The sequence below is a fragment of the Buttiauxella massiliensis genome (assembly GCF_902500225.1).
GTDB classification, from domain to species: Bacteria; Pseudomonadota; Gammaproteobacteria; order Enterobacterales; family Enterobacteriaceae; genus Buttiauxella; species Buttiauxella massiliensis.
Genome location: NZ_LR722653.1, coordinates 57,672 through 288,357, shown reverse-complemented (window position 1 = coordinate 288,357; position 230,686 = coordinate 57,672). Strand labels below are relative to the sequence as shown.

At 49.3% G+C, this 230,686-nt stretch carries 211 protein-coding genes, 2 tRNA genes, 3 pseudogenes, 2 riboswitches and 1 other annotated feature (2 of these 219 only partly in view); of the genes and pseudogenes, 146 read left to right on the top strand and 70 right to left on the bottom strand.

What is annotated here, in order from left to right; genetic code table 11:
- Nucleotides 1-667: the 3' portion of a galactose/methyl galactoside ABC transporter permease MglC gene (mglC, locus tag GC128_RS11905; protein WP_064512455.1), read on the top strand. Its footprint begins 344 nt before the window's first position; 667 of the gene's 1,011 nt are visible here — the last part of the coding sequence; its start codon lies beyond the left edge, outside the window; the stop codon is at nucleotides 665-667.
- Between the two features lie 57 nt (nucleotides 668-724).
- Here the strand turns inward: mglC and sanA are convergent, their stop codons facing one another.
- From sanA to ldtB, 5 genes are all read right to left on the bottom strand, one after another.
- Nucleotides 725-1,444: an outer membrane permeability protein SanA gene (sanA, locus tag GC128_RS11900; RefSeq protein ID WP_134185249.1), complete on the bottom strand. Its 720-nt coding sequence runs from the start codon at nucleotides 1,442-1,444 to the stop codon at nucleotides 725-727.
- 131 nt (nucleotides 1,445-1,575) lie between these two features.
- On the bottom strand, nucleotides 1,576-2,460 hold the full coding sequence (cdd, locus tag GC128_RS11895; protein ID WP_034458639.1) for a cytidine deaminase: 885 nt from the start codon (nucleotides 2,458-2,460) through the stop codon (nucleotides 1,576-1,578).
- Nucleotides 2,461-2,590: 130 nt separating this feature from the next.
- A complete protein-coding gene (locus GC128_RS11890; protein ID WP_151994479.1) occupies nucleotides 2,591-3,286 on the bottom strand; it encodes a CidB/LrgB family autolysis modulator in 696 nt (231 codons plus the stop codon).
- A complete protein-coding gene (locus GC128_RS11885) occupies nucleotides 3,283-3,684 on the bottom strand; it encodes a CidA/LrgA family protein (protein ID WP_064512448.1) in 402 nt (133 codons plus the stop codon). The genes GC128_RS11890 and GC128_RS11885 overlap by 4 nt, the downstream gene beginning before the upstream one ends.
- A 190-nt stretch (nucleotides 3,685-3,874) precedes the next feature.
- A complete protein-coding gene (gene ldtB, locus GC128_RS11880; protein ID WP_064512447.1) occupies nucleotides 3,875-4,795 on the bottom strand; it encodes a L,D-transpeptidase in 921 nt (306 codons plus the stop codon).
- Between the two features lie 234 nt (nucleotides 4,796-5,029).
- Between ldtB and GC128_RS11875 the strand changes: the two genes are divergently transcribed.
- On the top strand, nucleotides 5,030-6,625 hold the full coding sequence (locus GC128_RS11875; protein ID WP_151994478.1) for an ABC-F family ATPase: 1,596 nt from the start codon (nucleotides 5,030-5,032) through the stop codon (nucleotides 6,623-6,625).
- Between the two features lie 49 nt (nucleotides 6,626-6,674).
- On the opposite strand, the gene GC128_RS11870 is transcribed toward GC128_RS11875, so the two are convergent.
- Together GC128_RS11870 and GC128_RS11865 are read right to left on the bottom strand one after the other, a co-directional pair.
- Nucleotides 6,675-9,038, bottom strand: coding sequence for a glycoside hydrolase family 31 protein (locus GC128_RS11870; protein WP_151994477.1), 2,364 nt, complete (start codon nucleotides 9,036-9,038; stop codon nucleotides 6,675-6,677).
- Between the two features lie 15 nt (nucleotides 9,039-9,053).
- Entirely contained in the window at nucleotides 9,054-10,355 is a 1,302-nt protein-coding gene (locus tag GC128_RS11865) for an MFS transporter (RefSeq protein WP_151994476.1), read from the bottom strand.
- A gap of 297 nt (nucleotides 10,356-10,652) precedes the next feature.
- Between GC128_RS11865 and GC128_RS11860 the strand changes: the two genes are divergently transcribed.
- Nucleotides 10,653-11,726: a LacI family DNA-binding transcriptional regulator gene (locus tag GC128_RS11860; RefSeq protein WP_151994475.1), complete on the top strand. Its 1,074-nt coding sequence runs from the start codon at nucleotides 10,653-10,655 to the stop codon at nucleotides 11,724-11,726.
- Here GC128_RS11860 and moeB read toward each other — a convergent pair.
- Nucleotides 11,714-12,475 (bottom strand): molybdopterin-synthase adenylyltransferase MoeB, encoded by a 762-nt coding sequence (gene moeB, locus GC128_RS11855; RefSeq protein ID WP_151994474.1) that lies wholly within the window; start codon nucleotides 12,473-12,475, stop codon nucleotides 11,714-11,716. The genes GC128_RS11860 and moeB overlap by 13 nt on opposite strands.
- A gap of 2 nt (nucleotides 12,476-12,477) precedes the next feature.
- Nucleotides 12,478-13,710, bottom strand: coding sequence for a molybdopterin molybdotransferase MoeA (gene moeA / locus GC128_RS11850; protein ID WP_151994473.1), 1,233 nt, complete (start codon nucleotides 13,708-13,710; stop codon nucleotides 12,478-12,480).
- Nucleotides 13,711-14,093: 383 nt separating this feature from the next.
- Between moeA and iaaA the strand changes: the two genes are divergently transcribed.
- The 5 genes from iaaA (at nucleotide 14,094) to gsiD (ending at nucleotide 20,382) form a co-directional block, all read left to right on the top strand.
- Nucleotides 14,094-15,047: a beta-aspartyl-peptidase gene (gene iaaA / locus GC128_RS11845; RefSeq protein ID WP_151994472.1), complete on the top strand. Its 954-nt coding sequence runs from the start codon at nucleotides 14,094-14,096 to the stop codon at nucleotides 15,045-15,047.
- Nucleotides 15,047-16,897 carry a glutathione ABC transporter ATP-binding protein GsiA gene (gene gsiA / locus GC128_RS11840; RefSeq protein ID WP_151994471.1) on the top strand — a complete coding sequence of 617 codons (1,851 nt, stop codon included), beginning with the start codon at nucleotides 15,047-15,049 and terminating at the stop codon, nucleotides 16,895-16,897. Before iaaA ends, gsiA begins: the two co-directional genes overlap by 1 nt.
- Before the next feature lie 37 nt (nucleotides 16,898-16,934).
- Nucleotides 16,935-18,473 carry a glutathione ABC transporter substrate-binding protein GsiB gene (gsiB, locus tag GC128_RS11835; protein ID WP_151994470.1) on the top strand — a complete coding sequence of 513 codons (1,539 nt, stop codon included), beginning with the start codon at nucleotides 16,935-16,937 and terminating at the stop codon, nucleotides 18,471-18,473.
- 74 nt (nucleotides 18,474-18,547) lie between these two features.
- A complete protein-coding gene (gsiC, locus tag GC128_RS11830; RefSeq protein ID WP_151994469.1) occupies nucleotides 18,548-19,468 on the top strand; it encodes a glutathione ABC transporter permease GsiC in 921 nt (306 codons plus the stop codon).
- 2 nt (nucleotides 19,469-19,470) lie between these two features.
- Nucleotides 19,471-20,382, top strand: a complete 912-nt coding sequence (gene gsiD, locus GC128_RS11825; RefSeq protein ID WP_151994468.1) for a glutathione ABC transporter permease GsiD — start codon at nucleotides 19,471-19,473, stop codon at nucleotides 20,380-20,382.
- Nucleotides 20,383-20,479: 97 nt separating this feature from the next.
- On the opposite strand, the gene rimO is transcribed toward gsiD, so the two are convergent.
- From rimO to GC128_RS11810, 3 genes are all read right to left on the bottom strand, one after another.
- Entirely contained in the window at nucleotides 20,480-21,793 is a 1,314-nt protein-coding gene (gene rimO, locus GC128_RS11820) for a 30S ribosomal protein S12 methylthiotransferase RimO (protein ID WP_034496944.1), read from the bottom strand.
- Between the two features lie 129 nt (nucleotides 21,794-21,922).
- Nucleotides 21,923-23,035, bottom strand: coding sequence for an ROK family transcriptional regulator (locus tag GC128_RS11815; protein ID WP_151994467.1), 1,113 nt, complete (start codon nucleotides 23,033-23,035; stop codon nucleotides 21,923-21,925).
- A gap of 22 nt (nucleotides 23,036-23,057) precedes the next feature.
- Complete coding sequence (locus tag GC128_RS11810) at nucleotides 23,058-23,888, bottom strand: glycerophosphodiester phosphodiesterase (protein ID WP_151994466.1); 831 nt, start codon at nucleotides 23,886-23,888, stop codon at nucleotides 23,058-23,060.
- 232 nt (nucleotides 23,889-24,120) lie between these two features.
- Between GC128_RS11810 and GC128_RS11805 the strand changes: the two genes are divergently transcribed.
- The 8 genes from GC128_RS11805 to GC128_RS11770 all read left to right on the top strand — a co-directional run bounded on the left by GC128_RS11805 (nucleotide 24,121) and on the right by GC128_RS11770 (nucleotide 31,485).
- Nucleotides 24,121-25,212 carry an ABC transporter ATP-binding protein gene (locus GC128_RS11805; RefSeq protein WP_151994465.1) on the top strand — a complete coding sequence of 364 codons (1,092 nt, stop codon included), beginning with the start codon at nucleotides 24,121-24,123 and terminating at the stop codon, nucleotides 25,210-25,212.
- On the top strand, nucleotides 25,199-26,062 hold the full coding sequence (locus GC128_RS11800) for an ABC transporter permease (RefSeq protein WP_151994464.1): 864 nt from the start codon (nucleotides 25,199-25,201) through the stop codon (nucleotides 26,060-26,062). Before GC128_RS11805 ends, GC128_RS11800 begins: the two co-directional genes overlap by 14 nt.
- Nucleotides 26,059-26,895: an ABC transporter permease gene (locus GC128_RS11795; protein WP_151994463.1), complete on the top strand. Its 837-nt coding sequence runs from the start codon at nucleotides 26,059-26,061 to the stop codon at nucleotides 26,893-26,895. The genes GC128_RS11800 and GC128_RS11795 overlap by 4 nt, the downstream gene beginning before the upstream one ends.
- A 57-nt stretch (nucleotides 26,896-26,952) precedes the next feature.
- Complete coding sequence (locus tag GC128_RS11790) at nucleotides 26,953-28,008, top strand: extracellular solute-binding protein (RefSeq protein ID WP_407643482.1); 1,056 nt, start codon at nucleotides 26,953-26,955, stop codon at nucleotides 28,006-28,008.
- A 212-nt stretch (nucleotides 28,009-28,220) separates the two neighbouring features.
- Nucleotides 28,221-28,526, top strand: a complete 306-nt coding sequence (locus GC128_RS11785) for a hypothetical protein (protein ID WP_151994461.1) — start codon at nucleotides 28,221-28,223, stop codon at nucleotides 28,524-28,526.
- A 3-nt stretch (nucleotides 28,527-28,529) separates the two neighbouring features.
- Nucleotides 28,530-29,738: a serine hydrolase domain-containing protein gene (locus GC128_RS11780; RefSeq protein WP_151994460.1), complete on the top strand. Its 1,209-nt coding sequence runs from the start codon at nucleotides 28,530-28,532 to the stop codon at nucleotides 29,736-29,738.
- Between the two features lie 142 nt (nucleotides 29,739-29,880).
- Nucleotides 29,881-30,264, top strand: a complete 384-nt coding sequence (locus GC128_RS11775; RefSeq protein ID WP_151994459.1) for a biofilm formation regulator BssR — start codon at nucleotides 29,881-29,883, stop codon at nucleotides 30,262-30,264.
- Nucleotides 30,265-30,366: 102 nt separating this feature from the next.
- A complete protein-coding gene (locus GC128_RS11770; RefSeq protein WP_151994458.1) occupies nucleotides 30,367-31,485 on the top strand; it encodes a PQQ-dependent sugar dehydrogenase in 1,119 nt (372 codons plus the stop codon).
- A 4-nt stretch (nucleotides 31,486-31,489) separates the two neighbouring features.
- Here GC128_RS11770 and GC128_RS11765 read toward each other — a convergent pair whose 3' ends face one another.
- Nucleotides 31,490-32,116: a glutathione S-transferase family protein gene (locus GC128_RS11765; protein ID WP_151994457.1), complete on the bottom strand. Its 627-nt coding sequence runs from the start codon at nucleotides 32,114-32,116 to the stop codon at nucleotides 31,490-31,492.
- A 250-nt stretch (nucleotides 32,117-32,366) separates the two neighbouring features.
- On the opposite strand from GC128_RS11765, the gene dacC reads away from it, so the two are divergent.
- Nucleotides 32,367-33,572, top strand: coding sequence for a serine-type D-Ala-D-Ala carboxypeptidase (gene dacC, locus GC128_RS11760; protein ID WP_151994456.1), 1,206 nt, complete (start codon nucleotides 32,367-32,369; stop codon nucleotides 33,570-33,572).
- Nucleotides 33,573-33,636: 64 nt separating this feature from the next.
- On the opposite strand, the gene deoR is transcribed toward dacC, so the two are convergent.
- The gene (deoR, locus tag GC128_RS11755; RefSeq protein WP_151994455.1) at nucleotides 33,637-34,401 is read right to left on the bottom strand and encodes a DNA-binding transcriptional repressor DeoR; all 765 of its coding nucleotides are present in this window, start codon (nucleotides 34,399-34,401) and stop codon (nucleotides 33,637-33,639) included.
- A gap of 71 nt (nucleotides 34,402-34,472) precedes the next feature.
- Entirely contained in the window at nucleotides 34,473-35,081 is a 609-nt protein-coding gene (gene ybjG, locus GC128_RS11750) for an undecaprenyl-diphosphate phosphatase (RefSeq protein ID WP_151994454.1), read from the bottom strand.
- 200 nt (nucleotides 35,082-35,281) lie between these two features.
- Here ybjG and GC128_RS11745 point away from each other — a divergent pair, with 200 nt between their 5' ends.
- Entirely contained in the window at nucleotides 35,282-36,502 is a 1,221-nt protein-coding gene (locus GC128_RS11745) for an MFS transporter (protein ID WP_151994453.1), read from the top strand.
- Nucleotides 36,503-36,708: 206 nt separating this feature from the next.
- Here the strand turns inward: GC128_RS11745 and metG are convergent, their stop codons facing one another.
- Nucleotides 36,709-38,742 carry a methionine--tRNA ligase gene (gene metG / locus GC128_RS11740; RefSeq protein ID WP_151994452.1) on the bottom strand — a complete coding sequence of 678 codons (2,034 nt, stop codon included), beginning with the start codon at nucleotides 38,740-38,742 and terminating at the stop codon, nucleotides 36,709-36,711.
- A 163-nt stretch (nucleotides 38,743-38,905) separates the two neighbouring features.
- On the opposite strand from metG, the gene apbC reads away from it, so the two are divergent.
- On the top strand, nucleotides 38,906-40,018 hold the full coding sequence (gene apbC, locus GC128_RS11735) for an iron-sulfur cluster carrier protein ApbC (RefSeq protein WP_134185311.1): 1,113 nt from the start codon (nucleotides 38,906-38,908) through the stop codon (nucleotides 40,016-40,018).
- A gap of 41 nt (nucleotides 40,019-40,059) precedes the next feature.
- On the opposite strand, the gene GC128_RS11730 is transcribed toward apbC, so the two are convergent.
- Nucleotides 40,060-40,482 (bottom strand): GNAT family N-acetyltransferase, encoded by a 423-nt coding sequence (locus tag GC128_RS11730; protein WP_325063690.1) that lies wholly within the window; start codon nucleotides 40,480-40,482, stop codon nucleotides 40,060-40,062.
- Nucleotides 40,483-40,612: 130 nt separating this feature from the next.
- Here GC128_RS11730 and GC128_RS11725 point away from each other — a divergent pair.
- The 5 genes and pseudogenes from GC128_RS11725 to GC128_RS11710 form a co-directional block, all read left to right on the top strand.
- Nucleotides 40,613-40,882: pseudogene (locus GC128_RS11725) on the top strand (LytS/YhcK type 5TM receptor domain-containing protein); the annotation flags it as partial.
- Complete coding sequence (locus GC128_RS23240; RefSeq protein ID WP_267901632.1) at nucleotides 40,871-40,975, top strand: LytTR family transcriptional regulator DNA-binding domain-containing protein; 105 nt, start codon at nucleotides 40,871-40,873, stop codon at nucleotides 40,973-40,975. The pseudogene GC128_RS11725 and the gene GC128_RS23240, both read left to right, overlap by 12 nt.
- 56 nt (nucleotides 40,976-41,031) lie before the next feature.
- Complete coding sequence (locus GC128_RS11720) at nucleotides 41,032-41,295, top strand: type II toxin-antitoxin system Phd/YefM family antitoxin (RefSeq protein ID WP_151994450.1); 264 nt, start codon at nucleotides 41,032-41,034, stop codon at nucleotides 41,293-41,295.
- Nucleotides 41,279-41,548 carry a Txe/YoeB family addiction module toxin gene (locus GC128_RS11715; RefSeq protein ID WP_151994449.1) on the top strand — a complete coding sequence of 90 codons (270 nt, stop codon included), beginning with the start codon at nucleotides 41,279-41,281 and terminating at the stop codon, nucleotides 41,546-41,548. Before GC128_RS11720 ends, GC128_RS11715 begins: the two co-directional genes overlap by 17 nt.
- An 85-nt stretch (nucleotides 41,549-41,633) precedes the next feature.
- Nucleotides 41,634-42,104, top strand: a complete 471-nt coding sequence (locus GC128_RS11710) for a YehS family protein (protein ID WP_064512387.1) — start codon at nucleotides 41,634-41,636, stop codon at nucleotides 42,102-42,104.
- Nucleotides 42,105-42,193: 89 nt separating this feature from the next.
- On the opposite strand, the gene GC128_RS11705 is transcribed toward GC128_RS11710, so the two are convergent.
- Nucleotides 42,194-43,162 (bottom strand): XdhC family protein, encoded by a 969-nt coding sequence (locus GC128_RS11705; protein ID WP_151994448.1) that lies wholly within the window; start codon nucleotides 43,160-43,162, stop codon nucleotides 42,194-42,196.
- Nucleotides 43,163-43,164: 2 nt separating this feature from the next.
- Nucleotides 43,165-43,737 (bottom strand): nucleotidyltransferase family protein, encoded by a 573-nt coding sequence (locus tag GC128_RS11700; protein WP_151994531.1) that lies wholly within the window; start codon nucleotides 43,735-43,737, stop codon nucleotides 43,165-43,167.
- 203 nt (nucleotides 43,738-43,940) lie between these two features.
- Between GC128_RS11700 and GC128_RS11695 the strand changes: the two genes are divergently transcribed.
- The 4 genes and pseudogenes from GC128_RS11695 to GC128_RS11680 all read left to right on the top strand — a co-directional run.
- Nucleotides 43,941-46,730 carry a xanthine dehydrogenase family protein molybdopterin-binding subunit gene (locus GC128_RS11695; protein ID WP_151994447.1) on the top strand — a complete coding sequence of 930 codons (2,790 nt, stop codon included), beginning with the start codon at nucleotides 43,941-43,943 and terminating at the stop codon, nucleotides 46,728-46,730.
- Nucleotides 46,727-47,281 carry a (2Fe-2S)-binding protein gene (locus tag GC128_RS11690; RefSeq protein ID WP_120065299.1) on the top strand — a complete coding sequence of 185 codons (555 nt, stop codon included), beginning with the start codon at nucleotides 46,727-46,729 and terminating at the stop codon, nucleotides 47,279-47,281. Before GC128_RS11695 ends, GC128_RS11690 begins: the two co-directional genes overlap by 4 nt.
- Nucleotides 47,278-48,522, top strand: coding sequence for a cytochrome c (locus GC128_RS11685; RefSeq protein ID WP_151994446.1), 1,245 nt, complete (start codon nucleotides 47,278-47,280; stop codon nucleotides 48,520-48,522). Before GC128_RS11690 ends, GC128_RS11685 begins: the two co-directional genes overlap by 4 nt.
- Nucleotides 48,523-48,865: 343 nt before the next feature.
- Nucleotides 48,866-50,440, top strand: a pseudogene (locus GC128_RS11680) (carbon starvation CstA family protein); the annotation flags it as partial.
- A 97-nt stretch (nucleotides 50,441-50,537) separates the two neighbouring features.
- On the opposite strand, the gene GC128_RS11675 reads toward GC128_RS11680, so the two are convergent.
- Together GC128_RS11675 and GC128_RS11670 are read right to left on the bottom strand one after the other, a co-directional pair.
- Entirely contained in the window at nucleotides 50,538-50,921 is a 384-nt protein-coding gene (locus GC128_RS11675) for a hypothetical protein (RefSeq protein ID WP_226812081.1), read from the bottom strand.
- A 201-nt stretch (nucleotides 50,922-51,122) separates the two neighbouring features.
- Nucleotides 51,123-53,528, bottom strand: coding sequence for a DUF3772 domain-containing protein (locus tag GC128_RS11670; RefSeq protein WP_193216251.1), 2,406 nt, complete (start codon nucleotides 53,526-53,528; stop codon nucleotides 51,123-51,125).
- 447 nt (nucleotides 53,529-53,975) lie between these two features.
- On the opposite strand from GC128_RS11670, the gene fimA reads away from it, so the two are divergent.
- The 5 genes from fimA (at nucleotide 53,976) to sfmF (ending at nucleotide 59,475) form a co-directional block, all read left to right on the top strand.
- Nucleotides 53,976-54,527 carry a type 1 fimbrial major subunit FimA gene (gene fimA, locus GC128_RS11665; RefSeq protein WP_151994444.1) on the top strand — a complete coding sequence of 184 codons (552 nt, stop codon included), beginning with the start codon at nucleotides 53,976-53,978 and terminating at the stop codon, nucleotides 54,525-54,527.
- A 117-nt stretch (nucleotides 54,528-54,644) separates the two neighbouring features.
- Nucleotides 54,645-55,340 (top strand): type 1 fimbria chaperone FimC, encoded by a 696-nt coding sequence (fimC, locus tag GC128_RS11660; protein WP_151994443.1) that lies wholly within the window; start codon nucleotides 54,645-54,647, stop codon nucleotides 55,338-55,340.
- 34 nt (nucleotides 55,341-55,374) lie between these two features.
- Entirely contained in the window at nucleotides 55,375-57,942 is a 2,568-nt protein-coding gene (locus GC128_RS11655; RefSeq protein WP_151994442.1) for a fimbrial biogenesis usher protein, read from the top strand.
- 17 nt (nucleotides 57,943-57,959) lie between these two features.
- On the top strand, nucleotides 57,960-58,964 hold the full coding sequence (fimH, locus tag GC128_RS11650) for a type 1 fimbria D-mannose specific adhesin FimH (RefSeq protein WP_151994441.1): 1,005 nt from the start codon (nucleotides 57,960-57,962) through the stop codon (nucleotides 58,962-58,964).
- Nucleotides 58,957-59,475, top strand: coding sequence for a fimbria assembly protein (sfmF, locus tag GC128_RS11645; protein WP_151994440.1), 519 nt, complete (start codon nucleotides 58,957-58,959; stop codon nucleotides 59,473-59,475). Before fimH ends, sfmF begins: the two co-directional genes overlap by 8 nt.
- Before the next feature lie 204 nt (nucleotides 59,476-59,679).
- On the opposite strand, the gene fimZ is transcribed toward sfmF, so the two are convergent.
- The 5 genes from fimZ to GC128_RS11620 form a co-directional block, all read right to left on the bottom strand.
- The gene (gene fimZ, locus GC128_RS11640; protein WP_151994439.1) at nucleotides 59,680-60,312 is read right to left on the bottom strand and encodes a fimbria biosynthesis transcriptional regulator FimZ; all 633 of its coding nucleotides are present in this window, start codon (nucleotides 60,310-60,312) and stop codon (nucleotides 59,680-59,682) included.
- Between the two features lie 591 nt (nucleotides 60,313-60,903).
- The gene (locus GC128_RS11635; protein WP_226812088.1) at nucleotides 60,904-61,395 is read right to left on the bottom strand and encodes a LuxR C-terminal-related transcriptional regulator; all 492 of its coding nucleotides are present in this window, start codon (nucleotides 61,393-61,395) and stop codon (nucleotides 60,904-60,906) included.
- 577 nt (nucleotides 61,396-61,972) lie between these two features.
- The gene (locus GC128_RS11630) at nucleotides 61,973-63,370 is read right to left on the bottom strand and encodes a GGDEF domain-containing protein (protein ID WP_193216247.1); all 1,398 of its coding nucleotides are present in this window, start codon (nucleotides 63,368-63,370) and stop codon (nucleotides 61,973-61,975) included.
- A 108-nt stretch (nucleotides 63,371-63,478) separates the two neighbouring features.
- Nucleotides 63,479-65,740: an EAL domain-containing protein gene (locus GC128_RS11625; protein WP_226812086.1), complete on the bottom strand. Its 2,262-nt coding sequence runs from the start codon at nucleotides 65,738-65,740 to the stop codon at nucleotides 63,479-63,481.
- A gap of 422 nt (nucleotides 65,741-66,162) precedes the next feature.
- Nucleotides 66,163-67,113 (bottom strand): transporter substrate-binding domain-containing protein, encoded by a 951-nt coding sequence (locus tag GC128_RS11620; RefSeq protein WP_151994435.1) that lies wholly within the window; start codon nucleotides 67,111-67,113, stop codon nucleotides 66,163-66,165.
- 474 nt (nucleotides 67,114-67,587) lie between these two features.
- Nucleotides 67,588-67,684, top strand: a riboswitch (TPP riboswitch).
- Between the two features lie 36 nt (nucleotides 67,685-67,720).
- Between GC128_RS11620 and thiM the strand changes: the two genes are divergently transcribed.
- The 9 genes from thiM to GC128_RS11575 all read left to right on the top strand — a co-directional run bounded on the left by thiM (nucleotide 67,721) and on the right by GC128_RS11575 (nucleotide 77,211).
- Nucleotides 67,721-68,509: a hydroxyethylthiazole kinase gene (gene thiM, locus GC128_RS11615; RefSeq protein ID WP_151994434.1), complete on the top strand. Its 789-nt coding sequence runs from the start codon at nucleotides 67,721-67,723 to the stop codon at nucleotides 68,507-68,509.
- The gene (gene thiD / locus GC128_RS11610; RefSeq protein WP_151994433.1) at nucleotides 68,506-69,315 is read left to right on the top strand and encodes a bifunctional hydroxymethylpyrimidine kinase/phosphomethylpyrimidine kinase; all 810 of its coding nucleotides are present in this window, start codon (nucleotides 68,506-68,508) and stop codon (nucleotides 69,313-69,315) included. Before thiM ends, thiD begins: the two co-directional genes overlap by 4 nt.
- A 178-nt stretch (nucleotides 69,316-69,493) precedes the next feature.
- Nucleotides 69,494-70,546: a class I fructose-bisphosphate aldolase gene (gene fbaB / locus GC128_RS11605; RefSeq protein WP_151994432.1), complete on the top strand. Its 1,053-nt coding sequence runs from the start codon at nucleotides 69,494-69,496 to the stop codon at nucleotides 70,544-70,546.
- Between the two features lie 237 nt (nucleotides 70,547-70,783).
- The gene (locus GC128_RS11600) at nucleotides 70,784-71,938 is read left to right on the top strand and encodes a mandelate racemase family protein (protein ID WP_151994431.1); all 1,155 of its coding nucleotides are present in this window, start codon (nucleotides 70,784-70,786) and stop codon (nucleotides 71,936-71,938) included.
- A gap of 71 nt (nucleotides 71,939-72,009) precedes the next feature.
- Nucleotides 72,010-73,644, top strand: coding sequence for an ABC transporter substrate-binding protein (locus GC128_RS11595; RefSeq protein ID WP_151994430.1), 1,635 nt, complete (start codon nucleotides 72,010-72,012; stop codon nucleotides 73,642-73,644).
- Nucleotides 73,641-74,678: an ABC transporter permease gene (locus tag GC128_RS11590; RefSeq protein ID WP_064512345.1), complete on the top strand. Its 1,038-nt coding sequence runs from the start codon at nucleotides 73,641-73,643 to the stop codon at nucleotides 74,676-74,678. Before GC128_RS11595 ends, GC128_RS11590 begins: the two co-directional genes overlap by 4 nt.
- Entirely contained in the window at nucleotides 74,675-75,580 is a 906-nt protein-coding gene (locus GC128_RS11585) for an ABC transporter permease (protein ID WP_151994429.1), read from the top strand. Before GC128_RS11590 ends, GC128_RS11585 begins: the two co-directional genes overlap by 4 nt.
- On the top strand, nucleotides 75,552-76,418 hold the full coding sequence (locus GC128_RS11580; RefSeq protein WP_151994428.1) for an ABC transporter ATP-binding protein: 867 nt from the start codon (nucleotides 75,552-75,554) through the stop codon (nucleotides 76,416-76,418). The genes GC128_RS11585 and GC128_RS11580 overlap by 29 nt, the downstream gene beginning before the upstream one ends.
- A gap of 19 nt (nucleotides 76,419-76,437) precedes the next feature.
- Entirely contained in the window at nucleotides 76,438-77,211 is a 774-nt protein-coding gene (locus tag GC128_RS11575; RefSeq protein WP_151994529.1) for an ABC transporter ATP-binding protein, read from the top strand.
- A 22-nt stretch (nucleotides 77,212-77,233) separates the two neighbouring features.
- Here GC128_RS11575 and yegS read toward each other — a convergent pair whose 3' ends face one another.
- The 8 genes from yegS to GC128_RS11535 all read right to left on the bottom strand — a co-directional run bounded on the left by yegS (nucleotide 77,234) and on the right by GC128_RS11535 (nucleotide 90,951).
- Nucleotides 77,234-78,133, bottom strand: a complete 900-nt coding sequence (gene yegS, locus GC128_RS11570; RefSeq protein WP_151994427.1) for a lipid kinase YegS — start codon at nucleotides 78,131-78,133, stop codon at nucleotides 77,234-77,236.
- A gap of 389 nt (nucleotides 78,134-78,522) precedes the next feature.
- Nucleotides 78,523-79,869: a prephenate-dependent tRNA uridine(34) hydroxylase TrhP gene (gene trhP, locus GC128_RS11565; RefSeq protein ID WP_151994426.1), complete on the bottom strand. Its 1,347-nt coding sequence runs from the start codon at nucleotides 79,867-79,869 to the stop codon at nucleotides 78,523-78,525.
- Between the two features lie 122 nt (nucleotides 79,870-79,991).
- Complete coding sequence (gene baeR, locus GC128_RS11560; RefSeq protein ID WP_151994425.1) at nucleotides 79,992-80,714, bottom strand: envelope stress response regulator BaeR; 723 nt, start codon at nucleotides 80,712-80,714, stop codon at nucleotides 79,992-79,994.
- Entirely contained in the window at nucleotides 80,711-82,105 is a 1,395-nt protein-coding gene (baeS, locus tag GC128_RS11555) for an envelope stress sensor histidine kinase BaeS (protein WP_151994424.1), read from the bottom strand. Before baeS ends, baeR begins: the two co-directional genes overlap by 4 nt.
- The gene (gene mdtD, locus GC128_RS11550) at nucleotides 82,102-83,517 is read right to left on the bottom strand and encodes an MFS transporter (protein WP_151994423.1); all 1,416 of its coding nucleotides are present in this window, start codon (nucleotides 83,515-83,517) and stop codon (nucleotides 82,102-82,104) included. The genes baeS and mdtD overlap by 4 nt, the downstream gene beginning before the upstream one ends.
- Nucleotides 83,514-86,597: a multidrug efflux RND transporter permease subunit MdtC gene (mdtC, locus tag GC128_RS11545; protein WP_151994422.1), complete on the bottom strand. Its 3,084-nt coding sequence runs from the start codon at nucleotides 86,595-86,597 to the stop codon at nucleotides 83,514-83,516. The genes mdtD and mdtC overlap by 4 nt, the downstream gene beginning before the upstream one ends.
- Nucleotides 86,594-89,719 carry an MdtB/MuxB family multidrug efflux RND transporter permease subunit gene (locus tag GC128_RS11540; protein WP_151994421.1) on the bottom strand — a complete coding sequence of 1,042 codons (3,126 nt, stop codon included), beginning with the start codon at nucleotides 89,717-89,719 and terminating at the stop codon, nucleotides 86,594-86,596. The genes mdtC and GC128_RS11540 overlap by 4 nt, the downstream gene beginning before the upstream one ends.
- The gene (locus tag GC128_RS11535) at nucleotides 89,719-90,951 is read right to left on the bottom strand and encodes an MdtA/MuxA family multidrug efflux RND transporter periplasmic adaptor subunit (protein WP_151994420.1); all 1,233 of its coding nucleotides are present in this window, start codon (nucleotides 90,949-90,951) and stop codon (nucleotides 89,719-89,721) included. The genes GC128_RS11540 and GC128_RS11535 overlap by 1 nt, the downstream gene beginning before the upstream one ends.
- A gap of 251 nt (nucleotides 90,952-91,202) precedes the next feature.
- On the opposite strand from GC128_RS11535, the gene GC128_RS11530 reads away from it, so the two are divergent.
- Both GC128_RS11530 and GC128_RS11525 read left to right on the top strand, forming a co-directional pair.
- On the top strand, nucleotides 91,203-91,556 hold the full coding sequence (locus tag GC128_RS11530) for a type II toxin-antitoxin system RelE/ParE family toxin (RefSeq protein ID WP_151994419.1): 354 nt from the start codon (nucleotides 91,203-91,205) through the stop codon (nucleotides 91,554-91,556).
- Nucleotides 91,553-91,849, top strand: a complete 297-nt coding sequence (locus tag GC128_RS11525; protein WP_151994418.1) for a helix-turn-helix domain-containing protein — start codon at nucleotides 91,553-91,555, stop codon at nucleotides 91,847-91,849. The genes GC128_RS11530 and GC128_RS11525 overlap by 4 nt, the downstream gene beginning before the upstream one ends.
- Nucleotides 91,850-91,879: 30 nt before the next feature.
- Here GC128_RS11525 and yegD read toward each other — a convergent pair whose 3' ends face one another.
- A complete protein-coding gene (gene yegD / locus GC128_RS11520) occupies nucleotides 91,880-93,238 on the bottom strand; it encodes a molecular chaperone (protein WP_151994417.1) in 1,359 nt (452 codons plus the stop codon).
- Between the two features lie 133 nt (nucleotides 93,239-93,371).
- Here yegD and alkA point away from each other — a divergent pair, with 133 nt between their 5' ends.
- Nucleotides 93,372-94,217, top strand: coding sequence for a DNA-3-methyladenine glycosylase 2 (gene alkA / locus GC128_RS11515; RefSeq protein WP_151994416.1), 846 nt, complete (start codon nucleotides 93,372-93,374; stop codon nucleotides 94,215-94,217).
- Nucleotides 94,218-94,224: 7 nt separating this feature from the next.
- On the opposite strand, the gene GC128_RS11510 is transcribed toward alkA, so the two are convergent.
- Nucleotides 94,225-97,557, bottom strand: a complete 3,333-nt coding sequence (locus GC128_RS11510; protein ID WP_151994415.1) for a diguanylate cyclase — start codon at nucleotides 97,555-97,557, stop codon at nucleotides 94,225-94,227.
- 355 nt (nucleotides 97,558-97,912) lie between these two features.
- On the opposite strand from GC128_RS11510, the gene udk reads away from it, so the two are divergent.
- The 3 genes from udk (at nucleotide 97,913) to asmA (ending at nucleotide 101,156) form a co-directional block, all read left to right on the top strand.
- Nucleotides 97,913-98,554, top strand: coding sequence for a uridine kinase (gene udk, locus GC128_RS11505; protein WP_034458495.1), 642 nt, complete (start codon nucleotides 97,913-97,915; stop codon nucleotides 98,552-98,554).
- A 152-nt stretch (nucleotides 98,555-98,706) separates the two neighbouring features.
- Nucleotides 98,707-99,288: a dCTP deaminase gene (gene dcd / locus GC128_RS11500; protein WP_064512248.1), complete on the top strand. Its 582-nt coding sequence runs from the start codon at nucleotides 98,707-98,709 to the stop codon at nucleotides 99,286-99,288.
- A 23-nt stretch (nucleotides 99,289-99,311) separates the two neighbouring features.
- A complete protein-coding gene (asmA, locus tag GC128_RS11495) occupies nucleotides 99,312-101,156 on the top strand; it encodes an outer membrane assembly protein AsmA (RefSeq protein WP_151994414.1) in 1,845 nt (614 codons plus the stop codon).
- A gap of 98 nt (nucleotides 101,157-101,254) precedes the next feature.
- On the opposite strand, the gene GC128_RS11490 is transcribed toward asmA, so the two are convergent.
- The gene (locus tag GC128_RS11490; RefSeq protein ID WP_151994413.1) at nucleotides 101,255-102,835 is read right to left on the bottom strand and encodes a TerC family protein; all 1,581 of its coding nucleotides are present in this window, start codon (nucleotides 102,833-102,835) and stop codon (nucleotides 101,255-101,257) included.
- Nucleotides 102,836-103,570: 735 nt separating this feature from the next.
- Here GC128_RS11490 and GC128_RS11485 point away from each other — a divergent pair.
- The 36 genes from GC128_RS11485 (at nucleotide 103,571) to wzzB (ending at nucleotide 144,655) form a co-directional block, all read left to right on the top strand.
- A complete protein-coding gene (locus tag GC128_RS11485; protein WP_151994412.1) occupies nucleotides 103,571-104,704 on the top strand; it encodes a polysaccharide export protein in 1,134 nt (377 codons plus the stop codon).
- A gap of 6 nt (nucleotides 104,705-104,710) precedes the next feature.
- Nucleotides 104,711-105,154, top strand: a complete 444-nt coding sequence (gene wzb / locus GC128_RS11480) for a low molecular weight protein-tyrosine-phosphatase Wzb (RefSeq protein WP_151994411.1) — start codon at nucleotides 104,711-104,713, stop codon at nucleotides 105,152-105,154.
- Between the two features lie 2 nt (nucleotides 105,155-105,156).
- Nucleotides 105,157-107,325 (top strand): tyrosine-protein kinase Wzc, encoded by a 2,169-nt coding sequence (gene wzc / locus GC128_RS11475; RefSeq protein WP_151994410.1) that lies wholly within the window; start codon nucleotides 105,157-105,159, stop codon nucleotides 107,323-107,325.
- A gap of 115 nt (nucleotides 107,326-107,440) precedes the next feature.
- Nucleotides 107,441-108,277: a colanic acid biosynthesis glycosyltransferase WcaA gene (gene wcaA, locus GC128_RS11470; RefSeq protein ID WP_151994409.1), complete on the top strand. Its 837-nt coding sequence runs from the start codon at nucleotides 107,441-107,443 to the stop codon at nucleotides 108,275-108,277.
- 2 nt (nucleotides 108,278-108,279) lie between these two features.
- Nucleotides 108,280-108,765 carry a colanic acid biosynthesis acetyltransferase WcaB gene (gene wcaB / locus GC128_RS11465; RefSeq protein WP_151994408.1) on the top strand — a complete coding sequence of 162 codons (486 nt, stop codon included), beginning with the start codon at nucleotides 108,280-108,282 and terminating at the stop codon, nucleotides 108,763-108,765.
- A complete protein-coding gene (locus tag GC128_RS11460; protein ID WP_151994407.1) occupies nucleotides 108,762-109,979 on the top strand; it encodes a glycosyltransferase in 1,218 nt (405 codons plus the stop codon). The genes wcaB and GC128_RS11460 overlap by 4 nt, the downstream gene beginning before the upstream one ends.
- On the top strand, nucleotides 109,954-111,174 hold the full coding sequence (gene wcaD, locus GC128_RS11455; RefSeq protein ID WP_151994406.1) for a colanic acid polymerase WcaD: 1,221 nt from the start codon (nucleotides 109,954-109,956) through the stop codon (nucleotides 111,172-111,174). Before GC128_RS11460 ends, wcaD begins: the two co-directional genes overlap by 26 nt.
- 8 nt (nucleotides 111,175-111,182) lie before the next feature.
- Nucleotides 111,183-111,935 carry a colanic acid biosynthesis glycosyltransferase WcaE gene (gene wcaE / locus GC128_RS11450; RefSeq protein ID WP_151994405.1) on the top strand — a complete coding sequence of 251 codons (753 nt, stop codon included), beginning with the start codon at nucleotides 111,183-111,185 and terminating at the stop codon, nucleotides 111,933-111,935.
- 55 nt (nucleotides 111,936-111,990) lie between these two features.
- Nucleotides 111,991-112,530: a colanic acid biosynthesis acetyltransferase WcaF gene (wcaF, locus tag GC128_RS11445; RefSeq protein WP_151994404.1), complete on the top strand. Its 540-nt coding sequence runs from the start codon at nucleotides 111,991-111,993 to the stop codon at nucleotides 112,528-112,530.
- Nucleotides 112,531-112,583: 53 nt separating this feature from the next.
- A complete protein-coding gene (gmd, locus tag GC128_RS11440; RefSeq protein ID WP_064512223.1) occupies nucleotides 112,584-113,705 on the top strand; it encodes a GDP-mannose 4,6-dehydratase in 1,122 nt (373 codons plus the stop codon).
- A 2-nt stretch (nucleotides 113,706-113,707) separates the two neighbouring features.
- A complete protein-coding gene (fcl, locus tag GC128_RS11435; protein ID WP_151994403.1) occupies nucleotides 113,708-114,673 on the top strand; it encodes a GDP-L-fucose synthase in 966 nt (321 codons plus the stop codon).
- A 2-nt stretch (nucleotides 114,674-114,675) separates the two neighbouring features.
- Nucleotides 114,676-115,155 (top strand): GDP-mannose mannosyl hydrolase, encoded by a 480-nt coding sequence (locus GC128_RS11430; protein ID WP_151994528.1) that lies wholly within the window; start codon nucleotides 114,676-114,678, stop codon nucleotides 115,153-115,155.
- Entirely contained in the window at nucleotides 115,152-116,372 is a 1,221-nt protein-coding gene (gene wcaI, locus GC128_RS11425) for a colanic acid biosynthesis fucosyltransferase WcaI (RefSeq protein WP_151994402.1), read from the top strand. Before GC128_RS11430 ends, wcaI begins: the two co-directional genes overlap by 4 nt.
- 2 nt (nucleotides 116,373-116,374) lie before the next feature.
- Complete coding sequence (cpsB, locus tag GC128_RS11420) at nucleotides 116,375-117,820, top strand: mannose-1-phosphate guanyltransferase (protein WP_151994401.1); 1,446 nt, start codon at nucleotides 116,375-116,377, stop codon at nucleotides 117,818-117,820.
- A 185-nt stretch (nucleotides 117,821-118,005) separates the two neighbouring features.
- Nucleotides 118,006-119,376, top strand: coding sequence for a colanic acid biosynthesis phosphomannomutase CpsG (gene cpsG, locus GC128_RS11415; RefSeq protein WP_151994400.1), 1,371 nt, complete (start codon nucleotides 118,006-118,008; stop codon nucleotides 119,374-119,376).
- A gap of 67 nt (nucleotides 119,377-119,443) precedes the next feature.
- Nucleotides 119,444-120,838, top strand: a complete 1,395-nt coding sequence (gene wcaJ, locus GC128_RS11410; protein WP_151994399.1) for an undecaprenyl-phosphate glucose phosphotransferase — start codon at nucleotides 119,444-119,446, stop codon at nucleotides 120,836-120,838.
- 11 nt (nucleotides 120,839-120,849) lie between these two features.
- The gene (locus GC128_RS11405) at nucleotides 120,850-122,328 is read left to right on the top strand and encodes an MOP flippase family protein (RefSeq protein WP_151994398.1); all 1,479 of its coding nucleotides are present in this window, start codon (nucleotides 120,850-120,852) and stop codon (nucleotides 122,326-122,328) included.
- Between the two features lie 27 nt (nucleotides 122,329-122,355).
- Nucleotides 122,356-123,636 carry a colanic acid biosynthesis pyruvyl transferase WcaK gene (gene wcaK, locus GC128_RS11400; protein WP_151994397.1) on the top strand — a complete coding sequence of 427 codons (1,281 nt, stop codon included), beginning with the start codon at nucleotides 122,356-122,358 and terminating at the stop codon, nucleotides 123,634-123,636.
- A complete protein-coding gene (wcaL, locus tag GC128_RS11395) occupies nucleotides 123,633-124,853 on the top strand; it encodes a colanic acid biosynthesis glycosyltransferase WcaL (protein ID WP_151994396.1) in 1,221 nt (406 codons plus the stop codon). Before wcaK ends, wcaL begins: the two co-directional genes overlap by 4 nt.
- A gap of 29 nt (nucleotides 124,854-124,882) precedes the next feature.
- Nucleotides 124,883-126,310, top strand: a complete 1,428-nt coding sequence (gene wcaM, locus GC128_RS11390) for a colanic acid biosynthesis protein WcaM (protein WP_151994395.1) — start codon at nucleotides 124,883-124,885, stop codon at nucleotides 126,308-126,310.
- A 176-nt stretch (nucleotides 126,311-126,486) separates the two neighbouring features.
- Nucleotides 126,487-127,383 carry a UTP--glucose-1-phosphate uridylyltransferase GalF gene (gene galF / locus GC128_RS11385; RefSeq protein WP_151994394.1) on the top strand — a complete coding sequence of 299 codons (897 nt, stop codon included), beginning with the start codon at nucleotides 126,487-126,489 and terminating at the stop codon, nucleotides 127,381-127,383.
- A gap of 361 nt (nucleotides 127,384-127,744) precedes the next feature.
- The gene (locus GC128_RS11380) at nucleotides 127,745-128,545 is read left to right on the top strand and encodes a GNAT family N-acetyltransferase (RefSeq protein WP_193216245.1); all 801 of its coding nucleotides are present in this window, start codon (nucleotides 127,745-127,747) and stop codon (nucleotides 128,543-128,545) included.
- A gap of 1 nt (nucleotide 128,546) precedes the next feature.
- Nucleotides 128,547-129,641, top strand: coding sequence for a DegT/DnrJ/EryC1/StrS family aminotransferase (locus GC128_RS11375; RefSeq protein WP_151994392.1), 1,095 nt, complete (start codon nucleotides 128,547-128,549; stop codon nucleotides 129,639-129,641).
- Nucleotides 129,642-129,644: 3 nt separating this feature from the next.
- Entirely contained in the window at nucleotides 129,645-130,763 is a 1,119-nt protein-coding gene (locus GC128_RS11370) for a DegT/DnrJ/EryC1/StrS family aminotransferase (RefSeq protein WP_151994391.1), read from the top strand.
- Between the two features lie 11 nt (nucleotides 130,764-130,774).
- Nucleotides 130,775-132,130, top strand: a complete 1,356-nt coding sequence (locus GC128_RS11365) for a lipopolysaccharide biosynthesis protein (protein WP_226812079.1) — start codon at nucleotides 130,775-130,777, stop codon at nucleotides 132,128-132,130.
- Between the two features lie 76 nt (nucleotides 132,131-132,206).
- A complete protein-coding gene (locus tag GC128_RS11360) occupies nucleotides 132,207-133,220 on the top strand; it encodes a polysaccharide biosynthesis protein (protein WP_151994390.1) in 1,014 nt (337 codons plus the stop codon).
- Between the two features lie 74 nt (nucleotides 133,221-133,294).
- Nucleotides 133,295-134,485 carry a glycosyltransferase family 2 protein gene (locus GC128_RS11355; RefSeq protein ID WP_151994389.1) on the top strand — a complete coding sequence of 397 codons (1,191 nt, stop codon included), beginning with the start codon at nucleotides 133,295-133,297 and terminating at the stop codon, nucleotides 134,483-134,485.
- Nucleotides 134,475-135,620, top strand: a complete 1,146-nt coding sequence (locus GC128_RS11350) for a hypothetical protein (RefSeq protein ID WP_151994388.1) — start codon at nucleotides 134,475-134,477, stop codon at nucleotides 135,618-135,620. The genes GC128_RS11355 and GC128_RS11350 overlap by 11 nt, the downstream gene beginning before the upstream one ends.
- A complete protein-coding gene (locus tag GC128_RS11345) occupies nucleotides 135,617-136,384 on the top strand; it encodes a glycosyltransferase family 2 protein (RefSeq protein WP_151994387.1) in 768 nt (255 codons plus the stop codon). Before GC128_RS11350 ends, GC128_RS11345 begins: the two co-directional genes overlap by 4 nt.
- A 27-nt stretch (nucleotides 136,385-136,411) precedes the next feature.
- A complete protein-coding gene (locus tag GC128_RS11340; protein ID WP_151994386.1) occupies nucleotides 136,412-137,170 on the top strand; it encodes a glycosyltransferase family 2 protein in 759 nt (252 codons plus the stop codon).
- 43 nt (nucleotides 137,171-137,213) lie between these two features.
- Nucleotides 137,214-138,380, top strand: a complete 1,167-nt coding sequence (locus GC128_RS11335) for a nucleotide sugar dehydrogenase (RefSeq protein WP_151994385.1) — start codon at nucleotides 137,214-137,216, stop codon at nucleotides 138,378-138,380.
- A gap of 202 nt (nucleotides 138,381-138,582) precedes the next feature.
- Entirely contained in the window at nucleotides 138,583-139,992 is a 1,410-nt protein-coding gene (gene gndA / locus GC128_RS11330) for an NADP-dependent phosphogluconate dehydrogenase (protein ID WP_151994384.1), read from the top strand.
- Nucleotides 139,993-140,123: 131 nt separating this feature from the next.
- Nucleotides 140,124-141,290 carry a UDP-glucose 6-dehydrogenase gene (gene ugd / locus GC128_RS11325; protein WP_151994383.1) on the top strand — a complete coding sequence of 389 codons (1,167 nt, stop codon included), beginning with the start codon at nucleotides 140,124-140,126 and terminating at the stop codon, nucleotides 141,288-141,290.
- A gap of 213 nt (nucleotides 141,291-141,503) precedes the next feature.
- Nucleotides 141,504-142,568, top strand: coding sequence for a dTDP-glucose 4,6-dehydratase (rfbB, locus tag GC128_RS11320; RefSeq protein ID WP_151994382.1), 1,065 nt, complete (start codon nucleotides 141,504-141,506; stop codon nucleotides 142,566-142,568).
- A 22-nt stretch (nucleotides 142,569-142,590) separates the two neighbouring features.
- Nucleotides 142,591-143,469 carry a glucose-1-phosphate thymidylyltransferase RfbA gene (gene rfbA / locus GC128_RS11315; protein ID WP_151994381.1) on the top strand — a complete coding sequence of 293 codons (879 nt, stop codon included), beginning with the start codon at nucleotides 142,591-142,593 and terminating at the stop codon, nucleotides 143,467-143,469.
- Nucleotides 143,470-143,671: 202 nt separating this feature from the next.
- Nucleotides 143,672-144,655 (top strand): LPS O-antigen chain length determinant protein WzzB, encoded by a 984-nt coding sequence (gene wzzB, locus GC128_RS11310; RefSeq protein ID WP_151994380.1) that lies wholly within the window; start codon nucleotides 143,672-143,674, stop codon nucleotides 144,653-144,655.
- Between the two features lie 52 nt (nucleotides 144,656-144,707).
- On the opposite strand, the gene hisIE is transcribed toward wzzB, so the two are convergent.
- The 9 genes from hisIE to hisL form a co-directional block, all read right to left on the bottom strand.
- Entirely contained in the window at nucleotides 144,708-145,319 is a 612-nt protein-coding gene (gene hisIE / locus GC128_RS11305) for a bifunctional phosphoribosyl-AMP cyclohydrolase/phosphoribosyl-ATP diphosphatase HisIE (protein ID WP_151994379.1), read from the bottom strand.
- Complete coding sequence (hisF, locus tag GC128_RS11300) at nucleotides 145,313-146,089, bottom strand: imidazole glycerol phosphate synthase subunit HisF (protein WP_064554775.1); 777 nt, start codon at nucleotides 146,087-146,089, stop codon at nucleotides 145,313-145,315. The genes hisIE and hisF overlap by 7 nt, the downstream gene beginning before the upstream one ends.
- Nucleotides 146,071-146,808 carry a 1-(5-phosphoribosyl)-5-[(5-phosphoribosylamino)methylideneamino]imidazole-4-carboxamide isomerase gene (gene hisA, locus GC128_RS11295; RefSeq protein WP_151994378.1) on the bottom strand — a complete coding sequence of 246 codons (738 nt, stop codon included), beginning with the start codon at nucleotides 146,806-146,808 and terminating at the stop codon, nucleotides 146,071-146,073. The genes hisF and hisA overlap by 19 nt, the downstream gene beginning before the upstream one ends.
- A 5-nt stretch (nucleotides 146,809-146,813) precedes the next feature.
- Nucleotides 146,814-147,404: an imidazole glycerol phosphate synthase subunit HisH gene (gene hisH / locus GC128_RS11290; RefSeq protein WP_151994377.1), complete on the bottom strand. Its 591-nt coding sequence runs from the start codon at nucleotides 147,402-147,404 to the stop codon at nucleotides 146,814-146,816.
- Nucleotides 147,404-148,471: a bifunctional histidinol-phosphatase/imidazoleglycerol-phosphate dehydratase HisB gene (hisB, locus tag GC128_RS11285; protein ID WP_151994376.1), complete on the bottom strand. Its 1,068-nt coding sequence runs from the start codon at nucleotides 148,469-148,471 to the stop codon at nucleotides 147,404-147,406. Before hisB ends, hisH begins: the two co-directional genes overlap by 1 nt.
- Entirely contained in the window at nucleotides 148,468-149,550 is a 1,083-nt protein-coding gene (hisC, locus tag GC128_RS11280) for a histidinol-phosphate transaminase (protein ID WP_151994375.1), read from the bottom strand. Before hisC ends, hisB begins: the two co-directional genes overlap by 4 nt.
- Nucleotides 149,547-150,854: a histidinol dehydrogenase gene (gene hisD, locus GC128_RS11275; protein ID WP_151994374.1), complete on the bottom strand. Its 1,308-nt coding sequence runs from the start codon at nucleotides 150,852-150,854 to the stop codon at nucleotides 149,547-149,549. The genes hisC and hisD overlap by 4 nt, the downstream gene beginning before the upstream one ends.
- A gap of 4 nt (nucleotides 150,855-150,858) precedes the next feature.
- On the bottom strand, nucleotides 150,859-151,758 hold the full coding sequence (gene hisG, locus GC128_RS11270) for an ATP phosphoribosyltransferase (protein WP_064545284.1): 900 nt from the start codon (nucleotides 151,756-151,758) through the stop codon (nucleotides 150,859-150,861).
- A gap of 35 nt (nucleotides 151,759-151,793) precedes the next feature.
- Nucleotides 151,794-151,916: a sequence feature (His leader region), on the bottom strand.
- On the bottom strand, nucleotides 151,892-151,942 hold the full coding sequence (gene hisL / locus GC128_RS11265; RefSeq protein ID WP_193216250.1) for a his operon leader peptide: 51 nt from the start codon (nucleotides 151,940-151,942) through the stop codon (nucleotides 151,892-151,894). It overlaps the preceding feature by 25 nt.
- A 197-nt stretch (nucleotides 151,943-152,139) precedes the next feature.
- On the opposite strand from hisL, the gene GC128_RS11260 reads away from it, so the two are divergent.
- From GC128_RS11260 to GC128_RS11240, 5 genes are all read left to right on the top strand, one after another.
- A complete protein-coding gene (locus GC128_RS11260; RefSeq protein WP_151994373.1) occupies nucleotides 152,140-152,967 on the top strand; it encodes an SDR family oxidoreductase in 828 nt (275 codons plus the stop codon).
- A 38-nt stretch (nucleotides 152,968-153,005) separates the two neighbouring features.
- The gene (locus GC128_RS11255; RefSeq protein WP_151994372.1) at nucleotides 153,006-153,920 is read left to right on the top strand and encodes a LysR substrate-binding domain-containing protein; all 915 of its coding nucleotides are present in this window, start codon (nucleotides 153,006-153,008) and stop codon (nucleotides 153,918-153,920) included.
- A gap of 138 nt (nucleotides 153,921-154,058) precedes the next feature.
- Complete coding sequence (gene gabT / locus GC128_RS11250) at nucleotides 154,059-155,357, top strand: 4-aminobutyrate--2-oxoglutarate transaminase (RefSeq protein WP_151994371.1); 1,299 nt, start codon at nucleotides 154,059-154,061, stop codon at nucleotides 155,355-155,357.
- 153 nt (nucleotides 155,358-155,510) lie between these two features.
- Complete coding sequence (gene yoeI / locus GC128_RS23300) at nucleotides 155,511-155,573, top strand: membrane protein YoeI (protein ID WP_115631794.1); 63 nt, start codon at nucleotides 155,511-155,513, stop codon at nucleotides 155,571-155,573.
- Nucleotides 155,563-156,927: an APC family permease gene (locus GC128_RS11240; RefSeq protein WP_151994370.1), complete on the top strand. Its 1,365-nt coding sequence runs from the start codon at nucleotides 155,563-155,565 to the stop codon at nucleotides 156,925-156,927. Before yoeI ends, GC128_RS11240 begins: the two co-directional genes overlap by 11 nt.
- Before the next feature lie 46 nt (nucleotides 156,928-156,973).
- Here GC128_RS11240 and sbcB read toward each other — a convergent pair whose 3' ends face one another.
- Nucleotides 156,974-158,401: an exodeoxyribonuclease I gene (gene sbcB / locus GC128_RS11235; protein WP_151994369.1), complete on the bottom strand. Its 1,428-nt coding sequence runs from the start codon at nucleotides 158,399-158,401 to the stop codon at nucleotides 156,974-156,976.
- 265 nt (nucleotides 158,402-158,666) lie between these two features.
- On the opposite strand from sbcB, the gene dacD reads away from it, so the two are divergent.
- The 4 genes from dacD to GC128_RS11215 all read left to right on the top strand — a co-directional run bounded on the left by dacD (nucleotide 158,667) and on the right by GC128_RS11215 (nucleotide 162,182).
- Nucleotides 158,667-159,833, top strand: a complete 1,167-nt coding sequence (dacD, locus tag GC128_RS11230; protein ID WP_151994368.1) for a serine-type D-Ala-D-Ala carboxypeptidase DacD — start codon at nucleotides 158,667-158,669, stop codon at nucleotides 159,831-159,833.
- Between the two features lie 204 nt (nucleotides 159,834-160,037).
- Nucleotides 160,038-160,508: a DNA gyrase inhibitor SbmC gene (gene sbmC / locus GC128_RS11225; RefSeq protein WP_151994367.1), complete on the top strand. Its 471-nt coding sequence runs from the start codon at nucleotides 160,038-160,040 to the stop codon at nucleotides 160,506-160,508.
- An 88-nt stretch (nucleotides 160,509-160,596) separates the two neighbouring features.
- Entirely contained in the window at nucleotides 160,597-161,655 is a 1,059-nt protein-coding gene (locus GC128_RS11220; RefSeq protein WP_151994366.1) for an FUSC family protein, read from the top strand.
- Between the two features lie 206 nt (nucleotides 161,656-161,861).
- Nucleotides 161,862-162,182: a DUF496 family protein gene (locus GC128_RS11215; RefSeq protein WP_151994365.1), complete on the top strand. Its 321-nt coding sequence runs from the start codon at nucleotides 161,862-161,864 to the stop codon at nucleotides 162,180-162,182.
- 133 nt (nucleotides 162,183-162,315) lie between these two features.
- Here GC128_RS11215 and GC128_RS11210 read toward each other — a convergent pair whose 3' ends face one another.
- Nucleotides 162,316-163,176, bottom strand: coding sequence for a GHMP family kinase ATP-binding protein (locus tag GC128_RS11210; protein ID WP_151994526.1), 861 nt, complete (start codon nucleotides 163,174-163,176; stop codon nucleotides 162,316-162,318).
- Nucleotides 163,177-163,335: 159 nt separating this feature from the next.
- Nucleotides 163,336-163,515, top strand: a riboswitch (cobalamin riboswitch).
- 227 nt (nucleotides 163,516-163,742) lie between these two features.
- Between GC128_RS11210 and GC128_RS11205 the strand changes: the two genes are divergently transcribed.
- From GC128_RS11205 to GC128_RS11100, 22 genes are all read left to right on the top strand, one after another.
- Nucleotides 163,743-165,125, top strand: coding sequence for a cobyrinate a,c-diamide synthase (locus tag GC128_RS11205; RefSeq protein WP_151994364.1), 1,383 nt, complete (start codon nucleotides 163,743-163,745; stop codon nucleotides 165,123-165,125).
- Complete coding sequence (cbiB, locus tag GC128_RS11200; RefSeq protein WP_151994363.1) at nucleotides 165,122-166,081, top strand: adenosylcobinamide-phosphate synthase CbiB; 960 nt, start codon at nucleotides 165,122-165,124, stop codon at nucleotides 166,079-166,081. The genes GC128_RS11205 and cbiB overlap by 4 nt, the downstream gene beginning before the upstream one ends.
- Before the next feature lie 9 nt (nucleotides 166,082-166,090).
- The gene (locus GC128_RS11195; RefSeq protein WP_151994362.1) at nucleotides 166,091-166,723 is read left to right on the top strand and encodes a cobalt-precorrin-8 methylmutase; all 633 of its coding nucleotides are present in this window, start codon (nucleotides 166,091-166,093) and stop codon (nucleotides 166,721-166,723) included.
- On the top strand, nucleotides 166,720-167,856 hold the full coding sequence (gene cbiD / locus GC128_RS11190) for a cobalt-precorrin-5B (C(1))-methyltransferase CbiD (RefSeq protein ID WP_151994361.1): 1,137 nt from the start codon (nucleotides 166,720-166,722) through the stop codon (nucleotides 167,854-167,856). Before GC128_RS11195 ends, cbiD begins: the two co-directional genes overlap by 4 nt.
- Nucleotides 167,850-168,452 (top strand): cobalt-precorrin-7 (C(5))-methyltransferase, encoded by a 603-nt coding sequence (locus GC128_RS11185; protein WP_151994360.1) that lies wholly within the window; start codon nucleotides 167,850-167,852, stop codon nucleotides 168,450-168,452. Before cbiD ends, GC128_RS11185 begins: the two co-directional genes overlap by 7 nt.
- On the top strand, nucleotides 168,442-169,011 hold the full coding sequence (locus GC128_RS11180) for a decarboxylating cobalt-precorrin-6B (C(15))-methyltransferase (protein ID WP_151994359.1): 570 nt from the start codon (nucleotides 168,442-168,444) through the stop codon (nucleotides 169,009-169,011). The genes GC128_RS11185 and GC128_RS11180 overlap by 11 nt, the downstream gene beginning before the upstream one ends.
- Complete coding sequence (locus GC128_RS11175) at nucleotides 169,004-169,777, top strand: cobalt-precorrin-4 methyltransferase (protein ID WP_151994358.1); 774 nt, start codon at nucleotides 169,004-169,006, stop codon at nucleotides 169,775-169,777. The genes GC128_RS11180 and GC128_RS11175 overlap by 8 nt, the downstream gene beginning before the upstream one ends.
- Nucleotides 169,758-170,819 carry a cobalt-precorrin 5A hydrolase gene (cbiG, locus tag GC128_RS11170; protein WP_151994357.1) on the top strand — a complete coding sequence of 354 codons (1,062 nt, stop codon included), beginning with the start codon at nucleotides 169,758-169,760 and terminating at the stop codon, nucleotides 170,817-170,819. The genes GC128_RS11175 and cbiG overlap by 20 nt, the downstream gene beginning before the upstream one ends.
- Nucleotides 170,813-171,538: a precorrin-3B C(17)-methyltransferase gene (locus tag GC128_RS11165; protein WP_151994356.1), complete on the top strand. Its 726-nt coding sequence runs from the start codon at nucleotides 170,813-170,815 to the stop codon at nucleotides 171,536-171,538. Before cbiG ends, GC128_RS11165 begins: the two co-directional genes overlap by 7 nt.
- 50 nt (nucleotides 171,539-171,588) lie before the next feature.
- Complete coding sequence (locus tag GC128_RS11160; protein ID WP_151994525.1) at nucleotides 171,589-172,380, top strand: cobalt-precorrin-6A reductase; 792 nt, start codon at nucleotides 171,589-171,591, stop codon at nucleotides 172,378-172,380.
- Nucleotides 172,377-173,171: a sirohydrochlorin cobaltochelatase gene (gene cbiK, locus GC128_RS11155; RefSeq protein ID WP_151994355.1), complete on the top strand. Its 795-nt coding sequence runs from the start codon at nucleotides 172,377-172,379 to the stop codon at nucleotides 173,169-173,171. Before GC128_RS11160 ends, cbiK begins: the two co-directional genes overlap by 4 nt.
- Nucleotides 173,168-173,884 carry a cobalt-factor II C(20)-methyltransferase gene (locus GC128_RS11150; protein ID WP_151994354.1) on the top strand — a complete coding sequence of 239 codons (717 nt, stop codon included), beginning with the start codon at nucleotides 173,168-173,170 and terminating at the stop codon, nucleotides 173,882-173,884. Before cbiK ends, GC128_RS11150 begins: the two co-directional genes overlap by 4 nt.
- A 67-nt stretch (nucleotides 173,885-173,951) precedes the next feature.
- Nucleotides 173,952-174,683, top strand: coding sequence for a cobalt ECF transporter S component CbiM (cbiM, locus tag GC128_RS11145; RefSeq protein WP_151994353.1), 732 nt, complete (start codon nucleotides 173,952-173,954; stop codon nucleotides 174,681-174,683).
- A gap of 1 nt (nucleotide 174,684) precedes the next feature.
- Entirely contained in the window at nucleotides 174,685-174,966 is a 282-nt protein-coding gene (locus GC128_RS11140; protein ID WP_151994352.1) for an energy-coupling factor ABC transporter substrate-binding protein, read from the top strand.
- A complete protein-coding gene (locus GC128_RS11135) occupies nucleotides 174,953-175,630 on the top strand; it encodes an energy-coupling factor ABC transporter transmembrane protein (RefSeq protein ID WP_151994351.1) in 678 nt (225 codons plus the stop codon). Before GC128_RS11140 ends, GC128_RS11135 begins: the two co-directional genes overlap by 14 nt.
- An 11-nt stretch (nucleotides 175,631-175,641) precedes the next feature.
- Nucleotides 175,642-176,451 carry an ATP-binding cassette domain-containing protein gene (locus tag GC128_RS11130; RefSeq protein ID WP_151994350.1) on the top strand — a complete coding sequence of 270 codons (810 nt, stop codon included), beginning with the start codon at nucleotides 175,642-175,644 and terminating at the stop codon, nucleotides 176,449-176,451.
- On the top strand, nucleotides 176,448-177,983 hold the full coding sequence (locus tag GC128_RS11125) for a cobyric acid synthase (RefSeq protein ID WP_151994349.1): 1,536 nt from the start codon (nucleotides 176,448-176,450) through the stop codon (nucleotides 177,981-177,983). Before GC128_RS11130 ends, GC128_RS11125 begins: the two co-directional genes overlap by 4 nt.
- Nucleotides 177,980-178,522, top strand: a complete 543-nt coding sequence (gene cobU, locus GC128_RS11120; protein WP_151994348.1) for a bifunctional adenosylcobinamide kinase/adenosylcobinamide-phosphate guanylyltransferase — start codon at nucleotides 177,980-177,982, stop codon at nucleotides 178,520-178,522. The genes GC128_RS11125 and cobU overlap by 4 nt, the downstream gene beginning before the upstream one ends.
- Entirely contained in the window at nucleotides 178,522-179,265 is a 744-nt protein-coding gene (gene cobS, locus GC128_RS11115; RefSeq protein ID WP_193216249.1) for an adenosylcobinamide-GDP ribazoletransferase, read from the top strand. The genes cobU and cobS overlap by 1 nt, the downstream gene beginning before the upstream one ends.
- A gap of 68 nt (nucleotides 179,266-179,333) precedes the next feature.
- Nucleotides 179,334-180,386: a nicotinate-nucleotide--dimethylbenzimidazole phosphoribosyltransferase gene (cobT, locus tag GC128_RS11110; RefSeq protein ID WP_151994346.1), complete on the top strand. Its 1,053-nt coding sequence runs from the start codon at nucleotides 179,334-179,336 to the stop codon at nucleotides 180,384-180,386.
- Nucleotides 180,387-180,634: 248 nt separating this feature from the next.
- Nucleotides 180,635-180,898: a type II toxin-antitoxin system RelE family toxin gene (locus GC128_RS11105; protein WP_151994345.1), complete on the top strand. Its 264-nt coding sequence runs from the start codon at nucleotides 180,635-180,637 to the stop codon at nucleotides 180,896-180,898.
- Between the two features lie 73 nt (nucleotides 180,899-180,971).
- Nucleotides 180,972-181,346, top strand: a complete 375-nt coding sequence (locus GC128_RS11100) for a helix-turn-helix domain-containing protein (protein WP_151994344.1) — start codon at nucleotides 180,972-180,974, stop codon at nucleotides 181,344-181,346.
- Nucleotides 181,347-181,459: 113 nt separating this feature from the next.
- On the opposite strand, the gene acuI is transcribed toward GC128_RS11100, so the two are convergent.
- Nucleotides 181,460-182,434: an acrylyl-CoA reductase (NADPH) gene (gene acuI, locus GC128_RS11095; protein WP_151994343.1), complete on the bottom strand. Its 975-nt coding sequence runs from the start codon at nucleotides 182,432-182,434 to the stop codon at nucleotides 181,460-181,462.
- A gap of 259 nt (nucleotides 182,435-182,693) precedes the next feature.
- On the opposite strand from acuI, the gene GC128_RS11090 reads away from it, so the two are divergent.
- From GC128_RS11090 to GC128_RS11075, 4 genes are read left to right on the top strand one after another with little or no spacing between them, the layout of a single operon-like run.
- Entirely contained in the window at nucleotides 182,694-183,680 is a 987-nt protein-coding gene (locus GC128_RS11090; RefSeq protein WP_226812077.1) for an ABC transporter substrate-binding protein, read from the top strand.
- A 9-nt stretch (nucleotides 183,681-183,689) separates the two neighbouring features.
- Entirely contained in the window at nucleotides 183,690-184,469 is a 780-nt protein-coding gene (locus GC128_RS11085) for an ABC transporter ATP-binding protein (protein ID WP_151994342.1), read from the top strand.
- On the top strand, nucleotides 184,466-185,224 hold the full coding sequence (locus GC128_RS11080) for an ABC transporter permease (protein WP_151994341.1): 759 nt from the start codon (nucleotides 184,466-184,468) through the stop codon (nucleotides 185,222-185,224). The genes GC128_RS11085 and GC128_RS11080 overlap by 4 nt, the downstream gene beginning before the upstream one ends.
- 12 nt (nucleotides 185,225-185,236) lie before the next feature.
- On the top strand, nucleotides 185,237-185,737 hold the full coding sequence (locus GC128_RS11075; RefSeq protein ID WP_151994340.1) for a nucleoside deaminase: 501 nt from the start codon (nucleotides 185,237-185,239) through the stop codon (nucleotides 185,735-185,737).
- Between the two features lie 47 nt (nucleotides 185,738-185,784).
- Here the strand turns inward: GC128_RS11075 and cueP are convergent, their stop codons facing one another.
- The gene (gene cueP / locus GC128_RS11070; RefSeq protein WP_151994339.1) at nucleotides 185,785-186,327 is read right to left on the bottom strand and encodes a copper-binding periplasmic metallochaperone CueP; all 543 of its coding nucleotides are present in this window, start codon (nucleotides 186,325-186,327) and stop codon (nucleotides 185,785-185,787) included.
- Nucleotides 186,328-187,024: 697 nt separating this feature from the next.
- On the opposite strand from cueP, the gene GC128_RS11065 reads away from it, so the two are divergent.
- Both GC128_RS11065 and GC128_RS11060 read left to right on the top strand, forming a co-directional pair.
- Nucleotides 187,025-187,519 carry a molybdopterin-dependent oxidoreductase gene (locus GC128_RS11065; protein ID WP_151994338.1) on the top strand — a complete coding sequence of 165 codons (495 nt, stop codon included), beginning with the start codon at nucleotides 187,025-187,027 and terminating at the stop codon, nucleotides 187,517-187,519.
- Nucleotides 187,520-187,536: 17 nt separating this feature from the next.
- Nucleotides 187,537-189,465, top strand: coding sequence for a putative bifunctional diguanylate cyclase/phosphodiesterase (locus tag GC128_RS11060; RefSeq protein ID WP_151994337.1), 1,929 nt, complete (start codon nucleotides 187,537-187,539; stop codon nucleotides 189,463-189,465).
- Nucleotides 189,466-189,571: 106 nt separating this feature from the next.
- On the opposite strand, the gene catA is transcribed toward GC128_RS11060, so the two are convergent.
- Nucleotides 189,572-190,240, bottom strand: coding sequence for a type A chloramphenicol O-acetyltransferase (catA, locus tag GC128_RS11055; RefSeq protein ID WP_151994336.1), 669 nt, complete (start codon nucleotides 190,238-190,240; stop codon nucleotides 189,572-189,574).
- A gap of 327 nt (nucleotides 190,241-190,567) precedes the next feature.
- On the opposite strand from catA, the gene GC128_RS23295 reads away from it, so the two are divergent.
- Nucleotides 190,568-190,747 (top strand): GrpB family protein, encoded by a 180-nt coding sequence (locus GC128_RS23295; protein ID WP_151994335.1) that lies wholly within the window; start codon nucleotides 190,568-190,570, stop codon nucleotides 190,745-190,747.
- A gap of 380 nt (nucleotides 190,748-191,127) precedes the next feature.
- Here the strand turns inward: GC128_RS23295 and GC128_RS11045 are convergent, their stop codons facing one another.
- Complete coding sequence (locus GC128_RS11045) at nucleotides 191,128-192,015, bottom strand: SIS domain-containing protein (RefSeq protein ID WP_151994334.1); 888 nt, start codon at nucleotides 192,013-192,015, stop codon at nucleotides 191,128-191,130.
- Between the two features lie 375 nt (nucleotides 192,016-192,390).
- Here GC128_RS11045 and GC128_RS11040 point away from each other — a divergent pair, with 375 nt between their 5' ends.
- From GC128_RS11040 to GC128_RS11025, 4 genes are all read left to right on the top strand, one after another.
- Nucleotides 192,391-194,001 (top strand): PTS transporter subunit EIIC, encoded by a 1,611-nt coding sequence (locus tag GC128_RS11040; protein ID WP_151994333.1) that lies wholly within the window; start codon nucleotides 192,391-192,393, stop codon nucleotides 193,999-194,001.
- A gap of 64 nt (nucleotides 194,002-194,065) precedes the next feature.
- On the top strand, nucleotides 194,066-194,506 hold the full coding sequence (gene rpiB, locus GC128_RS11035; protein WP_151994332.1) for a ribose 5-phosphate isomerase B: 441 nt from the start codon (nucleotides 194,066-194,068) through the stop codon (nucleotides 194,504-194,506).
- Nucleotides 194,507-194,508: 2 nt separating this feature from the next.
- Nucleotides 194,509-195,183 (top strand): ribulose-phosphate 3-epimerase, encoded by a 675-nt coding sequence (gene rpe, locus GC128_RS11030; protein ID WP_151994331.1) that lies wholly within the window; start codon nucleotides 194,509-194,511, stop codon nucleotides 195,181-195,183.
- Between the two features lie 93 nt (nucleotides 195,184-195,276).
- Nucleotides 195,277-196,731, top strand: a complete 1,455-nt coding sequence (locus GC128_RS11025) for a glycoside hydrolase family 1 protein (protein WP_151994330.1) — start codon at nucleotides 195,277-195,279, stop codon at nucleotides 196,729-196,731.
- A gap of 486 nt (nucleotides 196,732-197,217) precedes the next feature.
- Here GC128_RS11025 and GC128_RS11020 read toward each other — a convergent pair whose 3' ends face one another.
- Nucleotides 197,218-197,916, bottom strand: coding sequence for an RluA family pseudouridine synthase (locus GC128_RS11020; RefSeq protein ID WP_151994329.1), 699 nt, complete (start codon nucleotides 197,914-197,916; stop codon nucleotides 197,218-197,220).
- 179 nt (nucleotides 197,917-198,095) lie between these two features.
- Between GC128_RS11020 and GC128_RS11015 the strand changes: the two genes are divergently transcribed.
- Complete coding sequence (locus GC128_RS11015) at nucleotides 198,096-199,079, top strand: Gfo/Idh/MocA family protein (protein WP_193216244.1); 984 nt, start codon at nucleotides 198,096-198,098, stop codon at nucleotides 199,077-199,079.
- Between the two features lie 236 nt (nucleotides 199,080-199,315).
- Here the strand turns inward: GC128_RS11015 and GC128_RS11010 are convergent.
- Nucleotides 199,316-199,391, bottom strand: a tRNA-Asn gene (locus GC128_RS11010).
- A 527-nt stretch (nucleotides 199,392-199,918) separates the two neighbouring features.
- Between GC128_RS11010 and GC128_RS11005 the strand changes: the two genes are divergently transcribed.
- The 7 genes from GC128_RS11005 to GC128_RS10975 all read left to right on the top strand — a co-directional run bounded on the left by GC128_RS11005 (nucleotide 199,919) and on the right by GC128_RS10975 (nucleotide 208,418).
- Nucleotides 199,919-201,040 (top strand): branched-chain amino acid ABC transporter substrate-binding protein, encoded by a 1,122-nt coding sequence (locus GC128_RS11005; protein WP_151994327.1) that lies wholly within the window; start codon nucleotides 199,919-199,921, stop codon nucleotides 201,038-201,040.
- A 141-nt stretch (nucleotides 201,041-201,181) separates the two neighbouring features.
- On the top strand, nucleotides 201,182-202,096 hold the full coding sequence (locus GC128_RS11000) for an ABC transporter permease subunit (protein ID WP_151994326.1): 915 nt from the start codon (nucleotides 201,182-201,184) through the stop codon (nucleotides 202,094-202,096).
- An 11-nt stretch (nucleotides 202,097-202,107) separates the two neighbouring features.
- Complete coding sequence (gene livM, locus GC128_RS10995) at nucleotides 202,108-203,400, top strand: high-affinity branched-chain amino acid ABC transporter permease LivM (RefSeq protein WP_151994325.1); 1,293 nt, start codon at nucleotides 202,108-202,110, stop codon at nucleotides 203,398-203,400.
- On the top strand, nucleotides 203,397-204,272 hold the full coding sequence (locus GC128_RS10990) for an ABC transporter ATP-binding protein (protein WP_151994324.1): 876 nt from the start codon (nucleotides 203,397-203,399) through the stop codon (nucleotides 204,270-204,272). The genes livM and GC128_RS10990 overlap by 4 nt, the downstream gene beginning before the upstream one ends.
- Complete coding sequence (locus tag GC128_RS10985) at nucleotides 204,269-205,000, top strand: ABC transporter ATP-binding protein (RefSeq protein WP_151994323.1); 732 nt, start codon at nucleotides 204,269-204,271, stop codon at nucleotides 204,998-205,000. Before GC128_RS10990 ends, GC128_RS10985 begins: the two co-directional genes overlap by 4 nt.
- A 208-nt stretch (nucleotides 205,001-205,208) precedes the next feature.
- Complete coding sequence (locus GC128_RS10980) at nucleotides 205,209-206,651, top strand: EmmdR/YeeO family multidrug/toxin efflux MATE transporter (protein WP_151994322.1); 1,443 nt, start codon at nucleotides 205,209-205,211, stop codon at nucleotides 206,649-206,651.
- A gap of 249 nt (nucleotides 206,652-206,900) precedes the next feature.
- Entirely contained in the window at nucleotides 206,901-208,418 is a 1,518-nt protein-coding gene (locus tag GC128_RS10975) for an AbgT family transporter (RefSeq protein WP_134185539.1), read from the top strand.
- A gap of 39 nt (nucleotides 208,419-208,457) precedes the next feature.
- Here the strand turns inward: GC128_RS10975 and GC128_RS10970 are convergent, their stop codons facing one another.
- Entirely contained in the window at nucleotides 208,458-209,369 is a 912-nt protein-coding gene (locus GC128_RS10970) for a LysR family transcriptional regulator (protein ID WP_151994321.1), read from the bottom strand.
- 110 nt (nucleotides 209,370-209,479) lie between these two features.
- On the opposite strand from GC128_RS10970, the gene GC128_RS10965 reads away from it, so the two are divergent.
- Genes GC128_RS10965 through GC128_RS10955 form a run of 3 tightly spaced genes read left to right on the top strand, consistent with a single transcriptional unit; the run spans nucleotide 209,480 to nucleotide 211,473 of the window.
- Nucleotides 209,480-210,487 (top strand): zinc-binding alcohol dehydrogenase family protein, encoded by a 1,008-nt coding sequence (locus tag GC128_RS10965; RefSeq protein WP_151994320.1) that lies wholly within the window; start codon nucleotides 209,480-209,482, stop codon nucleotides 210,485-210,487.
- Between the two features lie 27 nt (nucleotides 210,488-210,514).
- Nucleotides 210,515-211,168: an oxygen-insensitive NAD(P)H nitroreductase gene (gene nfsB / locus GC128_RS10960; protein WP_151994319.1), complete on the top strand. Its 654-nt coding sequence runs from the start codon at nucleotides 210,515-210,517 to the stop codon at nucleotides 211,166-211,168.
- 2 nt (nucleotides 211,169-211,170) lie between these two features.
- Complete coding sequence (locus GC128_RS10955) at nucleotides 211,171-211,473, top strand: putative quinol monooxygenase (RefSeq protein ID WP_151994318.1); 303 nt, start codon at nucleotides 211,171-211,173, stop codon at nucleotides 211,471-211,473.
- Nucleotides 211,474-211,532: 59 nt separating this feature from the next.
- Here the strand turns inward: GC128_RS10955 and GC128_RS10950 are convergent.
- Nucleotides 211,533-211,888, bottom strand: a pseudogene (locus GC128_RS10950) (LysR substrate-binding domain-containing protein); the annotation flags it as partial.
- 124 nt (nucleotides 211,889-212,012) lie between these two features.
- Between GC128_RS10950 and GC128_RS10945 the strand changes: the two are divergent.
- Nucleotides 212,013-212,390, top strand: coding sequence for a DUF4440 domain-containing protein (locus tag GC128_RS10945; protein WP_151994317.1), 378 nt, complete (start codon nucleotides 212,013-212,015; stop codon nucleotides 212,388-212,390).
- A gap of 3 nt (nucleotides 212,391-212,393) precedes the next feature.
- Here GC128_RS10945 and GC128_RS10940 read toward each other — a convergent pair whose 3' ends face one another.
- The 5 genes from GC128_RS10940 to mtfA form a co-directional block, all read right to left on the bottom strand.
- Nucleotides 212,394-213,095 (bottom strand): ABC transporter ATP-binding protein, encoded by a 702-nt coding sequence (locus GC128_RS10940; protein ID WP_151994316.1) that lies wholly within the window; start codon nucleotides 213,093-213,095, stop codon nucleotides 212,394-212,396.
- 10 nt (nucleotides 213,096-213,105) lie between these two features.
- Nucleotides 213,106-214,794 carry an ABC transporter permease gene (locus GC128_RS10935; protein WP_151994315.1) on the bottom strand — a complete coding sequence of 563 codons (1,689 nt, stop codon included), beginning with the start codon at nucleotides 214,792-214,794 and terminating at the stop codon, nucleotides 213,106-213,108.
- The gene (locus GC128_RS10930; RefSeq protein ID WP_151994314.1) at nucleotides 214,778-215,815 is read right to left on the bottom strand and encodes an extracellular solute-binding protein; all 1,038 of its coding nucleotides are present in this window, start codon (nucleotides 215,813-215,815) and stop codon (nucleotides 214,778-214,780) included. Before GC128_RS10930 ends, GC128_RS10935 begins: the two co-directional genes overlap by 17 nt.
- A gap of 253 nt (nucleotides 215,816-216,068) precedes the next feature.
- Nucleotides 216,069-216,144 (bottom strand) — tRNA-Asn (locus tag GC128_RS10925).
- 100 nt (nucleotides 216,145-216,244) lie between these two features.
- Nucleotides 216,245-217,042 (bottom strand): DgsA anti-repressor MtfA, encoded by a 798-nt coding sequence (gene mtfA / locus GC128_RS10920; RefSeq protein WP_151994313.1) that lies wholly within the window; start codon nucleotides 217,040-217,042, stop codon nucleotides 216,245-216,247.
- An 814-nt stretch (nucleotides 217,043-217,856) separates the two neighbouring features.
- On the opposite strand from mtfA, the gene drpB reads away from it, so the two are divergent.
- The 3 genes from drpB to GC128_RS10905 all read left to right on the top strand — a co-directional run bounded on the left by drpB (nucleotide 217,857) and on the right by GC128_RS10905 (nucleotide 220,422).
- Nucleotides 217,857-218,093: a cell division protein DrpB gene (gene drpB, locus GC128_RS10915; RefSeq protein ID WP_151994523.1), complete on the top strand. Its 237-nt coding sequence runs from the start codon at nucleotides 217,857-217,859 to the stop codon at nucleotides 218,091-218,093.
- A gap of 104 nt (nucleotides 218,094-218,197) precedes the next feature.
- Nucleotides 218,198-218,902, top strand: a complete 705-nt coding sequence (locus GC128_RS10910) for a phosphohydrolase (protein ID WP_151994312.1) — start codon at nucleotides 218,198-218,200, stop codon at nucleotides 218,900-218,902.
- A gap of 98 nt (nucleotides 218,903-219,000) precedes the next feature.
- On the top strand, nucleotides 219,001-220,422 hold the full coding sequence (locus tag GC128_RS10905) for a DNA cytosine methyltransferase (protein WP_151994311.1): 1,422 nt from the start codon (nucleotides 219,001-219,003) through the stop codon (nucleotides 220,420-220,422).
- Nucleotides 220,423-220,476: 54 nt separating this feature from the next.
- On the opposite strand, the gene GC128_RS10900 is transcribed toward GC128_RS10905, so the two are convergent.
- Nucleotides 220,477-220,995, bottom strand: a complete 519-nt coding sequence (locus GC128_RS10900) for a hypothetical protein (RefSeq protein WP_151994310.1) — start codon at nucleotides 220,993-220,995, stop codon at nucleotides 220,477-220,479.
- A 446-nt stretch (nucleotides 220,996-221,441) separates the two neighbouring features.
- On the opposite strand from GC128_RS10900, the gene GC128_RS10895 reads away from it, so the two are divergent.
- The gene (locus GC128_RS10895; protein ID WP_151994309.1) at nucleotides 221,442-221,939 is read left to right on the top strand and encodes a very short patch repair endonuclease; all 498 of its coding nucleotides are present in this window, start codon (nucleotides 221,442-221,444) and stop codon (nucleotides 221,937-221,939) included.
- A gap of 4 nt (nucleotides 221,940-221,943) precedes the next feature.
- Here GC128_RS10895 and yedA read toward each other — a convergent pair whose 3' ends face one another.
- Nucleotides 221,944-222,861, bottom strand: a complete 918-nt coding sequence (gene yedA, locus GC128_RS10890) for a drug/metabolite exporter YedA (protein WP_151994308.1) — start codon at nucleotides 222,859-222,861, stop codon at nucleotides 221,944-221,946.
- 205 nt (nucleotides 222,862-223,066) lie between these two features.
- Between yedA and GC128_RS10885 the strand changes: the two genes are divergently transcribed.
- From GC128_RS10885 to dgcQ, 3 genes are all read left to right on the top strand, one after another.
- The gene (locus GC128_RS10885; protein WP_151994307.1) at nucleotides 223,067-223,981 is read left to right on the top strand and encodes a DUF808 family protein; all 915 of its coding nucleotides are present in this window, start codon (nucleotides 223,067-223,069) and stop codon (nucleotides 223,979-223,981) included.
- 92 nt (nucleotides 223,982-224,073) lie between these two features.
- Nucleotides 224,074-224,253 carry a YodC family protein gene (locus GC128_RS10880; RefSeq protein WP_064512072.1) on the top strand — a complete coding sequence of 60 codons (180 nt, stop codon included), beginning with the start codon at nucleotides 224,074-224,076 and terminating at the stop codon, nucleotides 224,251-224,253.
- 212 nt (nucleotides 224,254-224,465) lie between these two features.
- Nucleotides 224,466-226,142, top strand: coding sequence for a cellulose biosynthesis regulator diguanylate cyclase DgcQ (dgcQ, locus tag GC128_RS10875; RefSeq protein ID WP_226812075.1), 1,677 nt, complete (start codon nucleotides 224,466-224,468; stop codon nucleotides 226,140-226,142).
- Nucleotides 226,143-226,147: 5 nt separating this feature from the next.
- On the opposite strand, the gene GC128_RS10870 is transcribed toward dgcQ, so the two are convergent.
- Nucleotides 226,148-226,963: a mannosyl-3-phosphoglycerate phosphatase-related protein gene (locus GC128_RS10870; protein ID WP_151994305.1), complete on the bottom strand. Its 816-nt coding sequence runs from the start codon at nucleotides 226,961-226,963 to the stop codon at nucleotides 226,148-226,150.
- 308 nt (nucleotides 226,964-227,271) lie between these two features.
- The gene (gene yodD / locus GC128_RS10865) at nucleotides 227,272-227,487 is read right to left on the bottom strand and encodes a YodD family peroxide/acid resistance protein (protein WP_151994304.1); all 216 of its coding nucleotides are present in this window, start codon (nucleotides 227,485-227,487) and stop codon (nucleotides 227,272-227,274) included.
- A 131-nt stretch (nucleotides 227,488-227,618) separates the two neighbouring features.
- Between yodD and dsrB the strand changes: the two genes are divergently transcribed.
- Nucleotides 227,619-227,807, top strand: coding sequence for a protein DsrB (gene dsrB, locus GC128_RS10860; protein WP_064512068.1), 189 nt, complete (start codon nucleotides 227,619-227,621; stop codon nucleotides 227,805-227,807).
- A gap of 55 nt (nucleotides 227,808-227,862) precedes the next feature.
- Here the strand turns inward: dsrB and rcsA are convergent, their stop codons facing one another.
- The 5 genes from rcsA to fliO form a co-directional block, all read right to left on the bottom strand.
- Entirely contained in the window at nucleotides 227,863-228,486 is a 624-nt protein-coding gene (gene rcsA, locus GC128_RS10855) for a transcriptional regulator RcsA (RefSeq protein ID WP_151994303.1), read from the bottom strand.
- A 211-nt stretch (nucleotides 228,487-228,697) separates the two neighbouring features.
- Entirely contained in the window at nucleotides 228,698-229,483 is a 786-nt protein-coding gene (fliR, locus tag GC128_RS10850; RefSeq protein ID WP_151994302.1) for a flagellar biosynthetic protein FliR, read from the bottom strand.
- A complete protein-coding gene (fliQ, locus tag GC128_RS10845) occupies nucleotides 229,480-229,749 on the bottom strand; it encodes a flagellar biosynthesis protein FliQ (protein ID WP_034458225.1) in 270 nt (89 codons plus the stop codon). Before fliQ ends, fliR begins: the two co-directional genes overlap by 4 nt.
- A gap of 11 nt (nucleotides 229,750-229,760) precedes the next feature.
- Nucleotides 229,761-230,498, bottom strand: coding sequence for a flagellar type III secretion system pore protein FliP (gene fliP / locus GC128_RS10840; RefSeq protein ID WP_151994301.1), 738 nt, complete (start codon nucleotides 230,496-230,498; stop codon nucleotides 229,761-229,763).
- On the bottom strand, nucleotides 230,498-230,686 hold the 3' end of the coding sequence (gene fliO / locus GC128_RS10835; protein WP_151994300.1) for a flagellar biosynthetic protein FliO. The gene runs 204 nt beyond the window's last position; 189 of the gene's 393 nt are visible here — the last part of the coding sequence; the start codon falls outside the window, past its right edge; it ends in the stop codon at nucleotides 230,498-230,500. Before fliO ends, fliP begins: the two co-directional genes overlap by 1 nt.

Here is a 230,686-nt window from a genome sequence, read left to right as displayed (position 1 = left end):
CGGTGCGGTCATTGGTCTGGTGAACGGAATTATCATCGCCTACCTGAACGTGACGCCGTTTATCACCACTTTGGGTACCATGATTATCGTTTACGGTATTAACTCCCTGTATTACGACTTTGTCGGAGCATCGCCGGTTTCTGGTTTTGAGTCGCATTTCTCGACATTTACCCAGGGCTTTATTGCGTTAGGAAGTTTCCGGCTATCCTACATTACGTTCTATGCGCTATTTGCTGTGATGTTCGTATGGGTGCTTTGGAACAAAACTCGCTTTGGTAAGAACATCTTCGCCATCGGTGGTAACCCGGAAGCGGCTAAAGTTTCAGGCGTTAACGTTGCACTGAACCTGATCATGATTTATGCGCTGTCAGGTGTGTTCTACGCCTTCGGTGGGATGTTAGAAGCAGGTCGTATCGGTTCTGCAACCAACAACCTCGGCTTTATGTACGAACTCGATGCAATTGCGGCGTGTGTGGTAGGCGGCGTGTCATTCAGCGGTGGCGTGGGTACGGTTGTAGGCGTAGTGACCGGTGTAATCATCTTTACGGTTATCAACTACGGTTTGACGTATATCGGCGTGAACCCTTACTGGCAGTACATTATCAAAGGCGCGATTATTATCTTCGCAGTAGCCCTGGATTCCCTGAAGTACGCTCGTAAGAAGTAATATTCTTTGTTTTACCAAGACCCGCACAGCAAGATATGTGCGGGTTTTTTTATGCCTCTATTTCTTATCTTTCTTCTGCAATTCCAGCAACTGCTCTGGCGTCACAGCCGGATAAGCTTGTGCATCTTCGGGGACTTCATGCATGGCGGGAATAGGGACTAGCGGCCCAAGGAAACGAGGCTCACGCTTGAAGATATACAAATCTGCCAGCGCCCCCAGACGTGCACCAAACTCTCTGATACGTACAGTCATCATATTTTTCGGTGAAGGAACGGCGTAACACTGCGCCTGAATCCCCATATGCAGGGCGATGAACAGTGCACGTTCGCAATGGAAACGCTGAGTGATAATAATAAAATCATTGGTATCAAACACTTTGCGAGTACGTACGATCGAGTCCAGAGTACGAAAACCTGCGTAGTCGAGCACGATATCGGCAGGGTCAACGCCACCGGCAATCAGATCTTTACGCATGGTCATCGGTTCGTTGTAACTCTGCAGGGCGTTATCTCCGCTTAAAAGCAGATAATTCACTTTGCCGCTGTTATAAGCATTTAAAGCGCCCTGAATACGGAATTGATAGTACTGATTAATCACGCCAGTGCGGTAATACTTGGCGGTTCCCAGCACCACACCGACCTGGCGGTACGGTAAATCCTGAAGTTCATCGTAAACGTAAGGCGCTGTTTTCCAGCTTATCCAGCGGTCAAGACACAGCGCAGCTACCACAGCCAAGCCGATGATGACCAACAGGCTATAAAACAAGCGCTTCAACATGGACTTGCAGCTCAATAAAGGGATGAAATTTTATTCAAGGCTACTTTACCTGGTGGTTAAGAGCAAGATTCACGGAGTTGGTTGAATTAAAATTAGCCAGAACGGGCGCATTTACGCCCGTTCTGTGAGTTTTAGCTTAGAAGTGCGCGGTCGATATTCAGGCAGCCCAAAGCTTTCAGGGTCGCGGCAGTAGCATCCCATTGCGTCAATGGCGCATCGGCTTTCTCTGCAAGGATCGCTCGTTGAATTTCATTGTAGTCATAGCCTGAGAGGCTAAGAAGATTCAATGCAGCTTGTAGCGGAGGCAGGGAAGGGTTGAATGCTGCGTTTTCAGCATAACTACCTTTGAAAATCGTTCCATCGCGCATTTCCAGTGCCACACCAGAAGGCGCGTTACTGTATGGCGCATGGCTGCGGTTTGCCGCTGCAATAGCCGCCTGACTTAATTCATCACCGTGCAGTGCAAAGCCGTGGTCCATTGCATCAAGCAGTAATGTTTTGATTTCTAAATCGCGAGGGCCAAAGGCATCAGGCAAATAATCGCCGAGGGTTGCAGGCTTACGGCCTGGAAGGTTAATGCGCAGTGCCACGCCGCTGTTCAGTTCATTCATAAACTGGCGGCAGTGCCCACAAGGCGTGTAGTTGACGGTAATGGCAGCAAGGGCTTTTTCTCCGCGCATCCACGCATGGGTAATCGCGCTTTGTTCCGCATGCACGGTTTGCTGCATGGTGGAGCCGAGAAACTCCATGTTGCCGCCAAAATAGAGATTACCGCTTACGCCACGAGCCACTGCACCAACATAGAACTGAGATAAATCAGCACGAGCACAGGCGGCTGCTAGCGGCAGCAAAGCGAATGCCAGTGCATCGTCATCTAATCCGGTCTGGGCTTTCAGTGAATCTACTTCCGTTGCACTAAACATTGCCGGGAAGTGAGAATCAGCAATCAAGGGTTGCAAAGCGGCTTGCAGAGAAGCCGGGAGCTGTGCGAGAGCAGCCTGAAAACGTGAGCGCATAAGTAGTAGCCTCATAACAAGTAATTGAACCGCAGTTTACGGTTCTGCATGGGCTTTATATGTGATCTTTATCTAATTACAAATGCAACATATGAAATAAAGAACAAAATTGCGCGATCTCTCGCAAGTTTTAACCAAACACAGCCAAAATCACCGGGAATAAGAACGGAGCAACCAGGGAAGTGATGATGCCGCAAATTACCAACGCCAGTGAGCTAAATGCACCCTCCTGGAAATCCAGCTCAGCGCAACGTGCGGTACCCAGCGCGTGGGAGGCAGCCCCCATCGATAAACCGCGAGACGCTTTGGTTTTAATACCCATCAGATTCAAAATACTATGACCGAATACCGCCCCCAGAATCCCCACGAAAATCACGCATACGGCGCTAATTGCCGGGATGCCACCGATACTGCCACCTACAGCCATTGCAATCGGTGTTGTGACAGACTTAGGTAATATTGACGCTGCTATTTGCGGTGTGGCACCCATTAATAATGCAACCGATGTACCGGTAATCATCGCCACCATGCTGCCGATAAAGCAGATGGTGATAATGGATTTCCAGCGGGCGCGAATCTGGTGTAGCTGTTCATACAGTGGGAACGCGAGGGCAACGACAGCTGGTTGCAGCAAATCGTTGAGCACTTTACTGCCGGCAAAATAGTGATCATAAGGCGTGCCGGTGAATACCAGAATAGGGATGATAACAATCATCGAAACCAGTAACGGGTTCAGCAGCGGCGATTTATAACGCATTCCGATTTGGCGGGCGAGAAAGAAAGTCACCACCGTTAAAGGTAAAGACCACCAGATATGATGCATCATTTTGTTTCGCCCTCACTTTCACCCACAACTTTACGTTCGCCGTGCACTAAATGAGAACTCCAGCTCACGATGACTAATACCACCAAGGTACTGATAAAACAGGAAACCACCACCGGGCCGAATTGCTGTTTAATCACATCGACATACTGCATAACGCCTACGCCAATCGGTACAAAGAGAAGCGCCATATAACGAATCAGCAGATGGCAGCTTGGCTTAACCCACTTGGCTGGCAGGATTTGCAGAGACAGCAAAACAAACAGAATTAACATGCCAATAATACTGCCGGGAATGGTGATTGGTAGCAGCGAAGAGATAGCAATGCCTGCATATAAGCATATGTAAATTAATATAAAAGACCGCAGGTACTGCCAAATTACGGTGAGCAAGTTACGCATGGTGATTACCCTTTAAGAAACGCATTCATCATACAATTAAAGCTTAAAATGTGCTACCGATCACATCATGAATTATGAGCATACCAAATATTCCTCAAAGGAACTTTCCAGAATGCTTTGGGCAATCTCACCATGTTTTGCAGGCATAAAAAAAGCGGCCTGCAGGCCGCTTGTTTACTCAAGCAATAGATTAGTTCAGGCGAACCGGCATACCGGAACGGCCCAGAACAGCTTGATCGACAACAGCGCTGTCAACATCAGGCTGAGCAGTAATCGCAGTCACATTGCTTTTCAGCGTGATTGGCACGATTTCAGTCGAGTTGAACTGCTCTTCAGTCGTAGACAGTGGGTTGTGTACTTCGATGTAGCGAGAACCATCAGGCTCAACAGTTGCTTTCACTGGTTCATTGATGAACTGAACACGAGTACCGACTGGCACTTTCTCGAACAGGAACTTGATGTCTTCATTACGCAGACGCACACAACCGTGGCTCACACGCAGGCCGATACCAAAGTTCGCGTTGGTACCGTGAATTGCATACAGGCGGCCAATGTACAGTGCATACAGACCCATAGGGTTGTCTGGGCCAGCTGGAACAACGGCTGGTAATGGAGTACCGGCAGCGATGTATTCAGCATGCATTTTTGCAGTCGGCGTCCAGGTTGGGCCTGCTTTCTTACGTTCTACTTTGGTCGTCCAGTTCAGTGGGGTGTCTTTACCCAACTGGCCGATACCGATTGGCAACACGATTACAGTGTTAGTACCCGCCGGGTAATAGTAGAGGCGCATTTCAGCACTGTTGATAACAATGCCTTCATGAACGGTATCCGGCAGGATGAGCTGCTGAGGAATGTTCAGGATGGTGCCTGGTTTTGGCAAATACGGGTCAACGCCTGGGTTTGCTTCCAACATGTTGGAAAGACCCATTTGGTAACGCGCTGCATATTCTTCCAGCGGTGCGGTACTACCTTCAGGAATTGTGACAACCTGGTTTTGACCAATCAGACGGCTGCCATCGGTTGGCAGAGGATAGGTCACGGCAGAAGCTGTTTTGCTAAAAGCCACAACAGCCACAAATGCCAGTAAAATTGTGCGTAGTTTCATATTCATGTTATGCAATGTATTTATGGCCATGCAGGCTAGTTAGTGAAGAAACGGAGCGATTTGAGCGCGCATTATATGTGCATTCCCTCAGCCTGGGAAATCAGATGTGGATTAAATCACACTTTTTTGCACATTGATTATTTTATCACCAGCGCACAAGCAGAGCGATCTGCACGTTGAGTTATGGCATAATGTGCCCGATCTCACATATTACAAACCTTCTTTTACCAGGACATCTCTGTGCTAGTTTCCAGTAACGTCACAATGCAGTTCGGCAGTAAGCCGTTGTTTGAAAATATTTCTGTCAAATTTGGCGGCGGCAACCGTTACGGCTTGATCGGCGCTAACGGTAGCGGCAAGTCTACCTTTATGAAGATCCTCGGTGGCGATTTAGAGCCAACGCTGGGTAACGTTTCACTTGATCCGAACGAACGCCTCGGTAAGTTGCGTCAGGATCAATTTGCCTTTGAAAAATTCACCGTTCTCGACACGGTAATCATGGGCCACGCTGAACTCTGGGAAGTAAAAGAAGAGCGCGACCGTATTTACGCGTTACCAGAGATGAGCGAAGAAGACGGCTACAAAGTTGCCGATCTGGAAGTCCTGTACGGCGAAATGGACGGTTACACCGCTGAAGCACGCGCGGGTGAACTGCTGTTAGGCGTAGGCATTCCTGTAGAACAACATTACGGCCCGATGAGCGAAGTTGCTCCAGGCTGGAAACTGCGCGTGTTGCTGGCGCAGGCTCTGTTCTCAAACCCAGAAATTCTGCTGCTTGATGAACCGACGAACAACCTGGACATCGACACCATTCGTTGGCTGGAAACCGTGCTCAACGAACGTAACAGCACCATGATCATCATTTCGCACGACCGTCACTTCCTGAACATGGTTTGTACTCACATGGCGGATCTGGACTACGGCGAACTGCGTGTTTATCCAGGCAACTACGACGAATACATGACAGCGGCAACACAAGTGCGTGAACGTCTGTTGTCTGATAACGCGAAGAAAAAAGCGCAGATTGCTGACCTGCAATCCTTCGTTAGCCGCTTTAGCGCCAACGCCTCTAAATCTCGCCAGGCGACTTCTCGTGCTCGCCAGATTGATAAAATCAAACTGGACGAAGTGAAAGCATCCAGCCGTCAGAACCCGTTCATTCGCTTCGAGCAGGACAAGAAACTGTTCCGTAATGCGCTTGAAGTTGAAGGTTTGGCTAAAGGCTTTGATAACGGCCCGCTATTCAAAGACGTTAACATGCTGCTGGAAGTGGGTGAGAAACTCGCCATTCTGGGTACCAACGGCGTGGGTAAAACCACTTTGCTTAAAACTCTGGTCTCTGAACTGACTCCAGATGCAGGTACTGTGAAGTGGTCTGAGAATGTGCAAATTGGCTATTACGCACAGGATCACGAATACGAATTCGAAAATGACCTGACGGTGTTCGACTGGATGAGCCAGTGGATGCAAGAAGGTGACGACGAGCAAGCGGTGCGCAGCATCCTTGGCCGTCTGTTGTTCAGCCAGGACGATATCAAAAAGCCTGCGAAGGTGCTGTCCGGTGGCGAAAAAGGCCGCATGTTGTTTGGTAAATTAATGATGGAACGCCCTAACGTTCTGGTCATGGATGAACCGACCAACCACCTGGATATGGAATCCATTGAATCGCTGAACATGGCGCTGGAAATGTACCCAGGCACGCTGATCTTCGTTTCCCATGACCGTGAATTTGTTAGCTCGCTGGCAACCCGCGTGATTGAGATTACGCCAGAGCGCTTGATTGACTTTACTGGTGGGTACGAAGATTACCTGCGTAGTAAAGGTATCGATAACTAAGGTTATTGATAATCAATGAAAAACCGCCTTTCGGCGGTTTTTTTATGTCTTAAATCTTCCAGAAATCCTGCTCTTTCCCGTCAACGATCAAACGGCGCTTCTCACCCGCCGGTAGCGTTAACGCCATCTCTTTCCATGCTGGGATGTAATCACCTTTGCGGGTGAACTCCACACGGATCTCGTCTGCCGTACAGCGAATTTCCCAGTTCAGCCACAGCGCGTTGCCTTGCTGATAACCCCATGACTCGCCGTCATCTTCAAACAGGCTACCGTGAGAAATACCGCTACCTTGCAGCGGATACACTTTCAGCTCGCGAACATTGTCAGCGCTCGCTAACACATGCGTAATGCGTGCAGAATGCGGCAGGGCAGCACCGGCGCGAACCAGCAGTGGCAGGCATTCAAGCGGAGCATCAACAACAATACTTTGGCCACCGCTATACCATTGGCCGGTGTAATAGTCGTACCAACCCGCGCCATTTTCAGGCAGCCAGACTTCGCGCTCTCGCTGGCCTTCTTCCACCACACTTGCCACCAGCAAATCGCGGCCCAGCATAAAGTCGTCACACTCTTCGAAGGTTTTCGTGTCGTGTTCGTGGTCGAGGAACGTCGGGCGCAGCATCGGCTCGTCGTCCGCATGTGCTTGCCACAGCAGGGTGTAGAAGTACGGCAACAGGCGATAGCGTGTTTCGATAGCACTGCGAATTGCCGGAGTTACCGATGGATACATCCACGGTTCGTTGACGGTGCTATCGTCATTCCACGAGTGAATAGTGAAACGCGGATGCATCACGCCGTTTTGAACCCAGCGTACAAACAGTTCGGCTTCTGGTTTGTCGCCGGAGAAACCGCCGACATCGTGCCCCACGTTGTACAACCCGGACAGGCTCATGCCCACGCCCATACGGGTGTTGTAGCGCAGCGTATTCCAGTTGGTGCGGTTATCGCCGCTCCAGGTTTGCACGTAACGTTGCATCCCCGCGCAACCGGAACGTGAGATCAAGTATGGGCGTTTTTCGGGAGCAAACTTCTGCTGTGCTTCCAAAGAGGCGCGCATCATCAGCAGTGGCATCACGGGGCGGATATTTTTGATAGCAATCTCTTCGCCAAAACCGTGGCAGCGCGCTTCGCCATCCCACACTTCGTATTCATTATTATCGTTCCAGGTAGAATCGATACCCATTTCCAGCAACTGCGTGGTGACACCGTTCTGCCACCATTTCACCGTTGCCGGATTGGTGAAGTCGAGATGTGAACCTTCATCGTCCCAGAAGATTGAACGTTCCGGGCTATCTTTTTCGGAGTCTTTAATAAACAGACCTTGCTCCACCACTTCCTGGTAGCGAGGGTGATCCTGCAACAGGCACGGCTTAATATTTGCAGCAAGTTTAATGCCTGCGTCGTGGAACGACTGGCTCATCACTTTCGGCTGCGGGACCTTGTCGTAGTTCCAGTTGAACACGTAACGTTTGTTATTGATTGAGGTATAACCCGATGACAACTGGAATGAATCGCATGGAATCGCATGTTCGTCACACAGTTTGATAAAGCTCATCAGCTGGTTTTGCGCATCGGGCGCATCGGTGTAGTGCATCGTTGAACCGCTGTACCCGAGACTCCATTTCGGGCCAAACAGCGTTTTACCCGTCAGGCGCACAAACGCTTTGGTGACATCCAGCACTTGCGGGCCGAGGAAGATGTAGTAATCCACATCACCAGATTCAGCCTGCCAGCGGCGATAGGGCAGATGATAGTTGTCGATTTCATTGCCCAAATCCAGCCAGCAACTGCTCAGGTTGTCGTAAAACATCCCGAAGCTCACATCCGGGCGGCGTGTGATGGTAAACGGAATGTGTTTGTAGAGCGGGTCAGTGGATTCTGCGTTATAGCCCATTGCGTCCAGGTTGCGCATTTCATAACGCTTACCGGTACGTTGAAGTGGACCCGCTTTTTCACCTAAACCGTAATACTGCTCTTCTTTATAGCGTCGCTGATAGTGCGCCACGCCATCGCCATGTGCGTTAAGTAAATAAGCGCTCGTTGGGCGGTCGCTTGCCAGGAATTGCCACTGGGCTGCTTCGTTCAGATATTCCCATTCAAGCCACAGCGGCTGGTGAACAGTCACACGCAGTTTATCGGTGCTGATGCGAAGCGTATCGCCGAGTTCTTCCATGGTGAAACCCGGCAATGCAAAACCTTCCAGACTTTCGCGGTTACGCCCTTCCCAAGGCACATCATTTTCTGGCGCGATACTCCACGTACGGTTCAGCGCCAGCTTGTTTTCGCGTTTAATCAGCACGCGGAACATGCCTTGTTCCAGCACAAAAAGGTTCAGGCGGTGCTTCCCATCCACGCTCAGTTCCACGTGGTTGGCATCAGACTTCAATAGTGTCCAGGTCTTCAAAATTTTCATTATTCACAATCCGTTTCAGGCACGCTTGGTGCGGCGTTCAGCAATAAAAGAAATCAGGAATACAGCGCCAATCAGGTCAAAGAAGCCCATGGCGATAAAGAGAGGGTTGTAGCCAATCTTGTCAGCGGTGACACCAATCAGCAGTGAGAACAAGAAGCTGGCAATCCAGGCGGCAGAGCCACGCATGCCGTTGACCGTGGCCATTTGTCCTTTATCAAAGGAGTCCACTACCAGTGCACTCAACATGCAGGAGATTATCTGGTGCCCGAAGCCGCCGACTGAAATCAGGGCGATGGTGACGTACGGGTCTTTGGTGATGGCAACCAATGCCAGAGAAATCATCAGGAATGCACCGGTAACCGAACTTGCCACGATGGAGTTGGTGCGGGAGCAACCAAACCAGCGGGTATAAAGCTTGGTCAGATAACCACTTGCCACACTACCGAGGTCAGCTGCGAGGAATGGCAGCCAGGCAAACATTGCGATTTGTTTGAGGTCCATACCTCGTTCGTTTGCCAGATACAGCGGAACCCAAAAGCTCAGTACCGCCCAGGCTGGTTCAGCCATAAATGCGGGAATCGCGATACCGTAGAAACGTTTATTTTTGCCAACCGTTTTCAGTGCAGTCAGGAAAGGTAATTTCACCGCAGCGGGTTCGTTATCCTGCTTGATGAACTCCAGTTCATCTTTGCTCAGATTCGGGTGTTGTTCAGGGTTGTGGTAGAACAACCACCACAAAATCACCCACAACATTGCCAGCACGCCGGTAAACATAAACGCGCCCTGCCAGCCGAAAGAGGCATGCGCAAAATAAACAATTGGCGGTGCAAGCATGGCACCAATAGAGAAACCGACTCCCGCCCAACCCGCGGCGATAGGGCGTTCTTTTTTCGGGAACCATTCACCAATGGTTTTGGCATTTGCCGGTGTTGCTGCGGCTTCTGCGCCACCCATAAAGAAGCGCAAAATTGCCAGATGCATCCAGCTACCGGCACCCGCGTGCATCACACACACCACAGCCCAGATCCCGGCACAAATCAGGAAGCCGAGTTTCAGGCCGATGACATCAATCAACCAGCCGCAAATTGGCTGGAACAGGGTATAGGCAAGCTGGAATGAGGCGACAATCCAAGAATATTGCTCGGTGGTAATGCCGAGGCTGGTTTTCAGCTCTGGGGCTAAAATACCCAGTGAGTTACGGGTGATGTAGTTAACGGTAACGCCTAACAAAAACAGGACCAGCACCCACCAGCGAAGGTTGCGGACGGTACGCTTTGCCTTAATGGCGGTAACTCCCGGATTTATGCCATGACTCATGTCGTTCTCCACGTAGAAGCAGTGTCTATCGGAATGTTTGCCACAATTTCGAAATTGTGAAAGTTGTATCTATTTGATTAATAATTATTTTATAGGCTTTTTTGCCGCAAACTGGCAGGTTCAGTTGCGGCAATGGAGTGAGCGTAAAACAGTTAGAAAATGCCCAATAGCGACTTTTGTGCAAAAATTTTCATATGAAAGAAGAATTCGTGCGTTCGATAACGAAAATGCCAGTGATAAAGCCCTACACTTCATCGTGAAAATTTTTTCATGGCTGAAATGGGCGCAGATCACAAAATGAGTAAAAAGCTAAAAATTGCCGAAATTGCTGCCGAAACAGGGCTTTCAATTAGCACTGTGTCACGCGTGTTGGCTGGAAAATCGAACACCAGCGAACAAGCTCGCCTGCAAGTGCTGAACTGCGCTGGTCAAAAAGGCGTGCTGGCAGGAATGGCTGCGGGGCGCATGTTACTTAACAGTCTGGTCGTTTTTGCGCCACAACGTGCCTTTGATGAGCGGTCTGATGTCTTTTATTATCGTGTTACACAGGGCGTGAGTAAGGCGCTGGCACCGCATGAAGTGCGGCTACGCTACTGCGCTCTCGAAGAAAACGACAGTGATGCCAATATGTTTCTGAGCAAAATGAATGAAGTGGAGACGGAAGCGGCGATCCTATTAGGCATTGATGATCCACACATCCACGATCTGGCGTTCGATCTCGGTAAGCCCTGCGTGTTGATCAACTGTCGCGACCGCAAAATGCGCCTTCCCGGCGTTGCACCCGATCACCAACTGATTGGCGACTATGCGGCAAGCTACTTATTTGAGCAGGGGCACAAAGCTGTGGTCAATTTGCTCTGCCTGCGCCGCTATACGATGGAGTTACGTCTGGCCGGGATTCGTGATGCCTGGGATGCTAACAATCTGCGATTTGATGATGCGCAGCATTTGATAACCGCGCAAAATTTCAGTGCTAAAGAGAGCGAAAGATTAATCAGTGAGTTTCTGGAAAAGACGCCTCGTCATCAGCTACCAACCGCCTTGTTAGTCGGTGGTGATTTTATGGCAGCAGGGGCTGTGAGCGCACTTCAAAATGCGGGATTACGCGTGCCGCACGATATTTCAGTGATGAGTATCGACGGTTTTAATCTGGCTGCTATTCATGATGTGCCGCTGACCTCGGTTCATGTACCGCGTGACCAGCTTGGCGAAGAGGCCGTGCATATACTCCAGCAACGTTTAATTCGTCCGGATGCACCGGTCGGGAATTTACTGCTCAATGGCATGCTGGTGGTGCGAGAGTCAGTGCGCCGTATTCGCCCAAACAAGAGCCATACGGCGGTCAGTAGTGTAGGGCTTTATGACGAGTGAGTTCCGCACACTTCACATTGCGGGTTACGCGGCAGTTTCATTTCGCGGAACTGGCAGGTCATCGCATCGTACATCACGATTTTTCCGCTTGCTGGTGAGCCGTAATTGGCCAGTAGCTTGATAGCTTCCATCGCTTGCAATGAACCAATTATCCCGACTAGCGGGGCCATCACGCCCGCTTCCACACAGGTCAGCGCATTCTCGCCAAACAGGCGGCTCAGGCAGCGATAACAAGGTTCGCCATCCTGATAAGTGAACACGCTGATTTGCCCTTCCATACGAATCGCCGCGCCGGAAACCAGCGGTTTTTTAGTGGTGAAACAGCACTGATTAAGTTGGTTGCGAATCGCCACATTATCAGTGCAGTCGAGCACCAAATCGTGTTGCGCCACCCGTTCCAACAGTTGTGCCTCGTCTAACAGCGCGTTCACCGTTTCAATCTGAATATGGGGATTGATTGCCGCCAGCATATCCCGTGCGGAGTCTACTTTCGGCTGCCCGATAGTGGCATCACGATGTAGCGTCTGGCGCTGCAAATTCGACAGCGCCACGGTATCAAAATCCAGCAATGTCAGGTGACCGACACCGGCAGCGGCAAGATACGGGGCGGCGGCACAACCCAGCCCGCCAAGCCCAACAACCAATACACGCGCAGCTTTCAACGCTTCCTGCCCGTCGAAATCAAAACCGCGCAGAATAATCTGGCGGTTATAGCGCAGCATTTCCTGGTCGCTTAATTCAGCGCTCATCTTTAGCCCCCGAACAGGTGATTGAATGGTTCAACCTCAACCCAATCGCCTGCATCAACATTGCCACGCTCGCGTTCCAGCACGATAAAACAGTTGGCCTGGCTAAATGAGCTGAAAATATGGGAGCCCTGGTGGCCTGTGCTCAGCACTTCTAATTGCCCGTCTTCGCCGGTGCGCATCATGCCGCGCTGGAAATCGAGGCGGCCCGGTGACTTTTTCAGGCGTCCGACCGTGCGAGCACGCTGGCGAGGTGGCAGGGCATTTCCTTGCTGACCATTTAATTTGGCTAATAACGGCTGCACGAGTTGATAGAAAGTGAGTGCCGCAGAAACCGGGTTACCCGGCAGGCCGCAGAACCAGCTGTTTTTCAGGCGGCCAAAGGCAAAAGGTTTGCCCGGTTTAATTGCCAGTTTCCAGAAACCAACTTCGCCTAACTCATCGAGCAATTGCTTGGTGTAATCCGCTTCACCGACGGAAACACCGCCGCTGCTGATCACCACATCGGCCTGGCTGTCGGCGTCAATAAATGCCGCACGCAGGGCTTCCGGGTCGTCGCGGATAATGCCTAAATCAATCACTTCGCAGCCCAGTTGCTCGAGCATGATATGCACCGCCAGGCGGTTGGTGTCGTATATTTGACCGTCGCCAAGTGGTGTGCCCGGTAGTTGCAGTTCATCGCCGGTTGAGAACACTGCCGCGCGAACTTTGCGTAATACCGCGACTTCAGGAATCCCCAACGAGGCAATCAGCGGTAATTCCGCCGCCGTCAGCTTTTTACCCGCAGGCAACACGCTGCCACCCTGGCGAATATCTTCACCGCGCAGACGCACGTTTTGCCCGTTTTTCACCGCTTCGTTAAAGCGCACGCCGCTTTCCGTCACGGTGGCTTCTTCTTGCATCACAACGGCATCGGTTCCTTGAGGCACCGGCGCGCCAGTCATAATGCGAATGCATGTGCCTTGCGGCCATTCGTCGGCAAAAGGCTGCCCGGCAAAGGCTTTTCCTGCTACCGGCAATGCCGTTCCCAGAACCAGGTCTTTCAGACGCACCGCATAACCGTCCATTGCTGAATTATCAAAACCCGGAACATCAATTGGAGAAGTGACAGGGTGCGACGTAATGCGCCCACACGCCTTCAGCAAAGGGATAGACTCAGACTCAGTGACAGGAACAATACGCGAAAGCATCTGTTCCATTGCGGTTTCAAGCGGGATAAGCCCGGCGGTAAATTCCATGAAAGCTCCTGCGGCGCGGGGAAAAATATGTCGGACATTATGGCAGAGAAACGCCGCTGGCTGATATACCCGTCATACTTCAAGTTGTGGGGGTGTTGGCTGCACTTACTTACCCCAGTCACTTACTCAAGTAAGCTCCTGGGGATAAGCTCCCTTGCCGCCTACCCACAACTCGAATTATTTAGGGTAAGAGGAGTAACCCAAGGCGCCATTTCCCTTTACATCACATTTACATCTTTCTATATTCAAAAATCGTATTAGTTAACAGTCACTATTCTGATATTTATAGCTTTCGTAGTTTCCGTAGCTCGGATAAGCGCAGCGCCATTCGACAACACAACGGACTCCGACAATACAACGAACTCTGACAAGGCAATGTCGAAATGAGCAAAGCAGTAATCGCGATTCACGGTGGCGCGGGAGCCATCACTCGTGCGCAACTTAGCCCCGAAAAAGAGCTGCTTTATATCAAAGCATTATCGGACATTGTTGAGGCGGGCCAGGCATTGCTGGCCGCCGGAGGCAGTGCGCTGGATGCCGTCACCGAAGCCGTGCGGTTACTCGAAGAATGCCCGCTATTTAACGCCGGTATCGGCGCAGTTTTTACCCACGACGGCACTCATGAGCTCGACGCCTGCATCATGGATGGCAACACCCTCGAAGCGGGTGCAGTGGCGGGTGTGAGCCATATCCGCAACCCGATTCTGGCGGCTCGCCAGGTTTTGGAGCACAGCCCACATGTGTTGCTGATTGGAAGCGGCGCGGAAAACTTTGCCGAGCAGCAGGGGCTTGAACCGGTATCTCCGGACATCTTTTTCACGCAGGAACGTTGGGATCAACTACAGCGTGCCCGCGCAAACCAGCAAACCGTATTGGATCATGATGGCGGCGAGCCGATTAAACCGGATACCAAATTTGGCACCGTCGGTGCCGTCGCGCTCGATCAATATGGCAATTTGGCGGCGGCTACATCAACGGGTGGCATGACCAACAAAATGCCGGGCCGCGTCGGGGATTCGCCAATTATTGGCGCAGGCTGTTACGCCAATAACGCAAACGTTGCGGTCTCATGTACTGGAACCGGCGAAGTGTTTATGAAGACGCTGGCGGCCTACGATATTGCAGCTCTGATGGAATATGCTGGTCTCAGCCTGCATCAGGCGACAGAACGTGTGGTGATGGAAAAACTCCCGGCGCTAGAAGGCAGCGGCGGAGTGATTGCCATCGACAACGAGGGCAATGTGGCACTGCCTTTTAACAGCGAAGGAATGTATCGCGGCTACGGTTACGTGGGTGATGCTCCGAGCGTAGGAATCTATAGCAGCCAGGAGCATTGATGCCCCATAGTCATGAACTGCCCGAAGATGAAGTGCTATCTGTCAGTGCACTCAACGTTAGCTTTCGCCAGGAAAAAGTCGATACCCAGGCGGTGTCAGACCTGTCATTTACGCTAAAGCGCGGGGAAACACTGGCGATCGTCGGGGAGTCTGGCTCAGGGAAATCAGTCACTGCGTTGGCGTTAATGCGCCTGCTCGACAAGTCAGCAAGCATTGTCGAAAGCGAAAAAGTCCTGCTGCGTCGCCGAAATGGCCAGGTGATAGAACCAGCAGAGTTAAGCTCATCGCAAATGCGCCATGTGCGTGGTGCAGATATTGCGATGATTTTTCAGGAGCCGATGACATCGCTAAACCCGGTGTTTCCGGTTGGCGAGCAAATCGCCGAGTCTATTCGTTTGCATCAAGGGCTCGATAAACACGCGGCGATTGAGGAAGCGCGCCGTATGCTCGAACGGGTACGTATCCCAGAGGCGAAAGCTATTTTAGGGCGCTACCCACATCAGCTTTCAGGAGGCATGCGCCAGCGTGTGATGATTGCCATGGCACTCTCATGCCGCCCGGCGGTGCTGATTGCCGATGAACCGACGACGGCACTGGACGTCACCATCCAGGCGCAAATCCTCCAGCTTATTCGCGTCCTGCAAGATGAAATGCAAATGGGGGTGATTTTTATCACTCACGATATGGGCGTGGTGGCGGATATTGCGGACCGCGTGTTGGTGATGTATCGCGGTAAGGCGGTTGAAACGGGGACTGTGGAGCAGATTTTTAATGCACCGAAGCATCCTTACACCAAAACATTACTGGCTGCGGTGCCACGCCTTGGTGCGATGAATGGGCGCGATTTGCCCTGTAAGTTCCCACTGATCAATCCAGAGAATCCTGAGCAGCAAGAACCGGAAACTGAGCAAGACACCGTCGCCCCCGGTTCCGTTCCCATTTTGCAAGTCAGCGATTTAGTGACACGTTTCGATATTCGCAGCGGCATTTTTAACCGCGTCACCAGCCGTGTTCATGCGGTGGAAAAAGTGAGTTTTGATTTATGGCCGGGCGAAACGTTAGGACTGGTGGGTGAGTCGGGTAGCGGCAAATCCACCACCGGGCGGGCATTATTGAGGCTGGTAGAAACCCAGGGTGGCAGCATTCACTTTAACGGGCAGCGCATCGACACGCTCTCAAATGCGGACATGCAGCATGTGCGCAAAGACATCCAGTTTATCTTCCAGGACCCGTATGCCTCGCTTGACCCACGCCTGACGGTGGGTTATTCGATTATGGAACCATTACTGGTACATAACGTAATGCCCAAAGAGCAGGCTCAGCAACGTGTAGCCTGGTTGTTGGAGCGTGTTGGTTTGCTGCCGGAACACGCCTGGCGTTATCCGCACGAATTTTCTGGCGGGCAACGCCAGCGTATTTGCATTGCACGAGCGCTGGCACTTAATCCCAAGGTGGTGATTGCCGATGAGTCTGTCTCGGCGCTGGATGTTTCGATTCGCGCGCAAATCATCAACTTATTACTCGACCTACAGCGCGAATTTGGCATTGCCTTTTTGTTTATTTCTCATGATATGGCGGTGGTGGAGCGTATTTGCCATCGCGTTGCGGTGATGTATCTCGGGCAAATTGTTGAAATAGGCCCGCGACGCGCGGTGTTTGAAAACCCGCAACACACGTATACCCGAAAATTAATGGCGGCGGTTCCGGTTGCAGATCCCGCACATCGTCGTCCAAAACCGGTTTTGCTTTCTGATGACATCCCCAGTAGCACGCACAAACTGGGGAGTGAACCGAAGGTTGCAACGCTTGTAAATGTGGGACCGGGGCATTTTGTCGCCCGGCCCCAGTAAAAATAATATTCCGGCCAAGGATAAACAGGGGAACACAATGACCATATTTGAGAATAAAAAATGGCTGCTGGCAGCGGTTCTTGCGACCAGCGTCATCGCCACACCGGCATTTGCTGTAAAGGATGTTGTCGTCGCTGTTGCATCCAACTTCACCACGCTTGACCCGTATGATGCCAATGACACGCTTTCACAGGCGGTAGCAAAGTCGTTTTATCAGGGGCTGTTCGGCCTTGATAAAGAGATGAAACTGCAAAATGTGCTGGCGGAAAGCTACACCATTTCAGACGATGGGCTGGTTTACACCATCAAACTGCATCCGGGCGTTAAATTCCAGGATGGCACCGACTTCAACGCCGACGCGGTGAAAGTGAACCTTGATCGCGCCAGCAATCCGGAAAACCATCTCAAGCGCTATAACCTGTATAAAGCGATTGCAAGCACCGAAGCGGTTGACGCAAACACGGTAAAAATCACCCTCAAACAGCCGTTCTCGGCGTTTATTAATATTCTGGCCCACCCGGCAACGGCGATGATTTCACCGGCTGCATTGAAAAAATACGGCAAAGAGATTGGCTTCCACCCGGTGGGCACCGGCCCGTATCAGTTGGATACCTGGAACCAGACCGATTTTGTGAAGGTGAAGAAATTCGACGGTTACTGGAAACAGGGCCTGCCTAAACTCGACACCATCACCTGGCGCCCGGTAGTTGATAACAATACCCGCGCGGCCATGCTGCAAACCGGCGAGGCGCAGTTTGCCTTCCCAATCCCTTACGAGCAGGCAGGAGTGCTTGAGAAAAACGACAAGCTGGAACTGGTGGCATCGCCATCCATCATGCAGCGCTATCTCAGCATGAACGTGACGCAAAAGCCGTTTGATAACCCGAAAGTACGTGAAGCGATTAATTACGCGATTAATCGTCAGGCGCTAGTGAAAGTGGCGTTTGCCGGATATGCGACCCCAGCCGAAGGCGTTGTGCCGCCATCAATCGACTTCGCGCAAAAATACAAACCGTGGCCGTATGATCCGGCAAAAGCACGCGAACTGCTGAAAGACGCGGGTTATCCGAACGGTTTCGAAACCACGTTGTGGTCATCGCACAACCACAGCACCGCCCAGAAAGTATTGCAGTTCACCCAGCAGCAACTGGCGCAGGTCGGCATTAAAGTGAAAGTCACGGCGATGGATGCCGGGCAGCGTGCCGCTGAAGTAGAAGGCAAAGGGCAGAAAGAGAGCGGTGTGAGAATGTTCTACACCGGCTGGTCGGCCTCGACCGGCGAAGCAGACTGGGCACTGTCGCCATTGTTTGCCTCATCAAACTGGCCGCCAACACTGTTTAACACGGCTTTCTACAGCAACCCGAAGGTTGATAAAGATTTGACTGAGGCGCTGAAAACCACCAATCGTGATGATAAAGCGAAGCTGTATAAAGACGCGCAGGACACTATCTGGAAAGAGTCTCCGTGGGTGCCACTGGTGGTTGAAAAACTGGTTTCTGCACACAGCAAAAACCTTAGCGGTTTTTATGTGATGCCGGATACCGGATTTAGTTTTGATGATGCGGATTTGAAATAACAACGGACTGTGCTGTTGTACGGTGGATTAGCGTAAGCGACATCCACCGCAATACTTAACCCGATGGAGCGCCATTGTTTAACTACTTCCTCAAACGTCTGCTGGGTCTTATCCCTACACTGTTGATTGTCGCGGTGCTGGTGTTTTTGTTCGTCCATATGTTGCCTGGTGACCCGGCTCGCTTGATTGCCGGGCCGGAAGCAGACGCCACAGTTATCGAGATGGTGCGTAAACAGTTAGGGCTGGATTTGCCGCTGTGGCAGCAGTTTTTGCATTACATCGGCAATATTTTGCAGGGCGATTTCGGCACATCAATGGTTTCGCGACGCCCGGTTTCCGAAGAGATCGCCAGCCGCTTTATGCCGACTTTCTGGCTGACTATCACAAGCATGGTTTGGGCAGTGATTTTCGGCCTGTTCACTGGCATTGTTGCTGCCGTCTGGCGCAACCGCTGGCCAGACCGGCTAAGCATGACCATTGCCGTATCCGGTATCTCTTTCCCGGCATTCGCCCTTGGTATGTTGCTAATGCAGGTTTTCTCCGTTGAGCTGGGCTGGTTGCCGACCGTTGGCGCGGATTCCTGGCAGCACTACGTTTTACCATCGATTACTCTCGGCGCGGCAGTCGCGGCGGTGATGGCACGTTTTACCCGCGCTTCGTTCGTCGATGTTTTGCAAGAAGATTACATGCGCACCGCCCGCGCCAAGGGCGTGAGCGAAACGCTGATTGTGATCAAACACGGCCTGCGCAACGCCATGATTCCCGTTGTCACCATGATGGGGCTCCAGTTTGGTTTCTTGCTCGGCGGCTCAATCGTGGTCGAAAAAGTCTTTAACTGGCCGGGGCTTGGGCGCTTGCTGGTGGATTCAGTCGAAATGCGCGACTACCCGGTGATTCAGGCGGAAGTGTTGCTGTTTTCGCTGGAATTTATTGTCATCAACTTAGTGGTGGATTTGCTGTACGCCGCCATTAACCCAGCTATCAGGTACAAGTAAGGATGCGACTCTTTAACTGGCGCCGCCAGGCGGTACTGAACGCGATGCCGATAGTTCGGCCACAGCAGGTGCGCACGCCGTGGCACGAATTTCTGCGCCGCTTGCGTAAGCAACCTGTGGCAATGTTTGCTGGGATGTTCGTACTGTTTTTGATTGTTATCGCTCTGATTGCGCCGTGGATTTCCCCATTCGATGCGGAAAACTATTTTGATTACGACCGGCTCAACGATGGCCCGTCGATGCTGCACTGGTTTGGCGTGGATTCCCTCGGGCGCGATATCTTCAGCCGCGTGCTGGTTGGCGCACAAATTTCGCTGGCAGCGGGTGTATTTTCTGTATTAATCGGCGCGTTGATTGGCACGTTCTTCGGTTTGCTGGCCGGTTATTACGAAGGCTGGTGGGACAGGGTGATTATGCGCATTTGCGATGTGCTGTTTGCCTTTCCGGGGATTTTGCTGGCGATTGCCGTCGTCGCGGTGATGGGCAGCGGAATGTCGAACGTGATTATCGCGGTGGCGATTTTCAGTATTCCGGCCTTCGCCCGCCTGGTGCGTGGCAACACGCTGGTACTAAAACATCAAACCTTTATCGAATCGGCACGCAGTATCGGTGCCTCGGACGCGACCATCATCTTTCGCCATATTCTGCCGGGGACGGTTTCGTCGATTGTGGTCTATTTCACCATGCGCATTGGCACGTCGATAATTTCTGCGGCGAGTTTGTCGTTTTTGGGTTTAGGTGCACAGCCGCCAACGCCGGAGTGGGGCGCGATGCTTAACGAAGCGCGAGCGGATATGGTGATCGCGCCACATGTCGCACTCTTCCCGAGTCTGGCGATTTTCCTGACGGTGCTGGCGTTTAATTTGCTGGGGGATGGGCTGCGCGATGCCCTTGACCCGAAGATAAAAGGGTAATCAGAGGATAAAAAAAGGTGGATGTCCCTTGCGCTAATCCACCTTACAACGTCTTTTCGTAGGTCGGATAAGCGTAGCGCCATCCGACATTCAGAAATTAAACCACTGAACCCCACAGATCATATTCGTCCGCGTTTTCGACTTTCACGCGCACGACATCACCTGGTTTCAGTTTGGTTTCGCCATTCAGATAAACCGCGCCGTCGATTTCTGGAGCGTCAGCCATGCTGCGGCCAATCGCGCCTTCTTCGTCAACTTCATCAACGATCACCAGAATCTCACGGCCCACTTTTTCTTGCAGACGTTCAGCAGAAATCTGCTGTTGCAGCTGCATGAAGCGGTTCCAGCGCTCTTCTTTTACTTCTTCTGGCACAGGATCGGCCAGTTCGTTGGCGGTAGCACCTTCAACCGGGCTGAACTTAAAGCAACCGACGCGATCCAGACGCGCTTCTTTCAGGAAGTCGAGCAGCATCTGGAAATCTTCTTCGGTTTCGCCAGGGAAGCCAACGATGAAGGTAGAACGCAGAGTCAGATCCGGGCAGATCTCGCGCCATTGCTTAATGCGCTGCAACTGGCGATCAACACTACCAGGGCGCTTCATCAGCTTCAGAATACGCGGGCTGGCGTGCTGCAGAGGGATATCCAGATACGGCAGGATTTTGCCTTCCGCCATTAAAGGAATCACATCATCAACGTGCGGATATGGATAAACGTAGTGAAGACGCGTCCAGACGCCGAGTTTTGCCAGTTGTTCACACAGGCTAACCATGCTGGTTTTCACCGGCTCACCGTTGTAGAAACCGGTGCGGTGCTTAACGTCCACGCCGTAAGCTGAGGTATCTTGCGAGATAACCAGCAACTCTTTCACGCCCGCATCAACCAGACGTTTCGCTTCAGACAACACATCGCCAATCGGACGGCTGTCCAGATCGCCACGCATTGAAGGGATGATGCAGAAGGTACAACGGTGGTTACAGCCTTCGGAAATTTTCAGGTAAGCGTAGTGACGCGGGGTCAGTTTCACGCCTTGTTCCGGCACCAGGCTCAAGAACGGGTTGTGTTTTGGTTTTGGCACATAGTGGTGAACGTGCTGCAAAACTTGTTCGTAGCTATGTGGGCCGGTGATTTCCAGAACTTTAGGGTGCACTTCGCGGATTTGATCTTCTTTGGCCCCTAAACAGCCGGTCACAATCACTTTGCCATTTTCGTTCAGCGCTTCTCCGATCGCTTCGAGCGACTCTTGTACGGCACTGTCGATAAAGCCACAGGTGTTAACGATAACCATATCGGCATCATCATAGCTAGGCACTACATCGTAACCTTCGGTGCGCAGCTCAGTCAGAATTCGTTCAGAATCGACGAGGTTTTTTGGGCAGCCGAGGGAGACAAAGCCAATACGGGGTTGTTGCATACAGGTCACGCTCACAAAGTAATCAATAAAAGAAAAACCGGGCGATTCTACACGGGTTTTGGGTGTGGCTCTACTCGTAACTTGCTTGTTACCTGTGCTTATATCAAAACCAGAGAAATTAATAACACTCTAACGCTGATTAATGACCTGATATAACGGGATCATTGCCGCTCCCCATGATGCGCTCTCTACCCCAATAGGCGAACTCACCAGACGGACTTTTGGCCTTTCTGGATCAAGCCGCAATTCTAATCTTTGCGTCACTGTATTGACCAAGCGTTGCGTTATCGCTTTGGGCATTGCACCCCCTAGGATTATCAACTGCGGATCCAGCCATTGCAGACAACCCATGATGGTCTGTTCTACCTGTTCAGCGCAACGAGTAAACCATGCTTCCATTGCCGAGTGTTGTGTGGCGAGCAGTTCAGGCAGTTGCGCCTCGCTGAAGCCTTCCCGTTCAAGTGTTGCGAGTAAATCTTTGAGTGACGGGCGTGGTTTTTCCGCCGGGAATGCCATTCCGACTTCACCAGCGTTTAAAAAACCGCCACGTAGCAGTTTGCCATCAGCAATAATTCCAGCACCGATGCCATAGCCAAGATCGATAAATGTTAGGTCGTGGTAGTCATTCCACATGCCGGAATACAACTCACCAATCGCGGATGCATTAGCATTATTTTCAACCCAGGTGGGCCATGGCAGATTATTTTCAAATGCCTGTTGAAGGTCTGTATCACGCCAGCTTGCAAGCCACGCCACACAGTGGCGCTTTCTGCCGTCAGTTTTTAAAAAACCAGGCACGGCATAACCCACTCCCAAAATACGTGCATGCTGCAACTGACGTTTTTTTAACGTCTGCTCGATCAGTGCTTTGATCTGCTTAAGAGTCGTTTCGAGAGGGTGATTTTCCTGATGCGGCTCAGAAACACTGAACAGTTTACGTCCGCTGAGATCGACGAGCGTTAAGTTGATAAAACCCGGGCTGAATGCCAACCCGAGAGAGCAGGCACCACCAGGATTGAGTCTTAAGGGTAACGATGGTTGCCCACGTTGCCCCATATTGCGTTCACCTTCGATAACCAAACCACTGAACAGCAACTCGCGACACTGTTGCGTGATAGCCCCGCCAGTGAGGTTAGATAATCGTGCCAATTCAGTACGCGTTACGGGAGCATGTCGGCGGATGAGTTCCAACAGTAAACGTTGGGTTGGACGCAATTCCAGACAGTCAGGTTTTACATTCATAGTATGGTTATCATTTTTGTTATCAGGCCCAGCGCAAACCCGCTTCTTCAATTAAAGCTTGCAGGTAAGGAATATCATCGTGACTGAGCATGTCGATAAGCCCTTCACGCAACCAGCCGAGGATCTCAGGACGACTATCATACCCGAATTTGTGCTGATACTGCTCCAGGGGAGTCATGCCATTTTTCACTTCATGCAGGTACATGCGCACCCCTAGCCCAGCTTGTTTGTAAGCACGCAGATCATCTACATGAGCAAATTCATACTCAAAGCAGACACAACTCGCGTTAGATTGCTGAACGGCTGCCAATTGGTTGTTGTAACGTTCAAGCGTCACCACCTGCAACGCCAGTTCGGGAATTTCAGTCTTAACGCGGTTAGTCAGCACATGATTGAACCCCAACAATTGGATATGTGACAGTGCCTGCGGCATAGAACGCAATAACGTCACAAGATGCTGCACAAACTCGTCGTGGCGGCGTCGTTGTTTTATTTCAACAATCAGCCCCACATCGTTGCTAACCGCCCAGCGAAGCACCTCTTTTAGCAATGGAATCGGTGTCCCGGCAAAGCTCGGGTGGTATTTAATCCCGAAATCGAATTGCCGTAGTTGCACTAGCGTCATCTGCTCAACAAACCCCGTTCCTGTTGAAACCCGGTCAATACGATGATCGTGCGTAACGACAAACTCATTATCCGCTGTCAGGTGAATATCAATTTCGATGCAGTGGGTTCCTGCTTCCCGAGCCCCCAAAAATGCAGGGAGTGTGTTCTCCGGGTAATGGCTGGAGTAGCCACGATGACTGTTGGCCAGCACGACACCTTGTGCTGCGCGATGGAAGTTAAACGCCATGATGATCTGTTCCTTGGGCAATCAATTTATGATGCAATTAAATTTACTATTTAAATTTAATTATAAAAAGATAAACAATTTGCCCGCGGCTTATTTTTAATTAAGTTGTTGATATTTTTACATTTAAATTTCATTTCAATGTATTTTTTAATTTTAAAGATCCGTGTCACATAAAATTAATGTTTAGTGTGTAAATTTAATAGCCATCGAATTATCAAAGGACATACCTGTCATGTCAACGCTTCGACTTGAGAAGATCACCAAACGATTTGGGGATTTTTATGCTGCCCGTGAGATTACTTTTGAGGCACAAGAGGGGGAGTTCGTGACTCTGCTCGGGCCCAGCGGTTGCGGGAAAACCACGCTATTGAAAATGATCGGTGGTTTTCATCAGCCGGATAGCGGTCATATTTGGATTAACGGCAAAAACGTCAACAATCTGCCTCCTGAGAAACGCAACACTGCCATGTGTTTCCAGTCCTATGCGCTGTTTCCCCATCTGAATGTGGCGCACAACATTTGCTTTGGTTTAAAGCAAAAAGGGCTGCCGATTAACGAGCAACAGGGGAGGCTGACACAGGTGCTTAATCAGGTCGGTTTAAAGGATCAGCACCTGAAAATGCCTGCTCAGCTTTCTGGGGGGCAACAGCAGCGCGTGGCTCTGGCTCGTGCAATGGTGACTCGACCGGATGTAGTACTTTTTGATGAACCGCTATCCAATCTGGATGCCAAACTGCGCGAGAGTGTACGGTTCGAAATCAAAGAGCTACAACGCCAGTATCAGCTCACTTCTATTTACGTCACTCACGACCAGGCTGAAGCGCTGACCATGTCAGATAAAATTGTGGTACTCAACGCCGGAAGCATTGAGCAAATTGGGCCGCCGGAGGAGATCTATTACCGTCCGGCTAACCGTTTTGTGGCCGATTTTATCGGTGCTGCCAATATTGATACCGCACGCATCACCCCGGCCCAGCAACCTGGCTATTACTGCGTGCGCTGCAAATTAGGTGAATTTTACGTGCGTTCCCCGAGGCCTCCGCAAGCAGAGCACAGCTATATTTGCTGGCGGCCAGAAGATGCGCGCTTTGTGCCGCAACCTCGTAAGGGTGATAACCATTTCTTTTTGACACTGCGCAAAATGGCGTTTATGGGCAACCTGACCGAAGCCTGGGGGGATAACGATGAGAATAGCCTGTCGGTGCGCCTGCAACTGATTAAAAAACCGCAGGCGGAGATTGGTGAACGCGTTTGTTTCCAACTGCCAGAAGACGCCATCCACTTTCTGGAACCTGTAGTGGGGGGCAGCAATGAAATGGCATAACGAGCTGACTGCGTGGTTGTTGATGCTCAGCGGGCTGGGCACCATTTTGCTGCTGATGGGCTCTACTTTTTATGTCGTGCTGGTACAGAGCATTGGCTATTTCAATTTATCCGGCGACAGCCGTTTCTCGCTGGAGTATTGGCAAAATGTCTTACAGGATCCCGTTTTACATAGTGCTTTATTTTATTCCGTGAAGGTGTCGGCACTGGGGGCTTTCGGGGCGGTGTTGCTGTCATATCCCTTAGCACTGTGGTTGCGCCAACCGCTGGTCGCCAGGGAAGGGATTGTTGCAGTATTGCGTGCGCCGATGTTTATCCCCGGCTTGGTTGCTGCTTTTCTATTCGTTAATATTATTGCTTATCATGGTGTTATCAACGAATTGTTGCTGGCGTTGGGCATAATTGACGAGCCGCTAAGAATGCAAAACGACGATTTTGGCTGGGGAGTGGTGATACTGCAAATCTGGAAGAACCTACCCTTTGCGCTCATTTTGGTGGGGGGCTCTGTAAACTCCATCCGTACCGATGTACTGGATGCAGCCAGCAATCTTGGTGCCTCTTCCTGGCGGCGTTTTCGTGATGTGATATTCCCCCTGACACTGCCCGCAGTACAGGTGTCGCTGATCCTGATTTTCATCGGTGCCCTTGGTGATTTTGCCTTCTTTTCAGTAGCGGGACCGCGTAACACATATTCGCTGGCACGCCTGATGCAGGCCACTGCGATGGAGTATGGCGAATGGAATAACGCGGCAGTCATTGCCGTGATCATCATGCTAAGTGCCGCGCTGGGTACATTGCTGATTGCTACTGTTTTGACGCCGCTTGCTACGCGCAAAGGAGAAGTCAAATGAGTCACACTGCGAATGGACGCATCATCGTCAAGATTTCACTCCTGTTCTTTATTCTGGTCAATTTGGTGTGGTTAGGATTGCCATTTTCAATGGCGATACTCTGGTCGTTGGTTGATCCGCAACATCCCTGGAGTTACCCGGATTTGTTCCCACAGGTGTTGTCATTTAATCGCTGGCTACTGGTGTGGCAGAAAACTTCATTGTCCGAGGCATTATTCAACAGCTATACCATTGCACCAACGGTTGCCATGCTCAGTTTGTTGCTGTCGCTTCCTACTGCTTACGCCTTTGGTCGGATGAGTTTTCGTGGTAAAGCACTGGCGGAAATGCTCACGCTTATCCCATTGGTGATGCCGGGGATGATTATTGGCATATTCTTCAGTGCGATGTTGATGAGCTTGAACATCAGCAATGCGTTTATCAGTATTGTGCTAGGGCATACCGTGCTGACATTGCCTTATTCTATTCGCATCATGTCTGCCGGATTCAAAGCGGTACCGCAGGACTTGATTGACGCCAGTCGTGATTTAGGTGCCAGCCACTGGGGGACTTTCTGTAATGCTTTTCTGCCTTTGCTAAAACCCAGTTTTCTGGCCGCGCTAATTTTTTGCCTGGTGCGCAGTCTCGAAGAGTTCAGCATCTCCTACGTACTTGGCGCACCCGATTTTATTACGGTTCCAACCATTCTCTACTCCTTCCTCGGTTATTCATTTGTACGTCCAGACGCAGCAGTGGTGTCGATGATATTAGTTATCCCTAATGTGATTTTAATGGTCATCATCGAGAAACTGCTGAAAGGGAATTATCTGTCACAGTCAACCGGCAAGGCGTGATCCTTGATAATGGAGCATATAAACATGAAAACAGGTGCACTTTTATTGCTCGGCGGCATGTTGTACAGCACATTTGCCTCCGCAAACCCATTGGCACAACAAAGCTGGGATCAAGTGGTTGCCCAGGCAAAAGCGGAAGGTACTGTCACGTTTAACGTCTGGTATCTGCAACCTCAGTGGCGAAGTTTCGTGAGTGATTTTGAGAAAAAATACGGTATCAAGGTACGCATTCCCGAAGGATCTATTGATGGAAATATGAATAAGCTGTTGGCGGAAGCCCGCCGTGAAAAAGGGAAAATGGATGTCATTGCCCTGTCAGTTGCACAATTACCCATTACTCGAAAAGCTAATGCGCTGGCGCAGGTTGACTGGCTACCAACCTATAAAGATGCGCTACATGAACTGCAAAGCGTCGATACTGAAGGGTATGCCGTCGCATTCTGGGGAAATCAGACTGGAATGGCTTATGACCCGCAGCAGATGGGAAATCAGCCGCTTCCCCAAACTCTGGAGGACTTACAGCGTTTTATTGACGCTAACCCGAAGAAATTTGGCTATAACGACCCTAATAATGGCGGAGCAGGAGAAGCCTTTATTCAGCGGATTGTGACAATATCCAGTGCAGACTTCGATGCCAACGCCACACAAGTTGACCCTGCTATCGTTAAAAACTGGAGCAAAGGCTGGCAGTGGTTTGCCTCGAATAAAGAGAAAATCACGCAAACCGCATCGGGTGCCGATAGCCTGACACGTCTGAACGATGGTGAATTGTTGCTGGTTCCGGCATGGGAAGACCATATGATGGGGCTACAAAAAACTGGGGCAATTACCGGGCGTTTGAAATTTTATGTTCCCAAATTTGGTATGCCAGGCGGTGGCAATATTGCCGCGATAGCCGCAAATAGTTCACATCCTGCGGCCTCGGCAGTATTTCTCAACTGGCTTGTGCAGGCTGACACCCAGCAGGCACTCCATGCTACTTTTGGTAGCGTCCCCATGAATAAACAGCTTAAATCACCTAGTACACAGCCGGAATCCCCAACGCAGTTTTACGGCAAGGAATACAGTATGCAGCTCAGAAAAGAATTTGTACGTCAGGTCACCCTGCAATAATCCAGATCCTGTTATTACCCGCGGCGGCGTTGTGTTCTGAGAGCAACTATTGTGTCACGCCGTCTGAGCTAATTGGCTGCTTATCCTGTAGCACGAGATGAAATTTCAGAATCATTGAAGTGCCTTAGTTTTTGCTTACCAGGACAGCAGCCTCTATTATCATTCTCGCCTTTAAAACCCTCGCGTGCTTCGAAAAAAAAGAGAACCTAATTATGCTCAAGTTTTTAGCCCTTTCCGGGATGCTAATTGCTTTCCTGTCGATCAGCGCCTGCAACATCATTCCTACGCCGCTGAATACCCCACCGGCAACAGCGCAAAAATTTGTTTGTGGCGGTGAAAAACTTGCTATCGATGGCGACTACGCCTGGTATAACGGCGATCGTTACTCCTATCAAAGTATGAGCGGCGGACAGGCATTTTATCGCTACCACAGCAGCAACTTCGGCCTGAAAAAAGTCGGTGAAAACCGCACCATGCTTGTCGGCCTTGATGCTAAACCTTGTGTGGCGGCAAACTAACTGATGATTGCGCCCCGTCGCCTGAGTACGCTGCTGCTCGGTTTTATGCTGGCGGGGTGTGGAACGCTGTCGAATGTTGCTCCTGAGGCTGAAGTGCCGCAAAAAGCCCAGCGAGCCTGCGGGGAGCCCGCGACTCGTGATATCAACCAATGGTTCCCTGCCATGGTTGAGGAGCAATCACCCGGCATGGTGGTGGGGGTGATTGATGCCAGGAATCAGCGCCATTACTGGCATTTTGGTATCACCGATGCCGAGCACAATAAGCCGGTCAATGAACATACCTTGTTTGCCGTGGGGTCGTTGAGTAAAGGCATGACTGCCGAGGCGACCGCGATGTTAGTGGCGCAGGGGCGTCTGCATTGGTCAGATACCCTCGAAACTTTGCTGCCGCCGTCGGTGCCGTTAAGTGACGACGCGAAAAAAATCACCCTGCTGCAACTGGTGACGCACACTTCTGGTTTGCCCCGGCAAAATATGGACTTGCCGATGCTGGCAGCCTTTATTCGCTATCTGGGTAACGGTGAGAATTTCTATGCCCATCTTGATAGCGACGATGTGGTGCATGACCTGGCTGATTTCTCAAAACCTCATAGTGATGCGCCACGTTATTCCAACCTTGGCTACGCGGTGCTGGATTACGTTCTGCGTTATCAAACCGGGCAGCGTGCCGACCAACTGGTTCAGTCGCTGATCTTTGATCCGCTGAATCTGCGCAACAGCAGTTTTACCCCTCACAAATTAAGACGTTACTCGCAGCGGGCGATTGGCCATGCGGGCAGCCAGCCGAAATTTATCCCTCGCGGGCAAGTTGTGCCTGACTGGCAGTTCACCGGCAATATGCTTGGCGCGGGTGGTTTGTATACCGACACTGCAGATTTACTGACTTATGCCGCCGCGCATCTTGCCAGCACTGGTGATGCAACGTTGGATAAAGCGATTCACGATACGATGCAGGTCTATTATCCACGGGATAAAGAAGCCGCCAATATTGCCTGGGTGACAGATACCTATGGCGAGCAATCCATCACTTATCAGGTGGGATATATTGGCGGTTACTCAAGCTATATAGGTATTGATCGCGTGAATCATTTTGCCGTTGTAGTGCTGCAAAATAGTTTCACCTGGCAAAATAACCTTGGGCACAGTGTGTTACGCCAGATGCTTGAGGAGCAGCGTCAGGCTGCGACCTGTAGTGTCAATGCCGCTGCGTAATCCTTTGTTTCACTGCGATTGTTAGCCATTGTAAAGGTTGTTGCCAGGGATCAAAAAACACGGCAAAAAAGACAGGGTAGCTTAAAATTTATCCATACTATAAGTGTGTGTTATCGATTCAAACCACACGGAGGGTAAATGTATGACTGGGGAGCCACTCAAACGCGATCTCTTGAAAAAGATGATTATCGCCAAAATAGACATCGCCGCTTATCTCTCTTTGAGAAAAGCGAAAGGCTATATGTCTGTGAATGAAACTGAGCATCTGCGCGATAACTTGTTCGATTTGTCTACTGAGTATCGTGAGAAGGCCATACGCCTCAAATTCCACCTTGCAGCGCAAGAAATGGAAAGTATTAACCACGGAATGAGTGCGGTGTGTTCTGCCGGAGTTTGCCTGATGACCGGGCGCCACGATTGCCCACAATATATCGCCATCGATGCCGAAAAACTGGAAAGCTGCCTGTCTGAACTTTCCGACAGCCTGAAAGATATTATGGGCCACCAACTGGCCGTAGAGTCGTGATATATGGGGGAGGCGACTCCCCCTTGTTCAAGTTTTTGTAAAATTCCCATCCCCCCATTTATGGACGACTAACCTTATCGGGTAACCGATAAGGAGAAGGCTATGCCACGGTCCGGACTCAATTCACTCATCACCGCCACATTGCTCCTTTCAGCAAGCTGGACTTATGCCGCTGAAGTGAAAGTCGATGTGCTGCAAAGCAAGCTCGATCACCCATGGTCATTGGCATTTCTGCCAGATAATAAAGGTATGCTGATTACGCTGCGTGACGGGCAGTTACGCCGCTGGCAGCCGGGCGAGGGCTTAGGTGACCCGATTGTCGGCGTGCCAAAAGTCTGGGCGCATGGGCAGGGCGGATTACTGGATGTGGTGCTGGCTCCGGATTTTGAACAAAGCCGCCGCGTCTGGCTGAGTTTCGCGGAAGAGAATAGCGATGATAAAGCGGGCACCGCCGTCGGCTACGGCACGTTGAGCAGCAATATGGAACGGCTGGAAAACTTTAAAGTCGTCTTCCGCCAGATGCCAAAACTTTCCACCGGCAATCACTTTGGCGGGCGCATGGTGTTTGACGGCAAGGGCTATTTGTTTATCGCGCTCGGTGAAAACAATCAGCGTTCCACCGCCCAGGATATGGACAAACTGCAAGGCAAACTGGTGCGCCTGACCGAAAACGGCGAGGTGCCGCCGGATAACCCGTTTGCGGGCAAGCAGGGTGTACGCAGTGAAATCTGGTCTTACGGGCATCGTAATCCGCAGGGTATGGCGCTCAATTCAGCCAACGGCGAGTTGTGGCTTAATGAGCACGGGCCGAAAGGCGGCGATGAAATCAACGTCTCGCAGCCCGGTAAAAACTACGGCTGGCCTTTGGCAACCTGGGGCATAAATTATAGTGGTTTGCCGATTCCCGAAGCGAAAGGTGAAATCGTAGCAGGCACGGAACAGCCTGTTTATTACTGGAAGGTTTCCCCGGCGGTGAGCGGCATGGCGTTCTATAACAGCGATAAATTCCCACAGTGGAAAGGGAAGCTGTTTATCGGTGCGCTAAAAGAGAAGAACCTGATTGAGTTGACGCTAAACGGCGATAAAGTCACCGGGCAAAAGCGTTTACTGGACGACCACGGGGCGCGTATTCGTGATGTGCGCGTCGGCCCGGACGGTTATCTTTATGTCCTGACCGACGAGTCTGACGGGCAATTACTGAAAATTAGCCCATCAGCCTAGTGTATTAACTTAACGGAATCATCACGACTTTCTTGAATGCCGGGCGCTGGGTCAATTGCTGATACCAGCGTTGCAAGTTCGGGAAATCGTTCCACTGCACGTCGAGATTGAGCAGGTTGTAAACGCTTGGGGCAAGGGCGATATCCGCAACGCTAAACTTGTCTCCTCCCAGCCATTTTTGCTTCGCAAGTTCCGCTTCAACTATGGCAAACAGCGTGTTGCATTGCGCGATACTCTCGTCGATCAGTTTTTGGCTGCGCTCTTCCGGTGGGATACGCACCAGGCTGAAAAACACGCCGCGATGTGGGCCAGCAAGCGTTGTGCCTGCCCAGTCCATCCATTTTTCACCACGCGCGCGAGTCGCAGGGTCGGCAATCCACAACGTCTCTTTGCCATACTGCGCGGCAAGATAACGCACGATGGTATTGGATTCCCATAACGTTAAGTCGGTGGCGTCATCATGAATACACGGCACCAGCGCGTTGGGATTCATTGCCAGATATTCAGCATCGTGAGTTTTACCAAATTTGCCACCCGCAGGAACTGATTGATACGCCACACCTAATTCTTCCAGGCACCACAACACTTTCTTCACATTTGTCGAATTGTCTCTGCCCCAAACTGTGATCATTTTGTTTCCTCTGTATGTGGGTTTGCACTTCAGTATGCCGTGGGCTGATGAAGAAAACAGCAGTGAACATCAACGGCAGGTAAAAAACTCATCAACGTGGCGGCAAGTCGCGCAGTTATCGAATAAACTTAAAAAACTTTACCAACACTATGTTTCATTATGTGGTTTCGCAAGTTAGCTTACTGGCAACTTGAACGATTGAGTAACGGCGTGCGTCGTGACTTTTTTAGAATGGATACTGGGTGGTGTTATGAAAACTTTGCAAATCCCTGCTTCGCTACGAGCATTACTGGCAGGTACAACCCTGCTGTTGATAGCCGCGCCTGCGGTTAGTGCAGAACAGACTGCTGATGCACCGCAAGTTGATGCTAAAGCCTGGATCTTAATGGATTATGCCAGCGGCAAAGTTCTGGCCGAAGGCAATGCTGATTCCCAGCTCGATCCGGCGAGTCTGACTAAACTGATGACCAGCTATGTGGTTGGGCAGGCTATCAAGGCTGATAAGATCAAGCTTACCGATATGGTCACCGTTGGCAGAGACGCGTGGGCAACCGGTAATCCTGCGCTGCGTGGTTCCTCACTCATGTTCCTGAAACCAGGCGATAAAGTCTCGGTTGAAGATTTGAATAAAGGTGTAATCATCCAGTCAGGTAACGATGCCAGTATTGCAATCGCTGATTATGTGGCAGGCAGTCAGGATTCTTTCGTCAGTTTGATGAACAACTATGCGCAAAAACTGAATCTGACCAACACTACCTTTAAGACCGTTCACGGCCTCGATGCACCTGGGCAATTCAGTACCGCACGCGATATGGCGCTGCTCGGCAGGGCATTGATTCATGATGTGCCAGAAGAGTACGCCATCCACAAAGAGAAAGAGTTCACCTTTAACAACATCAAGCAGCCGAACCGTAACCGCTTGCTGTGGAGCTCTAACCTTAACGTCGATGGCATGAAAACCGGCACCACTACAGGGGCGGGCTACAACCTGGTGGCTTCGGCGACTTCTGGTGACATGCGTTTAATTTCCGTGGTGCTGGGCACTAAAACCGATCGTATTCGTTTCAATGAAAGTGAAAAATTGCTGACGTGGGGCTTCCGCTTCTTTGAAACCGTTACACCGATTAAACCGGATGCCACTTTTGTTACTCAACGCGTGTGGTTTGGGGATAAAAGTGAAGTGAATCTGGGGGCCGGTGAAGGTGGCTCTGTCACTATTCCTCGCGGCCAGTTGAAGAACCTGAAAGCGAGCTTCTCGCTGACCGAACCGCAGCTGACCGCGCCGCTGAAGAAAGGCCAGGTGGTTGGTACTATCGATTTCCAGCTTAATGGTAAATCAATCGAACAACGCCCGCTGATGGTGATGGAAGCAGTCGAAGAGGGTGGTTTCTTTAGCCGGATGTGGGATTTTGTGTTGATGAAGTTTCATAGCTGGTTCGGCAGCTGGTTTGCTTGATCCGCTTCATAATTCGAGCCGCATAAGCGGCTCGAATTATTTTGGAGGAGTTGTAAAGGACACTTCACCATTGCAAAGAAACATTCTCCGACGCGGCAAATTCAACAAACGCCGCGTCAGGCTCTTCGTTACTGATAATCAAATCAAAAGCAGAAAGTGGCCCCATACAGGCTGCGCGTACTTTGCCGAATTTACTGCTATCCACGACCAGCACACGCTGTTGCGCCATCGCTAACGCCCAATTTTTTACTGGCAACTCATCGAGATTAAAACAGGTTGCTCCGTGACGGGGGTGAATGCCTGCTGCTGAGAAGAAGGCGATATCCGGGCAAAAATTGTTCAGGCACTCCTGGAAGTTAATCGGCTTGAAAATCGCATTGCTGGAATGAAACTCACCCCCGCTCAAAATCACCCGGCAGCCGGGTTTATCTTGTAGCGCCAGGAAGGTGTTTAACGAATAACATACTCCAGTAAATTGCAGCTCATCGTCCAGCGCTTCAATGATGTATGGAGTGGTGGTACCGCAGTCAAAAAATACCGTCTGATGTGGGCGAACCATTGCTGCTGCAAGGCGCGCGGCATGGCGTTTCTCGTCAATACGGCGGGTTTTCTGATCGCTTAACAAATAATGGTTGGCGGTGACGCTACGTGGTTCGAGCACCACATAGCCGCCCAATAACACCACGGGACCGGGTTCACTGTTGAGATCGCGGCGAATAGTCATTTCAGAGACACCGAGTAGCGCGGAAGCCTCTTTAAGGTGAATTTTGTCGCTGCGTTTAAGTGCCTGAATCAGGCGGTTGATGCGTTCGTCGCGCCGGGTTTCCATGATGCCCTCTGAATATGAAAAACCCGGCATCGCCGGGTTTCGATTAACGCATCTTACCTTTGCAAAAACAGTTAGTCACGCACCCAGCCTTTGCGGATTGGCAGGGCAAAACAGAATCGATAAACCTGATGCAGGCGGGCGTGAAGTTGTACCCCGAACCAGTTCCATACCATTTGAGCCAGTAAACAAGAACACAGGCCCACCAGTAACCCGCCGAGCATATCCAGCGGCCAGTGCACGCCGAGATAAACCCGCGACCAGGCAATCGCACAGCCAATCACAAATAACACTACGCCCGACCACACGCGGTGCCAGAACAAAAATGCCAGCGCGAAGGTGAAAATCACCGTGCCGTGGTCGCTTGGGAAGGAGTCATCCGGAGCGTGGTGCAGGAAGTTGTAGCCAAAGCCTGTGACAAACGGCCTGTCATGTGGGAATACATGGCCGATAATCCACGACAGCGACACGCTAATAATGATGGCTAGTGCAGTCTTAATCACCACGACACGTTGCGCGGTCATCTGGCGGCGTTGCCCCCATAACCACAAAATGGCAATCAGTAATGGTACGATGCTAATCAAATCTTTGGCGATAAAAATGGCAAATTTAATCAACCATTCAGAAGAATCCGGTGTTGCATTAATCAGTAGAAAGAGCGACTGATTGAGTTGTTCGATCATAACGTTTTGAGTTCCTTAGCCCGTCAAATGAAGATGATGCCGCACGCCTTGCATCGTGACTATAGGACGACAGCCTACTTTGAGCTTCTTAAGAAAACCTTAAACAAAACAGCGATTCTCTCCCTTAAATAACAATTCACTATCTACCGCGCAGGCAATTTATTACACTTCGTTCGTTTTTCTTCTCCTTTGAGTTTCTCATGCAAAATAATAAGCGACTGGGTCGCCAGGCACTGCTATTCCCGCTGTGCCTGGTGCTCTATGAATTTTCTACGTATATCGGCAATGACATGATCCAGCCAGGCATGCTGGCGGTTGTCGAACAATACAACGCGGGGATCGAGTGGGTGCCGACCTCCATGACCGCGTATCTGGCTGGTGGCATGTTCTTGCAGTGGCTGCTGGGGCCGCTGTCCGACCGTATTGGCCGTCGCCCGGTGATGTTGACCGGCGTGGTGTGGTTTATCGTCACTTGTCTTGCGACATTGCTGGCGCAAAACATCGAACAGTTCACATTCCTGCGGTTCTTGCAGGGTGTGAGCCTGTGCTTTATTGGCGCGGTGGGTTACGCGGCGATTCAGGAATCGTTTGAGGAAGCGGTGTGTATCAAAATCACCGCTTTGATGGCGAACGTTGCGCTGATTGCACCGCTGCTCGGCCCGTTGGTTGGGGCCGCATGGATCCACTACGCACCGTGGGAAACGATGTTTGTGTTGTTTGCGGCGCTGGCGGCATTCTCATTCTTCGGTCTGCATCGTGCGATGCCGGAAACTGCGACGCGCCTGGGCGAAAAGCTCTCGCTGCGCGATTTAGGCCATGACTACAAACTGGTGCTGAAAAACGGACGCTTTGTGGCCGGTTCGCTGGCCATCGGTTTTGTCAGCCTGCCGCTGCTGGCTTGGATTGCCCAATCGCCGATTATTATCATTAGCGGTGAAAAGCTCTCGACCTATGAATACGGTTTATTGCAGGTGCCAATTTTTGGCGCGTTGATTATTGGCAACCTGGTGCTGGCGCGGTTAACTTCTCGTCGTAGCGTGCGTTCGCTGATTATCATGGGTGGCTGGTGGATTGTGCCAGGGCTGGTAGTTGCCGCTGTGGCGACAGTGGCATCAACGCACGCATATTTGTGGATGACTGCCGGGTTGAGTCTCTACGCATTTGGTATTGGCCTTGCTAACGCAGGACTGGTGCGCCTGACACTGTTTGCGAGTGATATGAGCAAAGGCACCGTTTCAGCGGCGATGGGGATGTTGCAGATGTGTATCTTCACCGTGGGTATCGAAGTGAGCAAACATGCTTATCTGTTAGGCGGGAATGGTTTGTTCAGCCTGCTGAATTTGTTGGGTGGTGTGATTTGGCTGGGCCTGATGTTTGTGTTTTTGAAAGATAAAAGCGTTGGGAACCGGACGGACGCGTAGTTTTATTTGGTGGATGACGCTGCTATACCGTTTATAACTGTTACCCATGTGTCCGGTCTAAAGTGTTACCCATGTGGCCGGTTTGTACCCTGCGCTTATCCACCCTACAAAACCCGAGCCGTAGGTCGGATAAGCGCAGCGCCATCCGACAAAACATCCCGAAAACAGCATAAAAAAATACCCCGGCTTGCCGGGGTATTTTGTTTTTACTTAACCGCCATACCCGCTTGCGCACCGCTGTCCGGGCTTAACAAGAAGATATCTTTCCCGCCAGGACCTGCCGCCATCACCATCCCTTCCGAGATGCCGAAGCGCATTTTACGCGGTGCCAGGTTTGCCACCATAATCGTCAAGCGGCCTTCCAGCGCTGCCGGATCTGGATAAGCAGAACGGATACCGGAGAACACATTGCGTTTCTCGCCGCCCAGATCCAGCGTCAGGCGCAGCAGCTTGTCAGAACCTTCAACAAATTCCGCTTTCTCAATCAGCGCAACGCGCAGGTCTACTTTAGCAAAATCATCAAACGCGATGGTTTCTGCAATCGGGTCGTCAGCCAGTGGGCCAGTTGCCGGAGCGGCAGCGGCTTTCACTTCTTCCTTCGAGGCTTCAACCAGCGATTCAACCTGTTTCATCTCAATGCGGTTATACAGCGCTTTGAAATTGTTCACTTTGTGATTCAGCAGCGGCTGCTGGATAGCATCCCAGCTCAGTTCCGTATTCAGGAATGCTTCAGCACGTTCAGAAAGCGTAGGGATAACCGGCTTCAGCCAGGTCATCAGCACGCGGAACAGGTTGATACCCATAGTGCAGATGGCTTGCAGATCGGCATCGCGGCCTTCTTGCTTCGCCACCACCCACGGAGCTTGTTCGTCAACGTAGCGGTTTGCCACGTCTGCCAGCGCCATGATTTCACGCACGGCTTTACCAAACTCACGGCTTTCCCACGCTTCGCCGATGCTTTGCGCCGCATCGGTAAAGGTTTTGTATAGCGCCGGGTCAGCGATTTCAGCAGACAGTTGGCCGTCGAAACGCTTGGCAATAAAGCCTGCGTTACGGGACGCCAGGTTCACCACTTTATTCACGATATCGCTGTTCACGCGCTGCACGAAATCTTCCAGGTTCAGGTCGATATCGTCGATGCGCGAAGAGAGTTTCGCGGTGTAGTAATAACGCAGGCTGTCGGCGTCAAAATGGTTCAACCAGGTGCTGGCTTTAATAAACGTACCGCGCGATTTGGACATCTTCGCGCCGTTCACCGTTACGTAACCATGAACGAACAGGTTAGTTGGTTTGCGGAAACCGCTGCCTTCTAACATGGCTGGCCAGAACAGGCTGTGGAAGTAAACGATGTCTTTACCGATGAAGTGATACAGCTCGGTTGTGGAATCTTGCTTCCAGTATTCGTCAAAGCTTTCGGTATCGCCGCGTTTGTCGCACAGGTTTTTGAATGAACCCATGTAACCGATTGGCGCATCCAGCCAGACGTAGAAATATTTGCCCGGTGCATCCGGAATTTCAAAACCGAAATAAGGCGCATCGCGGGAGATATCCCACTGTTGCAGGCCAGACTCGAACCACTCCTGCATTTTGTTCGCTACTTGCTCTTGCAGCGCGCCGGAGCGAGTCCAGGCTTGCAGCATTTCGCTAAAGGAAGGCAAATCAAAGAAAAAGTGCTCGGAATCACGCATCACAGGTGTTGCGCCAGAAACCACAGATTGCGGGTTAATCAGCTCGGTTGGGCTGTATGTTGCGCCACAAACTTCACAGTTATCGCCGTACTGGTCAGGTGCTTTACATTTCGGGCAGGTGCCTTTTACGAAACGGTCAGGCAGGAACATGCCTTTTTCCGGGTCGAAAAGCTGAGAAATCGTGCGGTTTTTAATAAAACCGTTCTCTTTCAGACGGCCATAAATCAGCGACGCCAGCTCGCGGTTTTCGTCGCTGTGCGTGGAGTGATAGTTATCGTAGCTGATGTTAAAGCCAGCAAAATCAGTCTGATGCTCCTGACTCATTTCGGCAATCATCTGCTCTGGTGTAATACCTAACTGCTGTGCTTTCAGCATGATAGGTGTACCGTGTGCATCGTCCGCGCAGATGAAGTTAACCGTGTTGCCGCGCATTCGTTGGTAACGGACCCAGACGTCAGCCTGGATGTGCTCCAGCATGTGACCAAGGTGGATTGAGCCGTTAGCGTACGGAAGTGCGCACGTTACCAATAATTTTTTCGCGGTATGAGCCATAGTAGAAATTGCATCTTCTAAATAGAAAAGGGCCTTAGATGTTAACTGAGAGCCGCCCTGCGGTAAACCACGCAAGGCGATCAAGGAAATTTTATCGCGCCTGGTCGCATCTGGTATGCTTAACAAACTGCAATGTCCGACAATAAAAACATAAGGAGCCGGGATGAATTCGCAATCCCCGTCAAGTCGTTCCCCCGAGCAGCTACGCGCTATGGTCGCCGGGACACTGGCCAATTTTCAGCACCCAACCCTCAAACATAATCTGACCGCGCTTAAAGCCTTGCATCATGTCGCGATGTTAGACGACACGCTGCATGTTGAGCTATTGATGCCATTCGTTTGGCGCAGTGGTTTTGAAGCGCTGCAAGAGCAGTGCAGTTCGGATTTGCTACGCATTACTGGGGCGAAAGCGGTGGACTGGAAACTCAGCCACAACATTGCCACCTTAAAGCGTGTGAAAAATCACCCCGGCATTAATGGCGTGAAGAACATTATTGCGGTGACCTCAGGCAAAGGCGGTGTCGGCAAGTCGAGTACCGCGGTGAACCTGGCGCTGGCGCTGATTGCCGAAGGGGCGAAAGTCGGGATTCTGGATGCGGATATTTATGGCCCCTCTATCCCAACGATGCTGGGTGCGGAACACGAACGCCCAACGTCTCCCGACGGCACGCATATGACGCCAATTCTGGCGCATGGCCTGGCAACCAACTCCATTGGTTATCTGGTAACTGATGAAAACGCCATGGTGTGGCGCGGGCCGATGGCCAGCAAGGCACTCTTGCAGATGCTGCAAGAAACCATGTGGCCGGATCTCGACTATCTGGTGCTGGATATGCCGCCAGGCACCGGTGATATTCAACTCACACTTGCGCAGAACATTCCCGTAACGGGGGCTGTTGTGGTGACCACGCCGCAAGATATTGCGTTGATCGACGCCCGTAAAGGCATTGTGATGTTTGAGAAAGTTGATGTGCCAGTGCTGGGTATCGTTGAAAACATGAGCATGCATATTTGCAGCAACTGCGGTCACAATGAGCCGATTTTCGGCACTGGCGGAGCACAGAAACTGGCGGATCAATATCACACCAGATTACTGGGCCAGTTGCCGCTGCACATTACTTTGCGTGAAGATCTTGATGCCGGTAAGCCAACGGTGATCAACCGTCCAGAAAGCGAGTTTACCGCTATCTACCGTCAACTGGCGGGTAGCGTTGCAGCGCAGCTTTACTGGGAAGGCGAAGTGATCCCTGCGGATATTGCGTTCAGAGCCGTGTAATGATCCCTGGCGGGAGGTGCTTGCATTACCCGCCAGTTCATTCAAATCCCATAACCCATCAAGAAATACTCGCCATCTTCACTCTCCCCGCGTGATTCGACCTGCCAGCCATGGCGTTGGTAAAATGCAAAAGCAGACTCATTTTTTACCAGGCATTTTAATGTTCCTCGGCCGATAAATTCCGCCTGGACCTTCGCAAGCAGAGCGTGGCCGACCTGTTTCCCCTGGTATTCTGGCGCGACGTACAAGCTATGCAGAAAATCATCCACTACCCAAACCGAAGCAAATCCCAGCAACTGGCCGTTATCTTCAGCTACCCAGATTTGCTCGTTATGTGTGGTGCTGTCGAAATCTTCTGGCTGCCACGTGCTGCCATCAAGCCACGTCCAGGCATTCAGGCGCGTCTGTAAATATAAAATGCGTAATTGCGGGCGATCGCTCTCTTCAAACGCTCTGATTAACAAAATGTCTTACTCCATTGTCTGATAAACAGCACGATCTTGGGTGCCAATTCAAAATTATTGAAACCCTTCAAAGAAAGTTTAGCTGGGTCGTTGTATGTTACGCGCCGTTTAACACTCAATGGCGGGCGCAATGTACGAGTTTAACCTGGTGTTACTGCTGCTTCAGCAAATGTGCGTCTACCTGGTTATCGCCTGGTTAATGAGTAAAACGCGACTGTTTATCCCGCTGATGCAGGTCACAGTACGTTTACCACACAAATTACTCTGCTACGTCACGTTCTCCATTTTCTGCATTATGGGCACCTATTTTGGGCTGCACATCGACGATTCCATTGCTAACACGCGGGCGATTGGCGCGGTAATGGGCGGCTTGCTCGGTGGCCCGTTAGTGGGCGGGCAAGCCGAGTTGATGCTGCGCGACGGGCAGTCAGTCCCGGTGAGTCGGCGTTATTTGAAGAGCCTAAAAGAGGCACTGGGGCTAAAGGCAGTCTAGTTTTTATCCATTTGCTGACTTATACTTGTACCATAAATTGCACAAGTGGAGCGATCATGCAGGTTATTACATTCTCCGAAGCCCGTAATCGGCTCAAAACGGTTCTTGATGAAGTTGTAGACAATGCCGATATCACGGTTATCACCCGCCGGGATGCTGAAGATGCGGTAGTGATGTCACTGGATTACTACAATTCTTTGATGGAAACCGTACATCTGCTGAGTTCTCCGGCAAATGCGACTCGCCTGATGGAATCCATTGCGCAGGCACAGGCAGGCAAAATCTCACGGAGAGAGATTATCGATGAAGACGGCGAATAGGCTGCTCGCGTGGACCGATCACGCCTGGGAGGATTATCTCTGGTGGCAAACGCAGGATAAAAAAACCTTAAAGCGCATCAATAAACTCATTGAAGATGCTCAAAGAAATCCTTTTGATGGACTGGGAAAACCTGAACCTTTACGTGAAAACCTAAGCGGGCTGTGGTCCCGACGAATCAATGATGCTGACCGTCTGGTTTATAGTGTTAGTGACGACCTTCTCACCATTTTCCAGTGCCGACTTCATTACTAAATCTGCGCGCGGCGGCAGAACGCTATATACTGCCCGCTTTAGAAATACCCCCGCTTGCAAGATTTAGAACGAGAGAATCACCACTATGATGAATAACGACGTATTACGCAGCGTGCGCTACATGCTGAATTTGGGCAACGACGACATGGTGAAAATCTTCGCCCTGACCGACACTGCCGTTACTGCCGAGCAGATTGTTACCTGGACCAAAAAAGAAGACGAAGAGAACTTTAAACTTTGCCCGGATATCCTGATGGCAAACTTCTTGAACGGCCTGATTTACTTCAAGCGCGGCAAAGACGAAAGCAAACCGGCACCAAAAATCGAACGCAAGATGACCAATAACATCATCCTGAAAAAACTGCGTATTGCGTTTGATTTGAAAACCGACGACGTGCTGGAAATTCTGACGTCACAAGAATTCCGTATCTCTATGCCAGAAATCACTGCGATGATGCGCGCCCCAGAGAACAAAAACTTCCGCGAATGTGGCGACCAGTTCCTGCGCTACTTCCTGCGTGGTTTAACTGCACGCGTACACGTAGCGAAGAAGTAAGATTTATTGCGCTTATCCACTATACGAATGCATTTCGTAGGTCGGATAAGCGCCAGCGTCATCCGACACAAAACTTCGAATATCCGATGCTATCCCCGCGCTTCGTTCTTCCGCTTCACAATATCTGCCATCACCGCCAACGCAATTTCAGCCGGCGTTTTGCTGCCCAGCGGCAGGCCAATCGGCGCATGAATACGCTGCAACTCTTCAGGATTTAATTCGGCGATTTTTTGCAAACGTTCGAGTCTTTTCGCACTGTTTTTCTGCGACCCCATCGCGCCAATGTAAAACGCAGGCGTATTCACCGCTTCCATCATTGTCAGGTCATCCATACGCGGATCGTGGGTTAGCGCGACAATCGCCGTGTTGGCGTGGCAGGAATTTTGTTCGAGATAGTTCGCGGGAAATTGTTTCAGCAGCGTGATGTCGGCTTTAAGCTGTGTGGCGAAATTTTCCAGCGCTTCAGGGCGATTCTCGCAAACTAAGACTTCAAAGCCCAACGAGCTGGCAAAATCGGCGCAGTACAGCGCAACGCTGGAAAGCCCGGCAATTAGCAGGCGCGGGGCGGCGGCGACATGCAAAGTAATCTGCTGCCCGTTGCGCTCAACCTGGGTGATATCGGCAAATTCGGTAACTTCAAGGTGGCGACAAGGCTCGGGAAGCGTCAGACGTTTTTGCAGGGCAAAATGGCCGCTCAGCGCATTTTCCATTTTCTCGAGATAAGCCCCATTTCCCGCCGTAGCGGGCAAATATTCCACCAGAATATCCAGCACGCCGCCGCAGGGCAGCGCAATCCCTGGTTCCAGACCACCTTCGCCATAACGCACAATCTGGCTGGCTTGCTGGTATTCACCCTGAGCAATACGCTGCAAAAAGTCCTCTTCTACACAGCCACCGGAAAGTGAACCACAAAAACGCTTGTCGGCTGTTGCCACCATTAACGCACCTGGTGAACGGGGTGAGGAACCATAGGTATTTAAAACCGTACATAACCAGACGGGTTGTTGTTCAAGCCATTCACGAGCCTGGTGAATCACACTAATATCAATGTGTTGCATGATTATTCACTCCTTTGAACCAGTTGTGATGGGAGATCAATATCGCGCTGGGAATCGGCATCTTCAATTTCGATGAGGTGCACGGACTCGCCACGTAACAACTCACGCGCGCCGTTGTCACCGGTTAACTGACTGAGTTTGCTGTACCAGTTACGGTCGAAGGCCACGGGATGACCCGGTTGCGTGCTCACACATGGCCGCACCAGCGTGTGAGATTTCAGTGCATCAGCCACCTCCACAAACACCGCTGGTGGAACAAAAGGCATATCCGCAAGATGAATCAGCCAGCCTTGCCAGTTCGCATTCGCGCGAACACCGGCTGCGATCGACTCACCCAACCCAGAACTTTCAATCAGCGTAACGGGAATCTGCTGTGCGAGGCACAACGCTTGAACCTTGCTGTTTTCCGGCCGCGTCACTACATGCACTTGCAGGCCAGAAGCCAGTGCATTACATAGCGTTTGCGCAAACACGCTGCTGTCGTTGAGCAATGCGTTAAGTTTATTGCCTTCGCCGCCCGCTTTTTTGAAGCGTTCGGCACATCCTGCGGCGGCAATAATAATGCCTGCTTTCATGTTCAAGGGTGATTCCTCACTACCTTCCTGATTACGCAATATGATGAGTAATTTGCGCAACAATGTTTTTTTTATGAAAATGAGATGTTAATTCTCACATGGTTTAGCTTAAATATATATACTTATATTCACTACGGAAATGAATAAGAACTACGCATAATTGTTTGAAAAAAAGACAATAATAAATTTAAATGGGATGTTTTATGAGCAATTTTAATCCATCACGGCGCAGTTTTATTAAACGCGCGGTGGTAGCCGGAGTCGCGGTATATCTTGCCCCTCTCTATAGCCGTGCCTACGCCGCGCTATTCGAACAAAAAATTCTGCACTCGCCGAACTGGGATGCTAAAAACAAACGCATCCGTTTCCGAATCGACGGGCAATCAAAAGTGATTGGGCAGAAAGTTTTTGCCCGTGATATTCGTGCGATTGACATGCCTCATTGGCCGCAGAAACAGGCGCACGCCTTTATTTTGCGCACCACTAAAGCCGACAGGCTATTTAGCGGTATCGATCTCTCTTTATTGGGCGATGAGCTGAAACCGGATCGCATCGTCACCGCTGAGGATCTGGCGCGTGATGGCCTGGCATTCCCGGCCTTCTACGGCGAAGACATGCTGCTGCCAACCGGCAAAACGCCGGCCTATCTTGGGCAAGCCGTTGCCATTCTGATTTACCACGATTTTGCCCGTTTCCGCTTTGCCAAAGACAAACTGAAATTCAAAGATGAAGTGATCCAGTACGGTGCCGAAATCGGCCCGCTGGAACGTGACCCGTGGGGCACATTCCGCTTTGTGCGCGTCGGCGGCGCCACCTCGCAAGACGACGATCATTTCTCCAGCCTGAAAGACATGCCGATTTTCCCGGTATCGATGAAAAAGCATTTGCCGGTCTGGCCTGAAGGGCGAGAAGGCGGCAAGCTGGATCAGGAAGGCATGTATTACGCGGGCATGATTGCCGATGAACTTAAGAACCCGCCTGAAGACTGGCTGGTGCTACAACGCCGCTACACCACGCAATCCATCGACACCGCCGCCCTTGAGCCGGATAACGCCAACGGCTGGTTCGACACTGCCACACAAACGCTGCATATGGTGGTGCCGACGCAATCCCCGCAGGAAGTGGCCGACGAAATGCCGCGCATGCTGGCAAAAGCCACTTCGCCGGTAAAACAGCTAATTCTGCATCCGTGTTACACCGTGGGCTACGGCTCGAAAGATCACTATAACTTCCCGTATTACGGCGCGGTTGCCGCGATGTATGGCGATGGCCATCCGGTGCGCCTCGCCAACGACCGCTACGAGCAGTTCCAGACCTCAATCAAACGCCACGCCTTTGACATGAATTACACCATTGCGGTCAACAAACAGACCGGCGTGCTGCAATCGTTTTTAGGCGATATGACCGCCAACGGCGGCGGGCGCAGCAACTTTACGCCATCAGTTGCCATGGTCGGCGCGACGGCTGCGCAGTCCATTTACTACTTCCCGAAAAGTGATTTGTCGGCAGTCGGCATCGCTTCCCGCGCTATCGACGCGGGTTCCGCTCGCGGCTACGGCACGTTGCAAAGCATGGCCGCCACCGAAATGATGGTTGATGAAATCGCCGCCGAGCTGAAAATCGACCCGATTGAATTCCGTATGCGCAACGCGCTGAAATCCGGCATGAAAAACACCCAGGGCGCTATTCCGGCCGGGGCGATTCGCGTGGATGAAGTGCTGGCAAAAGCCGCAAAACATGAAATCTGGCTGAAACGTGCTGAACGCAAAGCCGAATTTGAAATGAAGAACCCAGGCAAACGCTACGGCGTCGGCTTTGGCTGTGTGCAAAAAGACTTTGGCACTGGTGCCGAAACCTCGTTTGCGCGTGTGGAATTGAGTGCCGATGGTCGCATTACTTTGCACCACAGCGGTGCGGAAATGGGCACCGGCATGTCGACCTCGCAATCGGTATTGTGCGCGCAATGGCTGGGGAAACCTGCCGACGAAGCGCATTTCTCCGTCACCGACTGGTCGACACTACCGATTGTCACCAGTGGCGACCCGTACATTATGTCCCAGGAAGAGCAGGACAAACTGGCGGCAAACCCGGCATGGTCACCGTCTTACTGCTCGCCATCAAGCGCCAGCAACTCGGCTTTTTACTTCTCGCACAGCACGCGTGAAGCGGCGCGTTTAGTGTTCGAGCAGGGCGTGTGGCCTGCGGCGATGGCAATCTGGAGTACCGGAATCGGCGGCGGCCAGGCGGCTCCGTTAGTGGTGCGTATCGACGATGCCCGTTGGGTTGAAGGTGGCTTAACCGCGGCCGGAATGGAAATTCTCAGCATCGAATTGTTGGCGAAAAAAGCCCACGAAATGGGGCTGATGACCGGTGCTGCGGTGCACGTATTCAACCGTTGGCAGTGGGCAGAAGCTGATTTCAAACTGGGCGAGCAAAGCAGACGCCTGCCGATTGATGGTTTATCGGTGCGCAACGGCAACGGCGAATTCGTAACGCTTGCTCGTGAACACGTTTACTACCCGCCAACCCAGCGTAACAACGCGGCGGTGACGTACTACAGCGCGGTCGGCACGCTGGCAGAAATTGCGGTAAGCCTCGCAACCGGTGAAGTCGAACTGCTCAATCACCACTCAATTATGGAATGCGGCAACTTGATCGTGCCGGAACTGGTTTCCGGGCAGTTGCAGGGCGGCCTGGCGATGGGTATCGGCCACGCGCTCCACGAATATTTACCTCTCTACGAAGACGGGCCGGGTAACGGCACATGGAACTTCAACCGTTACCACATGCCGCGCGCCAGCGATGTTGCCGTCTGGAAACAGACCGGCGATATCCTGCCTGCGCTTTCGGAAACTGATCCGCCTAAAGGCATGGCAGAAGTCGTGATGATCCCGGTGGTTGCCGCGATTGTTAATGCGCTTGCCGACGCCACCGGTCACCGTTTCCGTGATTTGCCTGTCCGTGCTGAAAATATTCGTGAGGTATTACCATGAGCATCAAAACCAAACCAATGACCCTGACCATCAATAACAAACCGTACGGCCCGATTGACGTGCCGGAAGGGTTGATGATGATCGATTTCCTCCACGAATATGTTTATCTGACCGGTTCGCGCCTCGGCTGTGGGCAGGGCATTTGCCACGCCTGTGTAGCGATTGTCGATAACCCAAGCGGCACCAGTGAAGAAGTGCGCACCTGCATTACCGGCGCGCATTTCTTTAACGGTAAAAAAGTCCGCACCGTGGAAGGCCACGCCAAAGTTGACGAGCAGGGCGAAGTCGTCGAGCTTTCGCCAATCCAGCAGTCATTCCTCGATCATTACAGTTTCCAGTGCGGCTACTGCACACCAGGTTTTGTGAATGCCGCCACGATTTTTGTTGAGAAACTCAAGCGCGAGCCAATCGAGCGCGACGAACTGGAAGGCGCAATTTCCCAGGCGCTGGAAAACCACATCTGCCGCTGCACCGGCTACGTGCGTTACTACGAAGCGGTGCGCGACGTGGTGCTGAAAACGCCGGGGCTGGTGAAGGAGGCGGTGAAATGAAAAAGCGTCTCGCGCTAATCGTACTGGTGATTATCGCCATTATTGTGGCGATTCTGTACTGGCGGGAATACCGCACGTATGACGGCCCGGTGCAAAAAGTCACCGCCAGCAAAGAGCAAATCGAGCGCGGCAGTTATCTTGCTAAAGCGGCTGACTGCGCGGCTTGCCACACGGCATCCGGCGGCGCACCGCTGGCGGGTGGCTATCCGCTGGAATCCCCATACGGCACGATCTACGGCAGTAACCTCACGCCGTCGGCTGATTACGGGATTGGTCGCTGGACGAAAGATGATTTCTACAAAGCGCTGACCGAGGGCGTTGGCCCAACCGGACGCCATCTGTTCCCGGCGATGCCATACACCTCGTACAAAAACATTTCGCGCCAGGATTCTGACGATATTTATGCGTATCTGATGACCCGCCCGGCGGTAGACGTGAAGACGCCGGATAACGAAATGAGCTTCCCGTTCAACCAGCGTATCGCGCTGATTGGCTGGAATATCCTGTTCCACGATAAAAATCCACTGCCTGCTATTTCCACCGGCAACTCTGCCGACTGGCAGCGTGGGCGTTATCTGGCTGATGTGCTTGGGCACTGTGGCGAATGCCATACCGAGCGCGGATTACTCGGCCAGATGAAGCTCGACAAAGCGATGCAGGGTGGGGAACTTGGGCGCTTTATGGCCCCGGATATTACGCCGAAAGCGTTAGCGCAACGCGGCTGGACGCCGAACGATGTGAAGCAATTCCTCACCACCGGCATTGCGCCACAGGGCAGCGCGTTTAGCGAAATGCACATGGTGGTTGATCTGAGCACGCAGCATTTGACGCCTGAAGATCAAAAAGCGATGGCGACGTACCTGATGGGCGAAGCGCCTCCGGCGGCGATCCCGGCGAAACTCGGCCAGGGCAAAGAAGCAGGGCGCATGACGTATCTGGATCAGTGTGCTGGCTGCCACGCCCGTGAAGGCGAGGGCAAACCGCACGTTGCGGTTTCGATGCTGAACAACGCGACGCTGCGCCAGCCGGATGCGAAGAACCTGATCGTTTCGGTGATGGACGGCCTGCCTGCGCAAAACTTCCCGAACGGGGAGAGTATGCAAAGTATGCCAGGGTTTGGTGATCGTCTGAACGACGAGCAAATTGCCGAATTGGTGAATTATCTGCGTGTGACATGGGGTGGTTTGCCGGGGGATGTGACGGTGGATCAGGTTAAGGCGCTGAGACCAGCGCAGAAGTAAACTGGGGGTTGGGGCCTATGCCGGGTATGGCGGTGTTCCGTTCACCTGGAAGTTCTCCTTTCCCATAAATATCAATGAACGGTGAACGGGTAAGGGGGCTGGCGTGAGCCACCTGGCACGTTCACCGTTCGCAGATTTATGAAGGATCGAAGTACTTTTAGGTGAACGGAAAACCACCGTCCGGGCATAGGACTCACTCTGACAAGAGGAAATCCAAAACCGCTCCCCCCATTTGCAACCGCTTAACTCCCCATTCAACCGCTCACCAAAACTCCCGCCTATTGCGTAACCAACCCATGCCAGCATAGCGCTGAACTTTTTACCTTTGCCAATGGAGTGGGTTATGCAACACGCACTAACTTTTGTTATCGCGACTTTGTGTGTTCTGACCATCTGCTATCGTCTTTATGGGGTGTTTTTCGTCCGTAAAGTTCTGAATGCTGATGACTCAGAAATCACACCGTCACATGTTCTTGAGGACGGCAAAGACTACGTCCCGACAAAAAAATGGGTTAACTTCGGCAGCCACTTTGCCGCAATTGCGGCAGCAGGGCCGTTAGTAGGCCCTGTTCTGGCGGCACAATACGGTTATCTGCCGAGCTTCTTATGGCTGCTTATCGGTTGTGTGGTGGGTGGTGCGGTGCACGACACCGTAGTGCTTTTCGCCTCGATGAAACACCGCGGGAAGTCACTCTCAGAAGTGGCAAAAGCGGAACTTGGCCCGGTTGCTGGCTGGTGTACCGGGCTTGCGATGCTATTCATCATCATCATCACCATTACCATGGCGGGTTTGTCGATGGTGGTGGTGCATGCACTCGAACGTAACCCATGGGGCATGTTCGCGGTGTTTATGACTATCCCTGTAGCGATTTGCGTTGGCCTCTGGGAGCGTTATACCGGCAGTATGCGCGGTGCAACCTGGGTTGGGATCATTGTTATCTTCGCCTGTGTGATCATTGGCCCATATATTCAGGAATCTTCATTTGGCGAGTGGCTGAGCCTTCGTGCCTCAACAGTGAGCCTGGTGCTGCCGTTCTACGCGTTCTTCGCCACTGCGCTGCCTGTCTGGATGCTGCTGACACCACGTGGTTATCTCTCAACCTTTATGAAAATCGGTGTTTTCGGTGCGCTGGTCGTTGGTGTGGTGTTCATCAACCCAGAAATTCAGTTCCCGGCGGTGACGCAGTTTATCCACGGTAATGGCCCTGTGCTGGCAGGACCGGTATGGCCGTTTATTTCTATCACCATCGCCTGCGGCGCGATTTCCGGTTTCCATGCATTTATCGGTTCCGGTACAACGCCTAAGCAAATCGACAAATGGAACGATATTCTGCCCGTTGCTTTCGGTGCGATGCTTGCGGAATGTGTAGTTGGCGTGATGGCGCTTATCGCTGCCACCTCGTTGCACCCTGCTGACTACTTTGCCATTAACTCCTCGCGCGAAGTGTTTGCTGGCCTTGGTATGGATGTGGTGAATTTGCCGCAGCTTAGCGAATCTATCGGTCTTGACCTTTATGGACGTACTGGTGGGGCTGTAACACTTGCCGTCGGTATGGCTGATATCTTTACGCGTATTCCGTGGTTCAGCCATCTGGCATCCTACTTCTTCCAGTTTGTCGTGATGTTTGAAGCGGTGTTTATTCTGACTGCCGTAGACTCCGGTACTCGCGTTGCACGTTACTTGCTGCAAGATTTCCTCGGCGATATTTGGCCACCACTCAAACGCACTAACTGGATGCCGGGTGCAATTGGTTGCAGCATCGTCGCTTGCCTGTTGTGGGGCTATTTGCTGAACTCTGGCGATATCAACTCAGTGTGGGCATTGTTTGGTGTTTCTAACCAGCTAATGGCTTCAATCGGACTGATGATTGGCGCAACCATTATTCTGCGTATGTCGGAAAAACGCTGGTACGTGCTGTGGCGTGCTCGCGGGAATTCAGAACCAATTGAGTTGTTGTCTTAATAGCAATTGATTTGAACAGTGCTAAAAGCCGGTCTTCCATGACCGGTTTTTTTTATTGGCAGGCTTTCGCTTCTGCTTTGGTCAGGTCACTACGGCTGCAATCCAGCGGACGACCGGATACGCCTTTAGCGTCAATGGCGGCTTGCTCTGCAGAAACAATCACACCGTTTGCGCGATGTTTGCCGGTCCAGCTCACATCTGCACTGCCGTCTGGCGTTGTGGATATAGACAGCACAATGCCCTGGCCGGTGGCTTCATAGTAGTTATCGTTAACTTTCTTCAGCTTCATTTCTTTACCGTTCAGGTAAACCGGACCGCCCTGGTCGATATGCACATCACCCGGCTGACCCTTGCCGTTAAACAGCGGCAAGCTGGCACTAGCAGAAAAAGCGACAAAACCCAGAACCATCACTAACGTTTTCAGTTTGCTCATCATTAACTCTCTTATCAGAATTTGTTCTCAATCTATTCACAAGCGCGAATATGAGAAGGGAAATATTTCCGGAGCGAGATAATGCTGCCGGGCGAGATGACCGATACTGATTTATATCAAATTGGTGAATGGGTTTTGTGGTGAATATTCTTAATAATGATAAATGATGGCCGCAATCCGGTTTAGCACATTGCGGCCAGGTATTTACTCTTCGGTTACAACTTTGCTTGTTGGCTGCTCAAGGATCATCGTTTGTGTCTGGCTAAGACTAATACCTGCCGCGCGCAGCATTTTGAGGATCTCATAAAGCAGGTCACTGCGCGTTGAGCTGACCATTCGCGGGCTGTTCACATAACCGGTAACACTCAGCACAATCCCGGTTGGCCCCAGTTCTTTAAAGCTGACTGAGGGCTGAGGGTTTTCCAGAATCGATTCATGCAGGTTATACGCCTCGAGCAGTAAATTACGGACTTGCTCAGGGTCGATATCCAATGGGAAAGTCAGAGATATAGTTGCCACACCTTGCGCATTGCCCATCGTGGCGTTTCGTACGTTCTGCGAAATAAGCTGGGAATTCGGCACAATGACCGTTGATTTGTCACCCAATTGAATCTCTGTGGCACGTACGTTGATACGGCGAATATCACCCTCAACACCGCTGATACTAACCAGATCGCCCACTTTTACCGGACGCTCGGTCAACAAAATCAAGCCGGAAATAAAGTTCTTCACAATTTCCTGCAAGCCAAAACCGATACCAACCGACAGGGCGCTGACTATCCATGCCAGTTTGTTCCATTCGATACCGAGCATCGACAACGTGAGCATGATAATCAGCACGTAACCGACGTTAGTGAACAGTGTTACCAGCGAAGCGCGCAGGCCGCGGTCCATATTGGTTTTTGGCAGGAAATCGTTATCCAGCCAGCGACGAGTTGAGCGTAGAACGTACCAGCCCACCACCAGACACAACACCGCATTAAGTGCATGAGCCGGGATGATATTCATCCCTTCGAGGCCTTTACCACCCCACATATCCGCGATTTTAGTCAGTAACTCCATCGGCGTTGTCGTGCCAAAGGTACCGTTAAGCAAAGCGACTGCTGCCATTACCAGCAGTGATGTCTTCCCAACCGCTGAGAACAGAGTCGCGGCAAGCGACAGATGGCGGTCGTTGAGACTCAGCGTGCTTTTAAGGATTTTCCCGCTGTGGGTTGACGGAGAGAATACTGCTTCACACAAGTCCACCACGAAGTGAATCAGCAGATACAGGCTGCAAACCACCAGGCCAATCCACAACAATTCAAAGGTGACGAAACGGGCCAGTGGAATGTAACCAATCAACAGCGCCAGCAGGATAACAAAAGCGGTGAGGCTGATGACGAGGTGAATAAGGCCCGCAACGGTTGAACGCGCTTCTGTTTGCTCGCCTTCGGCACGCATTTTCCTGCGTATTCGGTTGACGCGAACAGGTGCAATCAGGCAATTGAGCGCAACTAGCAAAGCGGCCAGACCATTACCAAATAACGTGGCATCGATACTCGCTCCAACCAGCGAGTTCAACTGCTCGATGATACCGAAGATAAATATGAAGGCTGCCAGTAAAATCGGGAATGACGCCAGCGTTTTTGCCAGCGGGTCGGCAATACCCGGCAGACGCCAGGAAGGGTGACTATTGGAGAGCAATGCGATGCCAAGACCGGCAATCACCGCGGAAAAATAGGTCAGCTCGACCAATTGTCCTGCAAACTCATTAACCCATGGCGAGGTATCAGGCAGGCGCGTGAAGGTATAGCACAGCAATTGTATGCTGATACCCAGCGTCAGTGTTGTACTCAAGGTTGTGAAACAGGCGAGGAAACTGCGGCGAAAACGGCCTTGCGGCAGCCAGCGAGGCAGAATCCAGTTCATTGGTTTATCCAGCCCGAAACGACCAAACACCCCAATCCCCAGCGCGAGTAACAAATAGATACCCGAACCTATTCGCCATTCATCGCTCCAGGCCTCGGCCCAGGCATCACTAATCTGAGTGCCAAATTCACCGAAGCGTGCAGCGTCTTTGTCGTTGGGTTCGAATACGGGTGACCAGAATTTTTCGCCAAGAATACTGCCGGTATTCAGGGCAATTTGTGTTTTGAGCGCATCGCGGCGCAATCCAGAAATTTGCGAAGAGAGGTTTTGCGCGGCAACTGCAATGGCTTTGGTTTGCTCGATTTGTGTGGTGAGCAAGGTTTTACTGTTGTTCAGTTGTTTGCGTTGGCTAACAACTTGCGGCGTTTCGGCCAGTGCCCCTGGTGCCGGTGCCGGTCCAAGAACATCCAATTGTGCCTGAACCTGAGTTAATTGTGGTGCCAGTGCAACGGCGAGCTTATCGGCTTCACTCACCAATTTTTGCGAATCGTCATTTAGGCTGGTGAATTGTTTATCGGTTTTTGCCGCGGATACTCGCTGCTTAAGTGAATCCAGGCGCTTTTGCAACGCGGGAATGACCGTGCTGGCATTGATCTTAACCGGCTCTTCACTGGCTGTTTGCCCGGTAGGGTCATCCGCATGAGACGGGAAAGGCATCACCATTAAACAAGACAACAATGCCAACAGCAGCAAAGGCATTTTTAACATTTTTGGTATCATCAGGACAGATCCAGTGAATCAATAAATTAGCGGCGTAAAAACAATTTGCTAAGAATATCTTGAATTGGCGCTGAGTGTACCAGGTTTTATCTGCTTAATTCACCAAGCGTCACCCTTCATGGTGCTTCTTCGTCAGCATCACTCATCCATCCGGAAGTCGTAGGTCGATATCTTAGAGCTTAATAGGACATTACTGAGGCAAGATAAAGGTTTGTTACATGTTATTAAATATTTATTTAACTTAAATTGCTCATCGTCGAAGAGATGGTGTTTTAAATATTAATTTAGACTTCATTGCTGACGATAAATAAATGTCTCCTTAAGGATTGAGGTGAGCGGGTTGGCTATATATGACCCCGGTTATTCACTGGAATAATGAAGGATGCATTATTCACATAGGGTAATTTAATAATTAAAGGAATCTCGATGAAATTCAGCAAAATTGCGTCCTCTTTGGTTGCAGGTATTGCATTAGTGAGCGGTGCAGCTCAGGCCGATGTAGTGACAGTAAATGGCGGTACGGTTCACTTTAAAGGTGAACTAGTGAATGCGGCCTGTGCGGTGAGCACGCAGTCTTCCGATCAAACGGTGAAACTGGGCCAATACCGTACGGCTGCATTTACTAAAGTGGGTGACACTTCCGCGCAGATCCCATTCACCATCGTGCTTAACGATTGCGACACCACAGTCTCCACCCTGGCTTCTGTCTCATTCTCAGGCCAGACTGACGGCACCGACCCTACGCTTCTGGCGATTAACTCGGGTGACAACAGCACCACAGCAGGCGGCGTCGGTATCGAAATCCTCGACAGCAAATCGAAAGTGTTGACCCCGGATGGTTCTGTCTTCTCCACCGCGCAGACACTGATTGACGGGACGAACACCTTGCCGTTCACCGCGCGCTATAAATCTACCGCAGCCATCGCTACAGCAGGCCAGGCCAACGCTGATGCGACATTTGTAATGAAATACGAATAATTAAGTTTTGCAGGGATAACGCAAGCCTCAGAAATGAGGCTTCTTTTATTAACGAACAGAAATTCATTATTCCTGAATTAAACATTTTAATATTAGTAATAATGATGGTGCCGTGTGATGACGACTTTATTTAAACAAGGCTCGGCCATAATGCTGTGCCTGTTAATGTTTTGCTTTAATGCACAAGCTGCCGGTGGCGTTGCACTGGGTGCAACACGGGTTATTTATCCTGCCGAGGCAAAACAAACTTCGCTCTCAATTAATAATAGCGATAGCAAAGAACGCTTTCTGGTGAACTCGTGGATTGAAAATAGTACAGGTGCCAGAGATAAAAGTTTTATTGTCACGCCTCCGCTTTTTGTTAGTGAGCCATCGAGCGAAAACACACTGCGTATTATTTACGCCGGGCCACCGTTGCCAACAGACCGCGAAACTATTTTCTGGATGAACGTGAAAGCGATTCCCTCGGTCGATAAAAATAATCTCGACGGCAGCAACGTACTGCAACTGGCGATTTTGTCGCGCATCAAGCTGTTTGTGCGTCCTCAAAACTTGAAAATGCAGCCAGAAGAGGCGCTAAAACAACTGCGCTTTAGCCGCAACGGCGGGCAACTGAGCGTTCACAATCCTTCACCGTATTACGTCAGCACCGTCAATCTTAAAATTGGCAACGAAAAACTGGCTAATACCCTGGTCGCGCCAAAAAGCGTGTCGCAAGTGGCGGTTTCACCCGCGCTAAAAGGTGCTATCTCCTTCCAGACCGTCAATGACTATGGCGCGGTGACGCCTGTGCAAGCGGGCGTAATGCTGTAATGCAGGTAATCTGCGCAACAAGGATATCTGGCAGATGATCAACAAGTCAGTCCCCCCGCTTGCGGCGATGATAGTGGCCGCGCTGTGGCCGGTAATCAGCTCCGGGGAAAGCTACTTTAACCCTGGGTTTTTGTCGGCAGAAGATGCCGCCATGGCAGATTTATCGCGTTTTGAAAAAGGTAGCCATCAGGCACCGGGTGTCTATCGCGTGGACATCTGGCGTAACGATGAATTTATCTCGACCCAGGATCTCCGTTTTATTGCCAGCGACGCCAGTGGCGGAAAAGCAAAATCGAGCGGCCTGGTACCGTGCCTTGACACTGACTGGTTGAAGCGGCTGGGCCTGAACATGCTCGCTTATCCGGCGCTTGCGAAGTTTAAGTCCGGGGAATGTGTACCGATCGCGGTGCTTATCCCTGATTCTGAGACAAATTTTGATTTTGCCAAACTACGCCTGGATATCAGCTTGCCGCAGGCATCGCTGCTTAACAGCGCCCGGGGCTATATACCGCCGCAGGAGTGGGACGAAGGGATTCCGGCAGCGCTCCTCAACTACAGCTTTACCGGCAACCATGGCAGCGACGACGATAACTATTATTTAAGCCTGCAAAGTGGCCTGAACTACGGAGCCTGGCGGCTGCGTAACAGCGGTGCCTGGAACTACACTCGCGGAGATGGCTACCACACTAACAGTTGGAACAACATCAGCACCTATGCTCAACGGACGATTATTCCACTCAAAAGCGAGCTGGTATTAGGCGACAGCAACACGGGTAGCGATGTGTTCGACAGTCTGGGATTTCGCGGGGCGCGGCTCTATTCGGCTGACAGTATGTACCCCGACAGCCTGCAAGGTTACGCGCCAACGGTACGCGGTATCGCACGTACCCACGCCAAAATCACCATTCGCCAGAACAGTTTTGTGATTTACCAAAGCTACGTTTCACCGGGTGCATTTACCATCAGTGACCTGAACCCCACCTCTTCCAGCGGCGACCTGGAGGTCACTCTCGAAGAAAAAGATGGTACCCAGCAAAAATACACCGTGCCTTATTCCACTGTCCCGTTATTGCAACGGGAAGGGCGGCTGAAATTCGACCTGGTGACCGGGAATTTCCGTAGCGGAAGCGACCAGCAGGATACGCCATTCTTCACCCAGGCCACGCTGATTGCGGGTTTACCCTACGGTTTTACCGCCTATGGCGGTACTCAGCTAGCCGAAGACTATACCTCCGTGGCGCTGGGGGCCGGGAAAAACCTCGGGGAGTGGGGGGCGCTTTCAATGGATATTACCCACGCCCGCAGCCGACTTGCAGATGACAGCGACCATCAAGGCCAGTCGCTACGGTTCCTGTACGCCAAATCCCTCAGCGGTTACGGCACTAACTTCCAGCTGTTGGGTTACCGCTATTCCACGCGTGGTTTTTATACGCTCGATGAGGTGGCATACAAAAATATCGAAGGCTACGAATACGCCGATGAAGCGGATGGTGGACGCAAAAATGAGCCGGTTGTGCAGAGCTACCACAACTTGCGTTATAGCAAGCGCGGTCGATTTCAAATCAACGTTTCTCAATCACTGGGTGATTACGGGTCACTCTATGTTTCAGGCAGCCAGCAAACTTACTGGGAAACCAGCCAGAACAATACCTGGTATCAGGCCGGATATGCCAGCGGCTGGCGCGGGATCAGCTACTCACTTTCTATGTCGTGGAGTAAATCCGTCGGGATCGCCGATAGCGATCGCATTATGGCCTTTAACCTTTCGGTGCCATTCAGCACCTTGCTGGGGCATGGCTATTCGCGCACCAGCACCATCGATCACGCTTACGCCACTTTTGCTGCCAGTAACAACTCAGATGGCGATGCTACCGTGCAAACAGGTATCGGCGGAACATTACTTGAAGACCGAAACCTCAATTACAGTGTCACTCAAGGCCACAGCGACACTAACGGTTACAGCGGAAGTGCCACGGCTAATTGGCAGGCTACCTACGGCACATTGGGGCTAGGCTACAACTACGACCGCGACCAACACGACTACAACTGGCAGGCTTCTGGCGGCGTGGTGGGTCACGCCGATGGCATCACGTTTAGCCAGCCGCTTGGTGACACCAACGTGTTAATAAAAGCGCCGGGAGCCAGCGGGGTGGGCGTCGAAAACCAGACCGGGGTGAAAACTGACTGGCGCGGATACGCGGTGATGCCTTACGCCACGGTTTATCGCCACAACCGTATCGCTCTCGATACCAACACCATGGATAACCACACCGACATTGAAAACAATGTCAGCAGTGTGGTGCCTACGGAAGGCGCATTGGTGCGTGCGGAATTTAAGGCGCGCGTGGGCGTGCGGGCAATCATCAACGTAACCCGTAGTGGGCGAGCGGTACCGTTCGGCTCTGTGGTGCGCGAAGAAACCACAGGCATCACCAGTATGGTCGGCGATGACGGGCAAATTTACCTTAGCGGCTTGCCACTCCAGGGAAAACTGCTGATTCAGTGGGGCGAGAGCAAAGGATCACAGTGTTTCGCACCATTTACATTACCGCCTGAAAGCCTGACTCAGGCAATCGTCGTGGCGAGTGCGACCTGTTCATAGGATTCAGGGATCTGTTTATGAAATTGATGACATCTTTAGCAGGAGTCGCGCTGTGGGTATGTGCGCTTCCGGCGTTTGCCACTGTCTGCCAAAACTCCAATGGCGTGCCAGCGGATATTTTTTACGATCTGTCTGACGTCTTCACCAGCGCAAACAATAATGTCGGGCAAATCATCACCCTCGCCGAAAAGTCGGGTTGGGTCGGTGTCAATGCCACTTGTCCGCAAGGAACCACCGGCAACACCACGATGCGCAGTTACGTGAGTACCTTGCCGGTGCAAGAAGTGATCGGCGGTTACCAGTACATCAAGCTCAATGATTATCTCGAAGGGGCGATGAGTATCACGGACAGCTACGCCGGGCAATTTTACCCGCCGCGCAACTATATTCAGATGGGAACCCACGGCAATGTGTCCAAACAGCAGCCGTTTCCGGTTCAGGATTCGAAGCTGGTTTTTAAACTCAAAGTGACAAGGCGTTTTATCAATATGGTGCCGATTCCACGGCAGACCATGTTTACGGTATATGTCACGACGCGAAACACCGACCCACTCACCACTCCGGTTTATACCATTAGCTACAGCGGAAAAATTGAAGTGCCACAAAGCTGTGAAATCAACGCCGGGCAAATCGTTGAATTTGATTTTGGCGACATTGGTGCTGCGCTGTTTAGCCAGGCCGGGGCCGGGAATCGACCGCAAGGTGTGACGCCGCAAACTAAAACCATCGCTATTAAATGCACCAATGTGGCGGCGCAGGCCTATCTTTCTCTGCGGGTGGAGGCGGAGAAAGCGTCCGGTAATATGATGGTTTCAAATAATAACGATCTCGGGTTTATCGTCGCCGATAGCAGCGGAACGCCATTTATTCCTAACAATTTTGGCAGCAAAATCAATTTCCGTCTCGACGATGCTGCTGCGGCGCAAGTGGGGATTCGGGCCTGGCCGGTAAGCGTGACAGGGAACAAACCGTCGGAAGGGCCGTTTAGTGCGCGGGGCTATTTGCGGGTGGATTATGACTAAAATTGCGATGCTGCTGTGGTTGGCGGCAAGTCTGGCGAGTCATGCTCAGGCTGACACTTCGCTCGGCGCCATCAATATAGAACTTCGTGGCAACGTGGTGGATTTCAGCTGTTACGTCGAAATTGGGGATGACAATAAAACAGTGCAGCTTGGGCGTTGGCCGACCAAACAACTGCGCACTACAGGCAGCACTACGCAAAGCATACCTTTCACGTTAAAGCTGAACGGCTGCCCGCCGGGTGCCGCGTCAATCACCTTTTCTGGGAAGCAAGCCACGGGTAACCCCGGTTTACTGGGGCTTAATAACTCGAGTGGGGCGACAAATGTGGCAGTCGAGTTGCGCGATAAAGATAAAACCCGTCTGCCCCTTGAGCAGGCAAGCCAGGATGTGCCAGTCGATGCCAACGGAAATGCGGAATTAACCTTTTTTGCAAATTACATCGCGCTTGCCGATAACCCGCAAGCCGGGCAAGCCGACGCAGATGCTACGTTTATGATTAGTTATTATTAGAAAGCCTCTCAGGCGTCATTAAATTAAAAAAACCGGGCGCGAACCTACCCCTGTTAGTTTAAGAGTGAAATATCCGGGGCGACCACCGGGTTTGACGTCCCTCCGGGAACCAAATCCCGGCGTTCCCCCTCATTCGTTAGCTTAAGTGAATGGTGTTAGGCAATAACCCGGTTTTTTAATTTAAAAAAGCGATGGGATGAGCAGTTATAATAATTCTTTTACTCGGGCGTAATCGATAAGCTCGACAATCGATGTGACATGTAGCTTGGAAAATATATTAGATTTATGCGCGCTGATGGTTTTGTTACTCAGCAGAAGTTGTTCGGCAATTTCCTTATTGGATAAACCATTGGCAAGGTAACGTAATACGGTTATCTCTCTGTTTGATAATGGCGTATCGTCAGTCACTCCGTTGCGAGAACCCGGATTACTGATTAACTCCAGCGTTTCGGAGGGGAAAAATGAATACCCTGCAAGCAACATTTCTACCGCATGATAGATATCTTCCTGCTCCTTCCTTTTACTGACAAACCCATTTGCCCCGGCCTGAATAGCACGGCCCGCATAAAACCTCTCAGACTTGGAAGATAAGAACAGTATACGAGTGTCAGCTTGTATGCTCTTGATTCTTTTTAATAAAGTGAAGCCATCAATGGACGGCAGTTCAATGTCGAGAATCACTAAATCGACAGAGTGGGAGCGCATATAGTTGACCACCTCCCGGCTGTCGTCGGTTTTCATCACCACATCAATATTTTTATTTTTCTGTAGCAGTACCTCTATCGACATTCTGACAATAGGGTGTTCGTCCATAATAATTACGGATGCAGGTTTCATATTCTTGCCTCTAATTTTTTGAGGAACATATCGCATTGACGCAAAGTCACTGGCGGCGAAAGTGAAAGGGTGTTTCACTGTTTCGTATTTTATAATGTATGCAAGATGCTCCCTTGAACTTAAAAAATTCCTTCATAAGTACTATTTTCTAATGACTGCGAGTGAAACAAAAAATTATTTCAATAAGAAAATAAATCTATTCAAATTAGATAAATGAATAGGTTGATTATACAGCCATATTATTTAAGAAAAAGGCCACTGTTATGCTCGGGGAATAATGCTGTGATCAAATTCTAATTAAATTGGTTAATTAATTGTTATTTGGTGTGTGCGTCTGTGTTAAGTGAAATATTTGGGGAAAAAGATTGTTTTGAACATGAAGAATAGTGAGAAGTCTCGAATGTTTCCTATTTGTTATCCGTAGCACAGAGTGATTACGTGGTTAATGTTCGGGAAGCGGCATAGTTAGCGGGAAACTGATTCTCCAGGAATAGTTGTAATTGTTAATAAACTGTTCTTATTTAACAAATCGCGAGCATTGAAAATAAGTCGTTTCCTGGCTTTCACTCGGAAGTCGGTTAGTTAGCGTGGCTACACGTTGGCGGATGAAGCGCAGGACAATTTATTCAGCAAATGTATCAGTGATTTGTTGTTCCCTGCTCCAATACGAGCGGTAACCCGCCCAAGGGTGTAAACCACAGAGTGGTAGGGTTTGTTTAATGACCCAGCAATGGTTTTCAGCGACTCTCCTTTTGCCACGGCCAGCAGAATATTCCATTCACGCTTTGAAAGTGGGACTGAATGTGACCCATCCTGAGCAATAGACCAATCTTGCCGGGCTCGCTTCTGAGTCAGCAGAATAAGCAGATCGGTAATTCTCAGTCGCCGTTCCACCACAGGGAAGATTGATGCCGCATCGATCAGTCGGGCGACTTCAATACAACGGCAGGCAGTCAGCTGCATCATATTCAGGCGTGGCCAGGTTTGTTGCCATTGCCTGATCATATTTAGAACATCAATTGCTGGCTCGCTTACACCATCCAGATCGATGAACACTCGCGGTTGCGGGTTTTGTTTAAGCATCACCTCAGCCTCCTCCAGGTGTGCGCAGACATGAGTTCGCTGGAACTTAAAAAAGTACTCAGTCAGTGCCAGCGACAAGTAGTAGTCACTGGTCACGAGGATGATATCGACTGGTTCAGGCAACTGCTTTGCATACATTTGTTGTTGTAGTGACTCAATGCGGTCAAAGACAATCGGGGCCAACCGGCTATGAAAATGTGTCAGATCGCCATTTTTGATGCGTCGAAATCTACGTTTGCGCGCGGCTATGTACAAATCTTCAGTAACTCGCAGCGCAAAGAAAAGGACTGTGAATAGCGATTCGGGCGTGAGTCAGTGGTGCATCAATCATCATTTCCATATTTTTTCATCAACAGCACCTGTCAGTGCTGAAATAGACTCTCTGTCAATACCGCTGATAATCGTAAGCTGATTTTATATAGCTTACGATTATATCGTTGCGATAAATCCTGACATGAAATAATGAGGTTAGATATTAGAATTGACTTAAGTAAATATAAGGGGTTTCTTAAAACAATAACCAAGGGACGGGAGGTGGGTATTTATATCCGGACGGTTACCACCTGGATATAAATGTCTATAATAATGATGGCGTGAAATTTTGGTTAGGGATCATTTTTTCGCAAGGCAGGTACTCCTGCCATTGATTGCGCCCATTATTTTTTGCTTGATACAAAGCCAGGTCAGCATATTTAAACAACGTCTCATACTTTTGCCCTTCAGACCAGGCGGCCATACCAGCGCTAATTGTTAATGGGAACGGCTCATTATCAATAGTAAGAGGGTTTCTGGACAGTTCATTAACAATGGTATTTATTAATTCCCGGTGGTTTATCTCAGGGGTATTAGCGAGCAACAGGGCAAACTCTTCACCGCCTACGCGTCCAAATAATTGACTGTCGGGGATAAACTGTTTTAACCGCTGGCAAAAGGCAACGAGAACCTTATCTCCCTTTTGATGCCCCCATACGTCATTTATTTTCTTGAAAAAATCAATATCAATTAAAACCATTGAACAGATATCGCCTTTGTTCAATGACGACGTAATTTCCTCAGCCGCTTTAGTAAATGCCCGGCGATTGAGAATGCCGGTCAAATCATCGTGATTAGCTAGTTGGGATAACTTAGAAAAAAGTTTATCGCGTTCAGAAATGGCAACCGCAATCGTAAGCGCGCAAAGCGCCAGTACTGCAACAATTGTCCTGACAGCAGAGATGTAGATATTCTCTGAAAAATGTAGATAACCATGCGTAGAGTGAATGATCCACATAAAGAAGAATGCACCATTCATACTGATACCAAAGGTTGTTAGAAATAGATTTCCTGAAAGCGCTAGCCATATTATGGTTGGGATAATCAGTATTGACGCCATCAGGAAATATATTTTGTCCTTTATGAAGATAAAGGCGAACAATAATAAAATAGAAGGAATAATATGTAGAAATGCATTCAGAAAATCATTCTCGAAAGATTTAAGTATTTTTGGAGCTGCCAAAATGACAGGTAAAAATACTATAAAATCAAGCGACTCATTTAAGTACCAATAAAATGCTGTTTGTAAAAATGCATTACCATACAGAGCAAATAATGCTCCTGAGCCTACTAATGAACCTATAATAAGAGAGGGTTGGCAGAGCAATAACCATTGCGGAACACTATGCAAACTACCCAGCCATTCGCCTTCTTCAGTACGCGTAGCGAAGTGCTGCAGAGTGATATAACCTATTGAAATTGTGATGATGTTGGCGGTGGTCATCAATAAAACCTGGTTTGGGCTTGTACCGATTAATAAATCTGGCAACACCATGCCGACGCAACAAATTAAATAATGATACCAGTTAACATGTTTGTAAAAGCGTAATAACACACCAATGGTTATAGCATTGGTCAACCAAACTAAAGAAAATGGGCCATTAACTCTTTCAATAATACCTACGACGGTTGTCAGCGTAGTGACTATAAATAAGGTTATCATTGGATGACATTTATAAAAAAAATTCTTAAGCGTAAGTATCATTCAAGGTTACTTCCCAATCTAACTATCAACACAATAGAGCAATATATGAATTCGAGTTTTTATTAATTACGACCATAGAGACTCAATTGGGACAGGTTTCCCTGTATGATATCCCTGCAACCACTCGATTCCCATCGATATTAGCATCTGTTTTATTTCTTCATTTTCAACAAATTCCGCGACAACTTCCAGACCTTTAAATTTAGCCGCTTCACAAAATGACATGACGATTAGTCGGTCAAACTTATCATGAACAACATTGCGAATGAAGGAGCCATCTATTTTTAGTATGTCGACTTCTAAAGTCTTTAGACGAGAGTAACTGGATGCTCCTGTACCAAAATCATCAATCGCAATTTGGCATCCCAGTTTGCGCAGCTCCTGCAGGACACTGGATGCATTAATATTATCGATGATATCTGACTCTATAATTTCAAATATAATGCGATCAGGGCGTATCAAATATTTCTTTAAAAGAGCATTCAGTCTATCCAGAAAATCCTTTCTACTTAGCGACTGAGGTGTCAAATTGATGGAAAAACGAGTATCAGATTTAGATTGATCCAGGGATTGCATAAACTGAAATGTTTGTTCAATTACAGTTAGATCTACTTGAGCAAGCAATCCTGCCTCCTCAGCCACCGGTAAAAAAGTATCCGGGAAGAAAATTTTTTCATTGATCGTCTTCATCCGAATAAGAACTTCATAATAATGGCTGCGGTTTTTAGTTGAAACTATTGGCTGAGCAACGAGCATAAATGATTTACGGTCAATCGACTTTTGCAGAAGATGGCGTATAGCTCCCGAACTGACTGCCTGATCTCGAGGATTTAGAATATTAAAAGCTTCTGCTTTACCTTGCTTTAGCGAGACATAGGTACGGGCATTAAGCTGTCCCACGACATAAGAAAGATTATTGATACTTTTGCCATACACCGTGTATGCGATGCCAAAATTGAGACCTAACTCCATTTCTTCCCATGAAAAACGAAAAGATGACATCGCTTTATAGTAAGGATGGATAATATCGTCATCAACTTTGTTAAGGCGTAGAAGCAGCCCATACCCGGGGCTGTAATACATTTTTTCATTATCCAGAAGTAATGGGCTTAAATAAGAAAAAACAGCCTTAACGAATTCGAAGCGAAATATTATTCCATGGCTTTGCGTTAGCGTATTTAATTCAGGGCATTGAATAATACACAACCCAGCGTGTGGGTAACGAATTATATCATTTTTTAAGGCTAGAAGATTAGGCAGTCCGGTGTGCGGTTCTGATAAAGAAATGCGTTTTAGGCTTCTAATGTATTTTAGAATGCGTGTAACTAGGACACCAACGATTACAATTGTTAGTGAAAAGGTAAAAATCATAGAGCAAGAAAGAGCCAGGTGGCTCACATAATGGTTAAAAGTAAACTCATTATTAATTGATATGTAATTATCAATGTAGTCGCTCAATAAAATGAGCATGACAACCCAAAGGGGAGACATTAGTGCATGTCCGAGACAAATTGCACCCCAGAGCATAACAGGTAAAAGCCACACTATGCTGTAATCAGTAAATACTAATGTATCGCCTTGCAAATAAATCAGGCAATACATAATACCAACCACCAATATTGCCCAGATTAGTTGATAAATTGCACGAGGCCCAGAGGTGATTAATACTTTTAATTGGTTAAGATAATTTAGAAACCATGCCGGCTTGTAGCAAGCTCTGAGAATGAGATAACAGAATGGAGTACCTGTAATACAGGATGTTAACATCCATTGCACATTAATCAGTGTGGGGATACTTAAAATCTTTATATCTGATATAAAATGAAACTTTAGTAATAACCACTGTTGAAGCCCAGTAAAAACAAGGGTGTTAAAACATATTAGCCAAAGTATGCGTTGAGCGCTGAGGTTACTGCGCCCGAAACTGACGGCTCCACGCTTTCCAGTGAAATAGAAATAGACTTTTGTGCTGATTAAAGCCGCTGTGAGCTGAGATGTTGTCTCAAGGAACTGGGATAAAGATTGTGTGTGAAAACTATACAGAGCAAACACAGTGAGAACAGGAATGGCTTTTTTGTTATACAAAATGAGCAGTGCGGAAATCACTGGCAACGTGAGATCGTAGAGTCTGATAGTTGTCCCAGAAATCTCAATGCTATTACTCAGTTTGTCTGCAAATGAATAGAGGAGAACAAATGAAAGGCAGAGCACGACGTATTTTTTTAGGTTTTCAGGGCGTGCAAACTGCATCAATGGAGAATTTTTCCATTGATTAAACGCCGTACTTTTTGTGATCCTTGAGTTTTTTTTAGCTAACTCAGTTTCCATGACCACAGGTGTGTCCATTTTTACAAAAAAACTTCTAAGCCCCATGGTACTTACTCACAATGATTTACTTTTCGATTATAAACAGTCTAATGATAGCCATGATGTTTTTAATCTTATCCGTGATTCATTCAACAAACACTAAACCAATAAGTTGCTATTAATTTTCATATGGATTTTAGTGACGAGTCAAACGAAATGTATGATTAACCAAAAATAAATGTTATTTGCATGCTGTGAATGTTATTTTATGGTGCCTGTATGTTTTATTTGGGTTTGAAAATGAGGTGATATATTTTCAATGAGTAATAGTGTGAAGCATAAGTAAGGGAGTTGAAAACATATCCAGAAATAGACATTTCTGTAGCAGGGTCAGGATTCTAATACATTTCTCAAGTCATCTAATGTCTTGGGCAACTAATTATTTATCGCCCTGTCCTTAAGCAATCGTCAAACTGCGTTAATACTTTATCCATTTCTTTAGAATAAGGAGTTTGTAAGTTTAACTTTAAATAAGGGATCGGTTTATTAAACCAGATGTCATGAATCTTACCAAAATCAGGTGATTTTCTAATTTTACAAAGACTCTGATTTACCAGTGACTTAAATTCTGTGTCATCGTGCGGCAGTAGTATGACAAAGAACTGTGGTTTCCCAACCCCTTTATTGCTAATGGAAAATAAATTTTTATCGCTCTGAGCCTCAATGATTTCTTTTAATGAAATATCATTGATAAAGGCAGCCGATGTTTTTCCACTGCGCATCAGCTCAAAAGCTTTTTCCATGGTCGGAGTTTTAATGACGAATAAATTGAGACTTAACTCGCGATTGGTCTGGTTAAGAGCAAGAGCATCAACTGATCCCGAAGTTACACTGACAGTGTGCCCTGCTAATTGATCAATAGATGATATGTTTTTGTTCTTAAACGTTGCGAATCGGGTATATGAATAAGTGTAGGGGCTTGAATAGTCTGCAATCGTTTTCCATTCATTAACGTTAGCATTAACTGAGCAGATCATATCTACCTTTTTCTCACGCAATAATTCATCCCTTTCTGGCAGATATTTGTTCTCAATATAATTAACTTTTAAGTCAGGTATGTTCAGATGTTTACTGATATCACTAACGATAACATTACATAAATCGATAACATAACCAACAACTTTGCCATCCGATGCGGCATAAGAAAAGGGTGGAGCATCACGAAAGGCAATGTTTATTTGATGCGTTTTTTTGATGTTATCGATCGTCTGTGATAGTTCGGCTTGAGCCACAGAAACAAACAAACCAGGAACAAGAAAACCACATGTAATTAACCGGTTGAATATTTTTTCAATATTGTTTTTGTTATGAGCTACTTTGTTTTCTATATTCATATAGGATGTTAATTTTATGTAATTATACAAGAAAGGATCGACGGTAGATATTTGCTGTCAGTTATACACATAAAGCACACCATTGCCAATTTCATTATATCTAACAAGACGGATTTGGCGATTGATGTAGTATGTTTTAAATACATTGCGATCATTTAATGGTCAAGTTATTTCAATGTATTAACAGTATTTTATGAAATTAAAAAAATCCGTGCAAATAATTCAGACTAGTTGGTAAAAAATAATAAATGTTGAATTCGTAAACGCTAATCAATTAATTTTTTAGATTTATGTTAATAGATTTTGAGACGGTATTTTTATTAATAGTCAAATCCGGATAAAGATGATGCTGGAGAAAGTTGATCATCATTTCACAGGATACACTTAGATTAAGAACTTGTTTGTCGAACACCCTGCTGGCATTATCCTGTGCAGGGATTAACGGGACGTTAATCGCAAGTAGTTGATTTTGATTTAAATGACTCGGGGTGCCCTTCTTTGTGAAGGCTGAGAAATACCCGTACCACCTGATCTGGATAATGCCAGCGTAGGGAAGTCAGATGCCTGCTAGGTCATCCCTTCTTCACGCCGGGCAGGAGCTTTCAATATGCAGCCTGACCTGCTACCCGGCCATCTTGCCGCGTCGGTTTTACACAATTTACATCAAGCTTCCCCTTTGGTTCACTGCATGACTAACGATGTGGTGCAGAGTTTTACCGCCAACGTTTTGCTCGCTCTTGGTGCGGCTCCGGCGATGGTTATTGAGCCAGAAGAAGCCGCACAATTTAGCCCTATAGCCTGCGCTCTACTCATCAATATCGGCACACTCACCTCTGAGCGCAGTACCGCAATGCTTGCAGCTATTCATGCTGCGAACCAATCTTCTACCCCCTGGGTGCTTGACCCTGTGGCCGTCGGTGGCCTGGAGTTTCGTACACAATTTGCACGCACGATTCTTGCATCAAAACCGGCCGCAATTCGTGGCAATGCGTCGGAAATCATGGCACTTGCGGGCGAGCATACCGGTGGGCGAGGTGTGGACAGCACTGAAGAAGCGCTTTCAGCTCTACCCGCTGCTCTTAAGCTTGCCCAGATTACCGGTGCAATTGTTGCGGTAACCGGTGAGGAGGATTACGTCACCGATGGAGAGAATGCCTGGAGTATTGCCGGTGGCGGCGTGTTGATGACGCGTGTTGTCGGCACAGGATGCGCACTTTCCGCGGTTGTTGCTGCCTGTTGTTCATTGCCCGGCTCCCGGTTAGACAATGTCGCCTCCGCCTGCCAGTTTATGAAATGTGCTGGCGAGCAGGCAATTGCTGCAAGCCGCGGGCCTGGTAGTTTCACCCCAGCCTTTCTGGATGCGCTTTACGCACTAAATGCGGAGGCTCTGGTATGAAAGGAGTTAAACGCATTAACGCGCTAACTATTGCAGGAACCGACCCGAGTGGTGGCGCGGGTATCCAGGCTGACCTTAAAACATTCTCGGCATTGGGCGCGTATGGCACCAGCGTTATTACCGCGCTGGTTGCACAAAACACACGTGGAGTGCAGTCGGTTTATCGTATCGAACCTGAGTTTGTCGCAGCCCAACTTGACTCTGTGCTGAGTGATGTTCGAATCGACACTGTCAAAATCGGCATGCTGGCAGAAACAGATATTGTTGAAGCCGTGGCCGAGAGGTTGGCTTTTTACCAAGTCAAAAACGTGGTGCTTGATACGGTCATGCTGGCGAAAAGTGGCGACCCGTTGCTTGCTCCTTCTGCGGTAGAAAGTTTACGTCTCAGGTTATTACCGCAGGTGGCATTGATTACCCCGAACTTACCCGAGGCGGCAGCTCTGCTGAATACGGTACACGCTCGCAACGAACGTGAAATGAAAGAGCAGGGGGATGCATTGCTGGGGATGGGATGCAAGGCCGTGCTGATGAAAGGCGGCCATCTTGATGACGCTGAAAGCCCAGACTGGTTGTTTACCCAAAGTGGAGCGCAGCGTTTTACTGCACCACGTGTGCAAACGCGTCATACCCATGGTACGGGTTGCACACTGTCCGCCGCACTTGCGGCACTTTATCCACGCTATAACGACTGGCCTCAAACTATCATAGCGGCGAAAAAGTGGTTATCCCAGGCATTAGAACAGGCGGATTCGCTTGAAGTTGGGCAAGGAATTGGGCCGGTTCATCATTTTCACGAGTGGTGGTAATGGCGTAAATCTCCGCCGGGCATAAAACGTTACACCATAAAACAAACCGAAAGTGCTCCCGTAGGTGGCGAATACCGTGAGTCACGGCCAGGATTATGTCTGCCTGTTTTAACAAAAGCAGGCCAGGAGAATCCATCCTCAGCGGGCAGGGTGCTCGCTGAATTTACGGGAGCGTATTATGACTGATATTGCACAGTTGCTTGGCAAAGACGCCGACAGCTTGTTACAGCATCGTTGTATGGCTATTCCGGCAGACCAGCTGTATCTGCCAGGTTCGGATTATGTAGACCGCGTGATGGTGGATAACAACCGCCCGCCTGCAGTGCTACGAAACATGCAAACGCTGTATAACACCGGGCGGCTTGCTGGCACTGGCTACCTTTCCATTTTACCGGTCGATCAGGGTGTGGAACACTCCGCCGGAGCATCGTTTGCGGCAAATCCTCTCTACTTTGACCCGAAAAACATTGTTGAGCTGGCGATTGAAGCGGGCTGCAACTGTGTCGCTTCAACCTATGGTGTGCTGGCATCGGTATCACGGCGTTACGCGCATCGCATTCCTTTCCTCGTCAAACTTAACCACAACGAAACGCTCAGTTACCCAAACACTTTCGACCAGACGTTATACGCAAGCGTCGAGCAGGCGTTCAATATGGGTGCGGTGGCCGTGGGGGCGACCATTTACTTTGGTTCGCCAGAGTCACGTCGCCAGATTGAAGAGATTTCAGTGGCGTTTGAACGCGCACATGAGCTGGGGCTGGTCACTGTTCTTTGGGCATATTTGCGTAACCCGGACTTTAAAAAAGACGGTGTGGATTACCACGTAAGCGCCGATCTTACTGGCCAGGCAAACCATCTGGCCGCCACTATTGGCGCGGATATCGTGAAGCAGAAGATGGCGGAGAATAATGGTGGCTACAAGGCGGTGAACTTTGGTTATACCGATGACCGTGTGTACACCAAACTGACCAGCGATAACCCGATAGACCTGGTGCGTTATCAACTGGCCAACTGCTATATGGGCCGCGCAGGGTTGATTAATTCCGGTGGTGCCGCTGGTGGCGAAACCGACCTGACAGATGCTGTGCGTACCGCTGTCATTAACAAGCGTGCGGGTGGAATGGGGCTGATTCTGGGGCGCAAAGCCTTTAAGAAATCCATGTCTGAGGGTGTTAAGTTGATTAATGCTGTGCAGGATGTGTATCTGAACAGCAAAGTGACTATCGCCTGATTTTCTGCGTATTCCTGGCGGGTTAGCGCAAGCGACGCCCGCCAAAAACTTTCCCACATTCATTAGTTACCTTCATCACAATTCCATAACATTTTGTGAAAAGCATCACGCCCCCCTGGACATATGTCCAAAAAATTACTCGCATTTAAGCACCTTTGAACGAGGCGGAGGTGATTTTTTACGCATAGAGTAAGTGGTGAAACGCTGTTTTAAATTAACAAAGGGACAATGACAGCCGTGAAAATAGAATCCGTAAACGTAACCGTTTTTACTTACCCAACCCGCCGAGTTTCTGACAGTGCAGGCCATTCTCACCCTGGCCCGGAAAGCCTTGCGAAAATGGCGATGCTGACGATTACCACTGATGAAGGTGACTGTGGTTACTCTTTCGCGCCACCAGAAGTGGTGCGCCCATATGTAGTGAATGCATTCTTCCGCAAAGTTCTGGTCGGGCAAGACCCCTTTAACCGCGAGCGCATCTGGCAGGATCTGGTGCACTGGCAGCGTGGCAGCGCACACCAACTTACCGAACGTGCACTCTCATTTGTTGAGCAAGCACTGTGGGATTTAATTGGCCGCAAACTGAAAGTGCCGGTTTACAAATTGCTTGGTGGATTCCGCGACAAAGTGCCTGCTTACGGCAGCACCATGTGCGGCGACGAACTGGAAGGGGGTTTATCTACGCCAGACGAATTCGGCCAGTTCGCTGAAAAGCTGGTCGCTCGCGGCTATAAAGCCATCAAACTTCACACCTGGATGCCACCGGTTGCCTTCGCTCCAGATCCAAAAATGGATGTCAAAGCCTGTGCCGCCGTGCGTGAAGCCGTTGGCCCGGATATCGATTTGATGCTTGATGGCTATCACTGGTACAGCCGCAGCCAGGCGCTGTACATCGGCAAAGAATTAGAAAAACTCAACTTCGCGTGGTTCGAAGAGCCGATGGAAGAAGAGAGCATGGCGTCTTACGTCTGGCTTTCTGAGAACTTATCTATCGACGTTGTCGGGCCAGAAAGCCTCGGTGGCAAACATCATAGCCGCGCAGACTGGGTAAAAGCGGGCGCGTGCGACATCCTGCGTGCCGGGGCGAACGGCGTTGGCGGCATATCACCAACCATGAAAGTTGCTGCACTTGCTGAATCTTTCGGGATGGATTGCGAAGTTCACGGCAACGGTGCGGCAAGCCTTGCGGTGGTTGGCGCGATTCGTAACTGCCGTTGGTACGAGCGCGGTTTACTGCACCCGTTCCTTGAATACGATGAGCCAGCAGCCTACCTGAACAGCATCGTTGACCCGATGGACGCCGATGGCTTTGTGCATTTGCCACAACGTCCGGGCTTGGGTGAGGACATTAATTTCTCGTATATCGAAACGCATACCGTAAGCAAAGACTAACAGCCGTAAAAATAATAATCCCGGCGCGAAAGACGCCGGGGAATACTGACCCTACAAAAACGGTATCTATCATGAATCGAAGCTCCCGACTGAGGGCGTGGTTGCTCACGCTCCTGTTCATGTTCGGCAGTAGCTCGGCGATGGCGAAAACGCCACCTGACCAGCTGATCATCGGCATGAATATGAATAACCTGCTCACCCTCGACCCGGCCGCCATGACCGGTAACGAAGTGGTGGGGCTGGTGGTAAACCTCTATGACTCGCTGGTGGAGTTAGACCCGGCGAAACTCACCAACGTGCGCCCGGCACTGGCAACCTCCTGGGATATCTCGGAAGACGGCAACCGTCTGACATTCCACCTGCGCGATGGCGTGAAATTCCACTCTGGTAACGTACTCACCGCAGACGACGTGGTGTGGTCAATGCGCCGTGTTTTGCACCTCAATCTGGCGCAGGCATCAGTTTGGAAATCCTACGGCTTTAGCAAAAAGAACGTCGATGAGCATGTGAAAGCACTGGATGCCTCGACGGTGGAAATCACGCTGCCAAAAGCCAACGACCCGCAGCTGGTGATTTACTCGCTGGCGGCGTTGGGAAGCGTGGTGGTGCTGGACAGTAAAACGGTAGAACAGCATGTACAAAACGATGACTGGGGTAACCGCTGGTTGACGACCAACGAAGCGGGTTCTGGGCCATTTAGCCTTGATGTATGGCAGGCAAAAGATGTATTGCGTATGAAGCGCAACCCGGATTACTGGCGCGGCGTGCCTAAACTCTCCCGCGTGGTATTCCGTCACTTCCAGGAGTCGCAAACTTTACGGCTGATGATCTCCAAAGGCGATCTGGATATTGCCAGCAACATGGCGGTATCTGACGTAAACGCCTTGCGAAAAGATCCCGATTTGACCGTCGATGCAGTAAAAAAAGGCACCATATATTACGTTGCCATGAGCATGAAGGAAGCGCATTTCGCCAACCCTAAAGTGCGCGAAGCGGTGCGCTATCTGATTGATTATCAGGGTATCAATAAAGCATTGATGCCGGGATACGGCGTGCTGCATCAGCGTCCAATTCAATCAGGAATGCCTGCAACGCTTCCGAACCCAGGCTATACGCTGGATATTCCACGGGCCAAAAAACTGCTGGCTGAAGCCGGTTACCCGGACGGTTTCGACACCACGTTGCGCGTGCTGGCGGATCAGCCATTCCTCAATATTGCCATCGCGGTGCAATCCACGCTGATGCAGGCGGGAATCAACGCGAAAATCGTGACCGGCACGGGTAACCAGATTTACGGCGCAATGCGCGAGCGTAAGTTCGACATGCTGGTTGGGCGCGGCGGCAGTGGCGTAGAACCGCATCCGCATTCCAGCCTGCGCTCTCTGGTCTACAACCCGGATAACAGTGACGCTGCGCGTCTGACTAACTTCCAGGGTTGGCGTACCAGCTTCTATGACAAAACGCTGAACCAGCAAATCGATAAAGCTCTGGTGGAGCGTGACCCAACTAAGCAGCGTGAAGAGTATCAGGCGATTCAGACCCGTTATGACGAGTTGATCCCTGCATTATTGCCGCTTTCACAAATGGTAGATTCGGTGGTGGTACGCAACGAAGTGCAGAACTACCAGCCGCACCCATCAGCCACCACTTTCCTGCGTGATGTTTATAAAACGCCTGCTGCTGAAAATGGGGAGAACAAAGGATGAGCATGATCTTGCTGGCTCCGGGCGGCCGTGTCCGGCGTTTTTCAAAGCGCTTAAGCCAGGTGCTGGTCACCTTGTTTGGGTTACTGCTTCTTACCTTCTTTATTGGCCGCGTGATGCCAATCGACCCGGTGCTGGCGATTGTTGGCCCGGATGCAGACCAAAGCACCTACCAGCAGGTTTACCACCAGCTTGGTTTTGATCAATCTCTGGCAACGCAGTTTTGGATTTACCTTGGTGGCTTACTGCATGGTGATTTGGGCAATGCGCTGCTGACCGGGAAACCGGTGGTCGACGACATTCTGCGTGTCTTCCCGGCAACCCTTGAGCTGGCGACAGTGGCCATTATTGTCGGTGCGGGCCTTGGTATTCCACTAGGTGTCTGGGCGGCGGCTCGCCGTAACAGCGTGGTGGATTACGCCGTGCGCATTATCAGCCTCGCGGGTTATTCGACGCCGATTTTCTGGGTTGGGATGATGGGGCTGCTGCTGTTTTACGCCTGGCTCGGTTGGGTGGGTGGCGCAGGCCGCATTGATTTAGGGCTGGATGGCATTGTCCCGCGTCGTACTGGATTGTTGCTGGTGGATGCATTACTGGCGGGGAATAGTGCGGTCTTCTTCAACGCACTTAACCACCTGATTCTTCCAGCATCTCTTTTGGGTTTCCACTCGCTGGCTTACATCAGCCGCATGACGCGCAGCTTTATGCTGGCTCAACTGTCGCAGGAATTCATTATTACTGCGCGTGTGAAAGGGCTAACAGAGCGCCAGGTTATCTGGAACCATGCTTTCAGAAACATTCTGGTGCAGCTGTTAACTGTGGTGGCGTTGGCTTACGGCTCTTTATTGGAAGGTGCGGTGTTAATTGAAACCGTGTTCTCGTGGCCGGGTTTTGGGTCCTATCTCACGGGCAGTTTGCTGTTGGGCGATATGAATGCGGTGATGGGCTGTGTGCTGGTGGTCGGGGTGATCTTCGTGTTGCTCAACCTGCTCTCCGACATGCTCTACCAACTCTTTGATCCGAGGACAAAATCATGACCGTCTCCTTTGGAACACCTCAACTCACCGCTGCTGATGAGCGTTCATTACGCTTCAAACGTGCCGGTCTGCGGGCTGTTGGTTTTATTGGCAAGATGGCGCGCAATCCGCTGACGGCGATTGGAGGAGGGATTGTTTTCCTGTTGTTGCTGGTGGCAATTTTCGCCCCGTGGATAGCGCCATTTAACCCACTGGTGCAGGATTTGAATAATGCGCTAACTGCACCAAACGCCATACATTGGTTTGGCACCGATGAGTTTGGGCGCGATATTTTTAGCCGCCTGGTTTACGGCTCACGCATCACGCTTTACATCGTATTACTGGTGTCGATAACCGTTGGCCCGCTTGGCTTGTTGCTCGGTGTGACCGCCGGTTACTTCGGCGGAAAAGTCGATATGGTATTGATGCGTGTAACCGATATCTTCATCTCCTTCCCAAGCCTGGTGCTGGCGCTGGCGTTTGTGGCGGCACTCGGCCCCGGTCTTGAGCATGTTGTGATTGCCATTACGCTCACAGCCTGGCCGCCGATTGCCCGTCTGGCGCGTGCGGAAACCCTCTCGTTACGACAGGCCGATTTTATCTCTGCTGTACGCCTGCAAGGGGCTTCGCCGGTGCGCGTGTTGTGGCGTCACATCGTGCCGCTGTGCATGCCGTCGGTGATTATCCGTATCACCATGAACATGGCGGGCATCATTCTGACCGCCGCTGGACTTGGCTTCCTGGGGCTTGGCGCACAACCGCCAGAACCGGAGTGGGGGGCGATGATCTCCAGCGGGCGCACTTACATGATGGAGTGCTGGTGGGTAGTAACGATTCCGGGGCTGGCGATTTTAATCAACAGTCTGGCATTCAACTTCTTGGGAGATGGCTTACGTGACATCCTCGATCCTCGCAGCGAATAATTCGCCGCAACTGCTTGATGTACGCGACTTGAATGTGACATTCGTTAACGGTCGCCAGCAAACCCACGCGGTGCGTGGTGTTTCCTTCCAGCTCGGACGCGAAAAGCTGGCGATTGTCGGCGAGTCCGGCTCCGGGAAATCCACCGTCGGGCGGGCGCTTTTGCAGCTTCACCCTAAAAAGGCGCAGATCACCGCCGATCGTATGCAGTTTGGCGACGTGGATTTGTTAAATGCCACGGACGCGCAAATGCGCGATGTGCGCGGCAAACGAATTTCCATGATTATGCAGGACCCGAAATACTCACTGAACCCGGTGATGTGCGTTGGCGATCAAATTGCTGAAGCGTGGCTGACGCACCATCGCGTCGGCCATAAAGAGGCGAAACAAAAAGTGTTGGAGATGCTGGAAGTGGTGCGCATTCGCCAGCCGGAACGCGTCTATAACCTCTATCCGCACGAAGTTTCTGGCGGCCAGGGGCAGCGCATCATGATTGCGATGATGCTGATTACCGACCCGGAAATGGTGATTGCCGACGAACCGACTTCCGCGCTCGATGTTTCAGTGCGTTTGCAGGTGCTGGCGCTGCTGGATGATTTAGTGCAATCGCGTGGGCTGGGGCTGATTTTTATCAGCCACGACATCAACCTGGTGCGCAGTTTCTGCGACCGAGTGCTGGTGATGTACGCCGGGCGCGTTGTGGAATCAATCGCCGCAAAAGATCTCGATAACGCGCAGCATCCCTATACGCAGGGGCTTATTAGCGCCTTGCCGGATATGGATATGCGCCGGGCGCATCTGCCGGTCCTGCAACGCCAGGCCAGTTGGCTAACCCAATAAGGAGCAACGAATGTCATCCATGATTGAAGTCAGTCAGCTCAATTTAACCTTTGGCGAAGGGGCGAAAACCAACCAGGTGCTGTTCGATGTGAATTTTAACGTTGGGCACGGCGAGATTTTTGGCCTGGTGGGGGAGTCGGGTTCCGGGAAAACCACGGTGCTGAAATGCCTGGCGGGTTTATTTACCCACTGGCAGGGCAAGTTGGTGATTGACGGAACTGAACTCGAGCACAAAATCAGCCGCGAGCGGTGCCGCATGGTGCAAATGGTGTTTCAGGATCCCTACGGTTCGCTCCATCCGCGCCATACCATCGGCGATATTCTGGAGGAGCCGCTACAAATCCAGGGATTCACTGACCGCGACCGGCGTATCAATATGATGCTGGATAAAGTTGGTTTAAACCGGGCATTTCGCAGTCGCTATCCGCATCAGCTTTCCGGTGGACAACGTCAGCGTGTGGCGATTGCACGTGCGCTGATACTTGAACCGGAAGTGCTGCTGCTTGATGAACCTACTTCGGCATTGGATGTTTCGGTGCAGGCGGAAATTCTCAATTTACTTTCGGATTTACAGCAAGAATCGAAACTCACCTATTTAATGGTGACGCACGATTTAGGCGTCATTGCGCATTTATGCCATCGCGTGGGTGTGATGCAACACGGGCGTATTCTGGAATCGCTCGGCACCGATAATTTAATCAGCGGTGCCGCGCAAAATCCGTATACGCAAATGCTGGTTAACGCCAGCCGCCAATATAGCCGTGAAATGGCCCAGCAGGTGGCGCAGTTCTGACTCGACTCAATTGCCCGTCTGCTTAACCCAGCAGCGGGCAGTTTGGTGGCAGACGGCAGCTCAGCGCATTCGGATGGATATCAATGCGGAACTTCTGACTGGTCAGCGGCTCGCCATCAAGATTAAAAGTAATGTCGTGCGGGGCGGTTATCTCAAACCAGGATGAACGCCCATCAATAATATTTGGGTTGTCGTCCGGCTGCGTCAGAGTTTTAAAAATTGCCGGGAGCAACTCTTCGCCAGTAAAAATACGCAACTCAAGTAAACCATCATTAATCAATGCCTGCGGGCAGAGTTCCTGCCCACCGCCCGCCTGGCGGCCATTGCCGATACCAATCACCAGCGCGTCGCCTTGCCACTCAAAATTCTCACCACGAATTTCGCAGCGATCCGGTTTGAGCGTGTCGAGGCGAATCAGGCCGTGAACGAAATAGGCGATCCCGCCCAGTGCTGCTTTAAGTTTTTCCGGTGTTTCGGTGGTGATACGCGTCCCGAAACCACCGGTCGCCATATTGATAAACCAGGCCGATTCGTTCACCTGCACCAGATCGATAGGCGTCCCTTTGCCGACAATTGCCAGTTGCAGCGCTTTGTCCAACTCCTGTGGAATGCCTACGCTGGTGGCAAAGTCGTTGGCGGTGCCGAGCGGTAAAATGCCCAACACCGGACGGTGTTCAGGGGCCAGTTGCGCCAGCGCGGTCGCCACTTCGTTTATCGTGCCGTCACCGCCTCCGGCAATAACCGTATCAACGCCCATCCTGGATGCTTCTTCAACATAGCGAATCGCATCACCTTGTTCCCAGGTGACGCGGATGTGTAACGTGTACCCCTCATCACGCATGACTTTGACGGCGCTGCGCAAAATATCGTTATTAGCACCTTTGCCGTTCAGAATGACGAGCGATACCGGAAACTGCTCCATGGCGGACCTCGGGAAATGTAGTTGAATTCAAAGTGTATCTTATGTGTGGGATTTGCGGGTAAGAACAGGCTGAGTCTGCGGGGTTTAGCAAAAAAGAAGGCCTGCGGAAGGGAGATTCCACAGGCCAATGAGGTGGTTCCTGGTACATATCCGTCATACTTCAAATTGTAGATGCGTTGGCTTTCCTCGTTCACCCCAGTCACTTACTTGAGTAAGCTCCCGGAGATTCACTGCGTCGCCGCCTTTCTACAATTCGAATTATTAGGATATAGCTAGAATTTATGGGTTATGTTTTTCAGCCCGGCGATAATAACCGCATACAGCGAAGCGGTATGTGATCGGTTTCTAAGAAATGTCCTGGCGCGGAAAAAATACCCACAATGAGTGACTTAGCGCGCGTTCTGAGCAACCAAATTGCGCATCAGCAGCGCGTAATCCAGCGAAACATCTTCTGGTACAGGCATCCAAACGGTGTGGCCATCTCCAGGTGCGACTTCAATCGGCTGCGCTTTGGTATTTTCCAGCACCTCAAGTGTGAAAGTGACGTTACCCTGCGGGGTCATTAACTCAAGGCTATCGCCCAACAGGAATTTGTTCTTCACTTTCACTTCTGCCAGGCCGTCACGGCGTTCACCGGTAAATTCACCGACAAATTGCTGACTTTCAGAAACCGAGTGGCTGTACTCGTAGTTCTGATAAGAATCATGATTATGGCGACGTAAGAAACCTTCGGTATAACCGCGATGCGCCAGCCCTTCAAGCGTGGTCAGAAGCGTTGGGTCGAACGGTTTTCCTGCAGCGGCATCGTCGATCGCACGGCGATAAACCTGAGCGGTACGCGCGCAGTAATAGTAAGACTTGGTGCGGCCTTCGATTTTCAGCGAGTGCACGCCCATTTTGGTCAGGCGCTCAACATGTTCAATGGCGCGCAGATCTTTGGAGTTCATGATGTAGGTGCCGTGTTCGTCTTCGAACGCCGTCATGTATTCGCCAGGACGTTTACCTTCTTCCATCAAAAACACTTTGTCGGTTGGTGCGCCCGAGCCCAAAGTTGGCTCAATGTTCTGGACCAGAATCGGCTCATGAAGATGCACAATATTGCCGACATCATCTTCCTTACCTTCTTCAACTTTGTACTCCCAACGGCAGGCGTTGGTGCAGGTGCCCTGGTTCGGGTCGCGCTTGTTGATGTAACCAGAAAGCAGGCAGCGGCCAGAATAGGCCATGCACAGAGCGCCATGAACGAAGATTTCAAGCTCCATATCCGGAACCTGTTCGCGTACTTCGGCAATCTCTTCCAGCGACAACTCACGTGATAAAATCGCGCGCGTCAGCCCCATTTGTTTCCAGAACTTCACGGTCGCCCAGTTGACGGCGTTCGCCTGCACGGAGAGGTGAACATCCATTTCCGGGAATGCTTCGCGCACCATCATGATTAAACCAGGATCTGACATAATCAGCGCGTCCGGGCCCATATCAATTACCGGTTTTAGGTCGCGGATAAAGGTTTTCAGCTTGGCGTTATGCGGGGCGATATTCACCACCACGTAGAATTTTTTACCCAGCGCATGAGCTTCGTTGATGCCGAGCTGGAGGTTCTCGTGGTTGAATTCGTTATTGCGTACGCGCAGGCTGTAACGCGGCTGGCCCGCATAAACCGCATCGGCACCATAGGCAAAAGCGTAACGCATATTCTTCAGCGTTCCGGCTGGCGAAAGGAGTTCTGGTTTAAACATGATTTTCTCGTTCTGATTTCAGGTCAGAAATCACCGCACTGGGTGCGATGATTTTAAGGCGCGTGCCTTAGGCACAATTTTAGGGCGGGAATTGTAGCGCTAATTGCTTCCAGAAACTACCCTCACGCAATCCTGCACTCGTCCGCTTCCCAGCGGTAACCCACGCCATAGACGGCGCGAATAAACGACTGTTCTTCATCCAGCGACTCAAGCTTGCGGCGCAGGTTTTTAATGTGGCTGTCGATGGTGCGGTCAGTCACCACGCGATAATCATCATAAAGCTGATTCAATAATTGTTCGCGAGAGAACACTTTGCCCGGTTCGTGGGAGAGGGTTTTCAGCAGGCGAAATTCCGCAGGCGTTAAGTCGAGGAGTTTGTCACGCCAGCTCGCCTGGAAACGGCCTTCGTCGATAATCAGCGGGCTGATTTCATCGGCTGCAACCGGGTCGCGCTGGCGTTTGCAGCGGCGCAAAATAGTTTTCACGCGCGCCACCACTTCACGTGGGCTGTACGGTTTACAGATGTAATCATCGGCACCAATTTCCAGCCCCAGCAGGCGGTCGATCTCCTCGATTTTGGCGGTCACCATCACAATCGGAACTTCAGAGAAACGGCGAATTTCACGGCACAGCGTCAGGCCATCGGTGCCTGGCAGCATCAAATCAAGCAGGATCAAATCCGGCGGCGTCTGGCGCACGAAAGGCAGCACTTTGTCGCCGTGGGTAATCAACTCTGGCGCATATCCCGCGGCACGTAAGTAATCAATCAACAGTTGGCCGAGCTTTGGCTCGTCTTCAACAATTAAAATACGCGGTGTGTTTTCGTCAATCGGTAATTCGGTCATACAGGTCTCAACGATTCTGGCTCCAGCGGTAACTCTACTGTAATGCTAACCCCGCCGAAAGGCGAATGCGCGGCGGAAAGCTTGCCGTTGTGGGCCGCAACAATGTTCTGGCAGATAGACAAGCCAAGGCCCGAGCCGCCGCTGGCACGGTTGCGTGATCCTTCGGCGCGATAGAAACGCTCGAACAGCATGGTGAGTTGTTCATCGCTCACACCTGGCGCGCTGTCGGCAAAGTGCATCACGAAACGTTGATTCACCACTTCTGCGGAAATGACTAGCTGGCCACCCGCGTCGGTGTAGCGCAGGCTGTTTTCCAGCAGGTTATTGAAGAGCTGCATTAAACGGTCGCTGTCGCCAAAAATGGTGGCGTGGTCGGGTAGCTCAAGGCTGATGCTCAGGCCACGCGAGTTGAAACGCTCGCGGAATGCGCCCGCCACTATTTCCAGCAGATTGATGATATCCAGAGACTGTTTCTGGTACGCCAGAGCACCTTCGTCGGACATCGACAATTGATGCAGGTCATCCACCAGTTTGGTCAGCGTCGCCACTTCCATTTGCAACGAGGCGACGGACTCTGGCGTGAACTTGCGCACGCCATCCTGAATCGCTTCCAGTTCGCCGCGCAAAATCGCCAGCGGAGTACGTAATTCATGGGAAATATCCGCCATATAAGCGCGGCGCATGTTGTGGTTTTTCTCAAGCGTGCTGGCGAGCTGGTTAAAATCCTGCGCCAGTTTGCCTAGTTCGTCCTGGCTGGTAGAATCGACGCGGGTGCTGAAATCCCCGGCAGCCAGCTTATGTGTGCCTTCGACTAACCGCTTCACCGGAGCCAGCAAACCGCGCGCCAACAAGAACGTGGCGGCGGCGGCGAGCAATGTTGCCAGGCCGACGATGATCCAACTGGTGCGCCGTTGTTGGCGGTCGAAATTAATATCGGTGTTGCGCGTCAGGCGCTCAACCGGCGAAGCGACCACCCATCCCGCATCACGTCCATTTGCTTTAATCGCCCGGCGCATACCGTCGGTTGGCACCGGGCCACGTGGGCCAACCAGCACGTTATAATCCTGGTCGACGACCCAGAATTGAGTGCGCCAGCCGTGCGGTGGCAGGTTGTTATTTTCTACATCGCCATGCTCGAACGAGCGCAGCAGCTTGAACATAAAGCGATCATTATTGCGCAGAAACTGCCAGTTGCCGTGCTGTTCGTATTGCTCGCCCAGCGCGTCGCTCAGCATTTCCAGCCGCTGTTCATTGCCGCGTTTGATGTAATCAATAAACCCATGTTCGAAACTGAGCCGCACACCCCAGTGCATGATTGCCAGCACCAGCAAGCAAGTCGAGAAAATCGCGAGGAACAGTTTGCCGGTAATGCCTGGCCGCCAGAGCTTCATGAGCTCCTCCTTTTGCGCCGTGCAATCACGACATTTTTGGTGGTGTCTTTCGGGACGCGAGCGAAAATCAGCGCGGGGAGGGCGATAACCACCGCCATGCTGAGATACGTATACATAAACACGCTATGGACGACGGCGCTGTCTGCCGTCAGTTGATGATGCCCGTACATGCCGAGCAACAGCCCGGCGATGGTCACGCCGATACTCATCGATAACTGCATCACCATCGACAACATGCTGTTGCCACCGCTGGCGAGGTCATCCGGTAAGTCTTTGAGCGTTAAAGTGTTCATCGACGAAAAACGGGTGGAGTTCACCATGCCGAGCAGGAACAGCACGACAGGCAGCAGGTAATACCAGCCCAACAGCGCGGTTGCCATAAATAACAAAATCACCAGCGCTAAACCGAGCGTGGTGGCAACCAACACGTTGCGATAGCCAAAACGGTTAACCACCTGCACCACAATGCGCTTCATGCCCATGCTGCCGAGCACCATCGGCACCATCATCAGGCCCGCATGGAATGGCGAAAAGCCGAGGCCGATTTGCAGGAATACTGGCGTCATAAACGGGATCATGCCGCTGCCGATGCGCCCGCAGAAACTGCCCAACAGGCCGAGAGAAAAAGTCTGTGTCTTAAATAGATTGAGATTAAACAGCGCGTTGTCATTGGCTTTGGCATGCCACAGATAAACGGTTATCGCCGCCACACCGCCGCCGACCAACAGCCAAACGGTGGAAGCACTAACGCCCAAACCTTTTGCGCCATCGAGCGCGATGGTCAGCGCCGCCATGCCGAATGCCAGCAACACAAAGCCCCACATGTCGAACTTACGCGTCTGCATGGTGTAATTGGGCATCAGCCACAGGGTGGCAATCGCGCCGATAATCCCAACCGGCAGGTTAATCAGGAAGATCCAGTGCCAGGAGGCGTATTCCACCAGCACGCCGCCGAGCGCCGGGCCAAGCAGTGGGCCGATTTGACCGGGCAGCGTGACAAAGGTCATTGCCGCCATATATTGCTCGCGCGGCACAATTTTCATCACCGTTAAGCGCCCGACCGGCACCATCATCGCGCCGCCAATCCCTTGCACCACGCGCGCCATCACCAGCTCGTTAAGCGTGGAGGCGTGAGCACAAAACAGCGAGCCGGTGGTAAACAGCACGATGGCGGTGAAGAAGATATTGCGCACGCCAACACGGTCTGCCAGCCAGCCGCTGGCGGGCAACATCACCGCCACCGTCAACACATACGACACGATAACCGAGTGCATATGCAGCGGGCTTTCGCCGAGGCTCGCCGCCATCGAGGGCAGGGCGGTGTTGACGATGGTGGTATCAAGCGACTGCATAAAAAAGCCGAAGGCGACGATCCACAGTTGCCAGCGCACGGCGGCAGGCAATTCGGTCATGAGTTCAATACCTCATCTTTACGGCTTTTACGCGCAAACCGTACACGCAAACGATCAAAGAACAGATAAACCACCGGCGTGGTATACAGCGTCAGTAACTGGCTGACGACCAGGCCGCCAACAATAGTGATCCCCAGCGGCTGGCGGAGTTCTGCGCCATCTCCGCTGGTCAGCACCAGCGGCAATGCGCCAAACAGCGCCGCCAGCGTGGTCATCATTATCGGGCGGAAACGCAGCAGGCAGGCCTGGAAAATTGCTTCTTCCGGTTTCAGGTTGCCGTTGCGCTGGGCGTCGATGGCGAAATCCACCATCATGATGGCGTTTTTCTTCACAATCCCAATCAATAGCATGATGCCAATCAGCGCGATTAAGCTAAACGGCGCGCCGAATATTTCTAGCGCCAGCAATGCGCCGACGCCCGCCGACGGCAGCGTTGAGAGAATCGTCAGCGGATGCACGTAACTCTCGTACAAAATCCCCAACACGATATACACCGTGGCGATGGCGGCGATGATCAGCATCACTTGGGATTTCATGGTGTCCTGGAACACCTGCGCGGTTCCGGCGTACATGCCGCGCACCGTGGAAGGCACGCCAAGCGCGGTCATGGTACGGTCGATGGCGTCGCTGGCTTCTGATAACGACACGCCCGTCGGCAAGTTAAACGACACGGTCGACGCCGCCGAAAGCCCCTGATGGTTAACCGAAAGCGGCGCATTCGCCGGTTGCCATTTCGCAAACCACGAAAGTGGTATTGCCTTGCCTTCTTTATTAATCACGAACATTTGGTCCAGCGCGCTGATGTCCTGCGTATAACGCGGGTCAACTTCCATCACCACTTTGTACTGATTAAGCGGCTGATAAATGGTCGAAATCTGCCGTTGCCCAAAGGCGTTGTTGAGCAGGGCGTTGGCGTCCTGGACGCTGATCCCCTGCCGCGCCATGGATTCGCGGTCATAAATCAGATCCATTTCTGCGCCGTTATTCTGGCTGTCGGAGTTCACATCCGCGAGCTGCGGCAGTTTTGCCAGCGCCTGGCGAATCTTCGGCTCCCAGGTGCGCAAATCGGCGAGATTATCGGAAAGCAGCGTGTATTGATAACTGGCGTTGGCCTGGCGACCGCCGACGCGAATATCCTGCACCGCCATCAAAAACAGGCTGGCTCCCGGCTCTTTTGCCAGCGCTTTACGCAGGCGGTCGATCACCTGCTGCGCGGTTTCTTTGCGCTCGGAAAGCGGCTTGAGCGAGATAAACATCATGCCGCTGTTCACCCGCGAACCGCCGGTAAACCCGGTGACGTTTTCCACCGACGGATCTTCACGAATGATCTTCATAAAGTCTTGTAGTTTGCCGCGCATCGCCTGGAAGGAAATGCTCTGGTCAGCCTGAATGTTGCCCATCAAACGCCCGGTGTCTTGCTCCGGGAAGAAGGTTTTGGGAATGGCGATATACAGCCAGACGTTCAGCGCAATGGTCGCCAGCAAAACTACGCCAACCAGTTTGGTATGGTTCAGCACCCATTTTAGCGAACGCCCATAACCCTGTTGCATGGCGACCAGCACGCGCCCAAATCCCCGTTTGCGGGTTGGCGTATGCTGCGCTTTGTTCTTGAGTAACCAGCCGCACATCATCGGCGTCAGCGTAATCGACACCACCAGCGAAATCCCGATGGCGACGGACAGCGTGACAGCAAACTCTTTAAATAATCGCCCCGGCAAACCGCCCATTAACAGCAGCGGCAGGAAAACGGCGACTAAAGAGAGGCTCATCGACAACACGGTAAAACCGACTTCGCGCACGCCTTGCAACGCCGCCTGCAACGGTTTAACGCCCGCTTCGAGATGGCGGGAAATATTCTCCAACACCACGATGGCGTCATCCACCACAAAACCGGTGGCGATAGTCAGCGCCATCAACGACAAGTTATTCAGGCTAAAACCGCACAAATACATGGCGATAAAGGTGCCAATCAGCGACACCGGAACCGCTACGGCGGGGATCAGCGTGGCGCGCCCGGAGCGCAGGAACAGAAACACCACCAGAATCACCAGCGCGACGGAGATAATCAGCGATTGTTCAACTTCCGCAAGCGAGGCGCGAATCGTTGGCGAGCGATCCTGAGCAATCTGTAAATCTATCGAGGCCGGAATGGTTTCACGCAGTTCCGGGATTTTCGCCCGGATTCTGTCCACCGTTTCGATGATATTCGCTTCCTGGGATTTACGAATCATCAGCAAAATCGCCGGTTTGGCGTTGGTCATCCCGGCGTTGCGCACATCCTGCACGGAATCGGTGACGGTGGCGACATCGCTCAAATGCACCGCGCCGCCGTTGTTGTAATGGATAATCAGCGGCTGATATTCGGCGGCGGTTTTGAGTTCGTCATTGGTCTGCAATTGCCAGCGTTTAGCAGCGTCTTCGACTGCACCTTGCGGGCGGCGCACGTTGGCGTCACTAATCGATTTGCGCACCGCATCCAGCGACACGCCCTGGTTAAACAACGCCTGAGGATTCAGTGCAACGCGCACCGCCGGAAGGGAGCTACCGCCAACGTCTACATCGCCGACGCCGTCAATTTGCGCGATGGTTTGCGCCAGTTGCGTGGAGGCGAAATCGTAAAGCTGGCCCTGGGAAAAGGTGTCGGAAGTGAGCGTCAAGATGATGACTGGTGCATCTGACGGGTTGGCTTTGCGATAGGTCGGGCGGCTCGGCATCCCGCTCGGCAACAGGCTTTGCGCGGCATTGATTGCCGCCTGCACATCACGCGCCGCGCCGTTGATATCGCGATCAAAAGCAAATTCAAGAATGATGCGCGTGCTGCCCAGTGAACTCGAAGACGTCATCTCGTTAACGCCCGCGATGCGCCCGAGTGCGCGTTCCAGCGGCGTGGCAACGGACGAAGCCATGGTTTCAGGCGACGCGCCCGGCAGCGATGCGCTGACCATAATCACCGGGAAATCCACCTGCGGCAGCGGAGCGACAGGCAATAAACGGAAGCCCAGCACGCCGCACAACGTAATGGCGACGGTCAGCAAAATGGTGGCGACTGGCCGGTAGATGAACAGTGCGAAGAATTTCACAGCACTTCCTCATCGCGACGACCGAAACGGCGGCGCACCGCGTGCGAAAGATTATCGAACAGCAGATAAATCACCGGCGTGGTAAACAGCGTTAATACCTGGCTCACCAGCAGACCACCGACCATGCCAATCCCGAGTGGGCGGCGCAATTCGGCACCGACGCCGGTTGAAAGCATCAGCGGCAACGCACCCAAAAGGGCGGCAAGCGTGGTCATCAGAATCGGGCGGAAACGCAGCAAACAGGCCTGGTAAATCGCGTCGTAAGGCTTCATACCTTGCTCGCGCTCCGCCGCCAGGGCGAAGTCGATCATCATGATGGCGTTTTTCTTCACGATACCGATAAGCAAAATGATGCCGATGATGGCAATGACATCCAGTTCGGCTCCCGCCAGCATTAATGCCATGAGTGCGCCTACGCCCGCAGTCGGCAGTGTCGAAAGGATTGTTATCGGGTGAATGAAGCTTTCGTATAACACGCCAAGCACGATGTACATCGCCACCACGGAGGCAACAATCAGCCAGATAGTGCTGCCCAACGCATTCTGGAAGGCGAGGGTGCTGCCCTGGAATTGGGTGGTGATATCGGTCGGCATCGCCAGATCTTTTTCCGCCGCCGTGATCGCTTTTACCGCATCCTCCAGCGAATGGCCGCTCGTGACGTTAAATGAGAACGTCGTAGATGGGAACTGGTCGAGATGGTTTATCGTCAACGGTGCAAAACGCTGCTCGATTTTGGCAATGCTACTCAGCGGCACGCTACCGCCATCAGTGCTGGCAAGGCGAATATTATCCAATCCGCTCAGGCCCGGTGTGGTGCTGGTATCGTGCTCAAGAACCACGCGATACTGGTTGGCCTGAGTATAAATAGTGGAAATCAGGCGCTGACCAAATGCGTTATAGAGCGCGTTATCGACATCTGACATGGAGATACCAAGGCGGCTGGCACTGGCCCGGTCAACATTCACATAGGCCACCAGCCCCTGATCCTGCCAGTCGCTGCTGACGTCCGCCAGTTGCGGCAATGCTCGCAATTTTTCAGTTAACTGCGGCACCCAGGTGCTGAGTTCATCCAACGAAGTAGTCTGCAAGGTAAACTGATACTGCGTACGGCTAACCGTTGTATCGATGGTCAAGTCTTGCACTGGTTGCAGGTAAAGCTCGACCCCCGGCACTTTTGCCACGTTAGTTTGTAAACGCTCAATCACTACCGGAATACGGTCGTCACGGTCGCTCAATGGTTTGAGGTTGATTTGCAAACGCGCACTGTTCAGAGATGGATTGGTACCATCCACTCCTATAAATGAAGTCAGGCTTTCGACCGCAGGATCTTTCATTATCACATCTGCAACCTGCTGTTGGCGCTGCGCCATGCTGGCAAAGGAGACAGATTGCGGTGCCTGTAAGGTACCCTGAATAATGCCGTTATCCTGGATCGGGAAGAAGCCTTTCGGAATGAAAATCCACAGTACAACAGTGAGAGCAAGGGTGCCAAAAGCGACTCCCAGCGTGAGCCACGGGTGGTTTAATACGCGGGTTAACATGCGCCCATAACCGGCAATTACACTATCGAAGAAGCGTTCGCTGGCGCGGGAGAAACGGTTCTGCTTGCGCAGCGATTCGTGGCTTAACATCCGCGCGCACATCATCGGCGTCAGCGTAAGCGACACTACCGCCGATATCAGAATCGCAATAGCCAACGTGACGGCAAATTCCCGGAACAAACGGCCAACAATATCGCCCATAAACAGCAGTGGGATCAGCACCGCAATCAGCGAGAAGGTCAGTGAGATAATCGTAAAGCCAATTTCCCCGGCGCCTTTAAGTGAGGCGGCGAGGGGCTTTTCGCCTTTTTCGATATAACGCGAGATGTTCTCAATCACCACAATCGCGTCATCGACCACAAAACCGGTGGCGATGGTTAGCGCCATCAGCGTCAGGTTATTGATGGAGAAATCGAGAAACACCATCACTGCGAACGTGCCGATTAACGAAAGCGGCACGGCGACGGCAGGAATAATCGTCGCCGGAACGTTTCGCAGGAACAGGTAAATAATCATCACCACCAGGGCGATGGCGAGCATCAGCTCATGCTGCGTGTCGCTGACCGAGGCGCGGATATTGGTAGTGCGGTCGCTGAGTAATTTCACTTCGACCGATTTTGGCAAACTTTTGGTTAATGCGGGCAACATCGCACGAATGCTGTCGGCGGTGTCGATGATATTGGCACCCGGCTGGCGCTGCACGTTCATCACAATCGCAGGCTGTTTGTTGGCCCACGCACCGAGCCAGGTGTTTTCCGCACCTTGTTCTACGGTTGCCACATCGCCAAGGCGAATCGGCGCGCCATTTTGGTAAGCGATAATCAGGTTGCGATATTCATCCGCAGACTGCATTTGGTCGTTGGCAGACAGCGTGACGGCGCGTTCCGGGCCATCGAGGCTGCCTTTTGCCGAGTTGACGTTAGCGCTGGTAATCGCGGTGCGCACGGTTTCGCTGGTTAAACCCAAGGCGGCAATGGCGGGTGCGTTGAGTTTCACCCGCACCGCCGGGCGCTGGCCGCCGGAAAGCGTCACCAAACCGACACCGGAAACCTGGGAAATTTTCTGCGCGACACGTGTTTCCACCATATCTTCAACTTGCGTCATCGGCATCGCGGAAGAGGTGACGGCGAGCGTCATAATCGGTGGATCGGCTGGGTTAACTTTGCTGTAAACCGGCGGGTTCGGCAGGTCGGTGGGCAGCAGATTAGTGGCGGCGTTAATCGCGGCCTGCACTTCCTGCTCGGCGACATCCAGCGGCAGCGTGAGCTGGAATTGCAGCGTCACCACCGATGCACCACCAGCGCTTTGTGAGGACATTTGTTTGAGGCCGGACATCTGCCCAAACTGGCGCTCAAGCGGCGCAGTAATGGCTGATGTCACCACATCCGGGCTGGCACCTGGGTACAGCGTCACCACCTGAATCGTTGGGTAGTCAACTTCTGGCAATGCAGAAACGGGCAGGAAACGGTAACCGATAATCCCGGCCAGCAGGATGGCAACCATCAACAGCGTGGTGGCAACGGGGCGCAGGATAAACAGGCGCGATGGGCCGCCTGTGGCTCTCGGCGGTAGCACCTGCATCAGGAAGCCGCTCCGTTACGTTTGGGTTTGGCTTCGGTGTCGCTGGCTGTAGCTGATTGCGCTTCAACCACTTCCACTTTCGCGCCTTCGGTCAGGCGATCAATGCCGTCGGTGACGACGCGATCCCCGGCTGCCAGCCCGGCGGTAATCACCACTTTTTGGCTGTCCTGAATCCCGGTTGTGACCAGGTGTTTGCTGACTTTATCTTCGCTATTGAGCACCCAGACAAAGTTGCCTTCGTTGCCCATTTGTACCGCAGCAGTGGGAACAACCACGGCATCTTGCTGGGTATCGACTAGCATGCGCGCGTTGACGAACTGGTTCGGGAATAGCGCGTCGTCTTCATTGTTAAAACGTGCTTTCAGCTTGATGGTGCCAGTGGTGACATCAATTTGGTTATCAAGACTCAGCAATGAACCGCTGCTGAGCTTTTGCTTATTAGTCCGATCCCAGGCTTCAACGCTCAGTGTTGCTCCTGCCTTTTGCGCTTTTACCACGGTGGCAATATCACCTTCAGGCAGGGTAAAGATCAGGTCAATAGGATGTGTTTGGGTCAGCACTACAATCCCGGCGGTATCACTGCTGGAAATCTGATTGCCAACATCGACTTGTTTTAACCCCACACGGCCATCGATTGGTGCGGTGATGCGGCTCCAGTCGAGCTGCAATTGCGCGCTGGCAACGGCGGCTTCATCGGCTTTGATGGTGCCGATAGATTCGTTCACGAGTGCTTGTTGTGCGTCCATTTCCTGGCGGGAAACGAGGTTGGTTTTGACCAGTTGCTGGAAGCGAGCGAGGTCGCGACGGGCATTGGCTAATGTGGCCTGATCTTTGGCTAATTGGCCCTGAGCCTGAGCTAAAGCAATTTTGAACTGGCTTGGATCGATTTCAGCCAGTAAATCACCTGCTTTTACCTGCTGCCCTTCCTGGAAGTGAATCGCCAGTAATTGCCCATCCACACGGCTGCGCACAGTAACGGTGTTCGCGGCAGTGATAGTGCCAAGACCTGTGAGATAACGGGGTACAGATTCACTGGTCGCCGTTGCGGCCTGAACCGGCGCTAGTGCACCGCCGCGCATCCCCTGGCGGTTGCCGGAATGGCGCTGCTGAGTTGATTGCGAACCTGCGGTGTCGTTATCCGTGCTCGAATGGCGCCAGTAAAAAATGGCGGCGATAACGACAATGACTGCTGCTGCAATCCATAACCCACGTACGGTGAATGTGCCTTTCATAGATTTACGTCTTCTCTTCCTGAAACGATTATCCCCGTCGTACTCAGGGGTTAGGCCTAATGATACTAGTGTAGTGAGTTAAGGCGGCGGAAAAATGGAGGAAATATGAAGTACTGTATGGATAAGTCTGAGATGGCGGTTTTTTACGAGGCGGCTCGTAAGGTTATGGTCGTTAAGTAGCCAGCCGGATAACCATTTAATAAGCTGTGGTTTATATTTTAGATATAAACTATAGTTTATAAGGTGGCGGTATGAGATGGACAGTAATCTTTACTGAGGATTTTTATCTTTGGTATCACGAACAGCCTATAAGCATGAGGAAAAGATTGGCCGCTGCACTGATAAACCTTTCTTTGTGGGGCCCACTTTTGGGACGTCCGCTGGTTGATACGGTTAAAAATTCGCGTTATCCCAATATGAAAGAGCTGAGAATGGACTGGGAAGGAAAGCCTTATCGCTTCTTTTTTGCGTTCGATCCGCAACGTCGCGCCGTGGTGCTTTGCGGTGGCGATAAATCCGGGCGCAAGCACTTTTATTTTGATTTGATCAGGAAAGCAGATGAACAGTTTTCCCGGCATTTAGATGAACTGGAGAAAAATAGATGAAAAAATTACAGGACGTGATATCCGAATTTTCACCTGAAGATCAAACTGATATCTGGAAAATGGCTCAGGTAATGGTTCTGGAAACGGGTTTGCAGTTGATGCGTGAGGAACTTTCACTTTCTCAAAAACAAGTAGCAGAAAAAATGGGCGTGAGTCAGCCTGCAATTGCCGCCATTGAACAACGTGGGAATGACCTCAAGTTATTAACCCTTAAGCGTTATATTGAGGCAATGGGCGGGCAACTTTCGTTGCTGGTGCAACTCCCTGAAGGCAATAAGGTATTCAAGATTTAAAACGCCGCAGGTTTCCCCACGGCGGTTTGATTAATCGCGGAACACCACATCAGCCCAACGGGCCAGGCCTGCGGTAACGGAGCCGAAGTCATCGCCTCCAGCCAGTGGGATGCCCGGCAATTGCTGAGCCAATGCATGTTTCAGCAATGGTGAGCGAGCACTACCGCCAGTGAGATAAATCACATCTGGTTTCACGGCACTGTTTTCCAGTGCAAGTGTGACTTGTTCGAGAATACGTTGCAGCGGCTGACTGATAGCACTTTCCAGATCCGGTTGAGTAATCTCGCAGCCCAGTTCTTTACTGATAAACGGCAGCATGGTGGCGACTTGCTGACTATCGGACAGCGCGATTTTACTCTCTTCCGCAGCACGCACCAGGCGATAGCTAAGGCGCTGGCGCCAGACCTTTTGCAGGAATGCTACTTTTTCAGGTTCACGCGAATCGCGCACCAGTTCGTTGAGCATACGGCCATTCGCGCTGCTGTAGAAATCGTTTTGCGCCGGAACGTCGTTGATTGCGACCGCGTTCCACCACGGCAATACCGGCAGCGCGATGCCTTTTTCAGTTTGCCCGCCCATGCCCAGTAACGGGGAAAGCTGCTTGAATGCCAGCATGATGTCGAGATCGTTACCGCCAACACGGCAACCGCTGTGGCCTAATAGGCTCTGTTCGCGATCACGACGAGCACGCCATTGCGGCCCCATCAGCAATACTGAACAGTCAGTGGTACCACCGCCGATATCGACGACTAACACCTGTTTCTCTTCTTTTAATGTGGCTTCAAAATCAAGTCCGGCCGCAACCGGCTCAAACTGAAACACCACATCTTTAAATCCTGCGCGATGAGCGGCACGGTCAAGGATCCCTTGAGCCTGCTGATTGGCTTCATCACCACCTGTGCCCTGGAAGTTAATCGGGCGGCCGATCACAGCTTGAGTAATCGGCTCGGCAACCTGGCTTTGCGCCTGATTACGAATATGTAGCATCATCGCGCAGACTAAATCTTCGAATAGAGCGACTTGCTGAGGTTTCAGGCCTGTAGCGCCGAGGAAGGATTTTGGTGATTTAACGAAGTAAACTTCTTCCGGGTCTTCCATGTACTGGCGCAGGGAACTCAAGCCAAATTGCACACTGTTGGGCAAGACATCGATATCTTCTTCGCGATTAAAGGAAACCGCACGACGTAGCAATGCCTGGGTTTCGGTACCAGTGGCGGGAACCTCGTGATGGCGATAGAGCCACTCACTTACTGATTCACGTGTCGGAGCGCACAACATTGACGGAAGCAGTTTTGAGCCGTTCTCCATCTCCAGCGCCTGTGGAACGCCGTCACGCATTACTGCTACCGAGCAGTTTGCAGTACCATAATCGAAGCCAATAAATTGCATATAATCCCCATGCCGGTGAAGAAGGGGGGCGACTTTAGCGGAATGTGGCGCATCGGGCAACTGAATATCAAAGCAAGGCATTATTAGTGGCGTGCGCCTATGCTATTGCGATAGCTAACGACAGGAAGAGACAATGTATCAACTGGAGTACACCCCACCTTACGACTGGAAGTGGATGTTTGGTTTCCTGGCCGGGCGAGCGGTTAGTGGCGTCGAGATTGTCACCGATGAGTATTACTGCCGCAGCTTTGCGTCAGGGAAGTATCAAGGGCTGGTTACGCTTGAGCCTGATGAAAAAGCCTGCCAGCTAAAAGTGAGGCTGAGTGCGGGTCTGGAGCCGGTTGCCGATGTGGTTTTGCAGAAAGTGAAACAACTGCTCGATCTTGACTGTCAGCCCCATACCATTCTTGAAAGTCTTGGTGATCTAGCGACTGCAAGGCCTGGCCTTCGTTTGCCAGGCTGCATGGACACCTTCGAGCAGTCTGTCCGCGCGATTTTAGGGCAACTGGTGAGCGTGGCAATGGCGGCAAAACTTGCCGGTAAACTGGCGCAGGCTTTTGGTGAACCGCTGGTGGATTTTCCTGATTGGCGAATTTTCCCCACCCCTGAACGACTGGCATCGTTGAGCCCTGAAGAGCTAAAACCGCTTGGTATGCCCTTAAAGCGTGGCGCTGCGATCATTCATCTGGCGCAACAAATGGTAAAAGCCGAGTTTCCACTCCATAGCCCTACAGATGTTGAGCAAGGTGTGAAAACGCTCGTCACTTATCCAGGGATTGGTCGCTGGACGGCAAACTACATTGCTTTGCGTGGTTGGCAGGCAAATGATGTTTTCTTACCAGACGATTATCTGATTAAGCAGCGATTTCCTGGTATGACGCCAACTCAAATTCTCCGTTACGCCGAACGCTGGAAGCCCTGGCGCTCCTACGCGTTATTGCATATTTGGTATAGTGAGGGCTGGGTTCCAGGTACTTAAAAGCGAGTTAATTAATCGCGAAATAGCTGGTGTTCAGCAGTATTTCCAGCGGGGTTGGTTGGGTCACGGCCTCACCGAAAATAAGGTCAATGCCAATGCCTGACAGCGTATCCATCACCATTGGCATATCGGCAGGCCCCGCGATCGTTTGTAATGATTGGCGCTGGGCGTGGCCATGAATGATGGTCACCATCATTTCATCCATCAGATTGCAGTGAACATTACTAATCAGTTCTTCATCCACAATGATGTAGCTGAAGCGCTGGCGTGAGACGTGTTTAAAGATATCCAGGTCTCGGCCTACGTGGCTTAGGATCAACTGGCATCCACTATCGCGCAGCCTTTTCAGGTTACTGTCGATTTTCTCATCATCACTTTGCAACACTTCACAATTGACCATCAGGTGTAACAGACGAGCAGGTAGTGGACTGCGGGATAAGCCTCTTAACAGCTCGTCGACAACTTTATCATTCGCAAGGCCCAGGGAAGAAATAGGAAGCGCGATGCCAAAGCCTTTGCTTGCTACTTGTTGAGAAAACTTGCTGAAGAATTCGTTAAAAACCCTCAGGTCGAGAGCGCATTGCAACTCTTTGTCGGTAACGGCTGCGCGGAACGGGGACTCATCAATCACGACATTATCACTTCCCCAGAAACGTAATGACACCACATAGAAACTGGTTGATTCCGGGACGCGTGGCGGGGCAACTCCTCTGGCTACCATCAGGATCGGGTTCTCGTTGATGATGCGCTTTTGCTCATCGACGGTCATATGTTGATCTTCTTTGCGAATCTCATGCTGAGAAGATTCAAAGACGGTCACACGGCCGCGACCACCATTTTTCGAGGCATAACAGGCGATATCTGCCTGAGAAAGCACTTCAGAGGCAATTCTGTTATCGGCATCAATTTGGGTAATCCCCGCGCTGGCGCCAATGCGGTGCAAACGCCCGTTCCATGTAAAGTGATAGTCATTAATGCTTTGGATAATACGCTCAGAAATATAGCGCGCATTGTCAGAAGAGCAATCTGGGAGTAACAAACCAAATTCATCGCCGCCCAGGCGAGCCAGGAAATCACCTGTTCGCAACATGCTTAGCATCAAAGAGGAGAGCTCGCGCAGCAACGCATCGCCCGCAGCGTGCCCTGCGGTATCATTCACTGCTTTGAACCGGTCGAGGTCGATAAACACGAGCGCATGGCGCTGGCGGTTTTCTCCAGCACTCTGCAATAACCGCTTGAGGTGGTTTTCGAAACTGACACGGTTTGCCAGGTGAGTCAGGCCATCATGTGAGGCACTGTAGCTCAACTGTTTAAGCATTTTACGCGATTCGGTAACATCCTGAATGACCAGTACCGAGCCGATGCTTTGCCCATCCAGTGTTGTTAGTGGTGTGATGCTGTAATGAATATCGTAACTGCCGCCATTGCGGCAATGCAGAACGACATCGTGTTCAATGGTCGTTCGCGCATAATCGCCACTATGAATATTCTCCATCACGGGCCCGGTATCGCCAAACGTGATGTGCAGAATGGCCAGAATATGTTGACCGATTGCCTGCTGTTGTGGCCAACCGCTGAGCTTTTCGGCAATCGGGTTCATAAAGGTGATATTCATATCTACATCGGTACAAATAACCGCTTCACCTATTGAATCCAGCGTGATGTGTAGACGTTCTTTTTCCTGATACAGCGCTTCGTTCAGCTGTTTAACTTCCGTCATATCCATGTTGATGCCGAGCAGGCGCTCAACATCACCATTTTTATTCAACACCCGGTTTGCGAGTGAGCGAATATGGCGAATGCCTTCTTTGACATGAATACGATATTCCATCTTGAAAGGCACTCGAGCTTTCAAAGCATCGCGAACTGTTTTCTCAGCCATTGGCGCGTCATCGGCGACGATAGATTCAAGCCACAGAGCGTAGGTGGGTTTCATATGTGCCGGAACTTCATAGAGATCAAACATACGTTTGTCCCAACTGATTACGTCGCTGCCAAGATCCCATTCCCAGATACCGATGCCACCCGCTTCATTGGCAAGTGTAATGCGCTCCATCAAGCGTTTATTCACCCACTCGGTATGCTTGAGATCGTTAATATCTTCAATCTGCGCGATTAAATAGAGCGGCGTGCCGTCAATATCACGCACGATAGACACCGCCAGCAATGCCCATACGACATCGCCTTTGCTGGTGTAATAGCGTTTTTCCATCGAATAGCTGTTGATACTGCCACTCACCAGCATATTGAGTTGCTGTAAGTCAGCGTGTAAATCTTCCGGATGCGTGATTTGCTGGAATGTCAGTGAGCGTAGTTGTTCGGCGCTATACCCGAGGAATTTGCAAAGCGATTTATTGACCTGCAACCACTGGCCATCGGTTGATACCAACGCCATACCGATGGCTGAATACTCCATCGCGTTACGGAAACGCGCTTCGCTTTCGGTGATGTGTTTACGCTCCTCGCGAAACGAATACATCACCATTGTCATTACATTTGCTGGCAATAAAATCATCAGGAACGGCAGCCAGGGGGCATTATTCATGATGTCCGTGTGCGGTTGCATGTCGATCGTGCTATTGGTTGCCATCATTAAAGAGACAACCATTAATGTAGCCAGGAAAATAACAAAAGCTTCCAGACGCGGCAGGCGAATAGCACTCCACATTAGAAAGACAATAATAAAGGTAAATGGCCACGGCATATAACGCAGAGCAAGGTAGCTAAGTGTCAGGGTGATAACAAAAGTGAATATTGTTTCTAATAATAGTTTCGGATTTTTATGGCGTAATAAATAGCTTGGTTTAAACAATAATGCTGTTGGGACTAACGCCAAAGTACCGATGGTTTCGGATAAAACCCAAACGAAAAAAGTTTTAGCAATGTTTCCGCCATCAGGGCCCGCGAGCCAAACTGCCAGCACGCCGCCAATAAGAGGGGGAACTATGGCACTGCAGAAAACCAGACGAACCCAATTATTGAGGTTTTGCAATGGGTTAATTTGCGTGAGGAAACGCCGCATTAACGATGCGCCAAACAATGCCTCGATAACATTTATAGCGGTGTAGCCGAGATTAATCTCATGTATGGGCTGCAAAATAGCAGAAGCGCATAAACTTCCGAGAGCGCATACCACAATGATCATTGGCCATTGACGGACTGGATTACGGAATAAGGCCACCATCATGATGGATGTTGGGAACCAAAGCGGTGCTAAAACAGTACCGACCAGAGACAGTTCCAGGGAGTACAAAGTGAATATGAAACTTAAGAACCCCAACCCCGCAGGCAAAATGAAGGAAGGCATTGCGATTAACTCTTTTGTGCTTTGTTTGATCATTACCGCAAATCCGTTAAGGCGTGCCGCCAGGTGCCATGCCCGGATGCAAATAAAAAGATAAGTTTCGGTTTATGCTAGTACAAACAATTTACAATTCCTATGCAGGCCGGTCATAATTTAACACCAAGAAGTAATAAAAAGTGTTATTTGACATACTTATTTTTACCATCAAGTAATAACCATGTTTTTACAGTCGTTACTCATTGACTTCCACCTACCTGATACCTGTCAGTTAAAATCACCCTTGCGTGTGCATTACTCTGGTATCAGCGGGCGGATCTCCCTATAATTGCCGCGTTTGACGTCTTTTGCGTCGCCCTTCCTCAACATTTAAGTCAACAAGGCTCGTTACAACATGACTGACAAGTCCCATCAATGCGTCATCATCGGGATAGCCGGTGCGTCGGCTTCAGGAAAAAGTCTTATTGCCAGCACACTGTATCGCGAACTGCGCGATCAAGTTGGTGATGAACACATTGGTGTCATTCCAGAAGACAGTTACTACAAAGACCAAAGCCATCTTTCGATGGAAGAACGAGTTAAGACCAACTACGACCATCCAAACGCGATGGATCACAACTTGCTGTTTCAGCATTTACAAATGCTCAAATCAGGTAACCCTATCGAACTGCCTGTCTACAGCTATGTTGAACATACCCGTACCGGTAACACTGTTCACTTAATGCCAAAGAAAGTCATCATTCTGGAAGGGATTTTGTTGCTGACGGATGCCCGTCTGCGCGAAGAGATGAACTTCTCCATTTTTGTTGATACGCCGCTGGATATTTGCCTGATGCGCCGTATGAAACGCGATGTTAACGAACGTGGCCGTTCAATGGACTCTGTGATGGCCCAGTATCAGAAAACCGTTCGTCCTATGTTTTTACAATTCATCGAACCTTCCAAGCAGTATGCCGATATTATCGTGCCGCGCGGGGGTAAAAACCGTATCGCCATTGATATCCTCAAGGCAAAAATCAGTCAGTTCTTTGAATAATCTTCAGGCTTAACAGCCTTTCGCGAACGAGTTCTACTTATTCGCTCGCAAAAACGTAATGTAATCCCGGTATTTACCCTTCGTAGCGTGGCTATCTTAGCCCCGCTGTGGCAGGGTAAACAAAACTGAGCTTGAGATAAGGAGCATCACTAATGCGTTTGTGTGACCGCGATATAGAAGCCTGGCTCGATGACGGGCGCTTAACGATTACCCCTCGTCCGCCAGTTGAACGCATTAGCGGTGCTACTGTCGATGTGCGTTTGGGGAACAAATTCCGTACTTTCAGCGGCCATACGGCACCGTTTATAGATTTGAGCGGTCCTAAAGACGAAGTGACTGAAGCGCTGGAACGGGTCATGAGCGACGAAATCGTCCTCAATGAAGGCGAAGCATTCTATTTGCACCCAGGCGAACTGGCTTTAGCGGTAACGCTTGAGTCCGTAACGATCCCCGCTGATTTAGTCGGTTGGTTAGACGGACGTTCATCTTTGGCGCGTTTGGGTCTGATGGTCCATGTAACCGCACACCGTATCGATCCAGGCTGGCATGGCTGCATCGTTCTGGAGTTCTATAATTCCGGTAAGCTGCCTTTAGCCCTGCGTCCTGGTATGATGATTGGTGCTTTGAGTTTTGAACCGCTTTCAGGCCCTGCTGCACGCCCTTACAACAGTCGTCAGGACGCGAAATATCGCGATCAGCAAGGTGCTGTGGCGAGTCGTATTGATAAGGACTGAGTTGCCATTTGTATGGGGATTGTATGAGACGATTACTTACCACGCTGATGATTTTGCTGGTTGTGCTGGTTGCCGGCCTTTCTGTGTTGGTGTTATTGGTTAACCCCAATGATTTTCGTGCATATATGGTAGGCCAGGTTGAAGCTCGCAGTGGCTATCAACTGGATTTAGACGGGCCGCTGCGTTGGCACGTCTGGCCACAACTTAGTATTTTATCAGGGCGTATGTCTCTGACCGCGCCAGGTGCCAGCCAACCCTTGGTGCGTGCCGACAATATGCGGCTGGATGTTGCCTTATTACCTCTGCTTTCTCATCAGCTTAAGGTTCACCAGGTGATGTTGAAAGGTGCAGTAATTCAACTCACTCCGCAGACAGAAGAGCGCCGTGCGAAAGATGCCCCTGTCGGGCCGTCGGCCCCAACGCCTCCACCTGATGAAGACAGCGGTTGGTCTTTTGACATAGCTAAACTAAAAGTTGCCGACAGTGTGCTGGTTTTCCAGCATGCTGATGACGAACAAATTACGGTGCGCAATATCAATGTGCAAATGGAGCAGAATGAGCGAAAACAAGCGCACATTGAACTGAGCAGCCGCATCAATCGTGACCAACGTGATCTGACCTTGTCATTGGTGGCCGATCTTGATGCCAGCAATTATCCGCAGCAACTCAGTGCCAATATCTCCAAACTCGATTACCAGCTTCAAGGTGCCGACCTTCCCGCTAAAGGGGTTACGGGCAGTGGAACCTTTGCGGCACGCTGGCTTGAGCCACAGCGCCGTCTTGAACTTAATCAATTGCAATTGACTGCCAATGATAGCGACTTGCAAGGTAACGCCAGTGCTGTGCTGGAAGACAAAACGCAGTGGGTAATCGATTTACGCTCAGGTAAATTGAATCTGGATGGTCTGGTTGCTGGCAACTCAGTGACGAATGTCAACGTGCAGCAACAGGCACAGCAACAAAATGCGCTACCACGTCCGATCATTGCTTCCGGCGTCGAAGAAACCAACTACCAGAGTCTGCGCGATTTTACTGCCCAGGTTAACATTGCCGCGTCCAGTGTGGTGTGGCGAGGACTGGATTTCACCGATGTTCAAGCGGCAATAACCAACAATTATGGCTTGCTGACGGTTTCTGAACTGATGGGGAAATTTGGCAAAGGGAGTATGTCATTCCCGGGCGAGCTTGATGCACGCCAGAGTCAGCCGCGACTATCATTTAACCCAAAAGTGGAAGCCATAGAAATTGGGCCGATTCTGACTGCGTTTAACTACCCAATCGCGTTGTCTGGATTGCTATCAATGGAAGGGGAGTTTAGCGGTGACAGACTCAATGCCGAAGCTTTCCGTCGTAGCTGGCAAGGGGATGCGAGCATAACGATGCTACATACCACAATGCAGGGTATGAACTTCCAACAGCTAATACAGCAAGCAGTAACCCGCAGCAATGATGATGTTCAGGCCCAGGGAAATTATGACAATGTCACAATGTTGGATAATTTCTCTGCGCATGCAAGTCTCGATAATGGTGAGTTATCGCTTAAGAAAATGGTTGGCGAATCTTCTATGTTGGCGCTAACAGGCGTCGGGACTCTTGATCTTGTTAAGCAGCAGTGCGATACCCGCTTTGATGTCACCGTAGTTGACGGTTGGAAAGGGGATAGTAAGTTGATTGAGGTGCTGAAAACCACGCCAATCCCGCTGCGAGTTTATGGGCCATGGCAGAAGCTGAATTACTCTTTGCAAGTGGACCAGGTACTGCGTAAGCAGTTGCAAAGTGAAGCAAAACGTCGCCTGAATGACTGGCTGGGCAAGCATAAAGACAGCAGCAAAGCGAAAGACGTTAAAGATTTGCTAGATAAGCTTTAGTCACTTCATATGTCGGATGTTGCTGCGCTAATCTCTCCTACAAATACTGTATTTCGTAGGTCGTATTAGCGCAGCGACATCCGACTTTTTTATTTAAATCACACCTCAAAATCCATCTCGTCGTCGCGGGTCTTCGGCACAATTTGTACCTTCTGTACGCGATGGCTTTCCACCTGCAATGTCCGCAACAGAAAATCCCCTACCTGAACAGCTTCTCCTGTTACCGGAATATGTTGTAACGCCTCCATCAGCAGCCCTGCAATCGTGTGATAGTTGCGTTTGTCATCCAGTGGTATCGGCACATACTGCACTAAGTCTTCGAGCGGCATATGACCGTTTGCGGTCCATGTTCCATCAGGGTTTTTCTGAATATCATGGCGCGCGTCTATCTCTTCAGCTTCGTTCGGCAAGTTACCGGCAATGGTTTCCATCACATCACTCAATGTCACCACACCTTCTACCGAACCAAACTCATCTACCACAAAGGCAAAGTGAGTTCTGGCATTGCGGAACTGCTCTAGTGCCGCTAATAAAGGCAGTGTCTCCGGGAAGATAAGTGGTTGGCGAATTAACACTTCGAGGTTGAGCGGTTCGCCTTTGAGTGATTGCTGGAGCAAATCAATGACGTGTACTACGCCCAGAATCTCATCGCTTTCGCCAGTTATTACCACGCGGGTATGCTGGTTCTTATCAAGCAAGGCTCGTATTTGTTCTTCCGGGTCGGCCAGTTTAATGTGCTCGACATCGTGACGTGAGGTCATGATGCTGCTCACCGTGCGCTGGTTGAGATTAAGCACGCGTTCAATCATCAGCCGCTCTTGTGGTTCAAATATCTCATCTTGCCTGGCGTGGTCAGCGATCAGCGATGCGGTTTGCGCATCCAGTTCAGCTTCTTCTTTCTTACCGTTTAATAAACGCAGCACGGCTTCAGCGGTGCGTTGGCGCAACGATTGATCGGCAGACAAGAAGCGGCGGCGGTTGAATATCGCCAGCTGGTTTAAACTCTCAATCATCACCGAGAAGCCGATAGCAGCGTATAAATAGCCTTTCGGGATATGGTAGCCAAAGCCGTCTGCGACCAGGCTAAAGCCTATCATCAGCAGGAAACTCAGGCACAGAATCACAATAGTAGGATGGTTATTCACGAAGCGTGTGAGTGCTTTACTGGCAAGCAGCATCAGGCAAATCGCGATAATCACCGCCGCCATCATCACGGGTAGATGGTCGACCATGCCCACGGCGGTTATCACCGAATCGAGAGAAAACACCGCATCCAGAATGACGATTTGCGCGACTACCGGCCAGAACCTTGCTCCCCGTCGCTGCGTATGGTTTTCGCTATCTTTACCCTCAAGCCGTTCGTTGAGCTCAACGGTCGCTTTAAATAGAAGGAATAGCCCACCAAAGAGCATGATCAGATCCCGGGCGCTAAAACCAAGCTCACCAAACCTGAACAGCGGGCGGGTTAACGTGACCAGCCACGAAATGGAAGCCAGCAACAGCAAACGCATCAACATGGCAAGAATAAGGCCTGTGACGCGCGCTTTGTCGCGTTGGCTCGGGGGAAGTTTTTCGGCAAGGATAGCGATAAACACCAGGTTATCGATGCCGAGGACCAGTTCAATAACGACTAACGTTATCAATCCGGCCCAGATTGAGGGGTCGGCAATCCATTCCATGCCTTAATGCACCTCTTGTTAGATGACAAACGTCACACTTAAAGGATGGTTAACCGCGCGGGAAATTGCAATGCCACAGGGTGGGATAAATCATGTTGCCCTTTAAATGTTAAATATTGCCTGGTTAATTCCATTTAATCACTAAGGTAAATGATTAATTATTTTTTAATAATAGTTCAGTGGCTCTTATTATAATGAAATTCACATGAGATATATCTGTATATCACATTGCGACTTATCACTTATTAATTTTCTGTCAATATAAAGAAATTCCTAAACATGTGTAAATGTGCCGTTAATATTATTCTTAAAAGTCCCTGTCTGGTTCTGTGGAACCTTGCCTGATATAGGGTTAGCTGTAACAATCGATATCGGTGTCTGATATTAGATGTATTTTTTATATTCGCTGAAGCTGTGATATTTAACCTGGTGCCATAGGGCTTATCTCCAGAGAATTATTCTTTGGGTTTACTTCCTGGAATCGTTACTTCTTATAAATTGTCTTTTTTCAGTAGGTTGGTGACTGTAAGCCAGGGGCGGTAGCATGCCCGAAGGCCAGAGAATAAGCCTCGGTTATTCTGTCGCCATCATGATGTCTAAATAAGTGCTTTTTAGGAATTATGCCATTTAGTTAGATCTACATTTGGGGCCAATTTTATATCTCACTGATAAGCCTAACGAGCCACTTATTTTATTCGATCAGGATAATTACTCTGCCATAGTGATAAATACTCAATGATTAAATACAAACTTAAATTGATGCCTTTATTGGTGTCGGTAACCCTGATGAGTGGTTGCACAGTGCTCCCCGGTAGCAATATGTCTACGATGGGGAAAGATGTTATCAAGCAGCAGGATTCAGATTTTGATCTGGACCGCATGGTAAACGTGTATCCGTTGACGCCGCGTCTGGTTGAGCAATTACGCGTACGTCCAGCGGTCGCGCAGCCAAATATGTCTCTCGACCAGGAGATCTCTGCTTACCAATACCGTGTGGGGCCAGGAGATGTTCTGAATGTCACGGTCTGGGATCACCCAGAACTCACCACTCCAGCGGGCCAATACCGCAGCTCAAGCGATGCGGGTAACTGGGTACAGTCAGACGGCACCATGTTCTATCCGTATGTCGGCAAAGTAAAAGTCGCGGGTAAAACCTTGTCTGAAATCCGCAGTGATATTACCGGCCGCCTTGCGACGTACATCGCTGACCCGCAGGTGGACGTTAATATCGCTGGCTTCCGCTCCCAAAAAGCCTATGTCTCAGGCCAGGTGAATAAATCCGGCCAGCAGCCAATTACCAACGTACCGCTCACTATTCTTGACGCTATCAATGCCGCAGGCGGCCTGACTGATGCGGCCGACTGGCGCAATGTGGTGCTGACGCACAACGGCCAGGAAAAACGGATTTCCCTGCAAGCGTTGATGCAAAACGGCGACCTGAGCCAGAACCATCTGCTTTATCCCGGCGACATTTTATTCGTGCCGCGCAATGACGATCTGAAAGTGTTCGTGATGGGTGAAGTGAAGAAACAAACCACCCTGAAAATGGACTTCAGCGGCATGACGCTGACCGAAGCGCTCGGCCAGGCAGAAGGTTTGGATATGACCGCTTCCAATGCTAGCGGCATCTTCGTTATTCGCCCAATCAAAGAGAAGCAGGGCGGTAAAATCGCCAACATTTATCAGCTTGATATGTCCGATGCGACCTCGCTGGTGATGGGTACCGAATTCCAGTTGCAACCTTACGATGTGGTGTATGTGACCACAGCACCTGTCACGCGTTGGAATCGTCTGATTAACCAACTGCTGCCGACGATCAGTGGCGTTCGTTATATGACGGATACCGCCAAAGACATCCACACCTGGTAACGCCTTATGTTCAACAAAATATTGGTTGTCTGTGTGGGGAATATTTGCCGCTCCCCAACCGCTGAACGGTTACTCAAAAGCTATCACCCGGAGCTCACCGTGACATCAGCGGGGCTGGGGGCGTTGGTCGGGAAAGGGGCCGATGCTGGCGCTGTTCGCGTCGCCGAGCAGCATAACCTTTCCCTTGAAGGGCACTGTGCAAAACAGGTTTCCGGCAAAATGTGCCGTGAATACGACCTGATTCTTGCCATGGAAAAACGCCATATCTCCGCACTTTGCGAAATGGCTCCAGAGATGCGCGGCAAAGTGATGCTGTTTGGTCACTGGGATGCGGAACGGGAAATTCCCGACCCGTATCGCAAAAGCCACGACGCTTTTGAAGCGGTTTACGGTCTTCTGGATCAGAACGCCCAAAAATGGGCTAACGCACTCAACGCTCATCAGGGATAACAATGACAGAAAAAGCACGCCGTTCGAGCGCCCCGACTGAGGGCAATGACGAAATTGATATTGGCCGATTGTTCGGAACGGTTCTTGAAGCCCGCTGGTGGGTTTTGGGGATCACCGCAATTTTCGCGATTCTGGCGACCGTCTACGCGATGTTTGCCACGCCAATCTATAAAGCCGATGCGCTGGTGCAAATCGAACAAAACGCCGGTAACTCGCTGGTCAACGACATCAGTTCCGCGCTATCTAACAAGCCGCCGGCTTCAGCCGCCGAGATGCAGCTGATTCAGTCGCGCCTGGTATTGGGTAAAACGGTCGACGATCTTAACCTGGATATTTCAGTCGAAAAAAACAGTTTCTGGTTATTAGGCGCGGGCTGGGACAGGCTGCAAGGCCGCCAGAACGATACCGTCGTTGTTGATACCTTTAACCTCCCGGCAGGGCAGGCCAAAAATGTATTTACCGTGGAAGTGGTTAGCCCAACGCAGTATTTGCTGACTAACGACAACGGTTTTAGCGCCAAAGGGCAGGTCGGGCAAACGCTCAATCAAGGCGGCGTCACGATGCTTGTCAGTGCGATTAAAGCGCAAGTGGGCGATACCTTTACCGTCAATAAATACTCAACGCTTGGCATGATAAATCAGCTTCAGGGCAGCCTGACCGTAGCTGAAAACGGCAAAGATACCGGCGTGTTAAGCCTCTCTTATACCGGTGAAGACAAGGACCAAATCCGCGCCATCCTCGACAGCATCACGCGTAATTATCTGGCGCAGAACGTGCAACGCAAGTCGGAAGAAGCGGCTAAAAGCCTGCAATTCTTAGCGCAGCAGTTGCCAGAGGTACGCAGCCGCCTCGATGCTGCCGAAAATAAACTGAATGCTTATCGCCAACAGCAAGACTCGGTTGACCTGTCACTGGAAGCCAAATCCGTGCTCGACACCATGGTGAACATTGATGCGCAGCTCAATGAACTGACCTTCAAAGAGGCTGAAATTTCCAAACTCTATACCAAAGTTCACCCGGCTTATCGCACCTTGCTGGAAAAACGTCAGACGTTGCTTGATGAAAAAGCGCGCCTGAACGGGCGTGTTACCGCGATGCCGAAAACGCAGCAAGAAATCGTTCGTTTAACGCGCGATGTCGAGTCTGGTCAACAGGTATACATGCAGCTGTTGAACAAGCAGCAAGAGTTGAAAATCACTGAGGCCAGCACCGTTGGTGATGTACGTATCGTCGATGCGGCAATTGCCCAACCAGGTATGGTGAAACCGCAGCGTGCACTGATTATTCTCGGCAGCATTATTCTTGGCCTAATGTTGTCCGTTATGGGTGTGCTGTTACGCTCCTTGTTCAACCGTGGCATCGAAAGCCCAGCGGTACTCGAAGAGGCCGGGATTGGTGTGTACGCCAGCATCCCGCTCTCTGAATGGCAGAAATCCCGCGACAACGCCACTGTGCGCAGCGTCAAAGCGGCGAAGCGCAATAAGCAAAGCCAACTGTTGGCGGTGGGGAACCCGACGGATCTGGCCATCGAAGCGATTCGCAGCCTGCGTACCAGCCTTCATTTCGCCATGATGCAGGCATCCAATAACGTCCTGATGCTGACCGGAGTTAGCCCATCGATTGGTAAAACGTTTGTTTGTGCCAACCTGGCTGCAGTAATTAGCCAGACCAATAAGCGTGTTCTGCTCATCGACTGCGATATGCGCAAAGGTTATACCCACGAACTACTGGGCACCACCAACAACAACGGTCTTGCTGAAGTACTTTCAGGCCAGGCGGAAATTACCGGATGTGCGCAAAAAACCTCCGTACCAAATTTTGATCTTGTGCCGCGCGGTGTAGTGCCGTCCAACCCTTCTGAATTGCTGATGAGTGAGCGCTTTGCGGAGTTAATCGCCTGGGCAAGCAAAAGCTATGACCTGGTGTTGATTGATACCCCGCCGATTCTCGCCGTTACTGACGCAGCCGTTGTGGGCCGCCATGCGGGCACCACGCTGATGGTGGCGCGCTACGCGGTGAATACGCTCAAAGAGGTCGAAACCAGTCTTAGCCGCTTTGAACAAAATGGCGTCACCGTACGTGGTGTGATCCTCAACTCCATCTTCCGCCGCGCGGCAGGGTACGAGGATTACGGTTACTACGAGTACGAATATAAATCTGATGCGAAGTAATCAGGCATCAACTGGCGGATGACGCTTTGCTTATCTGCCCTACAAATCTCGCCGTAGGGTGGATAAGCGATAGCGCCATCTACCAATAAATAATAACGATTTCAGGGGGAGCGCCATGAAACGCCCACTTATCTCTATTTATATGCCGACATGGAACCGCCAGCAGCTGGCGATCCGCGCCATCAAATCGGTGCTGCGCCAGGATTATGAACACTGGGAAATGTTAATCGTTGATGACTGCTCTTCATCTTTTGAACAGCTTCAGCGCTTTGTTGACGAGCTGGGTGACTCGCGCGTGCGTTACACCCGCAATGATTTCAACTCTGGCGCGTGCTCGGTACGCAACCAGGCTATTAGCCAGGCTTCGGGTGAGTTGATTACTGGTATTGATGACGATGATGAGTGGACCCCCAATCGTTTGTCAGCGTTCCTGGAGCATAAACAGCAGCTGGTGACGCACGCCTTCTTGTATGCCAACGACTACGTTTGCGAGGGGCAGGTTTATTCCCAGCCTGCCAGCCTGCCGCTCTACCCGAAATCACCCTTTTCCTTAAAGCTGTTTTATAAGCGCAATATTATAGGCAACCAGGTATTTACCTATGCCGACCGCTTCAAAGCATGTCTGTTCGATACCACTCTCGCGGCGGCTCAGGATTACGATATTTTCCTGCGTATGGTTGTGGAGTATGGTCAGCCGTGGAAAGTGGAAGAAGCCACGCAAATTTTGCATATCAATCATGGCGAAATGCAGATAACTAAATCGCCGAAAAAATTTGCCGGGTATTTCCACTTCTATCAAAAGCACAAAGACAAATTCGACCGTGCCAGCAAGAAGTATCAGCTATTTACCCTTTACCAGATCCGTAACAAGCGTATGTCTTTACGTACATTATTAGCGCTCTTGAGCGTGCGCAATACTAAGCGTCTGGCTGACGGATTGCGGGGGAAATAACGGTGCTTGAAGACCTACGCGCAAACTCCTGGAGCCTTCGCCCTTGCTGCATGGTGATGGCTTATCGCATCGCTCACTTTTGCTCGGTATGGCGCAAAAAAAGCGTCATCAACAATCTTTGGGCAGCTCCGATAATCCTGCTTTATCGCTTTGTGACCGAATGCCTGTTTGGCTATGAAATCCAGGCGGGTGCCACCATCGGGCGTCGTTTTACCATTCACCACGGTTATGCCGTTGTGATTAATAAATTCGTGGTCGCCGGGGATGATTTCACTATTCGTCATGGCGTCACCATCGGTAATCGCGGCAAAAGCAACGCCTGCCCGGTGATTGGCAACGGTGTCGAACTGGGTGCCAACGTGGTGATTATTGGCGATATCACGCTTGGGAATAACGTCATTGTTGGCGCGGGGAGCGTGGTGCTCGATAGCGTGCCAGACAATGCGCTGGTGGTTGGCGAAAAAGCACAGGTAAAAATAATCAAATGAATATCATGCAATTCAATGTGCGACTCGCCGAAGGCGGCGCAGCGGGCGTGGCGCTGGATCTTCATCAGCGTGCCAATGCCGCAGGTTTAAGCTCGCGATTTATTTACGGTTACGGTAAAGGCGGCAAGAAAAGTGCCAGCCATGACAAGTTCCAGGGGGTGGAAAAACACACCCCACGCCTGACGTCTATCGCCAACATTATCCTGTTTCGCTTTTTCAACCGCGACCCATTCGGCAACCTGAATAACCTGTATCGCAAAGTGACTCGTGCCCAAGGCCCGGTGGTGCTGCATTTTCATGTGGTACACAGCTACTGGCTGAATCTCGAAGAGATGGTGACGTTTTGCCAGCGTGTAAAAGCGCATAAACCGGATGTCACTTTTGTCTGGACGCTCCACGACCACTGGAGCATCACCGGGCGCTGTGCGTTTCTTGATGGCTGCGACGGCTGGAAAACGGGCTGCCAGAAATGCCCGACGCTAAACAACTACCCGCCCGTGAAAAAGGATCGTGCACATCTTCTGGTGCACACCAAACGCCAGTTGTTCCGCGAAATGTTAGCGCTAGGCTGCAAATTTATTTCGCCAAGCCAGCATGTGGCCGATGCCTTTAACCTGATTTACGGAGCAGGGCGCTGCAAAATCATCAATAACGGTATTGATGTGGCAACCGAAGCGATTCTGGCTGAATTACCGCTCACGCAAGCCGCGGGCGTTAAGCCAAAAGTAGCGGTGGTAGCCCATGATTTGCGTTACGACGGCAAAACCAATCAGCAACTGGTGCAGGCCATTATGGCGCTGGGCGATGAAGTCGAGTTGCACACCTTCGGTAAGTTATCGCCGTTTAACGGCCCGAACGTGGTGAATCACGGTTACATGACCGATAAAAAAGCGTTGATGAGCGAGCTTAACGAAATGGACTCGCTGGTATTCAGCTCGCAGGTCGACAACTACCCGTTGATTCTGTGTGAAGCACTATCGATTGGCGTGCCGGCTATTGCCACGCAAAGTGATGCAGCGGATGAAGTGTTGCGTAAAGTTGGCGGAAAAACCTTTAGTGATGCTCGGGTGCTCGAACTGGTGAAAATGCCAAAAGAGCAGTTAGCGCAACAGGTGTTTGGCAAAGAGTTGCAGGTGTTTAAAGCTGCAAGCCGCCAGGCGTTTAGTGGGCAACAGATGCTGGAGGAGTATGTCTCGTTCTATCAGAATCTGTAGTTATCTGCTGTTACCGTTTATCTATCTGGTGGTCAACGTCAAGTTGGCCTCATTGGGGGAAAGCTTCCCGATAACGATAGTCACCTTTTTGCCCGCAATCCTCTTTTTGTACATTGAACGCATCAGCGTCAAAAAATTGATGATTGCGCTCGGTATTGGTGCTGGACTCACTGCGTTTAACTACATCTTTGGCCAATCGCTTGATGCCAGCAAATACGTCACCTCGACATTATTGTTCGTCTATATCGTGCTGATTATGGCGATGACATGGAGCTGTCGATTCAAAACTATTTCACAGCGTAATCACCATAAAATTCTGCGGTTATTTTATGGCGTGGTGGGCATTATTGTAATGCTTGCGGCGGCGGAGATGGCTCAGATTATTCTGACTGGTGGAAGTAGCCTGATTGAGAAAATTTCGAAGTTTCTTATATACAGTAATAGCTATGTTCTGAACTTTATTAGCTTCGGCGGTAAGCGTACCACGGCACTCTATTTTGAACCGGCGTTCTTCGCTCTGGCGTTAATCTCAATTTGGCTCAGTATCAAACAGTTTGGTATCAAAACACCGAAAACAGATGGTATGATTCTTTTAGGGATAGTGCTTTCAGGTTCGTTTTCAGGGGTAATGACTTTTATCCTGTTCTATCTTCTTGAATGGGCATTCCAGTACCTTAATAAAAGTGCCATAAAGAAGAAGTTGCCATTAGCAATTATTTCTCTTTCCGTGTTTTTAGTAGGGTTAATATTCGCATTTCCTTATATCGCGACCCGTCTTGGCGATTTGGGAACCGAAGGTTCGTCATCTTATTATCGAATTATTGGCCCATTAGCGATGGTTGGGTATTCATTAACCAATATCGATGGGGTAGTACGTTTCGGATCTTTATATGAATATGTCGCATCATTCGGAATCTTTAACGGTGCGGATGTCGGTAAAACAGTAGACAATGGTTTGTATCTGTTAATTATTTATTTTTCATGGTTCGCGGTATTACTGACTATTTGGTATATGTGGAAAGTCATTAAAATGATGCGCACGGCCTTTGGTAATAATGAAAATTACCGTGTGCAATTATGGCTGTTTACTCCTGTATCTCTGTTTTTTACCGGTTCAATTTTTAGCCCTGAATATGCGTTCTTGATTGTGTGCCCGTTTATTTTGCGTAAGGCACTTAATATTACACAGCGCTGAGGTCCATCATGCTATTAAGTGTCATTACTGTTGCTTATAAGAATCTTGCCGGAATAGAAAAAACCTGGCAGTCGCTGGCTCACTTAGCGAAGGCACCGGGCATCACATTTGAGTGGATTGTAGTAGATGGTGCCTCAAATGACGGCACGGCGGAATTTCTGGAAAACCTCAATGGTCAGTACCAGTTACGTTATGTTAGCGAGAAAGATAACGGCATTTATGATGCAATGAACAAAGGTATTGAGATGGCCAAGGGCCGCTTTGCTTTGTTCCTCAATTCTGGTGATATTTTCCACCAGGATATCGCAACCGTCGCGCACCAGTTGGCTGCTATGCCGTTAACTGATAATGCGATGGTGATTGGCGATGCGTTATTAGATTTTGGCGACGGTACAAAAATAGAACGCCGCGCAAAGCAGGGCTGGTATATCTACCACAGTTTACCTGCCAGCCATCAGGCGATATTTTTCCCGGTGTCAGGGTTGCGTAAATACTCTTACGATCTGCAATATAAAGTCTCATCGGATTATGCGCTTGCCGCACGGATGTATAAAAAAGGTTATGCATTTAAACGCGTCAAGGGATTGGTGTCTGAATTTTCCATGGGCGGCGTATCGACATCAAATAATATTGAATTGTGTCGGGATGCAAAAAATGTTCAGCGGAAAATATTAGGCGTACCGGGCTTTATTGCGGAATTATCTTATAAGCTCCGTCTGCGTACTACCGGAAAAGCAAAAGCACTTTATAACAAAGCCTGATTCTGTAGGTCGGATTAGCGAAAGCTACATCCGAAAAAAAAACGTAGGAAATATAATGCAGGAATTAAATGGCTTCTCGGTACCGAAAGGTTTCCGGGGTGGGCACCCTATTAAGGTTCAACTGTGGTGGGCGGTACAATCAACATTATTTGCCTGGTCGCCACAAATATTTTATCGCTGGCGTGCCTTTTTATTACGCCTGTTTGGCGCACGAATTGGTAAAGGTGTTGTGATTCGTCCATCGGTCAAAATTACTTACCCATGGAAATTAACGTTAGGCGATTATGCCTGGGTAGGTGATGACGCAGTGTTGTATACGCTGGGTGATATCACGATAGGGGCGAATTCTGTGGTGTCACAAAAGTGTTATTTGTGCACCGGTAGCCACGATTATATGAGTAAGCATTTTGATATTACCGCCTCGCCAATTGTTATCGGTGAGAAATGCTGGCTGGCAACCGATGTATTTGTTTCACCAGGCGTGAATATTGGAAATGGCACCGTCGTGGGTGCGCGCAGCAGCATTTATAAATCATTACCGGCGAATGCCGTTTGCCGGGGTAACCCAGCAGTAAAAATACGCGATCGAGCGTGAGCGCTTTATTTAAAGCAAAGCTCTTAATTTAATCTTCAATCATAGGAATTATTATGACTAAAGTAGCTCTCATCACGGGTGTAACCGGGCAAGACGGCTCCTATCTGGCGGAACTGCTGCTGGAAAAAGGTTATGAAGTTCATGGTATTAAGCGCCGTGCATCTTCCTTCAACACCGAACGTGTTGATCATATTTATCAGGATCCGCACACCAGCAACCCGAAATTCCATCTGCACTACGGTGATCTGACGGACAGCTCTAACCTGACCCGTATTCTTTCCGAAGTGCAGCCGGATGAAGTGTATAACCTGGGCGCGATGAGCCATGTCGCGGTTTCTTTCGAATCGCCGGAATACACCGCTGATGTTGATGCAATGGGTACATTGCGATTGCTCGAAGCGATTCGTTTCTTAGGCCTTGAGAAGAAAACCCGTTTCTACCAGGCATCGACCTCCGAGCTGTACGGCCTGGTGCAAGAAACCCCGCAGAAAGAAACCACACCTTTCTATCCGCGCTCTCCGTATGCCGTTGCCAAACTTTACGCCTACTGGATCACCGTCAACTACCGCGAATCCTACGGTATGTATGCCTGTAACGGGATTTTGTTTAACCACGAATCCCCACGCCGTGGCGAAACCTTCGTGACCCGTAAAATCACCCGCGCTATCGCCAACATTTCTCAGGGCCTGGAAAAATGCCTGTATCTGGGCAACATGGATTCTCTGCGTGACTGGGGACATGCCAAAGACTACGTCAAAATGCAGTGGATGATGCTGCAACAAGAGACGCCAGAAGATTTCGTGATTGCGACCGGTGTGCAGTATTCCGTGCGTCAGTTCGTGGAAATGTCAGCGGCACAGCTGGGTATCAAGCTGCGCTTTGAAGGCACAGGTGTGGAAGAGAAGGGCATTGTTGTTTCTGTCACGGGCCACGACGCGCCGGGCGTGAAACCAGGCGATGTGATTGTCTCTGTTGACCCACGTTACTTCCGTCCTGCTGAAGTGGAAACCCTGTTGGGCGACCCAACCAAAGCACACGAAAAACTGGGCTGGAAACCAGAGATCACGCTTAAAGAGATGGTTGGCGAAATGGTCGCTAAAGATCTGGAAGCGGCGAAAAAACACTCGTTGCTTAAGTCCCACGGTTACGAGGTTGCCATCGCGCTGGAGTCCTGAGCATGAATAAACATCGTATCTTTGTTGCCGGCCATCGGGGGATGGTCGGTTCGGCCATCGTCCGTCAGCTTGAACAACGCGCTGATGTCGAACTGGTGCTGCGTAGCCGCGACGAACTGAACCTGTTAGATGGTGCAGCGGTGAATGCCTTCTTTGCCGAGGAGCGCATTGACCAGGTTTACCTGGCCGCGGCGAAAGTGGGCGGAATTGTTGCCAACAACACCTATCCAGCCGACTTCATCTACGAAAACCTGATTATTGAGAGCAACATTATTCACAGCGCGCACACGCACAATGTGAACAAATTGCTGTTCCTCGGCTCATCGTGCATTTACCCGAAAATGGCGAACCAGCCGATGGCGGAAAGCGAGCTGCTGCAAGGCACGCTTGAAGCGACTAACGAGCCGTATGCGATTGCCAAAATCGCCGGAATCAAACTGTGCGAGTCGTACAACCGTCAGTACGGTCGCGATTATCGTTCGGTCATGCCGACCAATTTGTATGGCCCGAACGATAACTTCCATCCAAGCAATTCGCATGTGATCCCTGCGTTACTGCGCCGTTTCCATGAAGCGACGCAGCAAAACTCGCCGGATGTGGTTGTGTGGGGCAGCGGTACTCCAATGCGTGAGTTCCTGCATGTTGACGATATGGCGGCAGCCAGCATTCACATTATGGAAATGGCCAGCGAAGTGTGGCAGGAACATACCCAGCCGATGCTTTCCCATATCAACGTCGGCACGGGTGTGGATTGCACAATTCGCGAACTGGCGCAAACCATCGCCAAAGTCACGGGCTACCGTGGACGCGTGGTGTTTGATGCCACTAAACCTGATGGCACACCGCGCAAACTGCTGGACGTTACCCGCCTGCGCCGCCTGGGCTGGTATCCGGAAATCACCCTGGAGCCTGGCCTCGCCAGCACCTACCAGTGGTTCCTCGAAAACCAGCAACGGTTCCGGGGGTAAATATGTTTCTGAGTGCTGAAGACTTCTCAACCGTTGTCCGCTCCACACCGCTGATCTCAATCGATCTGATCGTTGAAAATCAGGCAGGAGAGTTCCTGTTGGGGCAGCGTACTCAGCGCCCGGCGCAGAACTTTTGGTTCGTGCCGGGAGGCCGGGTACAGAAGGGCGAAACGCTGGAGCGGGCTTTTGCACGCTTAACCGAAGCTGAATTAGGCACGGCGTTCACATTGCAGGACGGTGAGTTCTACGGCGTGTGGCAGCACTTCTATGACGACAATTTCTCAGGTCCTGAATTTTCCACGCACTACATCGTGCTGGGATTCCGCCTGCGCGTCGATGCTGATGCGCTGCAACTGCCGGACGCGCAGCATAGTGATTATCAGTGGTTAACGCCTGAAGAATTGTTGGTCCGCGACGATGTGCACGACAACAGCCGCGCTTATTTCCTCGATGAGAAACGCGCGGAGGCACCCGGCCTGTGAAAATTTTAGTGTACGGCATTAACTATTCTCCTGAACTCACAGGCATCGGCAAATATACCGGCGAGATGGTTGAATGGATGACGCGCCAGGGCCATGAGGTGCGTGTTATTACCGCACCACCTTACTATCCGGTTTGGGAAGTGCATCCCGATTATTCCGCCTGGAAGTACAAGAAGGAAGTGGGGGCCGCCACTGTCTGGCGTTGCCCGCTGTATGTACCAAAGCAGCCCTCAACGATAAAGCGCCTGATTCATTTGGGCAGCTTTGCACTGAGTTCTTTATTCCCGCTGCTGGCGCAACGCCGCTGGAAGCCGGACCGCATTATCGGTGTGGTGCCGACGCTATTTTGCGTGCCGGGTATGCGCCTGCTCGCAAAATTGAGCGGCGCGCGCACGTTGCTTCACATTCAAGATTATGAAGTCGACGCCATGCTCGGCCTCGGAATGGCGGGCAAAAAACAGGGAAAAGTGGCCCGCCTGGCCAGCCGTTTTGAACAAAGTGGCCTGCATAACGTTGACAACGTTTCGACCATTTCGCGTTCGATGATGAACAAAGCGGCTGAAAAGGGTGTGGATCCGAAGAAAGTGATCTTCTTCCCGAACTGGTCGGAAGTGGAGCGTTTTCGCGGTATTTCCCGTGAAGAAATCCTTGCGGTTCGTGACCGCCTGCAATTGCCTGCTGATAAAAAAATCATCCTCTATTCCGGCAATATCGGCGAAAAACAGGGGCTGGAAACGGTAATTGAGGTGGCGGAGCGTTTTGCCCTCCAACCGTATGTATTCGTGATTGTCGGCCAGGGCGGCGGCAAAGCTCGGCTGCAAAAACTGGCGCAGGACAAAGGGCTGCACAACGTGGTGTTCCATCCGTTACAGCCTTACGACGTGCTGCCAGCGTTGCTTAAGCTTGCTGATTGCCATTTGGTGATTCAGCGCCGTGGGGCGGCTGATGCCGTTTTGCCATCAAAACTGACCAACATTCTTGCGGTGGGCGGCAATGCGGTGATTACCGCAGAAGCGAACACCGAGCTAGGCCAGCTTTGCGACGCATTTTCCGGTATCGCGGTGTGTGTTGAGCCGGAGTCGGTTGATGCTCTGGCTGATGGCATTCAGCGCTGCCTGCAACTGCCGGAACATAACATCGTGGCATGTGAATATGCCGAGCGCACGCTCGAGAAAAACAGCGTGTTGAATCAATTTATTGCGGACATTCAGGGTTAATTATGACTAATTCCAGACTCTATCCGGTCATCATGGCTGGAGGAAACGGTAGCCGCTTGTGGCCGTTGTCCCGCGTGCTTTACCCGAAACAGTTCCTGTGCCTGAAAGGCGAACTGACGATGCTGCAAACTACCGTTAGCCGTTTAAACGGCGTCGAGTGCGAAAGCCCGGTGGTAATTTGCAATGAAGAACACCGTTTTATCGTTGCCGAACAACTGCGTGAGCTGAACAAGCTGACGGAAAATATTGTGCTGGAGCCTGCCGGGCGCAATACCGCACCGGCGATCGCGCTGGCGGCATTGGCCGCGATTCGCAACCAGTCGGATACCGATCCGCTGATGCTGATCCTCGCCGCCGACCACGTTATCCAGGACGAAGATGCATTCCGAAACGCAGTACGTAATGCGCTGCCGTATGCCGAAGCCGGGAAACTGGTCACCTTTGGCATCGTTCCTGACTTGCCTGAAACCGGCTACGGCTACATTCGCCGTGGCGAAGTGATAAACCCGAATGCAACTGATGTGGATGCGATTGCGTTTGGTGTGGCGCAGTTTGTCGAAAAACCGGATATCGCCACCGCGCAGGCATACGTCGCCAGTGGCGAATACTACTGGAACAGCGGTATGTTCCTGTTCCGCGCCGGGCGCTACCTCGAAGAGTTAAAAAAATTCCGCCCGGATATTCTCAGCGCCTGCGAAAAGGCGATGGCGAACATCGACCCGGATCTCGATTTTGTGCGCGTTGATGAAGCTGCATTCCTGGCATGTCCTGACGAGTCTATTGACTACGCGGTGATGGAAAAAACTGCTGATGCGGTAGTTGTGCCGATGGATGCGGGCTGGAGCGACGTCGGTTCATGGTCTTCTCTTTGGGAAATCAGCACCAAAAACCAGCAGGGCAATGTGCATCACGGCGATGTGATCAGCCACTCTACCGAGAACAGTTACATCTATGCTGAATCTGGCCTGGTCACCACCGTTGGCGTGAAAGATCTGATTGTTGTGCAGACCAAAGATGCGGTGCTGATTGCCGACCGCGACCACGTGCAAAGCGTGAAGAAAGTGGTTGAGCAGATCAAATTCGATGGCCGCCACGAACACCACAACCACCGCGAAGTGTATCGCCCGTGGGGCAAGTACGACTCCATCGACGAAGGCGAACGCTACCAGGTGAAACGCATCACCGTGAAACCTGGCGAGGGTCTGTCTTTGCAGATGCACCATCACCGCGCCGAACACTGGATTGTGGTAGCGGGCACCGCAAAAGTGACGTTGGGTGAAGAAGTGAAACTGCTCGGCGAAAACGAGTCCATCTACATTCCCCTGGGCGTCACCCACTGCCTGGAAAACCCCGGAAAGATCCCGCTCGACCTGATTGAAGTGCGTTCCGGCACTTACCTCGAAGAAGACGACATTGTGCGCTTCGAGGATCGCTACGGACGCATCTAACCATCATATTTCACGCTGCAGATGCGTTGGCTTCCTTTGCGCACACCGGTCACTTAGTTAACTAAGCTCCCGGCGATGCACGCAGTTGCCGCCTTCCTGCAACGCGAAATCTAATGGTTATACATTTTAGAAAAAGTTATCTCCGTACTGGAGAGGGCTGACTGTTGCCTGAAAAGAGGTAAAACATGACTGAATTGACCTGTTTTAAAGCCTATGACATTCGCGGCAAGCTGGGCGAAGAGTTGAACGAAGAGATCGCTGAACGTATTGGCCGCGCTTATGGCGAGTACCTGAAACCGAAAACCATCGTACTTGGCGGCGATGTGCGCCTGACCAGCGAAGCGCTCAAGCTGGCGCTGGCAAAAGGGTTGCAGGATGCGGGTGTGGACGTGCTGGATATCGGCCTGTCCGGTACCGAAGAAATCTATTTTGCCACCTGGCATCTGGATGTGGACGGCGGCATTGAAGTGACCGCCAGCCATAACCCGATGGACTACAACGGTATGAAACTGGTGCGCGAAGGGGCTCGCCCGATTAGCGGCGACACTGGCCTGCGTGATGTGCAGCGCCTGGCAGAAGCCAACGACTTCCCGCCGGTCGACGCGAAAAAACGCGGTAGCTACCAGAAAATATCGGTGGTTGAGGCGTACATCGACCACCTGTTCTCGTACATCAACGTGGCAAATATCAAACCCCTGAAGCTGGTGATTAACTCCGGTAACGGTGCGGCAGGCCCGATTGTGGACGCTATCGAAGCCCGCTTTAAGGCACTCAATGTCCCGTTGACATTTATCAAAGTGCACAACCAGCCTGACGGCAATTTCCCGAACGGTATCCCGAACCCGCTGCTGCCGGAGTGCCGCGACGACACCCGCAACGCGGTGATTGAACACGGCGCGGATATGGGCATCGCCTTTGACGGCGATTTTGACCGCTGCTTCCTGTTTGACGAGAAAGGGCTGTTCATCGAGGGCTATTACATCGTTGGTCTGCTGGCGGCGGCTTTCCTCGAAAAACAACCAGGGGCGAAGATTATTCACGACCCGCGTCTGTTGTGGAACACGGTGGATATCGTGGAGCGCGCAGGTGGCACGCCGGTGATGTCGAAAACCGGCCATGCATTTATCAAAGAGCGTATGCGCCAGGAAGACGCCATTTACGGCGGCGAAATGAGCGCCCACCACTATTTCCGTGATTTTGCTTACTGCGACAGCGGGATGATCCCGTGGCTGCTGGTGACGGAACTGCTGTGCCTGAAAGGTAAAACCCTGGGTGAACTGGTGCACGACCGTATGGCGGCGTGGCCGGCGAGCGGGGAAATCAACAGCAAGCTGGCGGACCCGAAAGTCGCGATTGCGCGTGTGCAGCAGCACTTTGCGCCACACGCTGAGGAAGTGGACCACACCGACGGCGTGAGCATGGCGTTTGCCGACTGGCGCTTTAACCTGCGCAGCTCAAATACCGAGCCGGTGGTGCGCCTGAATGTGGAGTCGCGTAGCAACGAGCAGCTGATGCAGGCGCGAACGCAGGAAATTATGGAACTGTTGAATCAGTGATCTGTGGGGACGGAAATCTCCTGAGGCAGGAAAGGGGATCCGTCACCCTTTTAATAAAGGTAAAACGATGACAAACCTAAAAAAGCGCGAGCTGCCAAAAACGAACGCATCGTTAATCTCTATGGTGCAACGTTTTTCTGACATAACCATTATGTTTGTTGGGTTATGGGTGGTGTGTCAGGTTAACGCGTTACCGTTTTTGTATATGCATTTGCTGATGGCGTTACTCGCCCTCGTGGTCTTCCAGATGATTGGTGGAATGACCGATTTTTATCGATCCTGGCGTGGAGTGAGAATTTCCAGCGAACTGATGCTGCTGTTGCAAAACTGGACGCTAAGTCTGATTTTTAGTGCCGGATTACTGGCGTTTAACCCTGACTTTGATGGCTCTTTCTGGGTGTATCTGGCCTGGTATGTGTTGACCAGTTTTGGCATGGTGATGTGCCGTTCGTTTATTCGCTTCGGTGCCGGTTGGTTGCGCAATATGGGCTATAACACTCGTCGTATTGCTATCGCGGGTTCACTGCCGGTGGGTTACACGCTTGCCGAAAGTTTCCGTAACGAACCGTGGTTAGGCTTTGATGTCACCGGGGTTTATGACGATCAGCAGCCTGAATCCCCACACGGTGATTATGCCGGCTCATTTTCCGACCTGGTTGAACAAGCGCGTGCAGGGCAAATCGACAATATCTATATCGCCATGGCGATGAGTGAAGAAGTGCAGATTAAAACTCTGGTCCGCGAACTCACGGACACCACCTGTTCGGTGATGCTAATCCCCGATGTCTTCACCTTCAATATTCTTAACTCCCGCACTGAAGAAGTTAACGGTGTGCCGGTTGTACCGCTGTTTGCTACCCCACTAAACGGCATTAACCGGATTCTGAAACGCCTCGAAGATATCGTGTTGTCAGCGATGATCTTGCTGTTTATTTCCCCGGTACTGCTGTGCATTAGTGCTGCGGTAAAACTGACCTCGCCGGGCCCGGTTATCTTCCGCCAGACGCGTTACGGCATGGATGGAAAGCCAATCAAAGTATGGAAATTCCGCTCCATGAAAGTGATGGAAAACGATGCCGTCGTGACTCAGGCCACCAAAGGCGACAAGCGTATTACGCCGGTGGGGAATTTCCTGCGCCGCACGTCGCTGGATGAACTGCCGCAGTTTATTAATGTGCTGATGGGAGAAATGTCGATTGTCGGTCCTCGCCCCCATGCGGTTGCGCATAACGAACAATATCGCTTGCTGATTGAAGGCTACATGCTGCGCCACAAAGTGAAACCCGGCATTACCGGCTGGGCACAAATCAACGGCTGGCGCGGCGAAACTGACACGCTGGAAAAAATGGAAAAGCGTGTTGAGTTTGACCTGGAATATATCCGCGAATGGAGCCTGTGGTTTGACATCAAAATCGTCTTTCTGACCATCTTCAAAGGCTTTGTTAATAAAGCTGCGTATTAAGTGAGTCTTTAATGAGCCTGAGAGAAAAAACCATCAGCGGCGCGAAATGGTCCGCCATCGCTACGGTGATTATTATTAGCCTGGGCCTGGTGCAAATGACGGTGCTGGCACGCATTGTCGACAACCATGAGTTTGGCCTGCTGACCATCTCGCTGGTGATTATCGCGCTGGCCGATACGCTGTCGGATTTTGGTATTGCCAACTCGATTATCCAGCGCAAAGAGATCAGCCATCTTGAACTCACCACGTTGTACTGGTTGAACGTCGGCCTGGGATTAGTGGTGTTTGCGCTGGTGTTTTTGCTCAGCGATGTGATTGCCTCGGTGCTGCATGCACCGAAGCTCGGGCCACTGATTAAAACGCTGTCATTTGCTTTTATTGTCATTCCCCACGGCCAGCAGTTCCGCGCACTCATGCAAAAGGAACTCGAGTTTTCAAAAATTGGCTCAATTGAAACAGTCTCCGTGATGGCGGGCTTTACCGTCACCGTGGGTGCGGCGATGTATTACCCGTTCGCCATGACCGCCATCGTCGGCTACCTGGTCAACACCGTGGTGCGTACCTCTCTGTTTGGCTTCTTCGGCCGCAAGATTTACCGCCCCGGCCTGCATTTTTCACTCAAGTCCGTTGGCTCGAACCTCAAGTTTGGCGCGTGGCTGACTGCAGACAGCATTATCAATTACGTGAATACCAACCTTTCAACGCTGGTGCTGGCGCGTATTCTGGGGGCGAGCATCGCCGGGGGATACAACCTCGCTTATAACGTGGCGGTGGTGCCGCCCATGAAGCTGAACCCGATTATCACCCGCGTGCTGTTCCCGGCATTTGCCAAGATTCAGGACGATACCGACAAGTTACGCCTCAATTTCTACAAGTTGCTGTCGATTGTCGGAATTATCAACTTCCCCGCGCTGCTCGGTCTGCTGGTGGTATCGAACAATTTTGTGCCACTGGTATTTGGTGAAAAGTGGCAGTTTATTACCCCAATTCTGCAATTGCTGTGCGTGGTGGGGCTACTGCGCTCCATCGGTAACCCGATTGGGTCATTACTGATGGCAAAAGCGCGAGTGGATATCAGCTTTAAGTTCAACGTTTTCAAAACCTGCCTGTTTATCCCGGCGATTATTGTCGGCAGCCATCTTGCTGGCGCACTGGGCGTGACGCTCGGCTTCCTGTTCGTGCAGGTGGTGAACACCGTTCTGAGCTATTTCATCATGATTAAACCGGTGCTGGGGTCCAGTTATCGCCAGTACATTCAGAGCATCTGGCTACCGTTTTACCTTTCGATTCCAACCATTGTGGTGAGTAGTGCGCTGGGAATTGCCCTGAAAGGGCATCTCGCGCTCGGCTTGCTGGTGGGCGTACAAATTGTGGCAGGCGCATTGGCCTTTATCGTCATGCTGGTGCTTTCCCGCAATGCGCTTGTGGTTGAGATGAAGCGCCAGTTCTGCCGTAACGACCGTTTAAAAACACTGCTTCGCGCAAGCTAAAACCCCTTAATAAGAGGTCTGATTTATATGAAATTATTGATTCTTGGCAACCACACTTGCGGCAACCGTGGTGACAGCGCCATTTTGCGCGGACTGATCGATGCGATTACCACCATTGATGACACCGTGCAGGTTGATGTGATGAGCCGTTATCCGGTGAGTTCCGCCTGGTTGCTGGGCCGCCCGGTTATGGGTGACGGCTTGTATAAGCAGATGAAGCAGCACAACAACGCGGTTGGGCTGATGGGGCGGGTAAAGAAAGTGCTGCGTCGCAAATATCAACACCAGGTTTTGCTGGCGAAAGCCACTGACAACGGGCGCCTGCGCAATATCTCCATCCCACAGGGCTTTATTGATTTTGTGAAATCGCTGCAAAAATATGACGCGATTATTCAGGTCGGCGGCTCTTTCTTTGTCGATTTATACGGCGTTTCTCAGTTTGAGCATGCGCTGTGTAGCTTTATGGCCAAAAAGCCGGTGTACATGATTGGCCACAGCGTTGGGCCGTTCCAGGACCCGCAGTTTAACCACCTGGCGAGTTATGTTTTCGGTAATGCCGAGTCGCTGATTTTGCGTGAGTCCGTCAGCCTTGATTTGATGAAGCAAAGCAATATTGATAGCAGCAAAGTGGAGCAGGGCGTCGATACCGCCTGGCTTGTCGATCATCACAATGACAGCTTTGTGCCGAGCTATGCGGTGCAGCATTGGCTGCACACCATCAAGCGCAAGAAGACGGTCGCTATTACGCTGCGTGAACTGGCACCTTTCGACAAACGCCTCGGCACCACGCAGCAGGCCTATGAACAAGCATTCGCCTCAGTCGTGAATCGTGTCATTGAGCAAGGTTACCAGGTGCTGGCGTTGTCGACTTGTACCGGTATCGACAGCTACAACAAAGACGACCGCATGGTGGCGCTCAACCTGCGCCAGTATGTGAATGACCCTGAGCAATACCATGTGGTTATGGATGAGCTTAACGATCTGGAGATGGGCAAGATTCTCGGCGAATGCGAACTGACGGTTGGCACGCGCCTGCATTCTGCCATCATCTCCATGAACTTCGGCACACCTGCGATTGCCATCAACTATGAACACAAATCCGCAGGCATCATGAAGCAGCTCGGCATGCCGGAAATGGCGATTGAAATCCGCCAGTTGCTGAATGGCTCGCTACAGAGCGTGGTGGCGGATGTGCTGGGGCAATTACCAGCAATCAAAGAACGCCTGGCTCATGCGGTGCGCGCAGAACGTGAAGATGGCCTGCGTATGGTGGAATCGGTAGTCAAGCGTGTTAAGGGGGAAAAATGAAAGTTGGCTTCTTCCTGCTGAAATTCCCTGTGGCATCGGAAACCTTTGTGCTCAACCAGATAACCGCATTTATCGATATGGGTTATGAGGTGGAAATTGTCGCCATCCAGAAGGGGGATTTGACCAACACGCACTCGGCATTCAAAGAGTACGATCTGGCGGCGAAAACCACCTGGCTGATGGACGAGCCTTCGGGGAAGGCAGCAAAACTGCAATCCCGTGCCCTGAATACTCTGCGTGGCGCACTTCGCCCGCAGACCTGGCGCGCGCTAAATTCCAAACGCTATGGCGAGGAGGCGCGCAATCTGATCCTCTCCTCTATTTGTGGCCGTAACCCGCAAACCGTAAAGGCAGATGTATTTATCGCCCACTTCGGCCCGGCGGGTGTGACGGCGGCCAAACTGCGCGAACTGGGGCTGATTAAAGGCAAAATTGCCACGGTGTTCCACGGCATTGATATTTCAGGGCGCGAGGCACTTGCGCACTACACACCGGAATATCAGAAACTCTTTACGCGTGGTGATTTGATGCTGCCGATAAGCAATTTATGGGCGGGGCGTTTGCAAAAAATGGGCTGCCCGGCCAACAAGATTACCGTTTCGCGTATGGGTGTGGATATGGAGCGGTTTTCGCAGCGTAGCGTGAAAGCTCCGGCCAAAACACTGGAGATTATTTCGGTAGCACGATTGACCGAGAAGAAAGGTCTGCATGTTGCAATTGAAGCCTGCCTGCTGCTCAAAGAACGCGGCGTGAAGTTCCGTTACAACATCCTCGGTATTGGCCCGTGGGAAACGCGCCTGCGTACGCTTATCGAACAAAATCAGCTTGATGGCGTGGTATTTATGCCGGGCTTTAAGCCGAACCATGAAGTGAAAGCGATGCTCGATGAAGCTGATGTGTTCTTACTGCCGTCGATAACCGGTGAAGATGGCGATATGGAAGGTATTCCGGTGGCGCTAATGGAGGCGATGGCGGTGGGTATTCCGGTTATTTCCACCGTACATAGCGGTATTCCTGAACTCATAGACGCGGGTCGTTCCGGTTGGCTGGTGCCAGAAAAAGATGCGCCAGCCCTCGCAGATTGCTTACAGGCTTTCGGGAATATCGATGAAAGCGAACTGAATCCCATGCTTAACCTGGCGCGAGCGAAAGTTGAAACTGAATTTAACCAGAAAGTTATCTACCGAGAATTAGCCCGTCAGCTACAAACGCTGTAAACCCACCGAGTGAAACTTCACGAGGATGTATGCGCAAAAGATTTGAATCGACTCACCCTTCGTTTTCCTCCTCCCGCCGCAAATTACTTAAAGCCAGTTCAGTACTGGCTGCGGTGCCATTCATTTTACCTCGCAGCGTGTTTGCCACAGGCCTCAAAAGCGAGGTCAACGTGCAAAAATTCTATAGCGGTGACTGGATTGCCGCCTTCAAACAAGCATTCTCAGCCGCTGATATCGTGACCGTTCCGGCCGATTTGGTCTGCGACAACATCAATACCACCATTTTTATGCCTGAAGGCAAAACCTTGCACGTCGCTGGCGGCTTAAAGGGTAATGGCAAAGGGCGTTTTGTACTGCAGGATGGCTGCCAGGTATTGGGAGACAAGGAGGGGCGGTTTAATAATATCACCCTCGATGTGCGTGGTTCTGACTGCACTATCAAAGGCATTGATATGAGCGGTTTTGTGCCGGTCACGCAGATCTACATTGGTGGAAAAGAGCAGCGCACCATGCGCAACCTGGTGATTGACCAGATTACTGTGCACGATGCGAACTACGCGATTTTGCGCCAGGGTTTCCATAATCGTATGGAGAACGTGAAGATCACCAACGGGCATTTTAGCCGCCTGCAAGGGGATGCTATCGAATGGAATGTGGCTATCAACGACCAAAACCTTCTTATCTCAGACCATGTGATTGAAAACATTGATTGCACCAATGGAAAGATCAACTGGGGCATTGGGATTGGGCTTGCGGGTAGTACTTACGACAACGAGTACCCTGAAGACCAGGCGGTGAAGAATTTTGTGGTGGCAAATATCACAGGTAGTAACTGTAGGCAGTTAATACATGTTGAAAATGGTAAACACTTTGTTATTCGTAATATTAAGGCCCGCAACATTAATCATACTTTCAGCCAGAAAGCGGGAATTGATAACGCTACAATAGCAATTTATGGCTGTGATAATTTCGTGATTGATAATATCGAGATGAAAGAGAGTGCGGGATTTCTTATTGGTTATGGTGTGATCAAGGGAAAGTATTTATCTATTCCGCAAAATTTTAAACTAAACGATATAGTGCTTGATAATACGCATATGCAGTATAAAAGCCGTGGAATACAGATTTCTTCGGGTAACGCTACGTCGTTCGTTGCCATCACCAATGTGGCGCTAAAGCGCGCAACGCTTGAGCTGCATAATAAACCGCAGCACTTGTTTCTACGCAACGTTGACGTCATGCAGTACGCTGCCACTGGACCTGCGCTGAAGCTTAACTTCGACCTGCGCAAAGACGTGCGAGGCCGCTTTATGGCTAAGGGGGATACGCTGCTTTCACTTGCGAATGTGCGTGCCGTGAATGAGAAGGGGCAGAGTTCGGTGGACATCGACCGGGTTGACCATCAGCATGTGAACACAAGCGGGTTGAATTTTGTGCTGCCTATAGCGGCTAAGTAGATTGTCAAATCACATTGCGAGTTTTCCGACCTTTTGCAATGTATAAATCAAGGTTTTGGTTTTGCGTACTTTATTGAGAACGTTAAGATGAAGTACTAATTCTGGGGATCAATTCATGCTGGCATCAGCGCACGAAAAGACTATAATCCCCCAACCATTTTGAGGTGGGCTTGAATATGATTAATTTGAAAGCAGTTATTCCGGTAGCAGGCTTGGGCATGCATATGTTGCCCGCAACAAAAGCTATCCCAAAAGAGATGTTACCGATCGTCGATAAGCCGATGATCCAATATATCGTCGATGAGATTGTAGCTGCTGGTATCAAGGAAATCGTGCTGGTAACGCATTCATCCAAGAATGCTGTTGAAAACCACTTCGACACATCTTATGAACTTGAAGCTCTGCTTGAGCAGCGTGTTAAGCGCCAGTTGCTCGCTGAGGTTCAGTCAATCTGCCCTCCGGGCGTGACGATTATGAACGTACGTCAAGCTCAACCGCTAGGCCTTGGTCACTCCATTTTGTGCGCCCGTCCGATTGTTGGTGACAACCCATTTGTTGTGGTATTGCCTGACGTTATCCTTGATGGCGCAAGTGCTGACCCACTGCGTTATAATTTAGCGGCGATTGTTGAGCGTTTCAGAGAGACAGGGCGCAGCCAGGTTCTGGCAAAACACATGCCTAACGTTGATTTGTCTGAGTACTCAGTTATCACAACGGAAGAACCACTAGATAATGATGGGCAGATTGGCCGCATTGTCGAGTTTGTGGAAAAACCGGATGAACCACAAACACTGGATTCCGATCTGGCCGCGGTAGGGCGCTATGTTCTGTCAGCTGATATCTGGGCTGAACTCGAGAAAACCGAGCCGGGTGCCTGGGGACGTATTCAGCTTACCGATGCCATCGCTGCACTTAATAAAAAGCAAGCGGTAGAAGTTGCATTGATGACTGGCGAAAGTTATGACTGCGGTAAGAAAATGGGCTATATGCAGGCATTTGTACAATACGGTCTGCGTAACCATAAAGAAGGTCAGAAGTTCAGGGACAGCATTCAGAAGCTGCTGGCGCGCTAAGCGTTTTAGAACAATGGTGGTGAGCATTTGATGCAGAACGGCGATCAATGTGGCGGTGAGATTTCTTAGTTGAAACCTCATTGAGACTGGTTGCCGTTTTTTTTGAGTTGCGTGTTACAAAGTGTGAATAAAATAATTGTCATCTGCATTTCTGAATGAACTAGAAAATGCTTGTTATCTAAATAGTTACTCTAACTAACTACTTGTTCATTCGAATGTTTCTCAAAATTTAGCCAAATGCGAGCCTGAGAGATTGGCAAGTGTTTGAGATTTCAGTCCACTGGTAGCTGTTAAGCCTGGGGCGGTAGCATGGCTATTTAAAAGAATCCTGTGCACACTTTTTTCATTCATCGGAGGGGCCGTGAGTCGAATAGAGATACGTAAACAACTATCCAGTGAATATAAAGAATTATGCTGGAAAACATTTTTCACCCAGAAAAAACGAGGGATTAAATTTGAACTACATTTCCCTTGGTTTTTCAATGCAGATGCATTTTTTTATACAATTGAAATACATAGCGGAATTAAACTTATTGGTGGGATGACACTAAAGATAGAAATAAAAAATAATATTCGAACAGCAATTATAGGATTGGTATGTATAGATGAAGATTATCGCGGTCTTGGATATTTCAGTTTGCTCATGAATAAAGCTGATGAGTTAATGCAATGTGAAAATATACAGTTAGCAATATTATGGTCGGGGCAGCATCATCTGTACAAAAAACATGGTTATAAATTAATAGATCATAATGTTCTCATCTATATTAGAAAAAAAAATATCATCATAAATAATGCTGAAAAAAAAATAGAAATCAAGCATTATACATTAAATGATAAATCTCTACCACCATTTGCAATATATCAAGAAAGATTAGAATGGGATAATAGCTATATAGTATATTGCGCCAGCGAAAAAGAGTTTTATGTTATTGACTATGAATGTGCAATAAATGACATGTGTAGTGTAATGGACAAACTTTCACCTAATGGGTTTTATATAAATACAACTATTGACCAACTGTCTTTTTTTTATAGCTTAAGAGCGCTTTTGGAAATAAAAAGTAAAGATCAAAATATAAGAATGATCAAGATATTCGCAAACGATAATACAGAAGAAAATTATAATTCTGTAGACTTTAAACTAAATGAGAGGATATGAAATGACTCCAATCGTAAAAGTATTCATGCCGCCAAAAGATATTTTGATGAAAGAAATAGAAGATGTTCTTTATAGTGGTATGATCGGTGAAGGGGAGCATGTTTACACGTTCGAAAATAAATTTCGTGAAATATTCGATGTTCCTACAGGAGTCGCCATGAGTAGCGGTACGGCTGCACTTCATACAGCGCTAATACTTGCAGGAGTAAAAGCGGGAGATGAAGTAATAACAACTAGTATGACTGCAGAGCCAACAAATACCACTATAGTACAAACTGGAGGTATTCCTGTATTTGCGGATGTTCATCCAATAACTGGTTGTCTTGATCCTCAATCTATTATTTCAATGGTTTCATCCAAAACCAAAGCTATTGTCGTTGTGCACTATGCTGGTTATTTGGTCGAAATGAAAGAGTTGATGGAAAAAATTAAAGCGATTAATAGTGATATTAGTGTTATAGAAGATTGCGCCCATGCTCTTGGGGCAAAATATGATAACCAACCGGTTGGTACTATTGGTGATTTTGGTATATTTTCATTCCAAGCTATAAAGCATATGACTACGGTTGATGGTGGATTTCTTTCATTTAAGAATCATTCTTTATTAAGTGAAGCGAAAAAAATCCGATGGTTTGGGATGGAAAAAGGGATTGATAGAACATTGATGGATGTTTCCAGTTTAGGATATAAATACAACATGAATAATCTTACTGGTGCTATAGGGAATATACAACTTGATTTTGCTATTGATAATATTAATAAGCATAAAAATAACGGTCAATTCTTTGATGAAAATTTAGAAAATGTATCTGGCGTCCAAGTTGTTCAGTCATCCTCACTTTGTGAACCTAGTTATTGGTTATATACGTTGCTTAGTGATGATTCAGATAATCTTATTAAGAAGTTGAAATCTGTTGATGTAATGGCATCAAAATTACACCGACCAAATCACTATCATACCATGTTTAGTAAATTTAAATCAGCTGATATGAATAATCTCGATTACTTTTATTCAAGGCTAGTGCACATTCCATGTGGATGGTGGGTTAGCGAAACGATACGTGAAACGATTGTTGACGAAATTAAGAAAGGTTGATTTATGATTAACTTATTTAATGTAGATTATGATGATGAAATAAAAAAAATAACCTGTGATATTTTCGATTCTGGAATGGTAGCCAATGGTGAGTATGTCTCGTTGCTTGAGAATTCAATCTCAGATTTATTAAATGGAAAACATGCTGTATCAGTTAATGATATGACTAACGGTCTGTCTATAGTACTTGATGTATTAGGTGTAGTGGAGGGGGATGAAGTTATTGTATCGCCATTTAGCTGCCTTGCAACAACGTCTCCTTTAGCAACTAAAGGTATTATACCTGTATGGGCTGACCTTGATCCGACAACACTCAGTGTTAGAGTTGATGAAATAGCTAAACTAGTGACATCAAAAACGAAAGCTATACTTGTTTATCATGTCGCTGGTTATCCCGCCGATGTCAGAGAAATTAAAGACTTCTGTACAAAAAATTCTTTGTATTTAATCGAAGACTGTAATTCTGCATTCGGTAGTAGGCTTGATAATACCTTGCTTGGAAGTTGGGGGGATGCAGCTATTTTTTCCTTCTATCCTAATAGGCAAATAGGTTCAATTGATGGTGGCTGTATAGCATTTTCTTCGTTTGAACATGCGGTTGTTGCTCGTAAAAGAAGGCGTTTTGGTGTCGATTTTATGGGTTTTAGAAAAAACAATGGAGAGATTAATGAAAGCAAAGATGTTGAAACTTATGGTTATTCATATAATATCAATAATATAAGTGCTGCTATTGCTTATTATAAATTAAAAAGCAATTTTGAGCAGCGTACAATTCAAACTATAGAAAATTTCAAAAGAATGCTAGATAGCTTATCCCATTCTTTTGAAAAGGGTTGTGGGTCAGTGGTTTCACCAATTAGTGGAGCAATTGTGAATGGATGGGTTCTTTTTATTCATGTAGATAGAAAAGAGGAATTTATAGCTAATATGAAAATGCATGGTGTGAGTGTTTCCTCCTTACACATGCGGAATGATCGTTACAGCTGTTTTAATTCTTCTAAAAGAATATTACCCGGCATTGATAAAATTGAGACTAGTCTTGTTGCAATACCTTGCGGTTGGTGGCTTTCTATGAAAGAAATTGAGAAAATTATCACTTTAATTATGACTGAAATTAAATAGTTGTGACGTTAATGAGTAAAAAAATATTTGATTTAGGCATGCTGTATTTTGGGAAAATGGGAGCCTTAATGGTTGGCTTTTTTTTCATGCCAATATACAGCAAGGTTTTGGGGCCCGAAAGCTTTGGACAAGTAGCCTTATTGTTATCGTTAGTTAGTGCGGCACTAACTCTTGATTTTGGTACTACCACCATAATTGGTAGGGATGCAGCAGATAGTGAAGTCAGTCAACGTAAAGGATATGAACAATATTTAAGTGCAATATTATTATTGATAATATTTTATAGTTGTACATACGTAATTTATTTTCCTCTTTCATTTGTATATGGCTGGGGTGATTTCGATGAATTGACAATGCTGTCAACATTGTTATTAATATTATCACTTCTTATACAGAATGTATCAGTTTCATATCTGAATGGGCTTAAAGAGTTTAAAGTCAGTGGTGGTTTGCTGTTCTTTTCTGTCGTTTTAAGAGGTGTTGTGACATTGGTCGCTATAAAATACATCTCAAATGATATTTTTGTGTTTATTTTGTCACAAACTATTGTGTCAATTGTATTTGCAATGATATTTGTATTTTTACCAACCTATTTAAAGGTTGGGCCAATATCTTCATTAGATATAAAAAAAATATTTTTTGGGGTATTGCCTTTGGTAAAAAAAGGTTTCCCATTACTACTATTTGGATTTTCTGCAGCACTAGTTATGCAATTAGACAAAATAGTGTTAAGTAAATTCGAAGGTGCTAGTTTTTTAGCAGCATATTATCTCGCATTTACATTTAGTACCACACCAATTCTGGCTATCGCTGGTCCAATAAAACAGTATTATCAACCATTTATCGTTAGTAATATAACTAAGAATGATGCAAATTACCGAAAATACAGCTTACTATTTTGCTTGACCATTTATATAATGGTTGTGCTCCCGGTTTTATTTGTGTATCCGTTTTTAGAAAACGTTTTAAGTTTGTGGCTTGGACGTAATCCACTATTACCTGATGTGTTAACGTTTTCTAAGGTGTTATTACCAGCTTTCGTTATAGGTGCATTAAGCTATATTCCCTCAGTACTGATGACGGTGGCGGAGGATTATAAGTTTCAGGCTAAGTTTTCAGTAATATCATCACTGCTTTTTGCTATTTCAGTGTTTTTTATGGGGGTTACTGGGTACTCCACTTATATTGCATGGGTTTTTTGCGTATACTACAGTTTGGTGATTGTATTGTGCGGGATTAGATGTCTTTATTTATCAAAGGTGCAGTTTTGCATAAAAGATATCTTGAAGTATATTATACCTGCTTTCGTTCCTGCAGTTGTTGTTTATTGGTGCGGGGTGATTATAAGTCATTATTTGTTTTTTTAGAATGATAAATAACGTAACTTATAATTTAAATATACTTAATTATAAGTAATGTACTATAGAGATTATAGGGTTTTTTATGTTTAAAGATAAAGTGTTAATGATTACTGGTGGAACAGGTTCATTTGGTAATACCGTCCTGAAACGTTTTTTGAATACAAATGTAAAAGAGATTATAGTATTTAGCCGAGATGAGAAGAAGCAAGAAGATATGCGTATTGCTCTTGCTAATCCTAAGCTTAAATTTGTAATCGGAGATACAAGAGATTATGAAACTCTTTATCGTGCAATGGATGGTGTAGATTATGTGTTCCATGCTGCAGCTTTGAAACAAGTACCATCCTGCGAGTTTTATCCTATGGAGGCGGTTAAGACAAATGTTTACGGTACTGAAAATGTTTTAAATGCTGCCATTGATCGAAATGTAAAAAGGCTTGTTTTACTAAGTACTGACAAAGCTGTTTATCCTATCAATGCAATGGGTATATCCAAAGCTATGGCTGAAAAGGTGCTTATTGCCAAAGCTCGACGTCAAAAACCGAATGGTACGATTATGTGTGCCACGCGCTATGGAAATGTAATGGCTTCACGTGGATCAGTTATTCCTTTATTTTTGGAAAAAATAAAAAATAATAAACCATTGACCATTACTGATCCACATATGACACGTTTCCTTATGTCTTTAGAAGACTCAGTAGATCTGGTTTTACATGCTTTTGAAAATGGACAACAGGGCGACATTTTTGTTCAGAAAGCTCCTGCATGCACAATTAACGACCTCACAGAAGCAATTAAGCAGTTATGTAAAAGTGATACTGAGGCCAAAATTATTGGGACACGTCATGGTGAAAAGTTATATGAGTCGTTAGTCTCCAGAGAGGAAATGGTTAAAGCAGAAGATATGGGGCGTTATTATAGAATACCTGCGGATAATCGTGATTTAAATTATGATAAATACATTACTACTGGGCAGGTTGATTTAAATGAACTCGATGATTATACATCTCATAACACTGAGCGTTTAAATGTTGAGCAAGTGATGGAGCTATTGCTGACTCTCAAATATGTTCGTAAAGAACTAGGTATGGAATAATTTTGATAATATTTGAAACTCATATTTAATTTATTATCTGTATGAGTTTCAATGAATTTTAAATTGGATGAATAATGACGTCTTTAAGTATCTTAATCCCAACAAAAAATAGACATGAATACCTTAGGGATGTTCTTTCGTCAATATTGTCTTGGGATTCTCAGGATTTTGAAATTGTTGTACAAGATAATAGCGACGATAATGCCACTTATCTTGCAATCGAGGAGTATCTTTCTGACCATCGGCTAAAATATTTTTATGAGTCTGAGTGGCTATCTGTAGTTGATAATTTTGAATTGGCTATCACCAATAGTTCTGGTCAAATTATAACTGCTATTGGTGATGATGATGGCGTTTTACCTTGTATTTTGCTTTTATCCACCTTAATGATTGATGAAAATATAGATGCATTATTACCAATGAAAGCCGATTACACTTGGCCTGATTTAATCAGTAAATATAATTCTACATTTAATAATAGCAAACTTAGATACTCAAAAAGTATATCTGAAGTACTTCGTCGACGTGACGCTATGAAAGAGTTAAATAAAGTACTGAGTTTAGGGGCTACAATAATAGGAGGGTTGCCAAGGATCTATTATGGGTTAGTTCAACGTAAATGTTTAGATGAAGTTAAAATCCGTACCGGATGCTATCTACCGGGACCTAGTCCAGATATGGCAAATGCTGTGAGTTTGGGGCTGGTTGTGCAATCATTTTTTAGTGTTGAATGGCCTGTGTTTATTGCGGGTAGTTCTGTTAAGAGCACTGCTGGAATGGGTCTCAAACGTACACATATAGGTAATATTGAAGAAATCTCGCATCTCCCAAAAGATACGTCGTCTAAATGGGATAGTTTAATTCCAAAATTTTGGTCCGGGCCAACTATTTGGGCTCAAAGTGCATCATCTTCAATAAATGAATTTCATTGCAAAGATGATTTTTGTTTAAACTATACATATTTATATGCAAGATGTTTTGTGTTTTTCCCTGAAAGATTTCAGGAGTTAGTACAGTTAATTAGAACCAGTAATTATGAGGGTTTTTCTTGGTTTAAGTTTGTTTGTTACTATGTTTCAATTTGGAAGCTTCGCTTTGATAGCCTGATACCTAAAATTAAAACGAAATTTGGCTACAGTAAAATGCAAGATGTGTATATGTCAGAAGATGTTATGAATATTTCTCAAGCTGTTAACTTAATGAATGATTTTTTGCCAAAACCAATTTTTATACTGGATAATGGATGTGAGATAAGTGAAGGGTAATTCAGGTGATAAAGCACTATTATTAGGTGTGTTATTTTCGTGTGTAAGCGGATGGGGATCTTTTTTCGCTCTTCCTTTTTTTATTTTTAACGTTTTTTATAGAGGGGTTGAATTACGTAAGGTCATACTGACAGTCATTATTTTCTGTCTTTTTACGCTTATAACAATTATTGCATATGCTTATTCCGGTGTGCTTGAAATCCCTGCTTTGGTCTTGGCCCTTTTAACAGTTTCTTTGTATGTCCTCATAAGTAATGAATCACTGATCCAGTCTCGAAATACAATTATTAATATAATTGCTTATTCTGTTCCATTTTCAATAGTTATATCAATATTACGAACTTTTGGAATTTCTCTCTGGGAGTATAGAAGTAATGAAGTCCTTGGCTTGATGCGATTGACTTTTTTGTTTGCTGAACCATCGCACTATGCCATTATTTTGTCACTTTCTCTTCTTATGGCCATTATCTCAAAGAGTAAAATGAAGGTTGTGGTGGTTTTGGCAATTGGATTACTTTTAACATGGTCACTGTCCGGGTTCATGCTTTTTGGATTGGGCTATTTTTTGAGTTACTTCTATTCGAGAAATATTTTTAAGGCGGTTTTATATTGTTTAATTTCTCTTTTGCTTCTTATTGTTATTTGGGTTTTCTTTCTTTCGGGTAGTGATTTTTGGATTGTTAGTAAAATAGATTCTGTATTCTTTTTATTTCAAGGCGCAACGACTGCAAGTAGTGCATTATTAAGGTTTAACTCTATGATTTTATGGAAATATTATATTGTTGATGCGATAAATAATTCACACTATTATTTACTCGTAAGTGGTGAGGGTTTTGGAAATATTACAGCTTGGGTTCAGAATTATTATTTTAGTAATTTTAATATTCCTGATATAACCCAAGCCAATAACCTTATTAGTAATGTTTTTATTTCGACGGGACTCATGGGATTCATTCTGTATATAATCGTTTTTATTTCTTTTTTGAAGATCACATTAAAAAATATATTCCTAAGCTTGTCGTTTTTATTCGTTCTTTCATTGTTCAGTGGTTATGCTTTTGGACCGCTTGCAATAATGACTCTATTGCTAACAAGGTTAACAATTCTTTCAATTTTGTATGCGAGACATAAATGAAACTTGATATTCTCATTTCTACTTTTGGGGAGCGTATTTATAATATCGATAACATATTGCTTCCTTATAGAAAATATGTGCATTACTATATATGTCATCAGGGTGATATAGAATTAAATAGTGATATTGCTTTTATAAAAAGAAATGATGTTACCTACATTAGGTCTCATGAAGTCGGCGTTACTAGAAGTCGAAATGTTTTAATAAAAATGTCTCAGGGAGACCTCATCTACTTTTGTGATGATGATATTACTCTTAATCCTGATATTTATAATTTGATAGTGGGTAAGCATAAAGAGTATGGTGGTAGTGTTGTTTTGTTTAATATTACTGATGAGCATGGCGTATTAAGGAAGAAGTATCCTAAAGTTGTCACTAATAAAAATAGATTTAATATATTATCAGTAGGGACTATAGAGATTTCTATGAAAAATAAAAATGTCCCATTGTTCCCTGAGGATATGGGAGCCGGCACCTGTTTACCTATTGGGGATGAAGCGGTTTTCCTTTCTAAAGTTCTTCTGGCTCGAGGTGGAATAACTTATACACCGCATACTATCGCCAGTCATCCACTAGAATCCACTGGGGTTATCTCTACAGCTAATAGCGTAATTGCACGAGGAGTGACCCTTAAAAGAATCTTCGGGAATAAGGCTTATTTTTTTGCGTTGATTTTTTTCATCAGACGCTCAAAATTATTTAAAATTCCCGAAGGTTATTTTAAAGGTTTGGTTCTACTTTTTAAAGGGGTTTGGTGTGGTTAATTCAAATTTATTAATGGAAGGTCATCAATGGACTGTGCCAAGATTTCAATAATCACTGCAACATATAATTCATTACCATATATCGTAGAAACATATAATTCGATTAAAAATCAAACACATCTAAACTGGGAGTGGTTAATTACAGATGATTGCTCAAGTGATGAAACTTATAATTATCTCTTAAGTATATCATCTGCTGATGAGAGAATTAAGGTTTTTCGTAACTTTGAGAATAGTGGTGCTGCAGTCTCTCGGAACAATTCTATTAATAATGCCTCGGGTGATTTCCTAGCTTTTATTGATAGTGACGATCTATGGTGCAAAGAAAAATTGCGAATTCAGTTACATAAAATGCTTGATAACGAGCTTGATTTTACCTTTACAGCATATGAGCTAATTAATGAACATAGTGAGCCACTTAATAAAATTATAGACTCCACTCATAATAGAGCTCTATGTTATCTTGATATGCTTAAAAAACAAGCTACTTTAGGGTGTTCAACAGTTATGTTACGCAGAAGTCGATTTCCTAATCTATCCATGCCACTAATTCGAACAGGACAAGATTACGCACTGTGGCTAAAGTTGTTGAAAGATAACTGTCAAGCGTACCCTCTAAACGAAGTATTGATGCAATATAGGATATTACCTAATTCAATTTCTAGAAATAAAATAAGAAAAGCAAAGAGACAATGGGAAATATATCGAGAAATTGAATGCTTATCAATGGTAAAAGCACTTGAGTGCTTTGCATTCTATGCATGGCGTGCCATATTTAGAAAGTAATATTAATTTCGAGTATTAAAGTTATAAAAGGTTTTATGTGCTTATGAAAATTGCAATAAGTGGTACTGGGTACGTTGGGCTCTCTAATGGTTTGTTAATTTCTCAAAACCATGAGGTGATTGCACTTGATATTATCCACAGCAAAGTGGAGCAACTAAACAATAAAATATCACCTATTGTAGACCAGGATATACAAGATTATTTGAGTTGCGAGGCGGTCAATTTTCGTGCTACAACAAATAAATTTGAAGCATACAGTAATGCTGATTTTATCATTATAGCTACGCCAACAGATTACGATCCTCAAACAAACTACTTTAATACATCTAGCGTTGAGTCCGTTATTCAAGATGTTTTAGAAATTAACCCAAGTGCGACTTTGGTTATCAAATCTACAGTGCCAGTTGGCTATACCTGTGGAATTAAAGAGAAGTATGGAGTTCGCAATATATTCTTCTCGCCTGAGTTTTTGCGCGAAGGAAAGGCATTATATGATAATCTCTACCCGACACGAATTGTTATTGGTGAACGCTCTGAACGAGCACAGTGCTTCGCTAATTTACTGATTGAAGGTGCTATTAAGGACAATATTCCCGTATTATTTACTGATTCTACGGAAGCTGAAGCTATTAAGCTTTTTGCAAACACCTACCTTGCCATGAGGGTCGCCTATTTCAATGAGTTAGATAGCTATGCTGAGCATTTAGGTCTGAACTCTAGAGACATTATTGAAGGTGTTTGCCTTGACCAACGTATTGGTAATCACTATAACAATCCTTCGTTTGGGTACGGTGGATATTGCCTGCCAAAAGATACTAAGCAGCTATTAGCGAACTATGAAACTGTTCCAAATAATCTTATTGGTGCAATAGTTGATGCTAACCGTACTCGCAAAGATTTTATAGCCGACTCCATTATCAGTCGCAATCCCAAAGTGGTTGGCATTTTTCGTTTAATAATGAAAAGTGGCTCTGATAATTTCCGAGCCTCCTCTATTCAGGGGATTATGAAACGTATCAAGGCTAAAGGAATTAAAGTTGTGATTTACGAGCCAGCAATGGAAGAAGAAGAGTTCTTCCAATCGCGAGTGGTTAAAGATCTTGATAGTTTTAAACATCAATCAGATGTCATCATCTCAAATCGCATGGCGCAGGAGCTATACGATGTTAAGGATAAAGTATATACCCGCGATTTGTTTGGAAACGATTGAACAGTTTCTCCATACTATAACTTCTTGAGGTGATTTTTTAACATCACTGTACTTTTAGTGCAAACGAGAACTTGTATCTCATATGTACTTTTGATGGGCACAGCATCAAACGCTATCCTCCAGACTTAAACCTGAGTTAACATCTAAGCCACATTTCAAGCCGCGCACTTGCCGCGGTGACCACACCTGACAGGAGTATGTAATGTCCAAACAGCAGATCGGCGTCGTTGGTATGGCAGTTATGGGGCGCAACCTTGCGCTGAACATCGAAAGCCGCGGCTATACCGTTTCCGTGTTCAACCGTTCCGGCGATAAGACTGAAGAAGTTATCGCAGAGAACCCGGGCAAGAAGCTTGTTCCTTACTATACGGTGCAAGAGTTCGTTGAATCGCTCGAAACTCCACGCCGCATCCTGTTGATGGTTAAGGCCGGTGAGGCCACGGACAAGACCATTGATTCTCTCAAGCCGTATCTTGAGAAGGGCGATATTCTGATTGACGGCGGTAACACCTTCTTCCTGGATACAATTCGTCGTAACCGTGAACTTTCTGCGGAAGGTTTCAACTTTATCGGTACAGGCGTTTCTGGCGGTGAAGAAGGCGCATTGAAAGGGCCATCCATTATGCCAGGCGGTCAGAAAGAAGCTTATGAACTGGTTGCACCAATTTTAAAGCAGATAGCAGCCGTTGCCGAAGATGGCGAACCATGCGTTACCTACATTGGTGCTGATGGTGCTGGTCACTATGTAAAAATGGTTCACAACGGAATTGAATACGGTGATATGCAATTAATTGCTGAAGCCTATTCACTGCTTAAAAATGGCCTTAATCTTTCGAATGAAGAGTTGGCGACAACCTTTACCGACTGGAATAAAGGCGAGTTAAGCAGCTACCTGATCGACATCACCAAAGACATCTTCACTAAAAAAGATGAAGACGGTAACTATCTGGTGGATGTGATTCTTGATGAAGCTGCGAACAAAGGTACTGGCAAGTGGACTAGCCAGAGCTCGCTGGATCTGGGTGAACCGTTGTCTCTGATCACCGAATCTGTGTTTGCACGTTACATTTCTTCCTTGAAAGAGCAGCGTGTTGCCGCTTCTAAAGTGCTGAGTGGCCCGCAGGCTAAACCATTTGCTGGCGATAAAACTGATTTTGCCGAGAAAGTGCGCCGTGCATTGTATCTGGGCAAGATTGTTTCTTACGCTCAAGGTTTCTCCCAGCTACGTGCAGCATCTGAAGAGAATAACTGGGATCTCAACTACGGTGAGATTGCTAAGATTTTCCGCGCTGGTTGCATTATCCGTGCTCAGTTCTTGCAGAAAATCACCGATGCGTATGCAGAGAACCCAGCTATTGCGAACTTGCTGCTGGCACCGTACTTCAAGAAAATTGCTGACGAATACCAGCAAGCTCTGCGTGATGTGGTTTCTTACGCTGTGCAGAATGGTATTCCAACGCCAACCTTCTCTGCTGCTATCTCTTACTACGACAGCTACCGTTCAGCGGTACTGCCTGCCAACCTGATTCAGGCGCAGCGTGACTACTTTGGTGCGCATACTTATAAGCGTATTGATAAAGAAGGTGTGTTCCATACCGAGTGGTTAGATTAAATTTATTTATACTAAAGTATAATCTCAACCCGGTTTATAACCGGGTTTTTTATATCAGTTATTCTATAAATATAGAAAGTTATTGTTAGAGTTTGTAATTTCTAGAATTTCACAATAAAGAGTATGATTGGATGAAAATTGCAATTGCTGGAACAGGTTATGTTGGTTTATCAAATGGAATTCTTATAGCTCAACATCATGAAGTTGTGGCTTTGGATGTTGTCCAAGATAAAGTTGACATGATAAATAATAAAATTTCGCCTATTGTCGATAAGGAAATACAAGAATACCTCTCTGAGGGAAATCTTAATTTCCGTGCAACCACGGATAAACTTGATGCTTATCGTGATGCTGATTATGTTATTATCGCCACACCTACAGACTATGATCCAAAAACTAATTACTTCAACACATCAACAGTTGAGAGTGTAATTCTTGATGTAACTTCTTTAAACCCAAATGCGGTTATGATAATTAAATCTACAATTCCTGTTGGGTTTACTCAATCAATTAAAGAAAAACTAAGTATAGAAAATCTTATCTTCTCACCGGAATTTTTACGCGAAGGCAAAGCTCTTTATGACAATCTTTATCCGTCTAGAATTGTCATCGGCGAGCGTTCTGAACGAGCTGAACGTTTTGCATCTTTGTTGCAAGAAGGGGCTATCAAAAATGATATTCCTACACTATTCACAGATTCAACTGAAGCTGAAGCTATTAAACTCTTTGCAAACACTTATCTTGCGATGCGTGTAGCTTACTTTAATGAATTAGATAGCTATGCGGAAAGCCTCGGTCTTGACTCACGTCAGATAATAGAAGGAGTTAGTCTTGATCCTCGAATTGGTGACCATTACAATAATCCTTCGTTTGGTTACGGAGGGTATTGTTTACCAAAGGATACTAAGCAATTATTAGCTAACTACCAGTCCGTACCAAATAATCTAATATCGGCTATCGTTGATGCGAATCGCACTCGAAAAGATTTTATTGCTGACTCTATCTTGGCAAGGAAACCTAAAGTTGTTGGTATCTATCGATTAATAATGAAAAGCGGTTCCGACAATTTCCGAGCTTCGTCTATTCAGGGCATAATGAAGCGTATCAAAGCAAAGGGTGTTGAAGTTATAATTTACGAACCAGCAATGGCGGGTAGTGATTTTTTTAACTCCCGGATTGTGCGTAACCTTAGTAGTTTTAAAGAGGAAGCGGATGTTATTATATCCAATCGTATGGATGAAGAGTTAATTGATGTTGCAAAAAAATTATATACTCGAGATCTTTTTGGAAGTGATTAAGAAGATATTATTAATTTTATATTGCAAATAATTATAACTTTAAGATGAAAATTTTAAAGGAAAGAGCAAGTGCTTCAAATTAGGGAAAACACGATGATGTTACTTATAATGACTTTAAAATTAATCGATAATTTTACCTATTAACCATGCGCACTAGTCTGAAATTGTTAGGCGACTAAGTGATGTTAATCTCATTCACATTATTGAGGCCTTATGAAAATCATAGTCACAGGCGGTGCAGGTTTTATTGGCTCTGCAGTCGTTCGCCACATTATCGAAGCAACTAATGACGAAGTTTTAGTCATAGACAAACTGACTTATGCTGGAAATATTGAGTCGCTAGCCTCTGTTTCCAACAATGGTCGATATTCATTTCGCCAGATTGATATTTGTGACCGGGCCGCTTTAGATAATGCTTTTCATGAGTTCCAACCAGATGCGGTGATGCATTTGGCAGCAGAAAGCCATGTTGATCGTTCAATTGATGGTCCTGCAGCGTTCATTGAAACGAATATTGTTGGAACTTATATTTTACTCGAAGCTGCTCGAAATTACTGGAATCAACAGACTCCATCATCGAAAGACGGCTTCCGTTTTCATCATATTTCCACAGATGAGGTTTTTGGTGACTTACATGATACGGAGTCACTGTTTACCGAAACAACACCTTATGCGCCAAGCAGTCCATACTCTGCATCCAAAGCGTCTAGCGACCATTTAGTTCGTGCTTGGATGCGGACCTACGGGTTGCCCACAATTGTGACTAATTGTTCAAACAACTATGGCCCGTACCATTTCCCTGAGAAGTTGATTCCACTCGTTATTCTCAATGCGTTAGAGGGTAAACCTCTGCCAGTGTATGGCAATGGTTGCCAGGTACGAGACTGGTTATATGTCGAGGATCATGCCAGGGCACTTTACAAAGTAGTTACGGAAGGTAATCCGGGCGAGACATACAATATTGGCGGCCATAATGAGCGTAAAAACATTGATGTTGTAAAGACCATTTGCCGCTTACTTGATGAAATTGTTCCCACTAAGCCCGCAAACATAGAACGTTTTGAAGAACTGATTACTTATGTCACGGACCGTCCTGGCCACGATCTGAGATATGCAATTGATGCTTCGAAAATTGAAAGGGAACTTGGTTGGAAACCTAGTGAAACCTTTGAAAGCGGGATCAAAAAAACCGTCGAATGGTATCTTGCGAATGAGTCATGGTGGCAACGTGTTAAAAATGGTTCATATTCAATGGAACGTTTAGGTCTAAACAGTTAATCAAGAATATAAGGATTTTAAGATGAAGGGGATTGTTCTGGCGGGTGGGTCGGGAACACGGTTGTATCCGATTACACGCGGGGTCTCAAAGCAGCTGTTGCCCATTTACGATAAGCCCATGATTTACTATCCACTCTCGGTACTAATGCTGGCAGGTATCCGCGATATTTTACTTATCACCACACTTGAAGATCTTCCTTCATTCCAGCGTTTGTTGGGTGATGGTTCTCATCTAGGGATCAAGCTGAGCTATGAAATTCAGGCTCGTCCTGAAGGTCTGGCGCAGGCATTCATTATCGGAGAAGAATTCATCAATGGCGAGAATTGTGCTCTGGTACTCGGAGATAACATATTCTTTGGGCAGGGATTCGGCAGTAAGCTTGAAATGGTTGCACAACGGCAAAATGGCGCTACCGTTTTCGGATACCAGGTGATGTCTCCGCAACGTTTTGGTGTTGTCGAATTCGACGAAAATTATCGAGCGCTTTCTATCGAAGAAAAACCGATGCAGCCAAAATCTAATTGGGCAGTTACTGGGCTCTATTTCTATGATAACAAAGTCGTCGATTTGGCTAAGCTGGTTAAACCTTCGGAACGGAATGAACTCGAAATCACCAGTATCAATCAGATGTATCTTGAGATGGATGAACTGAATGTTGAATTGCTTGGGCGTGGTTTTGCCTGGTTGGATACAGGGACTCACGATAGCTTGATTGAAGCATCTCAGTTCGTCCATACCATTGAAAAGAGACAGGGTTTCAAAGTAGCCTGCCTGGAAGAGATTGCCTATAGAAAAGGATGGATGTCTGTCGATCAAGTGCTTGAAAGTGCTAAGACTATGGATAAGACATCGTATGGGCAATATTTGATTCAGTTAGTGGGTAAGCAGATTCCCGTCTAAGCAAATCTACTTAATTGAGCAATCCTTAGACTCCTGGTTGATAAGGAATTGTATTTTTTCACAAAGCCCCATGATTTGAGGGGCGTTTTTCGGTTTTTTCCGACACAAACCATTACTCTTTCGCAGGCAATTTTTCTTTTATCTGATTATACTAAAAACGTACAAATGTTAGCGGTTTGTGAACTGATTTTTTAGGGTAATCATGATTCAAGATAAAAATGTAACAAGTAGCCAAACAGGGAATTCAGGCGAAACAATCGATTTAATAGATGTTTTAATGCAGTTGTGGAAAGGGAAAACCACCATTATTGCTTGTGTTGTTGCGGCCATAGTACTTGCCGTTATCTATCTGTTTATCGCTAAAGAGAAATGGACCTCTACAGCGGTTATTACACAACCAGATGCTGCGCAAATTGCTACCTACAGCAATGCTTTAAACGTTATTTATGGCAATGCAGCGCCTAATATTACCGATCTGCAAAATAGAGTTGTCGGTCGCTTGAGCGGCTCACTTTCGGCTTTATCAGAAATGTTAGATAACCAGGAAGAGCCTGAAAAACTCACAGTTGAACCTTCTGTTAAAGGTCAGCAATTACCCCTGAAAGTGAGTTATGTCGATAACACACCTGAAGGCGCTAAAGCTAAAGTAGCTCAGTATATACAACGTGTTGATGAACAAGTTGGTGAAGAGCTTGCCGCAGATCTTAAGGACAATATTAAGCTGCAAATTTCGACGCTTGAGGACTCTTTGCAAACTCAGCAAAAAGTAGCGCAGGAACAAAAAGATTTGCGTATTAAGCAAATAAGCGAGGCGCTTAAATTTGCAACAGAAGCAAAGGTTTCGTCACCTCAGTTACAGCAAACTTCTGATGTTACTCAAGACACAATGGTTCTATTAGGTAGTGAAGCACTGTCTTCGATGATTAAAAATGAGGCTACACGCCCGTTAGTGTTTTCATCTACTTACTACCAGACTAAACAGAACTTACTTGATATTCAGAGTTTGAAAATTGACCCTACGACAATCCATTCTTACCGCTATGTAATGAAACCAACTCTGCCAATTCGTCGAGATAGTCCGAAGCGTGCTTTGACACTGATATTGGCAACGTTGTTAGGTGGGATGGTTGGTGCAGGTGCAGTGTTAGGCCGCAATGCTTTACGTAACTATAAACCTAATGCCTAGATTCAAATGTGAATAAGGCCGCTTTCGCGGCCTTATTCACATCAAAGCAAACTTATTTATGCCTTTCGCGCAAATTTTCAATCACCGCGCTCAAATCCAAATCCTGATCCTGCAGTAACACCAGCAAGTGATAGACCAAATCCGACGCTTCATTTTTCAGCTCAAAACGATCATTAACCGTTGCGGCCAAAGCGGTCTCCACGCCTTCTTCACCCACTTTTTGAGCGATACGCTTGGTTCCACTCGCATACAACTTCGCGGTATACGAACTCTCAGGGTCGGCAGTTTTCCGTGACGCCAGCAGTTCCTCAAGTTGGTACAGGAAGTGCCAGTCGTGATGGGCTTCGCCAAAGCAGCTCGAGGTGCCGAGGTGGCAGGTTGGGCCGATGGGGTTTGCCAGAATCAGCAGCGTGTCGTTGTCGCAATCGGGAGCAATGTTCACCACGTTAAGGAAGTTGCCCGAGGTTTCACCCTTGGTCCACAAACGCTGTTTGGTGCGCGAGAAGAAAGTGACCTTGCCGCTTTCAATCGTTTGTGCCAGCGCTTGCGGGTTCATGTATCCCAGCATCAGCACTTCGCCAGATTTTGCGTGTTGAACAATCACTGGCATCAGTCCGTCGGTTTTTTCCCAGTCCAGTTGGTCTTGCTGTTCTTGTGTTAACACACTCTTATCTCCACGCCTTGTTGAGCCAGATACAGTTTCAGCTCGCCAATATTAATAATTTGTTTATGGAACACGGATGCCGCCAGTGCGCCATCAACATCGGCATCACGGAAGGCTTCCAGGAAGTGCTCCATGGTTCCCGCTCCACCTGAGGCAATCAGTGGCACGTGGCAAACTTCACGCACTTTCTTTAATTGCTCCAGGTCGTAGCCGTTACGCACGCCATCCTGGTTCATCATATTGAGCACGATTTCCCCGGCACCGCGTTTCTGCACTTCCTGCACCCAGTCCGCGGTTTCCCACGTGGTCACGCGTGTGCGGCTTTCATCGCCGGTATATTGATTGACGTGATATTTCCCGGTTTCGCTATCAAACCAGGTATCAATACCGACAACAATGCACTGCACGCCAAAGCGATCTGCGAGACGCGTGATCAGTTCCGGGTCAGCGAGAGCGGGGGAGTTGATAGAGATTTTATCCGCGCCGAAAGACAAAATCTGCGCCGCATCTTCAATCGACTTAATGCCGCCCGCCACGCAGAAAGGAATATCGATCACTTCCGCCACGCGTGACACCCAGCTTTTATCCACCACGCGGCCATCACTCGATGCGGTGATATCGTAGAACACCAGTTCGTCCGCACCTTCTGCGGCATAACGCTGGGCCAGCGGAACGATGTCACCAATGATTTCATGGTTGCGGAATTGCACACCTTTCACGACTTGCCCGTCGCGTACGTCCAGACAAGGAATTATCCGTTTTGCCAGCATGAAATCGCCTCCATTACGTTGAATTTCCCTTCCAGCAGTGCACGCCCGACTATCACACCCTGCACGCCCGTTCCGCGTAGCGCGGCGATATCATCAAGCCCGCCAATGCCGCCGGAAGACTGGAATGCCACCTGTGGGAAACGTGCACAAACTTCTTCATATAATGAGACGTTCGAGCCAGCCAGCGTGCCGTCGCGTGAAATATCGGTGCACAGCACATGTTTCAGACCAACTGGCAGATAAGTTTCCACCAGTTCTTCAAGTGTTACGCCAGAGTTCTCTTGCCAGCCGCTGACGGCGACATGTTTATTGCCTTGTTCGTCGATGCGCACATCTAACGCCAGCACCAGCGCATCAGCACCAAAGCGGGTAAACCAGCCTTTGACCACTTCAGGTGATTTTACCGCTGTTGATCCGACGACAACACGCGCGACACCTGCTTCAAGTAGTGCGGCAACATCTTCTTCTGTACGTACACCACCACCCACTTGCACGGGAACTTTGACGCCCGCAACTAGGGTTTTAATCAGTGTGATCTGGCGCTTGGCAGGGTCTTTCGCGCCGGTTAAATCTACCAGATGCAGCACTTGTGCGCCTTGTGCTTCATATTCTTGCAGACGCGGTAATGGGTCGTTGCCGTAATCGCGTTGCTGGCCATAATCCCCCTGATGGAGGCGCACCACTGTGCCGTCAATTAAATCGAGAGCAGGAATAATCATGGTGCTTACATCTCCAGGAAGTTTTTCAGTAATTTTGCGCCAGCGGCACCCGAGCGCTCCGGGTGGAACTGCACGCCAAAGAAATTATCTTTTTGCACGGCCGCGGTGAAGGCTTCACCGTAGCTTGCCTGCGCGATAGTGTCCGCACATACCGGCATCGCGTAGCTGTGCACAAAGTAAAAATAATCACCGTCGTCGATGCCGCGGAACAGACGGTCACCGGCTTTTGGATAGACGCGGTTCCAGCCCATATGCGGCAAAGGCAAACCATGGTCGACCATTCTTAGCACTGGCTGCTCGATGATGCCGAGCATGTCGATACCATTGCTCTCGTCGCTGCGCGAACCCAGCAATTGCATACCGAGGCAAATGCCCAGCACGGGTTGGGTACAAGCTTTGATCAGATCGATAAGCTCGCGCTCACGAATCTGATCCATCGCCGCTTGTGCTGTTCCAACGCCCGGTAGAAAAAGTTTATCGGCTCGCAGCACGACATCCGGGTCACGACTAACCAGTGGCTCGTAGCCGTGGCGCTGGATTGCTGACCTCACCGAGTGCAGGTTGGCGCATCCTGTGTCCAGAATCACCACGTTCATTACAACACTCCTTTTGAGGAGGGCAGCGTGTCGCCTTCGACTTTAATAGCCTGGCGCAACGTGCGGCCAAAGACTTTAAACAGGCTTTCGACACGGTGGTGATCGTTTTTGCCTTTGGTTTTCAGATGCAGCGTCACGCCCATGGTGTAAGAAAGCGAACGGAAGAAGTGCTCAACCATCTCAGTGCTTAAATCGCCGACACGTTGGAAGTTATACTCGGCTTTATATTCCAGGTGAGGGCGGCCTGAAATATCCAATGCACAACGGGCCAGGCATTCATCCATCGGTAATGTGAAGCCGAAGCGGGTAATCCCACGTTTGTCGCCCAGCGCAATTTTCAGCGCTTCGCCCAGCGCCAGACCAGTGTCTTCAACGGTGTGGTGGTCGTCGATGTACAGATCACCTTTTACGCTGATATCCATTCGGAAACCGCCGTGGGTGGCAATCTGGTCCAGCATGTGGTCGAAGAAACCGACGCCAGTGTTAATTTTGCTTCCGCCTTCACGGTCGAGCCAGACTTGCACGTCGATTTGTGTCTCTTTGGTGGCACGTTCAACGTGGGCATAGCGGTCACGCTTAGTCAGCTTTTCGCTGATGGTCGGCCAGTTCAGCGTTTCGCCGTGGTAGCGTAAACCCTGAATTCCCATATTTTCAGCCAGTTCGATATCCGTTGCGCGGTCGCCGATGACATAGCTGTTGGGCTTATCCAGCACGCCTTCTTCCAGGTAACCGTTTACCATGGCAATTTTTGGCTTACGGCAATCGCAATTTTCTGCCGGTAAGTGCGGGCAGATCAGCACGCCGTCAAAATTCACGCCCTGCGAGGTAAACACTTGCATCATCAGGTTGTGCGGGCCATCGAAATCCGCCTGTGGGAAGCTCTCGGTACCTAAACCGTCCTGATTAGTAATCATGACCAGTTTGTAGCCTGCTTTTTGTAATTGCAGCAGGGCAGGGATCACCGCTGGCTCAAAGGCCAATTTGTCCATGCGATCCACCTGATAATCTGAAGGTGGCTCAGAAATTAAAGTGCCGTCACGGTCGATAAAAAGAATTTTCTGGCTCACACGCCCTCCGTGGCCGTCAGGCCTGGTTGTTCACGCAGCGCTGCAATGGTGCGCTCGCATTCTAAACGGGTGCCGACAGTAATCCGAAGGCAGCCGCTTAACGATGGTTGTTTATTTTGGTCACGTAAGATAATGCCCTGATCCCACAGCGATTTAAATACCGCACTGGAAGCGGTGATGCGAGCCAGAACATAGTTGGTTTCTGAGTCGAAAATTTGCTCTACGCAACCTACTTCATTGAGCGCGGTGACCAGGTACTGGCGATTCACCAGCACTTCTGCGACGCGCTCGCGCATTGCATTTATTCCCTGTGGGCTTAATGCCTGAGCAGCAATATCCGCAACTGGCGTCGAAAGCGGATAAGGGGCAATCACTTTCATCAGCAAATTGATCACTTCTTCATTTGCCAGCGTAAAGCCACAGCGGAGGCCAGCCAGCGCAAAGGCTTTGGACAGCGTGCGCAGAACTACAAGGTGCGGATACTCATTCAACCAGCCAGCCAGCGTCGCCTGCGGGCAAAACTCAATATAGGCTTCGTCTGCCACAACCAGCGCTTTGCCGCGAGCCATTTCAAGCAGCACGCGGAAATCCTGCGGGTTGATTAACTGCCCCGTTGGGTTGTTCGGGCTGCAAACATAAATGACTTTTACGCCTTCAATATTTTCCGCAATGCCCGGTAAATCAAGCTGCCAGTCTGCAAGTGTAGGGACGGTGCGGCACTCAACGTTAAAGGCTTCGCTGCTGACGCTGTACATGCCATATGTCGGCGGGCAGTAGAGAACGGCATCTTTACCCGGCTCGCAAAATGCACGGATCAACAGTTCGATACCTTCATCTGCGCCGCGGCTGACCAGCACCTGCTCGGGTTTCACTCCGGCGTACTCGGCATAACGCTCGATGACTAGTTTCGGCTGGCATTCAGGGTAACGGTTCAATGTCTGTTGCGTCAGTTCGTACTCAACCGCAGTTGGATATTCGTTGGCGTTCAGCCACACATCACCATTGCCACCCAGGCGGCGAGCCGACTGGTAAGGGGTCAGGGCGCGAACGTTCTCACGGGCTAACTCTTCAATGCTCATGCTTGCTCCTTCAGTGCTGCAACACGCAGGGTAACGGCGTTTTTGTGGGCATCCAGCAACTCAGCGGCGGCCAGAGTTTCAATCGTTTTCGCAAGGCTTGCGAAACCTTGTGGCGAGAGCTCCTGAACCGTCATACGTTTCTGGAAATCAGCCAGTCCAAGGCTTGAACACGTTGAGGTATAACCGTACGTCGGCAGCACGTGGTTAGTTCCGGAAGCGTAGTCGCCAGCCGATTCCGGTGACCAGTCACCGAGGAACACGGAACCTGCACTGGTGATGCTATCGACCAGGTCGCGGGCGTTACGGGTCTGAATAATCAGGTGTTCCGGACCGTACTGGTTAGAGATTTCAATGCATTGCTCGAGGTCGCGGGCAACAATCAGGCGGCTGCTTTCCAACGCTTTGCGAGCGGTTTCAGCACGCGGTAGAGCGGCTAACTGGCGCTCAACGGCTTCGGCGACGGCTTGCGCCATACCTGCATCCGGCGTCAACAGAATCACTTGTGAGTCAGGGCCGTGTTCGGCCTGTGAAAGCAGGTCAGATGCCACAAAGTCAGGCGTTGCACCGCTATCGGCGATGACTAAAACTTCTGAAGGGCCTGCTGGCATGTCGATGGCCGCCCCATCAAGGCGCTGGCTGACCTGGCGTTTGGCTTCGGTAACAAAAGCGTTGCCCGGCCCGAAGATCTTATCCACTTTCGGGATGCTTTCGGTGCCCAGCGCCAGTGCGGCAATGGCCTGTGCACCGCCGACCTGAAACACTTCCTGCACGCCACACAGTTGCGCGGCATACAGAATTTCATCGGCAATCGGTGGCGGTGAGCACAGCACTACTTTTTTGCATCCCGCGATTTGGGCAGGTGTGGCAAGCATCAATACGGTTGAAAACAGCGGTGCGGAACCGCCAGGAATATAAAGGCCAACAGAGGCAACCGGGCGCGTAACCTGCTGGCAACGGACACCAGGCATGGTTTCGATATCAACAGTTGGCAGTTGCTGAGCAACGTGGAATTTTTCGATATTCGCGACAGCAACGGCCATCGCGTCTTTAATCTCCGAACCCAGACGAGCAACGGCATCGGTAATTTCCTGCGCACTGACTTTCAGCTGCTGCACATCTGTTTTATCAAACTTTGCGCTGTATTCGCGCAATGCAGCATCACCGTTAGCTTTCACATTATTAAGAATGTCAGCCACCGTGCGGGTAATGCTTTCCGACGCGGAAATGGCAGGGCGGGTCAGCAGCGCCTGTTGCGCCGCTGCATCGCACTCATTCCAGTTAATTAACGTATTGAAGTTTGCCATGGTGTTACTCCATCATCTTCTCAATTGGTAACACCAGAATCGAACTGGCACCCAGCGCTTTCAGTTTTTCCATGGTTTCCCAGAACAGCGTTTCGCTGCTCACCATATGCATTGCCACACGTTGTTGATCGCCAGCCAGCGGCAGAATAGTTGGGCGTTCAGCGCCTGGCAGCAGAGAAATAATTTCATCCAGGCGCTCGCTTGGTGCATGCAGCATGATGTATTTCGATTCACGCGCCTGAATCACACCCTGGATGCGGGTCATCAGTTTGTCGATTAACTGCTGTTTTGCTTCCGGCATTTCACCGTCGCGTTGAATCAGGCAGGCTTTGGAGCGGTAAATCACTTCAACTTCACGCAGGCCGTTAGCTTCGAGGGTTGCGCCAGTAGAAACCAGGTCACAAATCGCATCCGCGAGACCCGCACGCGGAGCCACTTCAACAGAACCGTTTAACAGGCAGGATTTGAACTGCACACCTTTGCCATCAAGGTAACGCTTCAACAGGTGAGGGTAAGAGGTCGCGATACGCTTATTGTTCAGGCTGGCCGGGCCGTCCCACGGCTCATCGACGGAAATCGCCAGAGAAAAGCGGCAACCGCCGAAATCCAGGCGGCGCAGGGTAAAGTAACGTGGGTCTTCGCCCTGAGCGCGACGCGTCAGTAACTCTTCTTCCAGCACGTTCTCGCCGATAATGCCCAGATCCACCACACCGTCCATAATCAGGCCAGGAATATCGTCATCACGGACACGCAGAATGTCGATTGGCATATTTTCTGCCAGCGCAATCAGGCGCTGTGTGTGTAGGTTGATTTTTATGCCACAGCGTGCGAGCAATTCGCGTGAGTCATCGCTTAAACGGCCTGATTTCTGAATAGCTATGCGTAAACGGTTATTGTCTAACATGAGTAATCCCTCTAATAAATTCTTGTCTGACGTCCAAAAAAAAGCCCCCGGAAGAAATCTTCCGGGGGCTTATTGACTCGTTCATGCACCACTGGAAGATTTTTCTGTCTCCCAGCACACATCGCCTGAAAGACTAGTCAGGATGATGGTGATGATGGTGGGTAGTAGTTTGAACGCGTGTCATAAAATTCTCGTATGAATGTTTATTCATGATGTGCTTTTAACGTAAACCATATGCAGTCCGTTGTGCAAGGGCTTTTTACCCCCTCAATTAATATTCTGTTTAGTGCCATTGATTGTCAGTTGTCGTAACGTGGCGTAGCCTTAATGAAGGGCTAAAAAGTACAGCAGAGAGATATGCTGCAATCCAGGAGAGAAGGCATGAAAAAGGTTGCGATTGTCGGGTTAGGGTGGCTGGGAATGCCACTGGCGATGTCATTGTCAGCGCGTGGCTGGCAAGTGACAGGAAGTAAAACCACCCTTGATGGTGTCGACGCCGCAAGAATGAGTGGAATTGACAGTTATCAGTTGCAATTGACTCCTGAACTGGTTTGTAACAGCGACGACCTTGATGCATTACTGGATGCTGATGCGCTGGTGATAACGCTGCCCGCTCGTCGTACTGGCGAAGGCGACGATTTTTATCTGCAAGCGGTTCAAGAAATTGTTGATAGCGCTCTTGCTCATAATATTCCGCGTATCATTTTTACCAGCTCCACGTCGGTTTACGGTGAAACCGAAGGCACCGTGAAAGAAACCTCGCCGCTTGAGCCCGTTACCGCCAGTGGGCGGGTGCTGAAAGAGCTGGAAACCTGGCTGCATGACTTGCCTGGCACCTCGGTAGATATTTTGCGTCTTGCGGGTTTGGTTGGGCCGGAACGCCATCCTGGTCGTTTTCTGGCAGGGAAAACTAATGTGGCTAACGGTGCTAATGGGGTGAATCTGGTGCACCTTGAGGATGTTATTTCAGCAATTACTCTGTTGCTACAGGCTCCGAAAGGCGGGCACATCTATAATTTATGTGCGCCGGCTCATCCAACGCGTGCCGAGTTCTACTCTTTGATGGCACGGCAGATGAATTTAGACGCACCCGTTTTTCGAACTGAAACGCAAAATGGCCACGGTAAGCTGGTGGATGGCAACCGTATTTGCAACGAACTTGGGTTTGAATATCAATATCCAAACCCGCTGGTAATGCCCATGCAGTAACCGCTGTGGGGTGTTGCTCGTGACCTCCAGGAACGAGTATGAAACCACTGCTGGATGTGCTGATAATTCTCGATACCCTCGATAAAGAAGGGAGCTTTGCTGCTGCGGCAACAAAGCTCTTTAAAACGCCTTCCGCACTCAGTTACACCGTTCAAAAACTCGAAAACGATCTCAACATTCAAATACTCGACCGATCCGGCCACCGTGCGCGTTTTACGCGAACGGGTCAGCTTCTGCTGGAAAAAGGTCGCGAAGTGCTGCATACCGTACGCGAACTGGAACAGCAGGCTATCAAGCTTCATCAGGGATGGGAAAACGAGCTGGTGATTGGCGTGGATGATTCTTTTCCCTTTTCGTTGCTGACTCCACTTATTGAAGCTTTCTACAAAAGTTATAGCGTGACGCGGCTGAAATTCATCAACGGTGTATTGGGCGGTTCATGGGAAGCGCTCACTGAAGGGCGGGCCGATATTATTGTTGGCGCTATGAGCGATCCACCATCGTTGAGCGGTTTTGGTTTTACACTCCTTGGTCAACTTGAAAGTATCTTTGTTGTTGCACCTCATGACCCACTTGCGGAAGCTGAAGAACCACTCACTCGCCGAATTATCAAACGCAGCCGTGCTGTGGTAGTTGGCGACACATCGCGTCTTGAGCCGTCACGTTCGATGCATTTACTCGAAGAACAAGATGCGATCACCGTTTTTGATTTCAAAACCAAACTCGAGCTGCAAATCAGCGGTATTGGCTGTGGTTACGTACCCCGTTACATGGCGCAGCGTTTTATCGAAAGTGGCGTGCTGGTGGAAAAGCAGGTTGTGTCCCATGTACCGTTTGTACCGGTATGGATTGGCTGGAATGAGCAGACTGCCGGGCTTGCCAGTGAATGGTGGCGAGAGCAAATCGTCAATAGTCCCGAAATCGCACTGGTATACGGAACTGCGCAAAAATAATGCTTTTGGGTGAGTGGCAGAGCGCCTGGCTCACATCTATTGTTTAAAGTGGCTCGTTATTTCTTCTGAATGTGTCTTCGCGTTTAAATTTTCTTCTCTGCTTTGTTTTGCGGAGTTTTTTGCACGCAAGGAGTCTGTATGAAGCAAACCAATCAGCAATGGCAGTCGCGGCGTGAACAGGCGGTTCCTCATGGGGTCGGCAATGCACTGCCGGTATACATCGAAAAAGCGAAAAATGCCGAATTATGGGATGTTGAAGGCAAACGCTATATTGATTTTGCCTCTGGTATTGCGGTGCTAAATACCGGGCATAACCACCCCGCAGTCATTGATGCGGTGCGTCAACAACTTGAAAAATTTACCCATCCTTGTTTCCAGGTGACCCCTTACGGCAACTATATTGAGCTTGCCGAACGGCTGAACAAACTGGTGCCAATAAGCGAACCATGCCAGACGCTGTTTCTTACTACCGGCGCGGAAGCGGTTGAAAATGCCATTAAAGTGGCGCGTATTGCGACGGGGCGTTCGGCCATCATCGCATTTCGTGGCGCCTTCCATGGCCGGACCTTACTCGGCATGGCCTTAACGGGCAAAGTTCAGCCGTATAAAAAGGGCTATGGTCCGTTCCCGGCAGGCATTTATCACGCACCTTATCCAGCGGCCTATCTTGGCGTGAGTGATACTCAGGCGCTGGCATCATTGGCGGGTATTTTTGCTGCTGATGTTTCGCCGGATGAAGTCGCCGCGATCATTATTGAGCCGGTGCAAGGTGAGGGCGGTTTCTATGCTGCGTCACCTTCCTTTATGAAACAACTGCGGGCGCTGTGCGATAAGCACGGCATCGTTCTGATTGCAGATGAAATCCAAAGTGGGTTCTGCAGAACGGGTAAAACGTTTGCGATTGAACATAGTGAGGTGGAGCCGGATCTCATCACTATGGCAAAAAGCCTGGCAGGCGGCTTCCCACTTTCAGCGCTCGTTGGCAAAAAATCGCTGTTTGATAAGGCGATGCCTGGTGGTCTTGGTGGCACTTATGCTGGCTCGCCTGTAGCCATTGCGGCGGCTCTGGCGGTCACTGATGTTATTGAGCAAGAAAATCTCAATCAAAAGGCGCAGGAAATCGGTGAGCTAATCACTGATCGTTTACAGCAAATGAGTGAGCAATTTACCTGCATTGGTGATGTGCGCGGATACGGTGCCATGATCGCGATGGAGTTGGTGGAAGAGCGCGATAGCCACCGCCCAAATAAAGAGTTAACACAGGCACTTGTGCAAGAAGCAGGCAGAAAAGGTTTAGTGTTGCTGTCATGCGGAGTGAGAGCGAATGTTATTCGTTTTCTCGTCCCGTTAACGGCTGAAAAAGAAATTGTTAATGAAGGCCTCAATATCTTGTCATCCTGCCTTGAATTAGTGCAAAATACGCGCCTCACTAAATGAGAACAAAAAACCGACGTTAAACGCGTCGGTTATTTTTTTGCATTAAGTTCAAGTAGTCAAACAGGCATACGCCAAAAATCCAAGAGGCCGGGCTTCGTACCGGATAGATACTAGCTTTTAAAAAACGACAGTCGTGTCGCCGAGGAAATTCAGATGGGGCAGCTTTTTGCTTTTGCGCAGGTATTCGCCGTTTGGGGGAATGACCATGTCGCTTAACGTCACCGCAGGTGCAAAATCTCGTGTTGAACTCCGTAAGAGCCTTACGCTCATTCCGGTAGTTATGATGGGCCTTGCTTATATGCAGCCTATGACCTTGTTCGATACATTTGGGATTGTATCTGGCCTTACCGACGGACATGTCGCTACGGCTTACGCGTTTGCCCTTGTGGCAATTTTGTTCACCGCGTTAAGTTATGGAAAGCTAGTACGCCGCTTCCCATCAGCGGGTTCTGCCTATACCTACGCTCAAAAAGCAATCCACCCGGTGGTTGGCTTTATGGTGGGTTGGTCTGCCTTGCTTGATTATCTGTTTATGCCGATGATCAACATCCTGCTGGCAAAAATCTATTTTGAAGCCCTGGTGCCGTCTATCCCTTCGTGGATTTTCGTGGTGCTGCTGGTTGGCTTTATGACTATCTCCAACTTGCGCGGCATCAAAACCGTGGCAAACTTCAACAGCTTTATTGTTGTGCTGCAAATGATCGTGATGGTGGTGATCACCGGTCTGGTTATTTACGGTGTGGCAAATGGCGAAGGTGCAGGTACGTTAACCAGTACACGTCCGTTCTGGTCAGAACATGCGAATGTGGTGCCGATGATTACCGGTGCGACCATCCTATGCTTCTCGTTCCTTGGTTTTGACGGTATTAGTTCTCTATCTGAAGAGACCAAAGATGCAGGCCGCGTTATCCCAAAAGCGATTTTCCTGACTGCTTTAATTGGCGGCGTGATCTTCGTTGTGGTGTCTTACTTCCTGCAACTGTACTTCCCGGACATATCGCGCTTTAAAGATCCGGACGCATCGCAGCCAGAAATCATGCTCTTCGTGGCAGGTAAAGCCTTCCAGTTCGGCATCCTGATTTTCTCCTGCGTGACTGTTCTGGCTTCTGGTATGGCGGCACATGCGGGCGTTTCTCGCCTGATGTATGTGATGGGCCGTGATGGCGTGTTCCCGGAGCGCTTCTTCGGCTATATTCATCCGAAATGGCGTACCCCGGCGCTCAACGTTGTACTGGTCGGTATCATTGCTCTGTTTGCGGTTAAGTTTGACCTGGTAACAGCAACCGCGCTGATTAACTTCGGTGCGCTGGTGGCGTTTACCTTCGTTAACCTGTCAGTGATTTCCCAGTTCTGGATTCGTGAAGGGCGCAACAAGTCCATCAAAGATCACATCAACTATCTGGTGCTACCAATTTGTGGTGCGCTGACAGTCGGTGCGTTGTGGATTAACCTGGAAGAAAGCTCGATGATTCTGGGGCTGATTTGGGCGGCCATTGGCCTGACTTATCTGGCCTTCGTAACTCGCCGCTTCCGTAACCCGGTTCCGCAATTCAACGAAGATTTAGCGTAAAAGCTAAATACGAAGAAGGCCGCGAAAGCGGCCTTTTTGCTATCTATTACCCTACCAAAAACTGCGCGTACTCAAACAGCTCCTTAAGCAACGCCGTCTTTTCCTTGTCCCCTTCATGCAGGTTATACAGCGCCTCCAGTTCTTGCGCGTAGGCTTGCAACGCTTCCTGAGACAACACATCCCGGCGGTGTTCTAACCAACGCTGTTGTTCTGCTTCATCCAGTGTTCGTGGGAAATTGCGCGCGCGATAGTTAAACAACAGCTTTTCAATACGTTTATCGGCGAAAGTGATATCCAGCGCAGGCAGATTTTGCGGATCGGTTTGCAGCACTATGCGCATCGCCGCACGGTCTGCATCACTGAAGAAACCGTTATAAAGCTGCGCATCAACATTATCAGATGGTACAAAAGGTTCGGCTTCAGCAAAGATAGCCACCGCTTTTTCACGTACCACAGGGTGCTCGCGCAATAACTTCAGGTTATCCAGGCAACGTTTACGATCGATTCCTAACCGTTCGGCATCTTCCGGGCGCAGGGTATTAGCCACCGCCAGCACCGGGCATTTGTTCAGATGAACCAGCTTAATTGGCACTGCAGTCGCATCGCCAAGCGCGGCCTTCGGCGTATACAAACGCTCGCGCAGCGCATCGGCCTCCAGCTCCAGCAACGGCGAAATATCACCTGCTAGATCGACCATAATCACCGCATTTTTGTTATCCGGGTGCCAGGCCAGCGGTGCAATCCAACTGGTATTTCCACGAGCCGCGCCGAACATCCCGGAAACATGCACCAGCGGTTTCATCTGCGGGATATCAATCAATGTGGTGAGTTTGTGTTTGGAGCGATGGCTGTAAAGGTACTCAAACAGCCGTGGCTGGCGAGTCTTAACTAATTGCGCCATCGCGATAGTGGCGTATACATCAGACATCGCATCGTGCGCGTTCGCATGTTCAATTCCGTTGGCTTTGGTCAAATGCTCGAGGCGGAAACTCGGCAGCCCCTCGTCGTTTTCCGGCCAGACAATCCCTTCCGGGCGCAGGGCATAGCAGGCGCGCATCACGTCGAGCAAATCCCAGCGCGAATTATCGTTCTGCCAGCTCCAGCCGTATGGGTCGTAAAAGTTACGGTAGAAAATATTACGCGTTACTTCATCGTCGAAGCGCACGTTGTTGTAGCCGACCACACAGGTTTTCGGCACGGTGAAGATATCGTGAATACGTTTTGCAAAATCTGCTTCATTCACGCCCTGAGCCAGTGCGTGTTGTGGGGTAATACCGGTAATCATCACAGCTTCTGGCTGTGGAAGGTAGTCATCAGCGGGTTTGCAATAGAAAACTTCAGGATCACCGATAACATTGAATTGGTCATCAGTACGAATCGCTGCAAATTGCGCCGGTCGGTCAAGGGATGGGCTTTTGCCGAAGGTTTCATAATCATGAAAGAGGAAGGTCGGTTGTTGCGTTGAATTTTCCACGGCTTATTTCCGCCCTTGAGTGTTGTTTAACTTGCTGTTATTAAACTGAAATACCACTAAATCCCTCTCCATGTTTCCATCTTGATTATCAGGTGTTGCATAAGTGCATGGTAAACCATTAATAAGCCTCCTGCACCACCGTGAAAAGCATTCAACGCCAGTATGCAAATTTGATTATTCATAACTTTTTGCAATTTAATCGCGAAAATTATCGCAAACTCCAGTAAAAGAAGCGGCTGAATTTATTGTTTCCGAGGGTATATCGTTGAAGATCCGTCTGTTTGCTGCTTGTTCATTGCTTTCTTTTGTTGCTCACTCCGCTTTTGCCGACGATACCTTTGTTAATGCACCACCGCCTCCACAGATCCAGGCGGGATCGTGGGTGTTGATGGATTACACCACCGGGCAAATACTGACAGCGCAAAATGAACATTTGCGACGCAACCCGGCGAGTCTGACCAAACTGATGACCGGCTATGTGGTGGATCGCGCCATTGATAGCGGGCGTATCTCGGCAAACGATATGGTCATCGTCGGTAAAGATGCCTGGGCGAAAGGGAATCCGGTTTTTGACGGTTCGTCGCTGATGTTTTTGAAAGCCGGTGACAGATTAACGGTTCATGATTTGAGCCGCGGGCTGATTATTGATTCCGGGAACGACGCTTGTGTCGCGTTAGCCGATTACGTCGCTGGCGGGCAGCCCCAATTTGTGGCCCTGATGAATAAATACGTGCAGCAATTACGTTTGCGTGACACCCATTTTGAAACGGTACACGGCCTCGATGCGCCTGGCCAGCATAGTTCGGCATACGATCTTGCGGTACTTTCTCGCGCCATTATTCACGGCGAGCCTGATTTTTATCATATGTATAGCGAGCGTAGTCTCACGTGGAATGGCATCACGCAGCAGAACCGCAATGGCCTATTGTGGGATAAAGGGCTGAATGTGGATGGTTTGAAAACCGGCCATACTGCCAGTGCAGGCTTTAACCTTATCGCCTCAAGTGTTGATGGTGAGCGCCGCTTAATTGCCGTTGTCATGGGTGCGGAAAGCTCGAAAGGCCGCGAGGATCAGGCGCGTAAACTGCTGCATTGGGGTCAGGATAATTTTGATACTGTGCAGGTGCTGCATAAAGGCAAAAAAATTGGCACTGAAACAGTCTGGTATGGCGACCAAAAGAAAGTTGAAGTCGGCACCAATCAGGATGTCTATCTGGCGCTGCCAAAATCAGAAGTTCCAAACATTAAAGCCAAATATGTCCTTGATAACCCGGAGATGGAAGCGCCTGTCGCCGCTAACCAACATGTTGGTGAAATTGAACTGTTTGACCGCGACAAGCTGATTGCTCACTGGCCGCTAGTGACGCTAACAGATGTTAAAAAGGGCAGTGCATGGTCGCGATTTAGTGATTATCTGAGCCACAAACTGTAGTTGCTTAAAAATTTCAACAGGCTGACTTTATGTTGGCCTTTTTTTCGCCTTTAGTTCTAACCTGTGCTTCTCGTCTGTACTACGATCTATTGGCGAAAAGCGATCTTGCTCGCAAAGTAACCACATCACCCTGCCAAAGGATTGCTTCCCTGCAATAGAGTGGTGTATTTATATACAGTGCTTTTAATCGGGTCAGGAGGTCATATGGAATTTAACGTACAACAAGTTCATGAGCGAAAAGTAGCGGGTTTTCATATGGTAGGGCCGTGGGAAAAAACGGTTCAACAAGGATTTGAGCAACTTTCTCTATGGGTTAAATCGCATAAAGTCGTCGGTGAAGAGTGGCTGGCGGTTTACTACGATAACCCAGATGTCGTGCCTGCAGAAAAGCTCCGTTGCGATACGGTTGTTTCCGTTGCGGAAGATTTTACCGTGCCTGAAAGCAGTGAAGGTGTCATTACTACACGCATTGAAGCAGGGCAATATGCCGTCGCGCGTGCAAAAGTCGACGATGGCGATTTTGCAAAACCATGGAATATCTTTTTTGATAGTCTCCTTGCTGATAATCGCTACCAGTTAACCGGCAAACCTTGCTTTGAGCACTACCTGAATGATGGTTCTGAGAGTGGAGTGTGGGAAGTTGATATGTATATCCCGGTAGCAGATCAAGTCTAAAGGCGAAGGGGGCGCAAGCCCCCTAACTTTGTGATGCCCACACTAAAAAAACAGGTACAATCACGCTTTTGTTTCAGGAGAGCCGGGTGTGCGCCCCGACAAATCACTAAGCCCGTTTGAACTGCGTGTTTATCGCAACTACCGAATTGTGCACGGCGTTCGTATCGCGCTGGCATTTGTTCTTACCTTTCTCATCGTACATCTTCTGAAAGTTCCGGAGGGCACGTGGCCATTAATCACTTTAGTGGTGGTGATGGGGCCAATATCCTTCTGGGGAAATGTAGTACCTCGCGCCTTTGAACGTATTGGCGGCACCATTTGTGGCGCAACCATGGGGCTTATTGCACTAAGGTTGGAGCTGTTTTCTCTGCCGCTGATGCTGGTTTGGTGCGCTTTTGCTATGTTTATTTGCGGTTACCTGGCGCTGGGGAAACGCCCGTATCAGGCTCTGCTGATTGGTATTACCCTTTCGGTCGTGGTGGGTGCTCCGGCTGGGGATATGGAAATTGCGTTGTGGCGTAGTGGTGATGTTATCTTCGGATCATTACTCGCAATGCTATTTACCAGTATTTATCCGCAGCGTGCGTTTATCCACTGGCGCATTCAAATGGCGAATTTCGTCACCGCCTTTGGCCGGGTTTATAACGCAGGTTTTTCGCCGAACTTGCTGGAGCGCCCGCGTCTGGAAAAACACCTGCATCAGGTGTTGACCGATGTAGTGAAAATGCGCGCGCTGATTGGGCCGAGCAGCAAAGAAACCCACATCCAGAAATCTATTTTCGAAGCGATACAAACTGTAAGCCGTAATATGGTGTGCACGCTTGAGCTACAAATCAATGCTTACTGGGCTTCCCGAGAGAGCCATTTCCTGATGATCAATGCTCATACTCTGCGTGATACTCAGCAGATGACGCAACGCACACTTGCTGCGATTGCTCATGCATTGCATGACGGCAATCCATCACCGATTTCTGCGAATAATGAAAAGTTGACTGAGATCGTCAGTGAGTTGCGCCAGCTTATGCAGGAAGGTGGAAATGGGAAACTTCAGGAAACCCCAATTCACGGTTATGTCTGGTTGAGTCTGGAGCTTGCTCGTCAACTGGAATTACTCTCGCAGTTGATCTGCCGCGCGTTACGTAAATAATTGCGGGGTGCGGAGCGAATTGCTGGTTTCGATTCAGCACCAATTGAGGTTAAGATAGCGAAAGAGACTAATCGCCTGTACTGTTTGGTTATAGAGCCCGGAACAGACGGGGATAAAAGAATTGTCAGCGGCCGCCGCTACCATTAAGGTAATCCTATGGCGGTTGTCTTAACGAATCCGAGTATGTAATTAGCAGGGGTAAAAAAATGGAACCAACTAAACCTTCTTTCCAGGACGTGCTTGAGTTTGTGCGTCTGTTCCGTCGTAAAAACAAACTGCAACGTGAGATTCAGGACGTTCAGAAAAAGATCCGTGATAACTCAAAACGTGTTCTGCTGCTTGATAACCTGAGTGACTACATTAAGCCAGGTATGAGCATTGAAGCTATTCAGGGCATCATTGCCAGCATGAAAACCGACTACGAAGACCGTGTTGATGATTACATCATCAAGAATGCTGAACTGTCTAAAGAGCGTCGTGAAATTTCCAAAAAACTGAAAGTGATGGGTGAAATCAAACCCGACTAAATTTACCCGTCATACTTCGAGCTGCCTGTGTGTTAGCTGCGTTCACTTACCGCTTTAATGCAACTCGAATTATTTAGGGTAAATAGTGTTAATTGTGAAAACCGCCGAATCGGCGGTTTTTTTTCGCAACAACTCAGCGCACTCCGCCCTCTATCATCTTTACCAGATGCTGCTGCGGATAATGCCTATCAATCTCTAAATGCTTTATCAGCCAGAGGGTTTTCTCAACATCATGCTTGCTGGTATCAAGCATCAATCCCACCACACTGCCGCTATGCGCCACATTTAACCCGTATAAATCTGACTCTTCGACCAGGGATAATAGTTGGGAAAACATGGGTTTTACTAACAGTTGCTGGCAGGCTTTGGCACTCATTGTAGTGGCTTCACCTAACAACCGGGCATCTTGTTGTCGGCAACTGCGTTGTAGCGTCTGCCAGGCGTTATCCAGTAAGCCCGCGTTATGGATTAACACTGATTCTCGTTCGTAACGATGATAATCCTCCGTCAAAAGCGTGGTATTGCTTTCAAGCAGCAGAATTTCCAACATTGGCGTGGGCTGGCAGCTAATTTGTACTTGTGCCTGGATATGGTCAAAAAGAGTTGGCTTGCGAAAAATCGTGCTGTCCGTTGGTTCTAGTTGTACGCATAAAGTGGCAAGCGTGGACTCATCCAGCATTTCACCTAAATGACGCGCGGTAGCAACTGCTGTGGCGGCAATATCCGCAGTGCTACTGGCAAGTCCTTTTCCGACAGGAACCGTTGATTCCAGATTAATACTCAGGCTGTTTGCTAGCGCAGTGGAATAGCCAAAGTACGTGACGACGCGCTCCAGCATCTGGCGCATTCGGAGCCGCTCGCCGGAGAGCCTCTTGCCTTCACTGACTTCAACGGTGCTAAACCAGTCTATAGGGCAGGACACCAGTTTTTCCCCGCCATCTATCCAGCCCTGAATTAATTCACCGCAGGACGCCGGGCAACGCGCTTCAGACATCGTGAGAGCAACCATTTGTTATCGTGAAATTCATTTCATCTTCTTCGGCACAATACCTAAAAAATCAGTAAAAATTGTTATAGCGCAACACTCAATATCTATTAGCTTTTACACTGTGTCAGCTTCAATACATTTGCGTGCATGATAATTTGAGAATCATGCACGATACAACTGACTCGTTTATGCCATGTGTCAAACATGGCTGGGAAGGGGGTGACAATCCCCCGCAGCCCCCGCTGCTGTGATGCCGACGAACCCGCGTAACCACTGATCTTTGATTGGGAAGGGCGGGCGAGAATGACGCTAAGCCAGAAGACCGACTTGTCAGCCGTACCCGTCATACTTCAAGTTGCAGGTGCGTTGGCTGCACTGACAAACCCGAATCACTTACTACAGTAAGCTCATCGGGATTTGCTCGATTGCCGCCTGCCTGCACCTCGAATTATTCCGGGTAATATTTTAAACAACTCCTTCGGTGGGAAGCCAGTTGTCATCAGATGCGTGCAGCCGCAAGGTGCGCGCACGTGCTGACATCCGCATTTTGCCGAAGAAAGTAAAAGGCAATTATGGCAGGGGCAGCGAAACACGCATTCGTCATTGCAGGAACCAGCAGCGGCTGTGGCAAAACCACCGTCACGCTCGGGCTGCTTCGTACCCTCATGCTGCGCGGCCAGCGCGTTCAACCCTTCAAGATCGGCCCCGATTACCTCGATAGCGGCTGGCACAGTGCTGTGTCTGGCATTGCCTCACGCAATCTCGATGCGTTTATGCTGCCCACGCCAACCCTTAATGGTCTGTTTGCAAAGCAAATGCAGCACGCTGATGTCGCCGTTATCGAAGGCGTGATGGGGCTGTACGATGGTTACGGAACTGACCCCAACTATTGCAGCAGTGCTGCAATGGCAAAACAGCTCGGTTGCCCGGTGATTTTGCTAGTGGACGGTAAAGCTGTCTCCACTTCTATTGCTGCAACGGTAATGGGCTTTCAGAGATTTGACCCAACGTTAAATATCGCGGGCGTTATTCTTAATCGCGTCAACAGCGATAGCCATTATCAATTACTTGCCGATGCCATCACCCGTTATTGCGGTATTCCGGTGCTTGGCCGCGTGCCTGTCATGGCCGATGTGGCTTTGCCTGCACGACATCTCGGGCTCGTTCCTGCCCAAGAAAATGCGCCGCAAGATGAACGCTGGCAGCAGCTGGCGCAGCAGCTCGAAGAAACCGTCAACATTGACCTCCTGTTAAATTTATCTCGCCTGAACTCGCTGCCACAAGGTGAAGCGCCGGTTATACCTGATGCGGCACTGGCTGATGGGCTTACGCTTGCGCTTGCCGAAGATGAAGCCTTCAACTTTTATTACCCGGACAACCTCGAATTGCTCGAGCAGGCAGGGGTAAAAATCCAACGTTTTAGCCCCTTGCATGACACTAAACTCCCAGACTGCCAAATGATCTGGCTCGGCGGCGGTTACCCCGAAGTCCATGCCGCAAAACTCGCCACCAATATCAAAATGCGTGAGTCCCTGCAAAAGGCACATCAGCAGCGAATTCCGCTGTACGCCGAATGTGGCGGGTTGATGTATCTGGGAGAATCTCTGACTGACGGGAATGAGGAAACCCATGCCATGTGTGGCGTATTGCCAGGCCACAGCCAGATGGGTAAGCGACTGACGCGTTTTGGCTACTGCGAAGCCACGGCATTACACGACACGTTACTTGCCAAAAAAGGCGAAACCCTGCGCGGGCACGAATTCCATTATTCAGATTTCAGCGGCTCATTACCTGCCGCTCTCGATTGTTGCAAATGGCGCGATGGTGTAGCTATTTCGCGCTGGCAGGGCGGTATTCAGCATCATGCGACCTTTGCAAGTTACCTGCATGTTCATTTCGCTCAACGTCCCTCGTTACTCAATCGCTGGCTAACACTTGCGAGGAATCACCTATGACACTTCTTGCGTGGGCTGTCGCGTGGTTACTGGATTATTGGCTCGGTGACCCGCATCACTGGCCACATCCGGTGCGCTGGATTGGCAATCTCATCAGCTTTACGCAGCGCCAGATACGCCGGTGCTGCAAAAGCGACCGCGCGCTGAAAATCGGCGGCGGCGTGTTATGGCTGGTTGTGGTGGGTTCGACCTGGGGCGTGAGTTGGGGAGTATTGCACCTCGCAAACCAGGTATCTGTGTGGCTAGGCTGGCTGGTTGAGGTGTGGATGATTTATACCGTACTTGCCGCCCGTTGCTTGAGTGATGCGGCTCTCGAGGTTTATCGCGCACTCAAAGATGGCACTCTAGAAGAGAGTCGCGAGAAATTATCCTGGATAGTCGGGCGTGATACTTCGCAACTCGAGCGCCCGCAAATCACCCGTGCGGTGGTCGAAACGGTGGCAGAAAATAGTGTCGATGGTGTGATTGCTCCACTGTTCTTCCTGATGATTGGCGGTGCACCACTTGCCCTGGCCTACAAAGCTATCAATACCCTCGACTCCATGGTCGGTTATAAAACCGAAAAATATCGCGCTATTGGTTATGTCAGCGCCCGGCTTGATGACCTCGCTAATTTCATTCCCGCAAGATTGAGCTGGTTGTTGCTTACCCTCGCGGCCTTTTTCTTGCGAGCTAATCCTCGCCAGGCGCTGCTTATCGGCTGGCGTGACCGCTATCAACACAGCAGTCCGAATTGTGCCTGGCCTGAGGCTACCGTTGCCGGTGCGCTGGGTATCCGCCTGGGCGGGCCGAACACCTATTTTGGCGAGCGGGTAGAAAAACCGTGGATGGGGGATGAGCAGCGCGGCATTGCCCTTGACGATATTACTCGCACCATTCAACTCATGATGTTGGCTTCGCTGTTTGCTTTGCTGCTGTTTGCCGCATTGCGCGTACTTGCACCTGGCATAGCTTAAGGACACCTTATGAACTACCTGCAACAACCGCAGCTTATTGAGCAGCACAGTTTTGAAATCATTAGCGAAATTATTGCCGCCGAGCGCCCGGAATATCGTTTTAACGATGCCATTCAGGAAGCGATGATCAAGCGGGTTATCCATACTACTGCCGATTTTGAGTGGCTGGATATTTTGTGGTTTTCACCTGATGTCATCGAAAAACTGACCGCCAGTTTGTTGCGTGGTTGCACGTTGTACACCGATACCACCATGGCACTTTCGGGTATTAACAAGACCCTGCTGGCAGAGTTTGGTTGTAGCTGCCGCTGCTTTATTAGCGACCCGCGCGTGGTGGCACATGCCAAAGATCAGGGCGTGACTCGTTCTATGGCGGCGGTGGATCTGGCTTTAGAGGAAGATGGCGAGAAGGTCTTTGTCTTTGGTAATGCGCCAACCGCGCTGTTCCGCTTGTTAGAGTTAGGAGCCAAACCTTCAGCCGTTATCGGCGTGCCCGTCGGGTTTGTCGGGGCTGAAGAGTCTAAAGAAGCGCTGGTTGAAAGCGGTTTACCCGCCATTGCCGCCCGTGGGCGCAAAGGCGGCAGTAACGTTGCCGCAGCCATTGTGAACGCGCTGCTTTACCGCTTGCGGGAGGCTCAGTGAGCGAGCAAAACGCCGATTGCGTCTGGCATAAAGGCAAGGCATACCGCAAAGGCTACACCACCGGTTCATGCGCCACTGCTGCGGCTAAAGTCGCGGCTCTGATGGTATTGCGCCAGCACGTGATCGACCAGGTTTCTATCGTCACCCCTTCAGGCGTCACACTGCATCTCAACGTTGAAATGCCAATTATCGAAGGTCAGCAGGCGACGGCAGCAATCCGTAAAGATGGTGGCGATGACGTCGATGCGACTCACGGCATGCTGATTTTCGCTCGCGTGCAGCTTAATGACAGCGGTGCGATCACACTGCGCGGCGGTACCGGGGTCGGCAAAGTCACACGCAAAGGCATCGGTTTGCCCATTGGCGAATCGGCCATTAACCGCACACCGCGCCAGACCATTGAAGCGGCGGTGCGTGAAGTTATCGGCGCGGAACGTGGTGCCGAAATTGAAATTTTTGCTCCAGAAGGTGAGGAGCGAGCAAAGAAAACCTACAACCATCGCCTCGGGATTTTGGGCGGGATTTCGATAATCGGTACCACCGGTATTGTGATGCCGATGTCCGAAGAAAGCTGGAAGCGTTCACTGGCACTCGAGCTGGAAATGAAACGCGCCGCCGGGCTGGATAAAGTCATTCTGGTGCCGGGCAACCACGGTGAACGTTTTGTCCGCGAGCAACTCGATTTGGACAGTGAATGTGTGGTGACGATGAGCAATTTCGTCGGCTACATGATTCAGGAAGCGGTGCGCCTTGAGTACCGTCACATCGTGTTGATTGGCCACCCTGGCAAGTTGGTGAAAGTCGCCGCCGGGATTTTCCACACCCACAGCCACATTGCCGATGGGCGTATGGAGACGTTGGTCGCACACCTGGCATTAATGGGCGCGCCGTTTTCGTTGCTGGAAGCCGTAAGCCATTGCGACACCACTGAAGCGGCACTTGAAATTATCGCGGAGCAAGGCTGGATGGGCGTGTTTGAACGCCTGGCAATCCGCATCTGTGAGCGTGTTGCTGAGATGCTGCGTTTCACCCAATCCCCGCCTAAGTGCGACGCCATTTTATTCTCGTTCGATAACCAGGTTTTAGGCAGTAGCCGCCCGGTGGCTGAAATAGCTCAGGAGTTGCGATGCTGACCGTTGTAGGTATTGGACCAGGGGCTGCGGAGTATCTGACTTTCCAGGCGCGTATCGCCATTGATGAAGCGCAGATTCTGGTGGGCGGCGCACGTCAACTGGCGCTGTTTGCTGATTCGGAGGCCCAAACGCGTTTGTTGGATAGCGATCTTGAAGGCTTAATCACCTGGCTTAGTGAACGCCTAAGCCAGCAAATAGTGGTGCTGGCCTCTGGCGACCCGCTGGTTTATGGCATTGGCAAACGTCTGGCAGCAAGTTTCCCGCCTGAACAACTGTGCATCATTCCCGGCATCAGCTCGATTCAATATCTATGCGCCAAAGCGGCCGTCGATATGAACGACTTATGGATCACCAGCAGCCATGGGCGTGAACCCGATTTCAACGCGATTGTGGCGCACCAAAAAGTGGCAATGGTCACCGACACCATTATCGGGCCGCATGCCATCGCCCAGGCATTTCTGATGCGCGGCCTCAATCCCATTCTCATTATTGGCGAGAACCTGTCGTCAGCAGATGAACGAATCCATCGCTTGCGCGCCGCCGATGTGGCGGAGTCTTACTCGATGAATGTGGTGATAATACTCAATGAAAGATGATCTGTTTTTACGCGGTGCACGCGTTCCGATGACTAAAGAAGTGGTACGTACTCAGGCGCTCGATCGCCTGCAATTACAGCACTCCACGCACTTTATCGACATCGGCGCAGGCACCGGCAGCGTGTCCCTTGAAGCGGCGATGCGGTACCCGCAATTGCAGGTGTCGGCAATTGAGCGCAACCCTGACGCGCTGGCGCTGATGGCAGAAAACCGTGAGCTTTTCGCTTGTCCGAACGTTGAAATCATCAGCGGGTACGCGCCAATAGAGCTGAACGTGATGGCCGATGCGGTGTTTATCGGGGGCAGTGGTGGGCAACTTACGGAATTGATCGACTGGTCGCTGGCGCATTTGCATCCCGGCGGGCGTCTGGTGATGACGTTCATCCTGCTGGAAAACTTAACCTGCGCGCTAACTCACCTTGAACAATGCGCGGTGAGCGATTTCGACTGTCTGCAATTGCAGGTGGCAAACCTCGCAACGCTTGGCAGTGGGCACTACTTCAAACCGAACAATCCCACTTATTTGATCTCTTGTCGCAAGGAAGGAAGCAATGACTGAGTTATTTGATACCCGCAAAGTCTGGTTCGTTGGCGCAGGTCCGGGCGACAAAGAGCTGATTACGCTGAAAGGCTATCGCATCTTGCAACAGGCCGAAGTGGTGATTTATGCCGGTTCGCTCATCAATCCTGAACTGCTGGATTACTGCCAGCCTGGCGCCGAATGCCACGACAGCGCCGCGCTCAATCTCGAAGAGATTATTGAGTTGATGGAAAACGGCGTGAAGGCGGGCAAACTGGTGGTGCGCCTGCAAACCGGAGATCTCTCGCTGTATGGCTCAATCCGCGAACAGGGCGAAATGCTCACCAAACTCGGTATTGGCTACGTTTCTGTGCCGGGAGTCAGTGCGTTTTTGGGCGCTGCTGCACAACTTGGCGTGGAATACACCGTACCGGAAGTCTCGCAGAGCCTGATCATCACGCGTATCGAAGGCCGCACGCCGATGCCACAGCTCGAACAGCTTGAATCCTTCGCAAAACACCAAACCTCAATGGCCATTTTTCTCTCGGTACAACGGATTAACCGTGTGGCAGAACGCCTGATTGAAGGCGGTTATCCAGCAGATACGCCAGTCGCGGTAGTCTATAAAGCCACCTGGCCTGATTGCCAGGAGTTACGCGGCACCCTGAGTGATATTGCCGAAAAAGTACGCGAAGCCGGAATTCGTAAAACGGCGCTGATTATGGTTGGGGCGTTTTTGGGCGAGGAGTATCACTACTCGAAACTCTACGACGCAGGGTTCAGCCATGAATACCGCAAGGCCTGAGTCGATCGCGCTGTTTTGCCTGACACCCGGTGGCGTGGTGCTGGCACAACGCCTGCGTGAAGCCTTGCCGCTGACCTGTTTTACCAGTGAAAAGTTGCTACAGCCGGGTTTTATCCCGTTTGGCGGCAGTTTTGCTCAAACGGTACTGCAGGCATTCAGCGAGTATTCGGCACTGGTATTTATTGCGGCCACCGGAATTGTGGTGCGGGTGATTGCGCCAATGCTGTGTGACAAACTGCAAGACCCGGCGGTTGTCGTAATGGATGAACGCGCAGAACACGTTATCAGCCTGCTTTCCGGCCACATGGGTGGTGCTAACGAGCTAACTTGTCAACTGGCAACGCTGCTAAACGCAGACCCGGTCATCACTACCGCGACCGATGTGAATCAGATGGCGGCGCTTGATACGCTTGCGGCAAAACTTGACGCAACGATGCTCGATTTCCGTCTGGCGGTGAAAACCGTCAACCAAATGTTGGTGAGTCAACAGCGGGTTGGCCTGTGGTGGGACAGCGAATTTGCGCCACATGCTGAGCGTTACGACACGCGCGGTTTTATCGCGGTCGAAAGCCTGGATGCATTGCCTGAGCTTGATGCGCTGGTGTGCGTCACGCTGCGTGATTCGCAGCCTGCGCTAACTATTCCCGTTTATAAACTGGTGCCAAAGCGCGTCGTCGCAGGCATCGGCTGCCGCCGTGACACATCGCCACAAACCGTGGCCGCGCTGCTCCGTCAGCAACTGGCGGAAAACCATTTTGACCCGCTGGCGTTACGCGCCATCGGCAGTGTGATGCTCAAGCAAGATGAGCCTGCACTGCTGGAACTGACACAGCAGCATCAAATCCCTTTTGAACTATTTAGCGTTGACCAACTTTCCCAACATGAGCACCGCTTTCCGGCATCGGAATTTGTGCGCCAGACCCTGGGTGTTGGCAGCGTGTCACAGCCAACAGCATGGCTGATGAGCAACGGAAACCTGGTCGGCCGCACTGTGCGAGAGCAGGGTGTCACCATAACTTTAGGAGTTTCAGACAGATGTTAACGGTAATCGGCATTGGCCCCGGCAGCGAAGCCATGATGACTCAGGAAGCCATTGCTGCCCTGCAAGAAGCGGAAATTGTCGTCGGATATAAAACCTATACCCACCTGGTGAAGCCATTGACTGGCGACAAACAGGTGATCAAAACCGGCATGTGCAAAGAAATCGAACGCTGCCAGACCGCCATCGAACTGGCGCAAGCCGGGCATAAAGTGGCGTTAATCAGTAGCGGTGATGCCGGGATTTACGGCATGGCTGGTCTGGTGCTGGAACTGGTGACATCGCAGCAACTGGACATTGAAGTGCGGCTGGTGGCGGGCATCACAGCCAGCATTGCCGCTGCATCATTACTCGGCGCGCCATTAATGCATGATTTCTGCCATATCAGCCTGAGCGATTTACTCACGCCATGGCCAGTTATCGAAAAACGCATTATTGCGGCGGCTTCTGCTGATTTTGTTATTTGTTTCTATAACCCGCGCAGCCGTGGCCGCGAAGGTCATCTGGCGCGTGCGTTCGAATTGATGAGCGAGTTTACCAGCCCGCAAACGCCAGTGGGCGTGGTGAAAGCGGCCGGACGTAAGAAAGAACAAAAATGGCTGACCACCTTTGGTGAGATGGATTTCGAACCAGTTGATATGACGAGTCTGGTGATTGTCGGCAACAAAACGACCTTTGTTCGCAATGGATTAATGATTACCCCCCGAGGTTACGAGCTGTGAGTGAAACGCTGTCTCTCGTAGGTCGGATTAGCGAAGCGTCATCCGACACTATGAACCGTGGTGCGGTACTGGTCTTCGGCGGAACCAGCGACGCCCGGTTTATTTGCCAGATCCTCGATGAACAGCGCATTTCGTACACGCTTTCGGTGGCGACGGCTGTAGGGGCGTCTCTGGCGGGTGATATCGGTGGGAAAATTCGTGTAGGGCGAATTGATACCGATGGAATCGCTGACTGGCTGGTCAGCAATGCCGTGAACTGGGTGATTGATGCCTCGCATCCGTATGCCGAATTGCTTAGCCAAAATATCACCCGCGCCTGTGAAATCGTGGGTGTAACACTCAGCCGGTATCAGCGGCGTAGTGAACTTAATGATCTGGAACACCCGTTGCTGCACAAAGTGGCCAGTCTACAAGCCGCCTGTGCCGTGGCGCAAACATTTGGCCCCCGCGTGCTGTTGACTACCGGTAGCAAAGAACTAGCTGCTTATCAGCAAGCTCTGCCGGGCAAAACACTGCTGGCTCGGGTGTTACCGACCAGCGAGGTGATTGCCGAGTGCGAAGCGCTGGGGTTGGGCGTTGACAATATTATTGCGCTGCGCGGCCCGTTCAGCTCTGAGTTTAACGCCGCCACTTATGACTTCTGTGCGCCCGATGTGGTGATAACCAAAGAGTCCGGTGCCGAAGGCGGTTATCTCGACAAAGTTAACCCTGCTTTGGCGCGTGGGATTCCGTGTGTGGTGGTGACTCGCCCACAACCGCAGGTTTTTGGCCCTGAATTACTGGAAAGCCGTGACGATGTGAGTTGCCGTGTCACACGCTGGCTGCAAGAGAGAAAATCATGAAGAAAGCCCTGTTAGTTATCAGTTTCGGTACCAGTTACCACGACACCTGCACCAAAAATATTGTTGCCTGTGAAGAACAACTTGGCCGTACCTTTGCCGACCGCGATCGGTTCCGCGCCTTTACCTCCGGCATGATTATTCGCAAGTTAAAAAAGCGCGATAACCTGGACATTGATACACCTGCACAAGCACTGCTGCGCCTTGCTGAACTGGGTTATCAGGATGTGGCCGTGCAATCGCTGCATGTGATTAACGGCGACGAATACGAAAAAATCTCCCGTGAAGTTAAGGCGTATAGCCATTTATTCCAGCGCCTGGCATTGGGCACAGCACTGCTCAGTGATTTCAATGATTACGAGCTGCTGCTCAGCGCTCTGCAAAGCCAGATGCCACAGCTTGAAGCCGATGAGCGCGTAGTGTTTATGGGCCACGGTGCCAGCCACCATGCGTTTTCTGCTTATGCCTGTCTCGACCACTTAATGGCGGCGCGCCAGATGCCTGCGCGTGTTGGCGCGGTAGAAAGCTACCCGGAAATCGACCTTATCGTGCGTGGTTTACTGCAAGAAAAGGTGCGCAAAGTACACCTGATGCCATTAATGCTGGTGGCGGGTGACCATGCCATTAACGATATGGCGTCTGATGAAGAAGACTCGTGGAAAACCCAGTTACAGGAAGCGGGCATTGAGGCACAACCCTGGTTACAAGGCCTGGGCGAAAACCCGCAAATTCGCGCCATGTTCGTGAACCATTTGCAGCGTGCGCTGGAAAAATCAGCGGAGGTGGCAGCATGACCGGCCGTTTATATGCTCTCGGAACGGGCCCTGGTGCCAGTGATCTGATAACCGTTCGCGCGGCGCGCATCATCGGCAAACTTGATGTGCTGTATGCGCCAGCAGGGCGCAAAGGCGGCGACAGCCTGGCGCTTTCCATTGTGCGTGAATATCTCACTGAAACTACCGAAATTCGCACCTGCCACTTCCCAATGAGTGCTGATAACGACGAAAAAGCGGTGGTGTGGGATGAAACCGCCGCCGCCCTGCAACACGAAGTGGAATTGGGGAAACAGGTCGGGTTTATCACACTCGGTGATTCGATGTTATTTAGCACCTGGGTGTTTTTGCTGGCGCGTATCGGCAACCCTGAGTGGCTGGAAATCGTCCCTGGTGTCACCTCTTTTGCTGCTATCGCCTCCCGCGCGCAACTGCCGCTGGCGATGGAACAGCAATCCCTGGCGGTGATGTCTTGCACAGCTTCACATCAGGCTCTTACCGAAGCATTGCGCGCGCACGACAGCGTAGTGCTGATGAAAGTCTATGGCCGCTTCGCGCAAATCAAAGCGCTGCTGCAACACCTGGGAATCATTCAACATGCGGTGTTAATGGCCGAAGCGACATTACCGGGCGAGCAATGTTGGCGAAACCTGGAAGACGTGCCGGATGACCAGAAGCTACCGTATTTTTCGACCATTCTTGTGAATAAACAGTGGCGTAACCAGAGGTTGTAAATCTGATACGCATTCGTAGGTCTGATAAGCGCAAGCGCCATCCGACATTAACGTTCAAAGGAAAATCATGGAATCGTTACTTAAAAAACTCTCGCTAAGCGGGCTAGGCATGGGGATGTTGTTGCTCATCGTGCCGCAAGAAGCCTTCGCGATGCACATTATGGAAGGTTTCCTGCCGCCAATGTGGGCTCTGGCATGGTGGATTTTATTCCTGCCGTGCTTGTACGTCGGGCTGGTGCGTTTGCGCCAAATCGTGGCACATGACAGCAATCAGAAAGTGCTGCTGGCACTTTGCGGTGCATTTATCTTTGTGCTCTCGGCGTTAAAAATCCCCTCGGTTACCGGAAGCTGCTCGCACCCAACTGGCGTTGGCCTTGCGGTAATTCTATTCGGCCCGGGTGTGGTTGCGGTTTTGGGTGCCATTGTGCTGCTGTTCCAGGCACTGTTACTGGCACACGGCGGGCTGACTACGCTTGGCGCAAACGGCATGTCGATGGCAGTTATTGGGCCGATTGTCGGATATCTGGTGTGGAAACTGGCATGTAAAGCGGGCTTTCGCCGCGATGTGGCCGTGTTCCTGTGTGCGATGATTGCTGACTTAACCACTTACTTTGTCACTTCGATTCAACTCGGTGTAGCGTTCCCCGATCCGCACTTTGGCGTTACCGGTTCCTCAATGAAATTTATGGGTATCTTCTGTCTGACGCAGATCCCAATAGCCATCGCCGAAGGCTTGCTCACTGTGATGATTTACGACCAGCTAACCAAACGACAACTGCTTCCTGCCAGGAGCCAATAAAATGAAAAAGACCCTGATATTGCTTGCCCTGATAATAGGGCTGATGATTGTGCCGTTCTTTGTTCCTCACGGTGGCGAATACGGCGGTTCCGACGACCAGGCGGAAGGGCAGATATTGGTCGTCGCGCCTCATTACAAACCGTGGTTCCAGCCGCTTTATGAACCTGCCAGCAGCGAAATCGAAAGCCTGCTGTTTACCCTGCAAGGTTCAATCGGTACGGCGGTGATTTTCTACATTCTGGGCTATTACCGGGGCCGCCGCGAAGACCATGCTGGGGATTGATAAACTCAGTTACCAAAGCCGCTGGTGCCGTGTTTCGCCGCTGCGCAAATTTGCGCTGTATCTGGTGATGATGGTGCTGGCGTTTGCACTGCCGCCAGTCGGGCAGGCGGTTTTGCTGCTAGTGATTGCCGCTTTTACCTGTTGGCTGCTGCGCGTCGGGCCGGCGCGTTATTTGCGCTGGCTGGCGGTACCACTGGGCTTTTTGCTAGTGGGAGTGGTGACGATAATCTTCAGTGCCGCGCACCACGCGCAGGCTTTGCTGTGGAGTGTGCCGCTCGGCTCGTTTTATATCGGCATTGATGCGCAGGGCCTGGTGATGGCAAACCAGACTTTCTGGCGTAGCCTTGCAGCACTTGCCGCAACTTACTGGCTGGTGCTAAATCTGCCGTTTCCGCAATTGATCATCTTGCTACAACGCCTGCGGGTACCGCGTTTGCTGACCGAGCAAATCCTGCTCACCTGGCGTTTTATTTTTATCCTGCTGGACGAGGCGCAGGCCATTCACCGTGCTCAGACATTGCGTTTCGGTTATCGTACGCTGCCTGGTGGCTACCGTTCGCTTGCTATGTTAGTCAGCATGCTTTTTTCGCGCGTGCTGCTGCGTTACCAGCAAATGGTCACGACGCTGGATATCAAACTTTACCAGGGTGATTTCCACCTGTGAGAACCGCACCGATGCTGACAACCCAAAATTTATCTTTTTGCTATCAGGACGATACCGTTCTGCACGATTTAACCTTTGATTTTGGGTCGTACCCGGTAACGGGAATAGTCGGCGCAAACGGCTGTGGGAAATCCACGCTGTTTATGAACCTCAACGGTGTTTTGCGCCCGAAGATTGGTGCAGTTTTGTGGCAGGGCAAACCGATAAATTACAGCAAAGCCGGGTTGATTGAGCACCGCCAGCGAGTCACCACCGTGTTTCAGGACCCGGAACAACAAATCTTCTATACCGATATCGACAGCGATATCGCGTTTAGCTTGCGTAACCTTGGCGTGAATGAAGCCGAAATCGCCCGCCGTGTCGAACACGCGATTCAGCTGGTAGATGCGCAATCTTTCCGCCACAAACCGATTCAGTATCTCAGCCACGGGCAGAAGAAGCGCGTGGCGATTGCCGGGGCGCTGGTGATGGAAGCCGACTATTTATTGCTCGATGAACCGACCGCCGGTCTTGACCCATCGGGCCGCCAGCAGATGATTGAAATCATCGCCCGCATTGCTGCGCAGGGTAAGCACGTCGTCATCTCAAGCCATGATATTGATCTGATTTATGAAGTTTGCAACGCCGTGTATGTGATGAAAGGCGGCAGAATCGTCGCGCAAGGTGAACCCGGCGAAGTCTTTAGTCAGGCGCTGATGCTGCAAGATGCCGGGCTTGTGCAGCCATGGCTGGTCAAACTGCACAGCGAACTCGGTTTCCCGTTGTGCAAAACCGAAACTCAATTGTTTAACGCCTTGCGCGTTTCAAAGGAAGCAGGATGAGCCTTTCAATCATGGTTCAGGGCACCGCCTCTGATGTAGGGAAAAGCATGTTGGTGGCAGGGCTGTGTCGGATCTTCGCCCAGGACGGCCACCGTACCGCGCCGTTTAAATCGCAGAATATGGCGCTCAATTCGGGTATCACGCCAGATGGTAAAGAGATGGGCAGGGCGCAGATTTTCCAGGCTGAAGCGGCTGGAATTACCCCTGATGTGCGCATGAACCCCGTACTACTCAAACCAACCAGTGACTGCAAAGCGCAGGTGGTGTTGATGGGTAAAGTCGCCACCAATATGGATGCTGTGACCTACCACAACTACAAACCGCAATTGAAAGCGCAAATCCGCGAGGTCTACCAAAGCCTTGCGTCAGAACATGATGTGATGGTGCTTGAAGGGGCGGGTAGCCCGGCTGAAATCAACCTACGCGACCGCGATATCGTCAATATGGGCATGGCAGAACTGGCGCAATGCCCGGTGATTCTTGTTGCAGATATTGACCGTGGCGGCGTGTTCGCTACTATTTACGGCACCATAGCGCTACTGCTGGAACATGAAAAGTGGCGCGTAAAAGGTGTCATTATTAACAAGTTCCGTGGCGACGTGGCGCTGCTCTACTCCGGCATCGAACAAATCGAAGCGTTAACCGGCGTACCCGTTTTGGGCGTGATGCCGTGGTTGAATGTCGATCTCGAAGATGAAGACAGCGTTGTATTGCAGCGTGGGAAATACGACGAAGTCACCCCGAAAGAGCTGGATATTGCAGTTTTGAAACTGCCGTACATGTCGAACTTCACTGATTTTAATGCGTTGGCGGCACAGCCTGATGTGCGCCTGCGTTATGTAGTCAAACCTGATGAACTGCAAAACAGTGACCTGGTGATTGTGCCGGGCAGTAAAAATACCCTCGGCGACCTGCGCTGGCTGCGTGAAAACGGCCTCGAGCAGGCGCTGCTAACACACCATAACAATGACGGCGCGGTGTTGGGGATTTGCGGCGGCTATCAGATGCTCGGGCAGCATATTTACGACGAAGTGGAATCCGGGCTTGGCGAGATGGCCGGTATTGGTTTGCTGGATGTGGTGACACGTTTTGCCAGTGTTAAAACCACGACCCGCGTCGCAGGAAAGGTTCAGGCGCAACTGCCAGGCGTTTTTGCAGCAAGCTCAGGTTCAGCACTGCAAGGTTATGAAATCCATATGGGCGAAACGCAGCGCGGAGAAAATACCGCACCGTTTGCTACCTTCACCGAGTGTAATACCCAGCCTTATCATAATGTTGATGGCGCTATCAGCGAAGATGGTCGCGTGCTGGGCACTTACCTGCATGGCCTGTTTGATAGCGGCGGCTTTACTCGCAGTTTGTTGGATGTCTTGCGTCTGCGCAAAGGGCTGAATGCCTGGGAAGGTGAGGTGTTCGACTATCAAAATCATAAAGATCAGCAGTTTAATATCCTGGCTGACGCGATGCGTGAGAACATTGATATCTCACGTATTTATCAGATTATGGAAGAGCATCAGGAACAACCAATATGAAATTAGTCACGGGCGGCGCTCGTAGCGGTAAAAGCCGTCATGCCGAACAACTGGCCGCAAATTTTGAACGTGTGCTGTATATCGCTACGTCGAAAATTTTCGACAGTGAAATGGAGCAGCGTATTGCGCACCATCGCGACAGCCGCCCGGCGCATTGGCAAACCGTTGAGCAGTATCGCGAGTTAAACACCGTTATTAATGAGCACAACAATGCCCGCGAAGCTGTGTTACTGGAATGCATCACCACGCTGATTACCAACGTCATGTATGACGCGGCGGGCGATAAGCCAGAAGACGACTGGGATTTTGACTCGATGGAGCAGGTGGTGAATCAGCAAATCGACATTTTGCTGGCGGCCTGTGAATCAAGCCCGGCGGAAGTGATTCTGGTGACCAATGAAGTAGGAATGGGCATTGTGCCGGAAAACCGCCTCGCGCGGCATTTCCGTGATATTGCAGGGCGCGTAAACCAGCGCCTGGCGCAGCGTGCCGATGAGGTGTGGCTGGTTATTTCAGGGATTGGGGTAAAAATTAAATGATCTTCCGTTTGTTCTTCGCCACTTTGCAGTTTATGAGCCGCATTCCGGTGCGCGCGCGCTGGACTGATGGTATCGAAACACACCAGTATGTGCGCGGTATCGTGACCTTTCCATTTGTTGGCCTGGTGCTGGGTGCTTTGGCAGGGGCTGTGTTTACGCTGTTACAGCCGTGGGCTGGCTTGCCTTTAGCTGCCATGGGTTATGTGCTGGCACTCGCATTATTGACCGGTGGTTTCCATCTTGATGGCCTGGCTGACACGTGCGATGGCATTTTCTCGGCGCGTACTCGTGACCGCATGCTGGAAATCATGCGTGATAGCCGTCTTGGCACCCATGGTGGGCTGGCGCTGATCTTTGTGATTGTGACCAAAGTGCTGGTGGTCAGCGAACTGGCGCTGCGTGGCAATAATATGCTGATGGTGCTGGCAGCGGCTTCCATTGCCGGGCGCAGTGCTTGTGTGCTGCTGATGTACAACCACAAGTATGCGCGTGAGAAAGGGCTGGGCAATCTGTTTATCGGCAAAGTGACGGGCACACAGGCGCTGCTGACGCTGATTGGCGGTGCGGTGCTGTGCACGGTTCTGTTGCCCGCTTCCGGGCTGCTGGCGCTGGCTATCACAATACTGGCGATGTATCTCCTCGGCCTGATGTTGAAGCGCACGCTCGGCGGGCAAACCGGCGACACGCTGGGGGCGGCGATTGAATTGGGCGAAGTGGTTTTCCTGCTCGCGCTGCTGCGCTGATTGTTGGATGGCGCTGTGCTTATCCGACCTGCTGAACTGTTTTTTATAACGTTTCTGAGAATAAAAAAATGCAAACTTTAAATTCATTATTGGCAATGATTTCCCCGCTTGATAGCGATGCAATGGCTCGCGCACAACAACACATTGACGGCCTGTTAAAACCTTTCGGCAGCCTTGGGCGCCTGGAAGCATTAGCGGTGCAGCTGGCAGGAATGCCAGGCATGAAAAACGGCCTGAACACTAAACGCAAATCAATCTTCGTGATGTGTGCCGACCACGGTGTTTATGCGGAAGGTGTGGCTATTTCACCACAAATTGTGACCGCTATTCAGGCGATGAACATGACGCGTCATAACACAGGCGTGTGTGTACTGGGCGCGACTGTCGGCGCAGAAATTCATGTGGTCGATGTCGGTATCGACAGCGATGCTCTGCCTGGCGTGCTGGATATGAAAGTGGCACGTGGCAGTGGCAACATTGCCCAAGGCCCGGCGATGAGCCGTGAGCAGGCTGAAAACTTGCTGCTGGCAAGCATGCAACTCACTATGCAGAAAGCCGCTGAGGGCGTCACGCTGTTTGGCGTGGGTGAACTAGGTATGGCGAACACCACACCTGCGGCTGCGATGGTCAGCGTGTTGACCGATAGATCACCAGATGACGTTGTTGGCATGGGTGCTAACTTCCCAAGCGACCAGATGCATCACAAAATTTCCGTAGTGCGTAAAGCGATTGAAACCAACCAGCCCGATGCAGCTGATGGTATTGATGTGTTGGCCAAAGTGGGTGGTTTCGACCTGGTGGGTATGACGGGTGTGATGTTGGGTGCAGCGGCTGCTGGCCTGCCGGTCGTTCTCGATGGTTTCCTGTCTTATGCTTCAGCACTCGCCGCTTGCAAGATTGCGCCAGGCGTGCGTGATTATTTAATCCCGTCGCATTTGTCTGCGGAAAAAGGTGCGGTGATCGCGATGAACAAGTTAGGGCTGGAGCCGTATTTGCAGATGGGTATGCGTTTAGGTGAAGGCAGCGGTGCGGCATTGGCAATGCATCTGGTGGATGCGGCGTGCGCAATGCACAACCATATGGGATCGCTGGCAGACAGCAATATTGTGTTGCCAGGGTGATCTTCTTGGATCACTAATGTGAATTTGCCGGGGTCGTGATAATTCCGTTCACTTACCTTTCAGTACAATTTATGCCGGGTCAAAGATCAAAAACTAAACCGGTTTTTGACCTTTGACCGGGTAAGAAGATGTCTTGTAGTTCGGACGCTCAAGCTTAACTATTTTTAAGTGAAATTATCACTAAATTACTTTATTTATCACTTAATTTAGTTATGATAATTATCACGGATCGACATAAGGAAACCAAAGTGCCGAATGTTGAATGGAGTAAGACGGCAATGAAACAGCTTCTCCGCATAGATAGTCGCTACCGTGAAGCGATATATGCCCGGATAAGTGAGCTAGAAGAATTTCCTGATGTGCGGCTAGATTTAAAGAAGCTGCACGGCAGTAAAGGGAAAGAATATCGGGTAAGGGTGGGTGTTTATCGGGTGCTGTTTACGGTAATAGATGGAAATCCAACCATAATCCAGATTGAAGAGGTAATGCGCAGACAATCAAATACATACTAAGTGGAGGCGAGGCAACCCGCTTCAACCAGTGAGAAATCTCGACTTTTCTCCAATATTTGCGAGACCCGTGAGAATGAAAAAAATACAATTCTTGACCGATGAAAATGGTGCACGTCAATCTGCTGTGATACCTATTGACCTGTTTAATAAACTGGTAGAAGCCGCAGACCTGGATGATTTTTACGAATCGGTTCCCTATGCTCCTGGCCCTAACGACGATGAGACAATCCCACATGAAGTTGTAGGCTACCAAATGAGAAAAGGCGCGACTTTACATGCCGCCTGGCGCATGTATCGTGGTCTATCTCAAGAGGCTGTAGCGGAAGTGCTCGGCATCTCTCAAGCGGGTGTAGCAAACATGGAGAAACGTGCTAAACCTCAGCGTTCCACATTAGAAAAACTCGCTGAATTGTATAGATGTCGCGTCACCCAGCTAATTGATGACTGATAAAAAATCCGGGCCAATGGAGTGTCTCCTGGATTAGTCGGGGAAAGAGATAACTACAACAAACTATCTCAATTTTTATCCTTATTGAGATAGTTTGTGAAAGAGATGAGAGCTTACTTCACCTTCACCAGTGTCCGACCCTGAACCGCATTATTCATAATGTCATCGGCAAATTTAGGCGCTTGCTCCATGCTAATCTCGGTCGTCGCCGTCTCATAGAAACTCTCCGGCAACAATTCGGCCAGACGCTCCCACGCGGCAACTCGGCGCTCAATCGGCGCGCTCACCGAATCAACACCTTGCAGGCGCACGTTACGCAGAATGAATGGCATCACTGTCGTTGGCAGTGAGAAGCCGCCCGCAAGGCCGCAAGCAGCGACACAACCGGAGTAGTTCATCTGTGCCAGCAGTTTGGCGAGTACATTTCCACCCACGGTATCAACCGCACCAGCCCACACTTGTTTTTCCAGTGGACGAGTTTCAGCAAATTCGCTGCGTGGCAGAATGCGGCTGGCACCTAACTGGCGCAGGTAGTCGTGAGTGGATTCACGGCCAGAAACTGCTACAACCTGGTAGCCCAAAGCATGCAGCAGAGCAATTGCGGTGCTGCCCACGCCGCCGCTGGCACCAGTCACAACCACTTCGCCACTTTCTGGTGTAATACCTGCATCTTCCAGCGCCATCACGCACAGCATCGCGGTAAAGCCTGCGGTGCCGACGATCATCGCTTTGCGTGCGCTAAGGCCGGCAGGCAGTGGAACCAGCCATTCGGATTTCACACGTGCTTGTTCGGCAAGGCCACCCCAATGGTTTTCACCCACACCCCAGCCGGTCAACACCACTTCCTGACCTGCGCTGAAATTAGCATCATCACTACTCGCCACGCGCCCTGCGAAATCAATCCCCGGCACCATCGGGAAGTTACGGATGATTTTGCCTTTGCCAGTGATCGCCAGCGCATCTTTATAGTTCAGGCTTGACCACTCAACATCAACCAGCACATTTCCCAGATCGATTGCCGGCGCAGAGATTTGTTTTACCTCGGCCTGAGTCTGGCCTTCAACTTGTTCAAGTACGACTGCTTTCATGGTGGATCCTCATTCGTTGGGCCGGGTATTCCAGCCTAATTGTTTCTGATGCCCAACACGGTATACCCGAAGCAGCTGAGAATAAAGAATACCAACAATATTCCTGTGTAAATGGCTGCTTTTTAGCAGGTTATAAGATTTTCATATTTTAACTTTTGACCCTACCACTCGTATGTTTGAAACAAAAGTTTCTAACCGTTGTGACAAAAGTTTCACATATGCCCATTTGGCAGTTTCAGCCCCTTCTTAGGAGATAAGCATGCGCGTCATTCGACTTACAACCGCTGTAGCCCTGGTACTGGCAAGTGCGCATGCAGCCGCACTGGATAAGTTAAAACTGCAACTCGACTGGATGCCAAATGGCGGTGATAAAGCATTCGTTTTTGTCGGTGTTCAAGAAGGTTTTTACGCAGCAGAAGGGCTGGATGTCACCATTTTACCTGGCCGTGGCAGCAGCGACACGCTGACGAAAATTGCTTCAGGTGCAGCTGATGTGGGCACTGGCGGCATTGCTTCTTTAATGATGGCGCAAGCTGAAGGTGGCATTCCAGTGAAAGCCATCATGAGCATTTACTCAAAACAGCCTGATGCGATTTACTCGTGGCAGGGAAGCGGCGTGACCGATATGAAAAGCCTGAAAGGCAAAACGCTTGGTATCCCGACGTTCTCTGCCTCTAATGCGTTGCTTCCCATCATGCTGGAAAACAATGGTGTTGATCCCGATAGCGTAAAACAGATCAAAGCTGACCCAGGCACGCTGGTGCCAATGCTGGCACAGGGGCGTGTTGATGGCGTGGTAGTGTGGTCAACTAATCGCCCGAGCATTGAAGCGACGCTGACTCAGGTAGGTAAAAAACCGCTTGAACTGGCCTGGACCGATTACGGCCTTGATGGCTACGGCCTGTCGTTCTTTGCCTCCGATAAGCTCATCAAAGAAAAGCCGGATGTTGTAGCGCGTTTCGTCCGAGCTTCCAAAAAGTCTATCGAATTTAGCCTGACGCACCCGGACAAAGCCGCCGCTGACCAAAAAGCGATGGTGCCTGAAGCCGATGTCGTGATGCTGGAAGCTGATTTCAACGTTACAAAACCGCTGATTAACAATGAAATTAGCCAGCGCGATGGCCTAGGCCAATTCGACCCGACGCTTCTGAAACACACCTGGGAGTGGGTGGCGAAATCAATGAAATATCCGACCGATAAAGTAAACCCGGAAACCCTGGTTGACCGTAGTTTTCTCGCTAAATAAGGGAATGTCATGCAGCCTGTTATAGAGCTTAGTCATGTTAATCAGACATTTATATCTGCTGATGGCACCAGAGTTACGGCACTTGATGAGGCGAATCTGACGCTGCGCCGCCATGAATTCGTCTCATTTATTGGCCCATCAGGCTGCGGGAAATCGACCATTTTGCGTTTGATTGCCGGGCTTTTGAAACCGAGCAGTGGCACCATTTCGGTGTATGGCAAACCAGTGACCGAACCACGCGATGAAATGGGGTTTGTGTTCCAGAAACCGACGCTGCTGCCGTGGCTCACCGTGCTCGATAACATCACGTTTCCGATGAAACATAAATATGGCCGCGTGGATGCTAAAGATATCGCGCGTGGGCATGAATTGCTGGAAATGACAGGGCTGACGCAGTTTGCCAATAAGCGACCGGCGGAACTTTCAGGCGGTATGCAGCAGCGTGTTTCCATTGCTCGCTCTTTGCTGCATGACCCGGATATTTTGCTGATGGACGAACCGTTTTCCGCTCTTGATTCCCTGACGCGAGATGAAATGAGTTTTGAGTTGATGCGTATCTGGAATGAACGCCCAAAAACAGTGCTGTTTGTTACCCACTCAATTCAGGAGGCGTTGCTACTTTCTGACCGCATCGTGGTGATGAGCGCGCGCCCTGGGCGAGTAAGTGAAATTATTGATGTCCCGCTGGCACGCCCAAGAGATGAGGAAACACTCAATCACCCGCTATTCCATGAGTTAACCGCAGATATTCGCCACAAAGTGTTTAGCCGCCGCAAGGAGCCTGCATGAAAGCGTTTCTGGAAAAGTACATTGCGCTGCTGGCGCTGGTGGTGGCGGTTTTGCTGTGGGAAGGGGCGTGTAAATTATTCGCCATCCCGGTGTTTATTCTACCTTCGCCATCGGCCATTTTCGCTTCAGTAAGCACGTTGGATGCCGGGCGCTGGGCGACTCATATCCTTGCAACATTAAGCGTGGCGTTAAGTGGTTTTCTACTGGCGATTGTTATTGCGTTGCCGCTGGCCATTGCGATTGTCAGCTCTAAATTGCTCGCCCGCCTGGTGCTGCCATGGTTGATTGTCATTCAGTCCACACCGGTTGTGGCAATTGCGCCAATTATTGTCGTAACACTGGGTTCCGGCATGTTGCCGCGAGTGGTGATCACCACTTTGATCTCTTTCTTCCCGCTGGTGATTTCCACGGCGACCGGCATGAATTCTGTGCCGTCTGAATTGCTTGAACTGTCTAAAACATTACGTGCACCACGCAACCGCGAATATTGGCAGATTCGTATGCCGTATGCGGTGCCTTATATCTTCAGTGCACTAAAAGTGGCGATTACGCTGTCGATTATCGGCGCGGTAGTTGCGGAGTTTGTCGCAGCCGATCAAGGCCTGGGTTATCTGATTTTATTCAGCACCTCATCGTTCAAAATCCCATTGGCTTTCGCCAGCTTGTTCTTGCTGGTGGTGTGCAGCCTGACGTTGTACGGGCTGGTGAGCTGGATGCAAAAACGGTTGTTCCCGTGGAGCCTCGACGCAAAATAAGGAAGGAAACAGATGTCTTTAAAACGTGGGCCTACGCCAAATAAAGAGCAAATTTTACGCCACTTGCGCCGCTCAAATGAGGTGGCACACAGGGCGATTGCACTTGGGCATCATCCTTTTGGTGCGCTGTTAGTCGCACCGGATAACGAAACAGTATTGCTTGAGCAGTGCAATATCGACACGGTTAATCACGCGGAATCAACCCTTGCGCGAATTGCGGCGACTAACTACACCGCCGAATATTTATGGCAATGCACGCTCTTTACCGCCGTCGAACCTTGCTGCATGTGCGCGGGTACGGCGTACTGGGCAAATATTGGGCGAGTCGTTTTTGGCATGTATGAGAGTCAACTATTGGAAGCGACCGGCAACCATGAAGAAAACCCGACCATGAGTGTGTCGTCGAAATACGTTTTCGAGCATTGCCAGAAACCAGTGGAGTTAATTGGCCCGGTGGAAGAAATTATCGAAGAGACAAGGGCGATGCAGCAGGCATTTTGGGCGGGGCGGTAGAGGGTTGAATGTCGGGTGAACGTTAGCCTCACCCGACATGACAACGTTTAACCCTGCAATTGCAGCGTGGTTAAACAGGTCTGGCTCTCTTTGTGCGTCGCAATTGGTGCAGTGGCCGTTTTCCCCTTGTAACTTACTTCAATCGTGCCTTCAATATCACGTGGCAACCAGACGCCAACAAACCCGTTGGCGTGGCTGGTCATACTTTTCTGCAATACGACTTTGCCGCTTTTGTCCGTCACTTTCACATCAAATGGCGTATTTGCAAGCTCGCCACGGCAGCCAGAAAGACTGTGGTTAAAGCACGGGTGGGTTTGCGTCACGTAAGGTGCGAAAGATAAATAGAACTTATCGCCGAGCGGATAGCTGAACTGCTGCGTGCCGTCAGACAACTTCAGTTCGGTGCTGGTGATACCTGCGTTATACGGCAACGGTCGAGCCTGGGTTGAACCGTCGATCGCTTCCACCATTTGCTCGGTGGTTTTACCCGACAGACCGTGTGCTGCGAGAAACTCTGCATCTGATTGCGCAGCAATTGCCGTGCCACTGATGCTCAGTGCCAGTAACGCGAAAAGCAGTTTTTGTTTCATCTATAATTCCTGTCTAAAGAGAGAGTTGAGTTGTGCTCGACTCTAGACCTTCCCCTAAGGGGAGGGTCAAAAGGATATGCAATTCTTTACAGAATGTATGGGTATTTTGGGCGTTTATGGGTAAAAGGCGATGTCGAAGCGACGGGAAATAACCCGCGCTTCGAGATTGAATGGTGGATAGGGATTGTTAAATTTAGGTCTTTTCAGGTGCTATAGCGCAAAAGCGTGTATCCAGCTTATCCGTGTTTAAGTTTGAGGGAATTGTATGGAGTGAAGTGTTTTTCTGGCGACTGACATAAATGTTGCCATAAACCTAAGAAAGCTTACTTGGGTAACTCTGAGCAGGCTTTTGTATTTGGCATACGCTGACGGCCTATTATGTGCCAGGAGTGGACATTGCATACGTGAAATTCCTGCCTACTTACAAACAAATAAACCTTTATATTGCTGTGTGTTTATTTGCGCTGAGCAAATAATTGGTTGTTTTTCGCACAAGCGTAACGCTGTCTTATGTATATCAAATAAATGAATCGACATTGCTTAATCAATATAAAAAGAAAGTGTTTTTTAACTAATTGATTTTAATCAATTAAAATATTGGTGAAATGATTGCATTAACAATAGTCCAGGAGCATATATAAATAGCACAATAACTAAATTATAATTCTTTAACATCCGGTTGATATATGAGGTCAGAATGCGATTAATTGTCATGCTGTTAAGCTTTGCGCTCGCCACACAGGTCTGGGCGGGGGAATTTGCCAGACCTGCCGGTAAAGCCCTTTTAACGCTGTCTGGTAATATCGAAAATACAAATGAAGCTGGTAAAGCCGTTTTTGATCTCGCCAGCCTTGAGAAACTGGGTACGGTCAGCTTTAAGACCACTTCTCCCTGGTATGATGGCCGCACTACTTTTACGGGTATCCCACTACAAAAGCTTATGGATTATGTCGGGGCGAAAGGTTCTGTTGTTAAGGTCACTGCGCTCAATGACTACACCACAGAAATCCCCCTCAGTGATTTTAAGAAATACAACGTTATCCTTGCTTTAAAAATCAATGGAGAATATATGCGTATCCGTGATAAAGGCCCGTTGTTTGTTGTTTACCCCTATGACAGCATCCCTGAGCTGAATAATCAGATTTATTATTCAAGGTCAGCCTGGCAGGTCAGCAGAATGAATATTGAGTAATGGGTCAGAACACCAACATGAACAGAATTCTGGCTGGCATCATTTGTTTCCTTTTTATATCTACTGCGTATATCTCTTTCCTTGTGCATGAAAGGCAACAAGAGTTACAGAAGCTGACTCACTACGCCGCTTCGTGGTCTGCTGCACAGATGGTATCAGAGTATTACCGGTTCGAATCGTTGCTTGGTCTTTACACTATTGATGAGACGATGACGCTGGATGATGTGCGCATGCGTCTCGACATTATGCTCAGCCAGAGTGATTTAATGAAAGAAGGTGATTTGAGGAATTACATAGAAAGTAATAAAGCCCATCATGCACTGGCTCTACAGCTTGAAAAGACACTTGAGTATCTGGATATTAATCTTGAGAAAATGAACCGCTCAGAACTCCAGGCATACCTGAAAAAAATGCAGACTCTTGATGCACAAATGAGTCGTCTGTCGTCCGGCGCTTTAGACAAAGATATCAACACGATTAATGACGCCAACCTCAAAATTAAAACCCTGTACTATATTTACTCAGCGACGTCTGTATTGCTAATAATAATGAGTGCGATACTGGGTCTGCTGATATTTTATCAAAACAGAAATATTCTGAAGGCACATCTTCAGGTAAAGAGTCTTGCTGAAGCACTGCAGGAATCTAAAGAAAAACTGCAAGTCCAGAATGCAAAGTTGGAGTATGACGTCTACCATGACTCTCTCACAGAGATGAATAACCGCCATTTTTTCTGGGGGAATTTAAATGAAACCATCGAGAACGCAGTAAAAAACAATAATTCTGTGAATGTGATGTTGTTTGATTTAGACCGATTCAAGGAGGTCAATGATACGTATGGTCATGATGTCGGTGATATGTTATTACGCCAGATATCACATCGTCTAATTTCGATGGGCCTGGCTTCCGATACGCTTTATCGTTTAGGCGGGGACGAGTTTGCGTTTCTCTCGAGTGGCCTGACGGAGAGCGGTGCCGTTTCACAAGCCCAAAATATATGCAATATTATCAGCCAGCCCTACACTATTTATAATACGATTATCAATATAACTACCAGTGTCGGTATTGTCATCTCAGACACTGAACGCCGCTCCGACTATCTCTATAAATTTGCCGATCTGGCCCTTTATGAAGCTAAAAAGGAAGGCGCTGGTAAAATAAAAGTCTTCCGGCAATGGATGTTAGATAAGTTGCAAGAAAGCCGAACCCTTGAGCATGATATGGCACTGGCGTTAGTGAATAAAGAATTCGTGGTTTACTATCAGCCTATTGTCGATTCTTTCAGCCAGGAAATTTACAGTTATGAAGCCCTTATTCGTTGGATACATCCTCAGAAGGGCCTACTGTCGCCGGACAGCTTCATTCCGGTGGCTGAAAAAACAGGAATGATTAACGAGATGGGGAAATCGGTGCTTGAAATGGCCTGCCGGGAAGCCGCTTCCTGGGTGATTCCGACTAAAATTTCAGTCAATGTCTCTCCTGTCCAGCTAAGCAGTAAAACCTTTGCCGGAATGGTGTTGTCCATTCTGAACGAAACGGGACTTCCCGCTGAGCGTCTTGAACTGGAAGTGACAGAATCCTCTCTCTTTACTGAGAGTAATACGCCGATGAATACGCTTAACAGGCTGCGGGCTCTGGGAGTGAAAATCTCCATCGATGATTTTGGTACCGGTTATTCTTCTCTTTCGCGCCTGAGTAAGCTTGCCTTCGATAAAATCAAAATAGACAAGTCCTTTGTGAATTCTATATCCACACAGGAAGATGCCCTTAATATCATCAGGCTTATCACCGGCATGGCGAAATCCCTCAATATGAAATCCGTTGCGGAAGGTGTTGAAACACAGGAGCAACTGGAAAGCCTTCAGGTGCTGGGCTGTGATTTCATACAAGGCTATCTGTTTGGTAAACCCCAGCCTTATATAGATGGGAAAATCAGATACGGTTAAATTGACAATGTTCTTTCTGCCTGGTCATACACCGGAATATCTACTTCAACTTAAACGCAATGGAAAAACGACAGGAGTAGCAAACTCCTGTTGCCAGCTCCGTTTCTCAGCTTGCTGCGATGGTGGCTATGTCATCACTCATCGCTTGTAACTCATTGATCAGTCTTGCCACATGGAAACCATCGCACACGGAATGATGTACCTGAACAGCGAGAGGCAACAGTACTTTTCCATCTTGTTCGTAGTATTTTCCAAGAGTGAACATGGGGGCAAAAAAATTCTGCATGTTTGCAACGTTGATATTAAAACTGGTAAAACTTACCCAAGGAATAGCCGATACGAAAAATATATTCTCCCGAGACTCCTCCTTAGGCCAATAAGAAAGGTTATTACCATAGCGTGCAATATCTTCTGAATAAACGTCCTGGAAGTGATGAATATTGCCATCGTAGTGACTCCATAATGATGAAAAGGTCTCCGTTTCATTATGGAAAATGGTGTAGCTTGGATGAATGTCATTCCATATGACAAGCTCATTGTTCTTTACGGCCATACGGAACTCCGCATGACTGTTTACGATTTTAGAAAGGAGGAAAATAATAGTTGGGTAAAATTTCCAGCCAACTTCCTTTATATTTTTTAGCAGCACGGTAATATCTACCAGGACGGTTTGGTTAATTGTACTTTGAGCAAATGACTGAAACACCTCAAAATGCTCCTTCCTTGCCCAACGAGATAAGTCAACAGGTGTATATTCCAGAGGTGTTTTTTCCATTTTTTAACCTTTCATTATGAATTATATATCAGATGTTAGTCTAAATTTTTATGAATTAAGCAAATGTAAAGGAGTAAACCCATTTTGGTAGCGAACGCATTTTTTGAGAGTAGCGTATCCTTATACAAGAGGGAAGGGAATTTAGAATATTTAATATATTAGATATTCAAAGTAGATTGTGCAATCTACTGGCGTTTTCCTTTCAATAAAATGTCGTGGACTATCCGTCTCTCGCTCAAATCTGCCTTAAGATCGTTCACTGGCGACTCCGTGCCAAAGACGGACGTTTAAGATACATCCCACGACATTGATTGTACGCTATCGTCCATGGTTGTTATTGCCGAAAAAGATTATGACCCAGCGTGGCCGGGAATATATACGATAATGGAGCATTCTATTAAAGGGAAATTGTGGGCGATCATATTGAAAATTTTTCTTGTAGGTTCTACAGCAGTGCCGGATCTTATTTCCAAATCGGTTATTGATATAGGCTACATCAAAAATTAAAATATAAATAGCTGCGGGAAATGGACGGCCATCTGGAAAAGTATTTACCTATTTTCATGTTTAACGTCCACATCTTGCTGTGAGCGGACTGAATGTGCCGCACCTGCAGCTAAGTGCCAGGAGCAGGCTTCCGCCCCCTCAAACAGACCATTTTGTTATGGAAAAACATTTTCTCCGGTTACATGCTATGGGCGCATAATTAATCTGTATGATTTTGAGTCGTTCCGGATTGTAAGATGTGTGCACTTATGGAGACGGAAGCGCACTCAGATTGCTTTACGCCTATAAGCTCGGAGAAATATCTATCTACTGAATCTTGAGATGTGAATTTAATAACATCATATAAATAGTAAGCTAATTACACGTTATCCTTAAGTTTCTTACTTTAGACCATGTAATGGGCTCACTATATTAATACCACTGGATAGCTTCTCTTTATTTCCCTGGTAATCTTCTAGCAGAATCGCAATAAATAAGCTGTCTAGCAGATTCAACTGAACAATCCGGGCAACAGCATTTTGCCCAAGCAAAGGGCCACTCATCGCCGGACTGAAAATTGACAAATCCGAGCTCTGAGAAAGTGGAGAGCCATCATTATTGGTGATACATATCACTTGTGTCTTCTTCGCTCGGGCTGTATTCACTGCATTAAGCATTTCCCTGGTGGCACCAGTTTGCGAAATTGCAATGACAACATCCTTTTCATCAAGTTGACTTGCTGCCATCAGCATTAAGTGAAAATCACTATAGGCATGACTAATTATTCCTAAGCGAAGAAGCTTATGTTCGAAATCCAAACCTACTGAGGCTGAACCACCCACACCAAAAATGATCACTCTGCGAGCGTTAAAAATCAGCTGAGCTGCTTTTCCTATAGTCGCTGCATCGGCGACGGATCGTGCCTCTTTGAGAGCCTGAATACTGCTCGAAAAAACCTTATCCATCACGGTATCGAGGCTATCATGCTCCGTGACTTCTTCTTCTTTCTCATAGGGCAAAGACTCAAAGTAACTGATGAGCGCGCTTCGTAGTTCCCGAAAACCAGAAAACCCTATCTTTTTTGCAACCTTTACCAGCAAAGGCTCAGATACCTTTAGCGTAATGGCTACTTCACGCAAGCTTGTTTCCTGGCAAACATTTCCTTTAATGATTAACCATTCCGCAATGCGACGTTCAGTCGGATTTAGGATGGAGAGTGACATTTTTATCCGCGCGCCTATCGCGAGCGCACTTTCCACTTCTTGAACTACATCTTGCTTATCCGTCATTTTTTGTACCATAGGTTTATAAAACATTGAGGGCTAAAGACTACCATAACGCGTTGTGCCTATAGAATGTGAATTCGCGTAGAGTTTACGATAACAACCAAATTTGTGAATAACGTAAGTAAATAAACATCCCTAAAAATAGGAAAACCCCACAGAAACCAGACACTCAGCCTACCAATTACGCGGAGCCTATCCTTTAATTTTACGCTTTTTTAAAAAATTGTGAACTTGATCGGTTCGATGGGTTGACTCCTTTGCGACTTCACAGTGATAATCTATTTTGTGAAGTTTGTGCGTGATGACGATAAATGATCGTTTAATTTATTGCTCACATTTAATTTCCTCGTTGTACCCTTACATGGTCAAAAGAACGCTATGAAAACAGCAATATTTGGAATTCTTCAGCGGATAGGGCGCTCCTTTATGCTCCCGATAGCTCTGCTGCCCGTTGCAGGATTGTTTCTGGGCATTGGCGCTTCATTCACAAACCAGGCGACTATTGACTCTTATGGTCTGCAGCCACTGCTTGGTGACGGCACCGTACTTCACACATTTCTTACCGTCATGAAAAGTGCCGGTGGTGTGGTTTTCTCTAACTTACCTGTCATTTTTGCTATTGGCGTTGCACTGGGAATGGCAAAAAAAGAAAAAGAAGTCGCTGCGATTTCAGGGGCTATCGGTTTCTTAATTATGCATGCCACTATCAATGCGATGCTTGATATTCACGGGCTGTTGGCCTCTGGCGCTCTCCCTGAAGGTTCGTTAGGCATGACGCTGGGTATCAACTCACTTCAGATGGGAGTGTTCGGAGGCGTTATTGCCGGACTGGGTGTCGCGGTGCTGCACAATCGTTTTTACCGCATAGAACTTCCGGCTATGTTCTCGTTCTTTGGCGGTACACGCTTTATCCCCATTATCTCAGCCGTTACTTATTTAGTCGTCGGTATCCTGATGTTCTTCATCTGGCCAACCATACAAAATGCGATTCTGCATCTTGGCGACCTGGTCAACAGCGCAGGATATGCCGGTACGTTTATCTATGGTCTGACCGAACGTGCACTTATCCCTTTCGGTCTGCATCACGTTTTTGCCATGCCTTTCTTACAGACTGGTCTCGGTGGTACGCAGCTTATTGATGGCGTGGCTGTATCCGGAGCGACAAATATTTTCTTCGCTGAACTGGCCAGCCCGCATACGCAGCAATTTTCAGTGGATGCAACCCGATTTATGGCCGGTAAATATCCGTTTTATCTGTTTGGCATCCCCGGGGCAGCGCTGGCTATTTACCACACAGCCCGGCCAGAGAAACGTAAGCTTGTTTTGGGCCTGCTGTTGTCGGCTACCCTGACTGCAGTCGTCACCGGTATCACCGAACCCATTGAATTTTCTTTCCTCTTTGCAGCACCACTTCTGTACGGCATGCACTGTGTATTAGCGGGTCTGTCATTCATGTTCTGCCATATTTTTAATGTGGCCGTGGGGCAAACTTTCTCGGGTAGCTTAATCGATTTCGTCCTCTTTGGTGTTATGCAGGGAAATGCAAAAACACACTGGATTAATGCAATCCTGATAGGGATCCCGTTATTCCCTATTTATTACTTCAGTTTCCGCTTCGCAATCACCCGTTTCAATTTCAAAACTCCGGGCCGTGAAGATGACACTGAGGAAACAAAACTTTATACGCGTAAGGATTTACAAGCGCGTGACCAGAAAATTAATACCATGAGTAATAAAACGAAAAGTGAAGATGTCTCAGCATTAATCATTTCTGGTCTGGGAGGAGCGGCCAATATAGCTGACATTGATTGCTGTGCCACCCGCCTTCGTATCACCGTAGTGGATGAAAGTCTTGTTGATGACGTAATGCTTAAAGCCTCCGGGGCTAAAGGTGTCGTGAAAAAAGGCAACGGCATACAGGTCATTTATGGACCGCATGTCACTCTGATTAAATCTGGTCTGGAAGATTGTCTGGACAGTGCAGAGTAAACAAAGGGTGCTTTGCACCCAATTATTATCACCTTCTGATTATTAATAGATTAAGAGAGCACATATGAAAATTGCTATCGGTTGCGATCATGTCGGCATTATCCTGAAACCTACGATTACTGAACATCTTATTGCACGGGGTATTCAGGTAATTGATAAAGGTGCGCATAGCGAAACACGTACAGATTACCCAATCTATGGCAAAGCAGTAGCAGACGCTGTTGTTTCAGGAGAGGCTGATTTGGGTATTGTAATTTGTGGCTCAGGGATTGGTATATCAATTGCCGCCAATAAAGTTCACGGTATTCGTGCAGTTGTGTGCAGTGAACCCTATTCAGCTAAACTTTCCCGCTCACATAACAATACCAACGTGCTCTCTTTCGGCTCGCGCGTCATTGGTTCTGAGTTGGCAAAAATGATCGTTGATGCCTGGTTGGATGCAGAGTTTGAAGGTGAGCGTCACCAGACGCGTGTTGAGATGATTGCAGACATCGAGAAGGTATAAAGATGAGCGCACAATTTTGCCCGTCGCTAATGTGCGTGGATTTTTCACGCCTAGGCGAAGAGTTACATGAACTAGAAGTTGCGGGTGCCGCAATGTTCCATATCGATGTCATGGATGGCCAGTTTGTGCCAAATTTTGCTCTCGGCCCTGAAGATATTAAGGCGGTATCAAAACTGGCGACTATCCCTTACGACGTACATCTAATGGTTACGAATCCTGATCCATATATCGATCGCTTTGCTGAGCTGGGCTGTAGCATTATTTATGTCCACGCTGAAGCGCCGATTCATTTACATCGTACGTTGAGTAATATCCGTAGTAAGGGGATTAAAGCGGGTGTTGCTATTAACCCCGGAACGTCTCTGAATATATTAGAAGAACTGCTGGATGTTGTAGATGTGGTTATGATTATGTCGGTCAACCCAGGTTTTGCAGGCCAGCCTTTTATTGCTGCTTCTGTAAGTAAAATTCGGCGGTTGAAAGCCATGCTACAACAACATCAGAGCAAAGCTCAGATTGCTATCGATGGGGCTATCTCTCCTGATGTCGTAAGAACTCTGGGAACTGATGTCGACATGTTTATTTTAGGAACAGCAGGTTTATTCCGCAAAGACATGTCTTACTCACAGGCGATGACTGTTCTGAGCGAACAGATTGATTTATGTAACCAGAGTTAGCAGAAACAATGGTTATGATGCATTAAGGAGTCGTCAGGTAACATACTGCCCTCCTGTTGTTATCACGACAGCACCTAAATATAGGAGAAAGAAATGAGTTTCTCAGAAAAATTTTTGTGGGGGGGCTCTTTATCAGCCGCTCAATGTGAAGGTGCCTGGGATGAAGATGGGAAAAGCCCAGTGCAAGTAGATTTTGGTGACCCTGGGTCGACCAAAGACAGACGTTATATCCATTATATTAATAAGGATGGAACAAGAGGTAAAATGAGGCAGTTTGATCATTTACCAGAAGGGGCTAAATATCAAATCTTTGATGATATTAGATATACAAACCATGTAGGTATCGATTTTTATCATAGATATAAAGAAGACATTGCCTTATTAGCAGAAATGGGGTTCACCACATTTAACACAACAATTTCTTGGGCCAGGATTTTCCCACAGGGCGTTGAAGGTGGAGTGAATAAAGCTGGTGTGGAATTCTATCGTGATGTGTTTAAAGAGTGTCGTAAATATGGAATGGACCCAGTTATTACATTATATAAATACGATGAGCCTACTTATTTAGAAGAGACATATAAAGATTGGACAAATAGGGAGATGATTAACCAATTTGTCGAATTTGCGAGAGTTTGTTTTACTGAATATAAAGACATAGTAAATAAGTGGTTAACTTTCAATGAAATCAACATACTGTTACATTTCGATGTAAAAGAAGGAAAGCAAGTTGCTTATACAGAACTGCATAATCAAATGTTGGCTTCTGCAAGAGCGACAATTGTTGCCCATGAAATAGATCCAAACATAAAAGTAGGATGTATGGTTGCAGGATACTGTTCATATGCTTATACCTGTGATCCAGAGGATGTAATAGCTAATTATAAAATATTCCAAAATCTCTTTGGATACTGTGCAGATACAATGGTTAGGGGATATTATCCTTCATATGCCCGACGTATTTGGAAAGATAACGGTGTCAGTTTAGTTATTAGCGAGCAAGATAAGAAAGATTTATTGGAAGGCAAGTCAGATTTCTTAGCTTATTCATATTATATGTCTAATGTATTCACAACGCATAAAGATGAAGGAATGGCATTAGATGGTGCTGGTGTACAACATTCAATAGCAAACCCATATTTAAAAGCGAGTGATTGGGGTTGGCAAATTGATCCAACTGGTTATGAGTATTTTTTACATTTCATTTATGATCGTTACCAAATTCCACTATTTGATGTAGAAAATGGATTGGGGGCCCATGATAAAATAGAAGCTGATGGGCTAATTCATGATACTTACCGTATTGATTATCACAGAAGTCATATTAAAAGTTTAATGAAAGCAAGAGCAGAAGGTGTGGATATTTTTGGATATACCTCCTGGGCACCTATTGATTTGGTTTCATTTACCACAGGTCAAATGGATAAGAGATATGGCTTCATTTATGTAGATATGAATGACGAAGGTGAAGGGGATCTTCACCGAGTTAAGAAAAATTCATTCTATTGGTACAAAAAATGTATCGAATCAGATGGGAAAGATTTGGAGTAATTGATTGGGAATTGTCAAATAGTTAATTTGGCCTTGATTGCTTTATATGATTACCCTCCGGTTCACCCGGGGGGAACAATAACAATATTATTTTGTTGAATAAATTATGCTTGGGAAGACCATAAATAAAATTGGGAGATTGCTTGTTTTTGGTATGCTCGTTCCAGCAACGGAGACTGGCGAATTATGGGCGAAAATAAATTTAAAGCGCTTGCTTCTGCATGTAAGTTAATAAATTTCTTACAGGCACGGGTTTCCAGTTTTTGCCTAATTACTACTTCGTTTTATCAAAAAGATTATATAATGAAAGGACAGAATCTACAAACGGTATGTAGTGGAAGATAAACCCACTCAAGTGAATCGCCACGTGTCTAAAGATGTCTACGAGTCATTTATTGATCCCCTTCAGCTGAGCAAATGGATATCATGAGCTTCCGCTCCTCGCTTATAGCAGACGCAAAACCAACTTAACGAGTGTTAACAGCCTCAAAACAAACTCTCATTCCGCGCTCTAATCCACTCCCCACTAATCGGATGAGCAAAATGCAGTTCGCTGGCATGCAGCATCAGTCGGGGAGTCTGTTCGGTACCCGGCAGCAGTAAACCGCCATATAGATCACAGCCTAAAATAGGGTGGCCCAACTGCTGGCAGTGGATGCGCAGTTGATGAGTGCGCCCGGTTTCCGGCGTCAGCTCGACTCGCGTCACTGGCAGTAACGTCCCGTCTTGTTGCTCATGATGAAAACGCTCAATGACCCGATAACCCGAACGAGCGGGCTTGCCGTTGATGGCGCAAATCGACATCAGTGGGAAAAGCGCCGGGTCTTTGGCAATCGGCGCATCTATCACTCCTTCATTTTCGCTCAGATGCCCGCAGAGCAGTGCGCTGTAAACTTTGGTCACTGTGCGCTGGCTGAATTGCTGGCAGAGGGCTGCATTGATAGCCTTATTAAGGGCAATCACCATCAGCCCAGAAGTGCCGAAATCCAGGCGATGGACCAGAGTGCAACCAGGGAATATTTTCACCAATCGGTGATGCACCGAATCGAGATTTTGCGGGTTTTTCCCTGAGAGGCTGAGTAGTCCTGAGGGTTTATTGATAAGCACCAGGTGCTCGTCCTGATAGAGAGTCTCTACCTTGTCATGGCATGGCGGGGCAATAAAGGTATCGATAATCGTAGACATCAGGCTGCCTGGAGGGTGAGTGGGAGCGGATAATAACGAATTTTAAACCGACTGGCGAATCTGACTATTCGCTTTGTCATGCAGGTTGGCTTTGTGATCTCGATTTTCGAATAACTCGTTGAAACTGATGTGGCTCGACGTTATTTTTTACGATATCAAAACAGTTAATGGTCATTAAAATGAAAAAAATCCGTTGGGGCATCATTGGTACAGGAACGATTGCTAAAAAATTCGCCGGGACTCTGGGTTACTTATCAGATGAGTGTGAATTTGTTGGTGTGGCATCACGCTCCATTGAAAATGCAGAGGCTTTTGCTACGCAATATGGTGCGAAGAGGGCGTTTGGCAGTTATCAGGAACTGGCGCAGAGTGCTGATATAGATGCAGTGTATATCGCAACACCGCACAACTCGCACTATGAAAATAGCTTACTGTGCTTAAAAAATAACAAGCATGTTTTATGTGAAAAAAGTTTCACGATTGATGTAAGCCAGGCTGAGCATTTATTTAAACAAGCATCTGATAATGGCTTGTTTATTATGGAAGCGTTTTGGACGAAATTCTTACCAGCATATGCTGAAATACATAAAATATTAAACAGTGGTCAACTGGGCGATGTAGTGAATATCGCCGCAGATTTTGGTATCAACCCGCCTGGTAGCAGAAATGATCGTAAAATAAACCCTGAGCTTGCGGGTGGTGCACTTTATGATGTGGGCATTTATGTCATCAGTATTACCTGCATGCTGCTGGGTTATAAACCTGAACGCGTGGTATCCAACGCCGTGTTATCAGAAGGTGGTGTTGACCTGTCAAGTTTCTATTATATGCAGTATGAAAGAGGGCAAGTTGCTCTGTTAAGCTCATCAGTAGAGGCGTTGTCACGACAGCAAGCGGTTATTCAATGTAAGAATGGCTATATTGTTATCGACACACCACATGCGGCAAATGGTTTTACTGTTTACCAGAATGACAATAAAAAAGAGTATCACTTCCCGTTTGATTTCGATGGATTTGAATATCAATTAAGGCACACCAACGATTGTATTCGCCAGGGGAAAACGGCAAGTGACATAATGAAACCACAAGACACAATCGCCGTATTAAAAATCATGGATAACATGCGTAAAGAATGGGGTATGAAATTCCCATTTGAAATCTAGTTTTACCCGTTGGAATAAAACCCGGAAGTGAGTCTTCATTTCCGGACCCAACACAACCACCAGGTTTATGGCTAAGCCCTTGATGATTTTCTAACAACGAATTTGGTGTCTTTTAAAACACAGTCAGCCTGGCACACCCGTACATCAGGATGTGCCCGTTAGTGCTGCGAGAGAATTATCAAAACCCACAAAAACAAAAAAGCCCGCTTAAGTTTCCTTAAGCGGGCTCTCGAATTTGGCTCCTCTGACTGGACTCGAACCAGTGACATACGGATTAACAGTCCGCCGTTCTACCGACTGAACTACAGAGGAATCGGTTAACGGGGCGCATATTAGCGATTCGGGAGGGGCATGTCAAAGGGTTCGCGAAAAAGTTTTTTGTTTGCTCTTTTTATAGTCAACATGTTGAGTATTAAGGCGAATTTGTCTTATCTGTAATCAATAAATGTAAATCACCCTCCGGCCCATTCCTTCGCTCAATATTAACCATTGTTTATCTATGGACTATGTTGGTGCAAAGACGCATAAATCTTGAACACCACAGCTTTATTGTTAAGCAGATGTGATCCCCGCTGTAAATTCATTGCGTTGTACCGGAGCGCATTAAACGGCGCTCTATACTCAAATAAGTTTGAATCCAGGCACCGGGTGGCCAAATCTGGCAACCATTTTGCTTAATGTTCAAGGCTGTGAAAATCGTAAGGAAACCCCGTAAGGAAACCTCGCTGTAACCACAGGAAATTGACTGGATAGTGCATTTTGTTCGCGTTTTTGCTTTTGAAATGGCTCTTACACCGTTTTGCATAAACCTCTTTGCTGATTTGCTAAGGAACATACAAATGTCGCTGAAATTGATCAGAAGTCCTCTTTCTCTGGTGTTGGCTGGTTGTCTGGTAACGGCGTTTTCCGCCCATGCCGATATTGTCATTGGTGTCGCAGGACCGTTTACCGGGCCGAACGCGACATATGGCGATCAGTACTGGCATGGCGCGACTCAGGCCGCCGAAGATATTAACGCTGCCGGTGGGATTAACGGCGAAAAAATCAAACTGGTGCAGGGCGATGACGCCTGTGAGCCAAAACAGGCGGTTTCCGTCGCTAACCGTTTGGTTGACCAGGACAAAGTAAAGGCTGTGGTCGGCCATTTCTGTTCTTCATCTACTATGCCTGCCTCGGAGGTTTACAACGATGCGGGCATTCTCGCCATCACTCCCGGATCGACCAACCCGCTCATCACCGAGCGTAAGATGAACGATATGTTCCGCATGTGCGGGCGTGATGACCAGCAAGGGAAGGTGGCCAGCGATTTCATCATTGATAAGCTCAAAGCCAAACGAGTGGTGATCATTCACGATAAAGACACCTACGGGCAGGGACTTGCAGATGCTACCAAAGCGGCACTCGCGAAACGTGGCGTCAATGATGTGATGTACGAAGGCTTGTCGCGCGGTGAAAAAGACTTCAATGCGCTGGTCACCAAAATCGGTGCGCAAAAACCAGACGTGGTGTTCTTCGGCGGTTGCCACCCGGAAGCGGGGCCACTTGTACGCCAGATGCGTGAGCAGGGCGTGCAGGCTAAATTCTTCTCCGGCGACTGCATCGTGAACGAAGAGATGGTGACTGCGGCAGGCGGCCCGCAATATACCAACGGCATTTACATGACCTTTGGTAAAGATCCTCGCTTGATCCCTGATGGCAAAGCGGTAATCGACAAATTCCGCGCCAGCAAATTTGAACCTGAAGGTTACACCCTCTATTCCTACGCTTCTGTTCAGGCCATTGCTGCGGCATTTAAAGCCACTGGCGGTACAGATTCAGCCAAAGCCAGCGCCTGGCTGAAAGCAAACCCGGTGGATACCGTGATGGGTAAAAAAGCCTGGGATGATAAAGGCGACCTGAAAGTCTCCGACTATGTCGTCTACCAGTGGGATGACAAAGGAAAATATAAAGAAGTCCAATAATATCGGGATTTGTAGGGGGGATAAGCGGTAGCGTCATCCACCATTTTCGCCTTTCATTGCTGGTGAAAGTGTCGGGTGACGCTGCGCTTACCCGACCTACAAAACAAGCTTGTCCGCCGCGCTAAAAGAGATTGCCTGCCTATGGACGCATTCTTCCTGCAACAATTGATCAATGGCGTAACGCTAGGTTCCGTCTACGGGTTGATAGCTATTGGCTACACCATGGTTTACGGCATTATTGGCATGATTAACTTCGCACACGGCGAAGTGTATATGATCTCCGCTTATCTGTGCGCCATAGGGCTTGCGCTGCTTTCGTTCTTTGGTTTGCAGTCGTTTCCTTTACTCATTCTCGGCACGCTGGTGTTCACCATAGTGGTGACGGGCGTGTACGGCTGGACCATCGAGCGCATCGCTTATAAACCGCTGCGCAACTCTACCCGTTTAGCACCGCTGATTTCCGCAATCGGCATGTCGTTAATCCTGCAAAACTACGCACAAATCAGCCAGGGGCCGCGCCAACAGGGCATTCCAACCATGCTTGATGGCGTGTTCCGTTTTCATATTGGTGAAGGATTTGTGCAAATCACCTACACCAAAGTATTCATTTTGATTGCTTCGTTTGCTGGCATGTTGCTGCTGACCTGGATTATCGGTAATACCAAGCTGGGGCGCATGTGCCGGGCTGTACAGCAGGATCGCAAAATGGCTTCAATTCTGGGGATTAACACCGACCGCATTATCTCCATTGTGTTTGTGATTGGCGCCTCGATGGCCGGGCTTGCCGGGGTACTGATCACCATGAACTACGGCACTTTCGATTTTTACGCCGGTTTTATTATTGGCATTAAAGCCTTCACGGCGGCGGTACTGGGCGGGATTGGTTCCTTACCCGGCGCAATGCTTGGCGGGCTGATTCTTGGCATTGCCGAGGCGCAGTTCTCCGGCATGGTGAATTCTGATTACAAAGATGTGTTCTCGTTTGGATTACTGGTGGTGATCCTCATTTTCCGTCCTCAGGGGCTGCTTGGCCGACCTATCGTTGCCAAAGTGTGAGGGAGCAAAACATGACATCTGAAACGGCTTTGCATGAAGGCTTCTCCCTCAAACGCTGCGTGCTGGATGCGATTTTTGCAGGGCTGGTGGCGTTAATTGTTTTTGGCCCGATAGTCGGCGTGGTGCTCGATGGTTACAGTTTTAACTTCGAAGGCCAACGGTTGGTGGCGATAATCGCTGTGGTGATGGTCGGGCGCTTTTTGTTGAGTGCTTTTTTTACCACCTCGACCGGAATGCGTTTTTTAAGCCGCTTTGAAACGGATAACGCAGGCGTGTATGTGCGCCCGCCAGAATATAAAAGCCGTATGCGCTGGATTATTCCACTGGTGATCGCCCTGGCGATTTGCTTCCCATTTGTGGCGACCAAATACGTGCTAACGGTGGCGATTCTCGGGCTAATTTATGTTCTGCTTGGCCTTGGGTTAAATATTGTCGTTGGGCTCGCAGGCTTGCTGGACTTGGGTTACGTCGCATTCTACGCCATTGGTGCGTATGGACTGGCGCTGGGTTACCAGTATCTCGGACTCGGGTTCTGGTCGATGTTGCCACTTTCGGCGCTGATGGCGGCAGCAGCAGGGGCTTTACTCGGTTTCCCGGTTTTGCGCATGCACGGCGATTACCTGGCGATCGTGACACTAGGCTTTGGGGAAATCATCCGCCTGGTGCTGAATAACTGGCTGACGTTTACCGGCGGCCCTAACGGGATCTCTGCTCCGCCTCCGACGCTGTTTGGCCTTGAATTTGGGCGGCGCGCCAAAGAAGAAGATGGCGTGCCTTTCCATGAGTTCTTCCATCTCACCTATAACCCCAATCTGAAGTTTATTTTTATCTACGCCATTCTGGTGTTGGTGGTTTTGCTGGTGCTTTACGTCAAACACCGCCTGACGCGTATGCCGATTGGCCGTGCCTGGGAGGCGTTGCGCGAAGATGAAATTGCTTGCCGATCCATGGGGCTCAACCATGTGCTGGTGAAGCTCTCAGCCTTTACGCTGGGCGCTTCAACGGCGGGTATTGCTGGTGTATTTTTCGCGACCTACCAAGGTTTTGTTAACCCGACATCATTCACCTTCTTTGAATCAGCGTTAATCCTCGCCATTGTGGTGTTGGGTGGTATGGGCTCAACGGTTGGCGTAGTGCTGGCGGCGTTTGTGTTGACGGTGACGCCCGAACTACTGCGCAGTTTTGCCGAATATCGCGTGCTGCTGTTTGGCATGTTGATGGTGGTAATGATGATTTGGCGGCCACGCGGGCTGATTCGCATCAACCGCAGCGGCTTTGCGGTGCGCAAAGGAGTGGCACCATGAGCGAGATGATATTAAGTGTTGAACATTTGATGATGCACTTTGGCGGCATTAAAGCGCTCAACGATGTAAATCTTGAGGTGCGCCGTGGGTCGATTACCGCGCTGATTGGCCCTAATGGAGCTGGCAAAACCACGGTGTTTAACTGCCTGACTGGTTTTTATAAAGCCTCCGCTGGCAATATTTTGTTTAACACGCGTGATAAAACTACCAATGTGATTCAGATTCTGGGGCAGAAATTCCAGCCTGGCGACTGGATTAGTCCGGCCCAGCTCGGTTCGCGTATTTTCTACAAAATGTTTGGCGGCACCCATCTGGTGAACCGCGCCGGGCTTGCGCGAACCTTTCAGAATATCCGCTTATTTCGCGAAATGTCGGTGGTGGAAAACCTGCTGGTGGCGCAGCACATGCAGGTGAATCGTAATTTGCTGGCGGGCGTACTGAATACGCCAGCCTATCGGCGAGCGGAAAGCCGTGCGCTGGACAGGGCATTTTACTGGCTCGAAGTGGTGGAACTGGTGGACTGCGCCAACCGCCTGGCGGGGGAGATGTCTTACGGGCAGCAGCGCAGATTAGAAATCGCCCGCGCCATGTGTACCGCGCCGGAAATGATCTGCCTGGATGAACCGGCGGCGGGACTGAACCCGGTGGAAACGCGCACGCTGAGTAAAATTATTCGCTTCCTGCGCGACCATCACAACATCACGGTGTTACTGATTGAACATGATATGGGCATGGTGATGGAGATTTCCGATCACATTATCGTGCTCGACCACGGCGATGTAATTGCCGAGGGAAAACCTGAACAAATCCAACACGATGAAAAAGTGATAGCCGCCTATCTGGGCACCGACGAAGACGAGGTCAGTGTATGAGTGAGGCGATGCTGGAGTTTAGAAATGTGGATGTTTTTTATGGCGCGATTCAGGCGCTAAAACAGGTTTCTTTGCAGGTCAACGAAGGGGAAACCGTGGCATTGATTGGGGCTAACGGGGCCGGGAAATCAACGCTGTTAATGTCTATTTTCGGCCAGCCGCGCATTCGTGGCGGGCAAATCCTGTTTCATGGTGAAGATATCAGCCATAAATCGACGCACTTTGTGGCGTCAGGCGGAATCGCACAGGCTCCTGAAGGGCGGCGAATATTCCCGGATATGACGGTCGAAGAAAACCTGCTGATGGGTACCATTCCCATCGGCAACCAGTTTGCCGCGCAGGATTTGCAAACCATGTTTGATCTATTCCCGCGTTTAAAAGAACGCCGCAAACAGCGGGCGATGACGATGTCCGGAGGCGAGCAGCAAATGCTGGCGATTGCGCGTGCGCTGATGAGCCGCCCGAAACTATTGCTGCTGGATGAACCGAGTCTGGGTTTAGCACCAATCGTCGTGAAACAAATCTTCCAGACGCTGCGCGAACTGGCGCGTAACGGTATGACGATTTTTTTAGTCGAGCAAAACGCACACCACGCGCTGAAACTTTCCGACCGCGGATATGTGATGGCAAATGGGCAGATCCGACTTAGTGGCAGCGGCGAGGAGTTGCTGGGGAATGAGGAAGTGCGCAAGGCGTACTTGGGTGGCGACTATCCCCGTCATACTTGAAGCTGCCTCGGCGTTGGCTGCACTCACTCACCCCAGTCACTTACTCATGTAAGCTCCTGGGGATTCCTGAGTTTGCCGTCTTAATGCAACTCCAATTATTTAGGGGATAGGATGATGAACCTGGTTTTATACAAAAAACTCTTTGCAGGATAACGATTTGTAAATCATTATTTGAAATGTGGTTTCACTTCCTCCTCCAAGGTCAATCTTGAACTTAAAAGCAGCACTTCATCAGCGTGTGGAAAAAACTCGCTGGTACGCCAAACGGAAAAGCAACCGAGTCCTGTTCTGGCGCGAAATTACACCCCTTGCGGTGCCTATCTTTCTGGAAAATACCTGCGTATTACTGATGGGAGTCCTGAGCACCTTCCTTGTGAGTTGGCTAGGAAAGGAAGCGATGGCAGGCGTCGGGCTTGCCGATAGCTTCAACATGGTGATCATGGCATTTTTTGCGGCTGTGGATCTCGGTACTACAGTTGTGGTGGCATTTAGCCTCGGTAAACGCGACCCTAAACGTGCGCGAGATGCCGCACGACAGTCATTGATATTAATGACAATTATTGCGATTTTCCTGGCGGCTGGCATTCACCTGGCAGGTGAGCATGTCGTTAACGTTATTGCTGGGGCTGCCACACCTGAAGTGAAAGCATTGGCACTCTCGTATCTGCAAACCACTGTATGGAGCTACCCGGCAGCGGCGATTGCGCTTATCAGCAGCGGTGCGTTACGGGGGGCAGGGAATACCAAAATCCCATTGCTGATTAACGGCGGGATGAACATCCTAAACATTATCATCAGTAGCGTCTTGATTTACGGCGCGCTGGGCTGGAACGGGCTCGGCTTTTTTGGTGCTGGACTGGGCTTAACAATTTCACGTTATATCGGCGCTATCGGTTTCGTTTATGTGCTGGTGATTGGCTTTGCTCCTTCTTTGCGTATCTCGCTAAAAAGCTATTTCCGTCCGCTCAAAGTCGGCATTTTGTGGGAAGTGCTGGGGATTGGTATTCCGGCCAGCATTGAGTCTGTGTTGTTTAATGCCGGGAAATTACTCACGCAAATGTTTGTCGCCGGGATGGGCACCAACGTGATTGCCGGTAACTTTATCGCGTTCTCCATTGCTGCATTAATTAACTTGCCCGGTAATGCTCTGGGTTCGGCTTCGACTATTATCGTCGGCAAGCGGCTTGGGAAAGGGCAAATTGGCCAGGCCGAACGGCAGCTGCGCCATGTGTTCTGGCTATCCACTCTTGGCCTGACGATTATCGCCTGGGGAACCGCGCCTTTCGCCGGATTGATGGCCTCGTTCTATACCCATGAAGATGATGTAAAAGAAGTCGTCAAAATACTGATTTGGCTGAACGCCGCGTTTATGCCGATTTGGGCGGCGTCCTGGGTATTGCCTGCCGGGCTGAAAGGCGCGCGCGATGCCCGTTTTGCCATGTGGGTTTCCATGGCGAGTATGTGGGGCTGCCGCGTAGTTGCGGGCTACACATTAGGGATTGTGCTGGAAATGGGCGTAGTCGGTGTCTGGATGGGGATGTTCTTCGACTGGACGGTGCGCGGTGTGTTGTTCTACTGGCGAATGGTCAGTGGGCGCTGGCTGAAGAAATATCCGCGTCTTAAAAGAGAACCGATTTCACAAACAGAATAAAGCTCCTACTGGAAGCTTTTGAACGCTATCTTCATTGCCCCGTGTATTTATTGAACTCACGGGGCAATTTTCGTTTAAAACCATGATATTCATCACCATGCCATGTCTCGTTTTGACTAGTAACGTAAAGTTACTAGCAGTGAAATATTCTAAAATGTTATTAATTGCCGCAAGCAATGACTTTGGTGAATATAACAGGAAGACGAGGTAGTGATGAGCACAACGACAAGGAACACGGAAGGTCGTCTAATGACAGGATTTCTCAACGCTGTTGAGAAAGCAGGAAATAAATTACCCGAACCCGCATTAATCTTTTTCTATTTTTTACTGGTCGTGATGGCGATGTCAGCGGTGCTTTCCACCGTTGATTTTGATGTCGTCAACCCTGTGACCAATGAAGCAGTCAGAATTAATAACCTGCTTTCGGCACAGGCGTTAACTGTCACCCTTTCCTCAATGGTGACCACGTTTACCACCTTTGCCCCGCTGGGGATCGTGTTGGTAGCGATGTTAGGTGTGGGTGTGGCAGAAAGCTCAGGCTTTATTAATACCGGCCTGAAAAAGATGCTGCGAGTGACGCCGAAAAAACTGCTTACGCCAATGATTATTTTCGTCGCAATGTTCAGCCACGTAGCAGCCGATGCAGGCTATGTGCTGGTTATTCCATTGGGCGCAATTATCTTTATGTCTGCTGGACGCCACCCGTTGGCGGGTATTGCGGCGGCGTTTGCCGGGGTTTCTGGCGGGTTTGCGGCCAACATGGTGCCAACCGGTAACGATGCATTGCTGCAAGGTTTTACCCAAACTGCCGCGCAGTTGCTGGACGGGACCTATACCGTCAACACCTTGTGTAACCTGTTCTTCGGTATCGGTTCGACAGTGATGATTACCCTGGTTGGCTGGTGGGTGACTGAACGTATTGTTGAGCCACGCGTGTCGAAACTAGAGATCGACGGCGATTATCAACATAACGAAGATATGAGCAGCTACACCGCTGCGGAAAGCCGTGGCTTTAAAGTGGCGGGGCTGGTGATGGTTCTGGGGTTGGCGGGTCTTGCGGCGCTGGCATGGCCTGAAACTTCGCTGCTTCGTAGCCCAACTGATGGCTCACTCACCAGTTATGGTGCGCCAATCATGAAATCCATAGTGCCATTGATTTTCCTGATCTTTATCATCCCTGGTATTGTCTACGGCTTTGTGGCTGGCACCTTTAGCCGCGGCAAAGATGTCATCGACGCGATGAACCAATCCATGAGCAAAATGGGTTCATACATGGTGATGGCTTTCTTCTGCGCCATGTTTATCAAAGCGTTTGGCGATTCCAATATTGGTACGCTGATTGCGCTGGCTGGTGCGGACGTGCTGAAAACCATGGCGCTGCCGGGCGAAGCGACTATTATCGGCATGATTCTGCTCACCGCGGTGGTAAACATTCTGATTGGTTCGGCGTCGGCGAAGTGGGCGCTGTTGTCGCCAATTATGGTGCCAATGCTGATGGCGGTGGGGATTTCCCCGGAACTGACGCAGGCGGCGTTCCGTATCGGTGACTCCACCACCAACATTATTACTCCGCTGATGGTCTTCTTCCCGCTGGTTGTGGTGTATTGCCAGCGCTACGTGAAGTCCACTGGCGTGGGCACGCTGGTGTCGATGATGATGCCTTACTCGGTTATCTTCTTCATCTGCTGGAGCATCTTCTTGCTGGTGTGGTGGGCAGTGGGTCTGCCACTGGGCGTGAATGCGCCGTATACCTATCCGATTCAGTAAGTGTTTTACAAACCGGCCGCAACAGTGGCCGGTTTTGCTTTAATGCGGGAAAAGGTTTTGCAGCACATCGCAACGCTGTTTCACCGCTTCATGCAGCAACCGCACCGTGGTGGAAAGCTGCTTGCGATGCGGGCAAATCATATTCAGCGGCACGCTATCACCCTGATATTGCGGCATGATTATCTTCAGTCGGCCTTCGTTCACATCTTCGCTGACATCCAGCCAGGATTTATAGGCAACTCCTTCCCCCGCTATGGCTAAACGGCGGATCACTTCCGCATCATCACTCACAATGGCACTTTTCACCGCCACATGATGTGTATCGCCATCTAAAGTTAACGTCCATTTGTCATAGACCCGGCCACGAAGCGCGTAGGTTAGCGCGTCATGTTGCACCAGTTCGCTGATGGTTTTCGGCTCTCCGCAACGTGCAATATAAGAGGGAGAAGCGACGATAACGCGCCGATTATTGGGGGCCAGCGGCAGCGCCACATACGAAGCGTCATCGTTATTGCCATAGCGGAACGCGACATCCACCGGATCTTTGAATACATCGGCAATCTGGTCGGAGAACAAAATTTTCAAATGCAACGCCGGGTGCTCGCGACGAAACGCCTGAAATACCGTTAAAAGCATATTTCGCCCTAAATCTGACGGCACGGCGATTTGCAGTACGCCACGGACTTCATCGGTTGCAGGCTGAATTTGTTCAAATCCGGCTTCAAGAGTTTGTAGTGCAGTAACAGCATATGGCAGCCAGGCTTCACCTTCTGGTGTCAACCGCAGGCTGCGCGTAGAGCGGGCAAATAAACGAGTATTCAGCGTTTGCTCGAGGCGTTTGATGGCAGTGCTGACCTGTGCAGGCTGCAATCCCGCTTCACGCGCGGTATCACTAAAACTGTTTAAGGCGGCGGCTCTGACAAACAAAGTAAGGTCTTCCAGCCTGAGCATTTTAACTCTCCGAGTATAAGTGTTGTTTTCTAAGGGCTGTTTTTCGCCAGCAGCACACCTTGTACCATGAGTTCATTCACTCGATGAACCCTTTAATCTCTGGAGCAACCATGAAAGCTATCGCGATTACTCAAGCTGCACAAAATGGCACCAATCTGGAATCTCTTAGTGAGATTACTCTCCCTACACCGGTCGCTTCAGGGCACGATTTGTTGGTAGAAGTAAAAGCAATTTCCGTTAACCCGGTCGATACCAAAGTACGAGCAGGCTTTAAAGCGGAGCAGCCGCGTGTATTGGGTTGGGATGCGGTCGGCGTGGTTGTGGCGACGGGTGAAAATGTTTCGCTGTTTAAGGCTGGTGACGAAGTGTGGTACGCCGGTTCGCTTACTCGCCCAGGCAGCAACAGTGAATTCCAGTTGGTGGACGAGCGCATTGCCGCACTGAAACCAAAATCTATCGATAACGCATCCGCCGCGGCAATGCCTTTAACGGCAATCACCGCATGGGAAATGTTGTTTGACCGCCTCGGCGTGAAAGAGGGTGGTAGCGATAATGATGTACTGCTGATTGTCGGTGCTGCGGGCGGCGTGGGTTCTATCCTGACGCAACTGGCGCGTAAACTCACCAACATCACCGTGATCGGTACCGCATCACGACCGCAAAGCCAGCAATGGGTGGCGGATTTAGGGGCGCATTATGTTATTGACCATAGCAAGCCTTTGACCGAAGAAATGGCGCGCATTGGCGTGAAAAATGTTACCCATGTTGCAAGCCTCAACCAGACCGACAAACACTACCAGCAACTGATTGAAGTACTGGCACCTCAGGGGAAACTGGCGCTGATTGATGACCCGGAAACCCTGGATGCACGCCCGCTAAAAGTGAAAAGTATCTCCCTGCATTGGGAATTTATGTTCACCCGTTCCATGTTTGAAACCAGCGACATGATTGAGCAAAACCGTCTGTTAACTCGCGTGGCAGATTTGATTGACCAGGGCGTACTGAAAACGACACTCGGCGAACATTTCGGCACCATTAACGCCGCTAACTTGCGCCGCGCCCATGAATTAATTGAAACCAACCGCGCGGTCGGTAAAATCGTCCTCGAAGGCTTCTAATTACATAAAAATCATAGAGAAAATATCATGGACATTATTCATTCAGCAGCATCACGTTATTCCACCAAAGCATTCGAACCCGCTAAAAAAATTAGCGAAGAAAACATTGAGAAAGTGAAGGATTTACTGCGCCTCAGCCCGTCCAGCACCAACTCGCAGCCGTGGCATTTTATTCTGGCGAGCACTGACGAAGCGAAAGCGCGCATCGCGAAAGCGACATCAGGCTTCTACGTTTTTAACGAACGCAAAGTGCTTGATGCCTCGCACGTTGTGGTGTTCTGCGCCAAAACGGCAATTGATGAGACTCACCTGTCAAAACTGTTGGACCAGGAGAATGCCGATGGACGTTTTGCCAGCCAGCAGGCGATGGAAGGGCAGCACAAAGGTCGTTCTTATTTTGTGAATATGCACCGCTTTGATTACAAAGATGCACAGCACTGGATGGAAAAACAGGTTTATCTCAATGTTGGCAACTTCTTGCTGGGTGTTTCCACTCTGAACATTGATGCGGTGCCAATCGAAGGTTTTGACGCCCGTATTCTGGACGAAGAGTTCGGCCTGCGTGAGAAAGGTTTCACCAGCCTGGTTATCGTGCCAATTGGTTATCGCAGCGCGGAAGACTTCAACGCGGCGTTGCCAAAATCGCGCCTTGAGTTCAGCGAAATTTTAACGGAATGCTAAATATGAGTGGTAACACACTGTCGATCATTGCTGTACTGAAGGCAAAAGAAGGGCAACAAGATAACCTGAAATCTGCATTACAGGCGCTGATTGCACCGACGCGCCAGGAAGGAGGTTGCCTGGATTATGCGTTGTTCCAGCTCCAGGATTCGCCGGACACGTTTTACATGCGCGAGTCATGGAAAGGGCAGGAAGCGCTGGATGTACACATCGCATTACCGCATTTCCAGGCGTTTATTAAGCAGATGGATGCGCTGCTGGCTGAGCCATTACAGCTTATTCGTTTGAATGCGGTTGAGCCATAAACCCTGCTATTTTGAGCGACAAAATTGAGGCCGCCACAGTATCTGTGGAGGCCTTTTTTCTAGTTTTTTGTGCGAGCTACCCACGCCTGAAAGAAATCAATAAACACGCGTACTTTCTCAGGAACATGGCGAGTGTTGGGGTAAAGCGCATAGATGCTCTGGCGAGGAAACTGGTGGTGACTCAGCACCGCCTGTAACTGACCCGAGGCGATAGCCGGGGTACCAGCCACTCGGGTAAGAGTGCGACACCTGCACCTGCACCTGCAAGGGCAAAGGCCAGCAGCGCGGATGCGCTATCTGCAACGATACTGGGCGGTTCTTCCACATCGAATGATATCGCCTGCTGTTCTGGGGTGGTGACTTGCCAGCTAAGGGGCGAAGCCAGGCGGCTGTGTGCTAGCCATGTGGCCTGCGCCCGCAACGGCTTATCAATGGTGTTTTTATCTGGCGGCAGTCAGCACATTAATTCCTGCGCTGCTTTGTCTGCGCATCGCTAACGGCGCTATCTTGCGTCAACTCAAGGCTCAAAAGGAGAGAAGATGAATCGCTATATTCAGGAAGTGATAGAGGCTCACGTGGCAATCGAAAACTGGCTTGGCAAAGGAGAAGGGGACGTGCAGGCTTTGCTGGCTCGATTTTCGCCGGAATTTACCATGGTCACGCCCGGTGGCAAGACATTGAATTTTGACTCATTGAGTGCATTCTTTCAGGCCCAGCGAGCTGCAAAACCAGGGTTGAAAATTTCACTGGAAGAGATAACGGTTATTGCCGAGTGGCCTGCCGGTGCGGTGGTCAGTTATAGCGAGTGGCAAAGTTTACCTGGGCAAGAGAAAACTCTGCGCTACTCGACCGTCGCATTTAGTAAGACGGATTCTGATCTGCTCTGGTTACGCTTGCACGAAACCGCAGCGGTTTAAGCGTTAAATTAAACCTTCCGTTTGTGGCGCGCGAGAATGCTGACTCGCGCAATACTCACCTTGTTGTACATAACCAATATGATCGGCCATAAGCTGGGCTTCGTGTTCGCTGTGCGTCACCAGCAATGCTGTTTGCCCGGCGTCACGCAAAATATCGCGAACTTCCGTCCCAAGGCGTTGGCGCGTTTTCTTATCCAGACTCGAAAACGGTTCGTCTAACAGCAGAATTTCAGGGTGCGGTGCTAACGCTCGTGCCAGTGCAATGCGCTGTTGTTGCCCACCAGAAAGCTCATGAGGATAACGGCTGGCATGGCTGTGTAATTCCACCATTTTTAGCAGTTCGGTGACACGAATTTGTTGCTCGTCACGCGGCAAGCGACGCAGGCCAAAAGCCACATTCTGCTGCGCCGTCAGATGCGGGAACAGCGCATATTCCTGAAACACCATGCCGACGTGGCGCTTTTCCGGCGGCAGATGCACGCCCGCTCCGGCGACTCGGCGCTGCGAAACATAAATCTCACCGTGTTGCAGACGTTCAAACCCTGCCACAGCACGCAGAACCGTGGTTTTGCCGCAGCCAGAAGCACCGAGCAGGCAAGCGAGTTCGCCTTTACGCACAGACATCGAAAAGCCTTTCAATACCGTTTGCTGGCTGTTGCCATAAGCAACGTGCACATCCTGTAGGCGTAATGCAATTTCTGACATAACTTCTTCCTTAGCCCTGGCGAGTCATCTGGTGACGAACCAACAAAATAACCGGCAATGTGCCCGTGAGAACAATCATCAAGGCGGCGATGGCCCCTTCTTCATAGGTACCGCGCGCGGCTTCTGCATACAGCAACGTCGCCAGTGTTTCGAAGTTAACCGGACGTAAAAGCAGGGTGGTCGGCAGTTCTTTCATCGCATCGGCAAAAACTAATAACGCACTGCTGACTAACGCCGGGCGCAGTAGCGGGAAATGAATCCGGACAAATGTTCCCACACCGTTTTCCCCTAATAAGCGCGATGCTTGTTCAAGGGAAGGGGGGATGCGGCTTAAACCGGAGTCTAAAGCGCCAATGGCGATCGCCTGAAAACGCATAGCACAGCAGATAACGAGCAAAACTCCGGCTGACATCAGCGGCAAGCCGCGAACGTCCATTAAATCCGCCAGCCAGCGGTCTACTGCCATCGCAGGTGTCAGAAAACCAATGGCCAGAATGGTGCCAGGAACCGCGTAACCTAATGATGAAAGGCGCATTACGCCACGGCGAAAACCAGGCATCGCGTTGTCCGCGGCGCTGTGACGTGCGCTCCAGGCAACCAGTAAGCTGACGCAAACCACCACCAGCGTGGTTCCCGCCGCCAGTGAGAGCGTATTTTGTAGTGCTGCGAGTAACGAAGGCGAGAGGGCATTTTCCTCGCCGAGCCGTTTTGCGCTTTCCCAGGCTAAAAATATCACCGGGGCCAAAAATCCCAGGATAACAGGCAATGCGATGACAGAGCCAAGCAGCCACCCACGCCAGCCCTCTATTCGTGTTGGTTTAATTTTGCGTAGGCTACGACTGCTGAAACCTTGTTTTTTGCGGCCATAAAACTCAAGAGTCAGGATGCAGAAGATAAACATCAGCATCATGCAGGCGATTTGCGCAGCAGAGGCGAGGTCAGAACGCGAAATCCAGGTGGTGTAGACCGTGACGGTTAAGGTTTGCACACCAAGGAATTCTGAGGCGCCGATATCATTGAGTGTTTCGAGAAGCGCAAGGCTGATACCCACCGCTAATGCCGGGCGTGCCATAGGGAGAACAATGCGAAAGAAAGTGCCCGTGGCACTGCAACCCAGTGTGCGTGCCGCTTCCAGCAAATGAGCGGGCTGGCTGATAAACATGGCGCGGGTCGTCAGATAAACATAAGGATACAGCACCAGACCCAGCAGAATGATTGCGCCAGGCAGCGAGCGCAAATCAGGTAACCGGAATTGCCTTGGACTATCGAAACCTAGCAAAAAGCGGATGAAGGTTTGCAGCGGGCCGATGGGGTGCAATAAATCGAGCCACGCGAAGGCCACTATGTAAGTCGGCATCGCCAGCGGCAGCAGGAGTGCCCAACTGAGAATTTTGCGTCCCGGAAAATCCCAGGCTGTTACTGCCCATGCGCTACCCACACCAATTACGCCGACCATTACTGCAACACCCGCCAGTAATAGCACGGTATTTTTGAGCACCGTTGGCAGCACAAAAGTAATGAGATTATCCCAGTGCGAGAAATCCGCCTGAGTGGCTTGCCAGATAAGCGCAACGATAGGTGTCAGTACGCCAAGCGCGATACACAGTGCGCCGAGATGGAGCGGCGTCAATAATGACTGCGGCCCGGAAACCAGGCCGCGTAACGTCGGAAGACGAAGTGATTTATTGATCGAATCCAACTTTATCTACCAGCAGGCTCGCTTGTTTACGATGTTTCACGATTTCGGTTAACGGGATTTTGTCCACGTCAATTTCACCGATGGTTGCACTGATAACCGGATCAAGGGTCACGCCCTTGAGTACTGGGTATTCAAAGTTGGCTTTTGCGTAGATTTGTTGGGCTGGTGCAGAAACCAGATATTCCATCAGTTTCACCGCATCGGATTTATTTGGTGCAAACTTCGCGACTGCTGCACCACTAATATTGACGTGCGTGCCGCCTTGTTCGAAGGTTGGTTTCACGACTTTAATGGCATCGCCCCATTTACGCGCATCGCTGCCTTCTTTGGCATTTTTCATATGGCCAATGTAGTAGGAGTTCGCAAGACCAATATCGCAAATGCCGCCCAGGATATCGCGAGCTACGTCACGATCCCCGCCGGTGGCTTTACGCGCCAGGTTAGCTTTCACGCCACGTAACCACTCTTCGGTTTTCGCTTCGCCGTGGTGGGCAATCATGGCGGCAATAAGTCCGGTGTTATAAGGGTGCTGACCGGAACGAATACACACTTTACCTTTATAATCAGGGCTGGAAAGTTGCTCGTAGTGCCAGTTATCAATTGGCATAGATTTATCGGCGTAGAGCACACGGGCACGCATCGACAGCGCAAACCATTGGTTGTCTGCGCCACGTAAATTTGCCGGGATGGCTGTTTTGAGCACTTCCGACTCCACAGGCTGTGTCACGCCTGCTTCAACTAAATCCATGAGGTTACCCGCATCGACGGTCATTAATAGGTCTGCGGGGGAATTTTTGCCTTCTGCTTTAACACGTTCAAGCATGCCATCCTTGATGTAAACCGTATTCACTTTTACACCGCTGGATTGGGTCCAGCTGTCGAGTAATGGCTGAATCAGGCCCGGTTCACGAGTGGTGTAGAGAGTCAGAGTATCTTGCGCAAAAGCCGGCAGACTTACCGATAAGACCAGTGCCGATGCAAGCGTGATACGGCGCAGTCCGGTGCGAGGCAGAGCATTCATCGTTTATATCCCAGAGTGATTGGAACTTCTTTGAGTCCCGAACAGGTGAAACTTCCTTTAGGCAGGCGAACGATAAATGATAATCACTAACAGTTACAATCATCGCAAAGTTTAAATGATTCACATTTACACAACTTTAACCGGCGATGTGAATTGACGCTTACCAGGGGAGAAGCAATCAGGGAGTGGGGAGAATGGCGCTGCGCAGAAAAGCAAAAAGCCCGCTTAGTTTCCTAAGCGGGCTTCTTAAATTTGGCTCCTCTGACTGGACTCGAACCAGTGACATACGGATTAACAGTCCGCCGTTCTACCGACTGAACTACAGAGGAATCGTTTGAACGAGGCAAATAGTAACGTCACGTTCAAAAAGAGTCAACGACAAAAATAACACATTGATTCAAATGGTTAAATTAAGCTCAACTTGTTGAATTAATGCACCGCATTTCCATTGGATGACTCGATGTTTTCACTCTCACGTAACCGTAATAACGGGTCCTGGCCATAAAACTGGCAAAAACGCTGATAAAGTGAAGGGAAACGAGGCGCGAAAAGCTCTGGGGCACTGAAAAAATACTCTGAGAGCACGGCAAAACATTCTGCCGGTTCAGATGCCGCATAGGCATCAATACTGGCGGCGTTTTCACCCACCATATCAATTTCATCCTGGATGTTACCCATTGCCGCCTGGAGATCGTGCTCCCAGCCCGCAACATCGCGCAGCGCTATTAACGGAACGCCGCTGGCACGATCGCCATTACGCATATCCAGTTTATGAGCCACTTCGTGGAAGACGAGATTAAAGCCGGATGCGTCAAATGAGTCCTGCACATCAAGCCAGTTAAGAATGATGGGACCTTGCTGCCAGCTTTGACCAGACTGCACAACGCGCTGGTTATGCACCAGGCCAATGTCATCTTCCCATTCGTCATCCACCACGAATGGGGCAGGGTAGATGAGGACTTCATGAAAACCATCCAGCCACTCGGTACCAAGCTCGAGCACCGGCAAACAAAACAGTAACGCGATCCGTGCGCTTTTTAGTTCATCAAGTTCGAATCCTTGCAAAGGAACCAGCCGTTTTTGCTGTAAAAAACGGTCAGCCAGAAGGACCAGTTTTTTTTGTTCAGCAGTCGTGAGCGTTCCCAGGACCGGAATGGCTAAAGCCTGCTCCCACGGCAATACCGTGACAGCGGATGAATCATTTGATTTCCAGGGCCACTTAATCATGTTACTCGCTCGCAAAGTCATCTCTTGAACGGAAAACTACTATACCGTGACTGTGAAAATGCCGCACTAGTGGGGCACATGGCAGCGACCAGAACAGGACCGCCGAGAGAGGGGTTGCACCCTATATCTCTGTACCATTATTCAAACACTTACCAATTTTTCTTTCAACGACGCGGGTCACAGCTTGCGCGGGAAGCTATAAAATTATTTCTATCCTCAATGTTTGTAGTGGAAATATATGTATCAGCAATATGAACGCACGTTCCGGGGGAGAGAAACCCAGAAAGCCTGGGGTAGGGGTTATGCTAGTTGCCAGAATGCATCTATAGTCTGAGCAGTTAACAAGGGAACCCACAGGTATTCGAAGTCTAATTAGTATTATTATCGATATCTATTGCCAGCATTTTTATAATCCAAAATGTCTTTTTGTCTAATATTTCTATTCTAATTTAACCGGATAAACTAAGAACTGATATTTTTGAATGTATTCATGATTTTTGTTGTTGTTTTTACTGAGTTTTAATTAGGGTGGAAGTTGTTTTGATGTTTTTCCCTAAAACTGGCTGGATATTAAGTAACGAATGTCTAAAATTACATATTTATAAAATCGCGCAATAAATAACCTGATGTTTGTGGGTTGTTAATTTGATGAGAAATGACATGATATATTACAATTTTAGGAATTATCCGGATTAAAAACAGCTATTTCATGCTGTTAAAAAACAGTGAAAATGTGATAAAAATCACACCCATGGAGATGCTCCACCTATCGCAATACATCAGCTAATTAATTGAGGGACATATGTCAGAGGTTATGGACGAAAAACCGACTCGTACTCCGGGCGGAAAATTGGCGCTGTGGTTGTTTTATGGATTTTGCCTGTACACGGTTTGGGCTGTGGTGCGTTACTTTTGGGTTGTCAGCAACGTTACCGGTGGCGATATGGGATCGCTCGGTGGAAAGTTGCTTGGCGCCTTAATGGGGTTATTGGTCCTGGGGTCGGTTGCCGCATTATTAGGTGGTTTGGCGTGGTATACGCGGGCCAGGTAAATAAAATCGTGCCAATGTGGTCTGTTGTCAGCGCTTTACTTGCTTATTTTGTGATCTTGTACTCATATTAAGTACCGGGTCCAGCTGCGAAGCGAGGAGTACGTATGCCGATAGCCCACTGGCAAGAACGTTTTGATGAGTATTTGCAACACAACTGGTTGCAGGACGATAAAGCCCATGATGTGGCACATTTTCGTCGTGTATGGAAAACATCACAGCAGATCATGGAAACCACAGAGGCCGATAGGCTGGTGGTACTAACCGCGTGTTACTTCCATGATATTGTCAACTTGCCGAAGAACCATCCTGAACGTCATCTTGCTTCCACACAGGCTGCTCAAGAGACTTTACGCATTCTGGATGCTCACTTTCCCGACTTTCCGCATCCGTTATACGATTCCGTTGCACATGCTGTTCGCGCTCATAGCTTTAGCGCCGGGATTGCACCTCAAACACTTGAAGCGAAAATTGTGCAAGATGCCGATCGTCTGGAGTCTCTAGGGGCAATAGGGCTTGCGCGGGTTTTCTATACTTCTGGTGCATTGGGGCGACCACTGTTTGACAGCGAAGATCCGCTGGCTTGCCATCGTGAGCTGGATGATGCCACTTATGCCCTTGATCATTTCCAGAAAAAATTACTTAAATTGCCTGATACTATGCAAACCGAGGCAGGACGTGCACTTGCTCTTCTTAATGCAGATTTCCTGGTGAATTACATGGCCAAACTTTGTGCTGAATTGAAAGGTGATTACTGCGGTATTGAGCAGGATGTAGTGCATCAATTTTCCTCCCAAAAAATTCCCTCTTAAAATTAAAGAGATGCCCGCAACGGTTGCGGGCTGTTCTGATTCTCTCTGGGTCAAATCAGTGATAGAGTGACACTCTATTTTCCCTGCCATGGTTCATGATGAACGACTTCGACACTATTGCTGTGCAACTCTCACAACAATCCCTCCGCCAGCAGCAGCAACAACTAGAAGAAGACTACGCACTCGTGAGCCATATTCTGGAAATCTATGACCAGAAGACGGTGGCACACCATTTGCGCCAGGTGAGCGGCGACTGGACTCGTGAATCGCTGAACCGTTGGTTTAACCGTAAATCGTCTCCGCGTACCTTGACGCCAGCTGAAAACGAAATGCTGCAAAACATGTTGCCGCCATTGCCAGCGCATCATGGGAAATACACATTTAAATTTGTCGATTTATTTGCCGGGATTGGCGGTATTCGTAGCGGTTTCGAAGCAATTGGCGGCCAATGTGTATTTACCAGCGAGTGGAACAAGCATGCGGTGCGTACTTATAAAGCCAACTGGTATTGCAGCCCTGAGAATCATCAGTTCAATCAGGATATCCGCGATGTCACTTTGAGCCATCGGGACGATGTCAGCGATGAAGAAGCTGCGGCACATATTCAGGCAACGATGCCCGATCACGATGTTTTGCTGGCGGGTTTCCCATGTCAGCCTTTCTCTCTGGCTGGGGTGTCGAAGAAGAATGCATTAGGGCGAGCACATGGGTTTGCTTGTGAAACGCAGGGCACACTGTTTTTCGATGTTGCGCGTATTATTGATGCGAAACGTCCGGCAATTTTTGTGCTCGAAAACGTTAAAAACCTCAAAAGCCATGATAAAGGCAACACCTTCCGTATCATTATGGAAACCCTCGATAGCCTGGGTTATGAGGTGGCTGATGCCGCAATAATGGGGGCGGGGGATCCAAAAATTATTGATGGTAAAAACTTCCTGCCACAACATCGTGAACGTATTGTGCTGGTAGGTTTTCGTCGCGACCTCAATCTGCATAAAGATTTCACGCTAACTAAGCTCAGCGAGCTATATCCCCAACGGCGCCCAACCTTTGGTGAATTACTGGAACCTTCTGTCGACAGTAAATATATTCTGACGCCTACGCTGTGGAAGTATCTTTATTATTACGCCAAAAAACATCAGGCGAAGGGGAATGGTTTTGGCTATGGACTGGTTGATCCCCAAAATCCCGCAAGTGTGGCCCGTACATTATCAGCCCGGTATTACAAAGATGGTGCTGAAATACTTATCGACCGGGGATGGGATAAATCTCTTGGGGAAGCGGATTTTGACAATGCAGATAATCAGGTTCGCCGCCCACGTCGTTTAACGCCTCGCGAATGCGCGCGCTTAATGGGTTTTGAAGCTGTTCAAGGGAATGCATTCCGTATTCCGGTTTCGGATACTCAGGCTTACCGGCAGTTTGGTAATTCAGTGGTGGTGCCTGCGTTTGCAGCGGTTGCCAAACTGCTTGAGAACTCAATAAAATTGGCGGTTAAAAATCGCACTTATAATAAGTGATTAACGACGGGGTCATATGGCAATAATACGACCCCAATTTTTAAGTACGGAAAATTAATTTGCGCGATTCTGTCTCTTTTTCTCAAGGCTGACCCCATATCTGGCGGTCACGATGCCAGTCTGGAATTCCATTGTTTTTATTTGCTCAAAAGCATCATTGCCATCTTTAACATCCATATCCAGAAGCTGTGCACTTAGCGTTTTGACTAACAGCTCGCCATTTCCTTTGTGCTCATAGCTCGCACCTTCAATGCAGGATATTGTCGCCAGGCGGTCAAATAGCTGTAAATCTTCGGACAGAAATGCCGTCTCTGTCATTTTTGTGCCGGTTTTATGTTGCCATAAATTGACCATTGCACTGCGATAAGTCTTAGGCGCTACAGTTTTGCAACTCTTCACAATATCAGCATCGAGAATTGCGGCCTGTGAAATGGGGTTGGTCTGTCCATCCATAGCTTCATTCCAGTGAACCATATAATCCTGAGTAATATTATTTTCTGCTTCTCCTGCCCATGTGCTGAATACGCCACTCAACAACAAAGTTGGGATGAATAATGCTTTGTATAGCTTCATGTTATCGTCTTAAACAAGCCCAGTCCGGGCATACAAAAGTTAAATAGAATATTTGATATAATGAAGAGCTTTTACATGCCAACAAAATAATGCTACTGATGTTAACAACTTAAGTTTTTCTTCTTCATAATGGGTGCTGCGGAATATAGATTGCCATTTTAATTCTACAGATCAAAGTTGAAATTATTTCAGAAGTGGCTAAATGATGAGCAGAAATTGATGTATTTTTAGTTGATACATGATGTTAGAGGAATAGTTGCTATCGTGGAATGTCCAAAAGTATACATAATTAAATTCATCGATATTCATTTTTGGCAGCGGAAATAATTTCACTATTAAATTATTTTTAATTATTCGCAGCGGAGCCATTATTTTTTATAACGTATGTTATGTGGTTGTTGCTAATATTGGACTGAGTATATTAATAACGAGTAAGAGAGCCGCTAATGGTTGATGTGCATAGTAAGGCGATTCGCAGCAAAAACATGCGCGCCATTGCAACGCGCGACACTGCTATTGAAAAACGGTTGTCAGGTTTATTGAGCGACTCTGGCTTTGCGTTTCGCGTGCAAGATGCCTCGCTTGCAGGTCGTCCGGATTTTGTTATTGATGAGTATCGCTGCGTTATTTTTGCTCATGGCTGTTTCTGGCATCACCACGACTGTTATCTGTTCAAGGTTCCGGCAACCCGCACCGATTTCTGGCTTGAGAAGATAGGTAAAAATGTGCAGCGCGATAAGCGAGATATACAGCTTTTATTGAACGAAGGTTGGCGGGTGCTTTTAGTCTGGGAATGCTCGTTACGTGGGCGCGAAAAACTCAGTGATAGCGCGCTTTGTGAACGGCTTGAAGAGTGGGTCTGTAGCGGTGGCAATCACGCGCAAATTGATACGCAGGGAATACATGCATTAAATGAAAGCGGGCGGCAAGCGCCACCCGCATGAGAGATCACTTCTCTATTTCACACGCCGTTACTACCGGCTTTGGGGGCAACAGATATTTCCCCAGCGTAACCAGCACCACCGCAAAAATAATCACCCCCAGCGCCAGCCATTCTACCGGCGACAGGCTTTCTCCGGCAAAACCGGTTCCCAGCAGCACGGCAACCACCGGGTTAACGTAGGCGTAGCTGGTGGCAACTGCCGGGGCGACATTACGAATCAGATACATATAAGCGCTGATCGCAATAATTGAACCGAATAACGAAAGATAAGCCACTGCCATAAAGCCCGCAGTCGTTGGCATTGCCGTGAGGCGCTCACCGGTTAACGCGGAAGCGACCAGCAACACGACACCTGCGGCGAGCATTTCAACCGCACCGGCCATCAAGCCGGTTGGCAATTCAATGCGCGACCCGTAAACCGAACCAAACGCCCAACTCAAGGAGCCAATCAGAATTAACAACGCGCCCCAGGGATTGCCACTCAGGTTTCCACCGCTATTAAGTAACACAATGCCGGCAAGACCAATGGCGATGCCTAGCCATTCTAGTTTGCGCGTTTGAATGCCGAACAGGCGGCTAAAGCACAAGGTAAAGAGCGGAACCGTTGCGACCATGACTGCGGCAATACCCGATGGAACATGCTGATGTTCTGCGACGGTCACAAAACCATTGCCGACCGCCAGCAACAACACGCCAATTAACGCGGCATTAAGCATTGGGCGCATGGCGGGTAACTTATGGCCCCGCAGTAATAAAACGCTCATCAACAACACACCGGCAACCATAAATCGCACGCCAGCCATCATAAATGGCGGCCAGCTTTTCACGCCTACGGCGATAGCAAAATAGGTGGAGCCCCAGATGATGTACAACGCAAATAATGCAGCAACCAGCGGCAATAACTGACCAGAACGAACGCGCATGTTTCCTCTCTTTACCCTTCGTGCAACTCGAATTATTCAGGGTAACTAACGCTAATAGAGCTAATAGTTAACGTCAAAACTATCTTTCTGGCGAGGATTTTACTTGTTTGTAGAATGTTAATTTTTATTGACAGATGAGTTTGATTTTCGCCAGCTAAGTTTTGTTCCATACTATTGAGTAGACAAACAAAAAAGGATGCTCATTTTGGCTGGAAGTAGCTTACTAACGTTGCTGGATGATATCGCCACTTTGCTGGACGATATCTCGATGATGGGGAAACTGGCGGCGAAGAAAACTGCCGGGGTATTGGGAGACGATCTCTCCCTTAACGCACAACAAGTTTCTGGGGTCCGGGCAAACCGTGAATTGCCGGTGGTGTGGCAAGTCGCGAAGGGGTCGGCGATCAATAAGCTGATCCTCGTTCCTCTGGCTCTTATTATTAGCGCTTTTGCACCGTGGGCTATCACGCCGTTATTAATGATTGGCGGCGCTTTCTTGTGTTATGAAGGCGTTGAAAAAGTCGTTCACACGCTTCAGGCCCGTAAGCACAAGGAGACACCGGAAGAGCGCCAGAAGCGGTTAGATGATATTGCCGCGCAAGACCCGCTGGTTTACGAAAAAGACAAAGTGAAAGGCGCGATTCGTACCGATTTTATTCTCTCTGCTGAAATCGTGGCGATTACGTTAGGCATTGTCGCCGATGCGCCTTTACTCAACCAGGTGTTGGTGTTATCGGGGATCGCGCTGGTCGTGACGGTAGGGGTGTATGGCCTGGTGGGGATTATCGTAAAGCTCGACGATCTTGGTTTTTGGCTGGTTGAGAAAACCTCGGTTATCGCACGCGGGATCGGCAAAGGGTTATTAGTGTTGGCACCGTGGCTGATGAAATTCCTATCGGTTGTCGGAACTCTGGCTATGTTTTTGGTCGGCGGCGGCATTCTGGTTCACGGTATTCCGGTCCTTCATCATGCCATTGAAAACTGGGCGCAGAAGGTGGGAGGAGCCGTTCATTTACTCGGGCCAACCGTAGCAAACCTGGTTATCGGTTTTGTCATTGGCGCCATTGTGCTGGTAGTCGTTAATGGCATAAGCCGCCTGCGCGGGCGCACAGTTCACTAATTTTTTGCGTAAATTTGCCTGGTTTGCCAGGCAAAACACCAGGTCATTGTCTATAACTGTAGAAGTTTTCACCCCTGATACAGGAGGCAGTTATGGTCTTTGTGGTCAGCGATGAAGTCCAACCTAAGAATGGTGGCCCAAGGATGATTGTTACCGGGTTTTCCAGCGGTATGGTGGAGTGTCGTTGGTATGATGGTTTTGGTGTAAAGCGCGAGGCCTTCCGAGAGGATGATTTGGCCCCACTGGCAACAGGGGGCGGCTCGCAAGGATAAGCCTCAAATGCCCTGTCATTGACGGGGCATTTTTATTTCCTGATTACCTTTCGTTTTGAGGGTAATATAATTCCCATGAATATATTTACCCTTAGTAATAATCCTGAGTGGTCATGTATTCTCTAGATATTAGAACCGACCCATGACTGGGTGTCATGGCACCGGCAGTGTTGACAGACTTTTAGATGATTGCGGTTTCAGGGAGAGTGTTAGTGTTAGGCAATGCATTACAACGCGTGATCGGCCGCTTCAAAAATCCGCAAAAGGTCGTTAACCTTTGTTTTATCTTCGTATTTTTGTTCTCCACCGTGTTGACATGGCGAGAGGCAGTGGTACTAGAAGGGGCTTATGTCGCCAACCAGCGTAATAGTCTCGATAGCGTTGCCACTTTGCTTGACCGACAGCTCCAGCACAGCATCGACAATCTGCTTTTTTATCGCAATGCGATGCTATATGCGCTGCAATCCCCGATTTCAACGGACAGAACCCGCAAATCCCTGGCCGATTTTGATACCTTGCGTACCCAGCCTTTTTGGCAATTGCGCCTCGATTTAAGCCGCAGTTTGCCGATGAGCGGCGTATCTGATGAATTTGTAAACAAAAGTCCATTGCTCGACCGAGATGAGCATACACTTCACTCAGAATTAAGCTCGGCGCTGGAATTAAGCTATATCATGCGCTTATCCGACAGTTCCGGGAAAATGCCGCAGCGCATGTTCTATGCCTCGCGCAGCGGGTTCTTTTTGACGAACACGCCGCCCGCCAACGATCCGAATATCGTCTCGCTTTACTACCGCTTGATTGCCAGACCCTATTTTTCCTCACAGTCGCTGCAAAATAACCCGCAGCGGTCTTTGAAGTGGACACATACTTTTAATGGCAACGATACATCAGGGCAGATTGTTACCGCTTCAGTACCGCTAGATTTTAACGGGCGTTGGTATGGTGTACTGGCACTCGATTATCCTATCGAATCACTCCATAACTTCTTGCGGCAAGCCAAATATGACGACCATGAAGGCACGGTGCTGCTCTACGATAACGAATTAAATCCTATCGCGACTTCGGCCAAGAGTTTGCCGCAACATGAGCTGTTTACCGCACCCCAATTGGCGCGAATTGCCAATGTGGTCACTGCTGCAAAACAGGGGGAACAGGGTGAATTGCGTATGGATAGCCGTTTTATCACCTGGGCGAAGCTGAATAACTTTGATGGTTTGCTGGTTAAAGTCCATACCCTGGAAGAAGGGGTTCAGGGCGAGTTTGGGCGGATTAGTATTGTCCTGAGCATTCTGTGGATGCTGTTTACGCTTATGCTGTTTGCTTCATGGATGGTGATTCGCCGCCTGGTCAATAACATGTTCAGCTTGCAACAAACCCTGACCTGGCGGGCTAACTATGACACGCTAACTCGTCTTTACAATCGCGGTGCCTTCTTCGAGATTGCACGTAAATTGTCGCAGGAGTGTGAGCAGCAAGGATTACCTTTCTCGGTTATTCAGATGGACCTTGATCTCTTCAAAAGCATAAACGACAGGTTTGGCCATAGCTGCGGTGACAAAGTACTTATCCACGCGGCAGCGATGCTTAGTGATGCGTTTCGTACGGGCGATATTGCCGGACGCGTCGGCGGTGAGGAGTTCTGTATCGTGCTGCCTGAGACAACTCTGGAAGAGGCGACAAAAGTGGCTGAACGCATCCGAGTGCGCATTAACACTAAGGAATTACTCATCAAGCAAGGCAATACGGTAAGGATCAGTGCCTCATTTGGTGTGAGTAGTTCGTTTGAATTTAACGATTACGATTTCGAACGCCTGCAAACTTACGCTGACCATCGGCTGTATAAAGCGAAGCAGGGTGGTCGTAATCAGGTCTGTAATCACGATTAAACCGGTTACTCAGGGGTGATGAAATGATCGAGACCTTCTTTCCACCCTTCAGGACCGTAGTTCTGGCTGCGATACACGCGCTGCGGGTCGTCCCGTTGCAGCGTCACTGTCTGGCGGCTGTAGCCTTTGACAACTACGGCGTAATCGACGCTATCAAGCAGTAATGCATCGCTTGGGCTGTCCCCCAGTCCGATTGTGATGTGGGTTTTCCCTTCGCGTTGCTGAAACTGTTCCTGAAGCCAGTGTAGCGCCTTATCTTTGCCGGCCTGCATATCTAATACATGCCAGAACCGCCCGCCTTGCAGCATCATTAAACCCAGAGTTGCCAACTGGTCGTTAAATGCGACCATCATTTCTTCGCTATCGCGCCATATCAAGGTTTCCGATGCTTCACTGAGTTTTGCAAGGCCCGCCTGTTTGCGTGTAAGGCCAGTTAACTCACAAAGGGTATTCTCATCGACGTCGGCAAAGCAGGTAAATTTAAAACCAAATTTCTGACGTAACTTATCCAGAACAGAAAACAGCTCTTCATGGCGAATACCCGTCATCAGACGAGGGTAATCGTCGCTGTCACTCCAGCGTGAATCAAGCTGAATAACCGCCCCGTTTTCTGCAATAAACGCCTGTCCGGTCAATGAAAACTCATTTTGCCACTCAATGATTTCCGCAGCACTTTTCGCGCTACACAAAATCAGTGGGATCTCGTTCTGGCGCAAAATGTTAATCCAGGGACTTGCGGCCTCCCAACGGTAGGAATGATGTTCCAGCAGTGTCCCATCGAGATCTGAAATGATTAACAGCGGATCGTGCAGATGCAGCATGGTACTTCTCCTGAAATCCAAAGGTTAAATGCCTGGTTGAGTAGGATAAATCTCAATTAAATTCGCCACCTAATCATTAATGAGTATCAGTATCAGTGCTGGAAACCGCTAAAAATAAGGAAAGACGGCACGATTCAGCTAAGTCGTTGCGAAAAATTGAATATTCATAGAACGAATCATTCATTGTTTTGAAATAAATCTGATGTATGGTGGATGCACATCAGATTTCCTGGTGTAACGAATTTTTCAATTGCTTCTTGCTAACGCAAGTTTATCCCGGCTTTCCTGCCGGGATTCTTTTATTCAGCTCAGCGGTTCACTTCATTAACACTAAAATCGTGTATATCCAGTTCAAAGGCTTCCGCTAATTCGGAGTAGGTGTGCCATGTGCGCCCATCGATACTGACTCGATGCGGATCGTCACTCGCACGTGTCACTTCACTTTCGCTAATCTCATTGATGGCCGCCAATAGCGCATCGACATCAATACACGTGGTTTCATTGAGCTCTTTCGCGGTCTTCATGCAGTCGTCCTCCAGGCTATACCCGTGTTTAAGTATAGACGCTTAACAAAATGCATAACCTTGCGCATCATGCGATGCGAATGAGTCGTTTTTGATCTACACTGGCACAAAGAAACTTGGAGATTTTTGTTATGAATATCAACGATCGCGTGACAGTCAAAACCGATGGCGGCCCGCGTCGGCCAGGTGTGGTATTAGCTGTTGAACAGTTTAGCGAAGGGACGATGTATCTGGTGTCGCTTGAAGAGTATCCGTTGGGGATCTGGTTCTTTAACGAACTGGGGCATCCGGATGGCGTTTTTGTTGAGCGCTCTGAGTAATATATTTGCGGTGGATATCGCTTGCGCTAATCCACCCTAAACCATCCTGGTTGGATTAACGCAAATTTACGAAGATACCGTTGGTGACATTATCGGTAAGGCGGACCACATGATAAATCACTTGCTTATTATGTGTCTTTATCTTGCGTTTTATATTCCCTTTGTGTGACGAAACCGTTTTTGCTTTGATATTCATCTGGTCGGATATTTGAATTGTGCCTTGTCCAGACATCCACATTTTAAGCATGCTGGACTCAGTTCGGCTTAATGATAATGTGGGTAAATTAATGTGCCCGATGCAGTGAGCATTTTTTGCTAAATATTCTGAAAGTATTTCGTCCAGTGACTCTGGCTTTATAGATTTAGAGCTGATCAGTAGATTACTACGCACCAAAAGATATTCATCGAAATGAATATTAGCAATTGCCATAAAGACCAGGAATAAAGTACTGGGATGCTGATTAATGATCTGCTTAATTCGCTCGCTGCTTTGAGCATCATGGATAAAACAGTCCTCATTAATAAACACCACATTGGGTGTCAGGGACTCACAAGCGAGCGCTAAATCCTCAATTGTCTCCACGTTGGTCATCTGTCGTTTTCGGATGCCACGGCTGGTTAAATAACCTGTTAACCCCAACCGGGTATAACTGCATAAGTCCATAATGATCGTTGACATAACACCCCCCACCCGTAATTAAGTATTTTTAGGCGTACTAACTATCTAGTAAAGTTATGTATAATTTGTTAAGAATGCTCTCAAAGTAAAGTGAATGTTCCATTATGTGAGATAGCTAAAAGCATATAAGCCGCGCCAGTTATATCCTGGTGGATGTTATTCAAGAAAGCTTTTAGGAATATCCTCAGCAAGACTCCACAAAACCTGGGGATTAATTCGCGGGAATTTCACTCACAATATCTGAGAGTAAATTAAATACTTCACTAAATAAGTGTTCAGCGAATGGAGCCATTAAGGGAATTAATGCCGTCATCACCAACATGCCCACAGCAAGTGTCAGCGGAAAACCGATAACAAACACAGACAGCTGTGGTGACATGCGGTTTAGCAGACCAAGTGCAATGTTTAGCGTGAGTAACAAAGTGATGAGTGGGAGGGCCAGCATTAAGCCATTGAGGAAGATTAGGCCGCCTGCTCGAGTCAGCGCCATAAACGCGTTACTGTTAATCGGATTGCCACCGATTGGCAGGGTGTGAAAAGTGTCGACCAGCATCGATATCAGCCATAAATGGCCGTTAAACACCAAAAAAAGTAACATGGCCAGCATGTCCATAAAACGGGCAAGGACTGGCATATTCAGGCGGCTACCAGGGTCAAAGAAGGTAGCAAATGAAAGCCCCATTTGCAGGCCGATTATCTCACCTGCAGTACGAATGGCGGCAAAGGCAAACTGCATGGTGAAGCCAAGCGCAATGCCAATCAGAATTTGCTGTGCTGCGAGCCAGAATCCGGCCGCCGAGAAAATAGTGACCTCAGTTGCCGGAAGGGTCGGAGCAACTATCCAGGTAATCATCAACGCGAGGCCAATTTTTACCTTCTTTGAAATCGCACGTTCACTGAGTATTGGTGCAGTTGAAATCAGGGCCAGAATACGAATAAATGGCCAGAACCCCATACTTAATAACGTGAGCCACTGGCCGCTATCAATGTGAATCATCCAATGTTCATCGGGATATTTGTCAGCAGCGTGCGCATATAATCCAGCAGCAGATTAAGCATCCACGGCCCTGCAACGATAATAGTGACGAACACCGCAAGAATTTTCGGGATAAACGATAGGGTCATTTCGTTTATCTGGGTCGCGGCCTGCAGCATACTGATCACCAGACCTGTCACCAGTGCCACCATCAATAATGGGGCTGCGAGCGCCAAAGCCACTTTCATGGCTTCGGTGCCCATCATCATGACCGACTCAGGAGTCATCTTTTCCCCCTCTAACTGTAGAAACTTTGCGCAAGCGAGCCGACCAACAACTGCCAGCCATCCACCAACACAAACAGCATTAATTTAAAGGGCAGGGCGATAGTTGCTGGTGGCACCATCATCATCCCCAGCGCCATCAGTACGCTTGCGATAACCAGGTCGATAATCAAAAACGGAATGAAGACTGTAAAGCCAATCTGGAATGCGGTTTTCAGCTCGCTGGTCACGTATGCCGGCAACAATATGCGCATCGGAACCACTTCAGGCCCTTCCAGCGGCGGTGTATCTGCCAGGCGTGCAAACAGTGCCAGATCTGCTTCACGTGTTTGGCGCAACATGAACTCACGTAGCGGCTTCGAACCCCGCTCAATGGCTTCGTCCATCTGGATTTTGTTTTCACTAAATGGCTGGTAAGCGTCGGTATAAATTTTGTCGAATACCGGGGCCATAATGAAAAAGGTCAGAAACAGCGCAAGTCCCAACAACACCTGGTTGGGCGGTGCAGACGGTGTGCCCAATGCGCTACGCAGCAGGCCAAAAACAATGATGATGCGAGTGAAGCTTGTCATCATCAGTAGAATTGCCGGCAAAAATGTCAGCGAAGTAATAAATACCAGCGTCTGAACTGGCAGCGTCCAGCTTTGGCCGCCGTTAGACATCGGCTGGCTGATGAGGCCGGGTAGCTGGGCAAAAGCGGCTGGCATGACTAACAACAGGCCAAGCAACGAGAAAGGGAGCCAACGTTTCATCAATCTTTCCCGTTACGTTTAAGCAGATTTTTCATCAGACTGTTTTTCATCAATTCGCGGAAATCAGCAGGTGCTGTTGGCGATACAGTTTCGCTCACCGTCGAGGCGGGGAGCGTATGCAAATGAGTGATTTGCCCGGCAGTCACGCCGAGCACCAGACGCGCATCTTGCACATCAACAATCACCAC

Excerpts from the sequence above, each read along its gene's own strand:
- thiD (WP_151994433.1), top strand. The coding sequence starts at position 68,506 with ATGAAAGGAGTTAAACGCATTAACGCGCTAACTATTGCAGGAACCGAC.
- GC128_RS11130 (WP_151994350.1), top strand. The coding sequence starts at position 175,642 with ATGCTGACAACCCAAAATTTATCTTTTTGCTATCAGGACGATACCGTT.
- hisG (WP_064545284.1), bottom strand. The coding sequence starts at position 151,758 with ATGTTAGACAATAACCGTTTACGCATAGCTATTCAGAAATCAGGCCGT.
- fimH (WP_151994441.1), top strand. The coding sequence starts at position 57,960 with ATGAAATTGATGACATCTTTAGCAGGAGTCGCGCTGTGGGTATGTGCG.
- GC128_RS11585 (WP_151994429.1), top strand. The coding sequence starts at position 74,675 with ATGACCGTCTCCTTTGGAACACCTCAACTCACCGCTGCTGATGAGCGT.
- GC128_RS11630 (WP_193216247.1), bottom strand. The coding sequence starts at position 63,370 with ATGATAACCTTATTTATAGTCACTACGCTGACAACCGTCGTAGGTATT.
- GC128_RS11535 (WP_151994420.1), bottom strand. The coding sequence starts at position 90,951 with ATGAAAGGCACATTCACCGTACGTGGGTTATGGATTGCAGCAGCAGTC.
- GC128_RS11080 (WP_151994341.1), top strand. The coding sequence starts at position 184,466 with ATGAAAGCGTTTCTGGAAAAGTACATTGCGCTGCTGGCGCTGGTGGTG.
- gsiA (WP_151994471.1), top strand. The coding sequence starts at position 15,047 with ATGCCCCATAGTCATGAACTGCCCGAAGATGAAGTGCTATCTGTCAGT.
- GC128_RS11870 (WP_151994477.1), bottom strand. The coding sequence starts at position 9,038 with ATGAAAATTTTGAAGACCTGGACACTATTGAAGTCTGATGCCAACCAC.
- sbmC (WP_151994367.1), top strand. The coding sequence starts at position 160,038 with ATGGAATTTAACGTACAACAAGTTCATGAGCGAAAAGTAGCGGGTTTT.
- GC128_RS11215 (WP_151994365.1), top strand. The coding sequence starts at position 161,862 with ATGGAACCAACTAAACCTTCTTTCCAGGACGTGCTTGAGTTTGTGCGT.
- alkA (WP_151994416.1), top strand. The coding sequence starts at position 93,372 with ATGTATCAACTGGAGTACACCCCACCTTACGACTGGAAGTGGATGTTT.
- GC128_RS11085 (WP_151994342.1), top strand. The coding sequence starts at position 183,690 with ATGCAGCCTGTTATAGAGCTTAGTCATGTTAATCAGACATTTATATCT.
- udk (WP_034458495.1), top strand. The coding sequence starts at position 97,913 with ATGACTGACAAGTCCCATCAATGCGTCATCATCGGGATAGCCGGTGCG.
- rimO (WP_034496944.1), bottom strand. The coding sequence starts at position 21,793 with ATGCAACAACCCCGTATTGGCTTTGTCTCCCTCGGCTGCCCAAAAAAC.
- gsiD (WP_151994468.1), top strand. The coding sequence starts at position 19,471 with ATGCGACTCTTTAACTGGCGCCGCCAGGCGGTACTGAACGCGATGCCG.
- GC128_RS10970 (WP_151994321.1), bottom strand. The coding sequence starts at position 209,369 with ATGCTCAGGCTGGAAGACCTTACTTTGTTTGTCAGAGCCGCCGCCTTA.
- GC128_RS10985 (WP_151994323.1), top strand. The coding sequence starts at position 204,269 with ATGAGTGAGGCGATGCTGGAGTTTAGAAATGTGGATGTTTTTTATGGC.
- galF (WP_151994394.1), top strand. The coding sequence starts at position 126,487 with ATGATTAATTTGAAAGCAGTTATTCCGGTAGCAGGCTTGGGCATGCAT.
- yedA (WP_151994308.1), bottom strand. The coding sequence starts at position 222,861 with ATGCGCGTTCGTTCTGGTCAGTTATTGCCGCTGGTTGCTGCATTATTT.
- gndA (WP_151994384.1), top strand. The coding sequence starts at position 138,583 with ATGTCCAAACAGCAGATCGGCGTCGTTGGTATGGCAGTTATGGGGCGC.
- GC128_RS10945 (WP_151994317.1), top strand. The coding sequence starts at position 212,013 with ATGAATCGCTATATTCAGGAAGTGATAGAGGCTCACGTGGCAATCGAA.
- gabT (WP_151994371.1), top strand. The coding sequence starts at position 154,059 with ATGAAGCAAACCAATCAGCAATGGCAGTCGCGGCGTGAACAGGCGGTT.
- hisC (WP_151994375.1), bottom strand. The coding sequence starts at position 149,550 with ATGAGCATTGAAGAGTTAGCCCGTGAGAACGTTCGCGCCCTGACCCCT.
- cbiB (WP_151994363.1), top strand. The coding sequence starts at position 165,122 with ATGACACTTCTTGCGTGGGCTGTCGCGTGGTTACTGGATTATTGGCTC.
- GC128_RS11375 (WP_151994392.1), top strand. The coding sequence starts at position 128,547 with ATGACTCCAATCGTAAAAGTATTCATGCCGCCAAAAGATATTTTGATG.
- sanA (WP_134185249.1), bottom strand. The coding sequence starts at position 1,444 with ATGTTGAAGCGCTTGTTTTATAGCCTGTTGGTCATCATCGGCTTGGCT.
- GC128_RS11655 (WP_151994442.1), top strand. The coding sequence starts at position 55,375 with ATGATCAACAAGTCAGTCCCCCCGCTTGCGGCGATGATAGTGGCCGCG.
- fimZ (WP_151994439.1), bottom strand. The coding sequence starts at position 60,312 with ATGAAACCTGCATCCGTAATTATTATGGACGAACACCCTATTGTCAGA.
- GC128_RS11510 (WP_151994415.1), bottom strand. The coding sequence starts at position 97,557 with ATGATCAAACAAAGCACAAAAGAGTTAATCGCAATGCCTTCCTTCATT.
- GC128_RS11745 (WP_151994453.1), top strand. The coding sequence starts at position 35,282 with ATGCAAAATAATAAGCGACTGGGTCGCCAGGCACTGCTATTCCCGCTG.
- GC128_RS11075 (WP_151994340.1), top strand. The coding sequence starts at position 185,237 with ATGTCTTTAAAACGTGGGCCTACGCCAAATAAAGAGCAAATTTTACGC.
- GC128_RS11705 (WP_151994448.1), bottom strand. The coding sequence starts at position 43,162 with ATGCAACACATTGATATTAGTGTGATTCACCAGGCTCGTGAATGGCTT.
- cueP (WP_151994339.1), bottom strand. The coding sequence starts at position 186,327 with ATGAAACAAAAACTGCTTTTCGCGTTACTGGCACTGAGCATCAGTGGC.
- GC128_RS11240 (WP_151994370.1), top strand. The coding sequence starts at position 155,563 with ATGTCGCTTAACGTCACCGCAGGTGCAAAATCTCGTGTTGAACTCCGT.
- GC128_RS11695 (WP_151994447.1), top strand. The coding sequence starts at position 43,941 with ATGAGCAATTTTAATCCATCACGGCGCAGTTTTATTAAACGCGCGGTG.
- GC128_RS11355 (WP_151994389.1), top strand. The coding sequence starts at position 133,295 with ATGACGTCTTTAAGTATCTTAATCCCAACAAAAAATAGACATGAATAC.
- GC128_RS11205 (WP_151994364.1), top strand. The coding sequence starts at position 163,743 with ATGGCAGGGGCAGCGAAACACGCATTCGTCATTGCAGGAACCAGCAGC.
- GC128_RS11805 (WP_151994465.1), top strand. The coding sequence starts at position 24,121 with ATGTCAACGCTTCGACTTGAGAAGATCACCAAACGATTTGGGGATTTT.
- GC128_RS11675 (WP_226812081.1), bottom strand. The coding sequence starts at position 50,921 with ATGATGAGCAAACTGAAAACGTTAGTGATGGTTCTGGGTTTTGTCGCT.
- dcd (WP_064512248.1), top strand. The coding sequence starts at position 98,707 with ATGCGTTTGTGTGACCGCGATATAGAAGCCTGGCTCGATGACGGGCGC.
- drpB (WP_151994523.1), top strand. The coding sequence starts at position 217,857 with ATGGACGAAAAACCGACTCGTACTCCGGGCGGAAAATTGGCGCTGTGG.
- GC128_RS11865 (WP_151994476.1), bottom strand. The coding sequence starts at position 10,355 with ATGAGTCATGGCATAAATCCGGGAGTTACCGCCATTAAGGCAAAGCGT.
- GC128_RS11810 (WP_151994466.1), bottom strand. The coding sequence starts at position 23,888 with ATGGCGTTTAACTTCCATCGCGCAGCACAAGGTGTCGTGCTGGCCAAC.
- nfsB (WP_151994319.1), top strand. The coding sequence starts at position 210,515 with ATGGACATTATTCATTCAGCAGCATCACGTTATTCCACCAAAGCATTC.
- GC128_RS11065 (WP_151994338.1), top strand. The coding sequence starts at position 187,025 with ATGCGATTAATTGTCATGCTGTTAAGCTTTGCGCTCGCCACACAGGTC.
- baeS (WP_151994424.1), bottom strand. The coding sequence starts at position 82,105 with ATGAAGCTCTGGCGGCCAGGCATTACCGGCAAACTGTTCCTCGCGATT.
- GC128_RS11490 (WP_151994413.1), bottom strand. The coding sequence starts at position 102,835 with ATGGAATGGATTGCCGACCCCTCAATCTGGGCCGGATTGATAACGTTA.
- trhP (WP_151994426.1), bottom strand. The coding sequence starts at position 79,869 with ATGTTTAAACCAGAACTCCTTTCGCCAGCCGGAACGCTGAAGAATATG.
- GC128_RS11210 (WP_151994526.1), bottom strand. The coding sequence starts at position 163,176 with ATGTCTGAAGCGCGTTGCCCGGCGTCCTGCGGTGAATTAATTCAGGGC.
- GC128_RS11890 (WP_151994479.1), bottom strand. The coding sequence starts at position 3,286 with ATGATGCATCATATCTGGTGGTCTTTACCTTTAACGGTGGTGACTTTC.
- GC128_RS11345 (WP_151994387.1), top strand. The coding sequence starts at position 135,617 with ATGAAACTTGATATTCTCATTTCTACTTTTGGGGAGCGTATTTATAAT.
- GC128_RS11045 (WP_151994334.1), bottom strand. The coding sequence starts at position 192,015 with ATGACGGATAAGCAAGATGTAGTTCAAGAAGTGGAAAGTGCGCTCGCG.
- GC128_RS11160 (WP_151994525.1), top strand. The coding sequence starts at position 171,589 with ATGAACCGTGGTGCGGTACTGGTCTTCGGCGGAACCAGCGACGCCCGG.
- GC128_RS11590 (WP_064512345.1), top strand. The coding sequence starts at position 73,641 with ATGAGCATGATCTTGCTGGCTCCGGGCGGCCGTGTCCGGCGTTTTTCA.
- sfmF (WP_151994440.1), top strand. The coding sequence starts at position 58,957 with ATGACTAAAATTGCGATGCTGCTGTGGTTGGCGGCAAGTCTGGCGAGT.
- GC128_RS10895 (WP_151994309.1), top strand. The coding sequence starts at position 221,442 with ATGGTTGATGTGCATAGTAAGGCGATTCGCAGCAAAAACATGCGCGCC.
- thiM (WP_151994434.1), top strand. The coding sequence starts at position 67,721 with ATGCAGCCTGACCTGCTACCCGGCCATCTTGCCGCGTCGGTTTTACAC.
- GC128_RS11360 (WP_151994390.1), top strand. The coding sequence starts at position 132,207 with ATGTTTAAAGATAAAGTGTTAATGATTACTGGTGGAACAGGTTCATTT.
- GC128_RS11710 (WP_064512387.1), top strand. The coding sequence starts at position 41,634 with ATGATGAATAACGACGTATTACGCAGCGTGCGCTACATGCTGAATTTG.
- GC128_RS11335 (WP_151994385.1), top strand. The coding sequence starts at position 137,214 with ATGAAAATTGCAATAAGTGGTACTGGGTACGTTGGGCTCTCTAATGGT.
- GC128_RS11195 (WP_151994362.1), top strand. The coding sequence starts at position 166,091 with ATGAACTACCTGCAACAACCGCAGCTTATTGAGCAGCACAGTTTTGAA.
- wzzB (WP_151994380.1), top strand. The coding sequence starts at position 143,672 with ATGATTCAAGATAAAAATGTAACAAGTAGCCAAACAGGGAATTCAGGC.
- GC128_RS11165 (WP_151994356.1), top strand. The coding sequence starts at position 170,813 with ATGTTAACGGTAATCGGCATTGGCCCCGGCAGCGAAGCCATGATGACT.
- ldtB (WP_064512447.1), bottom strand. The coding sequence starts at position 4,795 with ATGAATATGAAACTACGCACAATTTTACTGGCATTTGTGGCTGTTGTG.
- GC128_RS11005 (WP_151994327.1), top strand. The coding sequence starts at position 199,919 with ATGTCGCTGAAATTGATCAGAAGTCCTCTTTCTCTGGTGTTGGCTGGT.
- cpsG (WP_151994400.1), top strand. The coding sequence starts at position 118,006 with ATGACTGAATTGACCTGTTTTAAAGCCTATGACATTCGCGGCAAGCTG.
- fliR (WP_151994302.1), bottom strand. The coding sequence starts at position 229,483 with ATGATTCACATTGATAGCGGCCAGTGGCTCACGTTATTAAGTATGGGG.
- GC128_RS11260 (WP_151994373.1), top strand. The coding sequence starts at position 152,140 with ATGAAAAAGGTTGCGATTGTCGGGTTAGGGTGGCTGGGAATGCCACTG.
- rfbB (WP_151994382.1), top strand. The coding sequence starts at position 141,504 with ATGAAAATCATAGTCACAGGCGGTGCAGGTTTTATTGGCTCTGCAGTC.
- GC128_RS11620 (WP_151994435.1), bottom strand. The coding sequence starts at position 67,113 with ATGAATATAGAAAACAAAGTAGCTCATAACAAAAACAATATTGAAAAA.
- deoR (WP_151994455.1), bottom strand. The coding sequence starts at position 34,401 with ATGGAAACCCGGCGCGACGAACGCATCAACCGCCTGATTCAGGCACTT.
- GC128_RS10905 (WP_151994311.1), top strand. The coding sequence starts at position 219,001 with ATGAACGACTTCGACACTATTGCTGTGCAACTCTCACAACAATCCCTC.
- GC128_RS10900 (WP_151994310.1), bottom strand. The coding sequence starts at position 220,995 with ATGAAGCTATACAAAGCATTATTCATCCCAACTTTGTTGTTGAGTGGC.
- cdd (WP_034458639.1), bottom strand. The coding sequence starts at position 2,460 with ATGCGCTCACGTTTTCAGGCTGCTCTCGCACAGCTCCCGGCTTCTCTG.
- GC128_RS11715 (WP_151994449.1), top strand. The coding sequence starts at position 41,279 with ATGAAGACGGCGAATAGGCTGCTCGCGTGGACCGATCACGCCTGGGAG.
- GC128_RS11150 (WP_151994354.1), top strand. The coding sequence starts at position 173,168 with ATGACCGGCCGTTTATATGCTCTCGGAACGGGCCCTGGTGCCAGTGAT.
- GC128_RS10910 (WP_151994312.1), top strand. The coding sequence starts at position 218,198 with ATGCCGATAGCCCACTGGCAAGAACGTTTTGATGAGTATTTGCAACAC.
- GC128_RS11720 (WP_151994450.1), top strand. The coding sequence starts at position 41,032 with ATGCAGGTTATTACATTCTCCGAAGCCCGTAATCGGCTCAAAACGGTT.
- fimA (WP_151994444.1), top strand. The coding sequence starts at position 53,976 with ATGAAATTCAGCAAAATTGCGTCCTCTTTGGTTGCAGGTATTGCATTA.
- GC128_RS11770 (WP_151994458.1), top strand. The coding sequence starts at position 30,367 with ATGCCACGGTCCGGACTCAATTCACTCATCACCGCCACATTGCTCCTT.
- GC128_RS11690 (WP_120065299.1), top strand. The coding sequence starts at position 46,727 with ATGAGCATCAAAACCAAACCAATGACCCTGACCATCAATAACAAACCG.
- catA (WP_151994336.1), bottom strand. The coding sequence starts at position 190,240 with ATGGAAAAAACACCTCTGGAATATACACCTGTTGACTTATCTCGTTGG.
- apbC (WP_134185311.1), top strand. The coding sequence starts at position 38,906 with ATGAATTCGCAATCCCCGTCAAGTCGTTCCCCCGAGCAGCTACGCGCT.
- GC128_RS11430 (WP_151994528.1), top strand. The coding sequence starts at position 114,676 with ATGTTTCTGAGTGCTGAAGACTTCTCAACCGTTGTCCGCTCCACACCG.
- wcaM (WP_151994395.1), top strand. The coding sequence starts at position 124,883 with ATGCGCAAAAGATTTGAATCGACTCACCCTTCGTTTTCCTCCTCCCGC.
- GC128_RS11485 (WP_151994412.1), top strand. The coding sequence starts at position 103,571 with ATGATTAAATACAAACTTAAATTGATGCCTTTATTGGTGTCGGTAACC.
- fliQ (WP_034458225.1), bottom strand. The coding sequence starts at position 229,749 with ATGACTCCTGAGTCGGTCATGATGATGGGCACCGAAGCCATGAAAGTG.
- wcaF (WP_151994404.1), top strand. The coding sequence starts at position 111,991 with ATGCAGGAATTAAATGGCTTCTCGGTACCGAAAGGTTTCCGGGGTGGG.
- GC128_RS11780 (WP_151994460.1), top strand. The coding sequence starts at position 28,530 with ATGATTGCGCCCCGTCGCCTGAGTACGCTGCTGCTCGGTTTTATGCTG.
- rfbA (WP_151994381.1), top strand. The coding sequence starts at position 142,591 with ATGAAGGGGATTGTTCTGGCGGGTGGGTCGGGAACACGGTTGTATCCG.
- yegS (WP_151994427.1), bottom strand. The coding sequence starts at position 78,133 with ATGGAGCAGTTTCCGGTATCGCTCGTCATTCTGAACGGCAAAGGTGCT.
- GC128_RS11015 (WP_193216244.1), top strand. The coding sequence starts at position 198,096 with ATGAAAAAAATCCGTTGGGGCATCATTGGTACAGGAACGATTGCTAAA.
- wzc (WP_151994410.1), top strand. The coding sequence starts at position 105,157 with ATGACAGAAAAAGCACGCCGTTCGAGCGCCCCGACTGAGGGCAATGAC.
- fbaB (WP_151994432.1), top strand. The coding sequence starts at position 69,494 with ATGACTGATATTGCACAGTTGCTTGGCAAAGACGCCGACAGCTTGTTA.
- wcaE (WP_151994405.1), top strand. The coding sequence starts at position 111,183 with ATGCTATTAAGTGTCATTACTGTTGCTTATAAGAATCTTGCCGGAATA.
- GC128_RS11090 (WP_226812077.1), top strand. The coding sequence starts at position 182,694 with ATGCGCGTCATTCGACTTACAACCGCTGTAGCCCTGGTACTGGCAAGT.
- cpsB (WP_151994401.1), top strand. The coding sequence starts at position 116,375 with ATGACTAATTCCAGACTCTATCCGGTCATCATGGCTGGAGGAAACGGT.
- GC128_RS11815 (WP_151994467.1), bottom strand. The coding sequence starts at position 23,035 with ATGAATGTAAAACCTGACTGTCTGGAATTGCGTCCAACCCAACGTTTA.
- cbiK (WP_151994355.1), top strand. The coding sequence starts at position 172,377 with ATGAAGAAAGCCCTGTTAGTTATCAGTTTCGGTACCAGTTACCACGAC.
- rpe (WP_151994331.1), top strand. The coding sequence starts at position 194,509 with ATGAGCGCACAATTTTGCCCGTCGCTAATGTGCGTGGATTTTTCACGC.
- GC128_RS11575 (WP_151994529.1), top strand. The coding sequence starts at position 76,438 with ATGATTGAAGTCAGTCAGCTCAATTTAACCTTTGGCGAAGGGGCGAAA.
- mdtD (WP_151994423.1), bottom strand. The coding sequence starts at position 83,517 with ATGACCGAATTGCCTGCCGCCGTGCGCTGGCAACTGTGGATCGTCGCC.
- GC128_RS11685 (WP_151994446.1), top strand. The coding sequence starts at position 47,278 with ATGAAAAAGCGTCTCGCGCTAATCGTACTGGTGATTATCGCCATTATT.
- moeB (WP_151994474.1), bottom strand. The coding sequence starts at position 12,475 with ATGAGCGCTGAATTAAGCGACCAGGAAATGCTGCGCTATAACCGCCAG.
- GC128_RS11790 (WP_407643482.1), top strand. The coding sequence starts at position 26,953 with ATGTTGTACAGCACATTTGCCTCCGCAAACCCATTGGCACAACAAAGC.
- GC128_RS11800 (WP_151994464.1), top strand. The coding sequence starts at position 25,199 with ATGAAATGGCATAACGAGCTGACTGCGTGGTTGTTGATGCTCAGCGGG.
- wcaK (WP_151994397.1), top strand. The coding sequence starts at position 122,356 with ATGAAATTATTGATTCTTGGCAACCACACTTGCGGCAACCGTGGTGAC.
- mtfA (WP_151994313.1), bottom strand. The coding sequence starts at position 217,042 with ATGATTAAGTGGCCCTGGAAATCAAATGATTCATCCGCTGTCACGGTA.
- yodD (WP_151994304.1), bottom strand. The coding sequence starts at position 227,487 with ATGAAGACCGCGAAAGAGCTCAATGAAACCACGTGTATTGATGTCGAT.
- GC128_RS11460 (WP_151994407.1), top strand. The coding sequence starts at position 108,762 with ATGAATATCATGCAATTCAATGTGCGACTCGCCGAAGGCGGCGCAGCG.
- hisH (WP_151994377.1), bottom strand. The coding sequence starts at position 147,404 with ATGAACGTGGTGATTCTGGACACAGGATGCGCCAACCTGCACTCGGTG.
- GC128_RS10955 (WP_151994318.1), top strand. The coding sequence starts at position 211,171 with ATGAGTGGTAACACACTGTCGATCATTGCTGTACTGAAGGCAAAAGAA.
- GC128_RS11370 (WP_151994391.1), top strand. The coding sequence starts at position 129,645 with ATGATTAACTTATTTAATGTAGATTATGATGATGAAATAAAAAAAATA.
- GC128_RS11540 (WP_151994421.1), bottom strand. The coding sequence starts at position 89,719 with ATGCAGGTGCTACCGCCGAGAGCCACAGGCGGCCCATCGCGCCTGTTT.
- GC128_RS11100 (WP_151994344.1), top strand. The coding sequence starts at position 180,972 with ATGAAAAAAATACAATTCTTGACCGATGAAAATGGTGCACGTCAATCT.
- cobT (WP_151994346.1), top strand. The coding sequence starts at position 179,334 with ATGCAAACTTTAAATTCATTATTGGCAATGATTTCCCCGCTTGATAGC.
- GC128_RS11020 (WP_151994329.1), bottom strand. The coding sequence starts at position 197,916 with ATGTCTACGATTATCGATACCTTTATTGCCCCGCCATGCCATGACAAG.
- yegD (WP_151994417.1), bottom strand. The coding sequence starts at position 93,238 with ATGCAATTTATTGGCTTCGATTATGGTACTGCAAACTGCTCGGTAGCA.
- metG (WP_151994452.1), bottom strand. The coding sequence starts at position 38,742 with ATGGCTCATACCGCGAAAAAATTATTGGTAACGTGCGCACTTCCGTAC.
- moeA (WP_151994473.1), bottom strand. The coding sequence starts at position 13,710 with ATGGAATTTACCGCCGGGCTTATCCCGCTTGAAACCGCAATGGAACAG.
- GC128_RS23295 (WP_151994335.1), top strand. The coding sequence starts at position 190,568 with ATGGTTGTTATTGCCGAAAAAGATTATGACCCAGCGTGGCCGGGAATA.
- GC128_RS11125 (WP_151994349.1), top strand. The coding sequence starts at position 176,448 with ATGAGCCTTTCAATCATGGTTCAGGGCACCGCCTCTGATGTAGGGAAA.
- GC128_RS11060 (WP_151994337.1), top strand. The coding sequence starts at position 187,537 with ATGAACAGAATTCTGGCTGGCATCATTTGTTTCCTTTTTATATCTACT.
- wcaD (WP_151994406.1), top strand. The coding sequence starts at position 109,954 with ATGTCTCGTTCTATCAGAATCTGTAGTTATCTGCTGTTACCGTTTATC.
- acuI (WP_151994343.1), bottom strand. The coding sequence starts at position 182,434 with ATGAAAGCAGTCGTACTTGAACAAGTTGAAGGCCAGACTCAGGCCGAG.
- GC128_RS11860 (WP_151994475.1), top strand. The coding sequence starts at position 10,653 with ATGAGTAAAAAGCTAAAAATTGCCGAAATTGCTGCCGAAACAGGGCTT.
- GC128_RS10940 (WP_151994316.1), bottom strand. The coding sequence starts at position 213,095 with ATGTCAGAAATTGCATTACGCCTACAGGATGTGCACGTTGCTTATGGC.
- GC128_RS11255 (WP_151994372.1), top strand. The coding sequence starts at position 153,006 with ATGAAACCACTGCTGGATGTGCTGATAATTCTCGATACCCTCGATAAA.
- GC128_RS11625 (WP_226812086.1), bottom strand. The coding sequence starts at position 65,740 with ATGGAAACTGAGTTAGCTAAAAAAAACTCAAGGATCACAAAAAGTACG.
- hisA (WP_151994378.1), bottom strand. The coding sequence starts at position 146,808 with ATGATTATTCCTGCTCTCGATTTAATTGACGGCACAGTGGTGCGCCTC.
- wcaJ (WP_151994399.1), top strand. The coding sequence starts at position 119,444 with ATGACAAACCTAAAAAAGCGCGAGCTGCCAAAAACGAACGCATCGTTA.
- GC128_RS11775 (WP_151994459.1), top strand. The coding sequence starts at position 29,881 with ATGACTGGGGAGCCACTCAAACGCGATCTCTTGAAAAAGATGATTATC.
- wzb (WP_151994411.1), top strand. The coding sequence starts at position 104,711 with ATGTTCAACAAAATATTGGTTGTCTGTGTGGGGAATATTTGCCGCTCC.
- GC128_RS10930 (WP_151994314.1), bottom strand. The coding sequence starts at position 215,815 with ATGAATGCTCTGCCTCGCACCGGACTGCGCCGTATCACGCTTGCATCG.
- GC128_RS11670 (WP_193216251.1), bottom strand. The coding sequence starts at position 53,528 with ATGCCTTTGCTGCTGTTGGCATTGTTGTCTTGTTTAATGGTGATGCCT.
- cbiM (WP_151994353.1), top strand. The coding sequence starts at position 173,952 with ATGGAATCGTTACTTAAAAAACTCTCGCTAAGCGGGCTAGGCATGGGG.
- gmd (WP_064512223.1), top strand. The coding sequence starts at position 112,584 with ATGACTAAAGTAGCTCTCATCACGGGTGTAACCGGGCAAGACGGCTCC.
- GC128_RS11405 (WP_151994398.1), top strand. The coding sequence starts at position 120,850 with ATGAGCCTGAGAGAAAAAACCATCAGCGGCGCGAAATGGTCCGCCATC.
- GC128_RS10965 (WP_151994320.1), top strand. The coding sequence starts at position 209,480 with ATGAAAGCTATCGCGATTACTCAAGCTGCACAAAATGGCACCAATCTG.
- wcaA (WP_151994409.1), top strand. The coding sequence starts at position 107,441 with ATGAAACGCCCACTTATCTCTATTTATATGCCGACATGGAACCGCCAG.
- GC128_RS10870 (WP_151994305.1), bottom strand. The coding sequence starts at position 226,963 with ATGCTGCATCTGCACGATCCGCTGTTAATCATTTCAGATCTCGATGGG.
- GC128_RS11635 (WP_226812088.1), bottom strand. The coding sequence starts at position 61,395 with ATGCTTAAACAAAACCCGCAACCGCGAGTGTTCATCGATCTGGATGGT.
- dacC (WP_151994456.1), top strand. The coding sequence starts at position 32,367 with ATGAAAACTTTGCAAATCCCTGCTTCGCTACGAGCATTACTGGCAGGT.
- GC128_RS11530 (WP_151994419.1), top strand. The coding sequence starts at position 91,203 with ATGAGATGGACAGTAATCTTTACTGAGGATTTTTATCTTTGGTATCAC.
- GC128_RS11795 (WP_151994463.1), top strand. The coding sequence starts at position 26,059 with ATGAGTCACACTGCGAATGGACGCATCATCGTCAAGATTTCACTCCTG.
- GC128_RS11340 (WP_151994386.1), top strand. The coding sequence starts at position 136,412 with ATGGACTGTGCCAAGATTTCAATAATCACTGCAACATATAATTCATTA.
- hisF (WP_064554775.1), bottom strand. The coding sequence starts at position 146,089 with ATGCTGGCAAAACGGATAATTCCTTGTCTGGACGTACGCGACGGGCAA.
- fimC (WP_151994443.1), top strand. The coding sequence starts at position 54,645 with ATGACGACTTTATTTAAACAAGGCTCGGCCATAATGCTGTGCCTGTTA.
- GC128_RS11135 (WP_151994351.1), top strand. The coding sequence starts at position 174,953 with ATGCTGGGGATTGATAAACTCAGTTACCAAAGCCGCTGGTGCCGTGTT.
- baeR (WP_151994425.1), bottom strand. The coding sequence starts at position 80,714 with ATGACCGAATTACCGATTGACGAAAACACACCGCGTATTTTAATTGTT.
- GC128_RS11765 (WP_151994457.1), bottom strand. The coding sequence starts at position 32,116 with ATGATCACAGTTTGGGGCAGAGACAATTCGACAAATGTGAAGAAAGTG.
- GC128_RS11000 (WP_151994326.1), top strand. The coding sequence starts at position 201,182 with ATGGACGCATTCTTCCTGCAACAATTGATCAATGGCGTAACGCTAGGT.
- GC128_RS11025 (WP_151994330.1), top strand. The coding sequence starts at position 195,277 with ATGAGTTTCTCAGAAAAATTTTTGTGGGGGGGCTCTTTATCAGCCGCT.
- ybjG (WP_151994454.1), bottom strand. The coding sequence starts at position 35,081 with ATGATCGAACAACTCAATCAGTCGCTCTTTCTACTGATTAATGCAACA.
- GC128_RS11140 (WP_151994352.1), top strand. The coding sequence starts at position 174,685 with ATGAAAAAGACCCTGATATTGCTTGCCCTGATAATAGGGCTGATGATT.
- fcl (WP_151994403.1), top strand. The coding sequence starts at position 113,708 with ATGAATAAACATCGTATCTTTGTTGCCGGCCATCGGGGGATGGTCGGT.
- GC128_RS11525 (WP_151994418.1), top strand. The coding sequence starts at position 91,553 with ATGAAAAAATTACAGGACGTGATATCCGAATTTTCACCTGAAGATCAA.
- GC128_RS11180 (WP_151994359.1), top strand. The coding sequence starts at position 168,442 with ATGAAAGATGATCTGTTTTTACGCGGTGCACGCGTTCCGATGACTAAA.
- GC128_RS11595 (WP_151994430.1), top strand. The coding sequence starts at position 72,010 with ATGAATCGAAGCTCCCGACTGAGGGCGTGGTTGCTCACGCTCCTGTTC.
- GC128_RS11040 (WP_151994333.1), top strand. The coding sequence starts at position 192,391 with ATGAAAACAGCAATATTTGGAATTCTTCAGCGGATAGGGCGCTCCTTT.
- GC128_RS10880 (WP_064512072.1), top strand. The coding sequence starts at position 224,074 with ATGGTCTTTGTGGTCAGCGATGAAGTCCAACCTAAGAATGGTGGCCCA.
- hisD (WP_151994374.1), bottom strand. The coding sequence starts at position 150,854 with ATGGCAAACTTCAATACGTTAATTAACTGGAATGAGTGCGATGCAGCG.
- ugd (WP_151994383.1), top strand. The coding sequence starts at position 140,124 with ATGAAAATTGCAATTGCTGGAACAGGTTATGTTGGTTTATCAAATGGA.
- rcsA (WP_151994303.1), bottom strand. The coding sequence starts at position 228,486 with ATGTCAACGATCATTATGGACTTATGCAGTTATACCCGGTTGGGGTTA.
- rpiB (WP_151994332.1), top strand. The coding sequence starts at position 194,066 with ATGAAAATTGCTATCGGTTGCGATCATGTCGGCATTATCCTGAAACCT.
- GC128_RS10990 (WP_151994324.1), top strand. The coding sequence starts at position 203,397 with ATGAGCGAGATGATATTAAGTGTTGAACATTTGATGATGCACTTTGGC.
- GC128_RS11785 (WP_151994461.1), top strand. The coding sequence starts at position 28,221 with ATGCTCAAGTTTTTAGCCCTTTCCGGGATGCTAATTGCTTTCCTGTCG.
- fliP (WP_151994301.1), bottom strand. The coding sequence starts at position 230,498 with ATGAAACGTTGGCTCCCTTTCTCGTTGCTTGGCCTGTTGTTAGTCATG.
- GC128_RS11175 (WP_151994358.1), top strand. The coding sequence starts at position 169,004 with ATGACTGAGTTATTTGATACCCGCAAAGTCTGGTTCGTTGGCGCAGGT.
- cbiG (WP_151994357.1), top strand. The coding sequence starts at position 169,758 with ATGAATACCGCAAGGCCTGAGTCGATCGCGCTGTTTTGCCTGACACCC.
- livM (WP_151994325.1), top strand. The coding sequence starts at position 202,108 with ATGACATCTGAAACGGCTTTGCATGAAGGCTTCTCCCTCAAACGCTGC.
- GC128_RS11885 (WP_064512448.1), bottom strand. The coding sequence starts at position 3,684 with ATGCGTAACTTGCTCACCGTAATTTGGCAGTACCTGCGGTCTTTTATA.
- cobU (WP_151994348.1), top strand. The coding sequence starts at position 177,980 with ATGAAATTAGTCACGGGCGGCGCTCGTAGCGGTAAAAGCCGTCATGCC.
- asmA (WP_151994414.1), top strand. The coding sequence starts at position 99,312 with ATGAGACGATTACTTACCACGCTGATGATTTTGCTGGTTGTGCTGGTT.
- GC128_RS11700 (WP_151994531.1), bottom strand. The coding sequence starts at position 43,737 with ATGAAAGCAGGCATTATTATTGCCGCCGCAGGATGTGCCGAACGCTTC.
- iaaA (WP_151994472.1), top strand. The coding sequence starts at position 14,094 with ATGAGCAAAGCAGTAATCGCGATTCACGGTGGCGCGGGAGCCATCACT.
- GC128_RS11185 (WP_151994360.1), top strand. The coding sequence starts at position 167,850 with ATGCTGACCGTTGTAGGTATTGGACCAGGGGCTGCGGAGTATCTGACT.
- dsrB (WP_064512068.1), top strand. The coding sequence starts at position 227,619 with ATGAATATCAACGATCGCGTGACAGTCAAAACCGATGGCGGCCCGCGT.
- gsiB (WP_151994470.1), top strand. The coding sequence starts at position 16,935 with ATGACCATATTTGAGAATAAAAAATGGCTGCTGGCAGCGGTTCTTGCG.
- GC128_RS10975 (WP_134185539.1), top strand. The coding sequence starts at position 206,901 with ATGACAGGATTTCTCAACGCTGTTGAGAAAGCAGGAAATAAATTACCC.
- GC128_RS11365 (WP_226812079.1), top strand. The coding sequence starts at position 130,775 with ATGAGTAAAAAAATATTTGATTTAGGCATGCTGTATTTTGGGAAAATG.
- wcaL (WP_151994396.1), top strand. The coding sequence starts at position 123,633 with ATGAAAGTTGGCTTCTTCCTGCTGAAATTCCCTGTGGCATCGGAAACC.